The sequence below is a fragment of the Rodentibacter caecimuris genome (assembly GCF_001019715.1).
GTDB classification, from domain to species: Bacteria; Pseudomonadota; Gammaproteobacteria; order Enterobacterales; family Pasteurellaceae; genus Rodentibacter; species Rodentibacter caecimuris.
The window spans coordinates 1,038,088-1,263,642 of record NZ_BBXJ01000001.1 but is presented as its reverse complement, the minus strand read 5'-3'; the positions used below and the strand labels follow the sequence as shown (position 1 = coordinate 1,263,642).

Below are 225,555 nucleotides of genomic sequence, written 5' to 3'. Positions count from 1 at the left end.
CGGTAAGGGCTCGGCGAATATCTCCATCAGTGATAATGCCTTTTAATTGATCGTTTTCCATAACAAGTGCAACGCCCATTCGTCCTTCATTCATCACGGTTAAACAGTCGGTGAAATTTGTAGTGGGGGAAATAGTCGGTAAACGTGTTTGCATTTGATCTTTTACCCGACAAAGCAATCGGCGACCAAGACTGCCACCCGGATGGAATTTGGCAAAATCGGCAGGTTGGAAATTTCTTGCGGTGATGAGCGATACGGCAAGGGCATCACCTAATGCAAGCGTTACAAGGGCTGATGTGGTTGGAGCAAGATTATTTGGGCACACTTCACGCTCAACCGTAATATCCAATACATAATCCGCATGACGGGCAAGGGTAGAGTGTTTATTGCTAGTGAGAGCAATAATTTTATTGCCAAAGTTTTTCAAACTTGGAATCAGTTTATTAACATCATCCGTTTCACCGCTATAGGAAATGAGCATAACAATATCAACCGGTTTGAGCATACCGAGATCACCGTGAAACGCCTCTGTGGGATGTAGAAAGAAACTTGGTGTGCCGGTGGAAGCAAAAGTCGCGACCATTTTTTTTCCAATTAAACCTGATTTGCCAATCCCGCCAATGACGAGACGGCCTTGGCAATGCAAAATAAGCTCAACGATTTGGTTGAAGTTTTCATCTAGACGTTGGCTTAATTGGGTGAGTGCGAGACTTTCTACGGAAAGCGTATCGCGTGCAATTTGTAGATAGTTCATGAACAGTCCTAAAGTGCGGTTAAAATTGTGGGTATTTTAGCTGAATGCGATAAAAATACGAATGAAAAATTATGCCTGATCGCTGATGCGATTACTTACGGCTTCACCGCCGTTGGCAATGACAATGTTCAAAATCCATTGGATTTTATTGACCGCACTTTTATTAATCTCTATACTACGCGCCGAGTTGGTTAGACAATCGCTGGTTTATTGAAGCCTTTGACCGTGTTCACACGACCTAGTGGGACAAGTAAACGAGAGGAAAGTCCGAGCTACACAGGGCAGAGTGCCGGATAACGTCCGGGAGGCGTGAGCCTACGACCAGTGCAACAGAGAGCAGACCGCCGTGCAAACGGTAAGGGTGAAAGGGTGCGGTAAGAGCGCACCGTGTCGCCGGTAACGGTTGGCAGCAGGGTAAACTCCACTCGTAGCAAGACCAAATAGGAACTCAATGGATGGCCCGTCTAGAGTTCGGGTAGGTTGCTTGAGCGGCGGAGTAATTCGTCGCCTAGATGAATGATTGTCCACGACAGAACTCGGCTTATCGACCAACTCGAAAAACAACCGCACTTTAGTTTGTTCATTATGAATAGATTAAAGTGCGGTTATTTTTTTCATCGTTTTGGTATGATCTAGCTATTTCCTCAAACTTGTCGTGTTAGATTAAACCTTTATTCCTCACTAAAATCTTTTCCAATATCTCAAATACTACCTGAACTCGTTTTGGTGTGATGGGCTGATAGGGACGGTAAAGATATAGCCCCCAAAGGGAGGATTCTTTGTCGTTTAGCACGACTTGAAGTGTGCCGTTTTCAATGTATTTCTTACAGTCGTGGTACATAATCGGGGCAAAAATTCTACCTGCCAGCACAGCTTGTAATAAGCTGCGAATATCACTGGTTACGACGCAAGGTTTTGGTAAGGGAACAGGCTCATTATCAATAAACCAATCCCACACTTTACCTGTTTTAGGGTTCAAAAGATTTCCGACGGGAAAATTTTCTGTTAAGTCGTGAATATCTTTTGGTAATCCTACATTTGCAATTAATTCCGGAGTGGCAACGATAGGTTCATGTAACATCATTATTTTCTTTGCAACCCAATATTCTTTAGGGGTGCGGCTGATTCGGATACCAATATCAATTTGATCCTCTACGGCATTGAGTGTGTCGAAATCTGTTCGCCAATCAATGGCAATATGTGGGTAAGGTTTTAGTGCGGTTAATAGTTGTTGCAAAATATAGTCGGCATAATCAGAGGGCGGTAGTGTTATTCGAACCATACCGGCTAAATCATTATTTTCTTGCTTTAATCCAAATAACCACTCTTCTTGTTGTAGAAAAGCAATCGCATTTGGGCGAAACTTCTCACCAAAATCCGTTAAATGAATAGCGCGCGTATTGCGCTTGAATAAAGGTTCACCGAGTTCTTTTTCTAATTCGGCAATCACTCGGCTGATTACTTGTGGTGAAACGGAGAAACGAAGTGCGGTCAATTTAAAACTTAAATTTTCTGCTGCGGCAACAAAGTATTTAGGGGCATCTAGTCGATTCATAATCTCATTTTTTGGAATTGTGTTTTCTGATTTTATTCATTGTATGGAGTTATGAGGATAAATACAATAACACCACCAATCAGTTTTGATGAAGGAGAAAGTGATGTGGGATAAAGAAGTTTTAAGCCAAATTGATATTGCAGATGATTTAAAAATCGCGCCATTCCGCCCTGATGGTCAAACAACGGGTACGCCCACTTGGATTTGGGCGGTGATTGTGGAAGGTCGATTATTTGTGCGTGCTTATAATGGTGTACATTCTAGTTGGTATCAGGCGGCAATCCGCCAACAAGCGGGCAAAATTTACGCCATAAACCGTGTTTTTGATGTGGTCTTTAATTCAATTAAGGATTCCCAATTGAACGAGAAAATTGATCAAGCCTATCGTAAAAAATATGCCTCAAGCCGTTATGTGTCGTATATGATTGGTGACAACTGTCGAGCTGCAACGATAGAAATTTTGGTGAAGTAAGAGCGGTCGTTCTTTGGCGTGCTCTATAAGCCAATTATAAGTTTTACCTTATTGCGTCTTTATGATTTTTAGGCTAATCAGGTAAGCTTAAACAAGCTAGAATGATAGCCATTCAAACAACAGGAGAAATAACATGAATAATATTCAAGATAAAGTCGTCATTATTACGGGAGCATCATCAGGTATTGGTGAAGCTACGGCGTATAAATTAGCCGAAAACGGTGCAAAATTAGTGTTAGGTGCGCGTCGTGAAGCTAAATTACAAGCGATTGTAGAAAACATTAAAGCCAAAGGCGGGGAAGCCGTTTATCGTGTAACGGATGTCGTGAAATCGGAAGATAATACGGCGTTGGTTGAACTGGCTAAAAAGACGTTTGGCAAAGTTGATGCGATTTTCTTAAATGCCGGTCTAATGCCAAATTCACCACTTTCTGCCTTGGAAACAAACAATTGGAATGCCATGGTGGATGTGAATATCAAAGGCGTGTTAAACGGTATTGCGGCGGTATTACCCACTTTTGAAGCGCAAAAATCCGGTCATATTCTAGCGGTTTCTTCCGTCGCCGGGTTAAAAGTGTATCCTGGTGCGAGTGTTTACTGTGGGACAAAATGGGCGGTAAAAGCCATTATGGAAGGATTGCGTATGGAATCCGCTCAAGCCGGCACAAACATTCGTACGGCAACGATTTATCCTGCGGCGGTGCAATCCGAATTAGTCGATCACATCACTAATGAAGCAACATCCAAAGGCTACCGTGAGCTTTATGATACTTTTGAAATCCCAGCAGAACGTGTCGCGAACGTAGTGGCATTTGCGCTCTCTCAACCGAAAGATACAAATATCAGTGAATTTACCTTAGGGCCAACAACTCAGCCTTGGTAATTTTCCCCAAAATTTAACCGCACTTTGGTTTTTGACTTAAAGGGCGGTTTTTTAGCTGTTATGTCGTCAATATAAATCTGCACAAGATAGTATGTTGTGATTATGTGCAGATTTCTTTTTTATTTATCGTCATATTCTCGTCACTTTTACAAAGTATTCTCTTTAATCGCAATAAACTAACGAGGAAACGATATGAAAAATAAACATTACTTTGCTATGTTGGGCTTAGCTTTAAGTATGGCTAGTGTTGCAGAAACACCTGTCGCTTTTGAAACTCCGGCTGAATTGGCAGGCCATGCCGTGTTACCGGCAAATGCAGTAGTTAGCGTACCGAATGACGCACCGAATGACTTAAAAACAGCAGGAAAATATACGACGTTAAAGCGGGTAGAAAAATTGCAATCCGTACCGGGAAAATCAAAAGATCGTGAAACGGGTTCTTTTTTACCGATTCAAAATCAGCCGAGACAAGGTCATTCCGGCATAAAAGTGGTTGGAAAAGATACCGTGTGGATCCTTACCGATAATGGCTTTGGCAGTAAAGCTAATTCACCAGATTCGATGCTTTACTTGAATCAATATCAAATTAATTGGTCGAAGGGCGAATTTGAATCGCTTAAGACGGTCTTTTTAACGGATCCTGATAAGAAAGTACCGTTCCGTATTGTGCATGAAGATACAAAGGAAAGATATTTAACCGGGGCGGATTTTGACACGGAAAGCTTTCAAATTATCGGCAATAATATTTGGATTGGCGATGAATTCGGCCCGTATTTAATCAAAACGGATTTAGACGGAAAAGTATTATCTGTGTTTGAAACGGAAATAGACGGAATAAAAGTTCAGTCGCCTGATCATTATCAAATCGTCTCACCGGGCATACCAAACGGTCGCCACAAAAATGTCAATTTAAAACGTTCGAAAGGTTATGAAGGCATGGCTGCCTCACCTGACGGTAAATATCTTTACCCATTATTGGAAGGACCTTTGTGGGATGAGAAAAAACAAAGTTGGGAAACAGTGGACGGCAAGGTTGCATTACGTATTTTGGAATTTGCTGTTGATAAACAAGAATGGACTGGGCGTTATTGGTTTTATCCTCTAGAAAACGAAAACAATGCGATTGGGGATTTTAATCTGCTTGATGCAAAAAACGGCTTGATTATAGAACGGGATAACGGTGAAGGAACAGAGGATAAAGGCTGTAAAAATCTTACGGATACGACACATTGTTTTTCTGATCCGGCAAAATTTAAGCGGGTTTATAAAGTGGCATTTTCCTCTGATAATGTCGGTAAAGCCGTGAAAAAAATAGCATATATTGATTTGTTGAATATTTCCGATCCAAATAAAGTGAGTCTTAAACCTTTGAATGACGGAGTATTGAAATTCCCGTTCTTTACTATTGAGAATCTTGATGTTGTTGATAATGAACACATTATTGTCGGCAATGATAACAACTTCCCTTTTTCATCAAGCCGAGAACCTAATCGCCAAGACGATAATGAATTAATTTTATTGAAAGTCCCGGCTTTACTCGGCGCTCAATAATCATAGATTATCGAAAACTCAGTTAAAATTAACCGCACTTTGAGTTGGGTTTAGAACGCTGTTACTCAAAGTGCGGTTAAATTTCTTTATGTTTTATCCTGTTGTTTTATTATTCTTTATATAATTGATTATACAATCCGCTTTCAAATTGCACCAAAGGGGCGCGTTTCGTTTTATTTTCAAGTTCGCCGGTAGAATAACCGTTAATAAATTGGACAAAGGCGATCTTCTCGCCACGGGCATTTGTCATAAAGCCCACCAGGTTGTAAACCCCTTTTAATGAGCCGGTTTTGGCGATGACATTTTTGACTAACGGTGGATTAATCAATCCGCCACGTCCGCTGATAGTGCCGTCAACGCCTGCAACAGGGAACGTTTCCATTAAATGCAGTTTATCTTCATTTTTCGCAATGTATTCCAGTATGGAAAGCATGGTTTTAGGCGCAACTAAGTTATGCCGTGAAAGACCCGAACCGTCAGCCAAGATACTATTACCGAATTTGATTCCTTGCTTTTGTAAAACGGATTTAACCGCTAATGTACCGAGTTGAAAGGATGCCGGACGCTTATAGTAATGGTAGGCTATGGATCGAAATAGAGAATCTGCAATTTGATTATCGGATTTTTTCATCATTTTTTTCAATAAATCCGGTAAAGGTTTAGAGAAATGTTGTGCCAATAATTGCCCTTGTTGTGGTTTTTGCGGTTGTAATACTTTTCCGTTAAATTCAATGCCTAATCGTTTTAATTGACGTTGAATAATCGCTGCTGCATAAGCATCGGGATCTTGTACGGCAAAACTTAAACCGAAGGGTTTTGTTTGACGGGCAAGGCAACCTTTAACTTGATAACGATTATTATCATGTACTACCACATCTAATTGACAATAGGGGGATTCACGACTGTCTGCTACATAAACTTGTCCGAAAACTTGGATGGGAAATTGCGCCGGCACATTAATTTTAACGGTTTCCCCCGGCGCTTGATTCGCATCTAATTCCGCATAAAAACAGTTATTATCAATATTGGCGGCGGAAGGTGGGGAGTTGAAACACATGGTCAAATCATTCCAAATCCAACCTAGCCCCCGATCATGGCTGGAGAACACGGAAGTATCCAGGATGAGATCACCATTAATTTTATTGATGCCTTGTTTTTTTAATTCGACAAGTAAGCTATAAAGTTGTCCGCTGGTGAGATCCGGATCGCCGGTAAAATGCACGATTAAATTGCCTTCTAACAGCCCATTTTGAATTTTGCCATTGGTTAAAAGAGTGGTATCAAATTTGAAATCATCACCAAGCACTAATTTTGCCGCAACGGCGGTAAACACTTTTTGTGTACTTGCCGGTAGCATAAAGGTCGTGCTGTGATAATCCGCAATGATTTGATCTTGATTTAGATTTTTAGCAATAACGCCTATACTTGCCCCTTCGGGCAAATATTCAGTAATCAAGGGAAAGTCAATTTTTGCATAGCTGGGAAGGGAAAAGCCGAGTGTAAAAAATATTGCTTTAAGTGCGGTTGAAATTGAAGATATTTTTTCCATTATTAACGGTTCTGGTTGCTATTTCTTTCAAGACGGACAATAATAGTCCCCGAACTCACGAGAGTAAATCATTTTCTTGTGGATAGTTAATTTTAAGTCGCTACGGCAATGTTTTTTCAATTTTGCCGTAGTTTTCTTTTTGTTAAATTTTAAGGAATAAAGTTATGAAACAAATCCCAATGACTATGCGTGGTGCAGAGCTGTTGAGAGAAGAATTGGATTTCTTGAAAAATGTTCGTCGCCCCGAAATTATTAAGGCCATTGCAGAAGCCCGTGAACACGGCGATTTAAAAGAAAATGCAGAATATCACGCCGCACGTGAACAACAAGGCTTTTGTGAAGGACGAATTCAAGAGATTGAAGGCAAATTGGCAAATAGTCAGCTAATTGATGTCACTAAGTTACCGAATAACGGCAAAGTGATTTTTGGTGCAACAGTCGTATTGGTGAATACCGATACTGAGGAAGAAATTACTTATAAAATTGTCGGCGATGATGAAGCGGATATTAAATCAGGTTTGATTTCTGTGAATTCACCGATTGCACGCGGTTTAATCGGTAAAGAACTGGATGATACTGTAAATATTGTGACACCGGGCGGTGCAGTTGAATTTGAAATTATTGCAGTCGAGTATATCTAGGAAATAAAAAAAGTGCGGTCATTTTTCACCGCACTTTAGTAATGATTATTTCCGTGGAAGTTGTATTTTCTTCTCTTCGCTGGCTTTGTAAAGCACGAGAATATGCCCGATAGTTTGAACGTTTGAGGCTTGGGTTTCTCGAACAATAGCGTCAATAATTAATTGTTTGGTTTCACGATCGGCACCTGCAATTTTTACTTTAATAAGCTCATGGTGATCCAATGCGTTTTCAATCTCGGCAAGTACGCCCTCGGTTAAACCATTGCCACCGAGCATAACAACTGGGTTTAGATGGTGGGCAAGGCCCTTTAAAAATTGTTTTTGTTTGGTTGATAAGGTTGTCATAAGGAATCCTATAAATGAATACGAATAACAAAAAGAGCGGTCAGAAAAAACAGCGATTTTCTCTGTTTTTAAGCTCATCAAGTCTTGAATTTGGCAGATTGTACCCAAATATAGGCGAAACTACTACAAAAAATAGTACGAAAGACAGAAATTATGGGAAAGAAAAAACGTTCGGCGAGTTCTTCTCGTTGGCTAAACGAACATTTTAAAGATCCGTTTGTACAAAAAGCACATAAGCAAAAACTGCGTTCCCGTGCTTATTTTAAACTTGATGAAATTCAGCAAACGGACAAATTATTTAAATCGGGAATGACTGTTGTCGATCTTGGGGCGGCACCGGGTGGATGGTCGCAATACGTGGTAAGCCAAATCGGTAGCAATGGCAAAGTGATTGCTTGTGATATTTTGGAAATGGATCCGATCGTGGGAGTCGATTTTTTACAAGGCGATTTTCGTGATGAAAATGTCCTCAATGCCTTGCTGGAACAGGTAGGTGAAGCCAAGGTAGATGTGGTGATGTCGGATATGGCACCCAACTTCAGCGGTATGCCATCGGTTGATATTCCCCGTGCGATGTATTTGGTGGAACTGGCATTAGATATGTGCAAGCAAGTGTTGGCAATAAAAGGCAGTTTTGTGGTGAAAGTATTCCAAGGAGAGGGATTTGATGAATATTTGAAAGAGATCCGCTCTCTTTTTAATGTGGTGAAAGTCCGAAAACCGGAGGCTTCACGCGGACGTTCCCGTGAGGTTTATATTGTGGCTACGGGCTATAAAGGTGAATCACTTTGATAGCTTTTCAAGGGCTATGATATATAGTATCTTGTGACGAATTTATTAACTTAGGAAAGGCAGGTTAAACTTTGAACGATATGGTCAAAAATTTGGTGCTCTGGATTGTGGTAGCAGTTGTTATGATGACGGCTTACCAGAGTTTCAATTCTAATTCGGTAGAAAATTCCACCGATTATACGACATTTGTTTACGATGTGAGCAATGGTCAAGTAAGAGAAGCGCGTTTTGATACCAATGAAATTACGGTAACAAAAAACGATGGCTCAAAATATATGACTGTTATGCCACCATTGGAAGATAAGAAATTACTTGATGATTTATTAAGTAAGAAAGTGAAAGTAGAGGGGACGCCGTTTGAAAGACGTAGCTTAATTTCACAAATTTTAATTTCTTGGTTTCCAATGCTATTTCTTGTGGGCGTGTGGATTTTCTTTATGCGTCAAATGCAAGGCGGTGGCGGTAAGGCAATGAGCTTTGGTAAAAGCCGCGCAAAAATGTTAAGCCAAGATCAAATCAAAGTTACTTTTGCCGATGTGGCGGGTTGTGATGAAGCAAAAGAAGAAGTAGGCGAGATTGTCGATTTCTTACGTGATCCGACCAAATTCCAAAATTTAGGCGGAAAAATTCCAAAAGGGATTTTGATGGTAGGCCCTCCGGGTACCGGTAAAACCCTATTGGCAAAAGCCATTGCCGGTGAAGCCAAAGTGCCGTTTTTTACTATTTCAGGTTCTGATTTCGTTGAAATGTTCGTTGGTGTGGGGGCTTCCCGTGTACGAGATATGTTTGAACAAGCGAAGAAAAATGCGCCTTGTTTGATCTTTATTGATGAAATTGATGCGGTGGGTCGCCAACGTGGTGCCGGTTTAGGCGGCGGTCATGATGAGCGTGAGCAAACCCTTAACCAAATGCTTGTTGAAATGGATGGTTTTGGTGGTCACGACGGGGTGATTGTTATTGCCGCAACTAACCGTCCGGATGTATTGGATCCGGCATTAACCCGTCCGGGTCGTTTTGACCGTCAAGTCGTGGTGGGATTACCGGATGTAAAAGGCCGTGAGCAAATTTTAAAAGTACATATGCGTAAAGTACCGTTGGCTGACGATGTCGATGCCATGACATTAGCTCGTGGTACACCAGGTTATTCCGGTGCGGATCTGGCTAACCTTGTCAATGAAGCTGCGCTATTTGCCGCCCGTAATAATAAACGTAAAGTTTCCATGCTTGAGTTTGAAAAAGCAAAAGACAAAATTAATATGGGACCGGAACGCCGCACTATGATTATGACGGAGAAACAAAAAGAATCGACGGCTTATCATGAGGCAGGTCATGCCATTGTGGGATATTTAGTGCCTGAACATGATCCTGTTCATAAAGTAACGATTATTCCTCGTGGCCGTGCATTAGGGGTTACATTTTTCTTACCTGAAGGCGATCAGGTCAGCATTAGCCAAAAACAATTAGAAAGTAAACTTTCTACCCTTTATGCAGGGCGTTTGGCTGAAGATTTGATTTACGGTGAAGAAAATATTTCGACCGGTGCTTCTAATGATATTAAAGTGGCAACCAATATTGCCCGTAATATGGTAACGCAATGGGGTTTCTCTGAGAAACTGGGGCCAATTCTTTATTCCGAAGATGAAGGTGAAGTATTCTTAGGTCGCTCAATGGCAAAAGCGAAACATATGTCTGATGAAACCGCACATCTTATCGATGAGGAAGTTCGTGCAATCATAGGCCGTAACTATGAGCGTGCAAGACAAATTCTTATTGATAATATGGATATTTTGCATGCGATGAAAGATGCGCTTGTGAAATATGAAACGATTGAAGAAGTGCAAATTAAACAGCTGATGAATCGTGAACCGATCACTCCGCCATCAGGCTGGGAAGAGCCGAAAGCCTCACAAGCGGCTTATTCGAACGTATCTCCTGAAAGCAAATCGGAAAGTGCGGTCGAAAAAACACAAGATTCAGAATAATCAAATATAGCCTCCTAATGGGAGGCTTTATTTTTACTGAATGATTTTTTTCCTTAGCATATTTGGTTATAATCTCAGCCTTAAACTTACCCTAGGAATTGACCGCACTTTATGAAACTTTACGCCAATCAAAAATCTCTTGATCTATCATTTCCTCAGATTATGGGAATTTTAAATTTTACACCGGACTCTTTTTCAGATAGCGGAAAGTTTTTTACCCTTGATAAGGCATTGTTCCAGGTAGAAAAAATGCTAAATGAAGGGGCAAATATTATTGATATTGGTGGGGAATCTACACGCCCCATGGCGAATGAGGTGTCGGAACAAGAAGAATTATTACGGGTAATCCCCTTAGTCGAAGCTGTGCGGAAACGATTCGATTGCTGGATTTCAGTAGATTCTTCTAAGGCGATAGTGATGCAAGAGGCGGCAAAAATTGGAATGGATTTAATCAATGATATTCGATCCTTACAGGAACCAAATGCCTTACAAGTTGCCGCAGAACTGGATTTACCCGTTTGTATTATGCATATGCAAGGACAACCAAGCACGATGCAAACCAATCCTCAATATCAAGATGTCGTGCAAGATGTCCTCACTTTTTTACGGGAACGTTCGGAACAATGTATTACAGCAGGAATAAGAAAAGAAAATTTAATTTGGGATATGGGGTTTGGCTTTGGTAAAACCGTTCAACACAATTATAAGTTATTGCAGCAGTTAAATAGGTTTTGTGAAGAGGGATACCCTGTGCTTGCGGGGTTATCGCGCAAATCAATGATTGGTGCGGTGTTGGATAAACCTGTTGATGAAAGAATGACGGGCAGTGTTGCTGGGGCATTAATTGCTGCTCAACATGGGGCGAAGATTTTGCGTGTACATGATGTAGCAGCGACATCAGATGCACTCAAAGTTTGGTTGGCAACAGAGCACGCCTAATTTTTTAGAAAAAATTGAGAAATAAGGGAATTTATTATGGCAAATCGTAAATATTTCGGTACGGATGGCGTGCGTGGTAAAGTGGGAACTTATCCGATTACGCCTGATTTTGCATTAAAATTAGGCTGGGCGGCAGGTAAAGTGCTTGCTTCACAGGGATCAAAAACCGTCTTAATCGGTAAAGATACGCGTATTTCCGGCTATATGTTGGAATCGGCGTTAGAGGCGGGATTAGCTGCTGCCGGACTATCCGCAGCCTTTACCGGACCAATGCCAACACCGGCAATTGCTTATTTAACCCGTACTTTCCGTGCGGAAGCCGGTATCGTTATTTCAGCCTCTCATAATCCTTATTATGATAACGGCATTAAATTTTTCTCTGCACAAGGGACAAAATTGCCGGATGAAATTGAGGAAGCGATTGAAGCAATGCTTGAACAGCCAATGGATTGTGTTGAATCGGCAGAATTAGGTAGAGCTCGTCGCATTAATGATGCGGCCGGACGTTATATTGAATTCTGTAAAGGCACGTTCCCGGCTCATTTAGGCTTAGAAGGCTATCGAATCGTGGTAGATTGTGCAAACGGCGCAACCTATCACATTGCACCGAATGTATTACGTGAACTCGGTGCGGAAGTGATTGAGATTGGCACGGATCCGAATGGTGTTAATATCAATGAAAAATGTGGCGCAACGGATATTCGGACATTACAAGAAAAAGTGTTGGAAGTGAAAGCGGACATCGGTTTAGCCTATGATGGCGATGGCGACCGTATTATGATGGTTGATCACCTCGGAAATAAAATAGACGGCGATCAAATCCTCTTTATTATTGCTCGTGAAGCACTGCGTTCCGGTCAATTAAAAGGTGGTGTAGTAGGAACGTTAATGAGTAATATGAGCCTTGAAATCGCACTCAAAATGCTAGGCGTACCGTTTTTGCGCGCAAATGTAGGGGATCGTTATGTACTTGAAAAAATGTTAGAAAATAATTGGACGCTAGGGGGAGAAAACTCCGGTCATATTATTATTTCCGATAAAAATTCTACGGGAGATGGGATTGTTGCTTCATTAGCTGTCTTGGCTGCAATGGTTCAACATAAACTTTCACTCAATGAATTGGCTAGTGCAGTGAAGTTATTCCCTCAAGTATTAATTAATGTACATTTCACCGGTGGGGAAAATCCATTGGAAAGTGATAAGGTAAAAGCCATTGCAGCAGATGTAGAAAGACGTTTAGAAGGTAAGGGGCGAATTCTATTGCGTAAATCCGGCACAGAACCGCTAATCCGTGTCATGGTAGAATGCCAAGATGGTGAAATGGCCCAACAATATGCAGAAGAAATTGCTGAAGCAGTGAAGACAAACTAATTGATACGACCGCTCTAAAAAGAGCGGTCGGTTTTTTCTTTAATTTAGGAAAGCAAATATGAAAATTTTTATCATGCGTCATGGCGAAGCCGAAGTGATGGCTAAAGCCGACAAAGATCGTCGTTTAACCGAATATGGAAGAAAACAAGCTTTTGTGCAGGGAGAATGGTTAAAAAATACGACAAAATCAACCGCACTTTCATTTAATAGTATATTAGTCAGCCCCTATCAACGTGCTTTAGAGACTTTTGAGCAAGTGAATTTGGCATTTGATTCGGAACTACAGGCTAATTTAGAAATTTGGGAAGGCATTACACCTTACGGATCGGCAGAATTGGTGGTAGATTATTTATCAGTATTGGAAACGAAAGGCATAGAAAATATCCTTATTATTTCCCATTTGCCGTTAGTTGGAGAAATTGTTGCAGAGCTTTATGGTAAACGAAACCCGATTAGTTTTTATCCGGCAACCATTGCTCAAGTTGATTGGAAAAATGGAAAAGGGCAGATCATGAGCTACAGTTATTCACCTGAAATGCTTTAATTTGTCTAAAATATAAACATTTTACATTTTTAATTTTCTTTACAAAAAATAAATTTTAAACGGGGAACTTTTTATAAAACTATTGTTTTTCAATTGGTTATGATTAAAAGTTAAGATTAAAGACAGTAGTTTTCTTTTTCTAAAGTGTAAATTTTGTTTTCGACTATTTGATTTTTACGTAAACTATACCTTGCACAAAGCAAGTATGCTTTGCTAGTCTATGTACTTATTATTAGGAGATAAAAATGAAAAAGACAGTATTAGCGACATTAGTATTAGGCGCAAGTTTAGCAGTAACAGGTTGTTTTGATAAACAAGAAACAGCACAAAAAGTTGAAGCGGCAAAAGAGGCGACAGCCAATGCGGCTGCAGATGTAAAAGAGGCTGCGGTAAGTGTGGCATCAGATGTTAAAGATTCAGCGAAACAAGCCGCCTCAGATGTAAAAGACGCAGCAAAACAGGCAGTGTCTGATGCGAAAGAGGCAACAATGAATGCCGTAGATTCAGCAAAGTCTGTAGCAGCAGATGCAAAAGATAAAGCTGTGGAAAAAGCAACTGAAATGAAAGACGCGGCAGTAGCGAAAGTTGAAGAAGCCGGAGAGGCTGCAAAAGCTAAAGTAGCGGAAGTTAAAGATTCCACTATGGAAAAAATGGCGGAAATGAAAGAGGCAATGAGCGACAAGGCTTCTAAAATGAAAGACTCAGCAGCAGAAAAAATGGATTCGGCAAAAGAAGCAATGTCTTCAATGAAAGAATCTGCAACTGAAAAAGCGGCTGAAGCTGTAGATGCAGTGAAAGACGCAGCAAAATAATTTTATAAAATAGAATAAATCCCTGCTGGCGTTTCCAGTGGGGATTTTCTTTATAGGGGCAAGGTAAAAATGTTATGTGCGATTTATAAAAGTAAGAAAAAAGCGGGTAGTTACCTTTATATTCAAAAACGTGATGATTTCTCTACCGTTCCCGGAAATTTATTGGAACATTTTGGTAAACCCGAACTTGTGATGATGTTTAATTTATCCGGTAATAAACCGCTTCATCATGCCGATAAAAATGAAGTAGAGGAAAAAATTAAATCACAGGGTTTTTATTTGCAAATACCAACTCAGGATGATGGATTATTTAATAGCTTGAGTGAAATAAAATAATCTTTGATTCTCCAAAAGGAGAATACCGGTATTATGTAGCAAACACACAAGATAAACGATTGAAATTCTTGATTAGATAGAGGCGGAGTGGCATTAAAATATCGGTTTTGTGCCATTGCGACATAATCTCGTAAAATGCAAAAAGTGCGGTCAATTTTAACCGCATTTTTCTATTCTGTATGTTCTTTTTTAAGGATATCTTCTTCACCTAAAGTGAGTAAACGAGCGATGGCGTTACGATAAGAAATTTCAAGGCTTTCACGGCTTGTTGCTATCACTCCTTGATCAATTAGAAAACCATCATTCACATCATATACCCAGCCGTGTAAAGAAAGTTTCTGCCCACGTTCCCAAGCACTTTTTATAATGGAAGAGCGACCGAGATTATACACCTGCTCATTGACATTAATTTTAGTCAGCATATCGGCACGTTTTTCTGGTGAAAGTTTTCCAAGTAAATGGCTATGTTTAAACCAAATATCTCGAATATGGAGCAACCAATTATTAATTAAACCTAGATCTTGATCTGCCATAGCGGCTTTAATGCCACCGCAATTAGTATGTCCACAAATGATAATATGTTCAATCTTTAGCACATCAACGGCATATTGCACAACGGAAAGACAGTTGAGATCCGTATGAATAACTTGATTTGCCACATTACGATGAACAAATAATTCACCCGGCTCTAAATTTGTCAGTTTTTCTGCAGGAACACGACTATCGGAACAGCCAATCCAAAGATAATGAGGTGTTTGGTGATCAGCAAGCTCTTTAAAATAAGTGGAATTTTCCTCTTTCATTCGTTGTGCCCAGCTTAAATTATTAGCGAAAAGCTGTTCAATTTTTTTCATTTTACTTTCCTTAAAACAATAAAAATTTGACCGCACAAGAAAGTGCGGTCAAGTTAGCTCTATTTTTGATTAAAAATTCGCATTACGCGGTGTACGAGGGAATGGAATAACATCACGAATATTTTGTACTCCGGTGACATACACAATTAAGCGTTCAAACCCGAGTCCAAAACCGGAATGAGGCACTGTGCCATATTTACGAAGATCACGATACCAATAGTAATCTTTCGGATCTAACCCCATTTCTTCCATACGTTTATCAAGCACTTCTAAACGTTCTTCACGTTGTGAACCGCCAATAATTTCACCAATTCCCGGTGCTAATACGTCCATTGCGGCAACCGTTTTTCCGTCATCATTTAAACGCATATAGAAAGCTTTAATATCTTTCGGATAGTTTTTTACCACAACCGGAGATTTGAAATATTCTTCCGCTAGATAGCGTTCGTGTTCAGAAGAAAGATCGATTCCCCAAGAAACCGGGAATTCAAATTTCTTACCGGATTTTAATAACACTTCAATGGCATCGGTGTAATCTATTTGCGCGAAATCGGATGCAACGAAGTTTTCCAAACGGCTAATCACATCTTTATCGATGTGTTTTTCAAAGAATTTTAAGTCATCTTTACGTTCAGCCAATACAGCACGGAAAACATATTTCAACATGTCTTCAGCCAATTTTGCATTATCCTCTAATGTGGCAAAGGCAACTTCCGGTTCAACCATCCAGAATTCTGCAAGATGGCGGGTGGTGTTAGAGTTTTCTGCACGGAAAGTTGGGCCGAAAGTATAAATTTTGCTTAATGCACAGGCATAGGTTTCACCGTTTAATTGACCGGAAACCGTTAAAAAAGATTCTTTACCAAAGAAATCTTGGCTAAAATCGACCGCACCTTCTTCATTACGCGGAAGATTTTCAAGATCTAAAGTCGAAACTCGGAACATTTCGCCTGCACCTTCCGTATCTGAAGCTGTAATAAGCGGAGTTGCAACCCAATAAAAGCCTTGCTCATGGAAGAAACGATGAATGGCTTGGGCTAAACAGTGACGTACACGCGCTACGGCTCCGATAATATTGGTGCGTGGACGTAAGTGTGCGACTTCGCGTAAGTATTCGATAGAATGGCGTTTGGCTGCCATTGGGTAGGAATCGGGATCTTCTACGAAACCGGCCACTTCGACTTTTTCAGCTTGTAACTCAACAGCTTGACCTTCTGCCGGTGATTCAACGATTTTACCGGTCACAACAACCGAACAGCCGGTTGTGAGACGTAAAACTTCGTTTTCATAATTTTCAATATCATTGTTAATAATCGTTTGGATAGGATCAAAACAAGAACCGTCATAGACGGTTAAGAATGAGAGTCCCGCTTTAGAATCGCGACGAGTACGAACCCAGCCACGCACAGTAACATTTTCACCAATCGCGACTTTTCCTTGTAATACATCTGCAACAGATGAAATTTTAGACATACGAACCCCTAGGTGTAATAAGAATAGTAAAAAGTCTGGCTAGTTTACCTTAAATCCCGAAATTTTCCATAAAAAGTTAGAGCTTGGCGTTAGACTCAAGTAGAATGTTCGAACCATAAAATTAGAGGAGAGTATTTTATGTGGTCAGATATTTTAACCGGCTACGGTATTTTTATTTTAGAAATCTTAACAATTTTACTTGTCATTGCAGCGATTGCGGCATTTATTATTTCTGCCCGCCGAAATAAGGAGGCAGAGCAAGGTGAGCTGGTAATTAGCAATTTATCCGAGGATTTTGAGAACAGAGTTAAATATTTGCGTGATTTTTATTTATCAGATGAAGAGTTAAAACAGCAAAAAAAAGCAGAAAAGAAAGCTGAAAAACAAAAATCAAAAGAGTTAAAAGCAAAATTGAAAAAAGGTGAACCACTTGATAAACCTAAATCATGTGTTTATGTTTTAGATTTTAAAGGTGATATTTCTGCCTCACAGACAACCGCACTTCGTGAGGAAATTTCAGCAATTCTGAATGTAGCCAAAGCTGATGACGAAGTATTACTACGTTTAGAAAGTCCCGGTGGCGTTGTGCATGGATACGGCTTGGCAGCCTCGCAGTTAGCGCGTTTAAAACAAAAAGGAATCAAATTAACTATTGCGATTGATAAAGTGGCGGCAAGTGGCGGTTATATGATGGCTTGTGTGGCGGATCACATTATTGCTGCACCTTTTGCTATTATTGGATCGATTGGTGTGGTTGCTCAAATACCGAATATTCATCGGCTATTAAAAAAACATGATGTTGATGTCGATGTGATGACTGCAGGAGAATTTAAGCGCACGGTAACGATGCTAGGGGAAAATACTGAAAAAGGAAAACAAAAATTCCAACAAGAATTAGAAGAAACCCATGAATTATTTAAACAATTCGTCCGTCAAAATCGACCTCAGTTAGATGTGAATAAAGTTTCTACCGGTGAACATTGGTTCGGCACGCAAGCGTTAGAATTACAATTAATAGACGGGATTTCTACCAGTGATGATCTTTTACTTAATATGATGAAAGATAAATTGGTTATTGGCGTGACTTATAAGGTTAAAAAAACATTATTGAAAAAGTTAGGGCAGCAGGCAGAAGAGAGTGCTAACGCACTTATTCAAGGTTATATGAATAAAACTTATCGAGATTTTATTCATTAAGCTTTTACATTACTTTACAAAAATCATTGTAAATAGAATACTTCAGTCATAGTTTAATATTTACAAATTTGTCTTTTACTATTAGTATAGCCCCTCGAAACTTTTATAGTTTTCTCATTTAGAATTAGTAAAGTTTAGTTGTGTGTTTCTTGATTACAAGGATGGCACTTTTTAATGGTTAAAAGGTAAAAACATGAAATTATCTCGTATTTTATTATCTGCAGCTGCCATCGCGACAGTTGCAGCTTGCGGTAACTTAAGCAAAGTTACTTCTGAAGGTATGCCTGAGTATAAAGACGTTGATGGCGTTCAAGTACCACAACTGGTATGGCCAAAAATTGACAGTTCAGGTTTTAATCATGACGGTAGCCAATTTGGTTCATGGCCAAACTGGGATAATGTACGTATGATTGAACGTGGTATGAATAAAGATCAACTCTACAATTTGATTGGTCGTCCACATTTCTCTGAAGGTTTATATGGTGTAGAAGAATGGGATTATGCATTTAACTATCGTGAAAACGGTGTGCATAAAATCTGTCAATATAAAATCTTATTTGATAAAAACCATAACGCACAAAGTTTCTTCTGGTATCCAAACGGATGTAACGGTCAGTCTGCATATACTCTAAGCGGTGATTTCTTGTTTGATTTCAATAAAGATGTATTGACTCCACGTGGTAAAGAAGTGGTTGATAATGTTGCTGCTCAACTAAAATCAGCAAATGCGCAAGAGGTTAAAGTAGCGGGTTATACTGACCGTTTAGGTTCTGATGCTTACAATTTGAATCTTTCTCAACGTCGTGCAAATCGTGTAAAAGCACGTCTAATTGAAGATGGTGTAAAAGCTCAGATCACGGCTGTCGGCTATGGTAAAAACCCACAGGTTAAAGCTTGTGAAGGTTTCCGTCACGCAAGTAAAGAAGAAAAAGATTGTTTACGTCCTAACCGTCGTGTAGAAATCACTTCTTCAGGTTCTTTGATGAAATTACATCAAGACGCAAGCCAAATGAATGGTGGTACACAAGGTCCTACACCACTTTATCAAAAATAATTTTGATTAAACAGATAGCATAACTTTGGTTATGCTATTTTTTATCTTAACTCATCCTCTAACTTTCCTAATTAATATTGATAGTTAATTATCAAGCTTATACCTTATCCTCTTTTCTATAACACTATAAAAGTGAGGTCAGAATTTACGTAGAATTTGTACAAAAGAATTCAGGTGGTTATGGCTCTCATAGTGGCAAATTTAACTCTGCGTTTAAAAACAGAGAGTCTTTTCGAAATTGCATTTAACTCTAGTGGACTGATATCCCTCAAACATAAATAAAAACGTGATTTTTTAATGCATTGGTATTATTATTACAAGAATTTTTTAGATAAAAGTAAATCAGAGGAAACTATGCAGCATCTGAAAGATCTTGCCGATAAAGCAAAATCGGCGATTAATTCGATCGAGAATAAGAGTTTAGTAGCACTGGATGAGATTCGTGTTGAATATTTTGGTAAGAAAGGTCATTTCACGCAATTAATGCAAGAACTGAGAAATATTGCAGTAGAAGAACGCCCGGCAGTAGGGGCAAAAATAAATGAAGTCAAACAAGTTGTGCTTGAGTTTTTGAACACGAAAAAAGCTGAGTGGGAACAAGAGGAACTGAATGCTAAACTCGAAAAAGAACGCATAGATGTAACTTTACCGGGTAAAAAAGTGGAAAAAGGTGGGTTACACCCTGTTTCTATAACAATTAATCGCATTACTCAATTTTTTTCGGAACTTGGTTTTTCAGTAGAAAATGGCCCTGAAATTGAAAGTGATTATTATAATTTTGATGCGTTAAATATTTCAAAACATCATCCGGCACGTGCTGACCATGATACATTTTGGTTTAATCCCGAATTATTATTGCGTACTCAAACTTCAGGGGTACAAATCCGTACTATGGAGAAAATGCAACCTCCAATTCGTATTATGGCACCGGGGCGTGTTTATCGTAACGACTATGATCAAACACACACGCCAATGTTCCATCAAGTTGAATTACTTTATGTGGATAGAAAAGTAAACTTTACAGAGTTAAAAGGTTTATTACATGATTTCTTACGTGCTTTTTTTGAAGAAGATTTAAAAGTACGTTTCCGACCTTCTTATTTTCCCTTTACCGAGCCTTCGGCAGAAGTGGATGTCATGGGCAAAAACGGCAAATGGCTTGAAGTATTAGGCTGTGGTATGGTTCACCCGAATGTATTACGTAATGCAGGAATCGATCCGAATGAATATTCCGGTTTCGCAGTGGGAATGGGCGTTGAGCGATTAACTATGTTACGCTACAACGTCACAGATTTGCGTTCATTCTTTGAAAACGATTTACGTTTTTTGAAACAATTCAAATAAATTATTTTTCAGATATACCCTCAAAACGAGGTTATATATAACAAATTTTAAAGGATAAAGAATAATGAAATTTAGCGAGCAGTGGGCAAGAGAATGGGTTAATCCGGCTGTTTCTACGGAACAATTATGTGATCAAATCACCATGCTAGGGCTGGAAGTGGACGGCGTAGAAAATGTTGCGGGTGATTTTACCGGCGTTGTTATCGGAGAAGTGGTTGAGTGCGCCCAACATCCTGATGCGGATAAATTACGTGTGACGAAGGTTAATATCGGTAGTGACAGATTATTAGATATCGTGTGTGGTGCACCGAATTGCCGTCAAGGATTAAAGGTTGCTTGTGCTACGGAAGGAGCGGTATTGCCGGGTAATTTCAAAATTAAGAAAACCAAATTACGCGGTCAACTGTCAGAGGGTATGCTTTGCTCATTTTCTGAACTTGGTATTGATATTGATGCTGAGGGAATTATAGAGTTGCCGCAAGATGCACCAATCGGCACAGATTTTCGTCAATATTTGAATTTAAACGATAAAGCTATTGAGATCAGTTTAACCCCGAACCGTGCGGACTGCTTAAGTATAGCAGGGATTGCCCGTGAAATTGCTGTTGTTAATAAACAGTCGGTAAATCGACCGCACTTTGACGTAGTGCCGGCAACAATTTCAGATAAAATTGATATTGAACTTGTCGCGCCGGAAGCCTGCCCGCGTTATTTACTTCGATTGGTAAAAAATGTGAATGTAAAAGCCGATTCACCGATGTGGATGAAAGAGAAATTGCGTCGTTGCGGTATACGTTCTATTGATCCTGTCGTTGATATTACAAATTATATTTTACTTGAATTAGGCCAACCGATGCATGCCTTTGATGCGTCAAAAGTTGTACAACCGGTACAAGTGCGTTTGGCAAAAGATAGTGAAGAACTGATTTTACTAGATGGCAACACGGCAAAATTACAATCAAATACTTTACTGATTGCGGATGCAAATGGCCCGCTTGCGATGGCAGGGATCTTTGGGGGACAAGCAAGTAGTGTTACCTCTGAAACTAAAGATGTTATTTTGGAAGCGGCCTTCTTTACTCCGCTAGCGATTGCCGGTCGAGCAAGACAATATGGTTTACATACGGATGCGTCACACCGTTTTGAGCGTGGGGTTGATTTTGAATTAGCACATCATGCAATGGAGCGTGCAACGGCATTATTACTTGAAATTTGTGGCGGTGAGAGTGGAGCAATTAATGAGGCGGTAAATGAAGAATTTTTACCGAAAGTCAAAAAAATTCAACTTCATCGTGAGAAATTAGATGCTTTACTGGGGCATCATATTGAAACCGAGATTGTTACCGATATTTTTGAACGCCTCGGTTTTGATGTTCAATACGAAAATAATGTATGGACGGTAACCTCAGTAAGCTGGCGTTTCGATATTGATATTGAAGAAGATTTAATTGAAGAAGTTGCGCGTATTTATGGTTATAACAGCATTCCAAACAATGCACCGCTGGCACATTTGCGTATGCGTGATCATAAAGAAGCCGTATTGGATTTAGCCCGAATTAAGACCGCACTTGTAGATTCAGATTACCAAGAAGCGATCACTTATAGTTTCGTTGATCCAAAAGTACAAAGTCTATTGCATCCTCATCAGGAGGCGCTAGCGCTACCAAACCCTATTTCCACCGAAATGTCGGTAATGCGAGTTTCATTGTTAAGCGGCTTACTCGGAGCAGTGCTATATAACCAAAACCGTCAACAAAACCGTGTTCGCTTGTTTGAAACGGGATTACGATTTATTCCTGATGCCGATGCTGAATTCGGCGTACGTCAAGAATTTGTATTAAGTGCGGTAATGAGTGGTACGACAAGTAACGAAAGTTGGAATAATAAAGCGGAATCAGTAGATTTCTTTGATTTAAAAGGCGATTTAGAAAGCCTGTTGTCTTTAACCGGAGTGGGAAATAAAGTACGTTTTGTCGCAAAAACTTTTGCGGCATTACATCCGGGACAATCTGCATCAATCGAACTGGACGGTAAAGAAATTGGCTTTATTGGTACGCTTCATCCATCAGTTTCTCAAAAATTGGGGTTAAATGGAAAAATAGTTGTATTTGAAATTTTATGGAACGCAATTGCAAATCGGAATGTCATACAAGCAAGGAAAATTTCCAAATTCCCGGCGAATCGCCGAGACTTGGCACTTGTGGTAGCGGATGAAATTGCTGCTGGTGATGTCATTGATGCATGTAAGCAAGCTGGTGGGGAAAAACTCACTCAAGTGAATTTATTTGATGTGTATAAAGGTATTGGCGTACCGTCAGGTACAAAGAGCCTTGCTATCAGTTTGACGATTCAAGACAATGAAAAAACCTTGGAAGACGATGAAATCAACGCTGTAATTTCCGCTGTGTTAGATGAAGTTAAACAACGTTTTAACGCTGAATTAAGAGACTAAACCTATGACGCTTACAAAAATTGATATTACCGAATTTTTAATTGAAAAATATCGGTTGCAAAAATTAGAGGCTAAGAACTTAGTGGATGATTTTTTTGAAGAAATTCGCTTATCTCTTGAATCTGGCTGTGATGTGAAATTATCGGGATTCGGTAATTTTGAATTACGTGATAAAGCTTCTCGTCCGGGACGTAATCCTAAAACAGGGGAAAGCGTACCGGTTTCAGCACGCCGTGTGGTGGCATTTAAACCGGGGCAGAAATTACGTACGAGAGTTGAAAAAGCGAAAATAAGTCGATAAATGAAAAGTGCGGTTATTTTTAGCCGCACTTTTGTTCTTTGAGATATAAAATGAGATCGATTGAAAGGTTACTTCTTGTTTTTACTACAATGCTGTTATTTGCTTGTTCTTCAGGGTATTCCGAAAAGGAAAATTATGCCATTAATTATAAAGGAAAAATTGATGATCCTATTATGGCAATTACGTTATTGAGCGAACAACAGTATGAATGGGCGGGAACGCCTTATGTATTAGGCGGAAAATCCAGACATGGGGTAGATTGTTCCGGATTTGTTCAAAAAACTTTTTTTGATCGTTTTAATATTGCTTTACCTAGAACGACAAAAGAACAGGCTAGACATGGAAAACTTATTCGTAAGGAAGACATTCAAACCGGTGACCTAATTTTCTTTAAAACAGGACGTGGGCCGAACGGTTATCATGTTGGGATCTATGTTAAAGATGGTAAATTTCTTCACGCCTCTACGAAAGGTGGCGTTATTTATTCTTCGATGAATACACCTTACTGGACAAAAACGTTTTGGCAAGCAAGGCGAATTTAAAGTAAAAAGTGCGGTTAATTTTAACCGCACTTTTGTTTTCTAGACTGACGGGCGAACTCCCAACATATGGCAAATCGCATAGGTTAATTCACTACGATTAAGCGTGTAAAAATGGAAATCACTCACCCCTTCACTGGATAAAATCTTCACCATATCCATAGCAACACTTGCGGCAACAAGATTGCGGGTAGTCGGATCATCATCTAATCCATCATAGGCTTTTGTTAGCCAACTTGGTATTTTCACATTGGTAAATGACGCCATTTTCTGAAGCTGCTTAAAGTTCGTTACAGGTAGAATACCCGGCACTATTTCCGTATCAATGCCAATAGACGCACAACGATCACGGAAGCGTAGATAACTATCAATATCAAAGAAAAATTGAGTAATAATATGGTTTGCACCTGCATCAATTTTACGTTTTAAGTTAATTAAATCCGCTTGCGCCGATTTTGCTTCCGGATGGACTTCCGGGTACGCGGCAACGGAAATATCAAAATCAGCAACCGATCGGAGTAGTGCCACTAAATCGGACGCGTAGAACGGTTTTTTATCATAACCTTTCGGTTCATCTCCACGTAATGCAACAATACGGCGGATACCGCTATCCCAATAATCTTGAGCGATCTTTTTCAATTCTTCAGAGGTGGCATCAATGCCGGTTAAATGAGGCGCAGCTTCTAACCCGGTTTCCTGTTTAATTGCTTTTACAATACCGTGTGTACGATCCCGTTCACCGGAATTTGCGCCATAGGTTACAGAGACAAATTTCGGTTTTAACACTTTTAAACGATGAATTGATTCCCATAGCAGATTTTCCATTTTTTCATTTTTAGGAGGAAAAAACTCAAAGGATACGTTGATTTTTTTATTAAAATCAGCAATGTTTTGATTTAGATTATTAATTTCTTTTGCATAGCTCATGGTGATTCTTCCTACGAATTAATTGTGTGATATGACAATAAATTAACTTTATTCATGAGTCAATTTTAATAAATTCATTAAAAACATTAATTATATTAATATTCGTAAGATAAACATAACTATGAAGATTTTTTACACAAAGAATTAGCATTTGACGGAAAAATATGTATAATATGCCGACCCTGTAAGTGCACGGATTCCCACCGTGCATTATTTTATCTGTATCACACTTGAAGGGGTGATGATTAAGATCAATGGTTGTGTTTCATAGAAACACTGGGTATCAAACTTAATTTTTGGTAATTAATTAATGAAAACTTTTGTAGCAAAACCAGAAACGGTAAAACGCGACTGGTATGTAGTAGATGCGACAGGTAAAACTTTAGGTCGTTTAGCTACTGAATTAGCACGTCGTCTTCGTGGTAAACACAAGGCAGAGTACACTCCGCATGTAGATACCGGTGATTACATCATCGTTATCAATGCAGATAAAGTGGCGGTAACAGGTCGTAAAGAAACAGATAAACTTTACTACTGGCACACCGGTTATGTAGGTGGTATTAAACAAGCGACTTTCAAAGAAATGATCGCTCGCCGTCCTGAAGCGGTGATTGAAATTGCGGTTAAAGGTATGTTGCCAAAAGGACCATTAGGTCGCGCAATGTTCCGTAAATTAAAAGTGTATGCGGGTAATGAACATCAACACGCGGCACAACAACCACAAGTATTAGACATTTAATCACGAGGTTTAGGATATGGCAGAGAATCAAAACTACGGCACAGGTCGCCGCAAAAGCTCTTCAGCTCGTGTATTTATTAAACCGGGCAGTGGTAAAATCACTATCAACCAACGTGAGTTAGACGTGTATTTCGGTCGCGAAACTGCACGTATGATTGTACGTCAACCTTTAGAATTGGTTGAATTAACCGACAAATTAGATCTATACATCACTGTAAAAGGTGGTGGTATTTCCGGTCAAGCCGGTGCAATCCGTCACGGTATTACTCGTGCATTAATTGAATACGATGAAACTTTACGTCCTGCTCTTCGTGCAGCCGGTTTCGTTACTCGTGATGCACGTCGTGTTGAACGTAAAAAAGTGGGCTTGCACAAAGCACGTCGTCGTCCACAATACTCAAAACGTTAATTTCTTATTTTCGTTTCAGAAGCAGGGAAATATCCCTGCTTTTTTTATATTTATAAAATCATGTAACTTTATGAAACTAAAGAAAAAGTCAGATTTATTTGGCAATATAAAGCGGATTTATGTTAGAATGTCCAACCTTTTTTAAGAAAAATAATATAGCATTTTGAATCTTCGGAGGAATCAATGTCCAATGCATCAAGTAAACGTTCTGTTATGACTCTTTTCTCAAATAAAGATGATATTTACTGTCATCAAGTGAAAATTGTATTGGCGGAAAAAGGGGTGGCTTATGAAAATGAAGAAGTTAACCCGCAAGCATTATCGGAAGATTTAATGGAATTAAATCCTTATGGCTCTTTGCCAACATTGGTTGATCGTGATTTAGTATTATTTAATTCACGTATTATTATGGAATATCTTGATGAACGTTTCCCTCATCCGCCGCTTATGCCGGTTTATCCTATTGCAAGGGGGAAAACTCGTCTTTTAATGTTGCGTATAGAGCAAGATTGGTATCCAACTTTAATGAAAGCGGAAAAAGGCAATGAATCGGAACGTGCGGAAGCATTAAGACAGTTAAAAGAAGAATTATTGGCTGTTTCGCCTATTTTCCAACAAATGCCTTATTTTATGAGTGAAGAATTCAGTTTGGTTGATTGCTACATCGCCCCATTACTATGGAAATTAAAACAATTGGGTGTAGAATTTACCGGTGCCGGCAGCAAAGCTTTAAAAGGCTATATGGATCGTGTATTTAGTCGAGATTCCTTTTTACAATCCGTAGGTGAGGCTGCGCCTAAGAACCTGATGGACGATAAATAATGGAATATAAATCCTCTCCAAAACGACCTTATTTATTAAGGGCTTATTATGACTGGTTGAGCGATAATGATTTTACGCCCTATTTGGTTGTGGATGCCACATATTGGGGCGTAAATGTACCTGCCGAATATGTCAAAGACGGGCAAATTGTGCTGAATCTCTCGGCAAGTGCCACGGGAAACTTGCAACTTACGAATGATTTTATTCAATTTAATGCGCGTTTTAATGGCGTGGCTAGAGAGCTTTATATCCCTATGGGAGCCGCACTTGCGATTTATGCTCGGGAAAATGGTGATGGTGTAATGTTTGAACCTGAAACAGTTTATGATGAATTAAACCGTCAACCACAGTCTGATCAGCCGAGTAACTTTACCGAAGCGGTTGATAAACCAAAAACCAATAAAAAAGTTCCGGCAAAATCGGCTTCTCATCTAAGAATTGTAGATTAAGATAAAAACAGAAAATCACCCGTATTTTAGAAAGTGCGGGTGATTTTTTATTATTTTGTTGCCGCTTTCATCAGCTGAACAAACTCAGCGAGTTCAACTAAACATTTTGTATGATTGCCCAAATTAGATTCGATGATTTTTACGGTTGCAGAACCTGAAATCGCACCGGCAGCGCCTAATTGCAAGGCTTCTTTCACTTGATTGGGTTGTGCAATGCCGAAACCTTGTAGAATAGGGGGCGCATTATAATGTTTCAATTGTTCCACAAGTCTGTCTAAATTTGTTGCGTGAGCTTGATTTTCAGCACTGGTAACACCGGCACGGGAAACCAGATAGGTGTAACCCTCGCTATTCTCCGCCACACCTTGTACGGTTTTTTCATCAGCATTTGGCGGGCAAATAAAGACAGGTTGAATACCGTATTTTTTCGCGGCTTGAATATACTCATTCTTGGCTAATAGAGGAATATCAGCGACTAACACAGCATCCACTCCGACATCGGCACAGTGTTGATAAAACCTATCAAGCCCTTTGGCAAAAATAAGATTGGCACAAAGTAGTAAACTAATTGGAATCTCAGGATATTTTGACCGCACTTTTTTAAGTAATTTAAAGCTGTCCTCCGAGCTATGTCCGGCATTTAATGCACGATTATTGGCTGCTTGAATAACAGGCCCGTCTAATAGCGGATCAGAAAAAGGAAAGCCTAATTCAAGGGCATCGGCACCATTATCAATAAGCGTACTAATAATCTCAAAAGAATGGTCAAAAGTAGGATCACATAGGGTTACGAAGGGAACAAATGCACCTTCATTTTTTGCTTTGAGTTCGGCAAATTTAGCGTCAAAACGACTCATGATTTGATTCCTTTTTCTGTTAAAATTTTGTCCACAGTGAAAATATCTTTATCACCCCGTCCCGATAAATTCACCACAAGAATTTGTGCTTTATTCGGTTCTTGATGAATCATCTTAAGTGCATACGCAAGAGCATGTGAACTTTCTAACGCAGGAATAATACCTTCGTGTTTAGCGAGTTCTTGGAACGCATTTAAGGCCTCATCATCGGTGATAGAGGGATATTCCGCTCGTCCAATGCGTTGTAAATAAGCGTGTTGAGGCCCGACAGAAGGGAAGTCCAATCCCGCAGAAATCGAATAAGATTCTTCAACCTGCCCGTCATCCGTTTGCATTAATGGCGATTTCATTCCGAAATAAATGCCGACTTTAGCATGCCCTAGCGGTGCACCGTGTTCGCCCGTTGCAATGCCTTTGCCTGCCGGTTCTACACCGATTAAACGTACGTTGGGTTCATCAATAAAATCGGTAAACATACCTATCGCATTGGAACCGCCCCCAACCGCGGCGATAACCGCATCGGGCAAACGGCCTTCTTTTTCCAGAATTTGGCGTTTGGTTTCTTCACCAATCATTTTTTGGAATTCGCGTACAATGGTTGGAAAAGGGTGAGGGCCGGCTGCCGTACCAAGCAAGTAGTGGGTATTTTCATAATTTGCCGACCAATCACGCATCGCCTCGCAACAAGCATCTTTTAATGAACAAGAACCTTTCTGCACAGGCACAACTTCAGCTCCCATTAAACGCATACGGAATACATTAGGGGATTGTCGTTCCACATCTTTTGCGCCCATATAAACACGGCAGGGCATATCAAGCATTGCACAAGCGAGAGCCGTTGCCACACCGTGCTGACCGGCTCCGGTTTCTGCAATAATACGGGTTTTTCCCATCCGTTTGGCGAGCAAAATTTGCCCGAGAACTTGATTGGTTTTATGTGCGCCGCCATGCAAAAGATCTTCGCGTTTAAGATAAATTTTAGCTTTTGTCCCCTTTGTCAGATTGCGACAAAGGGTAAGTGCGGTCGGTCTGCCGGCATAATTTTTGAGTAAATCTTGAAATTCATGTTGAAATGCAGGGTCATTTTTCGCTTCAACAAACGCTTTTTCTAATTGCTTAAGTACAGGTACGAGAATTTCCGGTACATACATACCGCCAAACTCACCGAAATACGGATTTAATAACATCTCTGACATTGTGTTTGTGTTCCCTTATTATGATTAGTTTGAATTTCTTGCGACATTGAGCGGAGCAAAAGTTTGCGCCGTAGGCATGACTTCAATACGATTAATATTGACATGTTCAGGTTGTTGATTAAGCCACAGTACAATATTTGCAATATCTTGCGCGGTAACATACTGAACATTTTCATAAACTTTTTCAGCACGCTCGTCATCACCTTTAAAGCGAACATTCGAAAACTCAGTCCCGCCGCATAGCCCCGGTTCGACATTGGTCACACGAATATTTTTACCGGCAAGATCGGCACGCAAATTTAAACTAAACTGTTTTACGAAAGCTTTTGTTCCACCGTATATATTTCCGCCGGGATAAGGATAATTCCCGGCAATCGAGCCTAAATTGATAATATGCCCCGTATTGCGTTCGACCATTTGAGGTAGCAAAAGGCGGGTGATCGTTACAAGACCTTTAATATTGGTATCGATCATTTTTTCCCAATCATCAAGATTTGCGTTATCGGCTGTTTCTAAACCGAGGGCAAGACCGGCATTATTAACAAGCAAATCAATATTACGCCATTCGATAGGGAGAGATTGGATAGCTTGTTGCGTTTTTGTACGATCAGAAATATCAAAAGCAAGAGGGAAAAATTGTTCGCCAAGCTCGGCATGAAGAAGAGTTAAACGTTCAGTACGGCGACCGCTACCAATAACAAGGTAACCTGCGCCCACTAAAGTACGGCAAATTGCTGTGCCAAAGCCGGCTGTCGCACCGGTAACGAATGCTATTTTAGACATAATTACCTCCTAGTAGGGTATCAGAAATTTATATTACACACTTTATAGTGCTTAACTAAAAGTAGTTATATTGTATCGAAAATTTTTTCAAAAACCGACCGCACTTTGTTTTCATCTTTTACGCCGGGTGAATTTTCTACACCGGAGTTAAGATCGACACCTAAACAACCTTGTTGTCGTGAAAGAACAATATTTTCTGGAGAAATGCCGCCGGCAAGGATGATTTTGTGCTTAAGGTTTTCAGGAATGAATGACCAATCAAAGGTTTTACCTGTACCGCCTTGTTGATTTGTGGTTTGGCTATCAAAAATATAGCGGGCAACATTTAAATCGTCTGTAAAATTAACCGCACTTTTTTCATCAATGTTGATTGAGACGGCTTTCCAAATTTGGCAGGTTTCGGGTAATTTACCGCGCAGCTCGGTGATAAACGCCGGCGTTTCCGAGCCGTGTAATTGCACCGCATAAAGTTGCAATTGTTGAGCTATTCTAACGATAAAATCCGCCTCTTGATTTTGAAACACGCCTACAAAACGAAGTGGAGCGGCTGTTACTAATTCTTGAGCCTGACGCAAACTCACTGTACGTTTTGAATGTTCAGCAAAAATTAACCCGCCATAAAGTGCTCCGTTTGCATAAACGGTTTTAACATCTTGGGTGCGTGTTAAGCCACATACTTTGTTTTCACCGAAAATCACCGAACGAACGGCATTATTTAAATCAGTGCTTTCCATTAAACTACTACCGATCAAAAATCCCTGTGCAACTTTTTGTAATTGACGGATTTGCTGATGAGTATAAATACCGGATTCGCTGATAATGCGTACATCTTCCGGTATGCGATTTGCATATTTTTCCGTTAATTCGACTACACGATTTAAATCCACGGTTAAATCATGCAAATTACGATTATTCACACCGATAATCTTCGCACCTAACAATAAGGCACGCTCAAATTCCGCTTCATTACTGGTTTCGGTTAATACCCCCATTCCCAAAGAATGAGCAAGATCTGCCAACACGCGATAGGTTTCATCATTCACCACTGAAAGCATTAATAAAATAGCATCGGCTTGATAATAACGGGCAAGATACACTTGATATTCGCTGATTATAAAATCTTTGCAAAGCACCGGTTGGCTCACGATATTTCGCACTTGAGGCAAAAACTCAAAATCGCCTTGGAAGTATTTTTCATCCGTCAGCACAGAAATGGCTGACGCATAATATTTATATACATTGGCGATCTCATCTAAATTAAATTCAGCCCTAATCAATCCTTTCGAGGGTGAGGCTTTTTTACATTCCAAAATATAAGCAGGATTTTGCTGTGTGCCTTTTGCTAGCGAGTCATAAAAAGAGCGGTCAGATTTTGTGATGTTTTGTTGAAATTCACTAAGCGGAAATTCCTTTTCTTTCACTTTCACCCATGCGGCTTTGTCTAGCACGATTTTTTGGAGCACCGTAGCGGAATTAATTGGTTTTGAGAAGTCTTGTGTAATCATCTTATTTTTCTTTTATGACTAAAAATGGTGGTTAATTTCAGAGTGAATATTTTGTTAGTTTTTGCAATGTTTCAAAGGCTTTGCCGCTTGCCAAGGTTTCCAACACGTTTTGAGTATTTTGTTTAAGGTCGTTATAGCCAAATAATTTGAGCAATAACGCCGTATTTGCAGCGATAGCATTGGCTTGTTCCAGTTTACCGCTACCTTGTAAAAGAGCGGTCAATATTTTGGCATTTTCTTGTGGTTCGCCACCGCGTAAGCTTTCTAATGATTGCATTTTTAAGCCAAAATCTTCCGGTGTTAGCGTGAAATATTCAATCTTACCGTCTTTAATTTCCGCTACTTGTGTTTCACCGTGTAATGCGACTTCATCCAAGCCTGAACCATGTACGACAAAGCTATGCTGATGACCAAGCGCCACCGCCGTTTCTGCATAGGTTTTGACTAATTCCGGCGTATAGACGCCAAGCAGGTTGTAATTCGGTCGGGCAGGGTTAATAAGAGGGCCGAGAATATTGAAAATTGTGCGGGTTTTTAGTGCGGCACGAACGGGGGCAACATGACGAAATCCTGAATGATATTGTTGTGCAAATAAAAAACAGACACCGATTTCATCGAGGGCTTGGCGGGCGCTTTCCGGTGAAATATTGATATTGACGTTCAATGCAGTTAATACATCACTTGCACCGGATTGGCTGGAAACGCTACGATTGCCGTGTTTAGCAACTTTTACCCCCATTGCTGCGGCAACAATACAACTTGCGGTGGAAATATTGATAGTATTTTTCCCATCCCCCCCGGTGCCGACAATATCGGCAAAAGGGTAGTCGGGGCGTGGGAAAGATTTTGCATTTTGCAATAAAGCCGCTACTGCACCGCTAATTTCCTCAACAGTTACACCACGAACTTTTAAGGCAATCATCATGGCGGCAATTTGTTCATTGCCGAGTTCACCTTGCATAATGCCATTAAAAAGCATGCTACTTTCTGAATTTGAAAGAGGATTTCCGTTATAAATTTGTTCTAATAATTGGTTGTGTTGCATGGTTTTTCCTCAGTTTGTTATTGGTTTTTTGGGCCTTTACTAAACGTAAATGTCATAATCCAAATCCCTTGCTTCATCGCCTGTCATACCACGGAAGCCCCAGCAGTGTGCCGGTTGTTCTTTAATGGTAATCTCGACATCATGAGCGCGGATACCGAGTTTGTATTCAAGCTCGCTGAATAGCATTTTTATTAAGCGTTTTTTGGTGCCTTCCATTCGACCTGCCATTAGATTAATTTCAATGACGGTATAATCATCACTACGATCGAAAGGGTAGTAAAAATCTTCTTTTTCTAAGCCCAAAAAGCGAATAGCGTGTTTTCCTTTGGGAATATCTAACCCCAAGTAAAGGCTATTGTAAATGACATCCGCCAGCATTTCTCGGCGTGCTACAAGTTTGGATTTTAATCCGAATACAGTAATCATATTGTTTTCCTTAGGTTGTAGAAGAGGTTTTAGTTTATCAGTATATTTAGCGATTTAATAACCATTCAACGGATTGCTGTAATAGCTGCGATCCTTGCACGGTTAAAATACTTTCCGGATGGAATTGAAATCCACAAATCGGCAAATAACGATGACGGATAGCCATAATAATACCGTTATATTCCGCATTGATGACAAATTCCGACGGTAAATCTTGCCCCATGAGTGAATGATAGCGTGCTACCGGCATTGGATTAGCCAAATTTTTAAACATCGCTTCACCATCATGGGAAATTTTTGAGATTTTGCCATGCAAGACTTCGCCGGCATGGACGACTTTACCACCAAATGATTGGATTAAAGCTTGATGTCCCAGACAAATTCCAATTATTGGGATTTGTGATTTTAAACGGTCGATTAACGCTAACAAAATCCCTGCTTCTTCCGGTGTACCGGGGCCGGGCGAAAGGGCAAGAATGGTATCCGGCGTACTCAGTGCGGTGATAACAAGTTGTTCTAAATCACAATCATTGCGGTAAATTTTAACTTGATGTCCTAACACACGAAATTGATCGACTAGGTTATAGGTGAAGGAATCAAAGTTATCCAAAAAAAGAATATTTGCCATAATGTTTCCTATTTTGCCTGTGCGTTGATTTGACGAATGGCTTTTAACACAGCCGCCGCTTTATGGCGTGTTTCATCCGCTTCCATTTGTGGATCGGAATCCAATACTTCACCACAACCCGCTTGTACATGGGCGATACCGTTTTGCACAAAAGCGGAACGAATCACAATACAGGTGTCAAAATGCCCGTCTGATGTAAGATAGCCTACCGCACCGCCATAACTATGACGTTTTTGCTGTTCAAACTGATAAATAAGTTGCATGGCTTTAATTTTGGGGGCTCCGGTGAGCGTTCCCATATTCATGCAGGCTTGATAAGCGTGAAGCGCATCTAATTCAGGGCGAAGTTTGCCTACCACACGAGAAACTAAATGCATAATATGTGAATAACGATCCACTTGCATTAATTCTGCAACCTTGCGAGTGCCACTTTGACAAACACGGGCAATATCATTGCGTGCCAAATCTACCAACATTAAATGTTCCGCCTGTTCTTTGTGATCAAGGCGAAGTTCGAGCTCTAAACGCCCGTCCAGCTCAGGATCAATATTACCGTGAGCATCAAAGCCGCGCGGACGCGATCCGGCAATAGGGTAAATCTCTAATTGACGATTGTTCGGCGTATATTTGAGCGCACTTTCCGGTGAGGCGCCAAACAAAATGAAATCTTCATCGTTCATATAAAACATATAAGGACTTGGGTTATTTTGTTTGAGTTGAGCATAACTGGCAAGCGGATTTGGACAAGCAAGAGAAAAGCGACGGGAAGGAACGATTTGGAATACATCACCAATATTAATGTGGTGTTTTAACGCTTTCACGATATTGATAAATTCGGGATCATCAAAATTCGTTTTTACTTCATCACCCGCAGATTTAATAGATAAGATGTGATCAATATTTTTTAATTTTTGTGCGATCGCGAGTGCGGTTTTTGCGACATTGACTTGCTCTTCTTGTGAGAAACAGTAACTTTTAAGTGTTGCCTGCTGGCTTTGGTGATCGATAGTAATGAGATGCTCGGCAAGATAAAAACTGTAGTCAGGGCAAGAAATATCATCATCTTTTAACGTGATGTCATTCATCGGGATGAAATTGGCGACTAAGTCATAAGCGAACAAACCGCCTAAAAAAATTGGTGTAGCACTGTGACGATAGAGATTGGCTATCACGCGAAGACCATCAAAAACCGTGGCAGATTGCAGTTTACTATCCTCATCTAATTGGTTATCAAGAGGGGCAAACTCAATAGAAAATTCATTGTTAAAATTGACCGCACTTATGTTTCCAAGTGCGGTCAAGATTGGGTGAATTTCTCTCAACACGGCTAAACCGTTTGCATTGATTGCTTTAAATGTGACGTTGTGACTAGAACAGGTGATTTTTACTGCGGTATTGATTAACAGAAGGCTTTGCAAACTATTTTTACTACCAATTTCAGCAGAATCGAGTAGAAGCGTGTTGGGCTGATCACATAAGGTATTGAAAATGGCGGTAGTATCCTCGTAGTAAGGTACCGGCTGTGTCGTTACCGCAATAAAAGCATGGTCTCGCATTTTTAAATCCTTCTAAGAAAACTTTTGCACTATTAAACTAGTGCAGTAAAAATAAGTCAAGCAAAGATTTAAAAAAATTCGATTTAATTTTATAAAAGTACATAGTGGTAAAGAAAAAAGAAAGCCATCTCGAAAGATGGCCTAAAAAAGGATTAAAGTGCGGTCACAATATCATTAATTTTTACTTTGGCAGAGTGCAACGCTTTTTCAACAGCTTCCGGACCAAATCCAATCCCTTGCGCATAGACGAACTGCACATCAGTAATTCCTACAAAGTCTAAAATTGCTTTCATATATTGTGTGACGGAATTTGCGTCATCGTATAACCCGCCAAATGCACATAATACGATGGCTTTTTTACCTTTCAATAAACCTTCCGGGCCATTTGCCGTGTATTGAAATGTAACACGAGGACGGGCGATAAAATCAAAATAAGATTTTAATTGAGTCGGAATCGTTAAGTTATACATCGGTGCGCCGATTACGAGTGTATCCGCATTTTTTAATTCAGCAACGAGTTTGTCTGAAAGTGCTAGAAGTTGTTTTTCTTCATCCGTGTTAGGTTCGCCACGCACTGCAATAGCTGCTGTTGCATCGAAGTGGGGAAGGGGATCATTTGCTAAATCCCGCACCACAATATTGTTACCTTGTAGTTTTTCAATCGAATAATCAACTAATTTATTACTTTGAGAATTATCAGCAAGAATGCTTGATTTTAGCACTAATATGTTGCTCATTTTGTTTCCTTTAATTCAGGTGAAATAAGTGGGACGATTCTAGAGTTTATTTTTTGATAGATAAAGTTGTTGTTGGGAAAAACATTATTTCTTTTTATGAAAATATCCAGGCGGTTTTCTATTTAACAAGATTATAAGAAAGTGGTAGAATTTGCGACCGCACTTTTCTCATTCAATGGTAGGAATGAAGCTAAGTGCGGTTAATTTTTATTGAATTTTTAAACGAGCATGTCACCTTTCGTATGGGTGACCACTGTATAAGGAAAAATTATGCCAATTATTACTTTACCTGACGGTTCCCAACGTCAATTTGATCGCCCTGTTTCTGTGCTTGAAGTGGCTCAAGATATCGGTGCAGGCCTTGCCAAAGCTACTATTGCTGGCTGTGTAAACGGTGAACGCCGTGATGCCTGTGATATTGTTGAGCAAGACGCAAAATTAGAAATCATTACTGCTAAAGATGAAGACGGTTTAGAAATTATCCGTCATTCTTGTGCTCATTTATTAGGTCATGCTATCAAACAATTATTTCCTGATGTAAAAATGGCAATCGGTCCAACTATCGAAAATGGTTTCTATTATGATGTGGATTTAGATCGTTCTTTAACTCAAGAAGATTTAGAGGCGATTGAAAAACGGATGCTTGAATTAGCGAAAACCAATTACGATGTCGTAAAAAAACGCGTAACTTGGCAAGAAGCACGAGATACTTTCGAGCAACGTGGCGAGCCGTACAAAATGGCAATTTTAGATGAAAATATTGAACGTACGGCAACACCGGCGTTGTATCATCACCAAGAATATATTGATATGTGTCGTGGGCCTCACGTACCCAATATGCGTTTCTGCCATCATTTCAAATTACAAAAAGTAGCAGGGGCTTACTGGCGTGGCGACAGCAAGAATAAAATGTTACAACGTATCTACGGTACGGCTTGGGCTGACAAAAAACAATTAGCCGACTATTTACAACGTTTGGAAGAGGCCGCAAAACGCGATCACCGTAAAATCGGTAAAGCCTTAGATTTATACCATATGCAAGAGGAAGCACCGGGAATGGTGTTTTGGCATAATGACGGTTGGACGATTTTCCGCGAGCTTGAAACTTTCGTTCGGACTAAATTAAAAGAGTACGATTATCAAGAAGTCAAAGGTCCGTTTATGATGGATCGTGTGTTATGGGAAAAAACGGGACATTGGCAAAACTACGGTGATTTAATGTTCACTACACAATCGGAAAATCGTGAATATGCGATTAAGCCGATGAACTGTCCGGGTCATGTGCAAATTTTCAATCAAGGTTTAAAATCTTACCGTGATTTACCAATCCGTATGGCAGAGTTTGGTTCTTGCCACCGTAATGAACCGTCCGGTTCTTTGCATGGTTTAATGCGTGTGCGTGGCTTTACCCAAGATGACGCGCATATTTTCTGTACGGAAGATCAAATCGAAAGTGAAGTAACCAGCTGTATTAAAATGGTTTACGACATTTATAGTACTTTCGGTTTTACCGATATTTATGTGAAACTTTCAACCCGTCCTGAAAACCGTATCGGTTCGAATGACATGTGGGATCGTGCGGAAGCGGGCTTAGCCGCAGCGTTGGCACATAATAATCTAGAATATGAAGTTCAAGAAGGTGAAGGGGCGTTCTATGGGCCGAAAATTGAGTTTGCATTGCGTGATAGTTTAGGTCGTGAATGGCAGTGCGGTACGGTTCAGTTAGACTTTGCCTTACCGGGTCGCCTAGAAGCTACCTATGTTGCGGAAGATAACGGGCGTAAAACCCCTGTGATGATTCACCGTGCGATTTTAGGTTCTATTGAACGTTTTATCGGTATCATTACTGAAGAATATGCCGGCTTTTTCCCTGCGTGGTTAGCGCCGACTCAAGCGGTAGTGATGAATATTACCGATAGCCAAGCCGATTATGTAAAACAAGTGGCAAAACAGCTATCCGATGCCGGTTTACGCGTGAAAACGGATTTACGAAATGAAAAAGTAGGCTTTAAAATCCGTGAACACACCTTACGTCGTGTACCTTATATGCTGGTTTGCGGCGATAAAGAAATCGCAGAAGGCAAAATTGCGGTGCGTACCCGTAAAGGTGCGGATCTTGGCACATTCACCGTAGAAGAATTTGCGGAAATCTTGAAAAAACAAGTGAGAAACCGTGAATTAAAATTATTGAATGAAGAATAAAAAAGCATTCAAAACTGACCGCACTTTGCGGCGATAACTCATGAAAGGCTAGGTTATATACTAGCCTTTTTTATAAACCCGAAGAAAAATCTCCCCTTCTTAAGGTTTTCTTAAGATTTGTGTTATTTAATAGATCTCAACAAAGCAGTAATGCTTTAAATAATGATTTTTAACCTACAATTTTAAGAGGAAAACTTGATGAAAAAATTAACTCTAGCAACACTTCTGGCAATCGCTACTTCAACTGCATTTGCAGGTTTCAATGGTAATGGAAATACCGTTCAAGGCGGGTTTAAACAAAGTGCAATGCAGGCGATTAGTGTAAAACAAGCATTATCGGAAAAAGATAATAGCATGGTGACATTGGTCGGTAGCATTACCCAACAAATTGGCAAAGATGACTATCTTTTCACTGACGGTTCTGCACAAATCAAAGTGGAAATTAAAGATCGAGTATGGAACGGTTTAAATGTTGGTCCGCAAGATAACATTCGTATCAGTGGAAAACTTGATAACGACGCTTTTGAAAAAGCCGAAGTTGAAGTATATAGTATTGAAAAAGTAAATTGAGAATTAAAAATGGTGAGTATTTGGGCTCACCATTTTGCGTTGAAAGAGCGGTCAAATTTATGCGAATTTTGTTAATTGAAGATGATGTGTTAATCGGCAATGGGTTACAAATCGGGCTGTCAAAATCCGGATTTATTGTGGATTGGTTCACGGACGGCAAAACCGGCTTAAATGCGCTGGATTCTGCTCCTTATGATGCCGTTGTGTTGGATTTGACTTTACCGAAAATGGACGGATTGGACATTTTGCAACAATGGCGAATGAATAATCAATCTACTCCCGTGCTTATTTTGACAGCGCGCGATACCTTAGATGAGCGCGTGAAAGGATTACAAAAAGGGGCGGATGATTATCTTTGTAAACCTTTTGCATTGGCTGAAGTGGTTGCCCGTTTGCAAGCATTGATTCGCCGTAGCTATGGACATACCACACCGGTTCTAACCCATCTGAATGTTACGCTTGATCCTAATCAACGAAGTGTCCGATTAAATAATGATCTACTTTCTCTCACGAGCAGAGAATATAAGTTATTAGAACTTTTTATGTTGAATCAAGATCGTGTCCTTTCCCGTTCAGCCATTGAAGAAAAATTATCCACATGGGAGGAAGAAATTAGTAGCGCCGCATTAGATGTTCATATCTACAATTTGCGCCAAAAATTGGGAAAACAATTTATTCGTACCGTTCACGGGGTTGGCTACGTATTAGGACAAGGTGATGACAAATAAAAGTTTAAAATTTCGCTTAATGAGCGGGTTATTTTTGATTGCACTTTTCGTGTGGCTTGTTTCAACTTTTGTCGCGTGGAAAGTAGCAAAAAAAGAGGCCTATGATGTTTTTGATGCGCAGCAGATTTTATTTGCAGAACGCCTCGCCACCTCCGATTTACAAAATATTTTATTGGGTAAGACAAACTTTAATCGTGGCGGATTTAAACCGTTAAAACGTAAGTTCGATGATGATGCCCTTGCGTTTGCGATTTTTTCCAAAACGGGGGAGCGATTGTTAAGTGATGGCGATAACGGTGATAATTTTATCTTTAGCAATAAAGTGGGATTTAGTTCCGCCTATATTGAAAACTATGATGATAAATGGCGGATTTATTGGTTACCTGTGGCACAAGGGGAGTTGCGAATTGCGGTTGGTCAAGAAATAGAATATCGAGAAGAATTGGTGAATAAAATGGTATTTGGGCAAACGGCGATTTGGTTTGCAAGTTTACCTTTTTTATTGGCAGTAGTTTTCTACTTGATTCATAAAGCATTAAAACCGATTAGTCAGCTTAGCCGTGAGGTTTTGCGAAGAAAACCGGGAGATGTTTCTCTGCTTGATACGTCAAATGTACCGACAGAAATTTTGCCGTTGGTGAAAAATTTAAACCAATTTTTTGACCGCACTTCGACTATGTTAAAAAGAGAGCGCCGTTTTACTTCCGATGCCGCCCATGAATTACGTAGTCCGTTAGCCGCTTTACGTATTCAAACCGAAGTTGCCCAACTTGCCGGTGAGGATAAGGAAATTAGGGAACAAGCATTAAGCAATTTAACACTGGGTATTGATCGTGCCAGCCAATTAATCGAGCAGCTTTTAATCTTATCCCGTTTAGATAATTTAAAGGAACTTGATGGATTAGAACCTATAAAATGGCAGGAAATAATTCCTTCTTTAATGAGTGAATTTTATTTTAATGCACAAAAACGTAACATTGAATTATCTTTTGAAGAAAAGTCGTTGCCTCAAATGAGGAACGGTCAACCTGTTTTAGTCACACAAATGTTGAGAAATTTACTGGATAACGCGGTTAAATATGCACAATCAGGGGCGTCGGTGAAAATTGTTTTATTCAGAGAAAAAATTATTGTAGAAGATAATGGCGGTGGGGTGAGTGAAACCGATTTAGCCCGATTAGGACAACCTTTTTACCGTCCGGCAGGGCAAAATGAAAAGGGAAGCGGGTTAGGGTTATCCATTGTATTTCGCATTGCAGAATTGCATCACTACAAAGTGCGGTTGGAAAACGTGATGGATTGCGAAAACATCATTGGATTTAGAGTAATTATTGGCTTACAGTAAAATATGTCCTAGGTGATTCGGTGTAGGAAAATGCCGTTCACCTTCTTTTCCAGTTTTAAAATGTTATTTTCTCTCTTACAATAGCGCCCCCAATTCTTATTAAAAATATTAAATGTCTCACATTTACATTGGTACGGGCGGTTATGCAGATTGTGATTTGCTCGGCACCGTTTATCCTTTAGGGACGGCAAAAGCGGATTTTCTGACTCATTATTGCCGCCATTATGACACGGTAGAAATCAATAGTAGTTTTCATGCGCCTATTGGACAGAAAGCAATACAAGGAATGTTGGAAAAATCCGACGGCAAACTGCAATTCTCGATTAAATTACATCAAGATTTTAGTCATACCCGCACAGCAACACGGGACAATGCCAAACAATTTCTAAATGCATTACAACCATTAGTTGAACAACAAGTGCTTGCGGCGTTATTTTTACAATTTCCCCATCGCTTTGAACGTACTCTCAACAATCGTCGCTACTTAGCGGAATTGACCCAATGGTTTATAGAGTATCCGATGACGGTAGAATTTCGTCATCCCAGTTGGCATTGTGAGACCGTATTTGAGACATTCTGCCGACAACCAAATTTAATTTGGGGAAATGTAGATTATCCGCCCAATATCGGATTACCGATGTTTCAACTAAAAATTAATCAAAATACGGGTTATTTACGCCTACATGGTCGCAATGCAAACTGGTGGAATGAAAATTCTGCTCAAGCAAGGCATAATTATCGCTACTCTGAAGATGAGCTGAGCGAAATAGCAAATTTGATTGTTCAACAAAAAGATCGGTTTGAACGACTGTTTATTTATTTTCAAAATACCACTCAAAGTCATTCATTTTATAATATTGCGACGCTCAAAAATTTGCTGTCACCTTTTGGTTTTGAAATGAAAACACACATAGATGACATACCTCATCAGCAATGGGATTTATTTTAAACCGTTTTATAGAACATTAGTTTCAAGTTCTAAAATTCCCGGTTCGATTTTAATACCTTTAGCAAACTTTTTGATTAAAACATCTCGGATGTTTGTTTCATCAAGGGTATAAATCGGCATTGAGGAAAGTAACAATGCAATACTTTCACTTAAAAATGGCATGGCAATTTGTAATTGTTCCATATATTCATTAGGTTCGCCGGACCACTTTAATATACGTAAATTACGTAAATAGATCTCGCCTTTTTCAGGGCTATAATAAGGAACGGTATCAAACGTTAATGTTAATTTAGCCGGAAATTGTTTATTTCCCAGTTTGAATAATCCTTCGGCAGTGCCGTTTATTTCAACACGTTTTTCTGTGCCTCGTCCGATTTTAGTCGTGAGATCCTTTAACTGATAATCTAATGAAAACAACCCTGGGAAGTTAAATTTATCTTTAATTGCCCCTTTTTCCGATAGATATTGATTGATTTGACTTTCAGTTAAGCTGAAAGGTGAAGATTGTGCCGAGGTAAAAATGGAAAACCCGAGTAACAGGGTAAAGATAGAAATATTGAGTTTTTTCATAAAATACCTAATCTAGTTGAAAGATTGAAATAAACCCTTAGAATATTCAAGGTTTTATGACAGGCATAAAATATAACATGAAATAGGCGGATTTGGAGTAGTATTGTAGTGGAATCTTGTATTAATAGCGAATTTCAGGAATATGTTAAGCATGTTTTTGAGAAACAACAAGGAAGACGGGTTTATCAATTTAACTACCAAGGAAAAGGATATTGGTTGAAACAACCGGAAAAACTATCAGGTGTTTGGCTACTATTAAAGCCTTATCCTAAAAAGTCTTTTGCAAACGAATTAATGACGCTTTTAGATTTATTTAAACAGGGTGTGCCTGTTCCCAAAGTTGTTTACCATGAAAAAGATTTTTTTGTTTTAGAAGATGTGGGGATGAGTATTTCTCAATGGATGGATAATCCGAACACGTCAGAGAAACAAAAATTTTCAATTCTCTCCGATGCAAGCCAAAGTTTAATCGGGTTACACAAAAAAGGATTGGTGCATGGACGTCCTGCAGTACGAGACATTGTATGGAACGATGGTAAAACTATTTTTTTAGATTTTGAATCGCGTTCAAAAAGCCAAAATAAAGATTGGTTAATCGTGCGCGATATGCTATTTTTCTTCGACAGTTTATGCCATAAAGAAACTATTTCTGATGAATTAATAGCGGAAGTAGCGGTTTATTATCAAACACATTGTGACTCCCGAAATTGGGAAATAATGCAAAACTATTTATCGCGATTTAGATGGGTATATTACTTACTCTTGCCTTTTAAACCAATTGCAAAGAAAGATCTCATTTCGATTTATCGCTTGTTTGCATTATTATATAAGGAAAAATAATGAAAAAAATCTTCTTAATTTTAACTTTGTCTGCTTTACTCGGTGCTTGCTCTGTTGGGGGAGGTATCGGTGTCGGTGGTGGCAGTAGCGGCATCGGCGCAGGAGTGGGATTAAGTACCGGATTCGGTTTCTAGCGCTTAAGTGTGGTTGAAAATTGTCGTGTTTTTTAGATTTTTGAGAAAAGTCTTGATCTTTTGATAGAGAGCACTATAATACGCGCATATTTCGGACGCGGGGTGGAGCAGCTTGGTAGCTCGTCGGGCTCATAACCCGAAGGCCGTCGGTTCAAATCCGGCCCCCGCAACCAATACAAGTTCAGTAAAAGAACCCCAAGTTTGGGGTTTTTTTGTACAAGAAATTTTAGAAACTGGGCTTAGGTTCTGAGAACCTAACCCTTTTTTTACGCCTAAAATTCAATATAGAGTGGTTTTATCTATATAAGAATAAGGGGTTAGGGAAATAGGAGTAGAAATTGGCTACGTTAGAACAGAATTTACAAGAAATACTGCAAAGTTCGATAGAAGATTTAGGTTGCGAGCTTTGGGGGATTGAATGTCAGCGGGCCGGTCGTTTTATGACTGTGCGTATATTTATTGATAAAAATGGGGGCGTAACCATAGATGATTGTGCGGATGTAAGTCGTCAAGTCAGCGCTATTTTGGATGTAGAAGATCCGATAGCAGATAAATACAACCTTGAAGTGTCATCCCCCGGCTTGGATCGCCCATTATTTACACTAGCACAATACAAACGTTATCTCGGTGAAGAAATTCTCATTCATTTACGTATTCCAATGATGGAACGTCGTAAATGGCAAGGAAAATTAGCGCGTATTGAAAATGATATGCTGATATTAAAAGTTGATGATCAAGAACACACCTTTGTTTTTGGTAATATTCAAAAAGCAAATGTTATTGCAAAATTTTAAAAGGAGAAAAAGGAAAAATGAGTAAAGAAATTTTATTAGCAGCAGAAGCGGTGTCTAATGAAAAATTACTACCGCGTGAAAAAATCTTTGAAGCATTAGAAAGTGCGATTGCTCTTTCAACTAAGAAAAAATATGAATACGAAACCGATATTCGCGTTTCAATTAACCCAAAAAATGGTGAGTTTGAAACTTTTCGTCGCTGGTTAGTCGTTGATGAAGTAAAAGTGCCGACAAAAGAAATTACTTTAGAAGCTGCTCAATTTGATGATCCTGAAATCCAGCTTGGGGACTATGTCGAAGATCAAATTGAATCTATCGCTTTTGACCGTATTGCAATGCAAACCGCACGTCAAGTTATCAGCACAAAAATTCGCGAAGCGGAGCGAGCAAAAGTAGTGGAACAATTCTGTTCCGAAGAGGGCAAAATTGTCACCGGTACAGTAAAAAAAGTGAATCGCGAGAGTATTATTTTGGATTTAGGCAATAAAGCTGAAGCGGTTATTGCTCGTGAAGATATGTTACCACGCGAGAATTTCCGACCGGGAGATCGAGTTCGTGGTGTGCTTTATAAAGTTGTTCCGGAAAGTAAAACCGCACAATTATTTGTTACCCGTGCGAAACCGGAAATGCTCATTGAATTATTCCGTATTGAAGTACCGGAAATTGGCGAAGAAATGATTGAAATTCGTGGTGCTGCCCGTGATCCGGGTTCTCGTGCAAAAATTGCAGTGAAATCAAATGACAAACGTATCGATCCTGTTGGGGCATGTGTAGGTATGCGTGGTGCTCGGGTTCAAGCCATTACCAATGAATTGGGGGGAGAACGTGTCGATATCGTACTTTGGGATGATAATCCGGCACAATTTGTCATTAACGCGATGGCACCTGCGGATGTCAATTCCATCATTGTCGATGAAGATAACCATTCAATGGATATTGCCGTTGATGCGGCAAATCTTGCGCAAGCAATCGGACGTAACGGTCAAAATGTGCGTTTAGCCACCCAACTAACCGGCTGGGTATTAAATGTGATGACTACGGAAGAACTTAATGAGAAACATCAAGCAGAAGATAATAAAGCATTGCATTTATTTATGAATACATTAGAACTTGATGAAGAGTTTGCACAAATCCTTGTAGAAGAAGGCTTTACAAGTTTAGAGGAAATTGCTTATGTGCCGGTAAGTGAATTAACGGCAATTGATGGTTTGGAAGATGAAGATCTTGTTGAAGAACTTCAAACCCGGGCAAAAAATGCGATCACGGCAGTAGCGGTGGCGGAAGAAGAAGCATTGAAAAAAGCAAATATTGAAGAACGTTTATTAAACTTGAATGGCATGAACCGTCATATTGCGTTCAAATTCGCCGAAAAACAAATTACCACTCTTGAAGAGCTTGCCGAACAAGGTGTTGATGATTTAGCGGATATTGAAGAGTTAACAGAAGAACAAGCCGCTGATTTAATTATGGCTGCACGTAACATCTGTTGGTTCAGCGAAGAATAAGGAGAATTAATTATGACTGATGAAGTAAAACAAGCAGATAGCGAAGCACCGAAAAAATTAAGTATTCAACGCAGAACTAAAACGGTAGTAAATGCAACAACAACGGCAGGTAAAAGTAAATCCGTTCAAGTGGAAGTTCGTAAAAAACGTACTGTAAAAACCGATGCGGTTCAAAAAGCGGAAGAAGCTGAAAAATTAAAAGCGCAACAAGAAGAATTGGAAGCGAAAAAAGCAGCGGAAAAGAAAGCCGAAGAGGAAAAAGCCCGTTTGGAGGCAGAAAAAGCCGCCGCAGAGAAATTAAAAGCAGAGAAAGAAGCTCAAGCTAAAAACGCACAAAGTGCGGTCAATTCTAAAGCTAAATCTGTTGATGACGAAAAAGAAAAACGCAAAGCGGAAGAAGCCGAACTTCGTCGCAAAGCAGAGGAACTTGCTCGTCAAAAAGCTGAGGAGCAAGCCCGTAAAGCCGCGGAAGAAGCTAGACGCTATGCTGAAATGGATGATGAAGATAACGAATCTTCGTCAGAAGATTATTCCGACTATAATCTCAGTTCAAAATATGCGCTTGAGGCGGAAGATGAAGAAGAACGCCGTAATGAAAATCGTGGTCGTGGAAAAAATAAAGTAGCAAAAGCGAAAAAAGGTCGCGATGACGATAATAGCAAGAATAATCGAAATGAACGCGAGTCCAACCGTAAAAATCAAAAAGAAGGTAAGTTAGGTAAAGGTAAAAATGCTAAGAAAGGAGCCTCATTACAGCAAGCTTTCACGAAACCGGTTCAAGTTGCTAAAGCGGATGTTGTGATTGGGGAAACCATTACCGTTGCAGAACTTTCCAACAAAATGGCAATTAAAGCCACTGAAATCATCAAAATGATGATGAAAATGGGCGAGATGGTGACAATTAACCAAGTACTTGATCAAGAGACCGCGCAATTAGTAGCGGAAGAATTAGGTCATAAAGTGATTCTTCGCAATGAAAATGAACTTGAAGAAGCGGTACTTGGCGATCGTGATGTCAATGCGGAAAAAGTAACCCGTGCACCGGTAGTGACTATTATGGGTCACGTTGACCATGGTAAAACATCCTTACTTGACTATATTCGTAAAGCTAAAGTGGCTGCCGGTGAAGCGGGCGGAATTACGCAACATATCGGTGCGTATCATGTGGAAATGGATGATGGCAAAATGATCACTTTCCTTGATACCCCGGGACACGCCGCATTTACTTCAATGCGTGCACGAGGTGCAAAAGCAACGGATATTGTAGTACTGGTGGTGGCTGCAGATGATGGGGTGATGCCTCAAACTATTGAAGCTATTCAACACGCAAAAGCAGCGGGAGCGCCGTTAGTTGTCGCCGTAAACAAAATTGATAAACCGGAAGCCAACCCGGATCGTGTAGAACAAGAGTTATTACAATATGAAGTCATTTCAGAAAAATTCGGGGGTGACGTTCAATTTGTACCGGTTTCAGCGAAACAAGGTCTCGGTATTGATGACTTGTTAGATGCGATTCTTCTTCAATCTGAAGTGCTTGAATTAACCGCTGTGAAAGACGGTATGGCAAGTGGTGTTGTGATTGAATCTTACCTTGATAAAGGCCGTGGCCCTGTGGCGACAATTTTGGTTCAATCCGGTACCTTACGTAAGGGCGATATTGTGCTCTGCGGCTTTGAGTATGGTCGTGTACGTGCAATGCGTGACGAAAATGGTAAAGAAATTGATGAAGCCGGGCCGTCTATACCGGTCGAAGTACTTGGGCTTTCCGGTGTGCCGGCAGCCGGTGATGAAGCGACTGTCGTGCGTGATGAGAAAAAAGCTCGCGAAGTGGCATTGTACCGTCAAGGTAAATTCCGTGAAGTCAAACTTGCCCGTCAGCAAAAAGCAAAACTTGAAAATATGTTTAGCAATATGGCAGAAGGCGATGTGGCAGAATTGAATGTTATTGTCAAAGCAGACGTACAGGGTTCTGTGGAAGCGATTGTTCAAGCCTTACACGAACTTTCAACGGACGAAGTGAAAGTGAAAGTTGTAGGTTCAGGCGTAGGCGGTATTACTGAAACCGATGCCACATTAGCTGCGGCATCCAACGCTATTATGGTTGGGTTCAACGTTCGTGCAGATGCCTCAGCCCGTCGTGTGATCGAAAGTGAAAATATTGATTTACGTTATTATTCTATTATTTATGAATTGCTTAACGAAATCAAAGCGGCAATGAGCGGTATGCTACAGCCTGAATTCAAACAAGAAATCATCGGCTTGGCAGAAGTGCGGGATGTGTTCCGTCATCCAAAATTTGGTGCAATTGCCGGTTGTATGGTGACAGAAGGTATTGTTAAACGTAATAATCCAATCCGCGTGTTGCGCGACAATGTGGTTATTTTTGAAGGCGAACTGGAATCGCTCCGTCGTTTCAAAGATGATGTAGCAGAAGTGCGTAGCAATATGGAATGTGGTATTGGCGTGAAAAACTATAATGATGTGAAAGTCGGCGACCAAATTGAGGTATTCGAAGTGGTTGAAGTTAAACGCTCGATTTAATCTTTGTGGTTTAGTAGCCTGTAAAAACTTTTAGACGTTGCGGTGAGATTATCCGAATATAAAAAATAGGAAAATCTCACCGCACTTTGTCAAATGGGGATAACTAAATTTTCATTAGGTTTAGTTTTAGCTACATTAACGAGAAAAACAAAACCTAAAATTAGAAATGGAATTAGCTTTTTACATCAAAAACTAAAGACGAGAAAATGCCTTTAAAAAATGGTTGGTTCCAACGGTAGTTTTAGGAGAGGGATTGTTTGTTGGTTTGGATATTATTATTTGAGTTTTTATCTAAAAAAATAATAAATTATTATGATAAATAAAGCCGATAGTTTTAATATCCTTCATATTATAACCAGCAGTTAGCTTTCAACAAGTTATCTGGCTTATATTTTGTAACTAACAACAAATCTAACTTAGATTGTAATAAGGTAATAAATTTTATGGATAATCTATTAAATCATTATAGTCGTGCTAGCGCTATACCATCATTATTATGTGATTTTTACAAAACATCTCATCGAATGATGTATCCTGAAGGTTCACAAATTCTTTATAGTACATTTACGCCTCGTAGCAATAAACAAGCACCTTATTTAACAAGGGTTGTGTCCTTTGGTTTTCAAGCATTTATTACTAAATATTTAATTCATTATTTTAATGACAACTTCTTTTCTCGAGATAAGGATGAAATTGTTTCTGAATATTCAGCCTTCATAAAAAAGACGTTGCGGTTGGATGATACAGGTGAGCATATTAAACAATTACACGAGCTAGGTTATTTACCTATCAAAATTAAAGCCATTCCTGAGGGAAAAACCGTTGCAATTAAAGTTCCTGTAATGACCATTGAGAATACCCATCCCGATTTCTTTTGGCTGACAAACTATTTAGAAACGCTCATTAATGTCTCACTTTGGCAGCCGATGACATCGGCTTCTATGGCTTTAGCTTATCGAACGGCATTAGTAAAGTTTGCGAATGAAACTTGCGATAACCCAGATCATGTTCCATTTCAATCTCACGATTTTTCAATGCGTGGTATGAGTTCTTTAGAATCGGCGGAAACTTCAGGTGCCGGTCATTTAACCTCTTTTTTAGGTACGGATACAATTCCTGCGATTTCTTTCATCGAAGCCTATTATGGTTCAAAAGAGTTAATTGGCACTTCAATACCGGCTTCAGAACACTCAGTGATGAGCTCACATGGCATTGATGAATTGCCCACATTTCGTTATTTAATGGCAAAATTTCCGAATAGTATGTTATCCATTGTGTCTGACACCACAGATTTTTGGCATAACATTACGGTTAATTTACCTTTATTAAAGGCGGAAATTATGGCAAGACCGGAAAATGCCCGCTTGGTTCTTCGCCCTGATAGCGGTGATTTTTTTGCCATTATTTGTGGCGATCCTACGGCTGATACCGAGCATGAAAGTAAAGGTTTGATCGCCTGTTTATGGGATATTTTTGGCGGCACGGTTAATCAGAAAGGTTACAAAGTTCTTGATCCCCATATCGGCGCTATTTATGGCGATGGCGTAACCTATGAAAAAATGGTGAAGATTTTAGAGGGGCTGAAAGCCAAAGGCTTTGCTTCAAGCAATATTGTGTTTGGTGTCGGTGCGCAAACCTATCAGCGTAATACGCGTGATACTTTGGGATTTGCCATCAAAGCCACATCTATCACGATTAATGGTGAAGAAAAAGCAATCTTTAAAAATCCTAAAACCGACAACGGCTTAAAAAAATCCCAAAAAGGTCGCGTTAAAGTCCTTTCTTATGATACTTATATTGATGGGCTAACTGCAAAAGATGATTTTAGTGATGATTTATTAGAAATACTCTTTGAAGACGGCAAACTGTTACGCCGAACCGATTTTGATCAAATTAGACAAAATTTACTTGCAGGTTCTAGTTAGAAAAATTATCTCTATTTAGAGAAAAGAGCGGTCGGATTTTATTGTGTTTTGGTGTTATGTCGCTACTTTTGATATAAAACGTCGCGGTCATTTATACAGATAATTTTATAAACCAACCGCACTTTTCGCTTTTGAGGGATAAATTTTGCTATAATCCCCGCCTTAAAAAGAATTATTGAAAATAGGAAAAGAAAATGGCTCGAGAATTTAAACGTAGCGACCGTGTTGCGCAAGAAATCCAAAAAGAAATTGCGGTGATTTTACAACGTGAGGTGAAAGATCCGCGTATTGGTATGGTGACGGTATCCGATGTTGAGGTGTCGAGTGATTTGGCTTATGCCAAAATTTTTGTCACCTTCTTGTTTGATCATGATGAAAGTGCCATTGAACAGGGGATGAAAGGCTTAGAAAAAGCCGCACCTTATATTCGCACCTTGCTTGGCAAAGCGATGCGTTTACGCATTGTGCCGGAAATCCGTTTTATCTACGATCAATCTTTGGTAGAAGGAATGAGAATGTCCAATTTGGTGACGAACGTGGTACGTGAAGATGAGCGCAAACACGTTGAGGACGAAGCATAATGTCGAGACCACGCAAGCGGGGACGTGATATTGACGGCGTTTTTTTGTTGGATAAACCCCAGGGAATGTCCTCTAACGAAATTATGCAAAAAGTAAAACGTCTCTTCCAAGCCAATAAAGCAGGGCATACGGGGGCGTTAGATCCGCTGGCAACAGGAATGTTGCCGATTTGTTTGGGAGAAGCCACTAAGTTTTCTCAATTTTTATTGGATGCGGATAAGCGTTATTTAGTTACTGCAAAATTAGGCGAGCGCACTGATACTTCCGATGCTGACGGGCAGGTAGTGGAAACCCGTGCAGTGAATGTGGAAACACCGCAAATTTTGACCGCACTTGAGCAATTTCGGGGCGATATTTTGCAAGTGCCGACGATGTTTTCAGCCTTAAAACATCAAGGCAAACCTTTGTATGAATACGCCCGTCAAGGTATCACCGTAGAACGTGAGGCACGCCCGATCACGATCTTTGAACTTAAGTTTATTGAATACCATGCGCCTTATTTAACGTTGGAAGTGCATTGTTCCAAAGGTACATATATTCGCACATTGGTGGATGATTTAGGGGAAGTATTAGGTTGTGGAGCGCATGTTACCATGTTACGCCGACTTGCCGTGGCGGATTATCCGATTGAAGCGATGATGAGTTGGCAAGAATTACAATATCTTGCGGAAAAGCAAGAGTTGGCGTTACTTGATCAACATTTATTACCAACAGACACGGCAGTAAGTAAATTACCGGCATTGCATTTGAATGAGGCACAAAGTCGTGCCATTGGTTTTGGTCAGCGAGTGAAATTTACTAACGACCAGAATTTACAAGGACAAGTGCGGTTGTTTTCGGCACAGAATTTATTTTTAGGCGTGGCGTTGATCGATGGCGATATTATCCGTCCACAACGATTAATTACACAATCCGCATAATTTTATTTGCCTTTCCTTATAAATTCCAGTAATCTCACCTGTAATTAATTTCTTACAAAGAGTGTAAATAAAATATTACAGGTGGGTTATGGAAGCACTTAACGATTTACGTTCCGAAATTGATTCGCTCGATCGCGAACTCATTCAACTTTTTTCTAAACGCCTCAAACTGGTTTCACAGGTGGGCAAAGTCAAACATCAACATGGTCTCCCTATCTATGCGCCCGATCGCGAAATTGCTATGTTGCAAGCACGTCGTTTAGAAGCGGAGAAAGCAGGTATTTCACCGGATCTAATCGAAGATGTGCTACGCCGTTTTATGCGGGAATCCTATACCAATGAAAATCAATTTGGTTTTAAAACCGTGAATCCGGATATTCGGAAAATTGTGATTGTGGGTGGTTATGGGAAACTGGGCGGATTATTTGCCCGCTATTTGCGTGCTTCCGGTTATCCGATTTCCGTTTTAGAACGTGATGATTGGGATGTGGCGGATCGAATCCTTGCCAATGCGGATGTGGTGATTATTTCCGTGCCTATTGCGAATACCCTAGAAACGATTGAACGCTTAAAACCTTATTTAACGGAAAATATGTTACTTGCGGATCTCACCTCGGTAAAACGTGAGCCCTTGGCGAAAATGTTGGAAATACATCAAGGGGCAGTGGTGGGATTACACCCTATGTTCGGGCCGGATATTACCAGTATGGCAAAACAAGTAGTAGTACGTTGCGACGGACGTTTTCCTGATCGATATGAATGGTTGCTGGAACAAATTCAAATTTGGGGCGTGAAAATTCATCAAACCAATGCCGTAGAACACGATCACCATATGACTTATGTACAGGCTTTACGTCATTTTTCGACCTTTGCTAATGGTTTACACCTTTCTAAGCAACCTGTGAATCTCAGTAATTTACTTGCGCTTTCTTCCCCAATTTATCGTTTGGAATTGGCAATGATTGGTCGCTTGTTTGCGCAAGATGCGGAACTTTATGCGGATATTATTATGGATAAAGCGGAAAACTTAGAAGTGATTGAAAGTCTAAAACAAACCTATGAAGAAGCATTAGCGTTTTTTGAAAATCATGATCGCCAAGGTTTCATTGAGGCGTTTCATCAAGTGCGGGAATGGTTCGGTGAATATTCCGAACAATTTTTAAAAGAAAGCCATCAATTATTACAACAGGCGAATGATTTAAAACAAGGATAACGCGGTATTACGTAGCTGCGCAATAAATAAAAAGTGCGGTGAAAATGACCGCACTTTTTCATTAAAGACAAAGGAGTTTTTGTTGTAACGATTGTAGTGTAAAAGGTTTGATTAGCACAGGAAATTGTTCGGCATTTTCTAATTGCGCCGTGTGACCTGTGATAAGTAAGATTTTTATTGTAGGGAAGTTTTTCTGTACCCATTTGGCAAGATCTATGCCGGTGAGTTTATCTGATAACATAATATCAGATAATAAATAGTCAATTTTTTCTCCTTGTTCTAATTGTTCAATGGACTGTTCAGCAGATTCACATAAGATAGGTATATAGCCCAGAACATGGAGTTGCTCCCCAAGGGTTTCACGTAAACTTGTTTTATCTTCGACAATCAAAATCTTATAGCGAATCTCGTTTTTACTAAAGTTTTTTGGCATTGGTATAGCGGTATTCATGTTCGTTGTAATAGGTAATTGCAAGTGAATTGCCGTACCTTGTGCCGGACAAGAATCAATTTTCACCCGACCTTTCGATTGGCGAATAAATCCATATACCATTGATAACCCCAATCCGCTCCCTCGACCATTTTGTTTTGTTGTAAAAAATGGTTCAAATACGTGATTTATTGTCTCTTCATCCATACCGCATCCATCATCTATAACAGAAAGTTGAACCATGTGTTCTTGTCGATACGTTCGGGGGACATTAAGGGCCGTTGTTTTGATTGTAATGGTTCCTTGATTATTCAATGCATCTTTCGCATTTACAATTAAGTTGAGAAGTGCCGTTTCAAGTTGATTTTTATCAATGTAAACAGGGGGTAAATTCTCACCTAAATCTAACCGCACTTTGATATTTGTCGGAATACTGTGCTTGATTAAATCATTAAACTCTAAAACAAGTCGATTAATATCTAGCGAAATCGGGTGGAGTGGTTGTTTTCTTGCATAAGCCAGCAAACGTTGGGTTAAAGTTGCGCTATTTTCGGCGGCTTTTAAGGCTCGCTGTAAACGTTTTGCTTGCCGTTCATCAAGATGAGCAGGGTTAATTAAATCTAAATTACCAATAATCACTGCAAGAAAATTATTAAAGTCATGGGCAATTCCTCCTGTTAAATGACCAATTGCCCGCATTTTTTGGTTATGAATAATCTCATTTTCCCATTTTTTCCGTTGTGTACGGTCAATTAAAAAAATAACAAATCCGTCTTTTAAGGGGCTAACACGCCATTCTAAGATATATTTTTCATACTGTATTTCAAGAAAATCTTGTGCTTGGCGAACTTCTGTGAGTAAGGTTAAATTAATGGATTGATTGCTCCCCATGACTTTGGTTTGTCGAGAATCAAAGTAACCGGCTAATGAATAAAGGCTGTGTTGTTTGTATTCTGTAAAAAACGGTTGAAGTAATATTTTAAATTGAGCATTATGAGAAATGAGATTTAACTCTTTATCAAAAATGACTAATCCGTCCCTCATGGCTAAAAAAGTCTGTTCGACTAATTCATTTTTTTCTTTCAATAAGGAATCCGTTCGTTCCAGTTCTATTACATTTTGGTAAAACACATCAAAGGTTCTCGCTAAATCACCAATCTCATCGTGACTATGTTGTTGTGGCACTGTCACATTTTTATTGCCTTGCGACAAACACTTTAATGCGTTTGTAATGGAATAAAGTCGTTTTCCAATAAGAGAGTAAATATATTTTGCCCAGATAATAATTAGAAAAATCGTAAAAAGTGAAAATAATAAAATAAATAATGTTAATGTGAATAAATGTTGTTGAACTTGTTCTGAATTAGTATTGGCATTTTCAACTTTGTCTTTGACTAATTGTGTATAGTGTTGGTTTATTTGTTGTACTAAAGCATCAATTTTGAATGTCAGAAATTGGATACGTAAATTAACTTTCTCCAATATTTTTGCATTGTCAATCATGGTGGGAAATTGTTGTTGAAGTTTCATTAATTCTTCATTGATATCAGGAAACCGATGAACAGGAGGAAAGAATAAAAAATTAGCTTGTATTCCCGTAAATACACTCACGGAAAAACGGCTTTTCGTTGCATCTTCAATGAGTTTTTCTACCCGATCAAGCTGCATAAGGAAATTTTGTGGAAATTGATGTTCTGTATCGGCGGACACAACACGTTTTTCTAATCTCTTAATATGTCGAATATAAAGTAACCCCTGGTTTAATTGGCTAATCATTGTCGTATGCAATACATGGCGTTCATGGGTTTGCAATAATAAATCTTGTACATTTTTTTCAAGTAAATCAATATGATGAATAACTTGAGTGAAAATTTCATTGGGTTCCACAGTGGATTGTTTGGCTTGCTTGAATAGGTTTTGTAATTCTTCGGCATGACGCGTGAGTGACTTTGATTCCCCCTGATATTCTAAGGCACTGGTGGTTTGTGTTAAACGTTTTGCATAGGTAGAAATTTGTGCAGTTTTAACACCTAATGTCATTGATGAAAACATTTGGTTAAGGGAACGATTACGCAGATTGGATAAAGAATTATAGGTATTATTTAATCCTATAATTGCCGTCGTACTAATGGCAATAATAAGTGAAATTACTGTAATTAAAAACAGCATTAAACGAAAACGTACGCTATAAATTTTTGTTGATGTTATCCAATTCTTCATTTTTTGACCGCACTTTTATACCTATACTGCTTTTGATTATTGTAAGCAGAAATTAATAAAAACAAATAAAGAATATCATCCTTATGATCATTTTGTGATCTAACTCTCAAATTTGATAAAAAGTAGGAATTATGACAATTATGAATAAGTTTCAACATTTTCTATTCATATTCCTATGATTAAATGTTGAAAAATAGTTCAAAGGGGAAGTGATGAAATGCGAGAACATAATTCTAATCAAGTTACCCACCCATTATTAGAAATGAAAGGTATTGCTAAGCGTTTTGGTTCGTTTTATGCATTACAAGGCGTGGATTTACCCATTTATCGAGGAGAAATTCATGCTTTGATGGGCGAAAATGGGGCAGGGAAAAGCACCTTAATGAAAATTCTTGCCGGTGCTTACACTGCCTCTGAAGGCGATATTTTTATTGATGGAGAACGCTTTGTAATTTCCTCTCCAAAAGATGCCATTAAAGCAGGCATTACTTTGATTTATCAAGAAATTCATTTATCGCCAAATTTAACGGTGGCAGAAAATATTTTTTTAGGTTGTGAAATTAAACATTGGTACGGTCTTGATCGCAAAGCAATGGCAGATATATCACAAAAAGTATTGGAGCGATTAGGCGCACAATTCTCTGCCACTCAAAAAGTGTCATCACTCACCATTGCTGAACAACAGCAGGTTGAAATTGCACGGGCTTTGCATCGTAACAGTCGTGTATTAGTGATGGATGAACCGACCGCCGCATTATCATCTCGTGAAACAGAACGATTATTTGAATTAGTAAAAAAACTGCGTGATGAGGGAATGGCAATTATCTACATTAGTCACCGAATGGCTGAAATTTATGAATTAGCGGATCGGGTGAGTGTGCTACGTGATGGAAAATATGTGGGTTCATTGATTCGTGAAAATGTGGATTCTGCGACTTTGGTTCAAATGATGGTAGGTCGCCCGCTAACCGATTTGTTTAACAAAAAATCTGTTCCGATTAGGGAAGAAGTATTACGAGTGGAAAATCTTGCGGACGGTAATAAAGTGAGAGATGCTTCCCTTGTTGTTCGTGCGGGGGAAATCATTGGTCTATCCGGTTTAGTTGGTGCCGGGCGTTCTGAATTGGCACATCTATTATTCGGCGTTAAACGGGCAACGCAAGGTAAAATTTATCTTAGTGGGGGCGAAATTAGTTTTAATTCGCCACGGGACGCTATTGCTCATCATGTCGCATTATTGCCGGAAAATCGTAAAGAGGAAGGGCTATTTCTTGATTTAAATATTCTTAAGAATGTAACTATGGCAACCATTGAGCGTGATGCCACAATGTTGGTGATAAACCGAACAAAGGGAAAACGAGCGACTCAGGAAGCCATTGAAGGGCTAAAAATGCGAGTACCCAGTGCCAACGTGAATGTGAGTGGATTATCCGGCGGAAATCAGCAAAAAGTATTGCTGTCCCGCTGGGCGGCTATTCATCCTAAATTGTTTATTATGGATGAACCGACACGCGGTGTTGATGTGGGGGCAAAAAGTGAAATTTACCGAATGATGATCGAAATGGCAAAACAAGGTGTGGCCATTTTGATGATTTCCAGTGAACTTCCAGAAATTGTGGGAATGAGTGATCGTGTTTATGTAATGCGCGAGGGTTATATGGTCGGTGAATTGACGGGAAATGATATTAATCAAGAACAAATTATGGCATTTGCTTGCGGTGCGCAATAAATAAAAATCAAATGAAGGATTAAATCTTAAAAGAGAGGTAAAAAATGGGAACAGCACAATCAACCAACGTGGGGTTTAAGAAAATAGCATTAGCTGATGCGATGCAAGCGATGGGGATCTTGCCAATTTTAATTTTAATTGTCATCGTTTTTTCTTTTGTTGCTCCTAATTTTATGACGGAAGCTAATGTTATGAATATAACCCGTCAAGCCTCCATCAATATTGTCCTTGCCGCCGGAATGACTTTTGTGATTTTAACCGGTGGGATCGATCTTTCAGTCGGTTCTATTCTTGGTGTAACGGCGGTGATGGGGTTAGTGGCATCATTAAATCCGGCATTAGCAGATTTTGCTGTCCCAATCGCTTTACTTGCAGGATTGGGAATGGGTGTATTCAATGGTTTACTTGTTGCTTATGCAGGCTTACCACCGTTCATTGTTACCTTAGGCACTTACACGGCATTGCGTGGCGCAGCTTATTTAGTCGCAGATGGTACTACGGTAATCAATTCAAAAATCTCATTTAGCTGGATTGGTAACGGCTACCTTGGTTCTGTTCCTTGGTTGGTGATAATTGCTTTTGCCGTGATTGCAATCTGTTGGTTTATTTTACGTCGTACGACTTTGGGCACTCATATTTATGCAGTTGGAGGAAATTTACAAGCGGCCCGTTTAACCGGTATTAAAGTTTCTTTAGTATTAATTTTTGTTTATGCCACCAGTGGCCTGTTGTCAGGTCTTGGAGGCGTAATGAGTGCATCACGTTTATACAGCGCCAATGGTAATCTTGGTGTCGGCTATGAACTTGATGCAATCGCAGCCGTTATTTTAGGGGGAACCAGTTTTGTCGGGGGGATTGGTACGATCACCGGAACATTGATTGGTGCATTAATTATTGCGACCTTAAATAATGGTATGACATTAATGGGCGTGTCATATTTTTGGCAACTCGTCATCAAAGGTGGGGTTATTATCGTGGCGGTATTAATCGACAAATACCGTACTCGCTCAGCATAATATTTACTTCAACATAGGAGAAAATCGTCATGAAATTAAAAACTTTAGCTGTATCGTTAATGTTAGCCATCGCACCTTTTGCTCAAGGGAAAGAATTAAATTCTATCGGTGTGACGGTCGGAGATCTTGCTAATCCGTTTTTCGTACAAATTGCAAAAGGGGCGGAATTAAAAGCGAAAGAATTGGCGGGTGATAAAGTTAATGTTGTCTCTGTATCCAGTGGTTATGATTTAGGGCAGCAAGTGGCGCAAATCGACAATTTTATTGCCGCAAAAATGGATATGATCATTTTAAATGCGGCAGACTCCAAAGGGATCGGCCCCGCAGTACAACGTGCACGTGATGCCGGAATTGTCGTTGTTGCCGTTGATGTGGCGGCAGATGGGGCAAATGCCACCGTAACCTCAAATAACTATCAAGCCGGAGAAATTGCCTGCCAAACCATCGTAGATAAATTAAATGGTAAGGGAAATGTTGTCATTATTAACGGGCCACCGGTTTCAGCAGTACAAGATCGTGTTCAGGGCTGCCAAGATGTGTTTGCGAAACACAGTGAGATCAAAGTGCTATCCCATAACCAAAATGCGAAGGGAAGCCGAGAAGGCGGATTGGAAGTGATGACATCATTATTAATCGCTCATCCAAAAATTGATGCCGTATTTGCAATTAATGATCCGACCGCAATTGGTGCGGATTTAGCGGCTAAACAGGCGCAACGCAATGAATTCTTTATTATGGGCGTGGATGGTTCACCTGATGGTGAAGAAGCATTAAAATTATCCGATAGCCTATTTCGTGGTACTCCTGCACAAGATCCTCAAGTGATGGCGGCAGAGGCGGTAAAAATCGGTTATGATATTTTACAGGGTAAACCGGCACCTAAAGAGGCGGTGTTAATTCCGGTGAATTTAATCACTCGTGAAAATATCACGGATTATAAAGGTTGGACAGTAAAATAAAGCGACGAAAAATAGAGGGCAGATCTAAGATCTGCCTTAAAGATAAAAAAGTGCGGTCACAAAAAACAATGTTTTTTTAACGTTGGCTTTGCCAACGATCTCGTTAGAGATGAACAAACGAGTGAACGAGTTTGTGAATAATTTTTCACTGTGTTTTAACAGGGTTCTACGATTGCATTAAACAAATAACCGATTCCCCTTATTGTTTGGATATAACGAGGATTTTTAGGATTCGGTTCAATTTTTTTACGCAGACGCATAATGAGTACATCAATAGTTCGGTCGAAAATATCCAAACTTTCAGAGTGTGTTAATTCAAGTAATTTTTGACGGGAAAGCACTTTTTGAGCATGGCTGATTAGCGCATACAGTAGAGTGTATTCACCTTGAGTGAGTATAATTTCTTGTTTTTGTGGTGAATATAATTTGTGATTTTCCGTATCAAATAACCAATGATCAAACTGAAAACCGTGACGAATCGGTATATTGGAAAAAGGCTGAAGTTGATGGTGACGTAAGGCAACTTTTGCTCTTGCAACAACGACTCTGGGATAAAAAGGTTTCGAGATATAGTCATCTGCACCCATTTCTAATCCCACAACAATATCTGATTCTGAATCCAAACCGCTTAACATAATAATTGGGATTGAAGTGAGTGACTTTAAATGCTGTAGTAAAGTAAGTCCATTGACATCAGGTAAAATAAGATCGAGAAAAATAAGTGAGAATGTTGGGGTGGTTTGGAGTAATGCTAAGGCTTGTTTGCCTGTATTGACCGCTGAAACAGCATAGCCGTGTTCTTCAAAAATATCGGTGAGTAGTTCACAGATTTGGATATCGTCATCAATAATAAGAATAGATAAATTTGATGGCATTGCTTATCTCACGAATTTAATTAGTAGAAAAGGGGCGTGACAACTTTTGCAGAAACATAGTAAAAACAACATGTTCATAAGCCCTAAAAGTATATACAAGTTTTTAGAAAAAACATATTTTAAATTTTAAGTCCAGTAAACAGGAGGGGAATATGCGTATTGGGATTGATTTAGGTGGCACTAAAATAGAAGCCATTGCTTTATCTCATCATGGGAAAACATTATTTAGAAAACGTATTCCGACACCAAGAGGTTCTTACGACGCCACGCTTACTGCCATTAAAAGTTTGGTTGATGAGGCTGAACAAGAAACGGGGCAAACGGGAACGGTTGGTGTGGGGATTCCCGGCACGATTTCACCTTTTAGTTTAAGAGTCAAAAATGCCAATTCTGTTTGGTTAAACGGTCAACTGCTGGATAAAGATTTATCTCAAGTATTGAATAGAGAAGTGCGTATCGCCAATGATGCTAACTGTATGACCGTTTCTGAAGCAACTGACGGTGCCGGCGCAGGAAGTGCGGTCGTTTTAGCGTTAATTTTGGGGACAGGTTGTGGTTCCGGCATTGTGATCAATGGTAAACCCCATAATGGTGGTAACGGTATTGGTGGGGAGTGGGGGCATAATCCTTTACCTTGGATGGATGAAGAAGAGCAACAAATTGCTCAAACGTCACCTTGTTATTGCGGTCGCTCCGGTTGTATTGAACAATTTGTTTCCGGTACAGGGCTTTGCGATGATTATACACGTCGCTCAGGGAAACAGTTAAAAGGGCATGAAATTGTGGCTCTCGCAGAGCAGGGGGATGAACTGGCAGAACAAACTTTGCAGGCTTATGAACGCCGTTTAGCAAAAGCACTTTCTGCTTATGTCAATGTGCTTGATCCTGATGTAATCGTATTTGCCGGCGGAGTATGTAATATTGATCGTCTTTATCATAATGTCCCTAAATTAATGCCAAATTATATCTTTGGCAAAGAGTTTCATACTCCTATTCGTAAAGCTTTACATGGTGATTCCAGCGGTGTCCGAGGTGCCGCTTGGTTGTGGCCTTTGTAATTCGATTTACGATTATTTTTTTATTCCTTATTTTCAATGCTTATCATGATAAAAAAATCCACCGTTTGTTTTAAACGGTGGAGCAATTTTAAAATATTATCCAGCTAAATTAGCTTCCATTAGAACTGATAATTTAAGCCTACACGTAATTCACGCCCTACACCGGGTAGCACATTTGGACGTTGGCTGTGTGGATAATAGAATTTATTAAAGGCATTATTCAGTGAAACATTGATATTTAATTGATCGTTATTCAATGGTTTCCAGTTTACATAGAAATCATGCACGCTATAACCTGAACGTACAATATCCGAACCTGTTTCATTATCACGCACCAAAACAGAGCCTTTCGCTTTCTGAACGGTACGATTACGCCAACCGAGTTCTAGGTTAGGATCTTCAAAGCGATAGGATAGCGCAGCCGTCCATGTACGACCTACTTTTACAGCAAACTCAGGGTTTGAGCTGAGTAATTTTTTAGGGTGGGTATCATAAATACGTGGGTTACTTTCAGCTACACCAACACGTGCGGTAAAGCCACCAATGGTGTAGCCCGCATTGAGCTCGTAACCACGGTTTTTAATAAAGCCGGCATTCACTGATTCTCTTATACCACCGATATGTCTATCTTGTGGGTTTGCCAGTGCATCATTGATACGTTGCCAGAAATAGCTTCCTTCTAATGTGAAGCCCGCATAATTATAGTTAAAACCAATTTCCGTATTACGTGCACGTTCAGCGACCGTACCGTCAGCAATAGATACAATACCTCGTTTTCCATGAGTCATTAATGCATCATAAAGACGTGGGCTACGGGTTGCATAGTTATGATTTGCACTCAAACTTAATCCTTCGGTTGCTTGCCAAATTACACCAAAGCTAGGATTGAATTTACCATCAGAAACAGATTTGTTATCCGTTGCTTTAAAATTAAAGTAGTCATAGCGTAAACCTGTCGTAAAGATGAAGTCGCCTAGCGCAGTGATCGCTTCAACGTAAGCACCTGTATCTTCTTTGCTTGGTTCAACTAAATTAGGACGGAAGAATGTATGAGGTGTAATTTTTTGGTGACGATAATTTAATCCATATTTGAGTAAAACCGAATCGCCAATATCAGAGTCAAAATTGATATTCGCCCCTTTAGTCGTGATTCTTGTGGTGGTTGGACCGGCAACGTTGCCACAGTAACCGCAACCGGAATCATCTGCTGAATAACGTTTATCCTGCATAATATAAGCATTAGCCGTCAGTTCTTTGATAAAACCTAGTTTTTTACCTGTATATTCAAGATTGGTATTACTCTTACTTGTTTCACGATAAGTTGGCTTTTGACGTTCTAAAGACAGTCTCCCTTCTGTCACCGTAAATTCCTCACGCACAGTACGCACACCACGATGTTCATCTTTAAGATGACTTAATACTACGCGATGATTCCCATCACCAAAAGTGCCACCTAATTTAATTAAATAATTACGCTTATCTAAAGCGCTGTAAGGTACAGTATCTCCGCCATTGATATTACGGTAGTTTTTACCCGGTTTGTAGTGATCATTATCGGTTCTTGCGTAAGATACTAAGGCATCAAAATTACCTGATTTACCAAAAGCTGTTGCGCCGTAGCTATAACTGTCATTGGATGAGAATCCGGAATTTAAACGAAAGCCGTAATCTTTATTGCTCCCTTTTAGCAAATCAAGCGCATCGACTGTTTTCACAATAATTGCACCATTTGTTGCACCTATTCCTGCACTCGCAGAACCCGCCCCTTTTTGTACGGAAACAGTTTTTAATAAGGCAGGATCAATAATAAAACGACCTTGGTGATATAAAATTTGGCTATCGGAATAAGCATTATCCACTTTAATATCAACAGAGTTTTGTCCCATGCCGCGGATAGTGAGGAATTGAGATGTTCCGTTTCCGCCACCAAAGGAAATGGAGGGCTCTTTAGCTAAAAAGTCGCGTAAATCGGTAGAAGTACTCTCATTACGTTCCTGCATTGTGACAATATTTGTCTGCACTTTTGTACCTTGACGATCCGTCACAGTAATTTCATCTAGCATAGTACTTGAACCGCTATTTGCTAAAGCAGTACTTGCAGTTAATACACTCATCACAACGAAACTGATGTGTGTAAGGCCAAATTGTTTTCCTTTCATACATTTCCCTTGATTTATAAATGAAAAAATAATTTCTTACCTTAGTAAGTTACAAAATCACTAGTAATATTAAACTAAATGATAACAATTATTATATATATTTTTATTTTAATCTCAATCAAATTAATCAAGGTAATAGACAATATCTCATAACACGTATTTGTTTGAAGAAAATCGAATAAAAGAGGGGAATTGTTATGAAAAATCTAAAAAATATTAAAATGTCTTATTTTAACTAAGGAGATTTTATAGAACAGTCTCAACGTTAAAACAAAATAGATTAACTCTCAGTTTTATGAAGAGAGGGCAACAGAGGAAAACCATGCTTATTTTCTAGTCAATCTGTTGCCCCAAACGTTTTTCTGAAACCAACCGCACTTTATAAGTGTAAGGCTAAATTTGCCATATTATCGTGTGTCATTTGACATCATAATCCTTATTGTCTGGCTAAACGTAAGTTTTCCGGTAAGGTTTCAAAGTTAGAGCGGAAAGGGTTAATATCCAAACCGCCACGGCGGGTATAGCGGGCGTAAACCGTGAGTTTTTCCGGTTTGGCATAGCGCATTAAATCGCAGAAAATGCGTTCCACACATTGTTCGTGGAATTCGTTATGTTGGCGGAAAGAGACAACGTAACGCAATAATTTTTCCCGATTGATTTTCTTGCCTATGTAATGAATTTGCAACGTTCCCCAATCCGGTTGATTGGTGATTAAACAATTTGATTTGAGTAAATGGCTGACGAGATATTCCTCAACCTTTTCATTTGAAACACAATCCTTCAACCAATCCGGGTTAAATTCATAATTGGTGATATCAATATCCTGCCCATCAATACAATCGCCTTGTAAATGATCAATTTTTTGCGCTTGATAAAATGAAAGGGGATTTAACCGCACTTTCACCTCACCTTGCGCACATTCCGTTAAATCTTTTTGCATCACTTGCGCCACTTGCTGGAAGTCGGTGAATTTGCTTTGGTTAAAACTGTTTAAATAAAGTTTAAAACTTTTGGATTCAATTAAATTTTGGCTTTGTTGATCCAAATAGATATCCGCAATCGCCACTTGTGGCACACCTTTTTCATTAAGCCATGATATTTCATAGGCTGTCCAAATATCCGCACCTATTGTGAAAGGTTGTGTTTCGGTTATACCTAAATCATCACGATTCAAAGCCCGCGGCACGGATTGTAATAAAGTGCGGTCATATTCGCTGGCATATTCGGTTTTTTGCCCAAGTTTAAGTGATGTTAGCTTGTTCATTATTTCTTTTCCTAGTTATAAAAAATTCCACGAAATGTTCGATATCAATCGACATTGATCACATTTAAAATGAAACACCTCAAAAATGGGTTCGCTTAACACCCAGTTACCACCACATTCAGGGCAGTGACGGTGTTGCTCATTTTCAAGAGATTGGCCGCCTACACGATAGAGATAATAGTAGGTCGGAATATTATTTATTTTTTCGATTTCTTGCGCTAAATAACGACCATGTTTAGCGAGCGTGCTTTGATGATCGGCTATTTCTTGTAAAGCCGCTTGTTCCAAGGTCGAACCGTTCATTTGTAATTGATCGCAGGCTTGCCAGTTTTCTTGCCATTTAATTAAATCTTGACTCAAGTGCGGTTGATACTGAAGCTGTTTATAAAGCGGGATTGGTGCAAAATTTTCGCCACTGTGAATGGGAGAACAGCTTTGTAAATGAGTCGTATAAAGTATTTGCCACGTAGGATGAGAATTTGCTGTGGTTTGATCGCTATTGAAGTCATCTCCAATAAGTTGAAAACCATCAAAAATTAGTCCGAGCTTTTCTGCATTTGCTAATGCTTGATTGACTTCTACATTGTTATTTTGCGGAAAAAGGCTGTTTTGTTCAGGGCAAATGACACGCATTGCAAAACCTTGTTGATCATTTTCCTCCGCTAGATAGAGAGGAATTTCACGCCCGATAATTTGACCGTTATAACGCCATTGATCGATAACATTATTAAGCAAACGGCTTTGCTCCGTAATGTCATTCTCAAGTGCGGTCAATTTGAAGAAAGTTTCAATTAAGTACATAGTTGTTTTAGCTGTTGTCCGATTTGATTTAAGCCGTTTAAGCGGGTTTCGCTTAATCGTTGTGCAATACCGAGTTCAGTAAAAAAGGCGGTAAGGTCAAATTCTCGTAGCGCATTTGCCGTTTTACCATTAATTTTTTCAAGTAAAATCCACAGCAAACCATTCATAATGCGGGCTTCGCTAAAGGCGTTGAATTGAAAAGTGCGGTCATTTTTAGGGATAATTTGAAACCACATTTGTGCTTCACAGCCGCTAATTGATTGCATATTGGCAAGTTCATTATCACTTGGACGGGGCAAATTTTTGCCCGCTTGAATAATCAGGCGGTAACGTTCTTCCCAGTTTGTTGCCAGTTTTAATTGTTCGATCATTGTAAAAGTTCCAAGGCTTTATCCAGTGCGACAAAGAATTGTGCCACATCCTCAGGCGTATTGTAAGGGGCAAAGGAGAGGCGTAAGGTCGTTCGTTTTCCAAGTCTTGTTAAATAGGGCTGTGCGCAATGTTCTCCCACTCGCAATGCAATATTTTGTTCACTGAGTAATGTGGAAAGATCCGAACTATCAACCCCCTCAAAGATAAAACACACAATGGTGCTCGGTTGTGGAGAATTGAATAATCGGCAATTTACATAATTTTTTAACCGCACTTTGACAGATTCCGCTAATGCCACAGCATGCTGTTCGGCAGAGACAAAATCCCATTGTTGTAACCAATCCAATACCGCATTAAAGCCAATCACACCTGCGATATTGGGGGTGCCGGCTTCAAGACGATAGGGCAAATCCGCAAAAGTAATGTTTTCCGCCGACACGCGATCTACCATTTTGCCACCAAAAAAGAGCGGTTGTAGTTGTGAAAGTGCGGTCAGTTTTCCGCTTAATACGCCAATCCCGTTTGGCCCATAAATTTTATGTGCGGAAAAAGCGAGAAAATCCGCATCAAGATCTTGTAGATCAATCTGAATATGGCTAATCGCTTGTGCAGCATCGACTAAAACAAGTGCGCTACCGGATTGGCGGATATATTGGATCAAGCGTTTGACGGGCTGTTCCGTGCCGGTGACGTTTGAAACAAAATTTAACGCCACCAACTTTGTACGTTCATTGAGGGCATTTTTTAATGCGGTTTCATCAATGAGCCAATTATCTGAAATAGGTAAAATTCGAATTTTTGCACCGCACTTTTTGGCGGTTTCATGCCAAGTAACAAAATTAGCGTGATGATCCGCTTGGCTAATCAGAATTTCATCACCGGCTTTTAGATGTGGCAATAATCCGTTTGCCACTAAATTAATCGCATGTGTAGTACCCGATGTCCAAATTACTGCCTTTTCATCTTCCGCATTAATCAATTGTCTCACTTGCGTGCGGGCTTGTTCATATTGAGCGGTTTGCTTTGCATCATATTGACTACGATGAACCGAACCGGCGGAGGCATAAAATTCAGTCGTGCGCTCAATTAATACATTCGGTTTTAATGTTGTCGCGGCATTATCCAAATACACGGTAGCATTTGTTTTTCCAAAATAAGGAAAATTTTCTTTAAATGATTGATAATCAAAAGCCATATTTTTTCTCCTGTTTACGCCATTCATACGGTGGAATGGGGGAACGCGCAGCCCATAATCCTAATCGTTGTATTTGTGCTTTTTGTTGGGCGTATAAATAAACGGGGTGGCGAAGATATTGACGATATGCCCAAGCCATACCGGATTTCACCATTTCAAGATTAATGTTTTTTCCGTTGGAATAAACTGTTGCCAGTGTGCGTTTATAGCGATCTTGACCTGTTATTTTTAAGGTGACTATACGTTTGTAAATTAAATTTGAAAGCCGTTGTTTTGATTTTTTCCCAAAAGGTTGATTGCTTTCCGGCGCATCAATTTCTTCCAAACGCACTTTGATCGGCTTGTTTCCTCGCATAAGGCAAGTGATCGTATCTCCATCACTAATTCCTACCACAACGCAGGTATTGGGAGGATGAGCATAGGCAGAAAGTGCGGTTAAAAAAAATAATGAAATTAAGATGACAGTATTTTTAATCATAGCGTTATTGAAAGATAAATCGGCGAGTGGCTAACAATTATTATGCCTAGTAAAGCTAAGCGACTATTGTATCAAATTCCAAACTGAATGAAGCATAATTGTTGTTTTTGATCAAACGCATAAATTCCGGTGTTTTTAAAGAAAAAGGGTAGCAAGAGTTCGGGAAATCGGCGTAAAATAATTTTGAAGTTTTATTGAAAAAGTTTAAAAGGACAAAGATGTTATACAAGCTGTTTCTTTTGGTTCGTTCCTTATTAATTCTTTACATCATGCTTTATCTTGGCAATCAAATTGCGTCTTTTATCCCAGCCGGCGTACCCGGGAGTATTTGGGGATTACTATTACTTTTCATTGGCTTGACGACCAGAATTACTCCGTTGGAATGGATTTATTTTGGTGCAAGTTTGTTAATTCATTTTATGGCGGTTTTATTTGTTCCTGTGAGTGTGGGAATTATTAAGTATTCCGATTTATTATGGGCGCAAATGAATATTTTGATTATCCCAAATGTTGTCAGCACCTGTGTTACGCTGGTTTTTATCGGTATTGTGGCGAATATGATGTTTGAGCGCCAATCGTTTCGCCATAAACGTAAAAAAGTATTAGCCAAACGCATGACGCAAGAAGAAAAATAAACACATCAACAATAGAGTCAAAGTATGAATTACATCATTTACCTTTATAGTTTTTTAACCATTTTCGGATTTTGGCTTGCCCTGCAAATTAATAAACGTTGGAAATCAATTATTTTCAACTCGTTTATTCTCACCGTGCTGATTTTAGTAGTGATTTTGATTATGGGAAAAATTCCTTACGATGATTATATGCAAGGGAATGCCCCCATTAACCATTTATTAAGCCTGAGTATTGTGGCACTCGCCTTGCCGTTATATGAACAATTAAGACAAATTGCAAAACAGTGGCGCATTATTCTCTCTGTTGTTGTCCTTGCTTCGCTTCTTTCGATGTTTAGTGGCGCAATCCTTGCACTAATTTTAGGGGCAACACCGGATATGGTTGCTACAGTATTGCCTAAATCTATTACAACGCCGATTGCGATGGAAATTTCAGCCCATTTAGGCGGCATTCCTGCAGTCACCGCAGTGGGGGTAGTTGTTGCGGGTTTACAAGGTTCAATTTTTGGTTATTTAATTTTGAAAAAAATAGGGTTACGCCACCAAGAGGCAATAGGTTTATCCGTCGGTTCGATCTCTCACGCTTTGGGAACCGTAAGCTGTATGGAAATTAATCCCAAAGCAGGGAGTTATAGTTCGATTTCTTTAGTACTTTGTGGCATTATCAGCTCTATCCTTGCTCCGTTAGTATTTAAAATGATTTATTTACTTGTATAAGCCTATGAAAAATACCTTATCTACCGATTGGATTGAGCGATTTATTCCCGATCCGCCACGAGAAAAAGATCACCGCCCGCCATTTCGTCGAGATCGAGGGAGAATTTTACATTCTGCCGCTTTCCGTTGTTTACAGGCAAAAACGCAAATTCACGCCATTGGCGAAAATGATTTTTATCGCACTCGTTTAACCCATTCTCTTGAAGTAGCACAAATTGGTAGCAGCCTTGTTGCTCAACTCAAATTTGCGGAAACATTCACGCATTTAGCAAATCAAGTAAATTGGCCACAAACCGAATTACAAAAACAGCTCAAACCACTCCTACCGAGCAATGATTTAATTGAAAGTCTTTGTTTTGCACATGATATTGGGCATCCGCCTTTTGGGCATGGCGGGGAAGTGGCTCTCAATTTTATGATGTACCAAAACGGCGGTTTTGAGGGCAATGCACAGACCTTTCGGATTTTGACAAAACTTGAGCCTTACACGGAAAAAGCAGGAATGAATTTAACGCGTCGTACACTTCTAGGCGTGGTTAAATACCCGACGATTTTAGAGATGACCTCACCGCGACATACCAATTTGCCTAATTTAACTCGGAGTGATGCCCGTTTTATCAAAATCAGCGACTGGAAACCGGGGAAAGGGCTGTTTCGCGATGATTTACCGATGTTTAATTGGCTATTAAAAAATTTATCTGAAAATGACCGCACTTTATTTACTTCCGTACAAAAAGATCAGTCGGATTCCAGCGTTTTTTTGAAACCACGCTTTAAATCCCTTGATTGCAGTATTATGGAACTGGCTGATGACATTGCTTATGCTGTGCATGATTTGGAAGATGCTATCGTGACAAAAGTAGTCGATCAACATCAATGGCAAGAAGCACATAGTGCATTAATGCAAATCCCTTTGCCGTGGATACAAAAAAATATTCAGCGTATTAGCCGAGAGCTTTTTTCCGAAAAACATTTTGAACGAAAAAATGCCATTGGTGCATTGGTGAACTTTTTTATTACCCATGTACGTTGGACGGTAACAGATAATTTTGACGAACCTTTGTTACGTTATAACGCGGAATTGCCCGAGCAGGTTGTGATGATCTTGGATGTATTTAAAAAATTTGTTTGGAAATATGTCATTCGTAATGTTGAAACGCAACGTATTGAATACAAAGGGCAGAGGATGTTAACAGATATGTTCCAAATTTTTGAATCCGATCCCATCCGCCTTTTACCGCGTCATACCGCAGAAGAATGGCAAAATGCCCCGGATGAGCAGAAAAAGCGTGTGATTTGTGATCATATTGCGGGGATGTCTGATGCTCACGCAATGAGGGTATATCAACAACTGTAAGTAGTAAGAAAGAGGATGCTTGATGCATCCTTTTATTATTTAAAATCCTAGATAAAAAAAACGCTATTCATTCGAATAGCGGTGGAGGTCTTAAAAATAAAATAACAATTTAAAAAACTGCAAATATGCAGTGCACTAGCAGTTTATCAGACTATTGTTTTGTGAGTTAGTTCACATTTTTTCAAAAAAATTTCAAAAAAATGACGAAAATATTTCATCAATACCTAGTTTTTTATAAAGGCAAGAATTTGAGTTTCAATTCCTTCGGCATCTAACTTCAACTCGTGCAACATTTCTTGTTGTGAACCTTGTGGAATAAAGTAGTCAGGCAAGCCGAGTTGTAAAAGTGCGGTCGGTTTTGCCGATGAATTTAATACTTCTGCTACCGCTGATCCCGCTCCGCCTTGAATCGCATTTTCTTCCAATGTCACGAGATAATCGTGGGTTTGTACAAGGACGTTAATCATTTCTACATCAATCGGTTTCACAAAACGCATATCTACCACAGTCGCATTTAATTTTTCAGCGACTTCTAAAGCAGAAGGTAGCAATGTACCAAAATTTAGGATGGCAATTTTTTCGCCTTCCCGAATCAAACGGGATTTACCGATAGGCTGTATTTCTAGCGGTGTTAATTCCACGCCTAATGCATTGCCACGCGGATAACGCACTGCAGCCGGTTTGCCGCATTTATAGCCGGTATAAAGCATTTGGCGGCATTCGTTTTCATCACTTGGTGTCATAATAATCATATTGGGAATACAGCGCATAAAACTTAAATCAAAGGCTCCTTGGTGGGTTTGTCCGTCTGCCCCCACGATACCGGCACGGTCAATAGCAAATAAAACCGGAAGATTTTGAATCGCCACATCATGAATTAATTGATCGTAAGCACGCTGTAAAAAGGTCGAATAAATGGCAACAACGGGTTTATACCCCCCAATAGCTAAACCGGCAGCAAAAGTTACCGCATGTTGTTCCGCAATGGCGACATCAAAATATTGTTCCGGAAAGCGTTGGGAAAATTTAACCATTCCGGAACCTTCCCGCATTGCCGGAGTAATACCGATAATTTTTGGATCATTTTCTGCCATTTCACAAAGCCAATCGCCAAAAATTTTAGAATAAGTCGGTTTTGCATTGGATTTTGGCAATTCGCCACAAGCCGGATCAAATTTGGGTACGCCGTGAAAACCAATCGGGTCTTTTTCAGCAGGGGCATAGCCTTTGCCTTTTTTGGTTTTAATATGCAACAATTGCGGCCCTTTTAAATTGCGCATATTGCTTAAGGTCGCGATTAATTCATCAATATTGTGTCCATCCACAGGACCAATATAATTAAAACCAAGCTCTTCAAATAATGTACTTTCTGGTGAGAACATCACTCCTTTCATATGTTCTTCGGTTTTTTTCATAAAATTCTTCACCGTTGGTACTTTATTCAGAATTCTTTTACTGCCGTCCCGTACCGTAGAGTAGAACGATCCTGAAAAAATCCGCGCTAAGTGATTATTTAATGCGCCTACGTTTTCTGAAATTGACATTTCATTGTCATTTAAAATAACCAACATATCCGTGTGTAATGCGCCCGCATGGTTTAATGCCTCAAACGCCATACCTGCGGTGATTGCTCCGTCTCCGATAACACATACGGTTTTACGCCCCGCATTTTCGCGTTCCGCGGCTAAGGCGATTCCCAACCCGGCACTGATAGAAGTAGAAGAATGCCCTACACTCAATACATCAAATTCACTTTCTTCACGCCAAGGGAAGGGGTGAATACCGTCTTTTTGACGAATTGTGGACATTTGATTACGGCGACCGGTAAGAATTTTATGCGGATAGGCTTGATGTCCAACATCCCAAATGAGTTGGTCGAATGGTGTTTTATACACATAGTGTAATGCAACGGTAAGTTCTACCGTGCCTAACCCCGAAGCCAAATGACCACTGCTTTGACTAACCGATTCCAAAAGATAACTGCGTAATTCATGGCAAAGTTGTGGTAATTGATTTTTCTTTAAAAAACGCAAATCTTCCGGTGAATTAATAAGGGATAAAAGAGGGTAGTTGTTCATGTTAGTCATTCCCAAAAATTTATGATTATTAACCGCATTTTTTCATTCAATTTGTGACACGGTATCAATTAATTTTTTCTTGTAATAATAAATTTAGCCAAAGCACGAAGTGCGGTGGTATCAAAAGGGATTTTATCCAATTCGGATAATGCGGTTTGGTATAAATCCTGTGCCTTTTTCTTTGCCCCCTCTAATCCGAGTAGTTTTGGGTAAGTATTTTTACCCAAAGTTAAATCCGAACCGACAGGTTTACCTATTTCTTCACAATTGCCTTCAATGTCTAAAATATCATCTTGTACTTGAAAGGCCAGCCCAATCGCTTCGGCATAACCCGTTAGCGATTGTTCTAATGAGCTATCGGCAAAATGGGGGGAGCAAATAAAACCCAGTTTTAAGGCTGCGGTGAGTAATGCACCGGTTTTATTACGATGGATAATTTCGAGTTCCTCAAGGCTGATTTGTTGATGTTCGGAAATCAAATCCAAACTTTGCCCCAAACACATACCTTGTACACCGGATGCGCGAGCTAAAAGCCGAATTAACGCTAATTTTTGTTCCGTCGAAATATGAGGAGTTTGGCTCAGAATATCAAAGGCAAAACTTTGCAATGCGTCACCGGCTAGAATTGCCGTGGCTTCATCAAAAGCAATATGACAGGTTGGATGTCCTCGGCGTAAATCATCATTATCCATTGCCGGTAAATCATCATGAATTAATGAATAGGCGTGAATAGCTTCAATCGCCGCCGCCGCATAATCTAAAGATTGTTCATTGGCGCCGAGCATTTTTCCCGTTGCATAGACTAAAAAAGGGCGAACCCGTTTTCCCCCTAGTAATAAACCGTATTTCATTGCGTCACGTAGTGGCGCACCTTGGCTTTCAATCTCATCGAATTGCGTTGCTAAGAACAAATTAATCCGCTGCTGAACATCTTTAGATTGTTGTATAAATTGGTTCATTTTACTCGCTTCCTTGGTAATCACTCAAAGGTGCGTTTTCACTTTTTTGCAAAAGAATTTGAATACGTTGTTCTGCCTGCTGTAAACGTTCTTGCCCCAACTGCGCCAATTTTATTCCCTGTTCAAATTCTTTTAATGCTTCTTCTAAAGGCAATTCGCCACTTTCTAAACGAGAAACAATGGTTTCCAATTGCATTAACGTGGTTTCAAAATCTTGTGAAGCTACCGCTTTGCGAGCCATTTTAGTGGTCCTTTTTATGGAAAATATACGCCATTTTACTTTATTTTATCGGATGTTAAAGTTTTATTTCAAAAAATACACATGGGAAAAATCACACTCGGTTTTGCTTTGTGGACTTTTCTTTCGCTTTGCGTAAAATATTCGCCATTTTTTATCAAATACTATTCTTATGAAATTTATTGTTAAACTTTTCCCTGAAATTATGATTAAAAGCGAAACCGTGCGTAAACGTTTCGCTAAAATTCTCACCAGTAATATTCGCAATATTCTTCAAAAATATGATGAAGATACTGCGGTTGTTCGTCACTGGGATTACATTGAAGTGCGGTCAAAAAATGAAACGAATCGTGAAGAATTAATTGCATTATTGCAACGTATTCCCGGTATTCATCATTTTTTGGAAGTGGAAGAAAAACCGTTCACTGATTTACACCATATTTTTGAGCTTACGCTTGCCGATGTTAAAGAGCAACTTCAAAACAAGACTTTCTGTGTTAGGGTAAAACGGAAAGGTAAGCATAAGTTCAGCTCTATTGAAGCGGAACGTTATATTGGCGGCGGTTTGAATCAACATATTGAAAGTGCGAAAGTGCGGTTAAAAAATCCGGATGTTACCGTGCGTATTGATATTGAAGATGACAAAATGATGTTGGTTAAGGCTCGTCATCTCGGTATAGGCGGCTATCCGATTGGTACGCAGGAAGATGTACTGTCTTTGATTTCCGGTGGGTTTGATTCCGGCGTATCGAGTTATATGTTGGTTCGCCGAGGTTCACGCGTGCATTATTGTTTCTTCAATCTTGGTGGTGCGGCACATGAAATTGGCGTAAAACAAATGGCTTATCATATTTGGCAACGCTACAGTGCCTCTCATAAAGTGCGTTTTATCGCTATCAATTTTGAAGGGGTTGTCGGTGAAATTCTAGAGAAAATCGATAACGGCCAAATGGGTGTTATCTTAAAACGTATGATGGTGCGGGTGGCAAGTAAAGTGGCTGCACGATTTAACATTGAAGCCATTGTAACCGGTGAAGCACTGGGACAAGTATCCAGTCAAACTTTAACCAATCTACGCTTGATTGATGAGGCTGCCGATGCTTTGGTATTACGCCCGCTTATTACTCATGATAAAGAACAGATTATTGCTATGGCGAAACAAATCGGCACTGAGGATATTGCAAAATCCATGCCGGAATTTTGTGGCGTTATCTCAAAAAATCCAACCATTAAAGCCGTGCGTGAGAAAATCCTAGCAGAGGAAGGCAATTTTAATTTCGATATTTTGGAAAGTGCGGTGCAAAATGCGCAATATTTAGACATTCGTCAGATTGCTGAAGAAACGGAAAAAAAAGTAATGGCGGTTGATACTGCTTCAGAATTAGGTGAAAACGACATTATTTTAGATATTCGTAGCCCCGAAGAAACTGATGAAAAACCGTTAAAATCAGATCGTTACCAAGTCATCCAAATGCCGTTTTATAAACTTTCGTCACAATTTAGCTCGCTTGACCAAAGTAAAAATTATATGTTGTATTGCGAGCGTGGCGTGATGAGCAAACTGCAAGCCTTATATTTGAAAGAAAGCGGTTTCACCAATGTTTATGTGTTTGTGACAAAATAACCGCTATATTGACCGTACTTTTTACGTTTAAATTGTGCGGTCAAGCTTAATTTAATTCTTCCAGCATTTCATCAATAGCTTTTGCCAATAATGTTCGATCGTGGCGGTAACTGATGTCATCCGCATTCAAACGTTTTTCGAGTATTTTTACTGAGGAAATATCTGAAATATTGACCGCACTTTTTTCTTGTATAGGCGTAATCACCCCGTCAAGAATAGTTGCACCGATAGTATGGTGAATCCAGTGAATACGTTCAGCTAAAGAAAGGGTAGCGGCGGTACCTAATTCTATGCCTAAATTATCAATAAAAATTTTTCTCGCCATACTTGTACGAATTGCGGTGCCTATATCAGATAAAAGCAGAGGCGGCATTATACTGGTTAAGAAACTTCCCGGCCCGAATAAAATAACATCTGCCTGCTCAATTGCTTGAATAGCTTCCGGCGTAGCCCGAACCAACGGAATAAGAAATAATGATTGTGGCGTTTCGGTTAAATTATCAATACTGACTTCACCCACAATACTGGAGCCGGTACCAAGGCTTGCAGCAAGATGAACAGGGCTTTCGGACATAGGAATCAAATAGGATTTAACCCGTAATAAGTCTCGAATGAGATTCACCCCATCAAGCGGACGAACGTGCATATTTTCGAGTGCTTTTAGCATTAAATTGCCCAAATTATGGCCTGCCAATTCTCCTTTGCCACTAAAACGATACTCAAATAAAGCAGAAGCAGTACTCGGTTCGGTAATAATTTGGTTTAAACAATTTCGGAGATCACCCCAAGCAATCCCGCCTTGTTGTAAACGAATACGACCGGTTGAGCCGCCATTATCCGTAGTAGTAACAATACCGGTTAGGCGTTCTTTCATAAAACTTAACGCAGACATTACCCGCCCTAAACCGTGCCCGCCGCCAATAGCGACAATGCGTAGATTATTTAAATATTGGTATTGACTCTGTGGGGTGAAATCTGACATGGAATTTTTCTACCTAAAATTAATTAATACGCCAATCATTATATATTTTTTTATATAATAAATTTAAAAGAATTTACTGAATTTACAATGAAGTTCAAATGAACTCATTGCGTTGTTCGACCGGAATCTTTTAAAATGCTGAAATCATTTTATCGCATAACTCCGAGCTTGTTTAGTCTAAGTTCTCAAGCAGAATATGACGGCAATGCCAATAACGATGTTTGTTATTCAGGGATAAGTTGGAAACGGCTTGTCCTCTCCATTTTAGAAAGGTGTCTCATGCAATCCATTCCTATAAAAAACGTAGGCGGCTCGTGTTTAGTCGATGCATTCCAGCGTGCCTACTATTATTTACGACTGTCGATTACCGATCAGTGTAATTTCCGTTGCAACTATTGCTTACCAAACGGCTATCAACCGGAAGCCAATAAACCCAGTTTCCTCACGTTAAGTGAAATTATCCGTATCGCAAGGGCTTTTGCCGATATGGGGACGAAAAAGATCCGTTTAACCGGTGGCGAACCGACTTTACGTAAAGATTTTCTTACGATTGCTGAAAATATTGCTCAAATCGAAGGTATCAATCAAATTGCGTTGACCACAAACGGTTATCGTATGGCGAAAGATGTCGATGCTTGGAAACGTGCTGGCATTACTTCCATTAATGTGAGCGTAGATAGCCTCGACCCGAAAATGTTTCACCAAATTACCGGTATTAATAAATTTGAAGAAATCATGCGTGGCATTGAACGTGCTTTTGAAGTGGGCTATGAGAAAATCAAGGTTAATTCGGTATTAATGAAAAATTTAAATGATATTGAATTTAATCAATTTCTCGCTTGGGTGAAAGCCCGTCCGATTCAAATGCGTTTTATTGAGCTGATGCAAACGGGAGAAATGGATAATTTTTTCCATCACTATCACCTTTCCGGGAAAGTTCTTGCTGATAAGTTAATCGCTCAAGGTTGGCAACAACAGCAAAAATCTCTAACGGACGGGCCGGCAAAAGTATTTAAACATCCTGATTATCAGGGGGAAATCGGCTTAATTATGCCCTATGAAAAGAACTTTTGTGCGAGCTGCAATCGTTTACGGGTATCCTCAAAAGGAAAATTACATCTTTGTTTATTTGGTGAAGAAGGTGTTGAATTGCGCGATCTATTACAATCTGATGAACATCAATCGCTTTTACAAGCTCGAATTTTTGCCGCCTTACAAAGTAAACGTGAACACCATTATTTACATCAAGGAGATAGTGGTGTGCGTAACCACCTTGCCTCAATAGGCGGATAAAATTCAAAAACTTTTTCAAAATTAACCGCACTTTTAATTATGACAACATTTACTCATATCAATAGCCAGGGTGAAGCCAATATGGTAGACGTATCCTGCAAAACCGAAAGCGTACGCGAGGCGCGTGCCGAAGCCTTAGTGACCATGTCACAAGAAACATTAAGTATGATTCTAAACGGACAACATCATAAGGGTGATGTATTTGCTACCGCACGTATTGCAGGTATTCAAGCAGCAAAACGCACTTGGGAACTTATTCCATTATGTCATCCCTTGCTACTTTCAAAAGTAGAAATAAACCTAGAACCTTTGGCGGAAACGAATCAAATTCGTATTGAGTCCTTTTGTAAACTGACAGGAAAAACTGGGGTAGAAATGGAAGCTCTAACAGCAGCAAGTGTTGCAGCACTGACCATTTATGATATGTGCAAAGCAATACAAAAAGATATTGTGATTTCGCAAGTTCGCTTACTTGAAAAGAGTGGTGGAAAATCAGGTCATTTTTTAGCGGAGAAATAGTTGATGTTACATATATTATTTTTTGGTCAGACACGTGAAACTATCGGACTGGATGGAATTGAGTTGGAAGGGGAGTTTGCGAGTGCAGAAGCCATACGTCGGCACCTATCTCTACAAGGTGACAAGTGGGCATTAGCATTGGAAAAAGAAAAACTGCTTGTCGCGATTAATCACACTTTAAGTCCACTTGAAAGTGTGGTTAAATCCGGCGATGAGATTGCTTTTTTCCCTCCGGTAACTGGGGGTTAATAGTATGAATAATATCCAGATTTCTGTGCAAGAAGAGGAATTTGATCAAAATTCGGTTTACCAATGGCTTTCAGCACAATACTCCGTTGGTGCAGTCGTTATTTTTGTGGGAAAAGTCCGTGATCTCAATTTAGGCGATGATGTATCAAGTCTTTATTTGGAACATTATCCTGCTATGACAGAAAAAGCATTACAGGAAATTGTATCGGAAGCCAAACAACGTTGGGATATTCAGCGGATCGCGGTTGTTCATCGTGTTGGATTATTACATACCGGCGATGAGATCGTATTAGTTGGTGTGGCCTCGGCACATCGTGGCGACGCTTATAGGGCCAATGAATTTATTATGGATTATCTTAAATCAAAAGCGCCGTTTTGGAAGAAAGAGCAGACCAACAGAGGAGAGCGCTGGATTGAAGCGAGAGATTCAGATAAAACAGCATTAGAAAAGTGGTAAAACTAAAAAGCTCGGGAAACCGAGCTTTCGATTAAATCATTCTAGCCTTCCGAACCGGCAAGATTACCTAAATCTTTATCAATTAAGAACAAGCCTTTACCATCCTCACCAAGAAGGTTCAGTTTATCTAAAATACTGCTAAAGAGTTTTTCTTCTTCGTGTTGTTCAGCTACATACCATTGTAAGAAATTAAATGCTGAGTAGTCTTTTTCTTCAAAAGTAAGACCGACTAATTCATTAATTTTATCGGTAATTAATTTTTCATGTTGATAAGTAATCTCAATTACTTCTTTTAGTGATTTATATTCGTGCTGTGGTGCTTCAATCGCAGAAATAATAGCTAATGCACCGGTCTCATTTAAATAAGTGAATAATTTGCGCATATGCTGCATTTCTTCTGCTGCATGCGCAGATAAGAATTTTGCTGTACCTTCAAAACCTTGTTGCTCACACCATGCACTCATTTGAAGATACAAATTAGAAGAATAAAATTCCAAATTCATTTGATCATTTAATAATTTTACGACATTTGTTGATAACATTTTATATCTCCTATCTATTATAAAGTTGCCAAATCACGATCGACGAAATATAAACCACGGCCATCTTCCCCGACTAAATTAAATTTATCAATAATACTATTGAATAATTTTTCTTCTTCATGTTGTTCAGCCACATACCATTGCAAGAAATTAAATGTAGAGTAGTCTTTATTTGCAAAAGTTACCTCAACTAATTCATTAATTTTTGAAGTGACAAGTTTTTCGTGCTCCAACGTAATTTCGAATACTTCCTTTAATGAGGAATAATCATTTTTCGGCGCTTCAATTTTACCCAAAAGCGGCATACCGCTGGTCTCACTTACATACTGGAATAATTTGTGCATATGTTCTAGCTCTTCGTCTGCATGACGAAGTAAAAAGGCTGCAGCACCTTCATAACCATGTTTTGAACACCATGCACTCATTTGTAGATAAACATTGGAAGAGTAAAACTCTAAGTTAATTTGTTCGTTTAATCTATCTGTAATTGCTTGATTCAGCATAACTAACTCCTTTCCGTTTTGATCAATAAATAATGAACTAGGACATTCTAGATAGATAAATGAGAATTTTCAAGATATTTTTTTACCATATGATTGTAACTTATTAATTTTAAAGGTTAAAAACAAAGTAAATTATTCTCATTTAATTATTGATTTTGCAGCAATAAAAACTATGTCAACTTTAATACCCCTAAATAGCTTGAAATTAAATTTTTCAATTCTGTCGGCAGAATTAAAGAGCATAGATAAAGATAGCGTTTAAAAAGTTACTTCATTCCACATTAAATTTAACATAATATACATTATGCGAAATTAGTGATAAGGTGAGCGAAAACTACGGATTAAATAAATCACAGAGTTATACACAAGTCACAAATACTAGTTAAACAGGACAAATAAAGTGATTTTTAAGCGTTGTGACGGATTTTTGAGGTGTTTTATTGAACAGTTGAAATGAAATGTCAGGGCGTTGTAAAGCGTTTTGAGAAAAAACAGTAAGTAACAAGCCATAAAAAAAGCCACGTCCTCGCCATAGCTGCGGGCGTAGCTTTTTTTATGACTTTTTAAAATTCTACTTAGAACTCAAAAATTCTACATATTTTAGTAAAATTTTATCCAATTCTTTAATCTGCTCATCATAGTCTAATTCATAGCTATATTTGACATGGTTTTTGTCTAATGGAAATTCTTTTGCATTTTCAAATAATCTACAAAATACATTTAAATCCGTCATATCTTGCTCTATTTGCTCGGTTGCTATTGGACAATTTCCATAATCACCGCAAGATATTTTGAATAATGTTGCATAGGCATTTTTAGCAATAACGACTAACCTATGCTTCGTTACCGTAAGATAATCGGCTCCGCTGTCATAAAAAGCCCTCATTGGATCATAGAAATACTCGCTGTTATATGCTTTCATTTTTACTACCGCCTTTCGCTTCGCTCCAGTTGCTGAAGTCAAAAAATAATCTAAAGCAAGTTTAGATTATTTTTTAACTTTCCATAAAAGTTACGTTGTATCTTTCTACGGTCTTAGCCCTGAATTACTAGGAGCCCACAACATTGCGCTAGCTGCATTTTGGCAATTTTCCTTTTCAGTAGCAGTCATTGTATCCTTATTTTTACAGACTTCTACAACTTTACGGGCTTCATCTAAGTTTTTTGAATAATAGGCTTTTGTTTTTACTGGTTCTGAACAAGCAACAACACCAAAAACTAAAGCGAAAGTAGGTAAAACTTTATTCATTATATTTCTCCTTTATGAATTTTAGCGGCTAAAATTATAGTTTATAACTCTTTCACCTGCAAAAGAACAATAATATCTGTCTTTGTATTTGATTTCGACTTCCCTGTTAGCCAACCTTTTGGCAGAAATGAAAATCCTGTCTCCCCCTCTGTTAGTTTATTTTCAGCAAGTCCGCCGAGAACAATAACATCACCATTTTTTACTGTAACATCGGTAATAATATCTCGTTTTATCAAGGTCGGAGATTGATTGACGCCTGTATCAGTTTTAACAAAATTTGATAGTTGTTGCTGAATTTTCAAATCAATGGCTTGATTCTTGATGGTTGGTTGAATATCAAAGATAACACCAGAAGAACGGTATTCTATGGCTTGAATAGGTCTTCCATCTTGATAAGTAAGATTAGATAAAACGGGTACATCAGACCCCACAGAGAAATTTCCTTTTGAACCTGATTTAACTCTTAAAGTTGGACTACTCACTACTTGAAAACGGCTATCTGTACGAAATAACTCTATCATTGCATCTAAATTACCGGCATTGACAGTGATAAAATTTTCATAGTTTTGTTTATAGCCAATGTTAATACCAAGTTTACCCGATAACAATTTCGCCAATAAGTTAATGCCGCTTCCCTCTTTTTCAATATCTTGTACTTCAAAGACATAACCTGTTACAACAACCTCTTTAGACTTTGTATCAACCGATTTTAATACACTTTTTGCTCTCGCTATCTCTTCATTTGTGCCGTAAAAGACAAGTTTATCGCCACTGGCTGAAACTGCCCCATCTCCTTGAACAAATTGAGCAAGGTATTCAGTATCACGGTGAATGGGATTATAGACAAAGCTCTTTTTAATAACTTTGGCTGGCTTTGGTTCAACGTGAGCAATATAAACCACGCCTTTTTTCTCGTACACCTTGATATTTATATTGTCAAAATAGCGTTCAATGAACTGATTAAAATCCTGTTTTTCAGTAGTATGAAAGCTAATTAATCTTGTATCCCCAGCTAATTTAGGGTCAAGCATATAAGGCTTTTCCAATACTTCATCATAAATCATTGATATTGCCTTAGGTAATGGGACAGCTTCCAATTTAAAATCTACATTTTTTGCAGAAATACCAAAGGATAATAGCAACATTGCCCATAAATATTTTTTCATTTTTCTACTCCCGAATAATAATTAACTATTTGATTATCAATTTCTCCTTGCAACATTCGACCGCTAAACTGAAATTGACTTCGAGGTTCTAACCGTAGATTTCCTTGATTATCGACAAGAATAACAAAAGCATTGCCATTCTTGGTTAATTCTCCTGTTATTCGCCATTTATCTGATAATTTGAGTTGAGTAGGCGATGAAAAGGGTTTTCTTTCCTGAAGTGAAGTCACCAATTTTTCTTCCTGTCTCGGTGGTATTAATACTTTAGATGAAGATTCTTGTTCACTTGGGAAAAAAGATTTAAACGCATAAATACCAACAATAAATAATATAAGAACAAGGGCAATCATTGCTTTGAACTGAAAGGATTTTAGAATATTGCCTCGACCATCAACGACATTTTCTTTCCCATTTTCACCATCATAACTTTTGTACAAGTGAAAAATCTCTTTATCATATTTACGTTGTAGTTGAAGCGTTTTATTCGTTTTTGTGGTCTTCGCACCTGTAAAAATATCAACCCGATAGCGATTTGACATACCTAATGCAGTCAGTTTTGACATTTGATAAGTCATTTCAATACGATCTTTAATAAATCGAGGTAATTGAGAAATAGATTGGTTGATGACAACCAAATCACAGCACTCACCTGTTTTTTCATGAGTAAAATGTCGATGTTCAGCCAAAAAAGAGCGGTGATTTTCGTGAATTTTATCGCTAGGAAAAATACGCCAAACTTCATCAAGGCAAATTAAATCACCAGCCCTACAAACCGTTTCAGTTGCCCCTTTGTAAGGGAAAAAGTCAGGTTGTTGACAAATTTCGTCCGTTACACTGATAAATTCACCCAAATTACTCTCTTTATCACCTTTTTTAATACAGTAATGCGTCAGTTTTTCCTGTGTTACCCCTTCAATATTACTGACAATACGGCGACCTTTTCTAAAATGCTCCAGAATAACCGAACTTACCACTTCATAAGACTTGCCACTCCCCGGAATACCGACATATGCTAAAATTGCCATATATCCCCCTAGCCTATTATTGGGATACGTCTAATAATGAAACGAGCAACCATAGCGGATAGATATAACGATATGCCAAAAGGCACTTTGAATAATTCTAAGAAATACCAAACATCATTAGGCAAATAATTAAATAGTGTTTGAAAATTAACGTTTAATTCCTGTGGAACAAATAAATTAATAATTTCCGGTACAAATTCTGTCGTTACATAAAATAACGCAAAAAATACAAAAAACTTACCAACAACACCTTTAAATACAAAGCCTAATAACCCACTTAACAAACGTAAAATAAGACTTCCCATATTCTTCTCCTATGCACTTAATAACCGTCTAACCGCAATAATTGACCAAATCAGCATAAATACTGATGAAAACAAATTACGGTATTTCTCCAACAATATACAATGTCCATCTATCGTATAGGTCCGATTTAATGCATCAAATGACCATGTCGGACAACTAGCCCCTTTTTCTTGAATATGTAATTTTTGGAATTCAGGGAAAAATTGTTTTAATGGTTCTAGAATTTGTCGTGCTGTCGGTGATTCTAATTCGGGATACTCTAATTCTGACATATCAATATCTTCATCAAATTTGCCGTCATTAGGGCGAGGATTTGGAGCTGGATTAGGTGATGGTGATACATTGTAATCAAATTCTAATTTATCGCCTGTTCCAGCTTTAGCAAATAAATCAGCATAAGTCGGGCTAATGCCTAGCTCTGTTAAAACCGCATTGACTTCACTTGCTGTAACTGGGTTTGTAGAAGTAAATGGAATGCCTTCATAATCAGCTTGAGAAGCAGCCGACATCATCAAAGCATTAAATAATTGAGCGAGTTGCGTCGCTGTCAATGGCTGAGTATATAATCCCAAATCCAAATCAGCGATTGAGCCTAATTGTTGTTCTTGTGGTGTTGTTTGAATATTATCCCCAACCCAATTTGGATTGATTTCAAAATTGATATAGCTCACGGTTGTTGTGCGTGTAGAAATCTGATAATCACTTTCTTTAGGTGGGTTAAAAGAATAAACTGTATTCTCTCCGGTATATCCGGAAAGCATGGGATTAAAATCATATCTTAATTGCTTCTCGGTAAAAGTTTGCCGCACTGTGGGATGAATTCTATCGCCGATTTGTTGATGTCTTAAATAACGATTTTCTACAGTTGTTTTAGAATACAAATATTGGTGTTCTTTTCCATCAATATTAACGCTAAGATAACTTTCTTCCCCTTTTCCTCCCCATTCTTCTTGAGATATATATTCAGATAATTTTTCAAGTGAATTTGATTGGGCATACTCCCCTGTTCTTAACTCATCAAAATATTTATAGCGATTATCTAATGTATCTGATTTATAAACTTCACTTAATTCATCTGGAATTTGTTTTTTCTCTTTAGAATATTGATAAATCACAGGATCATTTTTACTTGGGTTCGCATTAACAATTTTTGTTTCCCCATTAACTTGAATTGCATAACGCCCATCAGCTAACTTAACTGCACTAGGTTCAAAAGTAACAGACACTTTATCATTTCCCTCAACATTTAAATCGGATAAAGTAATTACCCCACTATTCAATGCGAGTGAAACCCACGAAATATCTTTCACATGCCGTAAGGTTGACTTAGCAGTTAAAGCGAATCGGGCATCATTTGCGGCTACCGTACCTAATGCTCTATATGTTTGCATTGTGCGTAATGCAACGATTGAAGCATCATTAGCTGCAACACTAACAGCAGCTCTCCGAGCAACAACATTCCCTAAAACCCTTGTTAAAACCGCTCTTCCTAGAATAGGTGCAAATGAGTGTGCAACTTGTACATGTAAAAATTGCGAGATAATGAAACAAATTATTAACCGTCTATACCACGAATGACCGCCCAAGCGCATAATAACCCCCATACAAAAAAGACAATTTGCCACGTCATAATACCTCCTAAGAAAAAGGGGATTCATGTCCCCCTCTATTGATTAAGCAGAACGCACCGCTTTTACAATCCATTGCCCACCTTTCCAAGCGACTAATGCTCCAACAACTAAGGCAATTACACCTAATACCGCCGTAATTGCTCCGCTGAAGTCAATTTTGGAGGTTAAAGCCGTGTAATCAACTGCTTGTGTTTCAGCCAATGACATTGTAGAGGCTAATAAACCAGCTGTTGCAACAGCAACTTTTCCACTTGTCTTTTTCAAAAATTTCAACATAATGTTTTCCTTCTTTAACTATGCTCTTTTGATTGTTTCTATAATCATCCAACCGAATTTAGCAACAAGCCAAAAAAGCAAAGTGATTGAAAATGAAACAGCAAAGAATTCAGGATAATACTCAATTCCTACTGTTTCGCCCTTTGAATGCTCCACAATTTGAAGTTTGACCGCCTCGGATTGTGGAACTTTCAAAACTACATCACTACAGCCATCTTCTCCCCCGAAATTCATATAGGGATGACAGAATTTGGTTGTAATCTCTATTTCATTGGTCATAAATGAAATACCAATAAATAAAAAATTGTTAGGGCAAGGCTACAGCCAATAAAACTTGCACCAATCATTTGAATAAATTCTCGCATTATTCAAAATCCCGAACTTCTAATAAATACAACTATAAATATAGAAAAAATAAAGAAAAAAATAGTTAAGATAAAATGCACTACCATTTCATTTTGACCAAATTTTCCACGCCTTAATCTTTTAACGCCTCTAATAAAGAAATATATATGTTCTTTAAAACTACTTCCTATTAACCAAATCCCAAAAAACCAATAAAAAAAAGATAGAAAAATAACAGAAAAGACCAAATATAATAAATCCATATCTTATTTCTCATCAGCTGGAACAAGAACAATATCACCTACTTTTAAATCAAAATAAGCACTCGTTTTAAATGATTGTGGATGAACATAATAATCCCCAGAACCATACGGCACTTGGTCTTTTGCTAATGGTACTTTTACTTGTACTGGGAATTGACCACCTAAATGGATATAAGCCTCTTGAGTTCGGATATACCAATTTTTTCCGGTTTTCTCACTTACTCCTGAACGTTCTTCTACTTTTGACGTTGGAAAAATTTGTACTTTTAATACATAATTAGCCAGATTTTGATTACTCATTTTGATTTCTCCTATTGTTAAAAATTAAGCAACTAAAGCAAAAATTGGGTCATTGATAGTTGGCTCTTTGTACCAAATTGGTCGTTGATGTATAAAATCAATTTCAACTAATTTCATTATTGGCATGATGTTATGACGTTCATTCACTTTCAGATTTTGTAATTGGGCTTTTGTCAATCCGATTGCGATTAAATCTTTTTCGTGTCGCCAAAATGTATTTCTTGCCATTGAATTTAATGTTTCGTGATAACCGTCATTAAGTAGATTTTTATAAAACCCAAATAATCTATCTGCTTTGGCATAACTAATATTGCCTTTAGGCGTTACGTTGTAATAATGCTTTCTTAATAGTTTTTGAATACCGTCTCGGTTATATACGTTCATTTTACTTTCTCCAACTGCTTGAATAATGTCTTTAAAGGCTTGTTGCCATAATTCTTTTATCAGGTCTTTACCCTGTTCTGCTTCGTATTTCTGTTGATAGGCTATTAATTTGAGTAAATTTCTTGGTAACTTGTTTTCATCAAGATAACGCTGTTTTAAACGTGCTTCAAAACGCACGCATTTCTTAGAAAATTCAATTAAATTAGGATTGCTCAAGACACTAATAACGTTTTTTAAATGCTTTTTACTTGGTGACTTTTTAAATTCTGATTGGGCTTCTGATAGGCGTTTTTGCAGTTCATAACCTTTTAAATAGACTTTTAATACTCGGTGTTTTGAACCTGTATTCCATTCTGCTGTTGTCTCGTATTCTTTACTATGTCGGGTCTTTTTTGTTTGCCCTAATGAAACATTTTGGAGAAAATTGATGACTTGCTTTTGTACAGTTTCTGAATTGATGTGGGCTGAATAAGTAACATCTATCCAATCAACTTCGGTATTTTCAAAATCAACCATATCAGCAAGTTCAGGCATTCCTTTAATAAACGTATGCCACATTGCAAACGCACAAACTTTTAATTGAGTTGAACCAAATACATTATGCCCCTGTATAAGTTTTGCTGGACTGGCTTTTAATTCAATTCTCGGCGGTGTTTTCAATATTTCACTACCGTTAAAAATCTTCATTGCTAACGAACCGTAATGGCTAGGAATTGTTTCATAAGGATGGGAAAGTTCAGAAACATCAAGATCACCGTCAATTTCAAAAGTTACATTACCTGCTTGTAGTTTTATACCTGCTCTTCTTGCAATCTCAATCAATGTCTCACGCAAAAAGGAGGTTTCACCATCCTTGCAGATGATTAAACACTCTTTTTTGAATGGGATTGAGAGCTTAAGGAAGTCTATCATTTAGAATTTACCTTTTTACCTAAAAAAGTATTTATGCAGATAATAGAATAATTACCTAAATGTGTAAATAGGTAAAATGCATTTTAGGTAAAAAACTATATAATTACTCCCCAAAGTTTGAATACCAGTTTTATGATAGGTATAAATTATGAAAACAACAGCAAGTTTCAATATCAAGCTAGAAAAGAAGCTTAAGGTTGAACGTCTAGCAATGGAAGTCGGAATGAAAATAGGTCGTCCAGTCAAATGGACAGAAGTAATGAATGTTTTAGTAGACCAATTTGCAAAAGACGCTATTGCTTATATTGAGCATACAGAAAAAGAGAAACAAACCGCATAAATGAATAATAATTCAAAAAGCGTGATTGTTTATTCAAAATTTAGGAGAGCAATAAAACAGAATTGAACATTTATCAAGCAAATTTGTTCCAAAATGGAACAAGAGTACACTATTAAAGAGAGTGTACTCGGACAACTCGACAAATTGATTATGCAAAATTTTTGCATAGATTTAGCTAAACGAGATAGGAGACACGTCATGCCAAAATCAGATCGTAAATTTCATAACCAAAGCCAAGAATATGAACAAAATTATCAACTTAGAAAACATGGTCTAAGACAAACCAAAGAAAACAGAGATTTATTAGATAAAGTAACGCCTCCACATACAACAAATGTTGATATTGATAAGATAATTCAAAAGAATTTGAAAAAATTTGACAAAAAGGAGAGCTAAAATGAAAAAACTATTGACAATTTCTATTACAGCTTTTCTTTTAGCAGCTTGCCAACAGCCCTCTTTCGAAAGAAAAGTCTATAAATCACTCCCAGAAACAAAATCAGATAACACAAAATTTTGTATCTATGATGGCAAGCCCTACTCTAATGGCAGTATTATAAAAGCTGAAGGTGTAACTCTAAAATGTGGCACTTATAGCACTGATGTATTTGATAAAACTCTATCTTGGGGTAAATAAATTTATTAAATTAACGCCTAAAAAACTTATTCTTTGGTTGATAACGGTATAGTTTAATAAATTCCTCTAAATCAACAGGAACTGATGAATTTGTCAGTTCCTTTAAAAATTCCCCTAAATGCTCCATTTGCTCAAATCTCGCCTGTGTCTGCTCTGCTGTTTCTAATCTGTCAAAAACAAAACGGATCTCAACCGTATCATAACTAAATCTGATGTGATGATCTGTTTGTTTCAAGAGTCTTACAGCCTCATAAAAATGCCGTGGGGTGATATGTTGAATGGTAATATTTGACATAAATTCAATAACTTATAATTTCGCATAACAGCGGATTATGTGTAAATTCTTGCGCGGTGCTTGCGCCATTATACCGCGCGGCGAATTGTAACATAATCCGAAAAACCTTATGCGAAATTAGTGATAAGGTGAGCGAAAACTACGGATTAAATAAATCACAGAGTTATACACAAGTCACAAATACTAGTTAAACAGGACAAATAAAGTGATTTTTAAGCGTTGTGACGGATTTTTGAGGTGTTTTATTGAACAGTTGAAATGAAATGTCAGGGCGTTGTAAAGCGTTTTGAGAAAAAACAGTAAGTAACAAGCCATAAAAAAAGCCACGTCCTCGCCATAGCTGCGGGCGTAGCTTTTTTTATGACTTTTTAAAATTCTACTTAGAACTCAAAAATTCTACATATTTTAGTAAAATTTTATCCAATTCTTTAATCTGCTCATCATAGTCTAATTCATAGCTATATTTGACATGGTTTTTGTCTAATGGAAATTCTTTTGCATTTTCAAATAATCTACAAAATACATTTAAATCCGTCATATCTTGCTCTATTTGCTCGGTTGCTATTGGACAATTTCCATAATCACCGCAAGATATTTTGAATAATGTTGCATAGGCATTTTTAGCAATAACGACTAACCTATGCTTCGTTACCGTAAGATAATCGGCTCCGCTGTCATAAAAAGCCCTCATTGGATCATAGAAATACTCGCTGTTATATGCTTTCATTTTTACTACCGCCTTTCGCTTCGCTCCAGTTGCTGAAGTCAAAAAATAATCTAAAGCAAGTTTAGATTATTTTTTAACTTTCCATAAAAGTTACGTTGTATCTTTCTACGGTCTTAGCCCTGAATTACTAGGAGCCCACAACATTGCGCTAGCTGCATTTTGGCAATTTTCCTTTTCAGTAGCAGTCATTGTATCCTTATTTTTACAGACTTCTACAACTTTACGGGCTTCATCTAAGTTTTTTGAATAATAGGCTTTTGTTTTTACTGGTTCTGAACAAGCAACAACACCAAAAACTAAAGCGAAAGTAGGTAAAACTTTATTCATTATATTTCTCCTTTATGAATTTTAGCGGCTAAAATTATAGTTTATAACTCTTTCACCTGCAAAAGAACAATAATATCTGTCTTTGTATTTGATTTCGACTTCCCTGTTAGCCAACCTTTTGGCAGAAATGAAAATCCTGTCTCCCCCTCTGTTAGTTTATTTTCAGCAAGTCCGCCGAGAACAATAACATCACCATTTTTTACTGTAACATCGGTAATAATATCTCGTTTTATCAAGGTCGGAGATTGATTGACGCCTGTATCAGTTTTAACAAAATTTGATAGTTGTTGCTGAATTTTCAAATCAATGGCTTGATTCTTGATGGTTGGTTGAATATCAAAGATAACACCAGAAGAACGGTATTCTATGGCTTGAATAGGTCTTCCATCTTGATAAGTAAGATTAGATAAAACGGGTACATCAGACCCCACAGAGAAATTTCCTTTTGAACCTGATTTAACTCTTAAAGTTGGACTACTCACTACTTGAAAACGGCTATCTGTACGAAATAACTCTATCATTGCATCTAAATTACCGGCATTGACAGTGATAAAATTTTCATAGTTTTGTTTATAGCCAATGTTAATACCAAGTTTACCCGATAACAATTTCGCCAATAAGTTAATGCCGCTTCCCTCTTTTTCAATATCTTGTACTTCAAAGACATAACCTGTTACAACAACCTCTTTAGACTTTGTATCAACCGATTTTAATACACTTTTTGCTCTCGCTATCTCTTCATTTGTGCCGTAAAAGACAAGTTTATCGCCACTGGCTGAAACTGCCCCATCTCCTTGAACAAATTGAGCAAGGTATTCAGTATCACGGTGAATGGGATTATAGACAAAGCTCTTTTTAATAACTTTGGCTGGCTTTGGTTCAACGTGAGCAATATAAACCACGCCTTTTTTCTCGTACACCTTGATATTTATATTGTCAAAATAGCGTTCAATGAACTGATTAAAATCCTGTTTTTCAGTAGTATGAAAGCTAATTAATCTTGTATCCCCAGCTAATTTAGGGTCAAGCATATAAGGCTTTTCCAATACTTCATCATAAATCATTGATATTGCCTTAGGTAATGGGACAGCTTCCAATTTAAAATCTACATTTTTTGCAGAAATACCAAAGGATAATAGCAACATTGCCCATAAATATTTTTTCATTTTTCTACTCCCGAATAATAATTAACTATTTGATTATCAATTTCTCCTTGCAACATTCGACCGCTAAACTGAAATTGACTTCGAGGTTCTAACCGTAGATTTCCTTGATTATCGACAAGAATAACAAAAGCATTGCCATTCTTGGTTAATTCTCCTGTTATTCGCCATTTATCTGATAATTTGAGTTGAGTAGGCGATGAAAAGGGTTTTCTTTCCTGAAGTGAAGTCACCAATTTTTCTTCCTGTCTCGGTGGTATTAATACTTTAGATGAAGATTCTTGTTCACTTGGGAAAAAAGATTTAAACGCATAAATACCAACAATAAATAATATAAGAACAAGGGCAATCATTGCTTTGAACTGAAAGGATTTTAGAATATTGCCTCGACCATCAACGACATTTTCTTTCCCATTTTCACCATCATAACTTTTGTACAAGTGAAAAATCTCTTTATCATATTTACGTTGTAGTTGAAGCGTTTTATTCGTTTTTGTGGTCTTCGCACCTGTAAAAATATCAACCCGATAGCGATTTGACATACCTAATGCAGTCAGTTTTGACATTTGATAAGTCATTTCAATACGATCTTTAATAAATCGAGGTAATTGAGAAATAGATTGGTTGATGACAACCAAATCACAGCACTCACCTGTTTTTTCATGAGTAAAATGTCGATGTTCAGCCAAAAAAGAGCGGTGATTTTCGTGAATTTTATCGCTAGGAAAAATACGCCAAACTTCATCAAGGCAAATTAAATCACCAGCCCTACAAACCGTTTCAGTTGCCCCTTTGTAAGGGAAAAAGTCAGGTTGTTGACAAATTTCGTCCGTTACACTGATAAATTCACCCAAATTACTCTCTTTATCACCTTTTTTAATACAGTAATGCGTCAGTTTTTCCTGTGTTACCCCTTCAATATTACTGACAATACGGCGACCTTTTCTAAAATGCTCCAGAATAACCGAACTTACCACTTCATAAGACTTGCCACTCCCCGGAATACCGACATATGCTAAAATTGCCATATATCCCCCTAGCCTATTATTGGGATACGTCTAATAATGAAACGAGCAACCATAGCGGATAGATATAACGATATGCCAAAAGGCACTTTGAATAATTCTAAGAAATACCAAACATCATTAGGCAAATAATTAAATAGTGTTTGAAAATTAACGTTTAATTCCTGTGGAACAAATAAATTAATAATTTCCGGTACAAATTCTGTCGTTACATAAAATAACGCAAAAAATACAAAAAACTTACCAACAACACCTTTAAATACAAAGCCTAATAACCCACTTAACAAACGTAAAATAAGACTTCCCATATTCTTCTCCTATGCACTTAATAACCGTCTAACCGCAATAATTGACCAAATCAGCATAAATACTGATGAAAACAAATTACGGTATTTCTCCAACAATATACAATGTCCATCTATCGTATAGGTCCGATTTAATGCATCAAATGACCATGTCGGACAACTAGCCCCTTTTTCTTGAATATGTAATTTTTGGAATTCAGGGAAAAATTGTTTTAATGGTTCTAGAATTTGTCGTGCTGTCGGTGATTCTAATTCGGGATACTCTAATTCTGACATATCAATATCTTCATCAAATTTGCCGTCATTAGGGCGAGGATTTGGAGCTGGATTAGGTGATGGTGATACATTGTAATCAAATTCTAATTTATCGCCTGTTCCAGCTTTAGCAAATAAATCAGCATAAGTCGGGCTAATGCCTAGCTCTGTTAAAACCGCATTGACTTCACTTGCTGTAACTGGGTTTGTAGAAGTAAATGGAATGCCTTCATAATCAGCTTGAGAAGCAGCCGACATCATCAAAGCATTAAATAATTGAGCGAGTTGCGTCGCTGTCAATGGCTGAGTATATAATCCCAAATCCAAATCAGCGATTGAGCCTAATTGTTGTTCTTGTGGTGTTGTTTGAATATTATCCCCAACCCAATTTGGATTGATTTCAAAATTGATATAGCTCACGGTTGTTGTGCGTGTAGAAATCTGATAATCACTTTCTTTAGGTGGGTTAAAAGAATAAACTGTATTCTCTCCGGTATATCCGGAAAGCATGGGATTAAAATCATATCTTAATTGCTTCTCGGTAAAAGTTTGCCGCACTGTGGGATGAATTCTATCGCCGATTTGTTGATGTCTTAAATAACGATTTTCTACAGTTGTTTTAGAATACAAATATTGGTGTTCTTTTCCATCAATATTAACGCTAAGATAACTTTCTTCCCCTTTTCCTCCCCATTCTTCTTGAGATATATATTCAGATAATTTTTCAAGTGAATTTGATTGGGCATACTCCCCTGTTCTTAACTCATCAAAATATTTATAGCGATTATCTAATGTATCTGATTTATAAACTTCACTTAATTCATCTGGAATTTGTTTTTTCTCTTTAGAATATTGATAAATCACAGGATCATTTTTACTTGGGTTCGCATTAACAATTTTTGTTTCCCCATTAACTTGAATTGCATAACGCCCATCAGCTAACTTAACTGCACTAGGTTCAAAAGTAACAGACACTTTATCATTTCCCTCAACATTTAAATCGGATAAAGTAATTACCCCACTATTCAATGCGAGTGAAACCCACGAAATATCTTTCACATGCCGTAAGGTTGACTTAGCAGTTAAAGCGAATCGGGCATCATTTGCGGCTACCGTACCTAATGCTCTATATGTTTGCATTGTGCGTAATGCAACGATTGAAGCATCATTAGCTGCAACACTAACAGCAGCTCTCCGAGCAACAACATTCCCTAAAACCCTTGTTAAAACCGCTCTTCCTAGAATAGGTGCAAATGAGTGTGCAACTTGTACATGTAAAAATTGCGAGATAATGAAACAAATTATTAACCGTCTATACCACGAATGACCGCCCAAGCGCATAATAACCCCCATACAAAAAAGACAATTTGCCACGTCATAATACCTCCTAAGAAAAAGGGGATTCATGTCCCCCTCTATTGATTAAGCAGAACGCACCGCTTTTACAATCCATTGCCCACCTTTCCAAGCGACTAATGCTCCAACAACTAAGGCAATTACACCTAATACCGCCGTAATTGCTCCGCTGAAGTCAATTTTGGAGGTTAAAGCCGTGTAATCAACTGCTTGTGTTTCAGCCAATGACATTGTAGAGGCTAATAAACCAGCTGTTGCAACAGCAACTTTTCCACTTGTCTTTTTCAAAAATTTCAACATAATGTTTTCCTTCTTTAACTATGCTCTTTTGATTGTTTCTATAATCATCCAACCGAATTTAGCAACAAGCCAAAAAAGCAAAGTGATTGAAAATGAAACAGCAAAGAATTCAGGATAATACTCAATTCCTACTGTTTCGCCCTTTGAATGCTCCACAATTTGAAGTTTGACCGCCTCGGATTGTGGAACTTTCAAAACTACATCACTACAGCCATCTTCTCCCCCGAAATTCATATAGGGATGACAGAATTTGGTTGTAATCTCTATTTCATTGGTCATAAATGAAATACCAATAAATAAAAAATTGTTAGGGCAAGGCTACAGCCAATAAAACTTGCACCAATCATTTGAATAAATTCTCGCATTATTCAAAATCCCGAACTTCTAATAAATACAACTATAAATATAGAAAAAATAAAGAAAAAAATAGTTAAGATAAAATGCACTACCATTTCATTTTGACCAAATTTTCCACGCCTTAATCTTTTAACGCCTCTAATAAAGAAATATATATGTTCTTTAAAACTACTTCCTATTAACCAAATCCCAAAAAACCAATAAAAAAAAGATAGAAAAATAACAGAAAAGACCAAATATAATAAATCCATATCTTATTTCTCATCAGCTGGAACAAGAACAATATCACCTACTTTTAAATCAAAATAAGCACTCGTTTTAAATGATTGTGGATGAACATAATAATCCCCAGAACCATACGGCACTTGGTCTTTTGCTAATGGTACTTTTACTTGTACTGGGAATTGACCACCTAAATGGATATAAGCCTCTTGAGTTCGGATATACCAATTTTTTCCGGTTTTCTCACTTACTCCTGAACGTTCTTCTACTTTTGACGTTGGAAAAATTTGTACTTTTAATACATAATTAGCCAGATTTTGATTACTCATTTTGATTTCTCCTATTGTTAAAAATTAAGCAACTAAAGCAAAAATTGGGTCATTGATAGTTGGCTCTTTGTACCAAATTGGTCGTTGATGTATAAAATCAATTTCAACTAATTTCATTATTGGCATGATGTTATGACGTTCATTCACTTTCAGATTTTGTAATTGGGCTTTTGTCAATCCGATTGCGATTAAATCTTTTTCGTGTCGCCAAAATGTATTTCTTGCCATTGAATTTAATGTTTCGTGATAACCGTCATTAAGTAGATTTTTATAAAACCCAAATAATCTATCTGCTTTGGCATAACTAATATTGCCTTTAGGCGTTACGTTGTAATAATGCTTTCTTAATAGTTTTTGAATACCGTCTCGGTTATATACGTTCATTTTACTTTCTCCAACTGCTTGAATAATGTCTTTAAAGGCTTGTTGCCATAATTCTTTTATCAGGTCTTTACCCTGTTCTGCTTCGTATTTCTGTTGATAGGCTATTAATTTGAGTAAATTTCTTGGTAACTTGTTTTCATCAAGATAACGCTGTTTTAAACGTGCTTCAAAACGCACGCATTTCTTAGAAAATTCAATTAAATTAGGATTGCTCAAGACACTAATAACGTTTTTTAAATGCTTTTTACTTGGTGACTTTTTAAATTCTGATTGGGCTTCTGATAGGCGTTTTTGCAGTTCATAACCTTTTAAATAGACTTTTAATACTCGGTGTTTTGAACCTGTATTCCATTCTGCTGTTGTCTCGTATTCTTTACTATGTCGGGTCTTTTTTGTTTGCCCTAATGAAACATTTTGGAGAAAATTGATGACTTGCTTTTGTACAGTTTCTGAATTGATGTGGGCTGAATAAGTAACATCTATCCAATCAACTTCGGTATTTTCAAAATCAACCATATCAGCAAGTTCAGGCATTCCTTTAATAAACGTATGCCACATTGCAAACGCACAAACTTTTAATTGAGTTGAACCAAATACATTATGCCCCTGTATAAGTTTTGCTGGACTGGCTTTTAATTCAATTCTCGGCGGTGTTTTCAATATTTCACTACCGTTAAAAATCTTCATTGCTAACGAACCGTAATGGCTAGGAATTGTTTCATAAGGATGGGAAAGTTCAGAAACATCAAGATCACCGTCAATTTCAAAAGTTACATTACCTGCTTGTAGTTTTATACCTGCTCTTCTTGCAATCTCAATCAATGTCTCACGCAAAAAGGAGGTTTCACCATCCTTGCAGATGATTAAACACTCTTTTTTGAATGGGATTGAGAGCTTAAGGAAGTCTATCATTTAGAATTTACCTTTTTACCTAAAAAAGTATTTATGCAGATAATAGAATAATTACCTAAATGTGTAAATAGGTAAAATGCATTTTAGGTAAAAAACTATATAATTACTCCCCAAAGTTTGAATACCAGTTTTATGATAGGTATAAATTATGAAAACAACAGCAAGTTTCAATATCAAGCTAGAAAAGAAGCTTAAGGTTGAACGTCTAGCAATGGAAGTCGGAATGAAAATAGGTCGTCCAGTCAAATGGACAGAAGTAATGAATGTTTTAGTAGACCAATTTGCAAAAGACGCTATTGCTTATATTGAGCATACAGAAAAAGAGAAACAAACCGCATAAATGAATAATAATTCAAAAAGCGTGATTGTTTATTCAAAATTTAGGAGAGCAATAAAACAGAATTGAACATTTATCAAGCAAATTTGTTCCAAAATGGAACAAGAGTACACTATTAAAGAGAGTGTACTCGGACAACTCGACAAATTGATTATGCAAAATTTTTGCATAGATTTAGCTAAACGAGATAGGAGACACGTCATGCCAAAATCAGATCGTAAATTTCATAACCAAAGCCAAGAATATGAACAAAATTATCAACTTAGAAAACATGGTCTAAGACAAACCAAAGAAAACAGAGATTTATTAGATAAAGTAACGCCTCCACATACAACAAATGTTGATATTGATAAGATAATTCAAAAGAATTTGAAAAAATTTGACAAAAAGGAGAGCTAAAATGAAAAAACTATTGACAATTTCTATTACAGCTTTTCTTTTAGCAGCTTGCCAACAGCCCTCTTTCGAAAGAAAAGTCTATAAATCACTCCCAGAAACAAAATCAGATAACACAAAATTTTGTATCTATGATGGCAAGCCCTACTCTAATGGCAGTATTATAAAAGCTGAAGGTGTAACTCTAAAATGTGGCACTTATAGCACTGATGTATTTGATAAAACTCTATCTATTGATAAGATAATTCAAAAGAATTTGAAAAAATTTGACAAAAAGGAGAGCTAAAATGAAAAAACTATTGACAATTTCTATTACAGCTTTTCTTTTAGCAGCTTGCCAACAGCCCTCTTTCGAAAGAAAAGTCTATAAATCACTCCCAGAAACAAAATCAGATAACACAAAATTTTGTATCTATGATGGCAAGCCCTACTCTAATGGCAGTATTATAAAAGCTGAAGGTGTAACTCTAAAATGTGGCACTTATAGCACTGATGTATTTGATAAAACTCTATCTTGGGGTAAATAAATTTATTAAATTAACGCCTAAAAAACTTATTCTTTGGTTGATAACGGTATAGTTTAATAAATTCCTCTAAATCAACAGGAACTGATGAATTTGTCAGTTCCTTTAAAAATTCCCCTAAATGCTCCATTTGCTCAAATCTCGCCTGTGTCTGCTCTGCTGTTTCTAATCTGTCAAAAACAAAACGGATCTCAACCGTATCATAACTAAATCTGATGTGATGATCTGTTTGTTTCAAGAGTCTTACAGCCTCATAAAAATGCCGTGGGGTGATATGTTGAATGGTAATATTTGACATAAATTCAATAACTTATAATTTCGCATAACAGCGGATTATGTGTAAATTCTTGCGCGGTGCTTGCGCCATTATACCGCGCGGCGAATTGTAACATAATCCGAAAAACCTTATGCGAAATTAGTTATCGGGTAAGTAAAAACTACGGGTTAAGGAAATCACAGACTTATGCACACGTCACGAATACTACTAAAACAGGACAAAATCTAAGAAAATCCCACGTTGTTATGTATAAATCTAGGTTGTTGTTGAATGGTTAGATGAGAACTTAAAGGAAATGTAAAGATACTCTGCACGTTTCGTATTATCTAATCAGCGTAAAGAAAGTGGCTTTAAAGGTTTTGCAGGAGCGAATAAAGCACAGTGATTTTTTGAAGAATAGTACACGCAAGATGTTCATTTTTTCAAATAAATATCGCTGTTTTCCGGCGCTACAGCCGTTGCGCCTACCGTCAGGAGAAAATGCACAGCATTTTCCCCCGACACCCCCTATAAGGTGGCTAAAACTTTTTCTACTAACACTTTTTCAAGGCTTAGTAGATCGTTGCTCTCTTTGTTATCTGTATCAACAGATATCACTTTTACGTCCGATTCAGTTTTGATTTCTAGAAAAATTTTCGTTTTATCTTCATTGATAAAGCATTTGATACCTTTTGAAGAAGGAAGTAGCTTTACACCTAAATTTAATAATTCAATAGTTTGGGGTTGATATCCAATCATTTTATAAGTCCTCATTATTATCAAATTTTCGCAAGCGAAAAAATAATTAGATTTGTGACAAGGTGACATTATTCTTACAATCGCTGCATTTGCAACGTTGCTTAGCACCGCTACAAACGCACCGATTTCAAACTTAAAAAAGTTATCTATCTTCGCCTTGAAATCGATACGTCCTCGCACCGCTGCGGGCGTACCGATTTCAAGCCTAAAAAATGCTATCTTTGTCAAATTTTTGCATTAAGTGATCTAAATTTACTTCTTTTTTGTTGTCATCAACTAGTCTTGTATGCATAAGCAATAGAATATCAGATTTTTCAAACTTCTTAGATTTACCAAAAATCCAAGACGGTAAACCAAAAACAGATTGGTCGCTTTTATCTGTTTTTTGTTCACTCAATCCGCCGAGAATGACCAAAGAACCATCATTAACATAGACAGTTGAATCAACCAACCTTTTTAATAATGTCGGTGTATCGTTTACGCCTGTTTCTGTTCGAGCAAAATTAGATAATTCAGAACGTACATTCACTTTTACACCATTATCGGTAATAGTAGGTTTTATGTTGAAGATAACACCGGAAGAACGGTAATCAACGCTTCTTGTTCTTACGCCATCTTGATAACTTTCAGCACCGAGAACAGGTACATCTGAACCTACGACAAATGAACCGGTTTCACTATCAAGCACTCGAATCACCGGAGACGATATGACGTTAAAACGTGATTCAGTATCAAAAATACTAAATAATGCGTTCGCATCAGATGTCTTTAATGAAATCAGGTTATCCGAAGTATTGCCGATTGAAAAATTAAGTGATAGTTTCGATTTTAAAATGTTGGCTATAATGCTTAGACCTGATTGATGATTATCCCCTTTTTTAACTTCTAAGATTCTTGCGGTAACAACCACTTGAGCCGGTTTTATGTCTAGCATTGGTAACACTTTTTTAACTTTATTAATAGTCTCACCTTTAATTATTTAACCCCATTACCACTGCCCAACCACAAGCAATACCAAAAATAAAAAAGACTAAATCCCACATATTTCCTCTCAAGATCAAAAAAAGGGGCTTTCGCCCCTTCTTCTATAAAGGACTAACCACTAATCATTCGTAAAACTGCACGAGAGCCGGCAACTGCGATACGAATACCGGCGATAGCTGCAGCAATCGCAATGACTGCTGCTATCGCCGTTCCAAAATCAACATTAGCTAACTGGGAAAAATCAGGCCCAGCTGCAAATGCACTTGAACCGATAAATAAAACCCCTGTTGAAATGGCAATTTTTTTTAATAATTTCATCATAGACCTCATAATTTTTTTAATGAGAAAATTGCTTTATCGCACCAAGAACAGAGCCTATACCTAAACCGGTAAAATAAAAAAACACTATGGCACTAAAAGCAAATCCCCAAATTTGAGCAGGTTCATATTGAGTTGAATATGAACTCCACTCACCTATTTTTGATAACTCCGAAGATTGAAATTTTGTGATTTCTATCTGTGGAATTTTCAAAAATACATCTTGGCAAACAGATGAATCTGCATCACAAATCGCCGTCATTACAATAATTTCATCGTTTGCCATAATTTTTATCCAAAAATAAAATATAGAATTGCCGAACCACTAAGAAACCCTACTGTTGAGGCTAAACTCATTACTAAGAATTCTTGCATTGTTACAGCCTCACTTATTTAACCGGTTGTATTCCATATTGAGAAGCATACGAGATAGAATAACCATATCTTCCTCCCACTTCCCAAGCAGATAAATTAACGTGAATTTCTACATCTTTTAACTTCAATTCATCGATTTTGGTGATTAATCCATTATTGAAATCATTTTGAGAAATAGATATCTTTTGGACTTCTTCATTTTTTGAGCCAAACTCATTAATCGTAGATACACCAATACCCATTACATGACGATAACGGACTTCACCTGTTTCTCTATTTGTGTATTCACTGGATTTATAACCAAGTAAAGTACCTCTAATGATAATGCCATGTTCCATTTTTGCCTCCTTAGGCTGCTAGTTTTAAGTGATGATTAGATCTTTGATACCAATTAGGAATAGTCAAAGGTTTAACTTCAATTTCTCTGGTTGATACCACTTTAACCGGTGAGAATTTAGAAATATCGCATTTGTTCGCTATATCAATGCCAATTTTACGTAGTCTTGCACGGTGTACTTTCACTTGTCTTTTAGACAAATCAAAAACTTGACCATGAGACCATTGAAGGGCATACATAGCTGTAGTATTTGCCGCTTTTACTGTATCGACTACTCCGCTATTCATAAGAGTTTCTGATATAGTTTCAAAATCCATTGCTGTAACCTTTAATCTTTTATCAATATTTAAAAATTCTTTGTTCAATTCATTTAATCTTGTGTAATCACTTAAACCATAAAAATGTAAGTTTTCTCTTTGTAAATATCTTGATTTTAATTTTTGTTCAAACCTTGCTACACCTTGATTTTTACAATATTCAATAACCTTTATTAAATTTATATATTCCTTTGAACTCTCACCGAATTTACTTTTAATTTTATTTAATGAATGGAGTTCTAATTCATAAGCTTTGTTGTAAACTGATGGATAAATTAAACTTGCATTTCCTTGTTTACTTAACCAATCAACCGTTTGACCGTTAGTGTGTAACCTTGCTTGTGAATTTCGATAGTTTAAGGTTGCAAGACCACTTAAATAATGTTCGACATTGCCAGCCCCGACAGCTCTATTTTCAGTAATATGCAATTCTTTAATAATTGCCCCATCTGAATATTTAACCGGTTTAGAATTTTCATCTGATTGACCAATCCAAGTTCTTGTACATTTTGTAAAACAAGGCAGTCCCAATTTATTCAAAATGTCGTTAAATACATTAACGCAGGTTTCTACTGAAGAAATACCAAATAAATTTTCTATTCTTCCCCATCGGCTTGGATTGCCACTCATCGTTAATGTTGAACCATTGATTTTTATCATGACCGAATCGCAAAAACTGCCTTCATGTTTAAATGTTGGGATTCTAATCCCCTCTTGCTGTTCCCCTGTTTCAATATGTACGCCAACAAAACCAAAATCACCAATTAGGGGAAGTTGGTAGCCAAAATTTTGTTTAATTTTAAGCCAGTCGTAGAACATACAGAAAATAATCTTAGATTATTAGAAATTAGAAAATGGATGAATTCCAACTTCTTAGTTTCTAAGATGTCAATAATCTAATTTCTATTTTTCTTAGAAATGATAAAATTTTGCGATACAGCTCACAAAAACATTTCAAAAATGAAGAAAAAGCGGGGAAAAAGAAATGCCATCAAAACACATAGATGAAAATACTTGGAAAAAAGTACAAGATGAAACAGTAAAAGCAGTTATCGCAACAAAAACAAGCTTAAAAGATACTGAAGTATTAAAGATTTTAATTAAAAAAGGCTTAGAACACATAAACGAGCAAGATTACATAAATTTCGCTCAAAGAAAATAAAAGCGGACTTTAGTGCGGGATTCCACACCAAAGTTCGGGTGTAACAGAACTCCCGAACTTTTTTGAACAAAAAATAAACATTGAAATATAAGGAAATTCATATGGATATTCTACAAAATACCAACAACATACTAAGCTTTATACTCCAATCAATTTCTAGCAAATTTCCATTTTGGATATTACTCATAGGTTCAGTCTATGTATTGTTAAAATCATATGATAAAAATTGGACAAGATTATCCTGGCTGACTGCTACCATTAGCTTTTATATAGGAGTGATAGTTCCTATTTTAAATTGGGAATCTGGAGCTTATAAATGTATTGCACAAGGAGAAAAGACAACCCGTGGCGGATTGGATTTTTGTCGTGAAGGAATGTATGCATGGTATGGAGAAAACCTATGGCAATGGATTTTTGGAATAGCGATATTTCTTATTTTTATAGGATATTTTTATATAGATAGAGATAAATATTAGCTATCTGAAAAATTTCTTCCCTGATTGATATCTATATTGTTTTATAAATTCTTCTAAATCAATAGGAACTGATGAATTTGTCAGTTCCTTTAAAAACTCCCCCAAGTGTTCCATTCTCTCAAATCTTGCTTGAGTCTGTTCTGCAGTTTCCAATCTATCAAAAACAAAACGAATTTCAACCGTATCATAGCTAAATCTTATATTATGCTCAGTTTGTTTGAGAAGTTTCACTGCCTCATAAAAATGTCTTGGCGTGATATGTTGAATGGTAATATTTGACATAAATTCAATAACTTAAAATTTCGCATAATGGCGGATTATGTGTAAATTCTTGCGCGGTGCCAATGGCGATTATACCGCGCTGCGAATTGTAACATAATCCGAAAATCATTATGCGAAATTAGTTATCGGGTAAGTAAAAACTACGGGTTAAGGAAATCACAGACTTATGCACACGTCACGAATACTACTAAAACAGGACAAATAAAGCGATTTTTAAACGTTGTAACACCTTGTCAGTGTAATTTATCGAATGGCTAAGATTGATTGTCAGTATTTTGTCAAGATACGGCTGTGCAAAATCCAGTTCGTTTTGACGAACAATCAACCCTATTTTTTTATCCTATAAAATGTTATTTGTGACGTTGTGATGTTTTACGTGTAATGATGACGGGATTTAAAATTAGGTGTGGATGTATCGGGATTGGTTTTACTTTTGAGATCTTTTCTTGTGTTTTTACTAACGCCTTTCGCTACGCTCCAGTTTTAAGTCACGTAAGGCTTTTTCAATGTTAAACTGTTCCAATTCTGGATAAGTCACTTTTCCCTTTCCGTCGCCCTCGTCAAATACAAAAATCTATAGTACTTAAAAACTAAAAAAGCATATTCATTTTCTGAATATGCTTTCATTTTTTAGTAGGTATTATTGTGATACTGTCACTAAATTAATCTAGTAATTTTGCACCATATTCATAAACCTGTTGTAGCAAAAATAGTTTTTCTGGATTATCAACATTTTCATCAGCAAGTTGCTTTAAGCTGTTCTCAAAATCAATCAAACTTTGCTCTAATTTACGTTGACGATATTTCTGCCATTTTATTTGCTCCGCACGTGTCAAGGTTTTATAGAAATGCCGTGCACGATAATGAAATAATAAATCAGTTATGCGTTTATCTTCAAAAGCTAATCCATGTTCGGCTAATTTTTCCGAAGGTAATTGACGTAATATCATCATATTGTTTTTATCGGCATTACTGAAAAAACCGCTATAAAGTTCAATTTCCACATTGTCACTAGGCTCGAACACGCGTTCTTCGCTAAAAATATCAATGACTTTCTGACGAATATTAAAAGATGAACGTAGCTTAGCCAGATTTTCTAAACATAATTGACGATCTATACCTAAACGCTCAGCATTTTCTGGTAATAAGGTTTTGGCTGGTGCAAGAATCGGACATTTATTAATATGTACAAGTTTTAATGGAACGGGTGGTACTTCCCTTTCGTTTAACGACGATTTTTTAGTATATAAATCCGTTCTTAATTCATCCACACTTTTTGCCAATAAATTATCAATATCACCGCTTAAATCACATACAATTATGGCATTTTGATTCATTGGATGCCAAGCTAAGGGAGCGATCCACGTGCAATTACCACGATAATTTCCAAGCATACCGGAAACATGAACTAACGGTGTCATTTCTGCTGTATCAATGAGTTTTTCCACGTCCCTTTTGCCGCGATTTTCAAAGAAATATTGGAATAATTTAGGCTGTTTTTGTTTAATTAATTTTGCCATAGCAATAGTTGCATACACATCCGCCATAGCATCATGGGCATTCTCGTGGGCAATTCCATTAACTTTGGTTAGCTTTTCTAATTTAAAACTTGACATTGCCTCCTCATCGTACGCCCAATTTATCCCTTCAGGGCGTAATGCATAGCAAGCTCGTACCAGATCTAATAAATCCCAACGAGAATTGCCATTCTTCCAACTATATTCATAAGGATCAATAAAATTACGATAAAAAGTATAGCGCGTCATTTCATCATCAAAACGAATGTTGTTATAACCCATTACGCAAGTATTGGGCTGAGAAAATTCGGTTAAAATTTTTTCAGCAAATTCCGGTTCGGGAATCCCCTTTTCATTACATTCTTGAGGCGTGATCCCCGTAACCATCACTGCTTCCGGGGAAGGCAAATAATCGTTGGTTTGCTTACAATAAAGCATTATCGGATCACCAATGATATTAAAATTCTCATCCGTCCGGATACCGGCAAATTGTGCCGGACGATCCGTCGCCGGGTTTACACCGAAACTTTCATAATCATAAATAAAAAAACTGAAATCGTTTTTTTGCATAGTCTTTCTCAAATCTAAACCAAAATTTTATCTAAATAATACAAACAGCAAATAGCCGTAAGGCTGAACACAATTCCTACCCCATTAATTTTGCTGATTTTTTCTTTAAAAATTAATGCACCGGTGATGGTACCCAAACAAATCACCCCAATATTCATTCCGGCAAATACTAATGTCGGGTTTGCACCAAAACTTTGGTGAGCCTTAATGTAAAACAGAATATTAAAAAAATTTAATACCCCTAAAATAATCCCACAGACAAAACTTGCCACACGCCATTGTGTTCTTTTAAGAAGCAAATAAATAAACATCACACAAGCGGCGAGTGAAAAGGCAATAAACAAGGTTGTCGGGAATGCGCCACCGCTCTTTGACACTTGCTTAAACAAAATATCAATAATGCCGTAACCAAACCAGACGCCAATTAACGCAAAAATACCTTTAAAATTGACCGCACTTTGCTCGTTCGGTTTACTTAACAAGCAAAGCAAACCAATAAATGCCAATATAACGCCAATTAATTTTGAGTGGCTTAAGGCTTCGTTAAAAATAAAAAACGCCGCTAAAATCGGCAAAAATAAAGATAAGCGCTGAGCCGCATCAGAACGAACTATACCGGCAAATTCAACCGCTTTTGACATAATAATAAATACGCTCGGTAATAATAGTCCTAATGCCAAGAAAATCGGCATGCTATCGCTTTGTACGATATAATCCGTGAATCCTAATTCTTTAAAGTTCGGCTTTAGCAAAAAATAGCTCAATAACAAGGCGACAATATAGTTAAAAGCAATCGCCTGCTCGATAATAATATTTTTCTTGCGTGCGACTTTGAGCAAAATAGAAACGGCAACGCTACAGAAAATAGCGAGAATAAGATTGTGCATTTTTGTTCCTTAATGAATAATTCTTAAAATTGCGGATAATTTCCTATAAAAAAGTGCGGTCAAAAATACTTTCATTTTTAACCGCACTTATCCTCTACTCTGTTGCACCAAATCCTCGTAACCCAACCACGTGAACGTGTTCTTGGTTACCGGCAATTTTACGTACCAATTTATAGGTTGTGCCTTTTTCCGGGCTAATATTTTCCGGTGCGGCGATGAGGAGTTGCATATCCAATCGTTCACACAATTCAAATAAGGTGGAAATGGACTTACCGTCAAGACGTGCCGCTTCATCAAGGAATAATAAGCGACAAGGTACAATGTCTTTACCTCGAATCCGGCGGCTTTCTTCTTCCCAGCTTTGGACTACCATCAGCAAAATTGACATCCCCGTTCCGATAGCTTCACCGGTTGATAATGCGCCGCTTTCCGCGCGTAACCAACCGTCCGCACCACGGAAAACTTCTACTTCCAATTCAAGATAATTGCGATAATCCAATAATTCTTCGCCGATGGTTTGCGCCGTACGTTGCCCCATATCAATGTGCGGATTAATGCGTTGATAGAGCTTCGCCATGGCTTCTGAGAAAGTAATGCGGTTGTCATTAAATAAATCTTGATACTCATCTTGCTGACCGGAAAGGGCGTCAAGCAACATTGCATGGGTATCACGAATATTTACCACTAAGCGTACGGATTTTACCTGACCGAAAGCAATATTTTGTAATCCCTGATTCAACATACGAATTCGGTTCTGCTCACGTTGAATTGTTTTCCGCATAATGTTGGCCACACTTTCAGAACTAATTGCCAGTTTTTTCTCACGGCTAGTGAGTTCAGCGGTTAAGCGGGAAAGTTCAATTTCCATTTGTTCAATGGCATCAATAGGATCATCGGTTTTAATGATGTCTTGGCGGATACGTTCACGCAAATGTTGATATACCGCGATAAAGAAGCGCACTTTGTTTTCCGGTTTACGGCTATCTTCCGAGGCACGTAAACTATCACGTAAATATTCGTTGTCTGCCACGGCGGTACGTAATGCCCCCAATGCTTTATCCGACATTGAGCGGAGTTCATCAGCAGATAAATAAGCCAGCTCACGGCGGTTTAAGCGTTTTTCCACATCGGAATGCCGGGATAAACGTAATACGACACACCAACTTACCTTGGCTGCAACAATCAATTCTCGCTGGGTTTTGTAATCACGTTCAGCCTTGCGAATACGGCGGTTAAGATTTTCCGCTTCACTTTCAATTAACGTGAGTTGTTTTTCCACATAAGAACGTCTTTGACGATTGGTTGAAAGTTGCTGATGCAACTCATCACGGCGAATACGCGCCCGCTCTTCCGCTCCTTCATCGGCACGCACACCCAACTCATCAATTTCACTAATGAGTTCTTTTAATAGCTGATTTTTACTATCATAAGAACTTTGTAATCCAATGAAAACCTGATTATATTGCGCAAATTGCGTTTGTTTTTGACGAAGCTGTTCCCGTTGTGCATCACGTTGGGTTTGCATTTGTTCTAAACGTTGGCGAAGTTGATCGTTCAATTCCGAAGTTTCTGTCTGAACCCGATCTTCATAAGCAAAATGATGTTTACGCTGTACGACATCAGCTAATGCAAAAACACGTTGTTGCACTTGTTTTTGGCGTTCAATGGCTTGTGCTAATTCGTTTTTTAACGTTTCATAGTGTTCCGGATCGCTTTGCAGCGTGTTAGCTATCGGCTCTAGTTGTGACAACGTCGCACCATATTGACGAATAAATAATTCGTCTTGCTCCGCTATATCTAATTGTTCCCGACATTCCTCGATACGATCAACTAAATCTTCGTCTGCCAATATGCTTAATTGTGGAATTAATTTATTAAGCAATTGCATTTTTTCTTTTGCGTTGTCTAATTGAATACGCAATTGCTGCTCACCGCTACTAAATTGATTTAATTCACGATCAATTTCATTACGTTCACGGTTAATTTCCGCCATTAATGCTTCCGGATTTGGTTGGAATGCAAGGGCTAAATGTAAACCGACAAATTGGCTGAAATGTTCGTGTAAACGTTGGCATTTTTGCACATCAAAGGCAATTTGTGCGTGATCTTCCGCAATTTCATCACGTTGAACTTGCAATTCTTCCAAACGTTTTTCACGGGCTGCACGACCAAATAATGGGATTTCCGGGAATTTAGAATAACGCAATTCACGTTCGGACACTTGAACCACCACGCCAAGTTCAAGCTCTTGCGCGGATAGTACACTGTCATCGAAAGCGGTTGGATCACCTTCAATTAAATAAAGATCATCCGGACAGTCATCAAGTTTATCTAATTGTTCCCTTACCGTATTTAAATCACGAACCACAATAGCATGTCGTGCCGGGCCGTAAAGTGCGGAAAAATACGGGGCGTCTTCAATCTGTACGTCATCATAAAGTTCGGAAAGCAATACACCGCCAAAACGTTCTGCAAGCGCATTCAAACGCATATCTTCAGAACCATCAGGCTGACTTAAACGGGAAATTTGCTCCTCTAATTGTTGGCGTTTTTGTTCAAGTTGATCACGTTGCATCGTCAATTCGCGTTCTTTCACGAGTTGCGCCTGCATAAAATTCATCACATCCTGACTGTGCCGGAAAGTCTCTCCGCTCTGCTCTTCCAAGCGTTCCAATGCTGCCTGAGCTGTCAGCCAAGCCGGCGCTTTACGTGCATTTTCATCATAAAGTGCGGTTAAGTTTTCACGTTTTTGACGAAGTATTGAACGAGTTTCCACTTGTTCGGAAAGATCCGCAGTAAGCTCATCTACCAAAGCTTCCTGCTCCGCATGATAGGCTTCTAATTCATCGGCAGTGGCTAAATTTAAATCCGCCCGCTGATTAAAATCATTCAATAATCTGACCGCACTTTGTTGTTGGGCGTAACGTTGTTCCAGCTCATGCAATTTGGCACGAAGTTGCGGTGTTTGTTGTGCTTGTAATTTTTGACTTGGGTATTCACGCAATAATTCTTTAGCGCTTTCCCAAGCAGTAGAACGCGGTATATCGCCGGCAATTTTACGGACTAATTGGTAAGCCTTATCAAATTGGGATTTTGCCGCCTCAGAAATAGACATTTTATGTTCTAATTCCAATACTGTTTCCGTTAAGCTTTCCGCATGTGCTTCAAATTCAGCGTGGTAATCAGAGACATTTTTCACATTCAGATCGGCTAAACCGCATAGGTTTTTTGCCTTTTCTAAAGCCGCAATAGCCTGTTGATATTGTAAAGCCCGTGTTTGTTGGGCGTCCAATGCCTGTTGATAGTCGGCAAGTTGAGAACGTACTTCATCGATTTCGATCTCACTTTGTTCAAACAATGCTTGGCTTTCTTCAAGTTGCTCATTGGCAGTTTCCACTACTATTTTTTGTTCTTCCAAACGTTCGGAAAGCTCTGCAACATCTTCTTGATAACGAGATATTTTTTCTTGATGACGAAGTGCATTTAACACCAGATTTAAGTGATCCTGCGCGCTTTGGTGATCCACTTCCAACGTACGTTCATTTTCCGCCAGTTCGGCAACCTCTCGGCTTAAATCAATTAAACGGTGTTGTGATAAATCCTGCTCCGTCTTGGCTTTATACCATTCGCGGCGAAACGCGAGTGCCGCTTCAATATTGCCACGGCGTTCGTTGGCATTACGCATATAATCCGATGCCACATAATTGGTGGTTTCGGTAATTAAATGCTTGAATAAATCACGATCGGATTGGGTAACTTTTATGGCTTCCAAGGTCATACGGTTTTCACGCAACGCACTTTCCATATCTTGGAAGGCCTTGCGTACCCCTAAATTCTCCGGCAATAAATAATCACGCAAAGAACGAGTGATCGCACTTGAAATACCACCGTACAAGGAGGCTTCGATAAGTTTATAAAATTTGCTGCGATCTGAGGCGGAGCGTAAACGTTTTGGAATAATGCCCAAATCAAACATCATTCCGTGATAATCGGTGATGGAATGGTATTGTTTAAACTGAGCGCCTAAATTTTCAATTTTATCTTTGAGTTCGTTTAAATTCAGCACGCGTGCTTGACGCTCCCCCACGCTTTCCGTGAAAAGTGCGGTCGGATTTTGTGATAATTCAACACCTTGAAGGGAGAAGGTTTTTAAATCGACTTTTTTATCACGTCCGGCGACCTGCTGCAAACGAACCCCGACAAGAACACGCTGATGACGGGAATTAATGGTATCCAATACGGCGTAACAAACGCCCGGGCGTAATTTCCCATGTAAACCTTTATCACGTGATCCGCCCGTTGAGCCGGCTTCTGTTGTGTTACGGAAATGAAGTAATGTTAAATCCGGAATGAGCGCAGTAACAAACCCTGCCATCGTGGTTGATTTCCCCGCGCCATTACCACCGGAAAGCGTAGTAACCAATTCATCCAAATCAAATGTACGGGCAAAAAAGCCGTTCCAGTTGATTAATGTTAGAGAGCGAAATTTGCCCCGTTCGACAGCATGATTGATGGCAGGTGCAACAAGCAGGCTTTCTGCCGTATGTTCAATGTCTTGCGCGTGTGATTCGTCCTGCACAATATCATTTTTTAATTCTAATACATCAGACATTATTCTTGCTCTCCTACATCATCAAATTCTGCTTCAATTTCAACCGCACTTTCCTCGTCGATTTCCTCAACATTATGTTCCGTATTTGCCAATGCTTGTTTTTCCAGTTGTAAAGACTGCGGAGTGGCGGCTTCCCCATCACGAATTAAGCGGGCTTGGGCTTCTAGCGGATCATCTCCGGAACGCACTTCCGCTCCAAAACGGAAAACAGATTCGGAAATAGTAAATTTGCCGCTATTTTGTTCGCCTACCGTATGAATCATTCCCAAACGGCGCAAACGACCAATTGCCGCACGCACTTTTTCAGCTAATTTTTGTTTATCCAAGTCAGAACCGCTGGAGCGCTGATTCACCGCTTTTAACAATTTGTCTCCGTCAACCAAATTGAGTAATTCATCATAAACTTCTTGTGTGCTAAAAATCCCCTGCTGTGCCAAACGCTCCGGACTTAAATAGAGGTAACAAAGCACTTTTCCCACTAACATTTCCAATTCGGAAAGTACTGAACGAGCAATTAAGGTCGTAGCCTTAGGACGTAAATAGAAAAAGCCTTCAGGCGCACGAATAAGCTCCACATTATAGCGACGATAAAAACCGTCTAGCTCATTTTGGAAATCCATTAAAAAGGCGTGATTATCAAGTTGTTCCGTGCTGATATGGCGACCTGAACGCAAAAGGCTATCCACCATAGGAAATAACGGATTCGCAATTGCCGTTGCAAGTTTTGGGGATATTACATCTTGAAGATTATCTGTCATGGTTTATTTCTCTTACTCTTTATATCCTGTCCCAAGGATGATTAAATCTCTTGTAAAATTGACCGCACTTTAATACTTATCAATCACGTGAGCCTGTACCTCTGCACCCTGATCGTTAATTTCTTTCCAACTCGGATAAACGCCTGACAAATCGTCGTTCGCTATTCCTAAACGCACCGCCTGATCGACAATAATACGCGCCACATCAAAATGACGGGAAAGCGGATAACTATCAAGTTGTTCTTTGAGTACCTCGCTCAAATCTATCGGACGATTATTTTCACGGTATTGAATCAGCAGATTTTGCATATGATCAACAATCTGATCATGTAAATCAGATAAGGACTCATATTGCAATGCCTCAGGCAATTCGCCGAGCGCATCATCCTCACGCAATACCATTTCTTCATCACGTAAATCAACGAGTCGATCCGCTTGTGCCGTCCATAAAAACCACGGATGATCAAAATAATGATGAATAGAATGACGCAAGCGTTGTGAAAATACTCGGTTTTTATCCATATCGATGGCAGTACGGATAAATTTATGTACATGACGATCATAGCCAATCCATAAATCAATCGCTTGCTGTCCCCAGCTGATAATACGGTCAAGTTTGGATTGAAGATCCGTAATGAGTTGATCGATAAAATACAGCTCCTCACGCCCGATGACAGAATCCTGAATCCGAAGTAATTGCGCCTGCAATTTATCGCCAGCGGCATTTAGGGTATCTTGCAATTCACGTAAATTGCCTGATGTTTCATCCAGCAAACGTTCACAGCTTGAAATTGCCGCTTGCCAATCTTTGCTTAACAGCTCGGCAATTTCTTCTTTAATACTTTGCTGATTTTCATCCATGATACGTTGTGAAAGATCAATGCTGTCAAAGATTTCTGCGACGGAATATTTCAACGGCGCAAAGACATTTTTACGCCAATAATGCTCGTTTTCATTATTTTGAGCCCCTTCCTCTGCAGAATTTGATGCCCGTTGTATTTCATCGGCAACAATGGAAAGTTGCACGGAAAGGCGTAACGTAGAAAATTCACGCTGGCGAATATAATAATCGGACACGCCTACGCCGAGCGGCGTAAGACGATAAATAGCCAAACCTTCGGTAAACTCGCTACTAAAACGATTTAATAAACGTTGTTTGACTAGCTCATTGATAGCGTTATTGGCGCGAGTGGCAATTGCATCGGTAGATTGATCAAAGGCATTTATGGTATGACGAAAGATATCTACAAGATCGGCTTCTAACATTTCACCGTCTAATCGTTCATTGTTATAAATTGCAATCGCCAACAGAAATACCAAACGCTCGGTGGGTAAATTCAGTGAAAACTCGCGTTCTTTTGCCCAAGAAACGAGTTCCGGGATAGTTTGTGATGTCTCGATCATTGAAATGATAGCGCGTTAAAATTGAACAAAAAATTGAGGCAATTATACAGGAATTTTTGTAAATCTTAAAAATCTTCTTTTGAATTGACCGCACTTTTAGCATTTTTCACGTATAATGTGCGCTTTTCATCAATAAGTCCAAAACAGAATGACCGAATTAACCCAACAAGAAAAAAAACAAACTTACAACTTCAATAAATTACAAAAACGCTTGCGCCGTAATGTGGGAAATGCGATTGCGGATTTTGCTATGATCGAAAATGGCGACAAGGTGATGGTCTGCTTATCTGGCGGAAAAGACAGTTATACGCTTTTGGATATTCTGTTAAATTTACAACAAAGCGCCCCGGTTAAGTTTGATATTGTGGCGGTGAATCTTGACCAAAAACAACCGGGTTTTCCGGAACATGTTCTGCCGACTTATTTAGAAAGTATTGGCGTAGATCACAAAATCGTGCAAGAAAATACCTACGGCATTGTAAAAGAAAAAATTCCTGAAGGGAAAACCACTTGCTCACTCTGCTCCCGCCTACGCCGTGGTATTCTCTATCGCACGGCGACAGAATTAGGTGCGACAAAAATCGCCCTTGGGCATCATCGTGACGATATGCTGGCGACCCTTTTCTTGAATATGTTTTACGGCGGAAAATTAAAATCAATGCCGCCTAAATTAATTTCAGACGACGGCAAACACATTGTGATTCGCCCTTTAGCCTACTGTAAAGAAAAAGATATTGAGAAATACGCCGTTGCGAAAAAATTTCCAATTATTCCGTGTAATTTGTGCGGCTCTCAGCCCAATTTGCAACGTCAAGTGGTGAAAGAAATGCTGAATACTTGGGATCGCCAATATCCGGGACGTTTAGAAACCATGTTTAGTGCAATGCAAAATATCACGTTGTCACATTTGTGCGACCCAAAACTCTTTGATTTTAAAAATATTCGGCACGGGCAATTATTAGAAGGCGTTGAAGGCGACACGGCATTTGATGAAGAACGAATCGAACCGATGCAATTTGATAATGAAGAATCGATTGATTTTTCTGATCAGGACATGATTAGTTTTAAAGAAGTAAAATAAAATGATTGAAGTACAAGGAAAGCCAATTAAAACCGATTCATCGGGCTATCTCACCAATCTTGCCGATTGGAATGAAGAAGTTGCCAAAGCCATCGCACAGCAGGAAAACATTGAACTTTCTCCCGCTCATTGGGAAGTGATTTATTTTGTGCGGGATTTTTATCAAGAATACAACACCTCTCCCGCTATTCGTATGTTAGTAAAAGCGATGGCTGAAAAATTGGGCGAAGATAAAGGCAACAGTCGCTATTTACAACGTTTATTCCCTGAAGGTCCGGCAAAACAAGCAACAAAATTAGCCGGCTTGCCAAAACCGGCAAAATGCTTATAACTCTTTGATTCGCTTATAGCCGATTGTGCTGTTTTATTTTTAAAACAGCACAAAGTGCGGTCAATTTTGGCTAGATTTTATTATCCATTTTTAATTCCGCCAGTTGTTGATTGACACTTTGTTGTTGGCATTGCACCGCGTCGAACCAATGCTTTTTACTGTTTTCATTGCGCTTTTTCCATGCTTTTAGTTCCGTCTCAATCTGTTTATCCGCCAGTTTTTGGTTAAACGGCATACGGAAAATACTGCCTACGTTGAACAGGAAAATTAACGGGTTTAGCCACGGCAATTTATAGCAACGCCCGATATATTTCAGGCTTTCGGGATTGTTTTCACGTACAAAATCCCGAATGGCACGTAACAGGTAGCGGTTGTGTTCAAGGCTTGGGTTGGGGTAACAACCGTACATTAAAAAAGGCAGTTTTCCTGCTTTATCCGGTATGCCGATTTGTAAAGAATAACGCCCTGTTAGACTAAAAGGATAAAGCCCGTCAAGGCTATAAACAATACCACTTAACGGATCGCCCTCTTCCGGTATAAATGCCAACCAATATTCTTTACCTAAGTGTTGTTGATAAATCACTTTTTTCTTCCGGTTAATCCGAATGCCACGAGGGCGTGGCGGGAATAAAATGCAAAGAAGCAATAACGGCCAGATCACATGAAAAATAGGGCGAATTAAACGCCAATTATCATCTTCAACATAAAGAAGTCTATAATCTTCATATTTCATCACTTTAGAATTTGGATATCGACCTGTAAATACAGGATCATTATGTAGTTCTACATGATCTTGATATAAAGGTAAAATAAACTTATCTGGTTCAAAAGCCCATTCAAAATCATATTTAATTGCTTTAATTTGATTATCAAAGGGGCTAACGCCATATTGAAGATCAATAAAGGCAATGACACCTAAAATCGCTAAAAAGATCAGACGAATCATCCCTCTGGGAAAGGCATCTAAAATTAAATGGCGAATTTCCAATTCATCGGGATTCACCCGACGAATGGAATAGCTCAAAGTATAAGTGCGGTAAAAATGAAGCCATTTTTCGAGAAATTTCATCGGTTATCCTTTAAAAGTTAAATGCAGTTTGATTTGAATGTTTTCGATATTCACTGCCCTGATAAGTGGGGATTGACACACTCATTGATAAATAATTAATGTCACCGTAATTAAATTGTACCGGTGTCGGAAAATAATATTGTTTTGCCCGTAAATAACCGGTGAGGTGTTGTGGCGAAATGATAATTTTGGCGACGCCTTCCGTTTCAAACAGTACCTGGTAGCGCAATGTATTTCCCTCAACCCGATATTCATTATAAGGGGGATCATAAATAGTTTTTGGGGTTGCCGGACAACGCACCGTTATCGGGCTTTCAATCCTGATTTTATCCGCATCCGCTTGACTATAAATGCCTTTATAGTTCACAAAAAAGAGAAATTGACTTTCATCATGTACTTCAATTTCTCTGGAAAAACTAAAGTAACGCTGTATTTCAATTTGATAATATTTGCTTACAGATTTACTCGTAGTAAAAAGAGAGTCTTCAAGCTGCTTATCAAAATTACTTAATCTCTCTTTTCCTTCCCACTCATAAGCTCTTACCTCTCTCCCCCAATACTGCTCACTTCCGCCCCAAAATCCATTATCCACCCAAGTGACAATATCCGGTTGTTTGAAAAAGTCTGTGATGATACCCGCCACTAAAATCACTGAACCAGCAGCCAGCCCCACATAACCAAACCTGACCAGCCATTGCATATTGGTAGTGGCTTTGGCGACACCGATTAAACCAATTGAGGTACTGGACAGTAAAGTACCCGAACCCCGCATGATTGCGGCATACATGCCCACGGTATTCCCTTTGTAATAGGCTTCGTATCCGTAACCGATGCGGTGGTGGCGCTGTTACTTTGCCAGATATAACCGAATATCACCGAGTAACCCAACATTTTTTGTAAGCCGGCAAGTTGCCCTCTCGGATTGAGTACCCGATAACCCTCTTCGTGGATTTTTAGTGTCGGCGCACCGTCCAATTGGTAGAGCGGGTGCGATTTGGGATGGGGTTTAGGGGGCGAAGGATAACGGGCTTTAATGCGAATGTCGCGGTTTATGACTTTGTTTTGTTTGATTTCCGCCTGTTTGGTAAAGGGGTTAATTTCATAAATGCGGTGAATATTTTTGACCGCCCGCACCACTTCGTTTTGTTGGCGTGATTTAGTATATTTTGCCGTTCGGGTATAGAGTTTGTCGGCAATCAGCGACACCAGAAAATCAAATTTTAATACTTCAAAATGGCTGATATCCGCAATACTGACACTACCGCTTGCCCTTACATTTTCATTGAACTTGTACCATTACAGTATAACCTCAATCAATGGTTTTTTATATTCGACTTTTTTAAGCATTGATCCACTTTAAACGTTTTTCATTTTTCACCACGCATAATCATTAAAATAATTCATAAATTTATTGAAAATAATAAATTTGCATAATAATCAAAAAAAACTCATTCTATACTCCTAAACAGTGAGCAACACAATATCATTTTATCAGGGAGTTATTATGACAACATTTCATTTATCCGGCTTTCCGCGTGTGGGAGCAAAACGTGAATTAAAATTTGCCCAAGAGCGTTATTGGCGCGGTGAAATTTCCGAACAAGATTTATTGGATATCGCCAAGAAACTCAGAGAAATTAACTGGAAACACCAAGCTGAGGCAAATGCGGACTATGTAGCGGTGGCAGATTTTACTTTCTATGATCACATTCTGGATTTACAAGTTGCAACGGGCGCGATTCCTGCTCGTTTCAGATTTGATAGCCAAAATTTAACCCTCGATCAGTATTTCCAACTAGCTCGCGGTAACAAAAACCAATTTGCCATTGAAATGACAAAATGGTTTGATACCAACTATCACTATCTTGTGCCGGAATTCCATGCGGATACTGAATTTAAAGCCAATTCTTCCCATTATGTAGAACAAATTCGTGAAGCCAAAGCGCTTGGATTAAATGCGAAACCAACTATTGTCGGGCCATTAACCTTCTTATGGCTGGGCAAAGAAAAAGGTGCGGCATTTAATCGCTTTGATTTACTTCCGAAACTTCTTCCGGTTTATGTGGAAATCCTCAATGCACTCGCGGCAGAAGGTGTGGAATATATTCAAATTGATGAACCGGCGCTGGTTTTAGATTTACCTTCGGAATGGGTTGCCGCCTACAAGGAGGTATATGCGACATTAAGCACACAAGTGAATACCAAACTGTTGCTTGCAACCTATTTTGGCTCTGCGGCAGAACACGCCAATTTATTAAAATCTCTGCCGATTGCCGGATTACACATTGATTTAGTGCGTGCACCCGAGCAACTTTCCGCTTTTGGTGATTACGATAAAATATTATCCGTAGGTATTATTGACGGTCGCAACATTTGGCGTGCAAATTTAAATCAAGTATTAGATATTGTAGAACCATTAAAAGCCAAATTGGACGAACGTTTATGGATTGCACCTAGCTGCTCCCTACTCCATACGCCTTACAATCTAACGGAGGAAACCCAATTACAGGCAAATAAACCCGAGCTTTACAACTGGCTTGCTTTCACGTTGCAAAAAATTCAAGAATTACGCGTTATTAAGACCGCACTTGAGCAAGGCAGAAGCGCTGTACAAGCAGAACTTGATGAAAACCAAGCAGCGGCTGATAGCCGAGCTGCCTCAAAAGATATTCATCGCCCAGAAGTGGCTGAGCGTTTGGCAAGTCTGCCGAAAGGTGCGGATCAACGTCAATCACCTTTTGCCGAACGAATTAAATTACAAAATGTCTGGTTAAACCTGCCATTACTCCCGACAACCACGATAGGATCTTTTCCACAAACTAAGGAAATCCGCTTAGCCCGTGCCGCCTTTAAAAAAGGTGAGTTAAGTTTGGCGGATTACGAAGCAGCTATGAAAAAAGAAATTGAATTAGTCGTGCGTGAACAAGAAAAATTGGATCTTGATGTGTTGGTTCACGGGGAAGCTGAACGTAATGACATGGTGGAATATTTTGGCGAATTGTTAGATGGCTTTGCTTTCACCAAATTCGGTTGGGTACAAAGTTATGGCTCTCGCTGTGTGAAACCACCGGTGATTTATGGTGATGTGGTTCGCCCTGAACCAATGACCGTGCGTTGGTCTCAATATGCCCAAAGTCTCACCCAAAAAGTGATGAAAGGTATGCTTACCGGTCCTGTTACTATTTTACAATGGTCGTTTGTACGTAATGATATTCCACGTTCAACGGTATGTAAGCAAATTGCGGTGGCGCTTTCCGATGAAGTATTGGATTTAGAAAAAGCCGGCATTAAAGTCATTCAAATAGACGAACCAGCAATTCGCGAAGGTTTACCGCTCAAACGTGCCGATTGGGACAACTATTTACAATGGGCCGGTGAAGCCTTCCGTTTAAGCTCGATGGGCTGCCAAGATGATACTCAAATACATACCCATATGTGTTATTCCGAGTTTAACGACATTTTACCGGCAATTGCTGCTTTAGATGCCGATGTTATCACGATTGAAACCTCACGTTCCGATATGGAACTACTTACGGCTTTCAGTGATTTTAAATATCCGAACGACATCGGCCCGGGCGTGTATGACATTCATAGCCCACGAGTACCGACCGCTGAAGAAATCGAGCAATTGTTACACAAAGCCCTTGCCGTTGTACCGAAAGAACGTTTATGGGTCAATCCGGACTGTGGTCTTAAAACCCGAGGCTGGAAAGAAACGCTAGAACAATTGAAAGTGATGGTCGATGTTACGAAAAAACTGCGTGAAAAATTAAATTAACCTTAATAAAGAAAACCGGATTGTAAAAGTATCCGGTTTTTTCTCCAAAAAATGCAGGAAGCCCTTTTTAACTTTCGTAACTGCTTAGAAATTACTGCTGAAAATAAGACAGAAAAAGCAAACAAAAAGCCGTTATTAAAGCGGCTTTTTGTGTTTGAAATTTTGTTTGGCGCTAGGGTCGGACTCGAACCGACACGGTTATTCACCGGCGGATTTTGAATCCTGTAAATTATAAATAAATCAAAATAAATAACAAACAAAATCAATGACTTGTATTATCTCAAACTAAATTACATTTATAGCTTTTTGTACCTTTTAACACCTATTGCGTCAAATTTACGTCAAACAATCAATTCATTTTACCCTTCCCAAATTATGAAAAAGCACGGTAAACCTACCGCGCTTTTATCAACTCCTACTGAATTTGTTCTCCCTTGTACCACACCTCAACTGAACCTTGTAATTCTTCCGCTGTATCAGCACTAAAAATGTAAGGCTCACTCATATCTTCAAGAATACCTTTTTGAACTTTACTATTTAAACGATATTCCACTTTACGCATAATGAATGAAGGTGTAATATTGCCGTCTCCACTACGAATACTCGGAAACAGGAATAACAAATTTGTTACCGATTTGCTTAGGTGAATTAAATTCAAATTCAGATCGTTTAATTGCAAAATCAATATCAGCAAATTGGGGGAAAGTGTGAGCAGTAAATTAACAAAGTGCGGTCGATTTTGACCGCACTTTTTGTTATGCAAAATCCTGTGGATATTGTTTGCGGGAAAGCTCACTTTCATAAGCGGTTTTACAGTGATTTTTGTCAAAAAACAGCCCGTTAATCAGGCGATATAACACTTGCCAACGTTTTTTCGGCTTACCTTGCGTTAAAACCGCACGGCGGTAGGTGCGGCTGGATAATGTTTCATCTGCACCACCGCCCGTGAGTGCGTTAAATAATTGGTCAATCGCGATAATGACGTTATAACCCCAATTTTTTAACTTGTGTTTTACAGTTTTTGCCATTGCTCAATCTCCTGTTCAATTTGGTCTAGTTCTTCTAACGTTTGCGCTTGTTCGATATGGGTTTCAAAATTTTGCTTAATTGCAAAAAGTTTACCCATCACAATGGCGAACAAATCCGCTTTTTCGATGACTTTTTGTTTCAACTCTTCAATGTTTTTTAAGTCGTCACGACCCTTGAAGATTTCAGTTAAAATCATTTCCGGCAATTCATTTCTCGCTTCACGTTCTTGACGGTAAAAACTGTCAATCTCGGCTTGAGAATACCCTTGCAGATATTGCATTTTAAATTGATCGGTTTTGTCCGCAATGCGTTGTAAAAGGGTTGTTTTGCGTTGGGTGGTAAGTGCGGTTATTTTGGTTTTTGAAATAATCCACTCACCATCTTTTAATTCGTGAGCCGGACTGGGTTGTGGCTCAAGCAGTACTGGGGTTCCTTGTTTATCACTGATGATTTGTTTTCCTTGCTCTTGCCCCTCAAGCAACTCAATATATTTTTCTTCGCTGATTTCTATCGCGCCTTCCGGCACAAACCCGCCAAAATCATCATTAAAAAATCCGTCTTTAAAATAAATTGCCATTATCTCCATCTCCCGATTGCCAAAAATTGCAAGCGGCACAACCTCTGATTAGCGCTACCACTCTCATAGTTATACCAATATAATGTAGTGTTTGTTGATTTAGTAAGTATATTTACTCCTGCATTATGATTCTCCTCTAGAGATGTGGTGATGTTGCCAAACACTATGGGTTTACCAACAAAAGCCGCAGCCCAAGTTAATTGTTTTTGCCCAGAACCGCCCAGTCCGGAGTTAGCGCCGAAAATATCATTGAATTCAGCGAAATAAGTCTGAATCATCGTTCCGTCTGGATAGCGTCTAACTTCGAAATTACCAATTTTTTGATAGGTAAAATCTTCAAGTAATGCCAGCGTACCGCCTTTCTTCCGCAAAGAAACCGTATTAATATTTGTTCCGTTTGCTTCCCTATACATAATAGTCAGCATGTTAGTTGCGGAATGAGGATTGCCTTCAAATCTGACGTAGCGACCCGATAAATTTTTTATATTTAATCCCGTCCAATCAGAATCCTCCAGAATCATTCCCGGCGCGACAAGCGTTTTATTTGAGTAAACCGAATTCGCAAGCAATTCGATCGAGGTATTATCAGTATAATTGAGCACGACAACATCGTTACTTGTACTATTTCGTAGCCCGACAGCATATTTATTCACCCCGCTTCTTTTACCTTTAAGCAACGAATCATCCGTATCAATGACCAGATTTCCGGTCATCGTATCGCCCGATTTTGACACTCCGTTTAAGCCGTCAATGCGTTTCCAGTCACTCCAACCATTTTGATTTTTCCCTCGCGCATAAATGTGATTATCGTGATAACTGATATAAAGCTGCTGTGCGCCAAAGCCGGAGCTTCCAGTCACTATCAGCTTCCCGGCTTGTTCTATTGGATAATGTCGAGCTGATGTTGAGTTGGAATTTAAAGATTGTCCGTAAATGCCGGTAACAGCAATGCTGTTTAAATCCTCGTTTGATAATGCAAGTCCAAACGCACGTCTGTTTACATTGTTGTTAGCATTATCAGCAGCGTTTTTTGCTTCCACTCCTTTGTCATAAGCTGTTTTAACCGCAACCGAAGTTGCCACCGTATCAGATGACGCACTATTAACCGCATTGGATTTTTTGCTGTTTGGGATGTAGTTAGCCTGATTGCGTTGTACACTGTCGAGTTGGTCTTTGACGGTTTTTACCGCTTTTGGCGTTGCCGCTTGCGTTTCGCTGGTGCTGTTGGTTGCAGAATTTAATTGGACTATGCCCGCTTGCTGAAGCGTAGCTTTGGCTATCTCCGTTAGCGTGAATCCCCATCGTTGCCAATCAGCAGCATTCACTGCTCCCGGTTCCTTACTTTTATTCGCTGTTAATGCTTTATAACTTAAGTTTTTATGTTGCACAAAAGCGCCTTTAGGATAATCCTGTGTTGCTGACCATTCCGACAAACCACGCTGCATTAAGTAACCATATTTTTCATCTATTCGTTTAAATAAGTAGTTAAACCATTCCATTGGCGGAATGCCGCCTGTTTGCTCAAAAGAAATTCCCCACCCTCTTGGTAGATCGGGAAAATTATCTACTTCACCCTGTTTCGCCTCGGAAGCAAAAATGTATTCATCTGGTTTATTGTGTAATGCCATAAAGCACCTCTATTGGAGTTCAAAAATAATTTCCGTTCCGGCTTGTCGCGGAAGAATATCAAGATGATTAATTGCGTACTTGACAAAGTCTGTGGATAAACCATTATTCACGGTCACAGTCACGGTCATATTTAAATTATCTACCACTCGACAATCGACGCCGAAAATAAAACGGCACGCTTCGATGATGTTCGATAGCGTGCCTATTTGATAATTTTTAATAATTCGACATTTTATCAAGAAACGATAGTCTGCATCGGATAACCGCACAGAATCGGCGAGAGGATCTCGTTTTCGGTACCACTGTCCGCCTCCTTGTCTTGTTCTACTAAAACCCATTGCATTTTGCGCATTTTGAAAACCGAAGAACTTGCGTAACTGATAACCGTTGATAACTCGAGTTTGCCCTACATGCTTACCTACTAAATCAAGCTGATCGCCTGTTGCGGTTTCGATATTGAGGACATTTTGTAATTGATATAAATCAATAAACCCTTGTGCAATCACATTTTCTAATAGTTGGATTGTAGCAAGAGCTTTTGGTTTTCCTTGGTATTGCCAAATTAGCAAATCGGAATAAGCCATTATTCCACCTCAATACTAATATCTGCACTCAAAATGCGAGCTAATTCACGCGGTTGCAACACCACATTTTCTGCTTTCAACGCTTGTCCTTTGCGCGCAATTTTGAGCTCTTTAATCCAGAAACCACCAACTTGATTTATCGGTGAATAAAGACGTGAGAGCGAGACGGTTTGACCAATGCTGAATTTTTGAGCCGTCAGTAATCTCTTAATCTCATCTTTATCAATTTCAGTAAAATCTTCATATCGAACACAGCGCATTGAAATTTGAATATCAACAGCTACTGCGCGATCGAAACGAATTAAACGAGGCTCATTATCACGCCGAAAAGTCACTTCAGTTGAGCCTTGCAATCCCACACCCGCACCTTTGTTATAATAAATAACTTCTGCAATTTGGCTGTCTTCGCCCCCCTCTACAATGATATTGAGAGAGTGTGGTTCGACTCCTAATTTGTCACGTTGATTACTATTATTTTCAAGCGTGCGGACTTGCTCAACATCTGGCAACGCTCGGATTTTAGCTGTAATAGCCTCAGCCGAATTCGTCGCATTCTTGGTTCGGCTTACCCAGAAACGCTCTCGCAACTGCTGATCAGTTTCTTCTTCTGCACCGATTTCCGCATTTTCAAAAGTAGTTGCGCTATTAAATCCAAGAGTTACCGTTTCAATCGTTAGCTCAGTGTTTTTCGCAAGATTAAATGCGCCTAGTTGTTCACTGCGAAAATCAGCACGCGCAGAACCGTTGCTATCAAGTTGTACGTCGGCAGTCAAAACCCAGCGCACTTTATGAGGATCTGAAACGATAATACCGGCATACAGTGGTGTGTTTGGTTCACCTGTCAAAATCACTGACCGCAAATAGCTATAGCTTGCACTCCTACGCATTAATCCAGCATAAGACACTCGCTGCTCAAGCCACGTTCCAGTGGCCACATCAGGATCGAGCTGTCGATAAATATTTTCAGATAACTCCTCAATATCCATTCTAATTTGAGCGAGCAACCCCACCATCTGACCGTCTGGCGTATTTGGTGAAAGGTCAATATTTTGTCCGTATATTTCGCGAAAACCACTTTCTAACTTTGCCACAATGTTATTTAATCGCTCAATCTGGATGCCGGTTTCTGTGAGTTTTGCCATAAATACCTCTATAAATAAAAAACCGCATATAAAATGCGGTCAATTTAAAATGCAAAGTCAAGTTGTTCCATTTGGGCTAATCGTTGCCTAACTTCTTCATAAGCGCACTTTTCCTTTTTTCGCTTTTGCAAGGCCCGTCCCGCTTCACTACCACGTTTTTTAGATTCAGCTTCATTTTCTTCCAATACTTCACGTTGTTGGCGAATATTTTCCCATTTTGCGACACCAAGCGTCCAGTAATCCCATAACACTTCGTAGCATTCTTTTTGATATTCGATCAGTTTAGCTTTGATTTCCGGCTTTACTTTTGAGGGTTTAACCCCGAAAAGCCAGCCGTTTAAATAATGAAGCGGTAAACAAACGGCTTCTTGCCCGCCGCCATTTGAAGGTATGGTCATAATGACCATACCTTCGGAAAGAACCTCGTTACGCTTAATTCTGGAATGTTGGGCTTTCCAATCTAAACCGATATTTTCGGCAATTTGTTTCATCGGCACGTAAGGCTTATTTTCGTGATTAATTACTAAAATATCCAAGCCTAAGAATTTTGCTTTTAATGTCTTCATTATTACTCCTATTAAATTTTGGATAATAAAAAACCCCGAGAAAGTCATTTCTCAGGGTTATTTAGGGTGCAGAAAACCGCCGCAGGCTTAAAAAAGTGCGGTCGGTTTTGGTTGGGTTTTAATAGATTTTATTTAGCTCGCCTTTGCGGAGTTCGTGTAGCACTCTGTGCCAATTTTCTTCAAGGTAAGTGCCTTGCTCTTTGATTTCGCCTGTGGGGCGAAGGAGTATATCTCTTGCGCTTTCAATCGTTCGGCGATATTCAACGGAACAGGAATGAGCCGCTCCCGCATAGCGAGAACCAAGTATATCTAACGCAGGTTCAATGAGTTTAAGCAAGTTACGCATGGCTTCTGCCGCTTTCCATAGCCAACAAAGATCGCATAATTCCTGTTCAGTGAGTTTGAGGGTGAAAGTGCGTTCGGGCGTTGGCAAAGCAAGCTGTTTAGGCTCATTCCGGTGCATTGCTAAAAATGCTCGCAATACGATTAAATGAAATTTAGGGCTTATCCACATTGCGTAACTTAATACGAGTTCTTCGCAAGCCCATACCCCTGCATTTAATCCACCTCTGATTGATTTTTGAGCTAAGCACAAATTTGTGCTTTGGTCTTTTTCAATTTCAGAAATAAGATCTTTGGTCTGATTATTTCTAATAAAAAGGCTTGGTCTTTGGTTAGGGTTTTCTCCGCTAGCTTTGTGAAAATCATTTAAAGAGAAAAGACCGTCTAAGGTGCGAATTTGAGTATTAAGAATAGTTAAATTTGTCATAGTTTCGATTTCCTTCTGATAGAAGCCCTAATTTTGAGTTAGGGTGATCGACAGCTCAAAACTGGTCGAAACTCCAGCGGACGTATTCCCCTTTCGGGTGTTGTATTAGTCGCACTGTCGATCATTGATTACATTGTTGTTTTTGTATCATTAAATCTTGTGGTAAAGAGAAAGAGATCACAAATTTCAGATACAAAAAAATCACGCTTTCGGGGTGAATATCCTAGTTTCGATAAAGGCTTTTGAGACCTTGCAGGTAAGTCTATTGCTTTGTTTTGTTCTTGTCAATAACAAAAAGCCCTACTTATTATAATAGGGCTAAGACATCACTTTTCAGATTCTTTTATCACTATTCTTCCTGTTCTAACACCCTCTTCAAAACCCAATCTGCTTTTCTCTAAACTTTTTTCTCGTAACTCTTTATTTTTAGCAATCAAAGAGTCAGCAAGAAATGTAATTGACTTGTTGATAGAATCTATAGTGTTTTGTCTTAATTGTTTTGATACTCTTTTTATAGCATTCCTTACGCTTAGTTTAGCATTTAACTTCAATCCCAAAGCATACACTCTATATGCATTATAAAAATCATTTTGATACTCAAAAATTTCACCTTTTATTTTTAATAAATTAGCAAGATAACCTAAAGCATGGAATTCAGATTGAATTTTGACGAAACATTCATCTAAAACAGAGTGATAAAATTGAATATTATCTTTGTTTTTGTCTAACTTACTAAACAATTGTGAAACAGCGTCTAAAGATTCTATAGAGTAAGAAACTGCAACAGCCTTTAAGTAGGTAACATTATCAACCAACTGTCCAAAATTATTTACTTCAAAACTACCATATTTATTTTTTATCACCAATATGTTTCCATCATAAGAATTCACCTCATCCCAGTAGAATTCCGGATATACAGAAAATATCACTTTATTATTTAATAAGTCAATAAAATACAGCTTAAATGCATCATCTCCATCTGATCTTGCAAATTGAATTAACAGATAATTATCTATTCGTTCACTCCTCATCTCAAGCGCAGTAAATGTTCTATCAAAAATAATATTCCCATTATAATCTCGATAAGTTACATTTGTTTTTAATTCATCTGAAAATGTTTTTATCCTCAAAAAAGGATCAAATACTAACTCAATAATCTCTTCATTAGTATAATTTTTTAAATTCATATCACTAACAATATGTAACTTACGATTTATTTTTTTATTAAAATTTTGATTATGAATTACTGAGGTATTGATATTGCTCTTATTTTTTATATAAACTTCTGACTTATTAGATAAAGGTTTATTTTTTTGCCCTATATATTTCTTTATTTTTCTTACGATCCAGTAAATCAACGCAAAAGGACTACAGAAAGCCAAAATAACAATGATTATCGCAATAATATTGGTTGCGTTCATAAGTATGTTCCTTAGTAAAAAATAGAAACACCCATTCTACGAAACCCAAAATGTTTTTGTAAGTTTTAAGCCAAATTTATTTCAATTTTGAGATATAGATCGCAAATTTTTACCATAAAATTAGACTGTGTTTTAAACATCATATCGTGCAGTTTGTTGTTGTCCGTAGATATCTTGATAGCTGATAGTGATTTTTAATTGTCGCGTATCAGGATCAAAGATAGATTCATATTCTGTGATCTTAATCACACCTTCTGTTTGCAATACGTGTCGCTTAATGCGGATTTCCCAATCGCTCAGATTGACATTGTGCCCCATTTGTTCAAGCCACGGTAAGCCATGATTTAAATCTAGAAACCAGTCATTAGCAAATGACAAAAGGCGTGTTTGTACGTTCTGCGCAATCGCTTCAGATTCTGATGCATAATTCACAAAGCCTTGCCCGAATGTCCAATCATGATTTTTATCTAACCGTCTTACTCTCATTCCGGCTCTCCTGTTTTGCCTCCGCTATCGCCTGAGTGTTTGTGCGATTTGCCCGATTTACCCGCAGCCATTACATCAACATCACTTGATATAATACCTGTTGAGCTGTACTTGCCTTTTTGTTCTGTATCGCCATTATGCTCAATATTGCCTTTGATTTTAATTGAGCCATTTTCGATGCGAATATAAGTGCTGCCATCAAGCGTTTGCATTGATAAACCACCGGTAAAAAAGCTTTTAATGGATCTAGGGGTTGAACAAATACCGGGGATAAACATTGCATCTGATAGATCGTGCAATCTAAAATCAAGTGGTAAAGATGCTTCCGAGCTTTGCCACCAGCCATCAATGCAACGTTCGGAGAAAATGGCTACTCCTTCATCACCTGCTTTTAATGGAAAAGTTACCGCAAACCCTCCACCGCGCGGAAAGCTCACCGGCACATCAACCAAAGGCGGAATATCCGCACCACTTCCATCGTCCAACTGCATTTTAATTTGTACTGCAAGGGTAACGGTTTGTTTTGACGGATCAAAACTCACGACCTTTGCGGGTAATGCGGTGTGCAGATTTAAGCGATCTTGTTGGATTTGTAAATCAGTCGCCGTTTCAGGTGTTGCTAAATCTATTGAATAATTCATTTCTTTTTATCCTTTCCCTTGCTTTTGTCTGATTTACTCTTTTCTTTTTCGACTTTTTTGAACTTGCCACCGACTACGATCATTTTACTTTGCCAGTTTCCGCCTATACCATCACCACTGTGTATCAGCTTCACAACTTTGTAATCACCGTTAAAATACTCAATGATGGATTCCACTCGCACTAATCCGCCAATTTGTAATGCCGGATTAAGTAAACAAGTTACTTCTAGCCCTTCATCCGTTTGCTCCGGCGCGTTAATCATCCCTGTTTCTTGTGAGATTAAGACAGCATCATCATTCAGCACTTTGTCCTTTGGTAAAAACACCAACGAACCATCTTGAATAGACCAGTCTGCGCCATTGTTACGGGCAATTTTAGTGAGAATATCTCGGCTATTACCATTTAACACGCGTCCGCGTGGGAGCTTCCGTTGGTTAGGGATATCCACTGCGCCAGTATTAACATTTAGCATTGTTTTTTGGATTTCTTCCACAATTTGCTTGTCTGTCGCGCCCGCTTTAAGTGTAGTTTTGGCGCGGGAACGTGTATAAGCTTGATAACCATCGGCGCATTCCAGCGTTAAAATAAAATCCAATCCTTCACGCTGAATGCGTGTTTTAGTAATATCTCCAGTATAAATCTGCCTCATCTCACTATACCCAACAGACAGCGAGACTTTTTTATAGTCTTGGCTTAAAAGTTGGTTGATATGATTTCGGTTAAGATTCCACACTTGGATTCTTGCTGGGTTGGGTTTTTCATTAATGGTTTTGTCGATTTCAAACGCTACGCGGAGTTGCTCAATGCTTAGCGTTTCTTGGTCATTGCTAATATCAAGTTTCCACTGCCTACCGAACTGTATCATTATTTCTCTCCTATGTAGAGAAAACAGCGTGTTCCTAAATCACTTACGCTTTCAGGATCTAATTGAGCACCACTCTCATCTTCAAGGTAAAAATAATAGGGTTGGATTGATCGCGATAAAATCGGCACACCACAAGCAAGTGCTTGCCCTTGGCAAATTTGACGTTGATTCACCGGTTCATAAACATCCATTGCCCAGAAATTTCCTACGCTATTAAAACGCAAGGTAATTCTAATTTTCACGCCATTAAATTCTATCGTTTGTTCTTGATAGGGTGATGATGTGAGAGGGATTTGTTTCATCTTAACTATCCTTTGAAAATGTTAAAAAGTGCGGATGTTTTTTTCGGTGATTTTTCCACGGGTTGTGTCGTGCCTTGTTGGGTTTTGGTTGCCGATTGTGTCGCCGCGCGTCCACTTTTATCTTTGCCTGCGGCGGATGTACCGCTGCTTGTGGTTTGGGTTTCGACAATAAAAATCTCTCGCGCGGTAATCGTGAAAGTGGCACTGCCGTCTTGTGATTGATTGACCGCAATAGACTGTATGAGCATGTCTTTGTAAAGATGTATGCCGGTCTGAATATCAATTGTTTCTCCGGACTTTTGACTAGCGAGCAAGTCCGCATAACACTGTTGCACCCTACCATCGCCACCAAGCGAACTATCCAGCAATCCCCCCAGTGAGAAATCCGGTAAAAATGGGGCGATTTTTCGCACCCCATTAATTGCATCGCTAGCAGTTTTAATAATGCTTGCACTTTGACTAAGTACACGCCCCGCTTTAGCTAAGGTTTGAGCGGTTTTTGTTACAACATTAATCGGTAGCGGCAAACGATTTAAAAAATCAACACCTCCACGAATATTGCCAAGATATGGAATATCCGCACCAAATCCGTTATGATCGTGATCAACCATAATGCCGTTAATCGTCACCTGTTTAGGTTGAATAACTGCGTGATCTGCGATTGCCGCACCAGATTCAATAGGATTTTCAGTAATGGATAAATTCGACTGATGATCTTCACTCGAAACAACATCAAACGTAATCTTGCCAATTCGACGATTGGATACTTGAGCAAAATTAAGCATACTACCCCACAATAGGTGACAATTGATTATTAACCGCTCTCACCACTTGATCGGCAATCATCTTAGGATTTTCAGCACCTTGAATGTTTTGCGTAATGGTGATTTTGTTATTACTGTTCTTCACACTGTTATCAGCATTCGATGTTTGTCTGCTCACACCCGCGGCCGCAACTTGTGGCGCTGCTGCATAAGATGGATCAAACATCATTGCATCATAAGCTTGCGTGTTTTGACTCACCGTTCCCGTTGGCGCAGATTCATCACTACCAAACCAACCTTTCACTGTATCAACAATCGGGGCAATATATTGGTCATAGTAACCTTTCACCCAATCAAACGCCTTCCTGAACGGATCTTTAATCCAGTCTGTGACTTTATTAAAACCTTTTTCAATAACATCTAAATCAAGTTGTTCTCCGGTAAAAAGATTCCACAGCCCAATAACAAGTGCAAAACCAAGCTCAAACGGTAGTTTGATTAAATCAGTAACAAGCGATAATGTTGCACCAATCGGATCTACACTGAAATTATCAACAAAGTTTTGCCATGTGGTTTTGACCCATAAAAGCGCAGTCTTAAATGGTTTCCAAAAGTCTCCAAGTGCGGTCTCCCCACCCTCAAGATAAGTGATGAAGTCATCAACAAGTAGGAATAAAGCAGCAATTGCTGCAATCACTAAACCGATTGGGTTAGTTGCAAACGCAAGCAACATTTTGCGACTAAGCCATAACAACGCCACCCCTACAATATAAATCGTTGTTTTCCAGCCGATAGTATGCTCAACTACGTTGTCAATAGCGGCGGCAAGCTCAAACAAAAATGAAAGTACTTTGCCAAAACCATTTAATACCGTTTTTACAAACTCGTTATTTTCGGTAAACCATTTTGTAAACCGCTCAGCGAGCCGTTGAATAGAAGGGGCGATTCTGAGCGCAAGATATTCACCGATAGCGGTTAGGACTTGCGAAACTTGAGTTAATGCATCTTTAAATGCTGCAGCAGTTTCCGCATTTTCAGCATTACCTACACCAAGTGTCAGCGCATTTGCGAGTTCGATTTGCTCCCGTAATTCATCATTACCAAGACGCAAGGTTTGGATCATTGAGCCATCAATGCCGAGCTTGGCAAGCATCGCAATTTGCTCTTGCTCACTCATCTTCTGCATTTTGTCAGAAATTTCACCCAGCATTTCGCTTGAGGTTTTCACATCGCCGTTGGCTTTTTTCGCACTTAATCCGTATTGCTCAAAGGATTTAGCCCCTCGACCAATACCAGCAGCCGCTTCACCAATCACCCGGGATAATCCCTCAATTGACGATTGTGCAGCTTGAGCGGATGAGCCGTTTACCTCTGCTACTTTTCCAAGAAGATAAATCTGATTGGCAGATTCATTTGTTACGGCGGTAAGTTGTTTGATTTCATCAAGCGCATTAAGATTCGCATCAACAAAGTTTTTTACACCTATAGTCGCAGCATAAAAAGCCGCACCAAAGGCCGCAACTTTGAGCGTAGTTTTACTAATGCTAAATCCAAGCAATTCAAACTTTTCGATTAGTCCATCAGCACCGTATTTTGTCGCCCATAGGCTAATCATTTTATTGGCTAAATCGTCCGCACTTTCAGCATTTTCCTTTTCAGCTTCTGTATTTTCACCGACTGCTTTTGTGTCTTGCTCGACTGCTTTTTTCTTCTGCTCAATTGCAGATTTGAGCTTACCGATAACAACGCCAACGTGTTCTGCGCCAATACCGGTTTTTTTTAACTCTTGCTCAAGCTCTTCGCTATTTTCAATAAACCCTTCACCAAAAGCAGACAGCAATTCGTCACCTTCAATGAGTTTATTTATCCAAGCGTCTAATGCTTCATCTTGTGAGAGATTTTCGGTTTCGACCAGCAACTTTTCGAGCGATTCAATATATCCGGAAAACTCCGGCATATCTTTAACCTGTTCAGTTGCTTCATTTACCGCATCTTCAATGGCTCGTGCGAACTCACCCAAACTTTCTGCCGCTTCTTCTGTTCCGTCACCAATCGATTTAAGAAATTTCTCAAACTGTTGTATCGCTTGGCTGTCGGCATCAATTCCGATCTTAATCAATAATTCATCGAGTAGCATTGCGTTGCTCCATTTGATTCATTTCAACGATTACTTCATGGAAAGATAAAAGGTCGGCTATTGAATAAACCGACCTTAACTCATTAAGTGAACAGAAATTTTTAACAATTGGCGTAAATACGAACCAGTCAACCTTACTTTCAGATTGATTTACTTCTACATCTTGAGATTGTTCGCCATACCGTTCAGCAATCCCCCCCCACCGATAAAAAAATCAGCGAATTGATACATTAACCCCTCTTTCAATACCGGAATTAAATGGCCACGATATTGATTAAAGTGACTATCAAATCGTTCGGATAGGCGATATTGTTTGCCGTCTTGTTCACAAGATGTGTGTTTTAACACAATATCTTCTAACGCTTTCACACTTGGATCACCAAGATTAGCCAGTACGGTAGTTAGCACATTTGCACCGAGTTTTTTACCATCCCCTAAAGAAGATAAATCAACCGACTGCAACAGCTTCATCGCATTTTTCAAGGCAGTCCACGCAGCCATCGCATTAGCCGGTGTCATTGTGTAGGTAACGTTCTCAATAGTGATTTGTTTTGATTGATCCATTATTGCACCCCTTGTTCAAGGTTAATTGTCATTTGCTCAAACACAATCGTCCATGTTTGTGCATTGTAACCATTACCACGCGTGTATGGCGTTGGCGTAGTGAAGTAACCTTTTGTTGCAGTCACTACATCATCATTGATAAGATCGCGAATCGCTAAAGTAAACGGCATAAAGGTTTTAATACTGTTCTTTTGTTGATTAAACAGCTTATTCAGATAGGCGTTATCCGGTGAGTGCTGCTTGATTTTTAATGTCAACTTGCCGGATTTATCAGGGTTTGCGATAAAAACGCCTGAACCATCAGCACCAATAATCAACTGGCCCGCATCAACTTGATTCAATGCACTGATTACATCTGAACCATCCGCCCAGTCATCAATCTCTTTGCCGTCCAATAAAACGACCACTTGTTTTGGATCGAAAATTGCCATAGTTTTCCCTTAAAAAATAAGCCAAGGTTATACTTGGCTTTTGGTTAGTTATCGATTGTAATTCACGATTACATCACTTGAATGGATTGCTCCGGCTAATTTCACCGCAGTTTGAATTGGTGTTGCTCGACGCTGTTCACGGTCACTATCGGATAGCGTATCCATCGGTGCAGCCCAAACATAATAGCCTTTTTCAAGATAGTCGCCTGTGCTTAAATTGCCAAAACCGTCACCATTCCACACACCTGGAGCAAATGCGCCATTGTTGATACCTTCCAGACAGACTTTTTCCACCGCTGAAATTAAAATTGCCTGCCCTTTATCAGTGAGTGGGATTTTAGTTGGCGACTTATATAAACGTGCGAACACTTCTTTTTGAACAGCATCAGTGAACCAATCTAGAATCACAATCTCATCAGCAAATTTACCACCAATCACAGAACCTTCAGCAATCATCGCCACGTCATCAAAATAAGTGTAAACGTTTATGCCAAGGCGTTTTGCTTTCGCAAATTCGGTTGCAGTGATTTCATCTGCTGTAATAGTCGGTTGTTGCTTAAATTTAAGCGTTATCGTTGAATTATTTGCTGCGAAGTTGGTTGATAACAATCGAGCCAACGCGGAGGATGCCGGGTAAAAGTCGTTTTTATCAAACATTGCCAACGTATGATCTAAACCTGCATCATACAATTTCTTGTAAACGTTATCCGATGACCACTCTAACTGGCTTTCGCGAATGACATTCGCGCCAAACATTTTAGTGTTCGTTTGAGCATATTTGGCTGCTGCTTCCACCTGTGCATCGGTTAACTGCGCCGCAAAAGTAAAGCCATACCAGCCATTCTCAACTTCAGCCACATTAAACAAGGCTTCTTCGAGTTTTTCAGCTATGATCGAAACTTGGTTTTTACCAATTACACACTCAGCTTGACCGTCTTCCAACTTCAATAATCCACCAATATATTCACCCTCGCCCGGCTCATTGATTGCGTAAAAAATTTCCGTGTCTTTGCTTTCACCATCAGCAGTAGATTCAATGATAAAGCGATTCCCGACTGAATCATAAGTTACGCTCACATTAACAGAAAGCTCAGTCAATTTTTGCTGAATTTGCTCAGCGATCGCATTGAAATCAGCTAAACGAGAGAAATTTAAGCCTCCCACTTTTTTAATTTCAGAGCCAACCGTTACCGAAAAACGACCATTTACAACAGCTCTGAACGTTTCCAAATCATCGGAGAGCGTTGCGCCGCGTAATGCATTAGAGGTTGATGGAATAGTCACAGAATTTTTCTGCCAACGCGCAATGATTAATTGTTTCGCACGTGGGCTTTGAGCAAAAAACGGCTGAGCAGCTTTTGCCGTTTCTGAGTTTGTACCGAATAATTGCTCTACATCTTTTTGATTATTTACATAGACATATCGAGTAGTAGCATCTGTAAACACCTGACCACTTTCTGGTGTAAACAGCGCCACAATGCCAAATGATTTACGCGCAGCCGATTTCGGCACAGTATTAAGCTGCACGTTCACAATTTGAGAAATTGATAATGCCATAAGGCTTATTCTCCTATTTGTTGGGTTAAGTTGTTTGTGCGTTGTTCCACGCGTAGAATAGGATCGAGCGGTGTATCAACAATGTGATGATGGCTGAAAATGACATCAAATTGCCCTCGCTCTTCATAATCCGCCCCCACTGTAGAGGTAAGATTTCGCACATCAGAAAAGCGAATCACGCCCCAGTGTTGCGATTTAAGAAACGAGAGAAACGCAGAACTCTGAAAGATGGCTTTGACCTTGTGACATTGCGCAACAGAATTTTTACCAAAACAAGAAATGTTCACCGTACTTTGCATTGATTGTGTAATACGTTCGCGTTTTCCGTCAAAATCTCTTGTTGCCTGCCCTATTTCATTTACCGTCAATAAATCCACCGTAATGAAAGCTGGCAGATGATTTTCAGGCAGCCACCCACCAATGACTGCGCCATTAGGTAACTTCAAAGCCTGTTGAATCCACTTTCGCAGTTTCGCTGTGTCGAACGCCGATATTGTTGTAGTATCCATAATCTCCCCAGTTAGCTGCGGTTTTGATTTTGTAAGTCTCGCCGCGATACTCCACCAAATCGCCAATATGTAGCTGGCTCATCGTGTAGATTTTGATTGATGGGATATACCGCTCACCTTCCTGCAAAAGCAACACATCATTGGGCGATGCAGGAACGACAATTGCTGTCATTTTCTCATTGTGATATTCCGCACCAAATCCATCCGCCGAATGTTCGCCTTGCAAGCGTTTAACAATAACAGATTGACGAAATTTGCTGTTTTGAAATCGTGTTGATTGATTAATTAAGCTCATTTGACAAGTCCTGTAATAGATTTACGTAAATTCCCACTATCAATTAGCGGCGTACTTGAGCCTTTTATCGCTACAGTTAGAGCACTATTTGGAGCCCAAAGTTTTTTATCTCGCATTGCTTCTTTAATATCGCCTTCCGCCATTAATGCCACCAAATTCATCGCTTGCAACGGTGTTTTTCCCTGCTGAATGAACTTCGCTAATTTCGCCACGTATTTTTCTCGGTTTTCATTAATGGTTTGCTCAATAAAGGGACGCGCAGGAATAAAAACCGATTTTGCAAAAAATCTTTTCTTACCTTTTCCAAAAGCTAATGCTTTTGCTTGCTTTGGAACAATAGTGCCACCACGTTGTAAAATCATCGCCAATGTAGCTAGGTTAATACCGCCTTCCACTTGACTATTTTTCTCCGCGGGTACTCCCACATATATCGCTTTATCTTTCACTGATTTTAGTTGATCAATCAACTGCAATGCTTGATTTAATCCACCAATAATCTGTACTGCCATTTAAGCCACCATCACACCAATACCAACCAAACGGCGCAATCGCAAGTATTCTTGCCCGTACGCCGTGAGCTGATAATCCGCATCTGTACCTGTTAGTGCCGGTGCGACATAACTCACCGATAATTCACCTGCGTTTTCACTTGCGATATTACGGTTCGCACCGCCGTCCATTTCTGTAGTCCAGAGAGAAAGACGTAATAAGTGGGCTGCCAATGCCAACACGCCACGTTGATAGAGCTTCCCCCATCGCACTTGACTTACTTCCATTTTTGCATCTAATAAAAAAAGATCGATTCGGTTATGATCGATCTCTTCAAATTCGGGATAGCGCAGGGTTAAATTATAAGCTTCTACTGTTGGCATTGTTTACTCCTAATAATCAATATAAAGAGCAGCATCAGGTTCTTTAAAGTTAACTCCACCAAATACCATTGTTAGACCGGATTGATAAGTCACTAAATCTTTTTTTTCTGCACCGATTACTGTCGGGGATTTCGGTACGTTCATTTCGACATAGTTTTTATCATTGGTATAAACAATCGCACGCGTTTTGCCTTCACTTGCAATTTTGCCAAAGTTAGACGGTAAAGCTTCAATTTTGATTGGCTTACCTGCCGCACCTTGTAACTTTTCTTCCAACCATTCAAGGGCCGATTTATCCGAATTTGGACGTTCTAATAAAGCAAGGTGAGCTTTATCCGCGCTGTCAATAGCAAAGGTATCCGGCACAGCAATACGATAAGTCTTCTCTACCGAGCGCAAGAAAATTTCTTCAAAGAAATCGACTGCTTTTTTATAATCTAAATCACCTACTTTGCCCTTGGTTGTCGGCTTGTAAACTTCAATCTTGTCTGAATTTAGTAAGCCTTGTAATCGGGTATCTCTTGCGTGGCCTAAAAACGCCACTTTTTGCAAGGTTTGATGTGCGTTTTGGTTAAGGGCATAGAGTTTTTCTGTATTCACGGAAACCCCTAATGCTGCCGCTTTTTTCAACTCAAATTGGTGCCATTCAACCAATTTCATCCAAGTGACCAACGGCACTTTGGTATGATTGAAGGTAACGCCAACTTGATCGAATACGCTGGTATTCAGAGAAATCAAGCCGCTATCTAAATCACCAGTAACATCTGAGCTAAAACTCAAAATTTCATCGGCAAGTTCACTACCACTTGAGTTAATAAAAACAAATTTTGGAAACACAATATCAGGATATTTAGTACGGTTAATTCCGCTTTGCACTTCGGTTAATGCCGAGCGTAGCACGTTAATATGTGGCATAAATTTTTTACCTCTTGTTAATAATGTTATAGACGAGTGATCTCAGCAATGCCGTCGGCAACCGTAATCACGGTATAATCGGTTGTAATGCCGTTTGCTTCATCGGCTTCCGCCTGAATCGTACCGGGTTCTTTTTCTCCGTTTTTTGTCGCAACCACAACGACTTTATTCCCTCGCTCAACAGTTGCGCCTTTGGCAATTTCAACCCAAATGCTGTCCGCCGTGCCAATATGCATGACATCACAAAGCTCACCTTTTGGTGTTTCATCTTTAATCACATTGCGAACAACAACGCCAGCAAGAGTATCTGTTTTGGCTGTTAATACTTTGACACCATTTGCAGATAACGCAACAAAACGCCCGGCAAGCAACGGTGTTTCTCCGTCATTCATATAAGCAATAGATTTAGAATTGGCTAACCCGCCTTTTCCGATATTTCCTGCGGTAGCAACCGCCGTATTAAGTGCAAATGCCATTATTTTGCTCCTTCATTGTAAGTGTTGAAATCAAACGATTTTGCCACCGCATTGCCATCTTTTAATAGCACGCTGCCTAATGATCGTTCGGCTAATTTTTTTGCCGTTGCTTTGGCGGCTTGATAAGCTCCAGCCATTTCAGCATCGGATAATTTCGCTGCTTCATCTTTGGCAAAAATACCTGTAGAAATGACAGCACTTTCTTGAATTTCACGCACGGTTGCGGAATCGGCAAATTTCACTTCAGCAAAGCTTGCTTTCGCATCGGTTAAAAGCTCAATACGTTTTTGTTCGCTTTCCGTGTTTGCTTTGGCATCTTTTAGCTGCTTGTTTTCCGCTTCCAGCTCATCAATGCGTTTTTGTAAGTCGGCATCTGCCATTTTTTTCTCCTTCTCTTCTTCGTTTTTTTCTTCCGGTTTCGCTTTAGGATCTTCAGGCTTTTTACCTTCTTCCGGTTTACCCTCTTTCCCTTGCTCTTCATCTTCTTCAATCTGCTTTTTCTGTTCGTCTGATAACTTAATACCGAACGCACCTAAAAATGCATCAATGAATTTTTCTGTTTTACTCATAAATGTTTTATCCTCATCGGCAAGTTTGACTTCTCCACCGCAGCGACCCTTTGCCACAATCGCTACATGGTTGCCGATCATCGGCGACATCTCAAAATCTGCATCTTGCACAGTTGACGGTTTAATGTCGCAATCGTACCCGCAAGATAATTGTTCAACCCCCTGCTCCTGCACGGTTTTAATGGCATTTTCATCATAAATCCATGCTTCCGCTGTTAACTCATCGCCAACACGTTTTACGTTACGAACCACGCCCACAGAAAGCTGTTTCCAGTTTTTCGCATTCACATCTTCTTTCGGGTGACCAATGGTCAAAGTGGCATTCTCGAAACTTTTGATTGTTTCATCGCTAAACAAGGATTTTTCTGTTCGAGCGACTTTCTTAATGCCATCTTCTTTCAAGCCAAGCTCCGTTGCCAAATAATCAAATACTCCCACCTTGGAAATTATTGCCGGCACGACTAAAAAACCATCTTTTGTGATGGTTCGCTGTGTTTTGGCTTGTTCTGTTTTATCTGTGAATTTCATTATTTTCTCCAATAAAAAACCCGCCAATTCAAGCGGGTTATAAAAATTCAACAAAAAGACCGAACTGTATTGTGACAATTCGACCGTATTGGATAAATTTACTGCATTAATTCTTCTGTTTCTGCCTCTGAGATTAATTTATCCATTTTTTCCACAGCTTCATCAAAGCTTACATCGCCAGTAAAACGCTTTTGAACCCGATAAAGCACGGCCTCTCGTGTACCAAATTTTGTTTCTGCAGTAAGCAATTGATACATCCACATCATTAAGTATTCAGATCGCTTAATATTTTCACTATTCATGTGGCGATCGAGGTTTCTTTTATAAATATCAGGGTCAGTATATTCTTTGCGCATTTAAAGCTCCTGTAACTCAATGAGCAGATACTCTTTTTTTTGGGTTCGTTTAAGCACTTTAAATTTTGTTCCTGATCTAAATAATACCTCATACTCTAACGGGAGAATACTTATTTTCTCAATAATCTTACCGTTCTTACTATGAATAAGAAGTCTATGAGGACGTGCAGAATCAAACCGCTCAAATTCATCACGACTTGAGCTTACAAATCCTTTTTCAGTAACAATTTCACCAACAGAGTATAGTGCCAACACTTTCTCTGGCAAATCAACATCACGCCATACCTTACCTTTATAAGACGGTAATTTATTTAATGCACGGTTTAAGATCCTGGCAAATGATAATGTTTTTAAGCTAGGTTTGTTACTGCGCAAGTCAGCGTTAATTTGTTGTGCGGAATGTCCTGTATATTCTCGCAATATCACCGCTTCAGGTTTAGATAAGTTACGGTTCTTTACAAATGATAATGCAACATCGTCTTTAGCAATTTCCTTAGCCTGAAAATCAAACGCCTCTATTGCAATCGCCTTACCGGCATCTTGCTTCTCCAACTGCTCATTGATTTGCTTTTCGTGCACCTCATCAAACACGGCAATCTGAACACATCGGCAGTTTATATCATGCCCTGGATGTCCGGTATCTTCAGGTGGATTAGCATATTCAAAAATCTGCCCATCTTTTTCAGCATGATTATCTCGCACACGCTCATCACCCGCAGTGCTCCACATATACTTTTTAACACCCAAATCTTCGTGGCGAGCCTGTGTCAATGCAGCATTAAATTTTGATGTCTGATCTCGTGCAATTAATGCAGCACGCTTTTCAGATACTTTTGCGATTTCCTTAATTTGAGCGGCTAAATCCTTAATATCCCCACCGGATAAAACAGACTGGGTCACCGCATTGTTGATTTTGTTTAAATAATCTGAATCTGCCTGCAAATTAGAAATAAGAGAAACGTTCCATAATTGCGTCATCTCCAACTTCTCTTTGATATTCGGGCTATTGTTTAAATACGCTGCTAAATCAACGCCTGTTTGATTTTTAAGATTTGTTGATACTTCCCTTTGGTTTTGGATATTTCCACGGCTTACAAACCCTTGAGCGATGTATTCAGCCTCAGAAGTGCGGTCTTTTTCTTGGTATTTTTTCAGGTAATCCAATAAAGCCTGTTTACTGATCGCCTGGAACCCATCAGCACTATCCATAAAAAAAGGACTTTGCGGTCGTTGCAAAGCCCTTTCAATGTTGCTCGTCATATTTTTGACGAATACCTTAAGCTGTTGATGATACCAAATTTCTGTCCGCTTACTGCTCTTAACCGGCTTGAATTTCCGTGCCTTCCATCTCTTCTGATTTTTCAAAATCTCCGGCAAATTCATCAACATTATTCATATCCTCAATATCTTCGGCAGAAATATTAGCAAACAAGCCACTTTCCTTAAGTTCGTTTGCTATCTGATTTTCGGTTAATATCCCATTTTGAATAAAGACATTGCTCGCACTTGCAAAGGTATTCAACATATTGATTTGTTGTTCTTGAGTGAGTTCTTTCAGCGGTACAAATTCAAACCACCAATCTTGCGGATAGTTTCCGAATGCCATATTGCACAACAAAGGATCTATACGTTCTAACACGGGTCGTAATCGCTCTTCTTGCAATCGGTGTACACTTTCGTGATAGTTATCAATGTCTTCTTGACCACTTGCGAATCCAGCCGCACTTTGCCCGAATAAAATCGTAACCGGCATATCCGCAGCACCGGCTACGGCATTACGAAATTCAACCAACAGATCTTTCAATCCGCCAAAGCTAAGCTCTTTTTGTTCGTATTCATTTTCAGGGTCAAGAAGTAGGCTATTTGTCGCAGATTTAATATCTTGAACAGCACTAATTGCTTTCGCTACATCAGCTTCCATACCAGCACTAATTTTGTCGGAAAGCCCCGCTATCTTGAAAATATCAATTTTGCTCTCGTATATTAAATCGCCGATATTTTTACTTGCACCATCAAATCGTTTTAACACTTCAATTACGGCTTCTAAATCAGAAATCCCCCAAATATCTTCATCAGATAAGGGGGATTTGGCCGCATTTAAAATAACTAATCTTGAGTAATGTACACTTAATGCACCATTAATTTGATAGTAAGAATAACCTGAAAAATTAGGCGAGAGTACATCTTCATCTTTCTCCCCGTAAGGCGATATTTTCCATTTGGGCAGAATAACTAACCGCTTAATTTGCTCTGTTGGTTGTAGTGGAACATTCAAATTTAGCGTATCGGTAACGATTAAAATTGCCACAGAGCCATATAAGCTTGACCACGATAACGCTTCACCGAGGATTTCACGCAATTTTAGTTTCCGTTCTAACTTTTCGAAGGCTTCAAGTTGCTCTGCCTCTAAATCGTTTGAGTACACATCACGCCAACGGCGAACCATGTCTTGTGGGCGTTTTATGCAAATTTTACGGGCAACCCAATTTTCAGCCCATAGTGCATTAAGCTGTTCTCTATCTTCGGTAAGTGTAGAGCTTCTAACATAGGTGGTTTTTTCCTGTTTTACACCGAGTTTTAAAGCAAAAGATTGTAAATTGTCATTAATTTTCATAATTAGCAATCCAGTAGGGATTTTGGTTTTCCAAGCAAATCAGCAATAGCCATTACTAGGCTATCAACCTGATCGTCGTGGGCGTGACTATCTGTTGCGGTAAATGCTTCACATTCTGCAACGAAGTCTTTTACCCAGTAAGCATTTTCAGGTAAACACACATAACCGCTTTCGATATACCCTTGAACACCAAGCACTCGAGTATATTTATCGGCATCAACCTGAATAGCCTTAATTGGTATTCTTGCTTCACGCTGAATACGTTGAATCAACGATGTACCGCTTGCTTTATCCTCAATGTTTACACGAGAGAGATAACCAGTATTTCGAATTGATTTTTGATGATTCCAAACATCCTTGAGTTTTTGCTCAAGTTCGGGGGCCTCCCACTTACCTCGAATCAGATCAAGAATATAAACTTTTCCATCAGCCCCCTTGCCGGCAACGAGAAATACGGAGTAGTCGTTGTGTTCTTTTGCTTTTTGAGCCGTATCAGCGTAAATACCTTTAATTTTAATAATCGGCGGTACTTGATAACGAGGGAACCAAGCCCCTTTGATTATGCCTCCACCTTTACTTGTAGGGCGTTGTTGATACAAGGCGTTCCAAGTATGAGAACCCACCGCTTTTTTTATCTTGATCAAACGTTCTAAATTAAATCGTTCAGGATGTAACGGCTCCCCCTCTTTGCGAAATTCTTCATCTTGTTCGGCAATTGCGGGAAAAGAAACAATTCGCCACTGATCGCCGTCTTTTTTCATTTCTTCAATAAGCCGTCCGGCTAGATCGTCTTCGTGCCATCTTGTCATTCCCAGCAGAACGCCACTATTGGGCGACAAACGGGTATAAAGTGTCGTAGTGTACCAATCCCACACGCTATCACGCACGGTTTGAGAATTGGCTTCTTTGGCATCTTTTACAGGGTCGTCAATAATTGCTATATCAGCCCCCATACCTGTGATACCTCCACCCACACCGGCAGAACGATATGCACCACGGTGTCCTGCTATTTCAAAAATCTCGCTATTGCGTAAAGGCTGACCGGATACAGTTGCAATACGCTTTTCATTTAATGATGAATTAGGAAAAATACCGTGATAACTTTCATCATCCATTATTCGCTGCACATCACGATTCATTCGGCTTGCAAGATCGGCAGAATAGGAACAAGCAATAATCTGTAAATCAGGATCTTTACCAAATACCCATGCAGGGAAACGGCGACTAAATAATTCACTTTTTCCGCTACGGGGCGGAGCAAATATCATTAATCGAGGCTGCTTACCCGCTTTTACATCTTCATAGAATTGCTGTAACTCTTTGGCTACGATTTCATTAAACCACCCCGTCACAAAGTCGGGTTTCGTCTCAAGGGTAAAATCAAATAGATTACGCCTCGCTAACTCCAAATTCAGATTGTTTATGTTTAAGCTTTCTAAGAAGTCTAAGTTCATCATCAGAATATACCGAAAGATCGATTTCCTTTTTTACTTCGATTTGTACCGCACTGCCATCTACACCAGAGACTTCTTGTATTTGCTTATCCCGCCATTTATCAGGCTGTCTGTTTTTGAGCCAAAAAATAGCTGATGTTGGATCGGGTGGATAATGCTTAATTAACGGCGTTTCGACAATTTTATTTTCAATCACCCGAATATCAATATCAGGAGCTTCATAGCCTAATGCTCTTTTATAGAGACTATTTGCTACATTTGCATCTGCTAATAACTTCCCTTTTTTTATGGACTCCAAGAATTCAGGATATTCAATTTTCCAGTTATTGATGGTAGATTCAGCAACTTCAAAAAAATCTGCTATATCTCTATCTGTTGCCCCAAGTAAACACAGTTTTTCAACTTGGATTACATACTCCGGTTTATATTTTGTAGGCTGCCCACGCCCTTTAGACGTGGATTTTCCTTTCACGTCCAGCATAGAAAATCCTTAAAACAAATCCCCCTAAAAAATTTGGGTAGTTATTTTTCTTTCCCATTTTCCACCGCACTTTTTCTTGCCTCTACATATTCCCGAATCCCTTCAACCTTATTGCCGCATAACTTTAACTCTTGTTTAAGCAACAAGGCATACTCCACCGTTTCCCCAAAAGTTGAACCGTGAAATGTTGGCTGCATACAAGGTGCGAGCAAACTCACCGGTGGTGAAAAAGCAATCGTACGATACTCAATTTCAGGCTTACTTGCGCAATTCGTTAACAACACCGGCAGGCAAAGTAACATCGCTACATTGATTACTTTCCAGCATTTTTTTAATAGATTGAATTTGCGCATAACTTTGTTCCCGAATCGTTTGTTCTTGCTCTAAACGCTTTTCAGCTATTTTGCGTTGCTCGCCAACATCTTCATGTAATTCGTCAATAATCTTGTCCCGCTGAATCACTTTCTCGTGCAACGAATTAATCACCGCAGATTGACGCTCGATATTTAATTTATTTGCGTGTTGTATATAAAGTAACGCCATAACAAAGATGGCGACAAAAAATACCGCAATCTTATTCAGGTGCTTGAAACCGTAAGCCAATAGATTTGCACTGAGTTTTTTAATAATAAACATCCACCACATCAAGACACCTCAAACATCGCTTTCTCGCGTTTACGCCGATTGAGTAAACCTTGTGACACTCGCCCACCGGCATTTTTCCAAACAAGGAATTGTTCCGCTGCGCCTTTATAATCGCCGGCATTGAGTTTTTTCACCAGCGTTGAACGGGTAAAAGCACCTTCGCCAATATTAAATGCAAGGCTAACAAGTGCATCAAACTGATTTTGAGTGAGGGAAACTTTAACGGCAGAAATGACCGCACGTTCAAAACGCTTTAAATCCGCAATCAAAATCTCTTTGGATTTTTCTTTCGTAATTGTCATTCCACGTGAGACCGATTTTCCATCCACAAATCCGGTATGCCCGACACCAATCGTCCAAACCCCAACAATGTCAGGATATGCAGTTAATTTCTCACCCTCTGCCTGACGAATAAATTCAATTCCTTTTTCACTAATTTTCATCTTTAATCCCCAGTTTAGACACGAAGAAACCGCGCCAAATTGCATTAAGCACTGCGCCCCCACCGTAACCAGCAAGTCCAGCACCAACACAGGTAAGCTCAAGCCCTAAACCGGAATATAAACATAACAATCCACCAATCCAACCGGCAAACATAGATACAACCACTTGGCATAAAAAAAGCCCCACGCTAAAGTGGAGCTTTCCGGCTTGAATATCACTTGCATATTTCGCTACGCCGGCAAATAACCCAATAATCACCAAAGGGAGCCAGCGTAAAAAAGATTCCCAGCTATTTGGATCTTTAGTCGGCATAATAAAACCTGTTATATAAAAAAGCCCAGTTATCAAACTGAGCTTGTAAGTTATCTCATCAATTAATTTTTAATTCGGTCGAGCCTTAAGCTCACGGAAGCACTGAAAAATTAGATATGTACACTTTCTAACCCTCTCCACCGATAGCGTCTAGCACTAGCCCCGTCTTTCCTTCTTTACATTTCTAAAACGAATTTCAATACATCGGAAATATTTTCAAATTCCGTTTTTTGATTTTGTGATTTAATTAAAGTGATTTTATAATTCCCGTTAATATCTGCCGCATTGAGTTCAGAAATTTTCTCATTTTGGCTGATATAGTCTAAAATTGCTTTGTCTAAATCATCTTCCCAAATGGTATCAAATGATTGTCTAAATAAATCGACAGTAAACTCAAATTTTTGCTTTAAATAATCAACATCAAGAATAATATCAGCTCCCATAAAGCTATCAGCAGGATCTGAAAGCACAATCTTAATTTTCATTGAGCCTTTGTAATCAGCCTCTACTTGTAGTGGAGAATTCACTAAGACAGATTTATTGATAGAAAATCCTTGCTCATTAAGAAAGTAAATCGCTTCGTCACGTATTGAAGAAACAACTTGCTTTTTCTTCTCAAGCAAAACAGCTAAACGATGTTCAAATAATGCATTGCTATCCGCTTTTAAATCAGCGAGCTTTTTTCGTTTCTCAAATGACATAATTTGTCCTTATCTAAATGGACGAATAATAAACGGTTATAGATTAATTCATCTCAAATAAAAAGCCCTGACGGGTTAAACCAATCAGGGCTACTAAATTCATTCGGTGAACATCAGTTACACAACGACCACCATATACTGAAATAGTATATCAAGTTATCAAGATAGTCAATAAGTGATTTTAATATTTTTTGCATTTTCTCGACCAGTTCGCAACAATACAAAACCAGTTACAAGCAATTCGTGAATTATTGATTTTGCAAACATCAATTCTTTTTCAATTTTTCTACGCATAGTAAGCGCGCTAGGCACTCGAATATTTGGTTTACCTGCACAAGGCTGCATTTGAATCTCTCCGCAATTTTCACGTAGTTTATTGGCAATAAAATTTACAGTACGTTTATTTACGTAGTAAGCAAACAAAATAAAATGTAAAATTCGGTCATTTTTTACAAAGAATTGTTCCACAACCTGACTAATCATAACTCCTTCATCATCATTACAAATTGGCTCACTGGGCTCAGCCGGAATTACCGATTGCATTAATCTAGCGATAATATTCACTTGAGCCTTATTAAGCCTACCGGAACGCACCCAAGCTCCCCATTTGTACATCCATTCATCAACAAATCGTTCTTGCTCACTTGTTAAAGTTAAATCGCTAAATTTACGCATCAGTCATCCCTTTAATTTGTTCTTTGTAATACTGAATAATTTCTTTGCAATCTTCGATCGTGTACTTTTTCGGATCGTGGTCTTGGCGTTCTAGCCATTCCACTTTATCTGCACCGATTTTCTTCACAAGGTTGATTCGATATTCAATTACATTTCCGCTTTTATGGTCATTACAAGGCGCACACTGCTTATGTACATTGAGTTCACAAAACCGTAATTCAGGACAAGCCCCTACACTCCGATAATGCCCTGCGTGCCATTGCCCTTGATGATAGCGACCACAACTGATACAAGGCTCGTCTTTATCCCTCAGACGAATGAATTTATTAAATACCGATTGCGCCTCTTTCAGCCATTCTGAGCGACTTTTTAATTTAACCTTACGTTCCCTTAGCCTTTGCATCTCCGCTTTCTCTCGGGCTTTCTGTGAGTTATTTCGAACGAGCTCTATTGCGCATTTTGGAGAACAAGCCTTTTGCATTGAGTTAAACGGAGTAAATTCTTTACTGCACACTTTGCATTTCTTCGGTTTGAGTAGTTTAATTCTCATTTTTCCTCGCTAAAAAAATGCATATAACTGATTAATCACATTTTCATCGGTTGTATTACCGAAAATATTTTTGAGTGCTGCATTGATTAATGCGGAGTAACACTTTTCAAATTCGTCTTGTTCCATGTTGCCGTAGCTCAAAGATTGTGCCTCAATCCGTACATCACCTTTGATGTTGTAAGTGGTTTCATAAAATCCGGCTAACACAGTTAAATGCTTACGGAACGTGTCAAATTGCTTGCGTTCGTCAAAATACTGCCACTCGGTTTTATCAACCGACCAATGCTCAAAACAGAAATTAAAAAAGGCGAAAACCTTACGATGAAATGCCGGATTACGAACTTGCTTAATTTCAATTTCGTATTGCTCGCCGTTGCGGAACTTCTGCAAGGCTTCGGCTTCCGTTTCATTTGCCGGCACAAAAGTTCCCCCCGGTAACTTCGTCATCTGAAATTTAGCCACAATACCCACCGCACTTTTTCAATTCTTCCAACTTAAACCAACCGCAAGACTTCGTGCGGTTTAAACTACAATCCCGACTGACATTCGGGAATCGTCCCGTGTAATGGCCGGCACAGCGAAAGGGTTCATCTTCAAACCACCCCAATTCATCACCGACACTGCAATCCTCAATCTCACCACCGCATTTAGGACATAGGTATTTACTCATCAAAATTCATCCTTTTCCGTTTTTTTATAACGTGGTTGTTTTTTATCCGGCTTACCCATTTCTGCTCGTCGTTCAGCCTCTAATTGATCACATTCAAACATCGCACCAAATTTCTGATCGACATAAACCTTACCCGTTCCACCGTGGCGATTTAATCTCACCATCACCTCCGTCAAATACGGATCGGCATTTTCGTTGTAAACCGATTCTTTATATAAACCGAACCAATAATCACACTCTTGCTCAATTTGCCCTGTATCACGACTATCACTCGGCAGAGGGCGCTTATCCGCACGACTCTCAAGGTTGCGGTTTAATTGTGTAAGGAGTAAAACCACACAATCCATTTCGCGTGCAAGATTTTTTAATTCTTTGGTAATTTGCCCATAGGCTAAATCGTTTCGCTCGGCTTTCTCTGCTTTCATCAAGGTGAGGTAATCGACGCCAATCAAACCAATTTCTCCCCGTTCACGCTTAATGCGGCGACATTCATTGCGGATGTGCGCCATTGATACTCCCGGTGTGTCATCGATATAAAGTAAATCACCATTGACTAAATCGCCTACAGCACTTGCCACCTTATTGTTAAACGTTTCAGGGTAAAGATGATATTTCTCGTTAAACGCCTCCTCATTCTGCTGTGATTCATAAAACGCATGACTATTCACGTCCGCACGTTTACTGATCATCCGTTCAAAAATGGCTTTACCGGACATTTCAAGGCTGAATAACAAAACGGGTTTCTTCTCATTCAAAATGCAGTTTTCCGCCATCAACGAATAAAACGCCGTTTTACCGCACTTAGGGCGTGCGCCCACAACAGCAAGGGATTGTCTAACTAACCCTTTTGAGCCAAGTAAGCGATCTAAATCCGAAAGCCCGGAACTTAATCCACGCACCGATTCAGGATTAAGCAAGCGTGTTTGATAGTCGTTCAACCAGTCATTTCCGACATCACGACCACGACGTAGCCCTTGAACTTTGCCCTCTCTTGAATAATCCGCAATTTCAGACATTAAACGGCTAATCGTCTCCAAACGTGCTTCAACCGGCGCACCGTTTTGTTCAAAAATTAATGCCTCACAATCTTGCAGTTTCGACAAGGTAAAACGTTTCACCGCCTCAGAACGTACGATTTCAGCGTACGCTTTCACATTTCCGGCGCTTGCCGTATTGTTGGATATTTCGGCAAGATAAGCGAAGCCGCCCACGTCTTCACTGATACCTTTCGATTTCAAACTATGCTCAAGTGTGAGTAAATCAATCGGCTTGTTCGCTTGCGCCAAGGCTCTCATCTCTGCAAAAATTCGCTGATGGGCGTAAGTGTAAAAACTCTCCGGCTTGAGCATGCCAAAAATCGGATTGGTTCGTTCATTCACACCCGCAAGCATTAATGCCCCGAGAACCATCTGCTCGGCTGTTACATCGTGTGGGATGATTTTCACGGTTCCTGTCGTCATTACAGCGCCTCCTCCCGAACCCGTAGCACAATATCGGCACGGATGGCAAAATCAAAATTTGCCCGCCAACCCCGATCGTTTTCGCCCCAATGATGCGGTTTCATTGCCTCGAAAAACGCACGGAAATAATTCGCCGCACATTCCGCCGTTGGCGCTTTCAATTCACCAAGAAATTTTTTGATTGCCCGCTTTCGCTTGTCGTTGATTTTTTCCACGAATGGCAATTGTCCACCACGATTTTCGTTTTCGCTGTTCCAACATTCTGCGATTTGGTCAAAATTAATTTTTTCTCCAACACGACGTGGGCTTTTCGCCAAGGATTTGCCGTCAGGCAAATTCTCCCCTTGGGGGATAATGGGGGTATTTATTTTTTCTTTTGTAATAGTTTCTTTTGTGTTCCCTACTTTTTCGGGATACCCATTCCCTACTTTTTCGGGAATTAAATCCCTATTATTTCGGGAACTCCCTACTTTTTCGGGATTAACCATTTCCCACTTAAAAACATCTAGATTTACACCAGTTTTCTTGCCAGACTCAAATAAAACCCGCTCTTTAATCAATTCTTTTCTTGCTGCCGAAAGTTGATTGATATGGTATTTTGTCGGTTCAATATTCATCATTTCGCAGACTTGTGAATGTGTAAACCAATCACTTTCTTTGTGCCAAGAGAGTGTTTTAAGAATAGTGGCTAATAAGTAAGAGCCTTTCCAACCCAACACTTTTGAGCGTAAGATAGCTTTTAAAAGCTCATTCGGAATTGCCGTGAATCCATCATCAACACTCACTTTCTTTGCACCTTGCTGTTCTGTTTTTTGTTTTGCTACTTGTTGTAAACGTAGCTCTTCAATTCTCACAACGTTACTCATCATTCAACTCCTTAAAAAGCCTTTTGGATTGTTTATCAAGTTCATCAATTGAAATCCCCTGCTCAATTAACTGTTTTAATCGTTTTCGATATTCCAAGGCTTGCCAAAAAGGAGAATAATGCGTATAATCATTCCTGAATTTGGATTTATTTCTACACATAGGAAATCTCCTTATAGAATTAACCACGGTTGCAGCCGTGGTTTTTTATTGCCGTTTGTTTAATACAATCACACTCTCAATCGAAAGCTGCGTTGCCGATAGATGTTTGCTCAAGGCTTGACGGATTTTGTCTTCCTCGTGTGAGGTAATTTCACCGTCTTGCAATGCCTGCTCTAAGATTTTGTAAAGTAATCCGCGTGCAGATAATTCTTGAATCTGCAATAGGGATAACTCCGCATTGTCTAATTCATCTGTTGCTACATTCGGTACAAAACGACCACCAGATAATCTGCAAATCTCATCGGTAAAATCCATTAAGCCGTACTCTTGCTGAATAGCGATTAACTCTTCCGTCTTAAATCGCTGCCCTTTCGTCTGATAGAGCCGATTGTTCAGCTCACTTTCAGAAAAACCAAGAAAGCCCGCGACCGCACTTTTACCGCCCGGTACTTTCTCGATCATCTCAATAATCATTTTCTTCATCGCCATAATTTCCTGTGGTTTTTTATGGTTTTCATTTGGGGGGAATCGGGTAAATTAGTTTTTAACAGGGAAAACATCGTCAAGAGAGACATTCGCACCCAAAGTGTTTAGTGCTACGATGATTTGTCTCGCTACAGCCAATGATGGCTTACGGGTTCCGGTTTCGTAATTTGCAATTCTTGGTTGACTCCAGCCAATACTGCTCGCCAATTGAGTTTGAGTTACACCAATTTGATTGCGGATTTTTGCAATATTGTTCATATATATTTCCATTTGTAATAAATCCCATACAAATAAAATCACAAAAAGAAATGTTTGGCAATTGCAATTTGAAATTATGAAAATATAACGGAACGTATTAAAATAGATTGCAGGTAAAACAAGGGGGAAAAATGTCAACAACGTTAGGTGAAAGAATCAAGGCTTACAGGGAGCAACTTGGTATAAGTCAAAAAGAATTAGCTGAACGTAGCAATCAGCTAGATAAAACAAATTCAAATTGGGGGCAACCAAGAATAGCTAACTATGAGAAAGGTAATCGAACACCGAATCTTGATGATATAAAAATCTTAGGAAAAGTCCTAAATGTAGATCCACAAGTTTTGGCTTTTGATACCAATGTTGAACCAATAAAAATTGTAAGATCTCGCGAATATCCACTGCTTAGCAAAGTACAAGCCGGCTTATGGACCGGAATTGATTATCTCCAAAACATTGATGAGGGCTTTGAATTTTTATCAACCAACACACTGGCTTCCGAAAATGCTTTCTTTTTGCAAATATCCGGACAGTCAATGGAAACACGCTTTCACGAAGGGGATTTAGTGTTAATCGATCCGGACCTTGCTCCGACACCGGGCAAATTTGTTGCGGCTGTTAATGGTGATGGTGAAGCAACATTTAAGAAATATAAAGAACTTGGTACTTTTGATGAATGGGGTTCTCCACACTTTGAATTAGTGCCGCTTAACGATGTATTCCCAACATTAAGCTCTCTCAACCAAGAGATACGCATTATAGGTGTAGCCGTTGAGCATCGACAAGGCTTGTAATGAGAGCCCACCAAAGCCAGAAGTTGATTTTATTACAGGCAAGAATCAATATAAATTAGGAGTAAAAATGCAACAGAAAATTCAAAAAGCCCAAGATAGCTACGGGCGGTTGCTTGAATTACAAAAAGAATTAGCTCAGAGCCTAAAATACTGGGAGGAAGCAACTAAGTTAGTTCAGGAACTTGAAGAATTTTATCACCAACCAACGTGGCTAGACCTACACTATAGTTCCAAAAAATATACTTTAGATACAAAAGGAAATTATAGTGTGCTATCAGAAGATGCCATTTGGAATGCCTTATGGGAGCAACAGAATCTGGAAGAAAAACTTGTAGAAATTATTAAGCCAATATTAGACAGAATTAAAGACGAAGCCTAGGCTATAACTGTAATACAAAGCCAGAAGTTGAATTTTGAGAATAGCCAAAAGAACGAATAGAGCGTTGTGATAGAAAGCCGGAAGTTGAATTTTGTGGGGTAATGTAACTGTGAATAAAATGAATCTGTTGTAACTTAGATAAAATTTCACTAAATTCAAAATAATAAAGAGAAAAATCTAATGATAAAACCAAATCATTTAAACTGTTTGCCTTACACAGAGGCAAAAGCATTAATGGATATTCCTAAAAGTTACAATAAGGATTTACAGTGGAAACCAGCTAACAATCGTAATTATGTCACTTGTCAATTCATTCCTTACGACGAGCGAGATCCGATAATTAAAGGCACATTAACCAGCGTAAACGTACAACTCGATTATAAAAGACCCAAAAGAATAAAACGAGAAAAAACAGTATTGACATTGTTTCAACAAAAAAATGGAGTAAAATATCGAGCATATCAACTTGAAGCTGCTCATGAAGATAACAAATCATCACGTGACAATAATGAAGATATTTACGGTTGTCATGAACATATCGGTGAAAAACTTCAACTGGTGGAACAAGAGTACCCTATTGATGATGTTGTAAATTGGTTTAAACTATTTTGTAATAAAATAAAGCTTGATTTTACTGGAAACCTTCCACAATACTCTTTGGTAGAACATAATGATGAACTGTAATTGGCTAGCAAATCACCCACTTTTCACTTGTCGAGAAGTCGATACAGTGGACGGTCAAAAGGGGCTTGCAATTCACACATCTTTCCGATGGATAGATGGGAGTGCCTTTTGTTTTTATCTTGTGCCTTGTGGGAACCAAATTATGATTACGGATGATGCAGATAGTATTTTTCATCTTCACACCCAAGGGCTTCCTGTTACCAAATCTACCGTCAACGCATTGCGTGATAGAGTTAACTTCACCCACTCTAATGTTTGTGTTGAAGAAGATGGCGAGCTTTACATGCTGACACAAGAAAGTGACTTACCCTATGCCATTTCAGATTATTTAAGTGTGTTCAGTATTATCAAGAATTACGAATATCAACAGCTTGGTATAAGTGATGAAATTAATAATCTTGCTCAAGACGTAGAAAATTATCTAAGGCTGCTTAAACCGCAATCTATTTTTAGCCGTGAACCAAAAGTCCAAGGTATATCCGGTCACAAATATAAATTTGATTTAGCCGTAGATAATCAGCTTTTCTTAGCTATCCAACCAACACCGCAAGCGGTAGGTGCAGCAATGAGAAAAATTGGCGATGTAGTAAGTAGCAGCGATCTTGATAATAGAACCATCATTGTTGTTGTTGATGATCGCAATAGCCAAGATTTATTCAAACAAAAAGCCGAGGAAGAAATCCAAATCATTTCAGCCTTAGCTAGCGCAGTCCCCTTCACCAACTTAATAGAACAAGCTGAAAAAATCACCCAAGCCGCACATTAAGTGCGGTTTTCTTTGTTTATTAACCAACATGGTTAAATTTTACTTGACAATTCTAAAATATAGGGTAATATCCACATGCAGAAGCAGGCATTGCTGAAATGCAATGTTTGCTGCTGATTCCGGGGCTCAATCTATGTGGTTGAGCTTCCGTGCTTTTAGGCTAAGGAAAATATGGCTAAAACTTATATCGTTTATCTTGATGAATTCGGTCATATAGGCCCATACATATCATCAGAACATTCACAGCACAACACTCACCCCGCATTTGGGCTAGGGGGATTTGTTCTACCAATTAATGCAGTTCGTCCATTCTCCTCATTCTTCTTTGATTTAAAACTTAAACTTTTTCAAAATTTTGACATTAAGCAAGCCAAAGAAAAAGCCAAAAGTAATGGAGAAAGGTTTCAGCTTTCTACTTGGGAAAAGAAAGGTTCTCAGCAGTATTCAGTAGTTAACCTAAAAAAATACAAAGATTTCTTAATTCGATCTACCTCAAGAATCATTAATAGAATCACGTCAAAAGGCGGATTTCTCTTTTATGTTGGAGAAGCAAAATTTAGAGATCCTAAACAGCATAACCCACAGGAAGTCTATAAATCAAGTCTAACAGAGATAATCAAACGGCTAGATGATGAATTTAAATCTGAAGATGCCCAGTTCCTTATTTTTATGGATGATAGCGAAGGTAGCGCAGATTTAGTAAAAAAATCAATCTACGAAATGCACCAAAACGGCAGGTTTCAGCTCATTGAAGCACCAATGCAAGTAGATAGCAAATTATATCAAACAATTCAGTGTGCCGATTGGCTGTGTGCAATCTATGGTAAAATTTCGTACTATCAAATTGAGCCACAGGCAAAACCTGAGTACGAATTGTTTGTCCGCTACTTCGGTGATAAAATAGCGAGCGCACAAAAAAGAAGTAATGTTCGAAATAATCTCCCCAAATTAGCTAGCAAAGAAAAATTACAGGCTTTGAAGAAAAAGTTTGATGATCGACGTTGCAGGCAATTACAAATTTGTCGGAACTAACATCTATTCTTAAACCATTTCTCATAGATAGTTATCGGTTTCTCATTGTAACCGCCCTCATGGCGGTTTTCTTTTATCTCGACGAAATCTATTTCGTTAACATCCTCATACCACCACGAAAATAACCGAAAAACTGACCGCACTTCCCTTTTTATCCCCAAATCCACGCTTAAGCCTTATTTATTGTTCAAAAAACAAGCAATCAAACTACTTCATCAAAAAATTATTCTCTTAAAAATCAATCAAACAATAACAAATTGAAATATGTTTTACAAAATAAATCACTTTTTGTTATTGACTTTTAAATTTCAAACCGTGATAATAACCACATCAAAACAAAACACCCACTAAGGAAATAACATGACAGCTAAACAACTTCTTGAAAACCAAAATTTCTTTTCAATGGCATTGGTAGAAAGTATCAAGCTAATGGCACAGAAAAGCGGTAAAAGCACTCAAGAGTTATATCGTCTATATCAAAAACAAGAGAGTGGATTTATGGACGAGCTAACGAAAAATATCAAAGCCTGTGCTGAAATCACCGCTCAAGCCCTCGCTTAAGAATTTTTACCAAGCTCTTTGAGGAGGGCTTGAATAAAGGTTCTTAACCTTTCCACCCGAGCAGGCGAAAGCCGAGAGATAAGCAGAGACGGTGGTTTGAATGTTCTTTAAAAATCTATATACCGTAAGAGGTTAAGAGATTGTTGTACTTAATCTGTTATCTACGGTTGCGACACAATTTAGTTAAGTGGAATCGGGTTAACTTGTTTAATGACCCCCACGCTGAACGGCAGTAAAACAAGGCTTATTTCAAACCGCGATTACTCTCTTAAATAACGAGAAATGAATTTGACGGTAACAAGGTTACACTGAAATGACAGAGTATCGGATTTATCACATTGTAAGTGCGGTTTGAAATAAGAGAGGAGAAAGAGTATGAACATCACAAAATCGGTTAATCCGGCAAAAAACTTTAAGCGGGCTAAACGTATCGCTCAAAAGCAAAAAGCTTTAATTGCTAAACCAATCGGCAACAAGGTTGAAAAAGCGATAAATCTTGCCGGCAGAGACAAAAAGCTAATTGATATTGCCAACTATAACTATGTAAAAGGCAAAATCAAATCCGGTCAAGTCAGAGCCAAAGAACGCCGACAAATGGGTTGTCGGGAGTTAGTGAGAGTTTAAAAGAGGAAACTACAAATGGAAACAATCACAATTTCAAAGTCGGAATATGACGAGCTAATCCGACAATCTAAGCGAATGAAATTCATTGAACATTACCGCCCTACACTTGCTCAAGATATAGATACCGGAGAATATTCAGTTACTGTACACGAAAATGGAATTATTGACACATTACGGTATGGAAAAGGGATTGAATGCATTGATAAAGCAATTGAAGATATTCAAAAAATGCAAAAAGCCTTCTGGATTGGAGAAGAAAGCGAAATCTATGCCGGTCGCACTGTTGAAGAAATTCTTATTGAGCTCTTTGATGAAAAAGAACGAGAGGAAGTCTTAAGGGAAGGGTGGTATGGCCCAGTTGATTTAAGTCTTAAAATGACTGTAACTGATAGTGAAACAGGTATTAAAAAGCTAACAACGATTAGCAAATTAATAAATGAAATTGTCGTGTTCCCTGAATTAATATTAACCGCATATAACTAACTTTTGCTTGAGCCTTACAAGCCTAACTCTATGGTTTATAGATAAAGAGCTAAGGTAAGCTATAAACTAAAGCAGATTCAGGTACTTGCACTACTTTAATCGGAGATACTGCGTGCTTTAAGCCGATCCTCGCAAGGAAAAGCATATAAACCCAGTTAGCCTTTCTGTAAAAAAGGCAATCATCAAAAACCGCTCTCAAAACCCTGTGCGAAGCAATTCGCCCAATCTTCTTGAAACCTCTAAACCGAGAGCGGTTTTTAATGACATAGAGACCCAGTCTCACTCCACTTGCCCACTGTAACAGGTGGTTTTTTTATACATAAAGGTTCTATATATGCTTTCAACAATACTTACCTCAGCATTAGTTTCATTACTTGTATCGCTGTTAGTCCACTGGTTCACAATGACACAAGTAACGAAGTGGTTTGATAAGTTCTTCAATGAAGAAACTAAAGCCTTTGAACAATATGCGAAAGATATTAAAGAAATAGTTAAAAAAAACTCATAGGCAAACCTTACAGAAGTTTTTGCCAAGAGCTGTTAATTCAATAATTCCTTTACCCATTTCTAATTTAATCTCTTTTTCAATTTCAAGAGATTCTCTAGCTTCTTTTTTTTCTTCGGGAGACATATTTTTATCAAAATAAATTTTACCACTATCTAAGTCAGCTAACATATTCTTGGCATTACTATTCATTTTTTCATATTCATCTTTCAATGCCATAAAGTTCCCATGGTTTTTATGTTTATCATATAATTCATCTTTGGGTCTTTTTCTATCATAGAAGACATTTACTAATTTTAATCTGATAAGATTGTCAATTGAGGGGGAAATGATAGTGATATCCTGTACTTCAGGATTATCTAGGAAAACATGAGAATATAGCTCAGTAAAAGTACCATTAGGGAATTTTAAGTGAACCGCAGAAATCGTAGCATCTTCCCCTATTTGAGAAAGATAATATAAGTTCTTAGCATCTAACGGACTGAGCATTTTAATCATTTCAACAAACGAAGGGTGAATATTACTAGATTGTGTCTTATCCATTGATGAAGCTATTAGTTTCGCAAACATTCCTCTAATTTCATCTTCTTCCATATAGAATTTAGAAGCTTCAAGAGCTGGACCAACGACACTCAATTTGGGTTCTTGAATATTTTCTTCAGGGATTTTTTCTATTTCCTCTTTTACCTCATTTGCATATTTTTCAAGATTAGCTGCTTGTTTTATTTTATATTTCTGATAAGCATTATCTGGAAATCTACCAATAGTTAAAGTCCAAATTTGTGTGAGGCTTTCAATAGGTCCTTTCAAAGCACCTGCGGCTGCTAGTCCACTTAAAGCACCACTAACGATAGGATACAACTCATTCATAATAAAATCCTCTTTGTTGAAGTGATAAATTAAAAGTTTGGTCGCTGATAATCTTACCACTGAGCAGAGAGGATTTCATTATGGAAATAACATTGACACCGCTCCCCTTTCGGATTAAGATAACCGCACTACAACTTCAGCGGTTATCCGCACCCGACAGCATAGCGGTTTTTTTATGCCTAAAATTTAGCATAGTAAATCTATGTTCGGGTCGAGAGAACCTAATACAATACCGAAAGGAAATAAGTTCCGCCGTCTGAAGCGGTAGTTGAAGCCCGAACACCACTAATGTTCGGTTTACTAACTAAACTTCAGGTATAAAAAATGTCAAATCAAATTCAATTCCAATCTTTCAATTTTAAAGATCTTCCTGTTCGTATTATTACCGATCAAAATAACGAGTTTTGGTTCTGTGCCAATGATGTTTGCTCAATTTTAGATTACACCAACCCTAGACAAGCGGTTCATAAAAATTGTAATCCAAAGGGTGTATCTATTAGAGACACCCTTACGATTGGCGGCAATCAATCAATGATCTTCATCAACGAACCGAATTTATACCGCTTAATCATCAAAAGCAGAAAACCCGAAGCCGAACCTTTTGAAGCGTGGGTATTTGAAGAAGTGCTACCGCAAATTCGTAAAACTGGAAAATATCAGTTAGAGCCCAAACAGCTCGCCTTACCCGAGCCCGAAAAGAAATTCACTTTTGAATTTACCGAACACGAACTTCAGTTATTACCATGGATATGGTTTATCGCCTTACGAGGCACAGAAACTTGCCGAATGATTTATCCGGCAATGGAAACTATCGGTTCAAAATATTCCGGTGCAATCTACGGACAAGCCTACGAATATAAGCACACTATTCGGGAAGTTCATAAGCTACTGAAACGCCTTACAGCCGATTTCAAATACGACTATGAGAGTAACTGGCGAGTGCTAAAACACCTCGAGAATTACAACCCGAAATCTAATAACTACCAAGTAATCTAAAACCTAACTAAAACCGACCGCACTTTTCCCCGTGAAAATCGTGTGGCGGTTTTCTACACCCAAAATTCAGTAAATTGACTAAAAAGGAAACAAAAATGAACATTAAATTCACCTTCAAATTAGAAGCAGATAGCAACTGTCAAGGCGAATATGTGCTTGAGTATGAAGCCACTAAACCGTGGACGATTGACGGTGCAAACGAAAAAGCAGCCGAAATTATCCGACTGCTTGAACTACACAGGCTTGAACAAAAGCCAATGATTAAACCGATTCCGTTAATTAAGGTTGAACATCGTCATCATCTTGATTAATGCGGTTGTAAATATCATCAGCAATTTGAAAAAGCGCGGAAACAATATCAGTTAGTCCGTTTTCCCAATTTCCATTGGCTCGATAGATTTCTTCTTTCGGTACAAGCTGAACCGCTAAATCTACCGCCTTTTCATAACTGATACATTCTTTTTCCATAATACTCTCCTCTGTGTTGTTGAACAAAACACAAGGATACCACGTTTGCGGTCGTGGCTAAATAAACCGCACTTTTTAGAGGAAACAAAAATGAACAAACGCCAAAAGAAAAGAAAGCGATCTCAACGAAACCAAATCGCTATGCGTTCCCGCACCGTATTTATTAACGAACCACCAAAACAGGAAGCCACTATGCACAAATCAATCTTTGAATTTCTCGCCTTTCTTGGCAAAGGCGCACTTGTTTTACTCGCCACCGCAATCGTAGTGATTGCCATTTTTAGTGTCTCGCAAGCTTGGGGAAATCCGACAGACTGGCACAACCACGACCTCAGCGAGCAAATCAGCCGTGAAACCCGAGCTGAAATGCGAAAACTTTGGCGTGAAGAAAACGGGGATTGGCAGCCAAATTTAACACCACAAGCGGAATGGGAACTACTCCACTACACAGCAATAAAACAAGCGGAGTTAAATCATGAAAATCAATAAAACACGCAACTATGACATTCAATCGCACCCACAAGGATTGGGCTATATCGCCGTGGAATATATCAACGGAAAGAAAGTATGGATAAGCCAAAACCACTGCGACAAGTCATTATGTGAAACCGAAATTGAAAAAAGAAAGCAGCGATTAGCAGAGCTAAATTTGCTTAATCAAACAAAAAATAGACGTAGAAATTGACCGAACTTTGGAGATTAAACAATGAACCCTTTACTTGCCTCAGCTCATCAAGAACACCTAGACAGCCTCGCCGCTTGGGATTGCGCCCTTGAGGAAGAAATAAAAGTGGTTAAATCCGAGGCTGAAAATAAAGATGAACACGTCCTTTACGCCATCAACGAATACGTTAGTTACCATGATGACGAACTGGCATTACACGACTTAGCATTCGGTTCTGGTGCATTTGACAAGCTCATTGAATTACGTGATCGCGCGATTGCTCATGTAGCTGAAAAACGTATCGAAAAACGAATGAATGAATATCATCCGCCCTATTAATGGAGGTAAAAAATGACAACGACACAAAATACGCCAACTAAACCAAACGCACCGGTGAAATTATCCGAATGTAAAACGCTCAAGGATTTTTTGAGCCACCCGATTATTCTTGAAAAAGTGAAAGCATTGGTCAATAAAAATGCGGCAACTTTTACCACAAGTATTATGCAGATTGTAAACAGCAATACCATGTTAAAAAATGCCGTTCCAATGAGTGTTTTCAATGCAGCCTGTATGGCAGCAACGCTGAATTTGCCATTACAAAACGGGCTTGGTTTTGCTTACATGGTGCCATATCAACGCAGTTACAAAGATAAAGATGGTAAATGGCAGAAAGTAACCGAAGCTCAATTTCAAATCAGTTATAAGGGATTAATCCAACTGGCGCAACGCAGCGGACAATTTAAACGATTAGTCGCTGTTCCGGTTTATGAAAAACAACTGATCGAAGAGGACCCGATTAACGGCTATGTGTTCGACTGGAAACAAAAGCCGGAGCAAAACGAAAAACCTATCGGCTACTATGCTTATTTCCAACTGGTGAATAGCTTTACCGCTGAATTATACATGACTGAGGAAGAAGTCAATCAACACGCACAACGCTATTCACAAACTTACCGCACCTACCTTGACAAAAAATCAAGAGGGGAAAAAGCCACCAGTGTTTGGGTGGATAACTTCGATTCAATGGCCCTGAAAACCGTCATGAAACTTTTGCTTTCCAAGCAAGCCCCGCTATCTGTCGAAATGCAAAGTGCAGTATTAGCCGACCAAGCCGTAGTGAAAGATGCCGAAAAGGGCGAATTTTCTTATGTCGATAACAATATCCAAGACGCAGACTTTACAGAATTGACCGTCAGTGATGAAGCCTTTGAGAAGTGTAAACAAAACATCATCAACGGTGAAACCACACTACAAGAATTGTGTGATAGTGGGATGTATGAGTTCAGCAAAGAACAGTATGACGAATTGGAGAAGTTGGAGAAACTATAACGTCAGAAATTCTTATTCTTTATTTAAAATTAAAAATTAAGTACTATAACCACACTAGTCAAAAGAGGAAAATCAATGCTCATCACTCACAATAGAGAAAAATTGTTACAAGTAATTACTTTTTTTTCTCAAAATGTTGAAAAGTTAGGGAAAATAAAGCTCTTTAAGTTGCTTTATTTCCTTGATTTTGAGCATTACAAACAAGTAGGGCGTTCCGTAACAGGGCTTGATTATTCTGCTTGGAAAATGGGACCTGTACCTGTCGATTTACATGAAGAAATTAAACAGCCAGAAGCCGATTTTCTAGCTAAAATCAAAATTGAACAAATTCCCATCCGTAAAGGAAGACAAGAAATGCTGAAATTTAATGCCTTGTCTGAATTTGATCAAACCCATTTTTCTAAACGAGAATTAAAAATACTTAATACATTAGCACAGCAATATAAAAATGCATTTGCTGATGATATGGTCGAAGCAACCCACCTTGAACGTTTACCGTGGCATCAAATCTATGAAGTTGAAGGCAAAAAGAAAGAAATAATTCCTTATGAGTTAGCATTACCAAGCCAAAATAGGGAGTCAATGCACAAGGACAGTATTGAACGTCTAGCACTGCTTGAGGTGTTAAAGTAATGCTTCAGTTGGGTTCAATCTTATTTCATCCTAAATTCAAGTTTAATGATGGCGGAGAGCGTGATAAATACCTAATTATTTTGGGTATGACATCACAAAAATTGATTGTAGCTAAAACCACTTCAAAGGGGTGGAGATATACCCTTGAATATGGTTGTCAGTTAAATACGCATCAAGCATTCTTTTTGCCACAAAATAGTAACCCTATACTGAGTAAAAATACTTGGATTTGTTTTGATGAATTTTATGAACTTGATAAAAATGAATTGGGCAATCGAATAGGTAATTCTGAATTATTTCATTGTGGAATATTAGTTAATGAACATCTAAAATATATTCAACAATGTGCATTGCAATCAGACGATATTTCAGCACACCAAGAGCTAATTATTCGACAATCACTAATCTAAACATTTGACACCCACCGCCCTTTCGGATTAAGATAACCGCACTACAAGCCGTTACCCAACGGCTTTTTTTATAGGAATAACACAATGAAAAAACAAAATACCCAACCGGTAAAAATAGAACTCAACGGTGAAGCCGGAAAACGGGTCGCACTTTCCGCAGCAAAAAGAATTATCAAAACGCATAACAAAGAAATCAAAGCGTTAGCCTACAAATGATTACTCTTGAACTCGTTCTTGCCATTCACGAAACCATTTTAGAAACCGAACCGGGGCTAAAAGGACAAGCGGATTTAGGCAAACTAGACAGTGCATTAGCACGTATTGATAACTGGATGTTGTATGAAAATACCGACAACATCTTTGACATTGCCGCACTCTATGCCGTAGCCATCGCCAAAGCGCACGCATTTCCAGACGGCAACAAACGCACAGCAATGGTTACAATGCTCACCTATCTCGATCTACAAGGTGTAGAAATTCCACCGGATCACGGACTAGATGATACGATGGTAGATGTGGCGAGCGGTAAATTAGATTTTATTGCACTGTCTCGGCATTTACAGCAACTTGCCATTTGACAACCCCAAAACTTTATACTACTATCCGCCCTAAGGTGTCAGAACCTTTTCTTAAGCGGCGGTAGTAAGCAGATCGCCAAAGTGCGGTCTTTTTTTATGCCGAAATCTCGACTATGTCGAGAGGGCGACTAATACAATACCTTCGGGGAATACGTCCACCCTTAACCGCTTAGGAGGGTTCTGAACCTCTCGACTCCACTGTCAGAAGTGGATTATTTCAGAAAATCTAAGCGGAGATGTCATTATGACAAACTTATCAATTCTTAAAACCTCAATTCGTAGTCTTGATGGACTTTACTCTTTAACTGATCTTCACAAAGCAAGTGGTGGAGACGAAAAACATAAACCAGTTTTATTTTTACGTTTAGATCAAACCAAAGATCTTATTTCAGAAATTGAGAATGACAAAGTACAGATCTGTACTTTGCCAGTAAAAACTGTTCGAGGTGGTAAAAATCCAAGTACATACGCCTGCGAAGAACTTGTTTTAGCCTATGCAACTTGGATCAGCCCTAAATTCCATTTAGTTGTTCTACGAGCTTTTTTGGCAATGCACCGAAACGAACCGAAACAGATTGCTTTGCCAGAACCTCCGAAAATGTATCAGCGTGAACTCACCGAAAAAGAAATGCAAGATTTCTGCTGGGCATGGTATGGCTTACGCAACTACATTGAACTAACCGATAAATTGCAAAAACAATTCGGTGGTTTCGGTGGTGATTATGCCCGAGCCATTCGCCAACTTAACGAACGCTACGGCAATCTTCCACAAGAGATGTTGCCGACATTGCAACGGATAACGACCGAATTTAATCAAGACATTACGCACGGCAACGGCTGGAACCGCATTATCTACAATGTGCGACACCCTAACGCCATCATCCGAAGTGGCGGATTAGTCCACTTATTCTAAAACTTAATTAAAACCGACCGCACTTTCCCCCGTGAAAATCGTGTGGCGGTTTCTTGCACCCAAATTTCAGCAAAAGGACGAAAAAATGTTCAAGAAAGGTTTAAAAATTGTGCTTGCAGTGTTTGTGATTATCAGCGCATATCAACTGGATCTCACCCACGACTACGATGGGAAAATTTGTAACATTCAATAATGAGGAATAACCATGTACCAATTCAAAGCCCGATGTTCGGGACTTGCTGACTTAATGCCACAGAAGAGAGGCGGAGAGGGACTTTCCGACACCGCCAAAAGTGCGGTCAGAAAAATCGCTAAATTCGACTTGTTTGGTTATCAAGATTTTGAAGGCAACAAATACACCGAAAAAGGGAATCTTCTGGAAGAACAAGCCATTAAATTAAGTGGCAGAAAACGAGGCTTACCCCTCAAGAAAAACACTGAACGCCGAGAGAATGAATGGATCACGGGAGAGTGTGATATTTACGTTCCCTCTCGCAAGCTCATTATTGATACAAAATGCTCGTGGGATATTGGCTCACACCCATTTTTTACTGATGAAGCGGCAGACAAAGCGAAAAAAGCCGGTTATGACATTCAAATGCAGGGCTATATGTGGCTATGGGATTGTGAAGAAGCACAAATTGATTTTGTCCTCTTCCCTACACCCTACGAAATGTTGAATAGCTATGATAGCCCAGAACGCTACATTGATTTAGTCGAGCAAATCCCACAAGAGAAACGGATTACAACGGTTACGGTAAAACGTGATAACACCCTCATCGACAAAATCAAAGAACGTGTTAGTGCTGCCCAAGAATATTATCAACAGCTCATTCAGGAAATGAGCTAATCCCATTCTGAACCACACCGCCCACTTAACCGTGGGCTTTTTTATAGGACAAACAAAATGCAAAAGAAATACGAACTGTTGAAAGATGACACCAAAGAATATTTGGGCAGAACGCTATATCGCATTAAAGCCCTAATCTCTTTTGGTGCAGTAGTTGCCGGCGAACTTGGCGGCTATATCGAAGCAGAGAAAAATTTAGATCAATCTGGCAACGCTTGGGTATGTGGCAACGCTCGGGTATTTGGCAACGCTCAGGTATATGGCAACGCTCGGGTATATGGCGACGCTGAGGTATATGGCAACGCTGAGGTATATGGCAACGCTCGGGTATATGGCGACGCTGAGGTATATGGCAACGCTGAGGTATATGGCAACGCTTGGGTATATGGCAACGCTTGGGTATGTGGCAACGCTCGGGTATTTGGCAACGCTCAGGTATATGGCAACGCTCGGGTATATGGCGACGCTCAGGTATATGGCAACGCTGAGGTATATGGCAACGCTTGGGTATATGGCAACGCTTGGGTTAGTTCTTGCGCCATTGTTTCCGAGCGAAAAATGATTTTCTGGGCGAGTAATGTCGGTACCGAGAACGGTACACTCACAGTGTTTAATGGCAAGGATGACTTAATCGTTACAAGAGGTTGTTTTACCGGCACAGTCGATGAGTTTTTAGCAAAATCGGCGAAAGTACATGACGAGAAAACCAAACGCGAGTATCAACTATTGATCGAAGTGGCGAAGAGCAGAATTTTAGGACAAGGATAAGGATAAGAAAAATGAACATAAATGAAACGCTACAAGAGCGCGCTGAAACACACGGAAATTTTCACGAAGGTGCGGTGATTTTTAATGACATCTTAAAGCACGTTGAAAAATCAACAAAGCTGGATAGCACACACAAATACGCAATCACGATGATAGCGACAAAGTTGGCGAGAATATTAAACGGTAATCCGCACGAAGTCGATCACTGGCGTGATATTGCAGGTTATGCAACGCTAGGCGGACGATTAGATATACCGGAAGAATCGTTATCACCGCAACCGCTCAATGCGTTTGTTGAGTTGCCGGTTGTTGATACAAACCGCAATTAACCGAACCGCTCTTATGCACAGTTTCATTTTATAAAAGCCCTGTTATTACAGGGCTAAATTTTAAGCAACAGTCAAGTCTTTAACTTCTGTTTGTTCATTTACAGTTTTAATAACGCCAATGGCGTGTTGGCAACTTTGCTTTGTTGTATAGCCTTCACCACTTGTCGCTATAGATTGGTGATTACCTGCTTTCAATCTCCAGCGAAATTCACCTTTCGCATCTTTATAAATTTCAAAATACATAGGAGCTCCTTATGCACCAAATGAAAGAATATACCTTTACTTATCATTTTGAGGGTCAAACTTGGGTTATCAATATCTTTGCCGATACGCCAAAGCAAGCCAAAGAAAAAATAAAGGCAGTTTCCCAAGCAACCTACGAAGGCGAAATTACGCAATCAATTCACATTCCAGTAAAAGATACCTCGTGGTTAGCAAAGGCGATCAAAAGAATAGCACAGCGATTTTCATCTTCAACAAAATCATTTTAATTTTGAGGCATATCTCACATTTTAATAAGTGGTTTTGCTTTTGAAAAATTTGACACTGCCCCCAATTCAGACTAAACTAAACCCACTTTCAACAGAATGTCAGCAAGTCGCATTAAGTGGCTCTTTTCATAGAAACCCTATTTCACAAGGGATTTTCGCACAACCAAAGGTATTTATTATGACTAAAACGAAATTGCTTATGCCAACAAAGGTTCGCAACGTTTCAGCCCGCCAGTACTTAAATGAAGCGAAAAGAAACTCAGTGAATAACAACATTGAGTCAGTAAGATTTATCCCGCCAACTATCGGTTCTTCCGGTTACGGTAAATTTCAGATTACTTATAAAACGCCTGTATTGGTAGCACGATGAAAAACGAGCAAGAACAAGAAAATTTGCCTAGTGAAATGCTTGAAGAAGAGCATTTTATGAAAGAGTTTGTACATCTTCAACAGCAGGAAATTATGCTGAAACGTGAAGAATTAGCTTTGCGTCGCGAAGAAATTCAGGCAAACGAACGACTGGCAGAAAGATCGATTGAAGCCAAACAACAAACCGATTTAAATCACGGAAATATTTTTTCTGCCTTGCAAAAAGGAAAATTGTATATCATTGCACTCATTGCTGTATTAGTAATGATCATTATTCTCTATGCAATGAACACAGGAAATACGGAGTTTGCTCTTGAAGTGTTGAAAATAGGTGGTGCATTAACGGCTGGATACTTTGCTGGTTTTGGAAAAGGTAAATCGGTTGTGCTGGAACAACAACAAAGACGAAACGAAGATGAATAAATTTTCAAAAACCCCGTTGCAATCCACGGGGTTTTGTTTTACTATCCGCCTAAGGTGTCGAAACCTTTTTCAAGTGGCGGTAGTAAACGGATCGCCAAAGTGCGGTCTTTTTTTATGCCGAAATCTCGTTAAGTCGAGAGGGCGACTAATACAATACCCGCAAGGGAAATACGTCCAGCCTAACCACTTGAAGGCTTTCGAACCTCTCGGCACCATTTGTCGAAAAATGGTGAATTATCGAAAATATCAAGTGGAGAGTCAAAATGACAAATATCATCACCGCCGATTACAACGGCACTCAAGTTTTCTTCCAAGATGACGCATATCTCAATGCAACTGCTATTGCAAAACATTTCAATAAACTTCCTAACGAATGGCTACGTCTAGATAGCACTCAAGAATATATTGATTTACTTTGCAAAAATTTAAATACGGAAAAATCCCGCATTTTAAAAACCACTCGTGGCGTAAATGGTGGCACTTGGCTACACCGCCGTCTCGCTGTTCCATTTGCTCGTTGGTTAAATGTCGAATTTGCCATTTGGTGCGATGAACAAATTGAAAAGATCTTGATAAATAAAAACCAACCAAAACAACTCGCCCTACCCGAGCCGGAAAAGAAATTCACTTTTGAATTTACCGAGTATGAGCTTGAGCAACTTGTTTGGCTATGGTGCGGACATCGCCAAATGAACACACTTTTGGGCGATATGATTGATCCGTTAGATGCCATTGGTTCACGCTTTACCGGCATAGTCATTAGTCATCATCACGAATATCAACGGCAATACAAAGCCACACTCCCAACCATTCAACGCTTGATTGCCCCGTTTAAGCAATCGGACCGTCTGAATTGGACACGGGCAATCAACCTGATTAAACAATAAAACCCAACCAAAACCGACCGCACTTTTCCCCGTGAAAATCGTGTGGCGGTTTCTTGCACCTTAGATTCAGCAAAAGGAACAGAAAATGAGCATTAGAAAGGTAAAAATTACACTGATAGCGTTGGTATTTATCAGCTTGGCGTGGCACTTAGAACTTGGTAATGATTATGACGGAAAAATGGCACCTATACATAGAATTGAACAGGCTTTTTAGGAAAACAAATAATGAAATTAACAAACAAAGAGGACTTAAAAAATGAGTGAAAACAATAACGGCTGGATCAGTGTTGAGGATAGATTGCCGGATAATTTTCAACAAGTTTTATGCTGCAATCATTTATGTATTTTTGTTGCAGAAAGAGTTAATGATAAGTGGTTCACCTTTCCAAGTAACTCTTATGCAAACGTAACATACTGGCAACCTTTGCCGGAACAGCCCAAATAATTAACACGATACGTCGTGCTTGAATGCCAATATAGACATATTTGGACGGTGGTCCAAGAAACTCATAGAACTGTAACGGAAGAGCAAGCGACCGAGATCGTCAACTATTATCTTAAGTACAAAGACAAGACACCTGAACAGCTAAAAGTTGTTGAGGTGCCGGATATTTTGAAGTAGTGGAGAAAATATGGAGCAGACATTAACAGTCAAGCAAGCGGCAAAACTACTGAATTTAAGCTACTCTACTGTTTTTGCCCGTAAAAAAGAATGGGGATTTTTTCAAATGAAATCTTCAAAGATTTGGCTTGTAGAAAAATCAGTTCTTGAACAAAGTAAGAAAAAGAAGAATAATTTATGCCGAGATATACAGGTCGGCGATTCGGAGAAAAGAAAATGTCGATCAGAAAATCAAAAAACGGGATATGGCAAATCGATATTGCCACACCGAGCGGAGAAAGAATTAGATGCTCTGCTAAAACAACTGAAAAAAGGCTCGCGCAAGAATATCACGACAAGTTAAAACACGAACTTTGGCAAGTTGAAAAACTCAACAAAAAGCCGGAAAGAACAATCGAAGAGGCGTTAATTCGTTTCCTCGAGATTTCACAAGGGCAAAAGGATTTCACCACTAAAATCCGCCATGTGGAATATTGGCGTGAGGCATTATCAGGACGGCTACTTAGCTCTTTAACAACCGATGATATTCTAAACGCCCTCCCCACTCACAAAACAGGCACAAAAGAGCCAATTTCTCCTTCCACCCAAAATCGTTACCGCTCCTCTATTATGCGTGTACTATCCCTTGCACAAAAAGCAGGTTGGATTGATAGCATACCGCACATTCCACGCAACAGAGAACCTAAAATAAGAGTACGATGGATAAGCCAAACAAAAGCGCAAAGCTTAATCAATGCATTACAACTGGAATGGATGAAAGATGTCTGCGCATTTGCTCTCGCCACCGGCGCAAGAGCGAGTGAGATCCTCACATTAACATGGGATAAAATTGACATAGAAAGACAAGTAGCCATTGTAACAAGCGATATTGCCAAATCAGGCAAAGCAAGATCTTTGTTATTAGGCGGCGAAGCAATGGCTATTTTGAAAAGGCGAACATTTGAGCGTATTTCACCTTATGTCTTTCACCGTGGAAAAGGAAAACGAATCAGCGAAATTGATGCCTACGATTTCAAACGCGCACTCAAACGGTGCAAAATTGAGAATTTCCGTTTCCATGATTTGCGTCACACCTGGGCGAGCTGGCATGTTCAAAATGGCACCCCATTGATGGTGCTAAAAGATTTGGGGGGTTGGGAAACCTTGGAAATGGTAAAACGTTATGCACATCTCAACGCTGACCATTTGTTGAGATACGCAAACCACGTCAAATTTACGTCAAACTCTGCGATCGACACTTCAAAAATCACCGCAGAAAATGACGAAATAAACGAAAAAAGCACAAATAAAAAAGCCGTAAACCATTGATTTATCAATAACTTACGACTTTTTTTTAAATTTGGTGCCTAGGGTCGGACTCGAACCGACACGGTTATTCACCGGCGGATTTTGAATCCGCTGCGTCTACCAATTTCGCCACCCAGGCTTAGGTACGAGGGAGATTATACGCATATAAAATCCGCTCGCAAGTAAAAACTCAATTTTTTAATTTATTTGATTTAAAATTAAGCAAACTTCTTTTAGCGTTATTACTATATGTTTAGGATAAAAAATATCGCCAAACAAATGCGCTTCCCAGAATACATAATGCCACTAAAATTTGAACCAACCTTTTCTTCGTTAATTTTTCTGCTGCCATCTTCTGAAAATCCCTATTTAGTGTTAAAATCTTTGAGCTAGATCAATTTTACACTATTATTAAAAAAAATCTGAGGGTTAAATGAGAAATTTCGTTTCAGAAACTAAGGCTGGATGCCGTGCTCAATCAATAAGTGGAGCTATTCATTGCCAGGACTGCAGTATTAGCCAACTTTGTATTCCTTTCACATTAAATGAACACGAACTTAATCAATTAGACAATATCATTGAACGAAAAAAGCCCATTCAAAAATCGCAAATATTATTTAAAGCTGGTGATAAGCTGAATTCCATTTATGCAATCCGTTCCGGAACGATTAAAAGTTATACAGTTAGTGAAACAGGTGAAGAACAAATAACCTCTTTTCATTTGCCCGGCGATGTAGTAGGCTTTGATGCGATTACAAATATGAAGCATCCTAGTTTTGCACAAGCCTTAGAAACCTCTATGGTATGTGAGATACCTTTTGATATTTTAGACGAACTTTCAGGAAAAATGCCTAAACTTCGTCATCAGATAATCCGTTTAATGAGTAGTGAAATCAAAAGAGACCAAGAAATGATTTTATTACTTTCTAAAATGAATGCGGAAGAACGCCTTGCCGCATTTATCCATAACCTTTCTAAGCGCTACTCTGCCCGTGGTTTTTCGGCAAAAGAATTTCGTTTAACGATGACTCGTGGTGATATTGGTAACTATCTTGGTTTAACTGTTGAAACAATCAGCCGTCTCTTAGGTCGATTCCAAAAATTAGATGTACTTTCTGTACAAGGAAAATACATTATTATAAATAATATCAATGAATTAATTGAGCTTTCCGGGATAAATAAAACAAAAATCACAATGGCTGAATAAAAGTTGGGCGTGATTTTCACGTTACTTAATTTATTTGCACCAGATCAGTTTTTTAGGGTTCTTTTCTTGTCATATTACAAATTCTTTTTTATGCTATGAGAAGTAATCCAAGGAGGTAGTAATGAAATTTAAAAATATCTTAGTTGTTCTTAATCCGGATAATGAAAAACAATATGCCCTTGCTCGTGCTGTTCGTCTTGTAAAAGAACAAGAAAGTATTGAAAAAATCAAGATTACAACATTATTAACCGTTTATGATTTATCCTATGAAATGACTGCCTTGTTATCTTCTGAAGAACGTGAAGAAATGCACAAGACAGCCATAGAGCAACATCGTCAAGCCGTTCAATTTTATCTGGATAAATATGCTGATCCGCAAATTGAATTTGACTCTCACATTGTTTGGAATAGCAATGAAGCAGAAGGTATTCGTGAAGAAGTTGAAAAAAACCAATATGATTTGGTTGTTAAATATACTAAAGATGAGGAAAGTTTAACCTCTCTTATCTTTACTCCGGTGGATTGGCAACTATTACGCAAATGTCCCGTTCCCGTTCTTATGGTTCGTGATGGTAATTGGAAACATCAGCGCCGAATTCTTATTGCTGTAAACGTATCCGGTGAGCAGGACTATCAAGATGAATTTAATCAAGAACTGGTATCAACCGGGATTTCTCTCGCTGAAAGACTAAACCGTGGTAACGTTCATCTTGTTGCCGCCTATCCTATCACGCCAATTAATATGGCAATTGATTTACCTGAATTTAATACTCAGGGCTATGAAAATGGCGTTCGTGGACAGCATTTAATTAATATGAAAGCATTGCGCCAAAAATTCGGTATTGATGAAGATCATACTCATGTACATGAGGGTTTTCCTGAGGACGTCATCCCAGAAGTGGCACAAAAAATTGAAGCTGAACTTGTAATTCTCGGAACAGTCGGTCGCACCGGTTTGTCCGCCGCATTACTTGGTAATACTGCAGAGCATGTTATCAGCAAATTAAATTGCAATTTACTTGCTATCAAACCCTCCAAATAAAAAGAAGCTTAATTACAAAAAAGTGTGGCTATAAAAATAATTTTTTAAATGACCGCACTTTTTGTGATCTTTGTCACAAATTTAAAAAAAACAACTCGATCATCCTTTACTTTTCTTCTATATTCCCCTACCCAGTTTTAGAGAATGATTTTCATTTAAAGGAGAGAATAATGAAAAAAAATCTGATCTTAGGATTAGCCCTTTTTGTCGGTAGTGTACAAGCTCACGAAGTTTGGGTATCCGCACCTCAGCAGTTAAAAGCAGAGGATATTTTAAAAGCTGAACTTGCTTATGGGGACTACCCTTACGTTGAAAAAATCCCCGAAGCCCGTTTACATATTTTTGCCCCAATGGAAATTATTAACCAAGATGGTGAGCATCAAACCTTGATACAAAAAGGTGAAAATTATCAATATCAATCTGAAAAACCTTTAAAAACCGGTTCTTATTGGGTTACCGCAACCTACAAACCGACTTTTTGGTCACAAAACGCTGAAGGTTGGAGAATGGATAATATTCAAGGGACACCAAATGCAACTTACTGTGAACAAACCCAGATGTTTGGTAAAAGTCTTGTTACTGTAGGAAATCAACCTTTAAATGCAGAAATGGCATTAACCCGAGTAGGATTACCTCTTGAAATTGTCCCGTTGAAAGATCCAAGCAAAGTAAAATCGGGCGAGGCTTTCCCTGTTCAAATTTTCTATAATGATATGCCATTAGCAGGAGAAACAGTGATTGCAACGGCAGATACGGTTATAGTCAAAGATTTAGAGGCAGCAACAAGCCATCGTGAACCTCAAGGCTTTTCTGGAAAAACCGATAATCAAGGGCGAATAAATATCCTCCCGTTAATTGACGGTATTTGGAAAATTAAAGTCGTTCATAAAACGCCATTTGCCGATCAAAATATTTGCCAACAATCGGCAAATTATTCAACCTTAATTCTTCCTGTAGGAAAAGGTTTGGATAAGCTCCCTACAAAACCGGAACATCATCATTAAAAACAAAAAGTGCGGTTAAAATTAACCGCACTTTTTCTCTTCTATTTTTTCCGTTCAAGCCATTTTCCATCAACAAAATCAACAATCCATTTTGTTGCTTTACCCTCTTTTTCAGAAGTTACATATTGCTTTTTCTCTTTACGGCTAAAACGAATAATGGCTTCATTACCCTCAGGATCTTTTTGTGGTGCATCTGCAAGATAAGCCAATTTTTCCGGTAAACGCTCACGATATAATGCCAATTCAGCTACTTTTGCCGGACGTGTTTCACGTGATTTAGGGAAATTATGGGCAGACATAAATACCCCACTTGCGCCATCACGTAGTACAAAATAAGCATCAGATTTTCCACATTTCAATTCAGGGAAATGTACCGGCTCTTCTTTTGGTGGGGCAACCTCTCCATTTTTCAAAATTTTGCGAGTGTTATCGCATTTTGTACAAGCCATATATTTACCGAAACGGCCTAATTTCAAGTGCATATCCGCACCACATTTGTCACACTCAACAACAGGCCCTTCATACCCTTTTATTTTAAAAGAGCCTTCTTCAATCAAATAGCCGTCGCAATTTGGATTATTGCCACAAATATGAATTTTTCTTTCTGCATCAATAATATAGCTGTCCATCGCAGTATCACATTTCGGACAACGTTTGCGTTCCATTAAGGCTTTTGTTTCGGAAGATTCATCTAATACATTCAACAATTCGGCCTCTGGAATTAAGTTAATCGTTGTTTTGCAGCGTTCTTTAATCGGTAAAGCATAACCTGTACAACCCAAAAATACACCGGTACTTGCCGTACGAATTGCCATATTTCTGCCACATGTCGGGCATTTAATCTCTGTTTCAACCAAGCTATTTGGGCGCATACCGCCTTCTAATTCATCTAACTCCGCTTTTGATAATTGATTAGAGAAATCTTTAAAAAATTGATTTAATTCTGTTTTCCAATTCGTAGAACCGGAGGCGATTTGATCAAGCACATTTTCCATATTTGCCGTAAAATCATAGTTCATTAAATCACCAAAAGATTCATTTAAGCGATCCGTAACTATTTCCCCCATTTTCTCAGCATAAAAACGACGATTTTCCGTTCTCACATAGCCACGCTCTTGAATAGTCGAAATAATTGTAGCATAGGTAGAAGGGCGACCTATCCCACGTTTTTCCAACTCTTTTACCAACGCAGCTTCGGTAAAACGCGCCGGAGGTTTAGTAAAATGTTGGCTTGGTTGTACTTCTTTTAGAGTTAATTTCTCTGAAACAGCAACTGAAGGCAATTCTTGATCTTCAGGATTTTTCCCCAGTTGTGGCAGTACTTTTGTCCAACCATCAAAACGTAAAATTCTTCCCTTGGCTTTCAAAGTATAGTCACCTGCAGTAACGGTAAGCGTACTACTATCATATTGTGCAGGCGGCATTTGACAGGCTAAAAATTGACGCCAAATTAAATCGTAAAGACGAACCGCATCTTTTTCCATTCCTTCCAAATGTTCCGGCAAAATGGCTATGTCGGAAGGGCGAATTGCCTCATGGGCTTCCTGTGCATTTTCTTTGCTCGAATAGAAATTAGGTTTTGTCGGCAAATATTGTAAACCAAAGTGTTTTTCAATGTGGTTACGTGCCATATTGAGTGCATCTTGGCTCAAATTTGTAGAGTCCGTACGCATATAGGTAATATAGCCTGCCTCATAAAGACGCTGTGCTAACATCATGGTTTTCTTCACACCAAAACTCAAGCGAGTGCTTGCAGTTTGCTGTAAAGTAGAGGTAATAAAAGGTGCGCGCGGACGTGAACTGGTTGGTTTGGTTTCTAGATTTGTGACAACGTAATCAGAAACGTTCAGAAAATCAACCGCACTTTGAGCATCCTTCTGATTCTTGGGATCAAATTTCTTTCCTTTATAATCGGTAACATCCAACCTAATATTTTCTTTACCTAAAGTTTGGGTGAGAACGCCTACTTCCCAATATTCTTCCGGTTGAAATGCCTTAATTTCACGCTCACGTTCCACTAATAATTTGACTGCAACAGATTGCACACGTCCTGCGGATAAACCTCGTGCAACCTTTTTCCAGAGTAGCGGCGATACCATAAAACCCACCACACGGTCTAAGAAACGGCGTGTTTGTTGAGCGTTCACCCGATCCATATTCAATTGTTCAGGTTTTTCAAAGGCTTGTTTAATCGCATTTTTAGTGATTTCATTAAATACTACACGGCTAAAACGGTCATCATCACCGCCAATCACTTCTCGTAAATGCCATGCAATAGCCTCTCCTTCTCTATCCAAATCGGTGGCAAGATAGACATGATCTGTTTTCTTTGCCAGCGATTTTAATTCCGCTACTACTTTTTCTTTTCCCGGAAGGATTTGATAATTGGCTTTCCAATCGTGATAAGGATCAATCCCCATGCGTTTAACTAAAGCGCTACGTTCTTTTTCTGCTTTAATTTTCGCTTTTTCTTCCGCACTCATTCCTTTGGTCGAAATTGGCTTAGCTTTCTCGCCCGTACTTGTTCCCACTGTCGGTAAATCCCGAATGTGTCCCACACTAGATTTCACCACATATTGGCTGCCTAAATATTTATTAATAGTTTTTGCTTTTGCCGGTGACTCAACAATCACCAAAGATTTACTCATTTGATTACCTAATTGACTGGAATTTTGTAAAATTGGCGGTATAGTGCAAAGTTACGTAATCAAAATCAAGTATTTTTTGAAAAAAGGAACATAAATGGACAAACTCAATGCGATTTCCATTTTTTGTAAGGTGGTTGAAACCCAGAGTTTTACTCAAGCAGCATTACAACAAAATATTTCTGTCGCGATGGCGAGTAAATTGGTTTCTCAACTGGAAGAACATCTAAAAACCCGTTTGTTACAACGTACCACAAGAAAAATTATGCCAACTGAAGCCGGTATGATGTATTACCAACGTTGCCAAGGTATTTTACTTGATTTAGATGAAGCTGATGCCAGTATCAGCAATATGACAACAAGTCTGCAAGGCAATCTTCTTATTTCGGTACCGCGTGATTTTGGCTTATTATTTATCTCCCCTAACTTACCTATGTTTATTGCGGCACATCCTAATTTACATATTGAAGTAGAATTTAATGATAAAAAAATCGATCTCCTTGCTGAGGGCTACGACCTTGCTTTACGCATTGGCTACATGCAAGATAGTTCTTTAGTTGCTCGTAAAATCAGTACATCCAGTATTCACTTTGCCGCCTCTCCCCGCTATCTTGAGCGATATGGAATGCCTACAACCCCTAATGACTTAGAACACCATGAAGGATTACTTTATAAAAGCACATTAAATCAAGTGAATTGGCAAGGTGCACGACCAAATCAAACACAACGTTTTAAAATTAAATCGAAAGTTGTGAGCAATAACGGACTAGCACTATTGGATATGGCAAAGGCAGGACTTGGAATTGTGAATTTACCCCGTTTTATTCTAGCTGATGCCTTTGAAAGCGGCGAATTAGTGGAAATTTTACCGGAATACAAACAGCAAGAATTGGAAATTCACATAGTGTACCCAAACCGCCGACACTTACCGGCAAAAGTACGGGCCTTTATTGATTTTTTGGCGAGTTTAGGGCTTTGTTCTGAAATTTAATTTGGGGTTTATTTGTAGGAATACACGGCGAGTGTCCATTTTTGTTGTCGCTTTTGTTCAGCTCCGCAAAGGCAAACGGTCAGATTTCTAAATTTTAGAAAAACTCGACCGCTTGAACGACATGTTATCAAGTTGATTTTTAAAGAACAAAAAAACAAGCATTTTGAAAATAAAATTCCATCCTAAAACAGTAGTGGTAGGTTAGGATGAGACCGTAGCATTTCTAAAATATTTAGAAAACTATTATTTTTTATTAAGCCTACTTTACTAAAGTTTTAAAACCTGCAAACAGCATAGCTGTTTTTTTGTGAACATGTATTAGTTTTGCCAAAATCCCGCAATAATTTCCTTCTTAGGATTCATATACAAATACAATGCACCATACCCAAAAATATAATTTTTCCTAAACAAATCACTAGGCATTCCTGATTCATCAATTTGCATAAAAAATTCATAATTATCTTTATTGAGGGCATCCGTATATATATCATCTTCTTGAATCAGTATCGGTTTTCTTCCGATAACAATAGAATGATATGGTTCATCTAACTCTTCAAAGTCATCGCCAAAATCAAAATTTTTTTGGTTCTCTTCTCGTACAGAATAATAGTTACTTTCTAATGTACTATAATTGGTGATAGACATTCGAGTTAGGTCTGGATTGTTAAATAATGGTTCTAGACTTTCTGGGCTGAATACATGTGTTATAACTTTAATCGAACAGTTAGGGTAGATATTTTTATCATTCATTACTTCAAAATTTTTAGGTGTAAAAATAGAAAACATTATTCTTTCTTTGTTTGGATATGGTAGGGTTGCATAAAAATAATACTCTGTACTTACCATTGAAATTAGTGACTCTGGAATATTTCCGCCTATACGCCCTAAATAGTTTGGATCATATTCAACAACATCGCTGTAATATTCGTTATTCATAATTTTACCCTCTACAAGAAATAATGTTATTAGCTTTTACGAAATCTATGGTTTGAGATCTTAGGTCATTTACATATTTAGTTGCTAAAGATTTAGCTGCTCGTTTATCAATTCCTCTTCCTACTAAATCTTCAGCTATTGCTCGTCTAGTAAGAGCAGCATTTTTATTAATATTTGACAATGCAGATTGCTTTCTAAGTGTAGCAGAATCATGTAGTCCATATTTTCGCAAATTATTTATGGATTTATGTAATGGATCATTGTTAATAGCAATAGCAGGATTTTTTCTAGATAAGCCACTTCCACGTTTAGCTAATCCATTTTGTTCCAGCCAACCCACTAACCATTGCCCTGAAACAACATTTGCGGGTCAAGAAGATTCGGTTGCTACATTTTCTCTTTTTGTGTAACGGCTATATAATTTCCTACTTTCACCGAAAAATCACCTCAAAATTAACCGCACTTTTAGGATTTTCTACCATAAAAAAGAAGCTACACATCGACTAAAATCAAAATTGCCGCTTCGCCACCCCATTCTCTCGGAGCCTGATGTAACGCGCGTACTTTTGGATGTTGAACAAGCCAGCGTGGAATTTGCTTTTTCAAGGTGAAAGTCCCATAACCGGTCATAATACTGGCACAATTCACACGCTCATTTTCGCAAGCAAGCAGTAAAGCGGCGAGTTCCATTTTTGCCTGTTCACGCGTTAAACCGTGCAAATCCAAAAAGAGTTCAGGAGAAAAATCCCCTCGGCGTAATTGTTTCAACAAATGAGAATCCTCACCCTCACGAAGGTATTTTACGATCCCGTCATTTTCATTGAGTAACGGTTCATATTCATCGGAAAAATAAAATAAGGTATCCTCTTTTTCACGAATATCACGCAAATTAGACTTTTTTTGACCACTCTTTTGACGTGGGGCTACAAAAGTATCTTGTTTAATTGGCTTAATACCTTTCGTTTCAGCACGAAATAACTCAAATTCGTCTTGCATTTTTTCTCACTCATTTCAAATTTTACGTATCATATCATAGTTATAAACCGCCTTATGTGGTATAACTACGCAAATTTTTTCACAAGGAAAATATGATGGAAACCACATATAACCAAGAATTAGTGGCAACAATTTTAGAAGATAACGTTGCCCATGAACTTCATACCATTCAAGATTTTCTCCGTTGGACGTATAGCATTTTTAACCGTTCCGATATTTACTATGGGCAGGGCTATGATAATGCTTGGGATGAAAGCCTTCAACTGGTGCTTGCCGGTTTGCAATTGCCCATTGATCTCCCCACTGAATTATTCCATAGCCGCTTAACCCCGTCAGAAAAAGAAAGCCTCATTCAATTGGTTTTAACCCGTATCGAACAACGTGTCCCCGTTGCTTATCTAACAAATAGTGCGTGGTTTTGCGGTCATGAATTTTATGTGGATGAACGCACAATTATTCCACGTTCGCCAATTAGCTCACTCATTCAGGATTGCTTTGACGGATTGGTGGAACAAACACCACAACACATTCTTGATCTTTGTACCGGCAGTGCCTGTATTGCGATTGCCTGTGCTTATGCTTTCCCAGAAGCGGAAGTGGATGCAGTGGATTTATCCTTTGATGCCCTCAATGTTGCAGAAATCAATATTGGCCGTCATCAAATGGAACACCGTGTTTTCCCGATTCAATCAAATTTATTTGAGAATATTCTTGGTCAAAAATACGATCTTATTGTGACAAATCCGCCTTATGTAGATGAAGAAGATCTTGCCGATATGCCGGAAGAATTTCATTTTGAACCTGAGCTAGCCTTGGGCTCAGGTAAAGACGGTTTGGACATTACCAAACAAATTCTAAAACAAGCGCCTGATTATTTAACGGAAAACGGTGTATTGATTTGTGAGGTGGGAAATAGCATGGTAAGCCTAATTGAACAATATCCTGATGTGCCATTCAAATGGGTTGAGCTTAAAAATGGTGGTTTAGGAGTATTTGCCATCACTCGGGAAGAATTGGTGAAATACCAAGATTTGTTTTAACTTAAAGAGCGGTCAAAATTCTCTTTGAATTTCAACCGCTCTTTCTTTCCGAAAGTTGCTACTTTACTTCCAATTCCACATTATCAAACAATTTTTTCACGGCATTATTATCACGTAACTGTTCGGCTTTTTCCACCATTGGGCGAGTCAGATGTGGTGAGAAATATTCGATAAAATCATACATATAGTTACGTAGAAACGTGCTTTGTTTAAAAGCGATTTGTGTCATACTGGAACGGAATAAATGACTGGCATCAATAGCAACAAGATCATTATCAAGCTCGGTATGTGCCATACTTGCCATAATCCCTACTCCCAACCCTAAACGTACATAGGTTTTTATCACATCTGCATCGGTAGCGGTAAAAACAATATTAGGCAAAATTCCGGCAGCATTAAAGGCGTAATCCAAATCCGATACCCCTGTAAAACCAAAAGTATAGGTGACAAGTGGGTATTTCCCGAGTTCTTCAATCGTTAAATTTTTTACTTTTGCCAAAGGATGATCCAATTTCACGATAGCCGAGCGATTCCATAAATAACAAGGTAATTGAATGAGATCGTCAAACAAATAGGGAGCCTCAGTGGTAATCGCCAAATCCACTTCACCGGACATTAGGGCATCATGAATTTGTGTCGGTGAGCCTTGATGAATATGTAAACTTACATCGGGATATTGTTTAGAAAAGCGTTCAACGACCGAAGGTAACATATAGCGTGCTTGCGTGTTTGTGGTCGCAATACGCAACACACCATGATCCGGACGGGTATATTCATTGGCGACAGATTTAATACTTTCCGCTTTTACCAACAATTCCCTAGCTATGGAAATAATTTTTTTCCCAGCCGGAGTAACGGATTTTATATGTTTTCCATTTCGTTCAAAAATTTCTAAACCTAATTCATCTTCCAACAAGCGCACTTGTTTGCTGATGCCCGGTTGTGACGTATAAAGTGCATTTGCCGCATCCGTCACATTTAAATTTTGATTCACTATTTCCAGAATATAGCGAAGTTGTTGCATTTTCATCGCAGATACCTATTTTTTATTTTTATAGCGTTTTCCTAATTCAGTGTAACGTTTCACTGCTTTACGAATTTGTCCGGATTTTGGTCGGCGGCGAGACTTTGTCACATCAAGTTTGCTTTCCGTCTCCGGCGGTAATCCCACTAATTCACGCAGATAGTTCACCTTCTCAAGATCCATTTCTTCCCATCCGCCCCGCGGTAAGCCTTTCATTAATTTGATATTTCCATAACGAATACGAATCAAGCGACTGACTTGAATACCTTGAGACTCCCATAAACGGCGCACTTCACGATTGCGTCCTTCCATCAATGTGACTTCATACCACTGGTTCATTCCCACGCCACCGATAAATTTAATTTCTTTGAAATTTGCCGGACCATCTTCAAGCTGAACACCTTTGCGTAAACGGGCTAACATAACATCATCCACTTGTCCGAATACACGGACGGAATACTCACGTTCTACCTCTCGGCTAGGATGCATAAGCCGATTTGCCAGTTCACCGTCAGTGGTAAATAACAATAGACCGGAAGTGTTAATATCTAAACGCCCCACAGCAATCCAACGCGCGCCATTCAAGCGTGGCAAACGATCGAATACCGTTGCACGTCCTTCCGGATCGCTACGGGTACAAAGTTCACCTTCCGGTTTGTAATACATCAATACACGACACATTTCTTTTTGCGCCTGTTGAAGATTAATAATACGACCGTCAATACGTACTTTCACACCGGAATGGACATCAATTCGATCACCAAGTGTCGCTATTTTTCCATCCACACTCACCCGATTTTCAGCAATCATTGCCTCAATTTCACGACGAGATCCTTGCCCTGCACGCGCGAGAACTTTCTGTAATTTTTCCCCCTCAATTTTCGTGTTAGATGATGAGGATGTTTGGCGTTTCGTTAGGGCTTTATGCTCAGAATGTACTGTACTTTGCTTCTTTTTGTGCTCAAAGTGCGGTCGGTTTTCACTCTGTTTTTTGATATTTTTGTTGGATTGATTGATTTTCATCTTATTTCCTTTGTCGCTTTCACAAGCGTCTTGTATAAATTTAAATTAAATAAATGGTTCGCTAGAACCGCTTCCTTCACGTAAAATAACCGGTGTATCTTCTGTTAAATCCACCACCGTTGTCGGCGCTTGCCCTAAATACCCTCCATGAATAATTAACTCCACTTGATGTTCCAGACGTTCCCGAATTTCTTCCGGATCGGATTGTGTTATATGCTCTTCCCCCGGTAACATAAGTGAGCAGGAAAGAATCGGCTCACCTAATGCCGCTAATAAATCTAAGGCGATCTGATTATCCGGCACCCGTAAACCAATGGTTTTACGTTTTGATGTCATCAAACGACGCGGCAGTTCTTTAGTTGCCGTCAGGATAAAAGTATAACGTCCCGGCGTATTATTTTTAATTAAACGATAAGCAACATTACTCACGGTTGCATAATTAGAAAGCTCGGATAAATCACGACACACCAAGGTGAAATTATGCCCTTCCGGCAATTTGCGAATCGCAATAATACGATCCATCGCATGTTTATCTCCAAGCATACAACCTAATGCATAACCGGAATCTGTAGGGTACACAATCACGCCGCCTTTACGCAAAATATCTACCGCTTGGTTGATTAAACGTGCTTGTGGATTGTCAGGATGAATATAAAAAAATTGGCTCATAATTTTTTCCTTAAAATAAGCTTGAGATTATACACCTTTTAATCATGACGTTATAACAACTTGTTATAAAAAAACCGCACTTTGAATACATTGGCAAAGTGCGGTCATTTCTTAAATGTGTTTTTATTTTAATAATGTTCTTAATGCCGAACCAATCTCCGCTAAACTTCTTACTGTTTTAACCCCTGCTGCTTCAAGGGCGGCGATTTTATCCTCAGCAGAGCCTTTACCACCACTAATAATTGCCCCAGCATGCCCCATTCGTTTGCCTTTCGGAGCGGTAACGCCGGCAATATAGCCAACCATCGGTTTGGTGACATGGGCTTTAATATAAGCCGCTGCTTCTTCCTCTGCGGAACCACCGATCTCACCAATCATTACAATGGCTTCGGTTTCGGGATCATCTTGGAAACGTTTTAAAATATCAATGAAACTTGAGCCCGGAATCGGATCGCCACCTATTCCCACACAAGTGGATTGCCCAAAGCCTTCATCAGTGGTTTGTTTTACTGCTTCATAAGTTAATGTTCCGGAACGGGAAACAATACCGACTTTGCCTTTTTTATGAATATGCCCCGGCATAATACCGATTTTGCATTCATCCGGCGTAATAATGCCCGGACAATTAGGCCCAATCATAATCACACCGGTTTCATTTAATTTTTGTTTCACCGTAAGCATATCCAAAGTTGGGATACCTTCTGTGATACAAATAATTAATTGAATGCCAGCATCAATGGCTTCTAGGATGGCATCTTTACAAAATGCCGCCGGCACATAAATCATTGTCGCTGTCGCACCGGTAGTCTCCACCGCCTCTCTTACCGTGTTAAAAACCGGTAATCCCAAATGCGTACTTCCTCCTTTATTAGGGGATACACCGCCTACCATTTTTGTGCCATAAGCCAATGCTTGCTCGGAATGGAACGTACCCTGTGTACCGGTGAAACCTTGGCAAATAACTTTAGTATCTTTATTAATTAAGATCGACATAATTACGCTCCTTTTGCCGCTTTTACTACAGCTTGTGCAGCATCTTTTAAACTATTTTCAACAATAAGATTTACCCCACTGTCTGACAGGATTCTACGCCCTAACTCAACATTTGTTCCTTCTAAACGCACTACAACAGGAACATTTATCCCAACTTCTTTGATAGCGGCAATAACCCCTTCGGCAATTAAATCACAACGAACAATTCCTCCGAAAATATTGACTAAAATGGCTTTTACCCCCTTATCTGTCAAAATAATTTTGAAGGCCTCAGTAACCCGTTCTTTTGTCGCACCGCCCCCGACATCGAGGAAATTTGCTGGATTTCCGCCATAAAGTTTCACCATATCCATCGTTCCCATGGCAAGCCCCGCACCGTTTACCATACAACCGATATCCCCTTCTAAGGCGACATAATTGAGTTGATGTTTTTCCGCTTCGGCCTCTCGTAAATCGCTTTGGCTTAAATCTTGGAAAGCCAGTAAATCCTTATGGCGAAACAACGCATTATCGTCAATCGTCATTTTGGCATCCAAACACAGTAACTGACCTTGCTTTGTCACCACTAGCGGATTAACTTCTAAAAGCGAAAGATCTTTTTCTATAAATAACTTCGCTAATTGTACAAATGCATGAGCAAACTGTTTATTTTGTTCTCCGCTTAAACCTAATTTAAATGCTAATTCTCTGCCTTGATACGGCATACCGCCAAATAACGGATCAATGGCGACTTTATGAATCAAATGAGGCGTTTCGCGAGCGACATCTTCAATATTCATTCCACCAGCGGAAGATGCCATAAAGATAATTTGTTGTGAAGAACGATCAATCACTGCACCAAGATAAAGTTCTTGAGCAATATCACAGGTTTCCTCAATATAGATACTATTTACCGGTTGGCCTTGTTTATCGGTTTGGAAAGTTACCAAACGATTTCCCAGCCATTGATGGGCAAAAGATCGGGCTTCTTCCGCATTATGTACCAGTTTTACACCACCGGCTTTTCCTCGACCTCCGGCATGAACTTGGCATTTTGCGATCCAACGATCACCGTTAAGTTGGAAAAGCGCCATGGCGGCATCATCCGCCGAATGACAAATAATCCCTTCACTCACCGGTAGATCATATTCTTTAAAAAGCTGTTTTGCTTGATATTCGTGTAAATTCATAAGGTTTACCTGCTTTTTTCTGGTTATTTAGGATATGTGAAAATAGTCATCTTTTCGTCGAAAAATAAAAATGCGATCAAAATTGACCGCACTTTTACTCTAAATTTCCAATAATAATCTTGTCGGATCTTCCAATAATTCTTTAACGGCGACAAGGAAACCAACGGATTCTTTACCGTCAATTAAACGGTGATCATAAGACAACGCCAGATACATCATTGGACGAATGACAACTTCCCCATTCAATGCGATCGGTCTCTCTTTAATCGCATGCATGCCTAGAATCGCACTCTGCGGTGGATTAATAATCGGGGTGGACATTAATGAACCAAACACCCCACCATTAGTAATAGTGAAATTTCCACCGGTTAAATCTTCCACCGTTAACTTGCCATCACGACCTTTTTCTGCCAGTGCTTTAATTTGTTTTTCGATTTCCGCCATACTTAGTTTATCGCAGTTACGTAACACCGGTGTAACCAAACCGCGAGGGGTAGAAACAGCGATACTAATATCAAAGTAATTATGGTAAACAATATCATCGTCATCAATAGAAGCATTTACTTCCGGATAACGTTTTAACGCTTCGACCACAGCTTTAATATAGAACGACATAAAACCTAAACGTACATCATGCTGTTTTTCAAATTTTTCACCGTAGGTTTTACGCAATTTCATTATCGGTTGCATATCCACTTCATTAAATGTCGTGAGCATTGCAGTGCTGTTTTTGGCTTCAAGTAAACGCTCTGCAATGCGTTTGCGTAAACGCGTCATTGGAACGCGTTTTTCAGAACGAGACTGGTAAGCCACGGTACTGATGGTATTCTGTTCTGTTGCCACCTCTTGTTTTGCTTTTTGCGCATCCCGTTTCGCAATTTCACGTTCAATATCTTCACGGGTTAATCGACCTCCTACACCGGAGCCCTGAATTTGAGAGGCATCAAGATCATGTTCCGCCAGCAAACGTCTGATTGCAGGCCCGTGATCATCAGCATTGTGTTGACTATTTTCAATGGCTGAATGATGGCGATCTGCCGGTGTCGGTTCATTTGATTCATTGATCTTTGTCGTACTAACATCACCTGCTTGAGCTTTGGAAAGTTTACCGAGTAGTTGTTTGCTAACTACCGTTGCGCCTTCGGCTTCTAAAATTTCCGTAATCACACCATCGGACTGAGCCGGTACTTCTAACACGACTTTATCCGTTTCAATTTCAACTAATACTTCGTCACGTTTTACTGTATCCCCTACTTTTTTATGCCATGTTGCCACAGTGGCATCCGCAACGGATTCGGGTAAATCTGGAACGAGAACTTCGATTGTCATGGTCGTTTTTCCTTTACTATTTTTTCTCATGTGGGTTTTAGCCCACCATTTTGGTTACTCTTATTAGTGGATCATTCCACTCATGAAAACATGCAAATTTTTCACCGCACTTTACAATGTCAATGCATCTTCCACCAATTGTTTTTGCTGTTTGATGTGTAATGACATATAACCAACCGCCGGTGAAGCTGAAGCTGGACGCCCCGCATATTTGAGTTTGAGATCCTCAGGGATAGAACTTTCAAAATTATGTTTACAGTTATACCAAGCGCCTTGATTAAGCGGTTCTTCTTGACACCATACATAATCTTTTACATGAGCATAAGGCTCAAGCGCTTTCTTCACATCTTCATGCGGATAAGGATAAAGTTGTTCAATTCGGATAATTGCCACATCGGTTTGATTATTGGCTCGGCGCTGTTCCAGTAAATCGTAATAGACTTTTCCTGAACACATCACAATGCGTTTAATACCTTTTGGATCCAGTTCGTCCGTTTCACCAATTACCGTCAGGAATGAACCATTAACCAGTTCGTCCAAACTTGATACGGCTAACGGGTGGCGCAATAAGGATTTTGGAGAAATCGCAATTAACGGACGGCGCATTTTACGTAAAGCCTGACGGCGTAACATATGATAAACCTGTGCAGGCGTAGAAGGGATACAAACCTGTATATTTTGCTCTGCGCAAAGTTGCAGATAACGCTCCAAACGTGCGGAAGAATGCTCCGGTCCCTGACCTTCATAACCATGAGGTAACAACATGACTAAACCGCACATTCTGTTCCATTTTTGTTCTCCAGAACTGATAAATTGATCGATCACAATTTGTGCTCCGTTTGCAAAATCACCAAATTGTGCTTCCCAAATCGTTAGAGTTTTCGGATCAGCCGTGGCATAACCATATTCAAAAGCAAGCACCGATTCTTCCGAAAGTACCGAATCCCATACTTCGAAACGTCCTTGGTTGGCATGCAAATGCGTGAGCGGAACATAGCCGGTACCATCATTTTGGTTATGTACTACGGCGTGACGATGGAAGAAAGTACCCCGTCCCGCATCTTCACCTGATAAACGAACGTTTACCCCTTCATCAAGCAAGGTTGCATATGCCATGGTTTCCGCCATACCCCAGTCAAGCAATTTTTCACCTTGATACATGGCTTTACGATCATGGTAAATTTTTTCAACACGTGGGTGAGGACGTAAACTTTCCGGATATTCGCATATCCGTTTTGCTAACGTGATAAAACGATCTTGCGGGAATTTACTTTCATAAGGCGCTGTCCAATCATAATTGAGATATTGCAACCAATCCATTTTTGCCGTATCCATTTCACGCCATTCAGCTACAACGCGTTCGCCATTATCTAAGCCGTCACGATATACGTTCATCATTTCTATGGCTTGCTCTTCGCTAATCACACCTTCTTTTACCAAACGATCTGCATAAACCTGACGTGGTGTCGGATGTTTTTTAATAATGCTGTACATCATTGGTTGTGTCGCTAAAGGCTCATCGGCTTCATTGTGTCCGTGGCGACGATAAGAAATCAAATCAATGAAAATATCCCGTTTAAACAAACTGCGATATTCCACTGCCATACGGGCGGCAAAAGCAACAGCCTCCGGATCATCACCATTTACGTGGATGATCGGTGCTTGAATCATTTTCGCAATGTCCGTGCAGTATTCTGTGGAGCGAGTGTCATTTGGGTTAGACGTGGTAAAACCGATTTGGTTATTGATCACAATACGAATCGTCCCACCAACCGTATAACCACGAGCATTCGACATATTTAAGGTTTCTTGTACAACACCTTGACCAGCGACGGCCGAATCACCATGAACGGTTACCGCCAATACTTGTGAACGTTCTATATCATTTTTCTTAGTTTGGCGTGAGCGGACTGCACCAATAACAACCGGGCTAACAATTTCTAAATGCGACGGGTTAAATGCAAGGGTTAAGTGAACATGGCTTTCACCAACTGCAAAATCAGACGAAAAACCTTGGTGATATTTTACATCTCCGGTACGATCGCCCGAGTGTTTACCGGCAAACTCATCAAATAAATCTTTTGGTTTTTTACCCAGCACATTCACCAGCATATTTAAACGCCCACGGTGTGCCATTCCCATCATCACATCTTTAACACCTTGTTTACCTGCGTGACGAATAATTTCTTTCATTAATGGGATAAAAGCATCACTTCCCTCCAAAGAGAAACGTTTTGCCCCTGGGAATTTTGCACCAAGATAACGTTCCAACCCATCTGCAGCCGTCAATTCATTAAGAAAATTCACTTTTTCTTCATGGCTAAAGAGCGGTTGATTTAAGCGGCTTTCTAATTTATTTTGAAGCCACATTTTTTGTTCCATATCCTGTACATGCATAAATTCTAAACCGATAGGACCACAGTAGGTCTCTTTCAGCATTGTATTTAAATCGGCTAGTTTAATGGTGTCTCGTTGATAAACGTAGTGGTTAATATTGAAAGTTTCGTTGAGATCTTGTTCGGTAAAACCGTGATAACGATAATCCAATTCAGGCACATTTGATACTTTCCAACGATAATAATTGAGGGGATCAAGTTTTGCTTCCAAATGACCACGGAAACGGTAGGCATTGATAAATTGTAATACTTTTACTAATTTTGCACTTGCTTCCGGATCAATCACTGTCACGGCTTCAGTGCTATTTTCACGGGCTAAACGTCGGAAATAATCACGCACCGGCGAATGCGGTTGTTCAACCGTAGTTGATTTGGGTAAAGAATCAAAGGTTGTTTTCCAGCTTTTATCAATAGAATTCGGATCGTCTAAATAACGCTCATATAATTCTTCGATATAGGCTTGGTTTGCGCCACCGAATGCGGTTGTTGCCAACCATTCATCAAAATCTTTATTTGGTTGCATGTTTACCTCAAATAATATGATCGATTAATTTCTCTTCCATTATACATAGGATTGAATTGGAAAAATGCCTCATTTATAAGTTTGTTGCAAATTTGTGATCTAGCTCAACAATATTTTTAACTTATAACAAAAAAGCCCGACCAAATTTGTCGAGCTTTAGAAAGTACGCTTGATATTGACCTTGTTTTTAAAAAGTCAGGTAAGGCGCAATTTTTTCAATGGTTGTCTCACCTAAACCATCAATTTTTGATAATTCCGCCACATTTTTGATTTTGCCCATTTTATTACGATAATCCACAATTGCTTGCGCTTTCTTTTCACCAATGCCGGAAAGTTTTTGTAAGGTTTCAGCGTCCGCTTTATTAATATTTACTTTAGCACTTGAGGCAATTTTTTGTTTTTCTGTTTTAATCTGCTCTTTCGCTGAATTGAATTTCTCAGAAACTTGGTTTTTCATTGATGAAGTATCTGATGATTTCATTGAGTTAGCTTTTTCTTTCACTACATCTATTTTTTCTTTTGTCGCTTCTTTTGTAGATTTCACCGCCTCTTTAGCTTTTTCTTTTGTCGCAACGACTTTCTCTTTTAGACTATTTTTATCTGCGATAGCATTTTCTTTTTGTTTCTGAATCATTGAATTTACATTCGTTACTGATTCTTTTTTAAGAGTGGTAACCGTATTTTCATTTGAAAATGCAGAACCGGCAACGGCTATGCTAAGTGCGGTAAACGTTAATAAAGATTTTAAAGATTTCATAAAAAACTCCTATAAATAGTGATTTTGTCAGAAGAACATACCTTAAGATTCTAATTTAGGGAATTAGTTCAACTCTGCTCTATTTTTAGAATAAAAAAAAGTGCCTCAAAAGAGGCACTACTCGGAAAGCAAAATAGATGTCGGCTATTTGGGATAGCACTTATTTTTAGTGAGGCTAGGTTACTCCCATCAAGATACTTATGCAAATATCTATTTCCAAATTTGTGAAGTAAGTCACGGTTTTTCTTAAAAATTTTCTTTTTACAAAAAAAAGCGTCTATTATGTAGACGCTTCTTCTATAAAATTTATAATTAACCGTTGATAAATTTCTCACCTAATTCAATATCTGCACGTAATGTCGGCAACATTGATTCCAATGCATGTTGTTCAAATTCGCTTAATAAACCGATTGGTAGAATCTCTTCCACACCATCTTTACCTAAACGAACCGGTTGAGCAAAGAAACGGGCATATTTTCCATCACCTTCCACATAAGTGCATTCAACAACAGTCTCTCCTCTCAAACCCTTTATTAAAGAGCGGGCAAAACGAGCGGCGGCTTGAGCCATAGAAAGCGTTGCCGATCCGCCACCGGCTTTGGCTTCTACAACTTCAGTACCTGCATTTTGGATACGTTTTGTTAATGGTACGATTTCTTCAGCGGTAAACTCCGCATAAGGAACTTGAGAAAGTAATGGAAGGATGGTAACACCGGAATGCCCCCCGATAACCGGTACGGTCGTACGGGAAACATTGAGATTTTTCAATTCGGCAACAAAGGTTTCTGAGCGAAGCACATCTAACGTTGTCACACCGAATAATTTACGTTTATCATAAACACCGGCTTTTTTCAGTACTTCTGCTGCAATAGCAACCGTTGTATTAACCGGATTAGTAATAATACCTATGCAGGCCTTCGGGCAAACAACCGCGATTTTTTCAACAAGATTACGAACAATCCCGGCATTGATATTAAATAAATCGGAACGATCCATACCTGGCTTACGTGCTACACCTGCAGAAATCAATACCACATCTGCGCCTTCAAGTGCAGGACTTGGATCTTCACCTGAAAAACCTTTCACTTTCACGGCTGTAGGAATATGGCTGACATCAGCCGCCACGCCCGGTGTTATCGGCGCAATGTCATAAAGTGATAATTCTGTTCCTGCTGGTAATTGTAGTTTTAGCAATAATGCCAACGCTTGACCGATACCGCCGGCTGCACCTAATACTGCAACTTTCATGTATACTCCTTATTAAGTAGATTAATTAACTTTGTAAATTTTAAAAGGTAAACCGATAAATTACAAACATAGAAATTCAATAATGAGATCTAGCTCAAATTTCTAGATAAAACTTGTCTCTTTTTTTACTCAAATTTGTATTTTAGTTGCATATTTTGCATTTTTATGCAACGCTTATGCGGATTAGTCCCATCTTAAAACGAATAAATGGATGATTTAACAAAAACATTTAAAGAATTGCTGAGCCAGGAACGTTTTTCCTCTCAAAGTGAAATAGTTGAAGCCTTAAAAAGCCAGGGTTTTCCAACTATAAATCAATCTAAAGTTTCGCGTATGCTGAGTAAATTTGGCGCAGTGCGTGTGCGTAATACCAAGATGGAAATGGTCTATTGCTTACCAAATGAATTAAGCGTACCTGCAACCAGTAGCCCACTAAGAAATCTCGTATTGGATATCGATCATAATGAGTTTTTAATCGTGATTAAGACCACTCCGGGTGCTGCGCAATTAATTGCACGCCTATTGGATTCTATTGGTAAAGCAGAAGGGATTCTTGGCACAATTGCCGGCGATGATACGATTTTCGTGTCGCCGACACGTACAACTGCAATTTCCACTCTAATTGAGCATATTAAAAATTTGTTTGAAAGCTCACTTTAATGAAAATTTTTATTACCGGCGGCACAGGATTAATCGGAAAAAAATTAACCTCTGCCCTAGAAGAACAACATCAACTCACTATTCTCACTCGCAATGAGAAAAAAGCCCGTTCTCTTTTTCCTAAAAAAACGTTGAAATTTTTAACCGCACTTTCCCAGCTTAAAAATTTAGATGAGTTTGATGTAGTGATAAACTTAGCTGGTGAACCTATTTTTACTAAACATTGGACAACATCACAAAAAGCAAAATTATTTAATAGCAGAGTAAAACTGACACAGCAATTAGTTTCGTTGATTAATGCCGGTGTGAATCCCCCACGCTTGATTTCCGGCTCGGCAGCCGGTATTTATGGTGATCAAGCCAATAAAGTTCTTACTGAAACAAGCCCGACTGTTCATCATACATTCACGGCAGCACTTTGCCATGCTTGGGAAAACACAACATTACAAGCCAAAACGAAAGTCTGTATTCTTCGCACCGGTATGGTGCTTTCTCCGAATGGCGGGGCATTAAAAAAAATGCTTCCGCTCTATTATTGGAATTTAGCCGGTCCATTAGGTACGGGAAAACAGTACTGGGCATGGATTGCATTAGAAGATATGGTAAACGGCATTTTATTTTTACTTTCTCATGGCGAGTGTCAGGGCATTTATAATTTTGTTTCACCCCAACCAATTACCAATAGAGCGTTTAACCAACAATTGGCTCAATCGTTAAAACGTTGTGCGCCTTTCCCTGCGCCGAAATTTGCCTTAAAACTCGTCTTAGGTGAGCGTGCCAATATGTTACTAGAAAGCCAATATGTTTTGCCGAAACGGCTTATTGAAGCGGGATTCACGTTTCAATATGAAAATTTAACCCAATATTTGACCGCACTTTTTTCCAAAAAATAATATAAAAAAATGCGCCTTAATCCTAATCAAGGCGCATTTTGTTTTTTTAAGCAAATTTAGTCATTATTGCTTGAAAAAATTGAGAGCAATCTTAACAAACTTAAGAATAAGTTATAAATCGCTACATAAATACTTACTGTGGCACGAATATAATTTGTTTCACCACCGTGAATGATATTGCTGGTTTCATACAAAATTGTCATCGTTGAGAAAACAACAAATAATGCACTAATTGCAATGGCTAACGCCGGTATTTGGAAGAAGAAACTAGCCACCATACCAAGTAAAAGCACAATGAAAAGGGCAAACATTGCGGTTGCAAGGAATGACATGTCTTTTTTTGTCGTCAATACATAGGCTGAGCAGGCAAAGAAAACAATCGCTGTGCCGGCAAATGACAACATAATTAAATCTTCCATGCCGTTTGCCACATACATATTGAGAATTGGCCCAATGGTATAGCCCATAAAACCGGTAAAGGCAAATGCCGCTAAAATACCCGCAGGACGGTCAGCTAAACGATGTGTAATGAAAAGTAAGCCGTAAAAGCCAACAAGTAAAACAATAATGTTTGGATACGGCAAATTCATCGCCATAGAAATATAAGCGACAACTGCCGAAAATGCCATTGTTAGACCAAGTAAGAAATAAGTATTACGAAGCACTTTATGGGTGCTTAATAAGGATTCGTTTCTTGAGTCAACAATAATGCGTGATTGCATAAAAGCTCCTTAATAACGTTAGTTAGCATCAAACCCTAAAGTAAGGGCGAGTGTATAAAAAGTCAATGGCTGAGCAAAAATTATTTCCTGCTTTGGCTAAAAAGAAAGCAAAATGAATAAATAAACGCCGACTAAATAGATTTCACTCGTTTTTTATTTACATCAAAAAATTTTGAATTATACTACGCACCGTCAAGTACGGAGGAATGGTCGAGTGGTTGAAGGCACCGGTCTTGAAAACCGGCGAGGGTTTACGCCCTCCGTGAGTTCGAATCTCACTTCCTCCGCCATTTCTTAATAACTCCATAAATGAAGAGTCTTCAAATTCAATAACTTACATTTCGTTATTTTCTATAATTTCTTCTCGTTCATCATTTTCAACTATTAAATTATTAAGTTGCAAAAATGAGTTTGACTCAAATTTGACTTGAGTCTAGCGCCCTTTGTTAAATCAGCGCATTTCCGAACCGGTTCGATAATTTCCCATCCGCTCTTCTCTTTCAATGCCATAAATGGTATTCCATTTTGAATGTACTAACTTGCTTAAGTATAGCGTAGATCATGGAACCGAAAATCGCTTTTTTAGGAATACCATTGCTTCTGCACCTAATGATAATGCTCTTGCTAACTTAATATTATAGGCAGATTACTTTTGTGAGTAGCTTTGTAGTTAAATTTTGGGAGATTATTGATAAAACAATAACAAGGCGTAACAAATGAATTTAAAAAAATGAGTAAAAATAATTTATCGCACTTTGATTTTAAACGGAGGAATTTTGTATTTGAATATTTTGATATAACAATCTGCCCATTTGATGGGCAGATTGCTATTTTAGACATGATGTTTAATTAAGATCTAATGACTTAAGCGGGTTTTCAATAACCTGATCCTTAATGGTAAACTTCAAGTTCGGGTTATCTCTGTAGTTTTCATACAGGTAACGTAACTCCCTTGATGTCACCGAATTATAGAATTCATAGTTCGGATCAAATAATTTCTTCAGATTACCCATATCTATTTGAGTTTTATCTTTATTGAACGTCGTTGTATCCGTTGCTAAACCATCTAACGCAAAATAGACTTTTCCGCCTCTTTCAAGGGTTTCTTTAGCAATCAGTTTGGTTTTTTCTGAAAAGAAATCTTCGCGACTTCTGTTCAGTTCACCTACTGCTGACAGATATTGTTCAATCGCTTCATTTTGCTCTTTAGTGAAAGAAGGTGAGGTTTTCGGATTATCTAAATCCAAATTCTCATTTTGTTTCAGTTTTTGAAATAACTGTTGCTCCTTTTCATTAAATTCAGCGATCCGTTTGAGAGAATCTACTGCAACCGGATTGTTGAGCAATTCCGTGATAATTTTTTTATTATCCTCGACATTGGCTTGATTGATACGGCTGCGAGAAGATGTTGCTAAGGCATTATCCGCCCCCAAATCTTGGAAGTTTGCAATATGATCAATGTCTTGTTGCGTCACTTTCCCTTGTTTAACCTTATCTGCCAATTTAGACAAATTACCAAATTCGTAGCCTAAATTTAACTCACCAATGTAACTATCCGCAAGAATTGGGTTTCGTTTCCCTTTATCGGCTTGGTTAGCACGGTTAATCAGTTCCTTACGCCCATCTTTTAAGCCATAAATCAAGGTATTATTGCCTAAATCTGTGCTTTGTGGTTTAAGGGTTTCCAGGTTGCTATTTGGGCTTGGTAAATGCTCAATCGATTGAATCTCCCGTTTGGCACCAGTATAGCCTTTATCCACCAATTTACTCAGTTGCTCACCTAATTTATGACCCGAGAAGAACGCCTCTCGCTCTTGCGGCTGCTTTTTATACTGCTGCATATTAGTCAGCCCCGAATTGATATAATAAAGACCATTTAGCGCCATTAAATTCGCATCCGGTTTCATATGCTCTGGTAACTTATCCTTATGACGGATAATTTGTGCCTGATCGTGATGCGTTAATTCGTGAACGATAGTATCCAAAATTTCTTTGTTATTTTGTTTTCTCGTGCGTAAGAAGCTCAAAATAGGTGTCGCATTCATTTGAACAAGATCATTACCGTAAGAACCTTGTTTCATTGAAAGCGGGTTATTCCCCGTAAACTCCACTTTAGCACGGCTACCTTCAACGCCAGTGACTTCTTTTAGAGCTTCGAACTTCGCTTGTTCAACCAAACCGAATAAGCGTTTAATGCCTTCTTCATTGCCAGAGAGTTTTTGTTTCATTAACTGATGGAACTCTTGGTTTGAGTCCAGTTTATCTACAATCTTTTGGTTAATTTCGCCACGAGATTGTAAATAGGCAGCATCAAGCTCAATTTTACTCATCACTTTGCCCATATTTTTCACATTCTGTCCTTCAAATCCCTCAATAGTATCCGGACGGTGAATCTTATTACGCGTTTCTTTTGCTTTATTTGTTAAAGCCGTCGCTTCTTCAACACTTGAGCCATATGCTAAATCTTGTAATGCTTTTAATAAATGCTCTTTCGGCAAGCTTTCAGCATTTTCAGCCAAAATCTTTAATTTCTTTTCAGCCTCTTTCGCACTATCACGCTCACGCGCTTTTTGTTTCGCTTGTTCAAATAGCTTTTTGGAATCAATTTTCGGTTTATTTACGTCGTTACCGATTTGATTTTCCTCAGCAAGTCTTTGATTATTATTGCTGTTATTGCTATTGACTTTATTGCCAACCACTGCAGGGATTTCTGCGTAATCACTTTCAGCATTCTCGGCTTTGGCCTTATTTCCAACCACTGCCGGAATTTCTGCATAATCACTTTCAGCATTCTCTGCTTTGGCTTTATTGCCAACCACTGCAGGGATTTCTGCGTAATCACTTTCAGCGTTTTCTGCTTTGGCTTTATTGCCAACCGCAGCAGGAATTTCTGCGTAATCACTTTCAGCGTTCTCTGCTTTGGCTTTATTGCCAACCGCAGCAGGAATTTCTGCGTAATCACTTTCAGCATTCTCCGCTTTGGCTTTATTGCCAACCACTGCCGGAATTTCTGCGTAATCACTTTCAGTGTTCTCTGCTTTGGCTTTATTGCCAACCACTGCAGGGATTTCTGCGTAATCACTTTCAGCATTCTCCGCTTTGGCTTTATTGCCAACCACTGCAGGGATTTCTGCGTAATCACTTTCAGCGTTCTCTGCTTTGGCTTTATTTTCAATTACAACTGGGCTTTCTGTAGAAGCGTTTGCTTTAGTTGGTTGATCAACGTCAGCCATATCCTCTTTTAAGCGTTTGATCGTCATATAATCACTGTTATCTTCACGCTGTACAGATTGCTTCTTCCCTAACGTTTCATCTTTCTCTTTCGAAATTCTAGCCGCTTTTTCCGCTTCTGATTCGGTTTTTACCCTTTTCTTACTCGGATCGATTTGAGCATAGATATCTTCCGCCTGACCTGCTGAATTTGAGGCAGCTTCAGTTGGCGCAAATTTAGGTTTAGCCTCATCGACCGATTTCTCACCTAAGAGACGTAAGAATTCGCTAATCACTTCCGGGCTACTTGCGCTGTCTTTGGTATTATCCGATTGCGGAATAATGGTTTCCTCAAATTTACTGCTAAACTTCGTAAACGGCGGGTATCCCGCATCCAGCAATAATTTATTGACAATAACACGAGCAACACGTCCATTACCTTCAGCAAACGGATGATAAGCAATCACACGTTGGTAAACCATACCGGATAACACACTTGGTTCAACCCCTCTGGCTTTAGCGTCATTAATAAACTCAACCATCTGTGCAAGTTGTAATTTAGATGCCTGCGGTCCAGAGAAAATTGCATCTTCTTTGGTTAAGGATTCTTTTTTATACAACGTTCTGTTTTCACCCTCGTCCGGACGTAAACCATGATTGAGTTTTTCAATACTTTCTACGGTTAGACCATTTTTGGTATCGTTTAAAAACTCTTCTACGGCACCTTTAAGCTTATCTTTTAACTCTGGTGAACGTTGAATCGTTTTTGACGTTTCCGCTAACGCATCGACGATACGTTGAGTTTGCTCCGGCACGCTCATAATTTCATCGCTTTTCGGCAATTTTTTCACTAATTGCTGGATAGCGTTAAATTCCTGTTCGCTTGGTTTAAAGTGTAAGGCTTCGTTGATCTTACGTTCGGTTCTTTTCGCACCGTCTGTGAGAATATCATCCAGCTCAGGTGAGCCTGCCATTTGTTTTAATACCGCTTCAGGGACGCTTTTCTTCGCTGCTTCACGGGCTTCGGCTAAAAACTCACTGTTATTGAGAATTTTTTGTTCAAATTCATCATAACGTTTTGCCTCAAGACTGAGTAACTCTTTCAAATTCAAATTGTCCTCAAGCTTCTCGTAGTTAGGTTTCCCGTTCGCTTGAGCTTCGGTGTCTAATGTTTGATTGCCTTTATTCGCATTTTCCTCTGCCTTTTTGGACGAAGTGCGGTCAGTTTTGAAAAAGTTTTTAATCTTTTGGAAAAATGACGGGGCACTTTGCGCACCGGTTTGTTCCACGTTTGCTGTTTCAGGCATTGTAGGCAATACACGGCTATTGTTGTTATTGCTATTTGCCTGTGCAAGGGAAGACTCGACATTATCGGATTTATTGCCGGTTTTGGCTAATGCAGGGATTTCTGCATAGTCACTTTCAGCGTTCTCCGCTTTAGCTTTATTGCTAACCACCGCAGGGATTTCTGCGTAATCGCTTTCGCCACTATTCGCTTTTGTATTACCACTCTGTGGTAACTCAGGTAAAGGACGTTTAGCTTTATTTTCCTGAGTTAAAGCAGGAATCTCTTCATAAATCGGCTCAGATTTGCCAGATTTAGCTTGAGCATTGCTATCGCCTAATTTTGCATACGGGCTATCCGGAATCTCTTCGTAGATAGGCTCTTGCGATTGTTTCGGTTTTGTCACTTCGCTGTAAATCGGATCGGACTCAGTTGATTTACGCTGAGCATTGGCATTTGCATCACCTAATTTCGCATACGGGCTATCCGGAATTTCTTCGTAGATAGGCTCTTGCGATTGTTTCGGTTTTGTCACTTCGCTGTAAATCGGATCGGACTCAGTTGATTTACGCTGAGCATTGGCATTTGCATCACCTAATTTCGCATACGGGCTATCCGGAATTTCTTCGTAGATAGGCTCTTGCGATTGTTTCGGTTTTGTCACTTCGCTGTAAATCGGATCGGACTCAGTTGATTTACGCTGTGCATTGGCGTTTGCATCACCTAGCTTCGCATAAGGGCTATCCGGAATTTCTTCGTAGATAGGCTCTTGCGATTGTTTCGGTTTCGTCACTTCACTGTAAATCGGCTCGGACTCAGTTGATTTACGCTGGGCATTGGCGTTTGCATCACCTAATTTCGCATACGGGCTATCCGGAATTTCTTCGTAGATAGGCTCTTGCGATTGTTTCGGTTTTGTCACTTCGCTGTAAATCGGATCGGACTCAGTTGATTTACGCTGAGCATTGGCATTTGCATCACCTAGCTTCGCATAAGGGCTATCCGGAATTTCTTCGTAGATAGGCTCTTGCGATTGTTTCGGTTTCGTCACTTCACTGTAAATCGGATAGGACTCAGTTGATTTACGCTGTGCATTGGCGTTTGCATCACCTAGCTTCGCATAAGGGCTATCCGGAATTTCTTCGTAGATAGGCTCTTGCGATTGTTTCGGTTTCGTCACTTCACTGTAAATCGGATCGGACTCAGTTGATTTACGCTGAGCATTGGCATTTGCATCACCTAATTTCGCATACGGGCTATCCGGAATTTCTTCGTAGATAGGCTCTTGCGATTGTTTCGGTTTTGTCACTTCGCTGTAAATCGGATCGGACTCAGTTGATTTACGCTGAGCATTGGCGTTTGCATCACCTAGCTTCGCATAAGGGCTATCCGGAATCTCTTCGTAGATAGGCTCTTGCGATTGTTTCGGTTTTGTCACTTCGCTGTAAATCGGATCTGACTCAGTTGATTTACGCTGAGCATTGGCGTTTGCATCACCTAGCTTCGCATAAGGGCTATCCGGAATCTCTTCGTAGATAGGCTCTTGCGATTGTTTCGGTTTTGTCACTTCGCTGTAAATCGGCTCGGACTCAGTTGATTTACGCTGAGCATTGGCGTTTGCATCACCTAGCTTAGCGTAAGGGCTATCCGGAATTTCTTCGTAGATAGGCGCTTCCGATTGTTTCGGTTTTGGCAATTGATCATTATTTGAAGCAATATCGTTCAATCCTCTTGCACTATTTTGATTTGATTTTTTATTTAATGCTTGTTTTGCCTTATTTAGGCCTTTTTGCCCCAATTCAGCCAAATCACCTAGTTCAAACCCAAAACTGGTACTTGCTAATTGTTCATCTCGATGAACGGTTTTAGATTTATTCAAATCCTGATTAATTGGTTTTTCAACAGGCTGAGAATCAATACCTGACAGAGTTGAGTGCTGGGTCGCGTCATAATGTTTTTGTGCCGAACGACCTCCTCTTATATTGGCTTGAGACGTTCCCCGTTCATTTAACCCTATAGATGCACCGAACTCACCACCATCTTTATGATGATAGTCTTCTAAAGAGCGATGAGTAACACTGCCCGTAGTGGTAAGGTCGTTATTCCCACTTTTATCAACAAAATAACCAGCGGTTAAATCCAAGTCTTTAATTTGACCAATCATTTTTCCAGCTTCAATGCCTGATTGCTGATTAACCATCCGACTCGTTTCATCTTCCTGACCATAACCCACTGTTACGCTACCTGTTGGTTTTACGGTTAAAGCCGTGGTTACCGAAGCCCCTACAGAGACACCCACATCCAAGCGTTTATTATGTCTTTCATAGGTATCTTGTTTAGATTCAATTGAGGTTTTCCCTTCCACTTTTGTACGATAAACATCCGCTTTAATATTAGCCCCCGATAGGGTGAGATCGCTTTCTGTATTGATCTCAATTTCATCACCCAACAATTGGCTATTTTGATAGGTAGTCGCGTTGGTATTTGTTGTAGAATATCCTGCTTCAACACCATTAGTTACACCAACTGCACAGCCTTGAGACATCACCCCACAAGACACTGTACCTCCAGCGGACACTTTTGCATGCCAAGATTCATCCGACTCTGTTCTTTCTGTTTTACCCGCATTTATGGTAACTTTATCTTTTGCATTTAGAGAAAGTTTGCCGCTCTTACTGCGTTCAACGTTATTTAACTCAATTCCCCCTTCTGTTGCACTCAAGACCAGATTACCGTTTAAAGTATTACGATTATCCGATTTTTCGTTAAAACCCGTATTAGATTGGCTATAGCCAGCTTGGGCTTTAACTGAGCCACCAACTAAATCACCTGTCACTAAATTAGCGATGTCACTCGTCACTTGTAATGCAGCCGTACCGTCTTGTTTAATGCCTTTTTTAGCATCTTCTGCTTGTTTAATTGAATGGCTGACAATATCAGCAACTGCAGAGTGGGCTTCGCCGACTAAACCTAATTTAAAAGAAGATTTAGACGATTTAAAATCAGTTTCATCTTGGTATTTGGTTGAAATAATTTCTTTGGCGGTTAATTTCAACTTATCATTACGCAGGTTTTTCTGAGCGTCAAAAAAGGCTTGATCTTTTTCCGCCATCAGTTCTTCAATTTCTTCTTTAGATAGCTTGCGTAAATTTGGATTAGTACCTTTTGTTTGATTATTTTCTACAGGCTTCTCTACTTCTGAAGCTTTATCTGTAGAATTGTCATCTTCTGTTTTATTCGCTTCTTCGTTGGTTGTTGACTGCGTTAATTCAGATGCGGATTCAGACATTGATTTATTAATATCAAGTCCACCGATATCTAAAGTCCCTAAAACCTGTAAATCACCGCTTTTCGCGTCAAGTTCGCTATTGACGTTTTTCAAGTCAGTTCTCGATGATTTTTCTTGCTCAAACTTTATGCCTAATTCAGCATTAGCCCCGGTGTAATCACTTTCTGATATTTGAGTCAAGACACCATCGACACTATCAGCAGAAGCCGAAACAGACTTACCGCCACCGGCAGCTAATGCGCTTGCAAATATACCAAAGACGCCTTTTGATTTATCCGTATGTTGGATATTTTGCCCTGTTTTAGTTTTATAATCACCTTGTATAACACCGGTTACACGATCTGCTTTTATCTTGCTACCGGTCTGTTCTACATCACCTTTTACAGCCAAATGAAGATGATCAAATTCTAATTCTGAACCAACGGATTCCGCACTATAAGTATCTTCCGTTTCTCCCCCAACTTTCTTTTGTATTCCAAACAATCCAGTAGCTAATATCTCTTTCTGTTTATGACTACTGCTAAATTTATGAGAATCTTTAGCTTTGAGATCTTTAGTTTTTACAAAACCAGTTTTTGCTTTTACATCAGAGGCTGTAATATTGATATCGCTATCTAAATCAGTTTCTAAATGTAGGTGTTGTTCTGAAGCTATCCTTGATTTCTGAATAACCGTATTTCCTTTCTCGTCAGCATAGGAAGTCGCGCTTGATTCAATTCCTTTATGACCTTTTAGACGAACCAATTCTTTGCCTAAAATATCCCCTGTATTTTTAATTTTATTCTCAGCCTCAATATCAACTCGGCTGCCTGCAATCGTGCCGGAATTTTGTACGTCTTTCGCCTTCAATTTCAATTCTCTGGCCTTTATGACCGCACTTCCTAATCCTTTATATTTTTCCGCATCTTCTAAAGTTTGTTTTGCAAAATAAACTTGAGGAATATACGTCTCTTTTCCATTAATGGTTGATTTGACATACCAAATAATATCCTCTTTTAAGTTATCTTGCTGTTCTTTAGTTAATGCTTTACCTAAGGTTAGATTTAGATCTCCAGACGTATGGTACGCATTATCCATTAAACGTTTAACCAACTCGACATTAGTCAAATCGTATTTTAGTGCCAAATGATTATCGACCTTTTTCTCAATACTACGAGTAATCAATTGGTGTTCAAAATAGCTATCGCCAATGACACTTACTTTGTCTTCCGTTCCTCTTGGAGCAATATTATTAAAGAAATAATCAGAACCGACATAATCATTTTGATTAATATACTTCATTCTGGTGTGATAAAGCGGATCAACCTCTACTCGAGCTCGATCCTTATCTAGCGGAATTTCTTTTTGTTTTGCCAATTCATCAGCTTTTCTTTTCTCTTCGGCTAATTTTTTCTCATACTCTTCGAGGCGTTGTTTTTCCTGTTCAGAAAGCGATTCTAGTTTTTTCTGTTCCTCTTCTACTTGTTTTTTTCTACGTTCTGCTTCTTCTAAACGCTCTTTTTCAAAAAGACGTTCTTTTTCTAGACGCTGTTTTTTCTCTTCTTCAGTTTCACCTAATAGATCTGTATCTTCTTTCGGAACTAAGATATTGGTGTTGTCCTCTTTTTTCTTATTAAACGAGCGATCAATGAATAAATTCGGATTAGACAATAATTCTAATAATGTGGATAAATCAATTTCGCTATTGCCATTATTTTCCGGCTGTACAACAAATGGTTTTAATTGAATCGGCGGTGCTTGGATTGTATGCTTCCCAATAGACACTTTATCATCAAAAGCTCCTTCCTCGCCTCTTTTACCATTTACTAAAATATTAGTATCTCCAATAAAAGAGCCGGCTAGTATTTTTGATTTTTTATTAGGATAAAGCTCTATATTTTTAGAACCAAGTTTACTTGCTCTTTCTGAAGCCTCATATGCTGCTTTTAATTCCATCAAAGATTTACTTTCCCAATTAGCACCTAATATAGTTGTTAATGTGGATTGTAATAATGGAGATCTGACTGATCTTAATAGTTTTAAAACTTGTACTTTATCTAGTGAGACAGGGAAAGCACGAGTTTTTTTTATGTAACGCTCAGTACCTTTCGTTTCAAAAAAGAATTTTATTAATTGAGCTACAGAGTTAAATTTATATATCATATTGCCCTGTAATGGAATTTCGATGCCATTGACAATAGGTTGGAATTTTATAGTAATATTTGCTGGTGAATTTAAATAATAATCAAATATATTAAATTTGGCACTTCTCATATCATTAATGATGCTTTTTGCTCCATTAGAAATTAGATTTCCTTGAATGTTAATAATGCCGTGATTAGTTATTCCTGCATCACTTAGCTTGGAATCTTTTTGAATAAATTCAAAGTCACTTTCACCACGAATATTACCTATATGAGAAATTTTTAAATTATTCCCTAATCTTGGAATAGAGCCGGAAATGCTATAATAATCCGTTCTGCTTGACCCTGGATCGATAATTGTCAACTCAATATTTTGATCATAATGGTATACACTGCCCTGAAACTCAATATCATTCAATAACTTTTCTGCTGATACAGTGATTTTTCCTTTTGAAAGAATTTCTCCCCGATTATGAATAATATCATCGGCATTTAAATTCATTACACCATCTGAATGTAAAACGCCAGTAGCATTATTGGTAATATTTGAGAAGGAAGTTAGATTTAAGCTGTTTTTTGCCCCTAATAAACCTTCGTTTATAATTTTTTGACCCTTTACAGATAATTGATTAGCGCTAGTTAATACCCCTTTATTGATAAAAACATCATCGTTTGAGTTGATATCCAGTGAAGATGATAATTGGTTTTCCGAACCTTTATCAAAAAAGATTTCTTTAGCAGAAAGCGTTAATTTTTCTCTAGCCTCCGGTAGTTTATGAGAAGCTGAGTGGAAATGGGTGACTCTAAACGTAAGGTTCGCAGTTCCTTTACTTTGAATAGTCCCATTATTGTGATAACCATCATCCGGAGTAATATTATTTTGGGATAAAATATTACCAAAGGTAGATATATCAAGCGTCTTTTCAGCTAGAATATCTTTCTTATTATTTAGCTTTTCTACATAAATTTTATTAAAACGAGCTGCAATCGTACCGCTATTTTCTAGATTCTTACCCTTAATATCCAGATTTGTTGCAATTACAGTTGAGTCCTTACCAATTTGAGTTGATTGACTATTGATATTAACGTTTGTACCTCTAATTTTGGCATTTTTGTCCGTTGCAGTTTTATCCGCAGAAATATCAACTTTTTGACTGCTTACCTTTGTATTTTGTTTTAGATTAACTTCTGTTGAGTTTAGATTGATTGCTTTCCCAGCCGAGATTTGGCCATTAATATCAAGCTTTTTACTGCCCTTTGAGGATAAGTTCTGTTTAGCTTGTAATGTAGCAACTTCAACCTTACCTTGTTCATTCTCAATTTGGATATCTTTCTCGGAAAGAATGATACCTTTGTGATTTACCCCTGCACCCGTATCTGTTGTGATAAATTGGATATGATTACCATACATAGCGCCGGCTTCTGTACCGGTAATTGCGATTTCCGTGGATTTAGCCTGCTTAGATTTCACCTTTCTTGCTTTCACATCGTATTCTGATGAACCTGCTACAAAGGTTATATTGGTTTCAACAGGCGCTTTATCATTAATGTTACGAACTGCTCCTTTTTGCTCAATTTTTTTCGCAACAATATCTAAATATTTCAATCCGTCAGTGGCAATCCCGTCTTTATCAATGGTTACGGTTCCTTTCTCAACAGACAGTTTTAAGCCGTTTTTCGGATCAATCACATTACTGGTTGAAGCTACAAAACGATCCGTATTGAATGTTTGTACACCGTTAATATTAATTCCGTTCGGGTTAATAATTAATAGATCTGCTTTATCACCAAAAACTTCTAATCCACCTTTAATTTTACTCATTTGGTTGCCTGTTACCTGAGTTAAAATAGCTTTGGCTGTATCTTTATCAAAGTTTTGGTTTTTGTCTAAATGACCGACTAAATAAGAACTTCCTTCCTTATTGCTGTTATTAAATACCGCACCATTGCCTACATTGAATTTTTGGAATTTATTATCAGAAATACCATCATATTGAGGTTTGGCAATCTCAATAATATGTACGCCATTGGTTGTTTCAGATATTTTTGTTTCATGATTACCTTTATCTAAAACGATATCCTTACTATTTACATTAGCAAATACGGTATTTGGTACAACAAATAAGAAGGCTAATGCTGCATTTCCCAGGTGCAACAAGCGTGATTTAATAAGACAAGAAAATGTAGATAGACGGAAGATATGTCGTCCTTCACTGCTAGATTCGCATTCTTCTTTATTTTCTACACTACCTGTGTCACCTGATTCATAATTAATATATTCAGCGACAGGAACCAAACATGATTTTGATTTACTAAAAATCAGTTTATATCTATTTTTATTCATACTAAGTTTCTCCTATATTAAAAATATGAATTAAAATGAAATTGAGCCGTTTACATAGTAAATGTGGGCATCACCTTTATTTACTTTTACATTCTTAATTGGCTTGGAATAAGTGAAAGATAAGTTAAGGCGACTGATTTGAACTTTTGTTCCAATAGCCATCCCTGCAATAGTTTCGTTACCTTGATTGAGATGTTTAAATATGCGACCGAAATCAACGCCTAAGAAAGGTTTGATTTGGGAAATAGACATTTTTTGAGGATAAAATGGGATATCAAATGTTTGCGAAATATAATAGCCACTGTCTCCAGAAGTAATTCCACCTTTAAATCCTCTTACGGTATATTCATCTCCGATAGAGAATTGATTATCAGAATACAAACTATAAGGAGAGTATTGGAATCCTAAACGAAGTTGATAATTAAGCGCTCTTTCTTTAACCAAAAAAGCTTTATACCAGCTCATTGTGCCTGATAATAAAGAGAGTGTTTTATCTCCTTTTGAATTATATGCAAGGCTATCGGCGCCAAACCAACCTAAACCGTTTGAATAAGAAATATCGTTATACAGTTTTCCTCCTAAAACATTTGTAATATAGGATAATCCGACTGTGAGTTTATTATTATTGTAATGGCTGACTAAACGATCCCCAATATAGTTTTTCTTTGTTTTAAATTCTAATTCGCCGTAACCTGAAAAAATCATATCTTTATTACGAGCAAGAACTTTAGCAAGTTTAATATTTGCAGTTTTAATTTTCCCCTCGGAGCTATAACTGTGAATACCTTTTATTTCTTTCTTACTATCCGATTGTGAAACTCTTAAATCTAATGTATAAGAAGAGAATGGTTGGCTATAACTTAATAGATAGTTTTGTTGATTATTTCGTTTATGTTTTTTGTATAATCGATATCCCGTTGAAAAATACCAACTATCATTAATTCCCAGTAAATCGCTCCAGCTAATACTTGCCGTAAGTTGATTCCGTCCGTTTTCGTTGTTTTCTGCACCGGAGTTATTAAAACCTAATGTAATACGGGGCAAATAGGTACGCTGAGTGATTAAATTAAAGTTAGACTCACCATCTTTCTCTGCCGCAATAACTTTTATTTCTGTGGATTTATTTGTTGTATTTAAAATTTCAACTAACTGATCAACATCATAGACATTAAGTAATTTATTTTTTAAATTAGGCAATACAAACAGCATTGCTTTATCTTTAAATGTTTCCGGAAGAGCACCATTGACAAAATAATCGCTAACATAGCCCCAATGAATAATAAAATCCAATTCGTTTTTATCGGTAACATTACTCTTTAAGCCAACGGCACTTGTTACATAGCCTGCACGGTACAGTACATCGGTTAAATCTTTAACTAATGCAAAAACTTGCTTAGTCGTCAGTGGCTTTCCTTCATACTGTTTAATGACAGAATCAAAATCCAAGCGAACGCTTTGTCCTGCTTGATCGACGGTAATGCGCTTAATGGTTCGATCTGTTTGTGTATCATCGGTCAATGTATTATCCGTTTTCGGATCAGCCTCTTTGCGCAGGAATTTCTCCGCCTTTTTTAAAGCTTCGTCAGTTTCTTGAATTATTCTTTGATGCTTTAACTGCTGCTGTTCTTGGGTAAGAACGTCTGTTGCAAAAGCCGTTCCCGAGAATAAAGATAAGTAAAATAAATAGCCGATAGATTTTCTCGCTATTGAAGATTTCATTAATTGGTCTCCTTAATATGTAATATGCCTAAGTTATTCAATTAGTAATAAAAATTAAGACGATAAGCTACTTTCTATGAAGTAGCCCTGATTCTGCTACTACAATATGTCAACGAACCTGTATATCCGGCGAAGGTCGAAACTTTATTACTCTACCGGACATAGCATTATGAGCTAAACTTAGCGGAGATGATTTTTCACCGTTTGTAGATTTGTATTTTTCAATAAGCAAAATCACACCCATATTAGACGGAGCTTTTCTTCAAAAATGACAAAAAAATGTAATAAACCTTCCCAAGCGAGCAAATAATAATCAAATCTTCTCAAATTTTTCCAAAAAGAAATGAGTTGAAATCAATTCGCCCTAAAATTTCATACTATTTTTGCGTTAAACAAGTTTATCAATGTGTCTTTCACAAGTTGCAGAACGTTAAACTGTTACAGAGTAAAATGAATTGGTAATTTGGCATGGCGGTTGTGTGTGAAAATTTGATAGGAATAATGTTTATATATAGATGTTTGAACATTGGTTAAGTCTTAAAAAGTGGCTAGAGTTTCCCCTCTCCTCAGTGAGTTCAAACCTCACTTCCCGCCATCAATAAAAAATCCCTTAGTTAAAAAGCTAAGGGATTTTTGTTTTTTACCAGCAAAACCTTTCATTTACATGATTTTCCGATCGCTCTTTTTGCCACTTCGCTTTATTTTGTGGATCAGCAAAAAACTCATCCTGTGCCTTTAAACGAAGCTTCAATTTTTTTTCGGCTGCTTTTAATGCAACTTTGCGATCTTGAAATTTGGAGGGTAATGCTTTTATAAAAACCGTTTCATAAGGATGGGAAATCACCCAATTTACTGCCTCTTCCGCAGTTTTACGTTGTTTGTTTAAATCACAAAAAGCGTAGGGATTCACAAATTGCTCTACCACTTGGCTAAATCCCGTATTTTCCGCCACAGTTGCCTTTGGTAAATCCAACACATAAAATGCTGTAATTAAACGGTTTTGTCCACGATAAAACCATTTCACCGCCTCATCACGTAAGCCGAAATCATAAGCACGGGCTGCTAGAGTAAACAAGGTGATTGGCGAAATCCGTGCCGGATTTTCTTGCACAAATTTGACCGCACTTTGATACCCGTTTAAGGTATTTTCCCGCAACATCGGATCAAGTTGCTTATGTACAAATACGTTTCCTGCATTGCCCTTTTCCGAGGAATAATAAGGTTTCACATAAATATCAATAGATTTCACCGGCTCTTTGCTGATCGAGCTACAAGCGGTTAAACCAAGTGCGGTCAAAATTACAGGAATTTTTACGGCTAATTTCACAATGCCTCCAACAGGAAATAATCCTTGAAATGAACTTATATCTCATCAAAATTTTGGTGAATTTTAACAGAGTTTTCACTTTTTCCTATATAATTGGGCAACAAACCGAACATTATGCAGCATATGAAAATCCACTTAATTCGTAGTCAGATAACCCTTGATTTTAATAATGAAAGAAGCCTACTCGATCACCTCAAACGCAACAATATACACCACGAATACCAATGCCGTAGCGGTTATTGCGGTTCTTGTCGGGTGAAGATCAAAAAAGGCAAGGTATCCTATTCGGAAACTCCCCTTGCCTTTATCCAACCCGATGAAATTTTATTATGTTGTTGTCGTGTAGAAACGGATCTTGAATTGGAATTATAGATTATTCAAATCCAACACATCCGTCATATCAAATAAACCATGGGATTTATTTTCCAACCATTTCCCCGCCCGTACCGCACCGTTTGCAAAAGTCATTCGGCTTGAGGCTTTATGGGAAATTTCCACTCGTTCCCCAATATCGGCAAACCATACGGTGTGCTCACCCACGACATCAGCAGCACGGATGGTTGAAAAACCGATTTCATCAGGTTTCCGTTCACCTGTAATGCCCTCACGACAAAATACGCCATGTGTTTTCAAATCACGTCCTAAAGTTTTTGCGATATGTTCCCCCATTGAAAGAGCCGTACCTGAGGGAGCATCGACCTTATGACGATGGTGTGCTTCAATAATTTCAATATCGCAATAATCGCCCATCACCTTGGCGGCTTTTTCCAATAATTTGAATACTAAATTCACGCCGACACTGAAATTAGAAGCAAATACAATGGCAATTTTTTTAGCGGCAGATTGAATTACATCTTTACCCGCCTCATCAAATCCTGTCGTACCAATCACCATTTTTTTATTATTCGCCACACAAAATGCAATATGTTTAAGCGTGCCTTCCGGACGGGTAAAATCAATCAGCAAATCAAAATTGTCTTTTTGTTCATGAAAATCATCAGACACCTTAATACCTAAATGCCCAATACCAGCCAACTCACCGGCGTCCGCTCCTAATAATGATGATCCTTGACGCTCAAAAGCAGCACCCAAAGTTACGCCATCCGCACCATGAATCGCTTGAATCAATTGACGTCCCATTCTGCCGCCCGCACCGGCAACCGCAATTCTTAATGTCATATTTATACCCTTCTTTTAATTAATCATCTCAGTGATACCACTATAGATCAGTACACAACCAAAAAATAAAAATACCACGCCTGCTACATTATCAATATAACGGCTATATTGGCGATAAAACTGTTTTGCCACATTCCGTGAAAAAATAAATGAAATCAGGTAAAAATACAAGAATGTTACAATGACAATTAAACCGAACGCCAACCCCATTTCCCATATTTCCGTCATTTTCGCTAAAACCAAAGACATTACGCTGGAAAAATAAACGACGGCTTTGGCATTGGATAAATTCACAAGCAAACCTTTCAAAATTTCTTTTTTTGCATTGGTTTGTTCATTTAATTCTTTCGCTGAAATCGGTACAAATTCTGCATTTTGTCTGCTACGAATCAATAAAAAACCGAGATAACTCAAATAACTACCGCCCAAAACCATAATAAGCCCATGTAAAGCCGGCATCATAGCGAATAACACCGTTAATCCCAGCATTGAAAGTGCAGCCCAAAATGACACCCCTAACGTGATGCCGATAACCCCATAAAAGGTATTTCGACGAGAATTACTAGCCGCCATTCGGGTAACATAGAAAAAATCAGGTCCCGGCGTCATCAAACCAAACAAATGAACGATCAGTAAATTTAGCATCTTTTACCACTCTATATTTAACAAAAAAATCACCATTACTGCATAAATAGCGGCAATGACATCATCCACCATAATACCGAAACCACTTTCCAGTTTTTCATCAAAATAACGAATCGGAAAAGGCTTGAGAATATCAAACAACCGAAACAACACAAAGGCTGTAAAAATCCATTGCCAAGACAAGCTCGGCACGGCAGCAAGGACGATAAACATGCCGACAAACTCATCCCACACAATAGAACCATGATCGTGTACACCCATATCATCAGCGGTTTTTTGACATAAATAACAGCCTAAAACAAAACAAAGTGCGGTCAAAATTAAGAAGGTTTTTGTTCCTAAAAGAATGAGTAAAATCACGCCTAACAAAGTACCAAGCGCGCTGCCCCAGCTTCCCGGTGCGGGATGAAGCAAACCGGAACCCAACCCCACTGCAAGCAAATGGATAGGATTTTTTAAAGAAATTCGTTTTAACGGATTCTCTTCTCTCATATTTTTATTCCTTGAAATGATCGAAGCCAACATTTGGTGAATAGTCAATCGGCTGCCCATCACGCAAAAAACGGATGGAAAACGGACCGCACTTTTTCTGCTCAAATGCCGACACAACATGCCCAATACAGGTACAAGGCACATCAAGATTTTTTAGGCGAGACTCAAGTAAGGCTTGATTTTCGGGTGGAACGGTAAAACACAATTCATAGTCTTCTCCACCACTTAAGGCAAATTGCTCTGCTTGAGTGCGATCATAACGATTTAATAATGATGATGAAAGTGGCAAGTCGGAAAGATTAATTTCCGCCGCACATTGACTACGTTTAAGAATATGTCTGAGATCGGAATTTAACCCATCGGAAAGATCAATAGCTGCATGGGCAATATCGGCTAATGCCCGTCCAAGTGTAATCCGTGGCGTTGGGCGAAGATGGCGTTGCTGTAAAAATTCTTCGTCAAAACCGACCGCTCTTTTGTCCGATAAAATTTGTTGCAAACCGGCGGCACTATCGCCCAATGTACCTGAGACATAAATTAAATCCCCTACTTTGGCTTGATGTCGGCACAATGCTCTTCCTTTTTCAACAAAACCTTGTGCAGTAATCGTAATGGATAACGGGCCTTTTGTCGTATCGCCGCCAATTAATGTGACATTGTGGTGTTTTAACGTGCGTAACAAACTTTGACTAAAGCGGGTAAGCCAATTTTCATCAACGTTTGGTAAAGTTAATGCAAGAGAAACCCATTTAGGTTGTGCCCCCATTGAGGCTAAATCACTTAAATTAGTGGCAACCGCTTTATAGGCTAGATCTTCCGCTGAAATGGAGGGCAAAAAGTGGGTATTTTCTACCATCGTGTCGGTGGTGATCGCAAGCCGGCTATTTTCTGGCACAGAAACTAAGGCACAATCATCGCCAATAGATAAGGCAACAAAGTCATCCGCTTGTCCCTGTGGCTGCTCAAAATAATGTTTAATTAAATCAAATTCACCCATTGCCATTGTTACCCTCCAAAATAAAAAGCACGCGTAAACACGCGCGCCATTTATAGATCATCTAAATTTATTTACGCCCTAATGCCGGTGCGATTTTATCCAATACGCCATTAATATATTTATGACTGTCGTCCGAACCAAACACTTTTGCCACCTCAATCGCTTCGTTAATCACGACTTTGTATGGAACATCAAGCTCAAAACGCAATTCATACACCGCTAAACGTAAAATGGCTTTTTCAATAGGATCAAGTTCTTCAAACGCACGGTCAATATAAGGAGCAATAGAAAAATCCACCTCTTCAATATTATCTACGGCTTGACGAAATAATTTGCGGAAATAAGGTTTGTCCACCCCCTCCATATCTTGATCAAGAAAGAATGCCAACTCCACCTGTTCTGCCGTATTGCCGGAAACTGCCCAAGAATACAATGCTTGCACGCTACATTCACGAGCCCGACGACGAGCCGACGGTTTTTTCACTTGTTTTTGTTCCGCCATTGTTTATGCCACATCAATTTGTTGAAGAAGATTAATCATTTCAAGTGCGGTTAATGCCGCTTCCGATCCTTTGTTGCCCGCTTTTGTACCGGCACGTTCAATAGCCTGATCAATATTCTCCGTGGTTAAGACACCAAATGCTACAGGAATTTCGGCTTCCATCGCTACTTTGCCTAAACCACTGCTTGCTTCGCCCGCAACATATTCAAAATGCGCCGTACCACCACGGATCACCGTCCCCAAGGCAACAATCGCATCAAACTTTTTGCTTTCCGCCAAACGACGGGCAACAAGTGGAAGTTCATAGGCACCCGGTGCACGCACAAGAGTAATATTTTCGTCTTTTACTTGGCCGATACGCTTTAATGTATCTACCGCACCTTCTAATAAGCTTTCATTGATAAAACTGTTAAAACGGGCAATAACTACTGCCACTTTTGCGTTAGGTGCCGCGACTACGCCTTCTAAAACTTTCATACTTTTTCCTATGTTATTCGTCCTAATAAATTGGTGGCAGATTCTAGCATAAAAATTACCGCCTATCAGCATTTATCTTGTCTGTGCCAAAACTAAGTGCGGTCATTTTTGTATAAGTTTTATTCCTCATCAAGAACAAATTCAAACCAATCTATCACTTCATTTTCATGCACGCCGTTTATAATTAAAATGCCGGCATTTTTTACACTCCGTTCATCACCAGAAATCAATGGATGCCAATCAGGCAAAGGTTTACCTTCGTAAAGCAGCCGATAAGCACAGGTATCCGGTAACCAATGAAAATCAGGTAAATTCTTTTTGGTGAGTTTTGTACAATCTTTTTCGATGCTAAAACGTTCCGAATAATTACCGCACTTTCCACTTTCTATATCCAATAAATTACAGGCAATACGGGTGTAATAGAGTTTTTGTCGTTTTCCGCGACCTTGAATATATTTGCGATAACAGCATTTTCCGCAACCATCACACAACGCTTCCCATTCGGAGTCGGTCATTTCAAGTAGAGATTTGGTTTGCCAAAAATTAGGGGATAAATTCATCATTTTGGAAATTTTAAGTATAAAAACACATAACTTCAGATGACGTAAACTAGGCGCCATCCACCGAGAACTGCTCAATTATATTCAACGATCTCAAATCGAATAATCTTACCATTATATCCCTCAAAAAAACCAAACAATGCAAGATTATTCCCACATAGCCTAATTAAAATCTTGATATCGCTCACAATTTTGAAAATATTCATAATTTTTATAAGCCTTTTTATTGACTAGACAAAAAAATAGGAGTAAAAATTTTTAACAAAAAAGCAACGTAAGGACAACATATGCTAACCATTCATCACACTAGTGAATATTCCTTGATTTGCTCACTTCCTCCCCCTGCCGAGCTGTCAAAACAGCAGTCTATTTGGCAATTATCAGAATTGGCACAAGATCTCCCCGGCGTAGTTGAAACGGTCGTCGGAATGAATAATCTCACGCTCTTTTATCATCTTCATACCGATCCCCTAGCACTTATCAATGAAGTACATCAACTTTGGGAAAATGTTCAAACACAGAAAACGCATTTTCAAGGAAAATTAGTTGAGATTCCCGTTCATTACGGTGGGGAATTTGGCGAAGATTTATATGATGTAGCGAAATTCCACCACACCACCGCACAAGAAATTATTCATCGTCACACCGCCCCTACTTACACGGTTTTTATGATGGGCTTCCAACCCGGTTTCCCTTATTTAGGCGGATTGCCAGAATCACTTCATACCCCACGCCGCGATGCACCAAGAACAAGAGTTCCTGCGGGTTCTGTCGGAATCGGAGGAAGCCAAACTGGAATTTATCCGTTTACTTCCCCCGGCGGGTGGCAACTATTAGGTAGAACTGAAATTCAACTTTTTGATGTGAATCAAAGCCAGCCCATTTTATTAAAAGCAGGCGATCAAGTACGTTTTGTTGTGGAGGATATGACCCTATGATTTATATTCAACATCTTCAAGGCTTTGCTCATCTACAGGATTTAGGCCGCTTTGGCTTACGCGGATTTGGTATCGGACATTCCGGTGCTATGGATTGCCTTGCATTGCAAGCGGGAAATTTATTATTGAAAAATGCCAATAATTTACCCGCACTTGAAATAGCTTTAGGAAGCCTGACAATAACCTTTGACTGTGACACACCATTTTGTTTAACCGGCGCATTATGTGAGGCGGAACTTGATGATAGCCCGATTTCACCTTACTGCCGTTACACGGCAAAAGCGCGCCAAACCCTCAAAATCAAACGAATTACCCAAGGCAACTACACCTATCTTTGTGTTGCCGGAGGCTTTAAAGTACCTAAAGTATTAGGATCTTATAGCACCAATTTACAAGCAGGTTTTGGTGGGTTTCAAGGACGTTTACTCAAATCCGGCGATCATATTGCGACAGGGTTAAGAGATACGGTGCTTAGCCCATTAGGGATTGAACCCATTTCTTATACAAAAACTATTCATGCAACCGTTTCATCAGAATACGAGGCATTCAACCAAGAAACCCAAACATTATTTTGGCAACAGGGTTGGATATTACAACGAAATAGCAACCGTATAGGCTATCGCTTTTCCGGTTCTCAAAAATTAATGCTTAATTCCCATCTTGAAATGCTTTCTTATGCCGTACCAATCGGCACAGTTCAAGTTCCTCCGGACGGTCAGCCGATTGTATTAATAGCAGATGCTCAAACAACGGGCGGTTACCCAAAAATTGCCTGTATTATTCAAGCGGATATTGGCAAATTAGCACAAATACCTTTTGGAGAAACCGTTTATTTTAAACAGGTTACCCATCAACAAGCGCGAGAATTGTACCGACAAGATCAAGATTATTTGACCTACATAAGGAGAAAAGTAAATGAAACGCGTTGATTTAAATGTTGATCTAGCCGAAGGCTATGCGAATGATGAAAAATTGTTGCAGTTAGTCAGCTCTGCAAATATTGCCTGTGGCTTGCACGCCGGTAGTTATAATGAAATGCGTAAAGCTATTTTATGGGCGAAAGAAAATAATGTGACAATCGGGGCACATCCGGGCTATCCCGACCGAGAAAATTTTGGTCGCCTTAATATGGATTTAACCGATGCAGAACTTCAAGCCAGTTTACTTTATCAGCTTGGTGCAATTAAAGCCTTATGTGAGGCTGAAGGTGTTGTATTAAATTACGTCAAACCGCATGGCGCACTATATAACCAAGCAGCAAAAGATCCGGCTCTCGCCCGTTTAATCGTACAAACCATTAAAAAATTTGATCCCGATTTAGCCCTAGTGGGATTATCCGGAAGTGCGATGCTCTCTGCCGCACAAGAAATCGGACTCAGAACCATTTCGGAAGTATTTGCCGATCGACACTATCAAGCCGATGGTTCATTAGTACCGCGCAGTTGTAATAATGCCTTGCTAGAAAATGATCAAGAAGCGGTTGCACAGGTTCTACAAATGGTGATTAAGGGAACCGTTCCTACTGTCGAAGGTTTCAATATACCTATTCAAGCCGACAGCATTTGCTTACACGGCGACGGTAACCATGCGATTGAATTTGCGAAAAAAATTCGTGCAGCATTACAAGCAGAACAAATCATCATTTCGGCAAAATATTAATAGCCTCAAGTTGCATAACAACCTATCGGAGATCAATATGGCAAATAATAACCGTAGCGCCCTACTCGGAGCGGCATTTTTAATGGCAACATCAGCTATCGGCCCGGGTTTTCTCACCCAAACCGCAACCTTTACCCAATCTTTACTCGCCAGCTTTGGCTTTGTGATTTTACTCTCTATCTTGCTTGATATTGGAGCTCAATTAAACATTTGGAGAATTATCACCGTTTCAGAAAAAAAAGCCCAAGATATTGCGAATGCTATTTTACCCGGCACAGGATATTTTCTTTCATTACTTATTGTTATGGGAGGATTGGCTTTCAACATCGGAAATGTTGGAGGCGCAGGATTGGGCTTAAATATTCTCACAGGTGTGTCACCTGAAATAGGGGCGATAATCAGCGGATCAATTGCCGTATGCATATTTCTTGTAAAAGAAGCCGGTAAAGCAATGGATCGTTTTGCTCAAATAATGGGATTCGTAATGATTGCCTTAACTATTTATGTCGCCGCCCAAACCAACCCTCCTCTTGGAGAAGCCGTATTCAGAACTTTCGTACCGGAGAAATTAGATGTCATCGCTATTGTTACCCTTGTAGGCGGAACTGTGGGCGGTTATATCACTTTTGCGGGGGCTCACCGTTTATTAGATGCCGGTATTAAAGGCAAAAGCTCTCTAAAAGAGGTCAGCAAAAGCTCAGTATCAGCAATTCTCATTTCTTCAATAATGAGAATTGTATTGTTTTTAGCCGTTTTAGGCGTCGTCTCACAAGGCATTACTCTCGATCCTAAAAACCCTGCCGCGAGCCCATTTTCATACGCAGCCGGTAATATCGGATTAATGATTTTCGGTATTGTCATCTGGGCGGCTTCAATTACCTCCGTTATCGGTGCAGCTTACACTTCCGTTTCTTTCATTACCAGTTTTTCACCTAAAATAGAAAAACATAAGAATTGTTGGATAGTGGCTTTTATTGTTATCTCGACTGCGGTGCTTGCAACTATTGGTCGTCCTGCCCAAGTATTAGTCTTTGTCGGCACATTAAACGGTTTAATTTTACCGATTTCTCTCGGTCTCATTTTGCTCGCCGCCTACAACAGTAAAATTATTGGTGATTATAAACACCCTATTTGGATGACGATTTCAGGTGCTATCGTTGTTATTTCCATGGCAATATTAAGCATGATAACGCTTGTGAAATATATCGGTAATTTATTGGCTTAGAAGCTCATTAAACATGATCTCTCAGGGGGGAATTAAAGAAAAAATGCGGTCAAAACCATCTTAACTTTTGGTATTATGTTGCAAATGCACAAAAATAGAAATTTCAACGATACGTAGGGACACACTGCGTGTGTCCGAATTTTAATATATTGAAATGATTTGATTTTATAACGGACACACGCAGTGTGTCCCTACAAGTTCACAAAAAAATAGATTTTTGCAACTGCTACATAATACCGTTAATTTTGACCGCACTTTTGTTGATGAAAACTAAAAACTTTCTTTTAAGCTAACCGTGAGGTTAAACACCAAATGTTCAGGGCGATTGTCTTTGCTGTCTGCACAGAAATAGCCTTCACGTTCAAATTGATACCCTTTTTCCGCTTGTGCATTACCAAGACTTTGTTCTACCACGCCATGTTTTACCACAAGGGAATTTGGATTGACGACTGAACAAATATCTTCCTCGGCTCCCGGATTTGAAACCGTAAAGAGTTTGTCATAAAGACGGAATTCTGCCGGATGGTTATGCACTGCCGAGACCCAATGAATCACCCCTTTCACCTTACGACCATCTGCCGGATTTTTGCCTAATGTATTCGGATCATAGCTACAAAAAATTGTGGTAATTTCACCATTTGCGTCTTTTTCCACACGTTCAGCTTTAATCACATAAGCATTACGCAAACGCACTTCTTTGCCAAGTACGAGACGTTTGTATTGCTTATTGGCTTCTTCACGAAAATCCGCACGATCAATATAGATTTCTTTGGTGAAAGGTAATTGACGTTCGCCTAGTTCCGGACGATTTGGGTGATTTGGTGCCGTCAACATTTCTTCACCTTCAAAATTTTCAATGACTATTTTCACCGGATCAATCACTGCCATTGCACGGCAAGCATTTTGGTTGAGATCATCACGAATGCAGGCTTCTAATGCACTATATTCCACCACATTATCTTGTTTGGTGACCCCAATACGGCGACAAAATTCACGAATTGATGCCGGCGTATAACCACGGCGACGTAAACCTGAAATAGTTGGCATACGCGGATCATTCCAACCGTCAACAATGCCGTCCGTTACCAATTTCAACAATTTACGCTTAGAAGTTAATGTGCCTTCTAAATTTAAACGTGAAAATTCGTATTGGTGCGGTAATGGACGCTCAATAGAAATATTATCCAACACCCAGTCGTACAAACGGCGGTTATCTTGGAACTCTAATGTACATAATGAATGTGTAATACGCTCAATCGCATCGGAAATACAATGGGTAAAATCATACATTGGATAAATACACCATTTATCGCCGGTTTGGTGATGTTTGGCAAATTTAATACGGTAAAGCACCGGATCACGCATCACCATAAACGGTGAAGCCATATCTATTTTCGCCCGTAAACAGGCTTTACCTTCGGCAAATTCGCCGTTTTTCATTTTTTCAAATAAGGCTAAATTTTCTTCTACACTGCGATCACGATAAGGGCTGTTTTTCCCCGGCTCCGTTAATGTGCCGCGATATTCACGCATTTCTTCCGGTGATAGCTCATCGACATAAGCCAAGCCTTTTTTGATTAATTCAATCGCATAGCCATAGAGCGCATCAAAATAATCCGAGGCATAATGCACTTCTCCCGCCCATTTGAAACCTAGCCATTCTACGTCTTCTTTGATGGAGTCCACATATTCAACATCTTCCTTCAAAGGGTTGGTATCATCAAAGCGTAAATTGCATAAACCGTTATAATCTTTCGCAATGCCAAAATTTAAGCAAATCGATTTCGCATGCCCGATATGTAAATAACCGTTTGGTTCCGGTGGAAAACGAGTGTAAACCTCGTTATGTTTACCGCTTGCCAAATCTTCATCAATAATTTGGGTAATGAAGTTATGCGGACGTGTATCTTCCGAATTTTCTAAGGTATGTTCTGTATTACTCATAGCTTTCTCGTAATAGAAAAAATAATCGGCTATTCTATATGTTTTATAAGAAAAAAGCGAGATATGAGAAATTAAGCGTTTGCTTCCTAATTTTCAGCTAATTTTGTCATGTAAAAATTCACCACCAAGACAAACTTTTTGAAAGAGACTTTGTCTCATCACCCAAATTTTTCGTGCAAAACACGAGATTTATCATTAAAATGCGTAAGCTGAACAAACGTTCATTATTTGGAATTTACGATCAATGAAGAAAATTTTAGTTGTACTCGGTTTATTAATTTTAGGCGGATTTGCCTATTACTTTTTTTCGTATAGCCATCATCAACAAGCCGCCTACCTCACCGAAAAAGTCATTCGTGGTAACGTTGAAAAAACTGTTGTTGCATCAGGATCTATCAGTAGTATCAATGAAGTAGATGTGGGTGCCCAAGTTTCCGGTAAAATCACTAAACTTTACGTCACTCTCGGACAAGAAGTGAAAAAAGGCGACTTGATTGCAGATATTGATTCCACTACACAAATTAATAATCTTAATACCAAAAAAGCTGCACTTGCCAGCTATCAGGCACAATTAAAAGCAAAAGAAACCGCACTTACCGTTGCACAATCCGCTTATTCCCGTTATTCAAAACTATACGGACAAAAAGCGGCTTCCCTTGATGATGTCAATAATGCTAAAAATACGTTTGATGCGGCAAAATCCGAAGTGGAAGCATTAAAAGAGTCCATTAAACAAGCAGAAATTGAAGTGGATACAGCGGAAACCAATGTGGGCTATACACAGATCACTTCACCTATTGATGGGACGATCATTTCTACGCCAATTTCCGAAGGACAAACCGTCAATTCCGCACAAACCACCCCAACCATCGTCACGGTCGCCGATCTCAGCAGAATGTTGGTGAAACCTGAAATTTCAGAAGGCGACATTACCAAAGTCAAAGCCGGACAAAAAGTAAGTTTTACGATTTTGTCTGCTCCCAACACCTATTACCATGGCGTGATTTCCTCTGTTGATCCGGCAACCACAACAAAAAGTGATAATGCCTCAACTTCGTCAAGCAGTTCGACTTCATCAAGTACGACAACCGCAGTTTATTATTACGCTAATTTAATCGTAGATAATCCTGACCGCACTTTACGCATTGGCATGACCACGGAAAACAATATTAAAATTGCCGATGCACAAAATGTGTTATTGGTCTCTAATATGGCGATTCAAAGGAAAGAAGGAAAAACCTTCGTCAATATTTTGAATGAAAAAAATCAGCCTGAAATGCGAGAAGTGGAAATAGGCGTACAAAATGATTTCCAAACGGAAATTAAATCCGGTTTGGCGGAAGGTGAAAATGTGATCGTGTCACAAGTGGCAGCCGGCGAACAGGTTGGCAATAGTAGTCGCGGGCCAAAAATGTTCTAAAGTGCGGTAGAAATTTGATGAATATTATTGAAATTAATCAACTTAACCGCTATTTCGGTGAAGCTGAAAATCGCGTTCATATTTTAAAAAATATTTCACTTAACATCGAAAAAGGTGATTTTGTTGCGATTATCGGGCAATCCGGTTCGGGAAAATCCACACTAATGAATATCATTGGTTGCTTGGATACGGCAACTGGCGGTTCTTATAAAATTGACGGTAAAGAAACCAATCAGCTTTCAGCGGATCAGCTCTCCGATTTACGCAGTCAAAAATTTGGTTTCATTTTCCAACGTTACAATTTACTTTCCACACTCACAGCGGCGGAAAATGTCGCCTTGCCCGCAATTTATGCCGGAATGCCGCAAGAACAGCGGCTTGAACGAGCCAAACAATTATTGGAAAAACTCGGTTTAGGCGATAAATGGCAAAATAACCCCAACCAACTTTCCGGCGGTCAGCAACAACGCGTGAGTATTGCCCGTGCCTTGATGAATGGTGGTGAAATTATTCTTGCCGATGAACCCACCGGAGCACTGGATTCCCACAGTGGACAGAATGTGATGGAAATCCTGCGTCAGCTTCATCACGAAGGGCATACCATTATTATGGTCACTCACGACCGAGATATCGCCGCCAGTGCAAACCGAATCATTGAACTGAAAGACGGCGAAATTATTGCCGATTCACAAAAAGAACCGATTAAAAGTGCGGTTAAAAATCAAAGCAAAATGAAACCGCACTTTGGCTTTAGCAAAGATCAGCTCATTGAGGCTTTTAGGATGTCCGTCAGTGCGATTGTGGCACATAAAATGCGTTCTTTACTCACCATGCTAGGGATCATCATCGGCATTACCTCCGTGGTTTCCGTAGTGGCACTGGGAAACGGTTCACAACAAAAAATTCTTGAAAACATTAAAGGTATCGGCACTAGCACCATGACGATTTTCAATGGAACAGGCTTTGGCGATCGCCGTGCGGAACAAATGCAAAACCTCACCATTAACGATGCCGATGCCCTGAGTAAACAAAGCTATGTGCAAAGCGTCACCCCCAATAGTTCATCTAGCGGGATATTGGTATATGGCAATCAAACCTTCTCCTCTACTAGTCTAAGAGGTGTCGGAGAACAATATTTTGATGTGGAGGGATTAACCCTGAAGCAAGGTAGTTTATTTTCCATTGAAGATGTGAAGGAAAATAATCAGGTCGCCTTAATTGACGAAAGTGCAAAAAAATCCATTTTTCCGAATGAATCGCCACTAGGCAAAGTGGTGATGTTTAATAAACGCCCACTGTGCATCATTGGAGTGGTTTCCGACAGACAAATGGGTGGCGCAAGTAGTTCTCTGACTATTTACGCACCTTACAGCACAGTGATGAATAAAATTTCTGGCAGTAAAAAAATCGGTTCTATCACCGTGAAAATTGCCGATGATATCAATTCCACGGTAGCAGAAAAAAGTATCACCGAGCTACTGACCATACGCCACGGTAAAAAAGATTTTTTTGTGATGAATAGCGATACCATTAAACAAACTATTGAAAGCACAACCGGCACAATGAAATTATTGATCTCCTCCATTGCTTTTATTTCCCTCATTGTAGGTGGCATAGGGGTGATGAATATCATGTTGGTTTCAGTTACTGAACGCACCAAAGAAATCGGTGTGCGTATGGCAATTGGCGCCCGTCAGCACAATATTTTGCAACAATTCTTAATTGAAGCCGTACTCATTTGTTTAATAGGCGGACTAACTGGTATTTTGCTCTCCGGTTTAATTGGTTTGCTATTCAATTTATTTATGAATGACTTTACTATGGCATTTTCAAGCGCTTCAATCATTACAGCCGTCTTGTTTTCATCTCTGATTGGCGTAGTGTTTGGTTATATGCCGGCAAAACGGGCGGCACAGCTAAATCCTATTACTGCCCTCGCCCGCGAATAGATTTTGTAAAACTCTAAAATGCGGTTAAAATCAACCGCACTTTTTTAACGATTTTAATCAAGGAAAAACAATGTTAAAAATGAAAAAACTCACACTTGCCATCGTGATGGCAGCAACGCTTAGCGGTTGTGCCAATATTGGCGATTCTTATCAAGCCAGCCAAGCTGACTATCAAAAATACGAAGAAATTACCAAACAGTTTAATGTCAAAGAAAATTGGTGGGCACTTTACAATGATGCCCAACTTAACCGAGTAGTAGAACAAGCGCTATTAAATAATAAAGATCTTGCCAAAGCAGCCGTTGCGGTTAATCGTGCGCTTTATAATGCGAATTTGGTTGGTGCGAATTTAGTGCCAACATTTAGCGGCTCGACCTCATCAGGCGCGCAACGCCGAATTGATACCTCCGCAAGCTCAACCATTTCACACCGCGGATCATTAAACGTGGCTTATACCCTCGATTTATGGCGTCGTTTAGCAGATTCCGCCGACGCCGCAGAATGGACGCATAAAGCCACGGCACAAGATCTAGAAGCAACAAAATTGTCTTTAATCAACTCTGTTGTAACAACCTATTATCAAATTGCCTATTTAAACGATGCCATCACGACCACAGAAGAAAGCATCAAATATTACAATGACATTAGCAACATTATGCAGCGTCGTCTAAACCAAGGTGTTGCCGATGCCGCAAGTGTCGATCAAGCCCAACAATCGGTTTTAACCGCACGTAATAATTTGATTACTTACCAAACCCAACGTAAAACGGCAGAGCGAACTTTACGCAATTTGCTTAATTTAAAACCGGAAGAGGCTTTAAATATCAATTTCCCACATATTCTTAATGTGAAAAATGTGGGGGTGAATTTGAATGTGTCGGTTTCTGTGATCGCTAATCGTCCTGATATCAAGGGCAATCAATATCGCTTAAGCAGCGCATTTAAAAATGCCAAAGCGACAGAAAAAGGGTGGTTTCCTGAAATTACTTTGGGAGGAAGTTTAACCTCAACCGGTAACAAAGTAGGCAATGCTCTTCACAGCCCGATTGCCGGAGGTACTATCGGCATCAGTTTACCTTTCCTAAGCTGGAATACCGTAAAATGGAATGTGAAAATCTCTGAAGCCGATTATGAAACCGCGCGTTTAAATTACGAGCAAAGCATTACAACCGCGTTAAACGATGTAGATACCAACTACTTTGCCTTTACACAAGCACAAAGTGCTTTTGCGAACCAACAAAAAACATTCAATTACAATAAACGTATCACCCAATACTATCGCAATCGTTATAATGCCGGCGTATCGGAATTACGTGAATGGTTGAACGCAGCAAACACTGAAAAAGCATCACAACTTTCCATTTTACAAGCGAAATATAACGTAATTCAGGCAGAAAATGCCGTATATAGCTCAATGGCGGGTTATTACTCCCGTTAATTATTCTCCATAAGGAAGTTTCGGCTTCCTTATTTTTTAACTCGGTTTAATGAATATGAAAAAACAACTGACTTTTTACTTCATCCGCCACGGCAGAACTGTTTGGAACGAACAGGGTTTAATGCAAGGACATGGCGATTCCCCCCTCACAGAACAAGGCATTTTAGGCGCACAACAAGCCGGCGCCGCATTACAACAGATTCCTTTTGCAGCGGCTTATTCCAGCATGCTAAAACGCACGATTGACACGGCAGAACAGATTATTGGCAAACGCAATATTCCGCTTTTCCAACATAAAGGTTTAAACGAGCAATATTTTGGAAAATGGGAAGGGCAATCGGTTGAACCTTTGCGTGAGCAGACCGAATTTAAACAAATGATCAGCGATCCGGCAAATTACAAAGCCGAAACAAACGGCGGCGAAACCTACCAACAACTCGCGGAGCGGGCAATGAAAGCGATACAAGACATCATTCAAATCCATGATAAAGGCAATATTTTAGTCGTTTCTCACGGCCATACACTACGCTTACTCATCGCTCTACTTGGCGGTGCGACTTGGCAAAATCACCGTCAAGCAGGACAATCCGTTTCTTTACTCAACACAGCGATCAGTATCGTGCATTATGATAGCGAAAAAGGCTTTACCGTTGAAAAAGTGAATGATACGGAGCATTTGGGATAAAAGAGCGGTCAATTTTCACCTTATTTTCTCTATTCAATATATTAAAAAAGGACGCCAGCGTGGCGTCCCTCCAAGTTTTCGGCATAATGTCTAAAAACTAAAACCGTTCCCAAACCGTACTCACGCCATCCGGCAAATCCAAATTTCTCCCTAGTTCCACCCAGCCACAAGGAAAATGGAAATCCGATCCCACCGAACCGAGCAAGCCAAACTCATTCGCCCAACATGCAAGCATTTGGCGTTGATCTTTGGTTTGTCCGTAGCCGGAAATTTCCATTGCATCACCACTCCACACTTTGAAATCTGCCATTAATTTTCGAATCCATTTGCCCGTCAAGTTATAACGTAAAGGGTGAGCAATCACCGCAACACCACCAGCGGCATGAATCGTTTCAATGGCGGTAGGAATATCAACCCATTCTGCTTTAACAAAAGCGGATTTGCCTTGCCCCAGATAGCGTTTGAAAGCTTGCCCATCGTTTGATACTTTGCCGATTTGTACCAAATAACGGGCATAATGGGCGCGGGTTACTTCCCCATTTGCTAAGGCTTTTGCACCCTCATAGGCATTAGGAATTCCTGCTTTTCCCAATTTCTCGCCAATACTGACCGCTCTTTTTTCACGTAAATTTTTTTGCTCTGCTAAAAGTGCGGTCATTTTGGGATGAGTTTTATCAAAATTAAGCCCAACAATATGAATACCTCGCCCTTGCCAATTTGTCGAAATCTCCACCCCGTTAATTAATTCAATGTCCACCGTCTCTGCTGCGATTTTGGCCTCATCAATACCATCAACTGTATCATGATCACACAATGCAAGAACATTCACACCTTGTTCCGCCGCCCGTTGCACCACTTCGGTCGGACTTAATACACCGTCTGATGCCGTGCTGTGACAGTGTAAATCATATATCTTTGCCATTATTTTATTGCTTCAACCAATGCTTTTACCAATTTCGGACCGTGATAAATCAGCCCCGAATACACTTGCAACAATTCTGCGCCCGCCTCCATTTTTTCTTGCGCATTTGGCACGCCGTCAATGCCGCCGCTGCCAATAATAGGGATCTGCCCTTTCAATTCTTGGTGTAATCGCTTAATCATCGCCGTACTTTTTTGTTGCAACGGCTTTCCACTTAATCCCCCCTGCTGATCGGCATTTTTCAAGCCAACGACATTATCACGGGAAATAGTGGTATTAGTGGCAATCACACCATCCATTTTATGACGAAGCAAAGTATCGGCTATTTGAACCAACTCCGCCTCCGATAAATCCGGTGCAATTTTTACTGCTATCGGCACATATTTATTATATTGCTCCGCCAAAACCGCCTGACGCGCCTTAATGCTTTGCAACAAATCATCAAAATAATCGCCATATTGCAATTGGCGCAAATCTGGCGTATTCGGTGATGAAATATTCACCGTAATATAACCGGCATAGTTATAGGCTTTGTTCAAACAAAAAATATAATCATCTTTACCGTGTTCCAATGGAGTTTGTTTATTTTTACCAATATTAATGCCAATCACACCGCGATAACGCGTCTGCTTAACATTTTCGATCAAATAATCAATGCCGTTATTGTTAAAACCATTGCGATTAATAATGCCTTCCGCTTCAACCAAACGAAACTGACGTGGCTTAGCATTGCCATCTTGCGCAAGGGGGGTAACCGTTCCCACTTCCACAAAGCCGAATCCTAATGCGCCAAAACCATCCATCGCCTCGCCATTTT

249 protein-coding genes, 3 tRNA genes, 1 other RNA gene and 1 riboswitch (2 of these 254 cut by a window edge) are annotated in these 225,555 nt (G+C 39.0%); of the genes, 109 read left to right on the top strand and 144 right to left on the bottom strand.

Translation table 11 applies throughout. The annotated features are described in order from the left end of the window. On the bottom strand, positions 1–754 hold the 5' portion of the coding sequence (locus tag PNEUHYL_RS06240; protein WP_059366348.1) for a KpsF/GutQ family sugar isomerase. It extends 182 nt beyond the left edge of the window; only the first 754 of its 936 coding nucleotides appear in the window; its start codon is at positions 752–754; its stop codon lies beyond the left edge, outside the window. A gap of 27 nt (positions 755–781) precedes the next feature. On the opposite strand from PNEUHYL_RS06240, the gene PNEUHYL_RS13430 reads away from it, so the two are divergent. Beyond that, entirely contained in the window at positions 782–949 is a 168-nt protein-coding gene (locus PNEUHYL_RS13430) for a hypothetical protein (RefSeq protein ID WP_157888084.1), read from the top strand. Continuing rightward, positions 938–1,314, top strand: an RNA gene (gene rnpB / locus PNEUHYL_RS06235) — RNase P RNA component class A. Before PNEUHYL_RS13430 ends, rnpB begins: the two co-directional genes overlap by 12 nt. 98 nt (positions 1,315–1,412) lie before the next feature. Here rnpB and PNEUHYL_RS06230 read toward each other — a convergent pair. Further along, the gene (locus tag PNEUHYL_RS06230) at positions 1,413–2,309 is read right to left on the bottom strand and encodes a LysR family transcriptional regulator (RefSeq protein ID WP_059366347.1); all 897 of its coding nucleotides are present in this window, start codon (positions 2,307–2,309) and stop codon (positions 1,413–1,415) included. Between the two features lie 103 nt (positions 2,310–2,412). Here PNEUHYL_RS06230 and PNEUHYL_RS06225 point away from each other — a divergent pair, with 103 nt between their 5' ends. The 3 genes from PNEUHYL_RS06225 (at position 2,413) to PNEUHYL_RS06215 (ending at position 5,215) form a co-directional block, all read left to right on the top strand. Beyond that, entirely contained in the window at positions 2,413–2,781 is a 369-nt protein-coding gene (locus PNEUHYL_RS06225; RefSeq protein ID WP_204378666.1) for a DUF2255 family protein, read from the top strand. Positions 2,782–2,914: 133 nt separating this feature from the next. Beyond that, on the top strand, positions 2,915–3,664 hold the full coding sequence (locus PNEUHYL_RS06220; RefSeq protein ID WP_059366345.1) for an SDR family oxidoreductase: 750 nt from the start codon (positions 2,915–2,917) through the stop codon (positions 3,662–3,664). A gap of 192 nt (positions 3,665–3,856) precedes the next feature. Further along, complete coding sequence (locus PNEUHYL_RS06215; protein ID WP_059366344.1) at positions 3,857–5,215, top strand: esterase-like activity of phytase family protein; 1,359 nt, start codon at positions 3,857–3,859, stop codon at positions 5,213–5,215. A 109-nt stretch (positions 5,216–5,324) separates the two neighbouring features. Here the strand turns inward: PNEUHYL_RS06215 and dacB are convergent, their stop codons facing one another. Beyond that, positions 5,325–6,764 (bottom strand): serine-type D-Ala-D-Ala carboxypeptidase, encoded by a 1,440-nt coding sequence (dacB, locus tag PNEUHYL_RS06210; RefSeq protein WP_059366343.1) that lies wholly within the window; start codon positions 6,762–6,764, stop codon positions 5,325–5,327. Between the two features lie 164 nt (positions 6,765–6,928). On the opposite strand from dacB, the gene greA reads away from it, so the two are divergent. Continuing rightward, positions 6,929–7,405, top strand: a complete 477-nt coding sequence (gene greA, locus PNEUHYL_RS06205; RefSeq protein ID WP_059366342.1) for a transcription elongation factor GreA — start codon at positions 6,929–6,931, stop codon at positions 7,403–7,405. 45 nt (positions 7,406–7,450) lie between these two features. On the opposite strand, the gene yhbY is transcribed toward greA, so the two are convergent. After that, on the bottom strand, positions 7,451–7,750 hold the full coding sequence (yhbY, locus tag PNEUHYL_RS06200; RefSeq protein ID WP_059366341.1) for a ribosome assembly RNA-binding protein YhbY: 300 nt from the start codon (positions 7,748–7,750) through the stop codon (positions 7,451–7,453). A gap of 153 nt (positions 7,751–7,903) precedes the next feature. Here yhbY and rlmE point away from each other — a divergent pair, with 153 nt between their 5' ends. From rlmE to PNEUHYL_RS06165, 7 genes are all read left to right on the top strand, one after another. Continuing rightward, the gene (rlmE, locus tag PNEUHYL_RS06195) at positions 7,904–8,542 is read left to right on the top strand and encodes a 23S rRNA (uridine(2552)-2'-O)-methyltransferase RlmE (RefSeq protein ID WP_059366340.1); all 639 of its coding nucleotides are present in this window, start codon (positions 7,904–7,906) and stop codon (positions 8,540–8,542) included. Positions 8,543–8,622: 80 nt separating this feature from the next. Beyond that, complete coding sequence (gene ftsH, locus PNEUHYL_RS06190) at positions 8,623–10,524, top strand: ATP-dependent zinc metalloprotease FtsH (RefSeq protein WP_059366339.1); 1,902 nt, start codon at positions 8,623–8,625, stop codon at positions 10,522–10,524. 111 nt (positions 10,525–10,635) lie between these two features. Further along, positions 10,636–11,463: a dihydropteroate synthase gene (gene folP, locus PNEUHYL_RS06185; RefSeq protein ID WP_059366338.1), complete on the top strand. Its 828-nt coding sequence runs from the start codon at positions 10,636–10,638 to the stop codon at positions 11,461–11,463. A gap of 36 nt (positions 11,464–11,499) precedes the next feature. Continuing rightward, complete coding sequence (glmM, locus tag PNEUHYL_RS06180; protein ID WP_059366337.1) at positions 11,500–12,834, top strand: phosphoglucosamine mutase; 1,335 nt, start codon at positions 11,500–11,502, stop codon at positions 12,832–12,834. 58 nt (positions 12,835–12,892) lie between these two features. Continuing rightward, positions 12,893–13,378 carry a phosphohistidine phosphatase SixA gene (gene sixA / locus PNEUHYL_RS06175; RefSeq protein WP_059366336.1) on the top strand — a complete coding sequence of 162 codons (486 nt, stop codon included), beginning with the start codon at positions 12,893–12,895 and terminating at the stop codon, positions 13,376–13,378. A gap of 245 nt (positions 13,379–13,623) precedes the next feature. Continuing rightward, positions 13,624–14,190, top strand: coding sequence for a prolipoprotein diacylglyceryl transferase (locus PNEUHYL_RS06170; protein WP_059366335.1), 567 nt, complete (start codon positions 13,624–13,626; stop codon positions 14,188–14,190). Between the two features lie 69 nt (positions 14,191–14,259). Further along, positions 14,260–14,526 carry a YcgL domain-containing protein gene (locus PNEUHYL_RS06165; protein ID WP_059366334.1) on the top strand — a complete coding sequence of 89 codons (267 nt, stop codon included), beginning with the start codon at positions 14,260–14,262 and terminating at the stop codon, positions 14,524–14,526. A gap of 31 nt (positions 14,527–14,557) precedes the next feature. Here the strand turns inward: PNEUHYL_RS06165 and PNEUHYL_RS13720 are convergent, their stop codons facing one another. The 3 genes from PNEUHYL_RS13720 to asnS all read right to left on the bottom strand — a co-directional run bounded on the left by PNEUHYL_RS13720 (position 14,558) and on the right by asnS (position 16,853). Beyond that, positions 14,558–14,692 carry a hypothetical protein gene (locus tag PNEUHYL_RS13720; RefSeq protein ID WP_255204530.1) on the bottom strand — a complete coding sequence of 45 codons (135 nt, stop codon included), beginning with the start codon at positions 14,690–14,692 and terminating at the stop codon, positions 14,558–14,560. Positions 14,693–14,696: 4 nt separating this feature from the next. Continuing rightward, the gene (gene can, locus PNEUHYL_RS06160; protein WP_059366333.1) at positions 14,697–15,380 is read right to left on the bottom strand and encodes a carbonate dehydratase; all 684 of its coding nucleotides are present in this window, start codon (positions 15,378–15,380) and stop codon (positions 14,697–14,699) included. A 69-nt stretch (positions 15,381–15,449) separates the two neighbouring features. Next, entirely contained in the window at positions 15,450–16,853 is a 1,404-nt protein-coding gene (asnS, locus tag PNEUHYL_RS06155) for an asparagine--tRNA ligase (RefSeq protein WP_059366332.1), read from the bottom strand. A 138-nt stretch (positions 16,854–16,991) separates the two neighbouring features. Here asnS and sohB point away from each other — a divergent pair, with 138 nt between their 5' ends. The 6 genes from sohB (at position 16,992) to PNEUHYL_RS06125 (ending at position 23,743) form a co-directional block, all read left to right on the top strand. Next, the gene (gene sohB, locus PNEUHYL_RS06150) at positions 16,992–18,050 is read left to right on the top strand and encodes a protease SohB (protein WP_059366331.1); all 1,059 of its coding nucleotides are present in this window, start codon (positions 16,992–16,994) and stop codon (positions 18,048–18,050) included. Between the two features lie 193 nt (positions 18,051–18,243). Beyond that, positions 18,244–19,104 (top strand): OmpA family protein, encoded by an 861-nt coding sequence (locus PNEUHYL_RS06145; RefSeq protein WP_059366330.1) that lies wholly within the window; start codon positions 18,244–18,246, stop codon positions 19,102–19,104. Positions 19,105–19,458: 354 nt separating this feature from the next. Beyond that, positions 19,459–20,448 carry a phenylalanine--tRNA ligase subunit alpha gene (pheS, locus tag PNEUHYL_RS06140; RefSeq protein ID WP_059366329.1) on the top strand — a complete coding sequence of 330 codons (990 nt, stop codon included), beginning with the start codon at positions 19,459–19,461 and terminating at the stop codon, positions 20,446–20,448. A 64-nt stretch (positions 20,449–20,512) separates the two neighbouring features. After that, positions 20,513–22,900 (top strand): phenylalanine--tRNA ligase subunit beta, encoded by a 2,388-nt coding sequence (pheT, locus tag PNEUHYL_RS06135; protein WP_059366328.1) that lies wholly within the window; start codon positions 20,513–20,515, stop codon positions 22,898–22,900. A 4-nt stretch (positions 22,901–22,904) separates the two neighbouring features. Next, positions 22,905–23,201 (top strand): integration host factor subunit alpha, encoded by a 297-nt coding sequence (locus PNEUHYL_RS06130; protein WP_059366327.1) that lies wholly within the window; start codon positions 22,905–22,907, stop codon positions 23,199–23,201. A gap of 50 nt (positions 23,202–23,251) precedes the next feature. Further along, on the top strand, positions 23,252–23,743 hold the full coding sequence (locus PNEUHYL_RS06125; protein ID WP_059366326.1) for a C40 family peptidase: 492 nt from the start codon (positions 23,252–23,254) through the stop codon (positions 23,741–23,743). 39 nt (positions 23,744–23,782) lie between these two features. On the opposite strand, the gene metF is transcribed toward PNEUHYL_RS06125, so the two are convergent. Next, the gene (gene metF / locus PNEUHYL_RS06120; RefSeq protein WP_059366325.1) at positions 23,783–24,667 is read right to left on the bottom strand and encodes a methylenetetrahydrofolate reductase; all 885 of its coding nucleotides are present in this window, start codon (positions 24,665–24,667) and stop codon (positions 23,783–23,785) included. Positions 24,668–24,977: 310 nt separating this feature from the next. Between metF and rplM the strand changes: the two genes are divergently transcribed. From rplM to PNEUHYL_RS06100, 4 genes are all read left to right on the top strand, one after another. Continuing rightward, on the top strand, positions 24,978–25,406 hold the full coding sequence (gene rplM / locus PNEUHYL_RS06115; protein WP_018355584.1) for a 50S ribosomal protein L13: 429 nt from the start codon (positions 24,978–24,980) through the stop codon (positions 25,404–25,406). A gap of 16 nt (positions 25,407–25,422) precedes the next feature. Beyond that, complete coding sequence (rpsI, locus tag PNEUHYL_RS06110; RefSeq protein ID WP_059366324.1) at positions 25,423–25,815, top strand: 30S ribosomal protein S9; 393 nt, start codon at positions 25,423–25,425, stop codon at positions 25,813–25,815. Positions 25,816–25,998: 183 nt separating this feature from the next. After that, positions 25,999–26,637 carry a stringent starvation protein SspA gene (sspA, locus tag PNEUHYL_RS06105; protein ID WP_059366323.1) on the top strand — a complete coding sequence of 213 codons (639 nt, stop codon included), beginning with the start codon at positions 25,999–26,001 and terminating at the stop codon, positions 26,635–26,637. Then, positions 26,637–27,086: a ClpXP protease specificity-enhancing factor gene (locus tag PNEUHYL_RS06100; RefSeq protein WP_059366322.1), complete on the top strand. Its 450-nt coding sequence runs from the start codon at positions 26,637–26,639 to the stop codon at positions 27,084–27,086. The genes sspA and PNEUHYL_RS06100 overlap by 1 nt, the downstream gene beginning before the upstream one ends. A 50-nt stretch (positions 27,087–27,136) precedes the next feature. On the opposite strand, the gene trpA is transcribed toward PNEUHYL_RS06100, so the two are convergent. From trpA to PNEUHYL_RS06055, 9 genes are all read right to left on the bottom strand, one after another. After that, the gene (trpA, locus tag PNEUHYL_RS06095) at positions 27,137–27,943 is read right to left on the bottom strand and encodes a tryptophan synthase subunit alpha (RefSeq protein WP_059366321.1); all 807 of its coding nucleotides are present in this window, start codon (positions 27,941–27,943) and stop codon (positions 27,137–27,139) included. Further along, a complete protein-coding gene (trpB, locus tag PNEUHYL_RS06090) occupies positions 27,940–29,139 on the bottom strand; it encodes a tryptophan synthase subunit beta (RefSeq protein WP_059366320.1) in 1,200 nt (399 codons plus the stop codon). Before trpB ends, trpA begins: the two co-directional genes overlap by 4 nt. 24 nt (positions 29,140–29,163) lie before the next feature. Continuing rightward, a complete protein-coding gene (locus tag PNEUHYL_RS06085; RefSeq protein WP_059366319.1) occupies positions 29,164–29,922 on the bottom strand; it encodes an SDR family oxidoreductase in 759 nt (252 codons plus the stop codon). Between the two features lie 65 nt (positions 29,923–29,987). Then, positions 29,988–31,427 (bottom strand): bifunctional indole-3-glycerol-phosphate synthase TrpC/phosphoribosylanthranilate isomerase TrpF, encoded by a 1,440-nt coding sequence (trpCF, locus tag PNEUHYL_RS06080; protein WP_059366318.1) that lies wholly within the window; start codon positions 31,425–31,427, stop codon positions 29,988–29,990. 37 nt (positions 31,428–31,464) lie between these two features. After that, the gene (gene trpD / locus PNEUHYL_RS06075) at positions 31,465–32,472 is read right to left on the bottom strand and encodes an anthranilate phosphoribosyltransferase (RefSeq protein ID WP_059366317.1); all 1,008 of its coding nucleotides are present in this window, start codon (positions 32,470–32,472) and stop codon (positions 31,465–31,467) included. Between the two features lie 39 nt (positions 32,473–32,511). Beyond that, complete coding sequence (locus PNEUHYL_RS06070) at positions 32,512–32,898, bottom strand: tautomerase family protein (protein ID WP_059366316.1); 387 nt, start codon at positions 32,896–32,898, stop codon at positions 32,512–32,514. Between the two features lie 46 nt (positions 32,899–32,944). Further along, positions 32,945–33,526 carry an aminodeoxychorismate/anthranilate synthase component II gene (locus tag PNEUHYL_RS06065; protein ID WP_059366315.1) on the bottom strand — a complete coding sequence of 194 codons (582 nt, stop codon included), beginning with the start codon at positions 33,524–33,526 and terminating at the stop codon, positions 32,945–32,947. A gap of 8 nt (positions 33,527–33,534) precedes the next feature. Next, the gene (gene trpE, locus PNEUHYL_RS06060; protein ID WP_059366314.1) at positions 33,535–35,082 is read right to left on the bottom strand and encodes an anthranilate synthase component I; all 1,548 of its coding nucleotides are present in this window, start codon (positions 35,080–35,082) and stop codon (positions 33,535–33,537) included. Positions 35,083–35,234: 152 nt separating this feature from the next. Then, entirely contained in the window at positions 35,235–35,819 is a 585-nt protein-coding gene (locus PNEUHYL_RS06055) for an FMN-dependent NADH-azoreductase (protein ID WP_059366313.1), read from the bottom strand. 270 nt (positions 35,820–36,089) lie between these two features. Between PNEUHYL_RS06055 and thrS the strand changes: the two genes are divergently transcribed. The 5 genes from thrS (at position 36,090) to PNEUHYL_RS06030 (ending at position 41,613) form a co-directional block, all read left to right on the top strand. Next, a complete protein-coding gene (gene thrS / locus PNEUHYL_RS06050) occupies positions 36,090–38,021 on the top strand; it encodes a threonine--tRNA ligase (RefSeq protein WP_059366312.1) in 1,932 nt (643 codons plus the stop codon). A 198-nt stretch (positions 38,022–38,219) separates the two neighbouring features. Continuing rightward, the gene (locus tag PNEUHYL_RS06045; protein ID WP_059366311.1) at positions 38,220–38,591 is read left to right on the top strand and encodes a YgiW/YdeI family stress tolerance OB fold protein; all 372 of its coding nucleotides are present in this window, start codon (positions 38,220–38,222) and stop codon (positions 38,589–38,591) included. Between the two features lie 59 nt (positions 38,592–38,650). Beyond that, on the top strand, positions 38,651–39,319 hold the full coding sequence (locus PNEUHYL_RS06040) for a response regulator (protein ID WP_059366310.1): 669 nt from the start codon (positions 38,651–38,653) through the stop codon (positions 39,317–39,319). Then, positions 39,309–40,664, top strand: a complete 1,356-nt coding sequence (gene qseC / locus PNEUHYL_RS06035) for a quorum sensing histidine kinase QseC (RefSeq protein ID WP_059366309.1) — start codon at positions 39,309–39,311, stop codon at positions 40,662–40,664. The genes PNEUHYL_RS06040 and qseC overlap by 11 nt, the downstream gene beginning before the upstream one ends. Before the next feature lie 112 nt (positions 40,665–40,776). Further along, positions 40,777–41,613 carry a DUF72 domain-containing protein gene (locus PNEUHYL_RS06030; protein WP_059366308.1) on the top strand — a complete coding sequence of 279 codons (837 nt, stop codon included), beginning with the start codon at positions 40,777–40,779 and terminating at the stop codon, positions 41,611–41,613. Positions 41,614–41,619: 6 nt separating this feature from the next. On the opposite strand, the gene PNEUHYL_RS06025 is transcribed toward PNEUHYL_RS06030, so the two are convergent. Then, positions 41,620–42,183, bottom strand: coding sequence for a YceB family lipoprotein (locus PNEUHYL_RS06025; RefSeq protein ID WP_059366307.1), 564 nt, complete (start codon positions 42,181–42,183; stop codon positions 41,620–41,622). Between the two features lie 120 nt (positions 42,184–42,303). Between PNEUHYL_RS06025 and PNEUHYL_RS06020 the strand changes: the two genes are divergently transcribed. From PNEUHYL_RS06020 to tyrA, 10 genes are all read left to right on the top strand, one after another. Next, entirely contained in the window at positions 42,304–43,023 is a 720-nt protein-coding gene (locus PNEUHYL_RS06020; RefSeq protein WP_059368831.1) for an RIO1 family regulatory kinase/ATPase domain-containing protein, read from the top strand. Next, the gene (locus PNEUHYL_RS13715; protein WP_255204529.1) at positions 43,023–43,157 is read left to right on the top strand and encodes a hypothetical protein; all 135 of its coding nucleotides are present in this window, start codon (positions 43,023–43,025) and stop codon (positions 43,155–43,157) included. The genes PNEUHYL_RS06020 and PNEUHYL_RS13715 overlap by 1 nt, the downstream gene beginning before the upstream one ends. Before the next feature lie 96 nt (positions 43,158–43,253). Further along, positions 43,254–43,330: transfer RNA gene (locus PNEUHYL_RS06015), tRNA-Met, on the top strand. Between the two features lie 165 nt (positions 43,331–43,495). After that, the gene (gene rimP / locus PNEUHYL_RS06010; protein ID WP_059366306.1) at positions 43,496–43,951 is read left to right on the top strand and encodes a ribosome maturation factor RimP; all 456 of its coding nucleotides are present in this window, start codon (positions 43,496–43,498) and stop codon (positions 43,949–43,951) included. 17 nt (positions 43,952–43,968) lie between these two features. Beyond that, the gene (gene nusA, locus PNEUHYL_RS06005; protein WP_059366305.1) at positions 43,969–45,456 is read left to right on the top strand and encodes a transcription termination factor NusA; all 1,488 of its coding nucleotides are present in this window, start codon (positions 43,969–43,971) and stop codon (positions 45,454–45,456) included. Between the two features lie 12 nt (positions 45,457–45,468). Next, positions 45,469–47,997, top strand: a complete 2,529-nt coding sequence (gene infB, locus PNEUHYL_RS06000) for a translation initiation factor IF-2 (RefSeq protein ID WP_059366304.1) — start codon at positions 45,469–45,471, stop codon at positions 47,995–47,997. Between the two features lie 443 nt (positions 47,998–48,440). Further along, positions 48,441–49,922, top strand: a complete 1,482-nt coding sequence (locus tag PNEUHYL_RS05995) for a nicotinate phosphoribosyltransferase (RefSeq protein ID WP_059366303.1) — start codon at positions 48,441–48,443, stop codon at positions 49,920–49,922. Between the two features lie 194 nt (positions 49,923–50,116). Then, positions 50,117–50,503 carry a 30S ribosome-binding factor RbfA gene (gene rbfA, locus PNEUHYL_RS05990; protein ID WP_059366302.1) on the top strand — a complete coding sequence of 129 codons (387 nt, stop codon included), beginning with the start codon at positions 50,117–50,119 and terminating at the stop codon, positions 50,501–50,503. After that, entirely contained in the window at positions 50,503–51,423 is a 921-nt protein-coding gene (gene truB / locus PNEUHYL_RS05985; RefSeq protein ID WP_059366301.1) for a tRNA pseudouridine(55) synthase TruB, read from the top strand. The genes rbfA and truB overlap by 1 nt, the downstream gene beginning before the upstream one ends. Before the next feature lie 88 nt (positions 51,424–51,511). Then, positions 51,512–52,636, top strand: a complete 1,125-nt coding sequence (gene tyrA / locus PNEUHYL_RS05980; RefSeq protein ID WP_059366300.1) for a bifunctional chorismate mutase/prephenate dehydrogenase — start codon at positions 51,512–51,514, stop codon at positions 52,634–52,636. A 61-nt stretch (positions 52,637–52,697) separates the two neighbouring features. Here the strand turns inward: tyrA and PNEUHYL_RS05975 are convergent, their stop codons facing one another. Next, positions 52,698–55,286 carry an ATP-binding protein gene (locus PNEUHYL_RS05975; protein WP_059366299.1) on the bottom strand — a complete coding sequence of 863 codons (2,589 nt, stop codon included), beginning with the start codon at positions 55,284–55,286 and terminating at the stop codon, positions 52,698–52,700. Positions 55,287–55,503: 217 nt separating this feature from the next. Here PNEUHYL_RS05975 and PNEUHYL_RS05970 point away from each other — a divergent pair, with 217 nt between their 5' ends. Genes PNEUHYL_RS05970 through PNEUHYL_RS05960 form a run of 3 tightly spaced genes read left to right on the top strand, consistent with a single transcriptional unit; the run spans position 55,504 to position 58,990 of the window. Next, positions 55,504–57,015, top strand: coding sequence for a sugar ABC transporter ATP-binding protein (locus tag PNEUHYL_RS05970; RefSeq protein WP_059366298.1), 1,512 nt, complete (start codon positions 55,504–55,506; stop codon positions 57,013–57,015). A 44-nt stretch (positions 57,016–57,059) separates the two neighbouring features. Next, the gene (locus PNEUHYL_RS05965; protein WP_059366297.1) at positions 57,060–58,031 is read left to right on the top strand and encodes an ABC transporter permease subunit; all 972 of its coding nucleotides are present in this window, start codon (positions 57,060–57,062) and stop codon (positions 58,029–58,031) included. Between the two features lie 29 nt (positions 58,032–58,060). Beyond that, positions 58,061–58,990: an ABC transporter substrate-binding protein gene (locus tag PNEUHYL_RS05960; protein ID WP_059366296.1), complete on the top strand. Its 930-nt coding sequence runs from the start codon at positions 58,061–58,063 to the stop codon at positions 58,988–58,990. Between the two features lie 155 nt (positions 58,991–59,145). Here PNEUHYL_RS05960 and PNEUHYL_RS05955 read toward each other — a convergent pair whose 3' ends face one another. Beyond that, on the bottom strand, positions 59,146–59,865 hold the full coding sequence (locus PNEUHYL_RS05955) for a response regulator transcription factor (protein ID WP_059366295.1): 720 nt from the start codon (positions 59,863–59,865) through the stop codon (positions 59,146–59,148). A gap of 152 nt (positions 59,866–60,017) precedes the next feature. Here PNEUHYL_RS05955 and mak point away from each other — a divergent pair, with 152 nt between their 5' ends. Continuing rightward, positions 60,018–60,923, top strand: a complete 906-nt coding sequence (gene mak / locus PNEUHYL_RS05950) for a fructokinase (RefSeq protein ID WP_059366294.1) — start codon at positions 60,018–60,020, stop codon at positions 60,921–60,923. 119 nt (positions 60,924–61,042) lie between these two features. Here the strand turns inward: mak and PNEUHYL_RS05945 are convergent, their stop codons facing one another. The 6 genes from PNEUHYL_RS05945 to PNEUHYL_RS05920 all read right to left on the bottom strand — a co-directional run bounded on the left by PNEUHYL_RS05945 (position 61,043) and on the right by PNEUHYL_RS05920 (position 67,192). Further along, positions 61,043–63,082, bottom strand: a complete 2,040-nt coding sequence (locus tag PNEUHYL_RS05945; protein WP_059366293.1) for a TonB-dependent siderophore receptor — start codon at positions 63,080–63,082, stop codon at positions 61,043–61,045. Between the two features lie 436 nt (positions 63,083–63,518). Continuing rightward, the gene (gene queF, locus PNEUHYL_RS05940; RefSeq protein ID WP_059366292.1) at positions 63,519–64,346 is read right to left on the bottom strand and encodes an NADPH-dependent 7-cyano-7-deazaguanine reductase QueF; all 828 of its coding nucleotides are present in this window, start codon (positions 64,344–64,346) and stop codon (positions 63,519–63,521) included. Positions 64,347–64,361: 15 nt separating this feature from the next. Further along, positions 64,362–65,147, bottom strand: a complete 786-nt coding sequence (locus PNEUHYL_RS05935) for a Zn-ribbon-containing protein (RefSeq protein ID WP_059366291.1) — start codon at positions 65,145–65,147, stop codon at positions 64,362–64,364. Further along, positions 65,138–65,518 (bottom strand): SufE family protein, encoded by a 381-nt coding sequence (locus PNEUHYL_RS05930; protein WP_059366290.1) that lies wholly within the window; start codon positions 65,516–65,518, stop codon positions 65,138–65,140. The genes PNEUHYL_RS05935 and PNEUHYL_RS05930 overlap by 10 nt, the downstream gene beginning before the upstream one ends. Next, on the bottom strand, positions 65,515–66,714 hold the full coding sequence (locus PNEUHYL_RS05925) for a cysteine desulfurase (RefSeq protein WP_059366289.1): 1,200 nt from the start codon (positions 66,712–66,714) through the stop codon (positions 65,515–65,517). Before PNEUHYL_RS05925 ends, PNEUHYL_RS05930 begins: the two co-directional genes overlap by 4 nt. After that, positions 66,704–67,192 (bottom strand): thermonuclease family protein, encoded by a 489-nt coding sequence (locus PNEUHYL_RS05920; protein ID WP_059366288.1) that lies wholly within the window; start codon positions 67,190–67,192, stop codon positions 66,704–66,706. Before PNEUHYL_RS05920 ends, PNEUHYL_RS05925 begins: the two co-directional genes overlap by 11 nt. Positions 67,193–67,410: 218 nt before the next feature. Between PNEUHYL_RS05920 and PNEUHYL_RS05915 the strand changes: the two genes are divergently transcribed. Genes PNEUHYL_RS05915 through PNEUHYL_RS05905 form a run of 3 tightly spaced genes read left to right on the top strand, consistent with a single transcriptional unit; the run spans position 67,411 to position 69,901 of the window. Continuing rightward, complete coding sequence (locus tag PNEUHYL_RS05915; protein ID WP_059366287.1) at positions 67,411–67,827, top strand: CidA/LrgA family protein; 417 nt, start codon at positions 67,411–67,413, stop codon at positions 67,825–67,827. Between the two features lie 24 nt (positions 67,828–67,851). Next, a complete protein-coding gene (locus PNEUHYL_RS05910) occupies positions 67,852–68,544 on the top strand; it encodes a CidB/LrgB family autolysis modulator (RefSeq protein ID WP_059366286.1) in 693 nt (230 codons plus the stop codon). A 4-nt stretch (positions 68,545–68,548) separates the two neighbouring features. After that, positions 68,549–69,901, top strand: a complete 1,353-nt coding sequence (locus PNEUHYL_RS05905; protein WP_059368830.1) for an anti-phage deoxyguanosine triphosphatase — start codon at positions 68,549–68,551, stop codon at positions 69,899–69,901. A 224-nt stretch (positions 69,902–70,125) separates the two neighbouring features. On the opposite strand, the gene dxs is transcribed toward PNEUHYL_RS05905, so the two are convergent. The 3 genes from dxs to xseB form a co-directional block, all read right to left on the bottom strand. Continuing rightward, positions 70,126–71,979, bottom strand: coding sequence for a 1-deoxy-D-xylulose-5-phosphate synthase (gene dxs / locus PNEUHYL_RS05900; protein WP_059366285.1), 1,854 nt, complete (start codon positions 71,977–71,979; stop codon positions 70,126–70,128). A gap of 68 nt (positions 71,980–72,047) precedes the next feature. Beyond that, complete coding sequence (gene ispA, locus PNEUHYL_RS05895; RefSeq protein ID WP_059366284.1) at positions 72,048–72,938, bottom strand: (2E,6E)-farnesyl diphosphate synthase; 891 nt, start codon at positions 72,936–72,938, stop codon at positions 72,048–72,050. 1 nt (position 72,939) lies between these two features. Continuing rightward, positions 72,940–73,179: an exodeoxyribonuclease VII small subunit gene (gene xseB, locus PNEUHYL_RS05890; RefSeq protein WP_059366283.1), complete on the bottom strand. Its 240-nt coding sequence runs from the start codon at positions 73,177–73,179 to the stop codon at positions 72,940–72,942. Positions 73,180–73,348: 169 nt separating this feature from the next. Here xseB and thiI point away from each other — a divergent pair, with 169 nt between their 5' ends. Continuing rightward, positions 73,349–74,800 carry a tRNA uracil 4-sulfurtransferase ThiI gene (gene thiI / locus PNEUHYL_RS05885; protein ID WP_059366282.1) on the top strand — a complete coding sequence of 484 codons (1,452 nt, stop codon included), beginning with the start codon at positions 73,349–73,351 and terminating at the stop codon, positions 74,798–74,800. A gap of 46 nt (positions 74,801–74,846) precedes the next feature. On the opposite strand, the gene PNEUHYL_RS05880 is transcribed toward thiI, so the two are convergent. Further along, complete coding sequence (locus PNEUHYL_RS05880; RefSeq protein ID WP_059366281.1) at positions 74,847–75,782, bottom strand: gluconeogenesis factor YvcK family protein; 936 nt, start codon at positions 75,780–75,782, stop codon at positions 74,847–74,849. A gap of 148 nt (positions 75,783–75,930) precedes the next feature. Next, positions 75,931–76,073, top strand: a riboswitch (molybdenum cofactor riboswitch). Here PNEUHYL_RS05880 and moaA point away from each other — a divergent pair. The 4 genes from moaA to moaE all read left to right on the top strand — a co-directional run bounded on the left by moaA (position 76,062) and on the right by moaE (position 78,300). Further along, on the top strand, positions 76,062–77,075 hold the full coding sequence (gene moaA, locus PNEUHYL_RS05875) for a GTP 3',8-cyclase MoaA (RefSeq protein ID WP_059366280.1): 1,014 nt from the start codon (positions 76,062–76,064) through the stop codon (positions 77,073–77,075). It overlaps the preceding riboswitch by 12 nt. A gap of 39 nt (positions 77,076–77,114) precedes the next feature. Next, a complete protein-coding gene (moaC, locus tag PNEUHYL_RS05870; protein WP_059366279.1) occupies positions 77,115–77,594 on the top strand; it encodes a cyclic pyranopterin monophosphate synthase MoaC in 480 nt (159 codons plus the stop codon). Positions 77,595–77,597: 3 nt separating this feature from the next. Continuing rightward, positions 77,598–77,843: a molybdopterin synthase sulfur carrier subunit gene (gene moaD, locus PNEUHYL_RS05865; protein WP_059366278.1), complete on the top strand. Its 246-nt coding sequence runs from the start codon at positions 77,598–77,600 to the stop codon at positions 77,841–77,843. 4 nt (positions 77,844–77,847) lie between these two features. Next, complete coding sequence (gene moaE, locus PNEUHYL_RS05860) at positions 77,848–78,300, top strand: molybdopterin synthase catalytic subunit MoaE (RefSeq protein WP_059366277.1); 453 nt, start codon at positions 77,848–77,850, stop codon at positions 78,298–78,300. Positions 78,301–78,341: 41 nt separating this feature from the next. Here the strand turns inward: moaE and ftnA (PNEUHYL_RS05855) are convergent, their stop codons facing one another. The 12 genes from ftnA (PNEUHYL_RS05855) to PNEUHYL_RS05800 form a co-directional block, all read right to left on the bottom strand. Next, a complete protein-coding gene (gene ftnA, locus PNEUHYL_RS05855) occupies positions 78,342–78,842 on the bottom strand; it encodes a non-heme ferritin (RefSeq protein WP_059366276.1) in 501 nt (166 codons plus the stop codon). Positions 78,843–78,859: 17 nt separating this feature from the next. Then, positions 78,860–79,345 (bottom strand): non-heme ferritin, encoded by a 486-nt coding sequence (gene ftnA, locus PNEUHYL_RS05850; protein WP_059366275.1) that lies wholly within the window; start codon positions 79,343–79,345, stop codon positions 78,860–78,862. A 571-nt stretch (positions 79,346–79,916) separates the two neighbouring features. Further along, complete coding sequence (locus tag PNEUHYL_RS05845; RefSeq protein ID WP_059366274.1) at positions 79,917–80,267, bottom strand: hypothetical protein; 351 nt, start codon at positions 80,265–80,267, stop codon at positions 79,917–79,919. A 105-nt stretch (positions 80,268–80,372) separates the two neighbouring features. Then, positions 80,373–80,594, bottom strand: a complete 222-nt coding sequence (locus PNEUHYL_RS05840; RefSeq protein WP_059366273.1) for an EexN family lipoprotein — start codon at positions 80,592–80,594, stop codon at positions 80,373–80,375. A 41-nt stretch (positions 80,595–80,635) separates the two neighbouring features. After that, positions 80,636–81,760 (bottom strand): type II secretion system protein GspD, encoded by a 1,125-nt coding sequence (locus PNEUHYL_RS05835; RefSeq protein ID WP_059366272.1) that lies wholly within the window; start codon positions 81,758–81,760, stop codon positions 80,636–80,638. Beyond that, a complete protein-coding gene (locus PNEUHYL_RS05830) occupies positions 81,757–82,785 on the bottom strand; it encodes a zonular occludens toxin family protein (protein WP_059366271.1) in 1,029 nt (342 codons plus the stop codon). Before PNEUHYL_RS05830 ends, PNEUHYL_RS05835 begins: the two co-directional genes overlap by 4 nt. Positions 82,786–82,793: 8 nt before the next feature. Next, on the bottom strand, positions 82,794–83,090 hold the full coding sequence (locus PNEUHYL_RS05825) for a DUF2523 family protein (RefSeq protein ID WP_059366270.1): 297 nt from the start codon (positions 83,088–83,090) through the stop codon (positions 82,794–82,796). Between the two features lie 9 nt (positions 83,091–83,099). Beyond that, positions 83,100–84,716: a hypothetical protein gene (locus PNEUHYL_RS05820; RefSeq protein WP_239690375.1), complete on the bottom strand. Its 1,617-nt coding sequence runs from the start codon at positions 84,714–84,716 to the stop codon at positions 83,100–83,102. A 48-nt stretch (positions 84,717–84,764) separates the two neighbouring features. Further along, entirely contained in the window at positions 84,765–84,998 is a 234-nt protein-coding gene (locus tag PNEUHYL_RS05815; RefSeq protein WP_059366268.1) for a hypothetical protein, read from the bottom strand. An 18-nt stretch (positions 84,999–85,016) separates the two neighbouring features. Beyond that, a complete protein-coding gene (locus PNEUHYL_RS05810) occupies positions 85,017–85,277 on the bottom strand; it encodes a hypothetical protein (protein ID WP_059366267.1) in 261 nt (86 codons plus the stop codon). 332 nt (positions 85,278–85,609) lie between these two features. After that, complete coding sequence (locus PNEUHYL_RS05805; RefSeq protein ID WP_059366266.1) at positions 85,610–85,906, bottom strand: single-stranded DNA-binding protein; 297 nt, start codon at positions 85,904–85,906, stop codon at positions 85,610–85,612. Positions 85,907–85,930: 24 nt separating this feature from the next. After that, the gene (locus PNEUHYL_RS05800; protein WP_059366265.1) at positions 85,931–87,202 is read right to left on the bottom strand and encodes a phage/plasmid replication protein, II/X family; all 1,272 of its coding nucleotides are present in this window, start codon (positions 87,200–87,202) and stop codon (positions 85,931–85,933) included. A gap of 148 nt (positions 87,203–87,350) precedes the next feature. Here PNEUHYL_RS05800 and PNEUHYL_RS05795 point away from each other — a divergent pair, with 148 nt between their 5' ends. The 3 genes from PNEUHYL_RS05795 (at position 87,351) to PNEUHYL_RS05785 (ending at position 88,179) form a co-directional block, all read left to right on the top strand. Then, positions 87,351–87,542: a hypothetical protein gene (locus PNEUHYL_RS05795; protein WP_059366264.1), complete on the top strand. Its 192-nt coding sequence runs from the start codon at positions 87,351–87,353 to the stop codon at positions 87,540–87,542. Positions 87,543–87,740: 198 nt separating this feature from the next. Next, positions 87,741–87,938: a hypothetical protein gene (locus PNEUHYL_RS05790; RefSeq protein WP_129582432.1), complete on the top strand. Its 198-nt coding sequence runs from the start codon at positions 87,741–87,743 to the stop codon at positions 87,936–87,938. 1 nt (position 87,939) lies between these two features. Further along, positions 87,940–88,179: a DUF1496 domain-containing protein gene (locus PNEUHYL_RS05785; protein ID WP_059366261.1), complete on the top strand. Its 240-nt coding sequence runs from the start codon at positions 87,940–87,942 to the stop codon at positions 88,177–88,179. Positions 88,180–88,189: 10 nt separating this feature from the next. Here the strand turns inward: PNEUHYL_RS05785 and PNEUHYL_RS05780 are convergent, their stop codons facing one another. From PNEUHYL_RS05780 to PNEUHYL_RS05730, 11 genes are all read right to left on the bottom strand, one after another. After that, positions 88,190–88,474 (bottom strand): hypothetical protein, encoded by a 285-nt coding sequence (locus tag PNEUHYL_RS05780; RefSeq protein WP_059366260.1) that lies wholly within the window; start codon positions 88,472–88,474, stop codon positions 88,190–88,192. A 376-nt stretch (positions 88,475–88,850) separates the two neighbouring features. After that, the gene (locus tag PNEUHYL_RS05775; RefSeq protein ID WP_059366274.1) at positions 88,851–89,201 is read right to left on the bottom strand and encodes a hypothetical protein; all 351 of its coding nucleotides are present in this window, start codon (positions 89,199–89,201) and stop codon (positions 88,851–88,853) included. 105 nt (positions 89,202–89,306) lie between these two features. Next, positions 89,307–89,528 carry an EexN family lipoprotein gene (locus PNEUHYL_RS05770; RefSeq protein WP_059366273.1) on the bottom strand — a complete coding sequence of 74 codons (222 nt, stop codon included), beginning with the start codon at positions 89,526–89,528 and terminating at the stop codon, positions 89,307–89,309. Positions 89,529–89,569: 41 nt separating this feature from the next. Then, positions 89,570–90,694 carry a type II secretion system protein GspD gene (locus tag PNEUHYL_RS05765; RefSeq protein WP_059366272.1) on the bottom strand — a complete coding sequence of 375 codons (1,125 nt, stop codon included), beginning with the start codon at positions 90,692–90,694 and terminating at the stop codon, positions 89,570–89,572. Continuing rightward, positions 90,691–91,719 (bottom strand): zonular occludens toxin family protein, encoded by a 1,029-nt coding sequence (locus tag PNEUHYL_RS05760; RefSeq protein ID WP_059366271.1) that lies wholly within the window; start codon positions 91,717–91,719, stop codon positions 90,691–90,693. The genes PNEUHYL_RS05765 and PNEUHYL_RS05760 overlap by 4 nt, the downstream gene beginning before the upstream one ends. 8 nt (positions 91,720–91,727) lie before the next feature. Beyond that, complete coding sequence (locus tag PNEUHYL_RS05755) at positions 91,728–92,024, bottom strand: DUF2523 family protein (protein WP_059366270.1); 297 nt, start codon at positions 92,022–92,024, stop codon at positions 91,728–91,730. A 9-nt stretch (positions 92,025–92,033) separates the two neighbouring features. After that, on the bottom strand, positions 92,034–93,650 hold the full coding sequence (locus tag PNEUHYL_RS05750) for a hypothetical protein (protein WP_239690375.1): 1,617 nt from the start codon (positions 93,648–93,650) through the stop codon (positions 92,034–92,036). Between the two features lie 48 nt (positions 93,651–93,698). Further along, positions 93,699–93,932: a hypothetical protein gene (locus PNEUHYL_RS05745; RefSeq protein WP_059366268.1), complete on the bottom strand. Its 234-nt coding sequence runs from the start codon at positions 93,930–93,932 to the stop codon at positions 93,699–93,701. 18 nt (positions 93,933–93,950) lie between these two features. After that, on the bottom strand, positions 93,951–94,211 hold the full coding sequence (locus PNEUHYL_RS05740) for a hypothetical protein (protein ID WP_059366267.1): 261 nt from the start codon (positions 94,209–94,211) through the stop codon (positions 93,951–93,953). 332 nt (positions 94,212–94,543) lie between these two features. After that, complete coding sequence (locus PNEUHYL_RS05735; protein WP_059366266.1) at positions 94,544–94,840, bottom strand: single-stranded DNA-binding protein; 297 nt, start codon at positions 94,838–94,840, stop codon at positions 94,544–94,546. A gap of 24 nt (positions 94,841–94,864) precedes the next feature. Continuing rightward, complete coding sequence (locus PNEUHYL_RS05730; RefSeq protein WP_059366265.1) at positions 94,865–96,136, bottom strand: phage/plasmid replication protein, II/X family; 1,272 nt, start codon at positions 96,134–96,136, stop codon at positions 94,865–94,867. Between the two features lie 148 nt (positions 96,137–96,284). Here PNEUHYL_RS05730 and PNEUHYL_RS05725 point away from each other — a divergent pair, with 148 nt between their 5' ends. The 4 genes from PNEUHYL_RS05725 (at position 96,285) to PNEUHYL_RS05710 (ending at position 97,396) form a co-directional block, all read left to right on the top strand. Then, positions 96,285–96,476 (top strand): hypothetical protein, encoded by a 192-nt coding sequence (locus tag PNEUHYL_RS05725; RefSeq protein ID WP_059366264.1) that lies wholly within the window; start codon positions 96,285–96,287, stop codon positions 96,474–96,476. Positions 96,477–96,674: 198 nt separating this feature from the next. Next, positions 96,675–96,872, top strand: a complete 198-nt coding sequence (locus PNEUHYL_RS05720; protein WP_129582432.1) for a hypothetical protein — start codon at positions 96,675–96,677, stop codon at positions 96,870–96,872. A 1-nt stretch (position 96,873) separates the two neighbouring features. Then, positions 96,874–97,155, top strand: a complete 282-nt coding sequence (locus PNEUHYL_RS05715; RefSeq protein ID WP_059366262.1) for a DUF1496 domain-containing protein — start codon at positions 96,874–96,876, stop codon at positions 97,153–97,155. 1 nt (position 97,156) lies between these two features. Continuing rightward, positions 97,157–97,396, top strand: coding sequence for a DUF1496 domain-containing protein (locus tag PNEUHYL_RS05710; protein ID WP_059366261.1), 240 nt, complete (start codon positions 97,157–97,159; stop codon positions 97,394–97,396). Positions 97,397–97,406: 10 nt separating this feature from the next. Here PNEUHYL_RS05710 and PNEUHYL_RS05705 read toward each other — a convergent pair whose 3' ends face one another. The 7 genes from PNEUHYL_RS05705 to PNEUHYL_RS05675 all read right to left on the bottom strand — a co-directional run bounded on the left by PNEUHYL_RS05705 (position 97,407) and on the right by PNEUHYL_RS05675 (position 101,558). Further along, positions 97,407–97,691: a hypothetical protein gene (locus PNEUHYL_RS05705; RefSeq protein WP_059366260.1), complete on the bottom strand. Its 285-nt coding sequence runs from the start codon at positions 97,689–97,691 to the stop codon at positions 97,407–97,409. A 486-nt stretch (positions 97,692–98,177) separates the two neighbouring features. Further along, entirely contained in the window at positions 98,178–98,636 is a 459-nt protein-coding gene (locus PNEUHYL_RS05700; RefSeq protein WP_059366259.1) for a hypothetical protein, read from the bottom strand. Beyond that, positions 98,614–99,342: a type II secretion system protein GspD gene (locus PNEUHYL_RS05695; RefSeq protein WP_059366258.1), complete on the bottom strand. Its 729-nt coding sequence runs from the start codon at positions 99,340–99,342 to the stop codon at positions 98,614–98,616. Before PNEUHYL_RS05695 ends, PNEUHYL_RS05700 begins: the two co-directional genes overlap by 23 nt. Positions 99,343–99,503: 161 nt before the next feature. Beyond that, positions 99,504–99,713 (bottom strand): hypothetical protein, encoded by a 210-nt coding sequence (locus PNEUHYL_RS05690; RefSeq protein ID WP_129582433.1) that lies wholly within the window; start codon positions 99,711–99,713, stop codon positions 99,504–99,506. Between the two features lie 16 nt (positions 99,714–99,729). Next, positions 99,730–99,996, bottom strand: coding sequence for a hypothetical protein (locus PNEUHYL_RS05685; protein ID WP_059366256.1), 267 nt, complete (start codon positions 99,994–99,996; stop codon positions 99,730–99,732). A 103-nt stretch (positions 99,997–100,099) separates the two neighbouring features. Next, positions 100,100–100,423, bottom strand: a complete 324-nt coding sequence (locus tag PNEUHYL_RS05680; protein ID WP_059366255.1) for a DNA-binding protein — start codon at positions 100,421–100,423, stop codon at positions 100,100–100,102. 10 nt (positions 100,424–100,433) lie between these two features. Further along, positions 100,434–101,558: a phage/plasmid replication domain-containing protein gene (locus tag PNEUHYL_RS05675; RefSeq protein WP_059366254.1), complete on the bottom strand. Its 1,125-nt coding sequence runs from the start codon at positions 101,556–101,558 to the stop codon at positions 100,434–100,436. 166 nt (positions 101,559–101,724) lie between these two features. Here PNEUHYL_RS05675 and PNEUHYL_RS13425 point away from each other — a divergent pair, with 166 nt between their 5' ends. Both PNEUHYL_RS13425 and PNEUHYL_RS05670 read left to right on the top strand, forming a co-directional pair. Next, positions 101,725–101,901, top strand: a complete 177-nt coding sequence (locus PNEUHYL_RS13425) for a hypothetical protein (RefSeq protein ID WP_059366253.1) — start codon at positions 101,725–101,727, stop codon at positions 101,899–101,901. A gap of 101 nt (positions 101,902–102,002) precedes the next feature. Then, entirely contained in the window at positions 102,003–102,377 is a 375-nt protein-coding gene (locus PNEUHYL_RS05670) for a hypothetical protein (protein WP_032804058.1), read from the top strand. On the opposite strand, the gene PNEUHYL_RS05665 is transcribed toward PNEUHYL_RS05670, so the two are convergent. The 6 genes from PNEUHYL_RS05665 to mukF form a co-directional block, all read right to left on the bottom strand. After that, positions 102,378–102,659 carry a hypothetical protein gene (locus PNEUHYL_RS05665; protein ID WP_059366252.1) on the bottom strand — a complete coding sequence of 94 codons (282 nt, stop codon included), beginning with the start codon at positions 102,657–102,659 and terminating at the stop codon, positions 102,378–102,380. Positions 102,660–103,321: 662 nt separating this feature from the next. Further along, positions 103,322–104,746, bottom strand: a complete 1,425-nt coding sequence (gene sbcB / locus PNEUHYL_RS05660) for an exodeoxyribonuclease I (RefSeq protein WP_059366251.1) — start codon at positions 104,744–104,746, stop codon at positions 103,322–103,324. Between the two features lie 14 nt (positions 104,747–104,760). Further along, positions 104,761–105,633, bottom strand: coding sequence for a DMT family transporter (locus tag PNEUHYL_RS05655; RefSeq protein WP_059366250.1), 873 nt, complete (start codon positions 105,631–105,633; stop codon positions 104,761–104,763). Positions 105,634–105,727: 94 nt separating this feature from the next. Further along, on the bottom strand, positions 105,728–110,245 hold the full coding sequence (gene mukB / locus PNEUHYL_RS05650) for a chromosome partition protein MukB (protein ID WP_059366249.1): 4,518 nt from the start codon (positions 110,243–110,245) through the stop codon (positions 105,728–105,730). After that, complete coding sequence (mukE, locus tag PNEUHYL_RS05645; protein ID WP_059366248.1) at positions 110,245–111,003, bottom strand: chromosome partition protein MukE; 759 nt, start codon at positions 111,001–111,003, stop codon at positions 110,245–110,247. The genes mukB and mukE overlap by 1 nt, the downstream gene beginning before the upstream one ends. 69 nt (positions 111,004–111,072) lie before the next feature. Then, the gene (gene mukF / locus PNEUHYL_RS05640; protein WP_059366247.1) at positions 111,073–112,407 is read right to left on the bottom strand and encodes a chromosome partition protein MukF; all 1,335 of its coding nucleotides are present in this window, start codon (positions 112,405–112,407) and stop codon (positions 111,073–111,075) included. Positions 112,408–112,555: 148 nt separating this feature from the next. Here mukF and ttcA point away from each other — a divergent pair, with 148 nt between their 5' ends. Together ttcA and PNEUHYL_RS05630 are read left to right on the top strand one after the other, a co-directional pair. Further along, positions 112,556–113,488 (top strand): tRNA 2-thiocytidine(32) synthetase TtcA, encoded by a 933-nt coding sequence (ttcA, locus tag PNEUHYL_RS05635; protein ID WP_059366246.1) that lies wholly within the window; start codon positions 112,556–112,558, stop codon positions 113,486–113,488. A 1-nt stretch (position 113,489) separates the two neighbouring features. Beyond that, positions 113,490–113,819, top strand: a complete 330-nt coding sequence (locus PNEUHYL_RS05630; protein WP_059366245.1) for a TusE/DsrC/DsvC family sulfur relay protein — start codon at positions 113,490–113,492, stop codon at positions 113,817–113,819. 70 nt (positions 113,820–113,889) lie between these two features. On the opposite strand, the gene PNEUHYL_RS05625 is transcribed toward PNEUHYL_RS05630, so the two are convergent. Genes PNEUHYL_RS05625 through PNEUHYL_RS05615 form a run of 3 tightly spaced genes read right to left on the bottom strand, consistent with a single transcriptional unit; the run spans position 113,890 to position 116,094 of the window. Further along, positions 113,890–114,888, bottom strand: a complete 999-nt coding sequence (locus PNEUHYL_RS05625) for a hypothetical protein (RefSeq protein ID WP_059366244.1) — start codon at positions 114,886–114,888, stop codon at positions 113,890–113,892. 10 nt (positions 114,889–114,898) lie between these two features. Then, entirely contained in the window at positions 114,899–115,675 is a 777-nt protein-coding gene (locus tag PNEUHYL_RS05620; protein WP_129582419.1) for a hypothetical protein, read from the bottom strand. Next, a complete protein-coding gene (locus PNEUHYL_RS05615; RefSeq protein WP_059366242.1) occupies positions 115,615–116,094 on the bottom strand; it encodes a hypothetical protein in 480 nt (159 codons plus the stop codon). The genes PNEUHYL_RS05620 and PNEUHYL_RS05615 overlap by 61 nt, the downstream gene beginning before the upstream one ends. Positions 116,095–116,392: 298 nt before the next feature. On the opposite strand from PNEUHYL_RS05615, the gene metE reads away from it, so the two are divergent. Beyond that, positions 116,393–118,666 carry a 5-methyltetrahydropteroyltriglutamate--homocysteine S-methyltransferase gene (metE, locus tag PNEUHYL_RS05610; RefSeq protein ID WP_059366241.1) on the top strand — a complete coding sequence of 758 codons (2,274 nt, stop codon included), beginning with the start codon at positions 116,393–116,395 and terminating at the stop codon, positions 118,664–118,666. 415 nt (positions 118,667–119,081) lie between these two features. Here the strand turns inward: metE and PNEUHYL_RS13420 are convergent, their stop codons facing one another. From PNEUHYL_RS13420 to PNEUHYL_RS05400, 44 genes are all read right to left on the bottom strand, one after another. Beyond that, entirely contained in the window at positions 119,082–119,429 is a 348-nt protein-coding gene (locus PNEUHYL_RS13420) for a hypothetical protein (RefSeq protein ID WP_069029799.1), read from the bottom strand. Beyond that, positions 119,422–119,694, bottom strand: a complete 273-nt coding sequence (locus PNEUHYL_RS05605; RefSeq protein ID WP_059366240.1) for a hypothetical protein — start codon at positions 119,692–119,694, stop codon at positions 119,422–119,424. The genes PNEUHYL_RS13420 and PNEUHYL_RS05605 overlap by 8 nt, the downstream gene beginning before the upstream one ends. Next, positions 119,679–120,281 carry a hypothetical protein gene (locus tag PNEUHYL_RS05600; protein ID WP_018357014.1) on the bottom strand — a complete coding sequence of 201 codons (603 nt, stop codon included), beginning with the start codon at positions 120,279–120,281 and terminating at the stop codon, positions 119,679–119,681. The genes PNEUHYL_RS05605 and PNEUHYL_RS05600 overlap by 16 nt, the downstream gene beginning before the upstream one ends. After that, on the bottom strand, positions 120,272–121,900 hold the full coding sequence (locus PNEUHYL_RS13710; protein WP_059366239.1) for a pyocin knob domain-containing protein: 1,629 nt from the start codon (positions 121,898–121,900) through the stop codon (positions 120,272–120,274). Before PNEUHYL_RS13710 ends, PNEUHYL_RS05600 begins: the two co-directional genes overlap by 10 nt. A 9-nt stretch (positions 121,901–121,909) precedes the next feature. Next, positions 121,910–122,485: a DUF2612 domain-containing protein gene (locus PNEUHYL_RS05590; protein WP_059366238.1), complete on the bottom strand. Its 576-nt coding sequence runs from the start codon at positions 122,483–122,485 to the stop codon at positions 121,910–121,912. Continuing rightward, the gene (locus PNEUHYL_RS05585; protein ID WP_059366237.1) at positions 122,485–123,627 is read right to left on the bottom strand and encodes a baseplate J/gp47 family protein; all 1,143 of its coding nucleotides are present in this window, start codon (positions 123,625–123,627) and stop codon (positions 122,485–122,487) included. Before PNEUHYL_RS05585 ends, PNEUHYL_RS05590 begins: the two co-directional genes overlap by 1 nt. Positions 123,628–123,671: 44 nt before the next feature. Then, a complete protein-coding gene (locus PNEUHYL_RS05580) occupies positions 123,672–124,193 on the bottom strand; it encodes a phage antirepressor N-terminal domain-containing protein (RefSeq protein ID WP_059366236.1) in 522 nt (173 codons plus the stop codon). A 118-nt stretch (positions 124,194–124,311) separates the two neighbouring features. Further along, positions 124,312–124,962, bottom strand: coding sequence for a P22AR C-terminal domain-containing protein (locus PNEUHYL_RS05575; RefSeq protein ID WP_059366235.1), 651 nt, complete (start codon positions 124,960–124,962; stop codon positions 124,312–124,314). Positions 124,963–125,288: 326 nt separating this feature from the next. Next, positions 125,289–126,383 carry a hypothetical protein gene (locus PNEUHYL_RS05570; protein ID WP_059366234.1) on the bottom strand — a complete coding sequence of 365 codons (1,095 nt, stop codon included), beginning with the start codon at positions 126,381–126,383 and terminating at the stop codon, positions 125,289–125,291. Positions 126,384–126,515: 132 nt separating this feature from the next. After that, positions 126,516–126,869 carry a contractile injection system sheath initiator gene (locus PNEUHYL_RS05565; RefSeq protein ID WP_059366233.1) on the bottom strand — a complete coding sequence of 118 codons (354 nt, stop codon included), beginning with the start codon at positions 126,867–126,869 and terminating at the stop codon, positions 126,516–126,518. Next, on the bottom strand, positions 126,866–127,510 hold the full coding sequence (locus PNEUHYL_RS05560) for a Gp138 family membrane-puncturing spike protein (protein WP_059366232.1): 645 nt from the start codon (positions 127,508–127,510) through the stop codon (positions 126,866–126,868). Before PNEUHYL_RS05560 ends, PNEUHYL_RS05565 begins: the two co-directional genes overlap by 4 nt. After that, a complete protein-coding gene (locus tag PNEUHYL_RS05555; RefSeq protein ID WP_059366231.1) occupies positions 127,507–128,376 on the bottom strand; it encodes a phage protein in 870 nt (289 codons plus the stop codon). Before PNEUHYL_RS05555 ends, PNEUHYL_RS05560 begins: the two co-directional genes overlap by 4 nt. Next, positions 128,376–128,678, bottom strand: a complete 303-nt coding sequence (locus PNEUHYL_RS05550; RefSeq protein WP_059366230.1) for a phage baseplate plug family protein — start codon at positions 128,676–128,678, stop codon at positions 128,376–128,378. Before PNEUHYL_RS05550 ends, PNEUHYL_RS05555 begins: the two co-directional genes overlap by 1 nt. 5 nt (positions 128,679–128,683) lie before the next feature. Then, positions 128,684–129,463, bottom strand: coding sequence for a phage baseplate protein (locus PNEUHYL_RS05545; RefSeq protein ID WP_059366229.1), 780 nt, complete (start codon positions 129,461–129,463; stop codon positions 128,684–128,686). 1 nt (position 129,464) lies between these two features. Beyond that, on the bottom strand, positions 129,465–131,579 hold the full coding sequence (locus tag PNEUHYL_RS05540; protein WP_059366228.1) for a phage tail tape measure protein: 2,115 nt from the start codon (positions 131,577–131,579) through the stop codon (positions 129,465–129,467). Positions 131,580–131,735: 156 nt separating this feature from the next. Next, positions 131,736–132,143, bottom strand: coding sequence for a phage tail assembly chaperone (locus tag PNEUHYL_RS05535; protein ID WP_059366227.1), 408 nt, complete (start codon positions 132,141–132,143; stop codon positions 131,736–131,738). Continuing rightward, positions 132,143–132,574, bottom strand: a complete 432-nt coding sequence (locus tag PNEUHYL_RS05530; protein WP_059366226.1) for a phage structural protein — start codon at positions 132,572–132,574, stop codon at positions 132,143–132,145. Before PNEUHYL_RS05530 ends, PNEUHYL_RS05535 begins: the two co-directional genes overlap by 1 nt. A 48-nt stretch (positions 132,575–132,622) precedes the next feature. Beyond that, complete coding sequence (locus tag PNEUHYL_RS05525) at positions 132,623–134,131, bottom strand: DUF3383 domain-containing protein (protein WP_059366225.1); 1,509 nt, start codon at positions 134,129–134,131, stop codon at positions 132,623–132,625. A gap of 5 nt (positions 134,132–134,136) precedes the next feature. Further along, positions 134,137–134,640 (bottom strand): phage neck terminator protein, encoded by a 504-nt coding sequence (locus PNEUHYL_RS05520; protein ID WP_239690349.1) that lies wholly within the window; start codon positions 134,638–134,640, stop codon positions 134,137–134,139. After that, complete coding sequence (locus tag PNEUHYL_RS05515) at positions 134,564–134,935, bottom strand: hypothetical protein (protein ID WP_059366224.1); 372 nt, start codon at positions 134,933–134,935, stop codon at positions 134,564–134,566. The genes PNEUHYL_RS05520 and PNEUHYL_RS05515 overlap by 77 nt, the downstream gene beginning before the upstream one ends. After that, positions 134,932–135,444, bottom strand: a complete 513-nt coding sequence (locus tag PNEUHYL_RS05510) for a hypothetical protein (RefSeq protein WP_059366223.1) — start codon at positions 135,442–135,444, stop codon at positions 134,932–134,934. The genes PNEUHYL_RS05515 and PNEUHYL_RS05510 overlap by 4 nt, the downstream gene beginning before the upstream one ends. Beyond that, positions 135,445–135,807 (bottom strand): DUF4054 domain-containing protein, encoded by a 363-nt coding sequence (locus PNEUHYL_RS05505; protein ID WP_059366222.1) that lies wholly within the window; start codon positions 135,805–135,807, stop codon positions 135,445–135,447. Between the two features lie 9 nt (positions 135,808–135,816). Beyond that, complete coding sequence (locus PNEUHYL_RS05500; protein ID WP_059366221.1) at positions 135,817–136,722, bottom strand: major capsid family protein; 906 nt, start codon at positions 136,720–136,722, stop codon at positions 135,817–135,819. A gap of 26 nt (positions 136,723–136,748) precedes the next feature. Next, positions 136,749–137,198 (bottom strand): structural cement protein Gp24, encoded by a 450-nt coding sequence (locus PNEUHYL_RS05495; protein ID WP_059366220.1) that lies wholly within the window; start codon positions 137,196–137,198, stop codon positions 136,749–136,751. After that, positions 137,198–138,295, bottom strand: a complete 1,098-nt coding sequence (locus PNEUHYL_RS05490) for a DUF2213 domain-containing protein (protein ID WP_059366219.1) — start codon at positions 138,293–138,295, stop codon at positions 137,198–137,200. The genes PNEUHYL_RS05495 and PNEUHYL_RS05490 overlap by 1 nt, the downstream gene beginning before the upstream one ends. A gap of 98 nt (positions 138,296–138,393) precedes the next feature. Further along, positions 138,394–138,651, bottom strand: coding sequence for a hypothetical protein (locus tag PNEUHYL_RS05485; RefSeq protein ID WP_059366218.1), 258 nt, complete (start codon positions 138,649–138,651; stop codon positions 138,394–138,396). Continuing rightward, the gene (locus PNEUHYL_RS13415; protein ID WP_059366217.1) at positions 138,652–140,040 is read right to left on the bottom strand and encodes a phage minor head protein; all 1,389 of its coding nucleotides are present in this window, start codon (positions 140,038–140,040) and stop codon (positions 138,652–138,654) included. Beyond that, positions 139,970–141,265 (bottom strand): anti-CBASS protein Acb1 family protein, encoded by a 1,296-nt coding sequence (locus tag PNEUHYL_RS05475; RefSeq protein ID WP_059366216.1) that lies wholly within the window; start codon positions 141,263–141,265, stop codon positions 139,970–139,972. Before PNEUHYL_RS05475 ends, PNEUHYL_RS13415 begins: the two co-directional genes overlap by 71 nt. Positions 141,266–141,267: 2 nt before the next feature. After that, positions 141,268–142,722, bottom strand: coding sequence for a phage terminase large subunit (terL, locus tag PNEUHYL_RS05470; protein ID WP_239690348.1), 1,455 nt, complete (start codon positions 142,720–142,722; stop codon positions 141,268–141,270). Further along, a complete protein-coding gene (locus PNEUHYL_RS05465; protein WP_059366215.1) occupies positions 142,655–143,200 on the bottom strand; it encodes a hypothetical protein in 546 nt (181 codons plus the stop codon). The genes terL and PNEUHYL_RS05465 overlap by 68 nt, the downstream gene beginning before the upstream one ends. Positions 143,201–143,241: 41 nt before the next feature. Then, complete coding sequence (gene lysC, locus PNEUHYL_RS13965) at positions 143,242–143,502, bottom strand: Rz1-like lysis system protein LysC (RefSeq protein ID WP_419177291.1); 261 nt, start codon at positions 143,500–143,502, stop codon at positions 143,242–143,244. Beyond that, entirely contained in the window at positions 143,459–143,845 is a 387-nt protein-coding gene (locus tag PNEUHYL_RS05455; protein WP_239690346.1) for a hypothetical protein, read from the bottom strand. The genes lysC and PNEUHYL_RS05455 overlap by 44 nt, the downstream gene beginning before the upstream one ends. Then, positions 143,845–144,288, bottom strand: coding sequence for a lysozyme (locus PNEUHYL_RS05450; RefSeq protein WP_059366212.1), 444 nt, complete (start codon positions 144,286–144,288; stop codon positions 143,845–143,847). The genes PNEUHYL_RS05455 and PNEUHYL_RS05450 overlap by 1 nt, the downstream gene beginning before the upstream one ends. Further along, on the bottom strand, positions 144,278–144,601 hold the full coding sequence (locus PNEUHYL_RS05445; RefSeq protein ID WP_059366211.1) for a phage holin family protein: 324 nt from the start codon (positions 144,599–144,601) through the stop codon (positions 144,278–144,280). Before PNEUHYL_RS05445 ends, PNEUHYL_RS05450 begins: the two co-directional genes overlap by 11 nt. 176 nt (positions 144,602–144,777) lie before the next feature. Beyond that, the gene (locus tag PNEUHYL_RS05440) at positions 144,778–145,302 is read right to left on the bottom strand and encodes a hypothetical protein (protein WP_059366210.1); all 525 of its coding nucleotides are present in this window, start codon (positions 145,300–145,302) and stop codon (positions 144,778–144,780) included. 168 nt (positions 145,303–145,470) lie between these two features. Beyond that, positions 145,471–145,977 (bottom strand): antiterminator Q family protein, encoded by a 507-nt coding sequence (locus PNEUHYL_RS05435; RefSeq protein WP_059366209.1) that lies wholly within the window; start codon positions 145,975–145,977, stop codon positions 145,471–145,473. Beyond that, positions 145,970–146,527 carry a recombination protein NinG gene (locus tag PNEUHYL_RS05430; protein WP_059366208.1) on the bottom strand — a complete coding sequence of 186 codons (558 nt, stop codon included), beginning with the start codon at positions 146,525–146,527 and terminating at the stop codon, positions 145,970–145,972. The genes PNEUHYL_RS05435 and PNEUHYL_RS05430 overlap by 8 nt, the downstream gene beginning before the upstream one ends. 9 nt (positions 146,528–146,536) lie before the next feature. Then, positions 146,537–146,974, bottom strand: coding sequence for a DUF1367 family protein (locus PNEUHYL_RS05425; RefSeq protein ID WP_174435486.1), 438 nt, complete (start codon positions 146,972–146,974; stop codon positions 146,537–146,539). Between the two features lie 7 nt (positions 146,975–146,981). Further along, positions 146,982–147,197, bottom strand: a complete 216-nt coding sequence (locus PNEUHYL_RS05420; RefSeq protein WP_059366207.1) for a hypothetical protein — start codon at positions 147,195–147,197, stop codon at positions 146,982–146,984. Further along, complete coding sequence (locus PNEUHYL_RS05415) at positions 147,197–148,657, bottom strand: replicative DNA helicase (RefSeq protein ID WP_059366206.1); 1,461 nt, start codon at positions 148,655–148,657, stop codon at positions 147,197–147,199. Before PNEUHYL_RS05415 ends, PNEUHYL_RS05420 begins: the two co-directional genes overlap by 1 nt. Next, entirely contained in the window at positions 148,657–149,526 is an 870-nt protein-coding gene (locus PNEUHYL_RS05410; RefSeq protein ID WP_239690345.1) for a replication protein, read from the bottom strand. The genes PNEUHYL_RS05415 and PNEUHYL_RS05410 overlap by 1 nt, the downstream gene beginning before the upstream one ends. Further along, positions 149,516–149,683 carry a hypothetical protein gene (locus PNEUHYL_RS13410; protein WP_157888085.1) on the bottom strand — a complete coding sequence of 56 codons (168 nt, stop codon included), beginning with the start codon at positions 149,681–149,683 and terminating at the stop codon, positions 149,516–149,518. The genes PNEUHYL_RS05410 and PNEUHYL_RS13410 overlap by 11 nt, the downstream gene beginning before the upstream one ends. Before the next feature lie 45 nt (positions 149,684–149,728). After that, a complete protein-coding gene (locus PNEUHYL_RS05405) occupies positions 149,729–150,172 on the bottom strand; it encodes a YmfL family putative regulatory protein (protein WP_059366204.1) in 444 nt (147 codons plus the stop codon). A gap of 48 nt (positions 150,173–150,220) precedes the next feature. After that, positions 150,221–150,427, bottom strand: a complete 207-nt coding sequence (locus PNEUHYL_RS05400) for a helix-turn-helix transcriptional regulator (protein WP_059366203.1) — start codon at positions 150,425–150,427, stop codon at positions 150,221–150,223. A 131-nt stretch (positions 150,428–150,558) separates the two neighbouring features. On the opposite strand from PNEUHYL_RS05400, the gene PNEUHYL_RS05395 reads away from it, so the two are divergent. The 8 genes from PNEUHYL_RS05395 (at position 150,559) to PNEUHYL_RS05355 (ending at position 155,747) form a co-directional block, all read left to right on the top strand. Next, the gene (locus PNEUHYL_RS05395) at positions 150,559–151,218 is read left to right on the top strand and encodes a LexA family transcriptional regulator (protein WP_059366202.1); all 660 of its coding nucleotides are present in this window, start codon (positions 150,559–150,561) and stop codon (positions 151,216–151,218) included. Positions 151,219–151,285: 67 nt separating this feature from the next. Continuing rightward, positions 151,286–151,597: a DUF4298 domain-containing protein gene (locus PNEUHYL_RS05390; protein ID WP_059366201.1), complete on the top strand. Its 312-nt coding sequence runs from the start codon at positions 151,286–151,288 to the stop codon at positions 151,595–151,597. Positions 151,598–151,777: 180 nt separating this feature from the next. Beyond that, positions 151,778–152,281 carry a hypothetical protein gene (locus PNEUHYL_RS05380; protein ID WP_129582436.1) on the top strand — a complete coding sequence of 168 codons (504 nt, stop codon included), beginning with the start codon at positions 151,778–151,780 and terminating at the stop codon, positions 152,279–152,281. Further along, positions 152,268–153,047: a DUF1828 domain-containing protein gene (locus tag PNEUHYL_RS05375; protein WP_077664013.1), complete on the top strand. Its 780-nt coding sequence runs from the start codon at positions 152,268–152,270 to the stop codon at positions 153,045–153,047. Before PNEUHYL_RS05380 ends, PNEUHYL_RS05375 begins: the two co-directional genes overlap by 14 nt. A gap of 171 nt (positions 153,048–153,218) precedes the next feature. Continuing rightward, a complete protein-coding gene (locus PNEUHYL_RS05370) occupies positions 153,219–154,079 on the top strand; it encodes a DUF3800 domain-containing protein (protein ID WP_059366197.1) in 861 nt (286 codons plus the stop codon). A gap of 360 nt (positions 154,080–154,439) precedes the next feature. Further along, a complete protein-coding gene (locus tag PNEUHYL_RS05365; protein WP_059366196.1) occupies positions 154,440–154,640 on the top strand; it encodes a hypothetical protein in 201 nt (66 codons plus the stop codon). 375 nt (positions 154,641–155,015) lie between these two features. Further along, positions 155,016–155,264, top strand: coding sequence for a hypothetical protein (locus PNEUHYL_RS05360; RefSeq protein WP_059366195.1), 249 nt, complete (start codon positions 155,016–155,018; stop codon positions 155,262–155,264). A 15-nt stretch (positions 155,265–155,279) separates the two neighbouring features. Beyond that, positions 155,280–155,747: a hypothetical protein gene (locus tag PNEUHYL_RS05355; RefSeq protein ID WP_059366194.1), complete on the top strand. Its 468-nt coding sequence runs from the start codon at positions 155,280–155,282 to the stop codon at positions 155,745–155,747. Between the two features lie 502 nt (positions 155,748–156,249). Here PNEUHYL_RS05355 and PNEUHYL_RS05350 read toward each other — a convergent pair. Beyond that, on the bottom strand, positions 156,250–157,122 hold the full coding sequence (locus PNEUHYL_RS05350) for a DUF4393 domain-containing protein (protein WP_059366193.1): 873 nt from the start codon (positions 157,120–157,122) through the stop codon (positions 156,250–156,252). A gap of 324 nt (positions 157,123–157,446) precedes the next feature. Between PNEUHYL_RS05350 and PNEUHYL_RS05345 the strand changes: the two genes are divergently transcribed. Both PNEUHYL_RS05345 and PNEUHYL_RS05340 read left to right on the top strand, forming a co-directional pair. Then, positions 157,447–158,118, top strand: a complete 672-nt coding sequence (locus tag PNEUHYL_RS05345; protein WP_059366192.1) for a BRO family protein — start codon at positions 157,447–157,449, stop codon at positions 158,116–158,118. A gap of 95 nt (positions 158,119–158,213) precedes the next feature. After that, positions 158,214–158,429 (top strand): hypothetical protein, encoded by a 216-nt coding sequence (locus PNEUHYL_RS05340; RefSeq protein WP_059366191.1) that lies wholly within the window; start codon positions 158,214–158,216, stop codon positions 158,427–158,429. On the opposite strand, the gene PNEUHYL_RS05335 is transcribed toward PNEUHYL_RS05340, so the two are convergent. After that, positions 158,398–158,586, bottom strand: a complete 189-nt coding sequence (locus PNEUHYL_RS05335) for a hypothetical protein (RefSeq protein WP_059366190.1) — start codon at positions 158,584–158,586, stop codon at positions 158,398–158,400. The genes PNEUHYL_RS05340 and PNEUHYL_RS05335 overlap by 32 nt on opposite strands. A 90-nt stretch (positions 158,587–158,676) precedes the next feature. Between PNEUHYL_RS05335 and PNEUHYL_RS05330 the strand changes: the two genes are divergently transcribed. The 12 genes from PNEUHYL_RS05330 (at position 158,677) to PNEUHYL_RS05280 (ending at position 165,063) form a co-directional block, all read left to right on the top strand. Then, positions 158,677–159,075, top strand: coding sequence for a hypothetical protein (locus tag PNEUHYL_RS05330; protein ID WP_059366189.1), 399 nt, complete (start codon positions 158,677–158,679; stop codon positions 159,073–159,075). Further along, positions 159,062–159,271 (top strand): hypothetical protein, encoded by a 210-nt coding sequence (locus PNEUHYL_RS05325; protein WP_059366188.1) that lies wholly within the window; start codon positions 159,062–159,064, stop codon positions 159,269–159,271. The genes PNEUHYL_RS05330 and PNEUHYL_RS05325 overlap by 14 nt, the downstream gene beginning before the upstream one ends. Before the next feature lie 21 nt (positions 159,272–159,292). Continuing rightward, the gene (locus PNEUHYL_RS05320; protein WP_059366187.1) at positions 159,293–159,589 is read left to right on the top strand and encodes a hypothetical protein; all 297 of its coding nucleotides are present in this window, start codon (positions 159,293–159,295) and stop codon (positions 159,587–159,589) included. A 12-nt stretch (positions 159,590–159,601) separates the two neighbouring features. Continuing rightward, positions 159,602–160,582 (top strand): recombinase RecT, encoded by a 981-nt coding sequence (locus PNEUHYL_RS05315; protein WP_077664012.1) that lies wholly within the window; start codon positions 159,602–159,604, stop codon positions 160,580–160,582. 75 nt (positions 160,583–160,657) lie between these two features. Further along, on the top strand, positions 160,658–161,215 hold the full coding sequence (locus tag PNEUHYL_RS05310; protein WP_059366186.1) for a Panacea domain-containing protein: 558 nt from the start codon (positions 160,658–160,660) through the stop codon (positions 161,213–161,215). Continuing rightward, the gene (locus PNEUHYL_RS05305) at positions 161,215–161,625 is read left to right on the top strand and encodes a hypothetical protein (RefSeq protein ID WP_059366185.1); all 411 of its coding nucleotides are present in this window, start codon (positions 161,215–161,217) and stop codon (positions 161,623–161,625) included. The genes PNEUHYL_RS05310 and PNEUHYL_RS05305 overlap by 1 nt, the downstream gene beginning before the upstream one ends. Positions 161,626–161,709: 84 nt before the next feature. Beyond that, the gene (locus PNEUHYL_RS13700) at positions 161,710–161,841 is read left to right on the top strand and encodes a hypothetical protein (RefSeq protein ID WP_255204523.1); all 132 of its coding nucleotides are present in this window, start codon (positions 161,710–161,712) and stop codon (positions 161,839–161,841) included. Next, entirely contained in the window at positions 161,838–162,203 is a 366-nt protein-coding gene (locus tag PNEUHYL_RS05300) for a type II toxin-antitoxin system death-on-curing family toxin (RefSeq protein ID WP_059366184.1), read from the top strand. Before PNEUHYL_RS13700 ends, PNEUHYL_RS05300 begins: the two co-directional genes overlap by 4 nt. 244 nt (positions 162,204–162,447) lie before the next feature. Next, positions 162,448–163,116 (top strand): KilA-N domain-containing protein, encoded by a 669-nt coding sequence (locus PNEUHYL_RS05295; RefSeq protein ID WP_059366183.1) that lies wholly within the window; start codon positions 162,448–162,450, stop codon positions 163,114–163,116. 205 nt (positions 163,117–163,321) lie between these two features. Continuing rightward, positions 163,322–163,966, top strand: coding sequence for a translocation protein TolB precursor (locus PNEUHYL_RS05290; RefSeq protein WP_164703640.1), 645 nt, complete (start codon positions 163,322–163,324; stop codon positions 163,964–163,966). 57 nt (positions 163,967–164,023) lie between these two features. Beyond that, positions 164,024–164,734 carry an LbetaH domain-containing protein gene (locus tag PNEUHYL_RS05285; protein ID WP_059366181.1) on the top strand — a complete coding sequence of 237 codons (711 nt, stop codon included), beginning with the start codon at positions 164,024–164,026 and terminating at the stop codon, positions 164,732–164,734. A gap of 11 nt (positions 164,735–164,745) precedes the next feature. Beyond that, on the top strand, positions 164,746–165,063 hold the full coding sequence (locus PNEUHYL_RS05280; protein ID WP_059366180.1) for a DUF6378 domain-containing protein: 318 nt from the start codon (positions 164,746–164,748) through the stop codon (positions 165,061–165,063). 60 nt (positions 165,064–165,123) lie between these two features. Here PNEUHYL_RS05280 and PNEUHYL_RS05275 read toward each other — a convergent pair whose 3' ends face one another. Next, a complete protein-coding gene (locus PNEUHYL_RS05275; RefSeq protein ID WP_018356020.1) occupies positions 165,124–165,306 on the bottom strand; it encodes a YegP family protein in 183 nt (60 codons plus the stop codon). A gap of 11 nt (positions 165,307–165,317) precedes the next feature. Between PNEUHYL_RS05275 and PNEUHYL_RS05270 the strand changes: the two genes are divergently transcribed. The 8 genes from PNEUHYL_RS05270 (at position 165,318) to PNEUHYL_RS05240 (ending at position 169,163) form a co-directional block, all read left to right on the top strand. After that, positions 165,318–165,554 (top strand): hypothetical protein, encoded by a 237-nt coding sequence (locus tag PNEUHYL_RS05270; RefSeq protein WP_059366179.1) that lies wholly within the window; start codon positions 165,318–165,320, stop codon positions 165,552–165,554. A 178-nt stretch (positions 165,555–165,732) separates the two neighbouring features. Further along, positions 165,733–165,924 carry a hypothetical protein gene (locus tag PNEUHYL_RS05265; protein ID WP_059366178.1) on the top strand — a complete coding sequence of 64 codons (192 nt, stop codon included), beginning with the start codon at positions 165,733–165,735 and terminating at the stop codon, positions 165,922–165,924. Beyond that, entirely contained in the window at positions 165,921–166,346 is a 426-nt protein-coding gene (locus PNEUHYL_RS05260) for a hypothetical protein (RefSeq protein WP_059366177.1), read from the top strand. The genes PNEUHYL_RS05265 and PNEUHYL_RS05260 overlap by 4 nt, the downstream gene beginning before the upstream one ends. A gap of 263 nt (positions 166,347–166,609) precedes the next feature. After that, entirely contained in the window at positions 166,610–167,233 is a 624-nt protein-coding gene (locus tag PNEUHYL_RS13405) for a P22AR C-terminal domain-containing protein (RefSeq protein WP_077663979.1), read from the top strand. An 85-nt stretch (positions 167,234–167,318) separates the two neighbouring features. After that, positions 167,319–167,447 carry a hypothetical protein gene (locus tag PNEUHYL_RS13695; protein ID WP_255204519.1) on the top strand — a complete coding sequence of 43 codons (129 nt, stop codon included), beginning with the start codon at positions 167,319–167,321 and terminating at the stop codon, positions 167,445–167,447. A 42-nt stretch (positions 167,448–167,489) separates the two neighbouring features. After that, on the top strand, positions 167,490–167,678 hold the full coding sequence (locus tag PNEUHYL_RS05250; protein WP_059366176.1) for a DUF551 domain-containing protein: 189 nt from the start codon (positions 167,490–167,492) through the stop codon (positions 167,676–167,678). 187 nt (positions 167,679–167,865) lie between these two features. Further along, positions 167,866–168,198: a DNA-binding protein gene (locus PNEUHYL_RS05245; protein WP_239690314.1), complete on the top strand. Its 333-nt coding sequence runs from the start codon at positions 167,866–167,868 to the stop codon at positions 168,196–168,198. Continuing rightward, entirely contained in the window at positions 168,099–169,163 is a 1,065-nt protein-coding gene (locus tag PNEUHYL_RS05240; protein WP_239690315.1) for a tyrosine-type recombinase/integrase, read from the top strand. The genes PNEUHYL_RS05245 and PNEUHYL_RS05240 overlap by 100 nt, the downstream gene beginning before the upstream one ends. A gap of 32 nt (positions 169,164–169,195) precedes the next feature. Here PNEUHYL_RS05240 and PNEUHYL_RS05235 read toward each other — a convergent pair. Continuing rightward, positions 169,196–169,281, bottom strand: a tRNA-Leu gene (locus PNEUHYL_RS05235). 294 nt (positions 169,282–169,575) lie between these two features. On the opposite strand from PNEUHYL_RS05235, the gene PNEUHYL_RS05230 reads away from it, so the two are divergent. The 3 genes from PNEUHYL_RS05230 to PNEUHYL_RS05220 all read left to right on the top strand — a co-directional run bounded on the left by PNEUHYL_RS05230 (position 169,576) and on the right by PNEUHYL_RS05220 (position 172,395). Next, positions 169,576–170,349 carry an FNR family transcription factor gene (locus tag PNEUHYL_RS05230; protein WP_059366174.1) on the top strand — a complete coding sequence of 258 codons (774 nt, stop codon included), beginning with the start codon at positions 169,576–169,578 and terminating at the stop codon, positions 170,347–170,349. A 121-nt stretch (positions 170,350–170,470) separates the two neighbouring features. After that, positions 170,471–171,391: a universal stress protein UspE gene (gene uspE, locus PNEUHYL_RS05225; RefSeq protein ID WP_059366173.1), complete on the top strand. Its 921-nt coding sequence runs from the start codon at positions 170,471–170,473 to the stop codon at positions 171,389–171,391. A 170-nt stretch (positions 171,392–171,561) separates the two neighbouring features. Further along, positions 171,562–172,395, top strand: coding sequence for a DUF4198 domain-containing protein (locus tag PNEUHYL_RS05220; RefSeq protein WP_059366172.1), 834 nt, complete (start codon positions 171,562–171,564; stop codon positions 172,393–172,395). A gap of 41 nt (positions 172,396–172,436) precedes the next feature. On the opposite strand, the gene topA is transcribed toward PNEUHYL_RS05220, so the two are convergent. After that, a complete protein-coding gene (gene topA / locus PNEUHYL_RS05215) occupies positions 172,437–175,043 on the bottom strand; it encodes a type I DNA topoisomerase (RefSeq protein WP_059366171.1) in 2,607 nt (868 codons plus the stop codon). A 94-nt stretch (positions 175,044–175,137) separates the two neighbouring features. On the opposite strand from topA, the gene PNEUHYL_RS05210 reads away from it, so the two are divergent. Then, entirely contained in the window at positions 175,138–176,031 is an 894-nt protein-coding gene (locus PNEUHYL_RS05210; protein ID WP_059366170.1) for a LysR family transcriptional regulator, read from the top strand. Positions 176,032–176,349: 318 nt separating this feature from the next. Here the strand turns inward: PNEUHYL_RS05210 and PNEUHYL_RS05205 are convergent, their stop codons facing one another. The 3 genes from PNEUHYL_RS05205 to smrB form a co-directional block, all read right to left on the bottom strand. Continuing rightward, complete coding sequence (locus PNEUHYL_RS05205; protein ID WP_059366169.1) at positions 176,350–176,967, bottom strand: hypothetical protein; 618 nt, start codon at positions 176,965–176,967, stop codon at positions 176,350–176,352. Positions 176,968–176,971: 4 nt separating this feature from the next. Beyond that, a complete protein-coding gene (locus PNEUHYL_RS05200; protein ID WP_059366168.1) occupies positions 176,972–177,307 on the bottom strand; it encodes a hypothetical protein in 336 nt (111 codons plus the stop codon). Between the two features lie 152 nt (positions 177,308–177,459). Further along, positions 177,460–177,963: an endonuclease SmrB gene (gene smrB / locus PNEUHYL_RS05195; protein WP_059366167.1), complete on the bottom strand. Its 504-nt coding sequence runs from the start codon at positions 177,961–177,963 to the stop codon at positions 177,460–177,462. Positions 177,964–178,058: 95 nt separating this feature from the next. On the opposite strand from smrB, the gene prmB reads away from it, so the two are divergent. After that, on the top strand, positions 178,059–179,003 hold the full coding sequence (gene prmB, locus PNEUHYL_RS05190) for a 50S ribosomal protein L3 N(5)-glutamine methyltransferase (protein WP_059366166.1): 945 nt from the start codon (positions 178,059–178,061) through the stop codon (positions 179,001–179,003). A gap of 58 nt (positions 179,004–179,061) precedes the next feature. On the opposite strand, the gene cysB is transcribed toward prmB, so the two are convergent. The 9 genes from cysB to mdh all read right to left on the bottom strand — a co-directional run bounded on the left by cysB (position 179,062) and on the right by mdh (position 190,134). Then, the gene (gene cysB, locus PNEUHYL_RS05185; RefSeq protein ID WP_059366165.1) at positions 179,062–180,033 is read right to left on the bottom strand and encodes an HTH-type transcriptional regulator CysB; all 972 of its coding nucleotides are present in this window, start codon (positions 180,031–180,033) and stop codon (positions 179,062–179,064) included. A gap of 9 nt (positions 180,034–180,042) precedes the next feature. Beyond that, the gene (rluB, locus tag PNEUHYL_RS05180; RefSeq protein ID WP_418066640.1) at positions 180,043–181,023 is read right to left on the bottom strand and encodes a 23S rRNA pseudouridine(2605) synthase RluB; all 981 of its coding nucleotides are present in this window, start codon (positions 181,021–181,023) and stop codon (positions 180,043–180,045) included. Positions 181,024–181,095: 72 nt separating this feature from the next. After that, entirely contained in the window at positions 181,096–181,719 is a 624-nt protein-coding gene (locus tag PNEUHYL_RS05175; protein ID WP_059366164.1) for an L-threonylcarbamoyladenylate synthase, read from the bottom strand. 123 nt (positions 181,720–181,842) lie between these two features. Then, positions 181,843–182,712: a succinate--CoA ligase subunit alpha gene (sucD, locus tag PNEUHYL_RS05170; protein WP_059366163.1), complete on the bottom strand. Its 870-nt coding sequence runs from the start codon at positions 182,710–182,712 to the stop codon at positions 181,843–181,845. A 2-nt stretch (positions 182,713–182,714) separates the two neighbouring features. Beyond that, the gene (gene sucC / locus PNEUHYL_RS05165; protein WP_059366162.1) at positions 182,715–183,881 is read right to left on the bottom strand and encodes an ADP-forming succinate--CoA ligase subunit beta; all 1,167 of its coding nucleotides are present in this window, start codon (positions 183,879–183,881) and stop codon (positions 182,715–182,717) included. Positions 183,882–183,980: 99 nt separating this feature from the next. Further along, the gene (gene odhB / locus PNEUHYL_RS05160; RefSeq protein ID WP_059366161.1) at positions 183,981–185,210 is read right to left on the bottom strand and encodes a 2-oxoglutarate dehydrogenase complex dihydrolipoyllysine-residue succinyltransferase; all 1,230 of its coding nucleotides are present in this window, start codon (positions 185,208–185,210) and stop codon (positions 183,981–183,983) included. A gap of 111 nt (positions 185,211–185,321) precedes the next feature. Continuing rightward, positions 185,322–188,129 (bottom strand): 2-oxoglutarate dehydrogenase E1 component, encoded by a 2,808-nt coding sequence (gene sucA / locus PNEUHYL_RS05155; protein WP_059366160.1) that lies wholly within the window; start codon positions 188,127–188,129, stop codon positions 185,322–185,324. Between the two features lie 187 nt (positions 188,130–188,316). Further along, positions 188,317–188,886 (bottom strand): ComEA family DNA-binding protein, encoded by a 570-nt coding sequence (locus PNEUHYL_RS05150; protein WP_059366159.1) that lies wholly within the window; start codon positions 188,884–188,886, stop codon positions 188,317–188,319. A gap of 312 nt (positions 188,887–189,198) precedes the next feature. After that, complete coding sequence (mdh, locus tag PNEUHYL_RS05145; RefSeq protein WP_059366158.1) at positions 189,199–190,134, bottom strand: malate dehydrogenase; 936 nt, start codon at positions 190,132–190,134, stop codon at positions 189,199–189,201. Positions 190,135–190,341: 207 nt separating this feature from the next. Between mdh and argR the strand changes: the two genes are divergently transcribed. Next, positions 190,342–190,794 carry a transcriptional regulator ArgR gene (gene argR, locus PNEUHYL_RS05140; protein WP_059366157.1) on the top strand — a complete coding sequence of 151 codons (453 nt, stop codon included), beginning with the start codon at positions 190,342–190,344 and terminating at the stop codon, positions 190,792–190,794. After that, the gene (locus PNEUHYL_RS05135) at positions 190,794–191,687 is read left to right on the top strand and encodes a TIGR01777 family oxidoreductase (RefSeq protein ID WP_059366156.1); all 894 of its coding nucleotides are present in this window, start codon (positions 190,794–190,796) and stop codon (positions 191,685–191,687) included. The genes argR and PNEUHYL_RS05135 overlap by 1 nt, the downstream gene beginning before the upstream one ends. Before the next feature lie 56 nt (positions 191,688–191,743). Here PNEUHYL_RS05135 and PNEUHYL_RS05130 read toward each other — a convergent pair whose 3' ends face one another. Beyond that, the gene (locus PNEUHYL_RS05130) at positions 191,744–192,409 is read right to left on the bottom strand and encodes a Bax inhibitor-1/YccA family membrane protein (RefSeq protein ID WP_059366155.1); all 666 of its coding nucleotides are present in this window, start codon (positions 192,407–192,409) and stop codon (positions 191,744–191,746) included. A 200-nt stretch (positions 192,410–192,609) separates the two neighbouring features. Between PNEUHYL_RS05130 and PNEUHYL_RS05125 the strand changes: the two genes are divergently transcribed. Continuing rightward, positions 192,610–192,699 (top strand) — tRNA-Ser (locus tag PNEUHYL_RS05125). Positions 192,700–193,254: 555 nt separating this feature from the next. Here PNEUHYL_RS05125 and PNEUHYL_RS05120 read toward each other — a convergent pair. The 3 genes from PNEUHYL_RS05120 to PNEUHYL_RS05110 form a co-directional block, all read right to left on the bottom strand. After that, positions 193,255–204,660 carry a two-partner secretion domain-containing protein gene (locus tag PNEUHYL_RS05120; RefSeq protein ID WP_059366154.1) on the bottom strand — a complete coding sequence of 3,802 codons (11,406 nt, stop codon included), beginning with the start codon at positions 204,658–204,660 and terminating at the stop codon, positions 193,255–193,257. Positions 204,661–204,690: 30 nt separating this feature from the next. Beyond that, positions 204,691–206,379: a ShlB/FhaC/HecB family hemolysin secretion/activation protein gene (locus tag PNEUHYL_RS05115; RefSeq protein WP_077663997.1), complete on the bottom strand. Its 1,689-nt coding sequence runs from the start codon at positions 206,377–206,379 to the stop codon at positions 204,691–204,693. Between the two features lie 640 nt (positions 206,380–207,019). Further along, positions 207,020–207,706 carry a hypothetical protein gene (locus PNEUHYL_RS05110; protein ID WP_059366153.1) on the bottom strand — a complete coding sequence of 229 codons (687 nt, stop codon included), beginning with the start codon at positions 207,704–207,706 and terminating at the stop codon, positions 207,020–207,022. A 123-nt stretch (positions 207,707–207,829) separates the two neighbouring features. Between PNEUHYL_RS05110 and yfaE the strand changes: the two genes are divergently transcribed. After that, the gene (gene yfaE, locus PNEUHYL_RS05105; protein ID WP_059368822.1) at positions 207,830–208,078 is read left to right on the top strand and encodes a class I ribonucleotide reductase maintenance protein YfaE; all 249 of its coding nucleotides are present in this window, start codon (positions 207,830–207,832) and stop codon (positions 208,076–208,078) included. On the opposite strand, the gene dapB is transcribed toward yfaE, so the two are convergent. The 7 genes from dapB to PNEUHYL_RS05070 all read right to left on the bottom strand — a co-directional run bounded on the left by dapB (position 208,073) and on the right by PNEUHYL_RS05070 (position 212,558). After that, positions 208,073–208,885 (bottom strand): 4-hydroxy-tetrahydrodipicolinate reductase, encoded by an 813-nt coding sequence (gene dapB, locus PNEUHYL_RS05100; RefSeq protein WP_059366152.1) that lies wholly within the window; start codon positions 208,883–208,885, stop codon positions 208,073–208,075. The genes yfaE and dapB overlap by 6 nt on opposite strands. 15 nt (positions 208,886–208,900) lie before the next feature. Then, positions 208,901–209,530 carry a homoserine/threonine efflux transporter gene (locus PNEUHYL_RS05095; RefSeq protein WP_059366151.1) on the bottom strand — a complete coding sequence of 210 codons (630 nt, stop codon included), beginning with the start codon at positions 209,528–209,530 and terminating at the stop codon, positions 208,901–208,903. 3 nt (positions 209,531–209,533) lie between these two features. Next, on the bottom strand, positions 209,534–210,022 hold the full coding sequence (locus PNEUHYL_RS05090) for a phosphatidylglycerophosphatase A family protein (RefSeq protein WP_059366150.1): 489 nt from the start codon (positions 210,020–210,022) through the stop codon (positions 209,534–209,536). Between the two features lie 4 nt (positions 210,023–210,026). Then, entirely contained in the window at positions 210,027–211,025 is a 999-nt protein-coding gene (gene thiL, locus PNEUHYL_RS05085; protein WP_059366149.1) for a thiamine-phosphate kinase, read from the bottom strand. A gap of 61 nt (positions 211,026–211,086) precedes the next feature. After that, complete coding sequence (gene nusB, locus PNEUHYL_RS05080; RefSeq protein ID WP_059366148.1) at positions 211,087–211,521, bottom strand: transcription antitermination factor NusB; 435 nt, start codon at positions 211,519–211,521, stop codon at positions 211,087–211,089. 3 nt (positions 211,522–211,524) lie between these two features. After that, positions 211,525–211,998: a 6,7-dimethyl-8-ribityllumazine synthase gene (ribH, locus tag PNEUHYL_RS05075; protein WP_059366147.1), complete on the bottom strand. Its 474-nt coding sequence runs from the start codon at positions 211,996–211,998 to the stop codon at positions 211,525–211,527. A 119-nt stretch (positions 211,999–212,117) separates the two neighbouring features. Then, positions 212,118–212,558 (bottom strand): YcgN family cysteine cluster protein, encoded by a 441-nt coding sequence (locus tag PNEUHYL_RS05070; RefSeq protein ID WP_174435485.1) that lies wholly within the window; start codon positions 212,556–212,558, stop codon positions 212,118–212,120. 287 nt (positions 212,559–212,845) lie between these two features. On the opposite strand from PNEUHYL_RS05070, the gene pxpB reads away from it, so the two are divergent. The 4 genes from pxpB to PNEUHYL_RS05050 are packed head-to-tail and all read left to right on the top strand — an operon-like array spanning position 212,846 to position 216,380. Further along, positions 212,846–213,496 carry a 5-oxoprolinase subunit PxpB gene (pxpB, locus tag PNEUHYL_RS05065; protein WP_059366146.1) on the top strand — a complete coding sequence of 217 codons (651 nt, stop codon included), beginning with the start codon at positions 212,846–212,848 and terminating at the stop codon, positions 213,494–213,496. Beyond that, positions 213,493–214,425 (top strand): 5-oxoprolinase subunit C family protein, encoded by a 933-nt coding sequence (locus PNEUHYL_RS05060; RefSeq protein ID WP_059366145.1) that lies wholly within the window; start codon positions 213,493–213,495, stop codon positions 214,423–214,425. The genes pxpB and PNEUHYL_RS05060 overlap by 4 nt, the downstream gene beginning before the upstream one ends. Next, complete coding sequence (gene pxpA / locus PNEUHYL_RS05055; protein ID WP_059366144.1) at positions 214,412–215,155, top strand: 5-oxoprolinase subunit PxpA; 744 nt, start codon at positions 214,412–214,414, stop codon at positions 215,153–215,155. The genes PNEUHYL_RS05060 and pxpA overlap by 14 nt, the downstream gene beginning before the upstream one ends. A gap of 37 nt (positions 215,156–215,192) precedes the next feature. Continuing rightward, the gene (locus tag PNEUHYL_RS05050) at positions 215,193–216,380 is read left to right on the top strand and encodes an NRAMP family divalent metal transporter (RefSeq protein ID WP_059366143.1); all 1,188 of its coding nucleotides are present in this window, start codon (positions 215,193–215,195) and stop codon (positions 216,378–216,380) included. A gap of 270 nt (positions 216,381–216,650) precedes the next feature. On the opposite strand, the gene glnS is transcribed toward PNEUHYL_RS05050, so the two are convergent. Beyond that, positions 216,651–218,324 carry a glutamine--tRNA ligase gene (glnS, locus tag PNEUHYL_RS05045; protein WP_059366142.1) on the bottom strand — a complete coding sequence of 558 codons (1,674 nt, stop codon included), beginning with the start codon at positions 218,322–218,324 and terminating at the stop codon, positions 216,651–216,653. A 244-nt stretch (positions 218,325–218,568) separates the two neighbouring features. Here glnS and PNEUHYL_RS05040 point away from each other — a divergent pair, with 244 nt between their 5' ends. From PNEUHYL_RS05040 to PNEUHYL_RS05025, 4 genes are all read left to right on the top strand, one after another. Next, positions 218,569–219,744 (top strand): efflux RND transporter periplasmic adaptor subunit, encoded by a 1,176-nt coding sequence (locus PNEUHYL_RS05040; protein ID WP_059366141.1) that lies wholly within the window; start codon positions 218,569–218,571, stop codon positions 219,742–219,744. 17 nt (positions 219,745–219,761) lie between these two features. Beyond that, a complete protein-coding gene (locus PNEUHYL_RS05035) occupies positions 219,762–221,693 on the top strand; it encodes a MacB family efflux pump subunit (protein ID WP_059366140.1) in 1,932 nt (643 codons plus the stop codon). Positions 221,694–221,763: 70 nt separating this feature from the next. Beyond that, complete coding sequence (tdeA, locus tag PNEUHYL_RS05030) at positions 221,764–223,131, top strand: toxin/drug exporter TdeA (protein WP_059366139.1); 1,368 nt, start codon at positions 221,764–221,766, stop codon at positions 223,129–223,131. Between the two features lie 55 nt (positions 223,132–223,186). Then, complete coding sequence (locus PNEUHYL_RS05025; RefSeq protein ID WP_059368820.1) at positions 223,187–223,816, top strand: histidine phosphatase family protein; 630 nt, start codon at positions 223,187–223,189, stop codon at positions 223,814–223,816. A 97-nt stretch (positions 223,817–223,913) separates the two neighbouring features. On the opposite strand, the gene rnm is transcribed toward PNEUHYL_RS05025, so the two are convergent. Both rnm and pyrD read right to left on the bottom strand, forming a co-directional pair. Continuing rightward, positions 223,914–224,738, bottom strand: a complete 825-nt coding sequence (rnm, locus tag PNEUHYL_RS05020; protein ID WP_059366138.1) for an RNase RNM — start codon at positions 224,736–224,738, stop codon at positions 223,914–223,916. Beyond that, positions 224,738–225,555, bottom strand: partial view of a quinone-dependent dihydroorotate dehydrogenase gene (gene pyrD / locus PNEUHYL_RS05015; RefSeq protein WP_059366137.1) — the 3' portion only. The gene runs 202 nt beyond the window's last position; the window shows 818 of its 1,020 coding nt (coding positions 203–1,020); its start codon lies off the right edge, out of view — the gene reads right to left on this strand; its stop codon occupies positions 224,738–224,740. Before pyrD ends, rnm begins: the two co-directional genes overlap by 1 nt.

What these genes read in the sequence shown, in the direction of transcription:
- trpA (WP_059366321.1), bottom strand. Translation starts at nt 27,943, where the DNA reads ATGAGTCGTTTTGACGCTAAATTTGCCGAACTCAAAGCAAAAAATGAA.
- PNEUHYL_RS05680 (WP_059366255.1), bottom strand. Translation starts at nt 100,423, where the DNA reads ATGGAACATGGCATTATCATTAGAGGTACTTTACTTGGTTATAAATCC.
- thiL (WP_059366149.1), bottom strand. Translation starts at nt 211,025, where the DNA reads ATGGCAATGGGTGAATTTGATTTAATTAAACATTATTTTGAGCAGCCA.
- ribH (WP_059366147.1), bottom strand. Translation starts at nt 211,998, where the DNA reads ATGAAAGTTTTAGAAGGCGTAGTCGCGGCACCTAACGCAAAAGTGGCA.
- PNEUHYL_RS05090 (WP_059366150.1), bottom strand. Translation starts at nt 210,022, where the DNA reads ATGAGAGAAGAGAATCCGTTAAAACGAATTTCTTTAAAAAATCCTATC.
- PNEUHYL_RS05975 (WP_059366299.1), bottom strand. Translation starts at nt 55,286, where the DNA reads ATGAAGAATTGGATAACATCAACAAAAATTTATAGCGTACGTTTTCGT.
- PNEUHYL_RS05335 (WP_059366190.1), bottom strand. Translation starts at nt 158,586, where the DNA reads ATGGAAAAAGAATGTATCAGTTATGAAAAGGCGGTAGATTTAGCGGTT.
- PNEUHYL_RS05550 (WP_059366230.1), bottom strand. Translation starts at nt 128,678, where the DNA reads ATGAAACAAATCCCTCTCACATCATCACCCTATCAAGAACAAACGATA.
- PNEUHYL_RS05830 (WP_059366271.1), bottom strand. Translation starts at nt 82,785, where the DNA reads ATGGCAATTTTAGCATATGTCGGTATTCCGGGGAGTGGCAAGTCTTAT.
- PNEUHYL_RS05685 (WP_059366256.1), bottom strand. Translation starts at nt 99,996, where the DNA reads ATGGCAAACGATGAAATTATTGTAATGACGGCGATTTGTGATGCAGAT.
- PNEUHYL_RS05025 (WP_059368820.1), top strand. Translation starts at nt 223,187, where the DNA reads ATGAAAAAACAACTGACTTTTTACTTCATCCGCCACGGCAGAACTGTT.
- PNEUHYL_RS05785 (WP_059366261.1), top strand. Translation starts at nt 87,940, where the DNA reads ATGAAAAAACTATTGACAATTTCTATTACAGCTTTTCTTTTAGCAGCT.
- PNEUHYL_RS05095 (WP_059366151.1), bottom strand. Translation starts at nt 209,530, where the DNA reads ATGCTAAATTTACTGATCGTTCATTTGTTTGGTTTGATGACGCCGGGA.
- PNEUHYL_RS05920 (WP_059366288.1), bottom strand. Translation starts at nt 67,192, where the DNA reads ATGATTAAAAATACTGTCATCTTAATTTCATTATTTTTTTTAACCGCA.
- PNEUHYL_RS05710 (WP_059366261.1), top strand. Translation starts at nt 97,157, where the DNA reads ATGAAAAAACTATTGACAATTTCTATTACAGCTTTTCTTTTAGCAGCT.
- PNEUHYL_RS05530 (WP_059366226.1), bottom strand. Translation starts at nt 132,574, where the DNA reads ATGGCAATTTTCGATCCAAAACAAGTGGTCGTTTTATTGGACGGCAAA.
- thrS (WP_059366312.1), top strand. Translation starts at nt 36,090, where the DNA reads ATGCCAATTATTACTTTACCTGACGGTTCCCAACGTCAATTTGATCGC.
- PNEUHYL_RS05475 (WP_059366216.1), bottom strand. Translation starts at nt 141,265, where the DNA reads ATGAAAATTAATGACAATTTACAATCTTTTGCTTTAAAACTCGGTGTA.
- nusB (WP_059366148.1), bottom strand. Translation starts at nt 211,521, where the DNA reads ATGGCGGAACAAAAACAAGTGAAAAAACCGTCGGCTCGTCGTCGGGCT.
- PNEUHYL_RS05575 (WP_059366235.1), bottom strand. Translation starts at nt 124,962, where the DNA reads ATGACAAATTTAACTATTCTTAATACTCAAATTCGCACCTTAGACGGT.
- PNEUHYL_RS05555 (WP_059366231.1), bottom strand. Translation starts at nt 128,376, where the DNA reads ATGATACAGTTCGGTAGGCAGTGGAAACTTGATATTAGCAATGACCAA.
- PNEUHYL_RS05605 (WP_059366240.1), bottom strand. Translation starts at nt 119,694, where the DNA reads ATGGCAAAAACTGTAAAACACAAGTTAAAAAATTGGGGTTATAACGTC.
- uspE (WP_059366173.1), top strand. Translation starts at nt 170,471, where the DNA reads ATGAAATTTAAAAATATCTTAGTTGTTCTTAATCCGGATAATGAAAAA.
- prmB (WP_059366166.1), top strand. Translation starts at nt 178,059, where the DNA reads ATGGAAACCACATATAACCAAGAATTAGTGGCAACAATTTTAGAAGAT.
- sbcB (WP_059366251.1), bottom strand. Translation starts at nt 104,746, where the DNA reads ATGCAAAAAAACGATTTCAGTTTTTTTATTTATGATTATGAAAGTTTC.
- ftnA (WP_059366276.1), bottom strand. Translation starts at nt 78,842, where the DNA reads ATGTTATCAACAAATGTCGTAAAATTATTAAATGATCAAATGAATTTG.
- PNEUHYL_RS05050 (WP_059366143.1), top strand. Translation starts at nt 215,193, where the DNA reads ATGGCAAATAATAACCGTAGCGCCCTACTCGGAGCGGCATTTTTAATG.
- PNEUHYL_RS05285 (WP_059366181.1), top strand. Translation starts at nt 164,024, where the DNA reads ATGCAAAAGAAATACGAACTGTTGAAAGATGACACCAAAGAATATTTG.
- lysC (WP_419177291.1), bottom strand. Translation starts at nt 143,502, where the DNA reads ATGTTACTTTGCCTGCCGGTGTTGTTAACGAATTGCGCAAGTAAGCCT.
- PNEUHYL_RS05150 (WP_059366159.1), bottom strand. Translation starts at nt 188,886, where the DNA reads ATGAAATCTTTAAAATCTTTATTAACGTTTACCGCACTTAGCATAGCC.
- PNEUHYL_RS05485 (WP_059366218.1), bottom strand. Translation starts at nt 138,651, where the DNA reads ATGCGCAAAGAATATACTGACCCTGATATTTATAAAAGAAACCTCGAT.
- smrB (WP_059366167.1), bottom strand. Translation starts at nt 177,963, where the DNA reads ATGCAAGACGAATTTGAGTTATTTCGTGCTGAAACGAAAGGTATTAAG.
- PNEUHYL_RS05270 (WP_059366179.1), top strand. Translation starts at nt 165,318, where the DNA reads ATGCACCAAATGAAAGAATATACCTTTACTTATCATTTTGAGGGTCAA.
- PNEUHYL_RS05330 (WP_059366189.1), top strand. Translation starts at nt 158,677, where the DNA reads ATGAACAAACGCCAAAAGAAAAGAAAGCGATCTCAACGAAACCAAATC.
- tdeA (WP_059366139.1), top strand. Translation starts at nt 221,764, where the DNA reads ATGTTAAAAATGAAAAAACTCACACTTGCCATCGTGATGGCAGCAACG.
- PNEUHYL_RS05355 (WP_059366194.1), top strand. Translation starts at nt 155,280, where the DNA reads ATGGAAACAATCACAATTTCAAAGTCGGAATATGACGAGCTAATCCGA.
- PNEUHYL_RS06130 (WP_059366327.1), top strand. Translation starts at nt 22,905, where the DNA reads ATGACGCTTACAAAAATTGATATTACCGAATTTTTAATTGAAAAATAT.
- cysB (WP_059366165.1), bottom strand. Translation starts at nt 180,033, where the DNA reads ATGAAAATGCAACAACTTCGCTATATTCTGGAAATAGTGAATCAAAAT.
- yfaE (WP_059368822.1), top strand. Translation starts at nt 207,830, where the DNA reads ATGAAAATCCACTTAATTCGTAGTCAGATAACCCTTGATTTTAATAAT.
- metF (WP_059366325.1), bottom strand. Translation starts at nt 24,667, where the DNA reads ATGAGCTATGCAAAAGAAATTAATAATCTAAATCAAAACATTGCTGAT.
- mukF (WP_059366247.1), bottom strand. Translation starts at nt 112,407, where the DNA reads ATGATCGAGACATCACAAACTATCCCGGAACTCGTTTCTTGGGCAAAA.
- thiI (WP_059366282.1), top strand. Translation starts at nt 73,349, where the DNA reads ATGAAATTTATTGTTAAACTTTTCCCTGAAATTATGATTAAAAGCGAA.
- PNEUHYL_RS05265 (WP_059366178.1), top strand. Translation starts at nt 165,733, where the DNA reads ATGACTAAAACGAAATTGCTTATGCCAACAAAGGTTCGCAACGTTTCA.
- PNEUHYL_RS06025 (WP_059366307.1), bottom strand. Translation starts at nt 42,183, where the DNA reads ATGAAAAAACTCAATATTTCTATCTTTACCCTGTTACTCGGGTTTTCC.
- rplM (WP_018355584.1), top strand. Translation starts at nt 24,978, where the DNA reads ATGAAAACTTTTGTAGCAAAACCAGAAACGGTAAAACGCGACTGGTAT.
- queF (WP_059366292.1), bottom strand. Translation starts at nt 64,346, where the DNA reads ATGAACAAGCTAACATCACTTAAACTTGGGCAAAAAACCGAATATGCC.
- PNEUHYL_RS05630 (WP_059366245.1), top strand. Translation starts at nt 113,490, where the DNA reads ATGATTGAAGTACAAGGAAAGCCAATTAAAACCGATTCATCGGGCTAT.
- ispA (WP_059366284.1), bottom strand. Translation starts at nt 72,938, where the DNA reads ATGAACCAATTTATACAACAATCTAAAGATGTTCAGCAGCGGATTAAT.
- PNEUHYL_RS05300 (WP_059366184.1), top strand. Translation starts at nt 161,838, where the DNA reads ATGATTACTCTTGAACTCGTTCTTGCCATTCACGAAACCATTTTAGAA.
- PNEUHYL_RS05960 (WP_059366296.1), top strand. Translation starts at nt 58,061, where the DNA reads ATGAAATTAAAAACTTTAGCTGTATCGTTAATGTTAGCCATCGCACCT.
- PNEUHYL_RS05325 (WP_059366188.1), top strand. Translation starts at nt 159,062, where the DNA reads ATGAAAATCAATAAAACACGCAACTATGACATTCAATCGCACCCACAA.
- PNEUHYL_RS05220 (WP_059366172.1), top strand. Translation starts at nt 171,562, where the DNA reads ATGAAAAAAAATCTGATCTTAGGATTAGCCCTTTTTGTCGGTAGTGTA.
- PNEUHYL_RS05120 (WP_059366154.1), bottom strand. Translation starts at nt 204,660, where the DNA reads ATGAATAAAAATAGATATAAACTGATTTTTAGTAAATCAAAATCATGT.
- PNEUHYL_RS06225 (WP_204378666.1), top strand. Translation starts at nt 2,413, where the DNA reads ATGTGGGATAAAGAAGTTTTAAGCCAAATTGATATTGCAGATGATTTA.
- trpCF (WP_059366318.1), bottom strand. Translation starts at nt 31,427, where the DNA reads ATGATTACACAAGACTTCTCAAAACCAATTAATTCCGCTACGGTGCTC.
- PNEUHYL_RS05440 (WP_059366210.1), bottom strand. Translation starts at nt 145,302, where the DNA reads ATGTCATTTGAGAAACGAAAAAAGCTCGCTGATTTAAAAGCGGATAGC.
- PNEUHYL_RS05600 (WP_018357014.1), bottom strand. Translation starts at nt 120,281, where the DNA reads ATGGAGATAATGGCAATTTATTTTAAAGACGGATTTTTTAATGATGAT.
- PNEUHYL_RS13710 (WP_059366239.1), bottom strand. Translation starts at nt 121,900, where the DNA reads ATGGCATTACACAATAAACCAGATGAATACATTTTTGCTTCCGAGGCG.
- PNEUHYL_RS06070 (WP_059366316.1), bottom strand. Translation starts at nt 32,898, where the DNA reads ATGATTACTGTATTCGGATTAAAATCCAAACTTGTAGCACGCCGAGAA.
- can (WP_059366333.1), bottom strand. Translation starts at nt 15,380, where the DNA reads ATGAAAAAAATTGAACAGCTTTTCGCTAATAATTTAAGCTGGGCACAA.
- ttcA (WP_059366246.1), top strand. Translation starts at nt 112,556, where the DNA reads ATGACCGAATTAACCCAACAAGAAAAAAAACAAACTTACAACTTCAAT.
- xseB (WP_059366283.1), bottom strand. Translation starts at nt 73,179, where the DNA reads ATGGCTCGCAAAGCGGTAGCTTCACAAGATTTTGAAACCACGTTAATG.
- PNEUHYL_RS05500 (WP_059366221.1), bottom strand. Translation starts at nt 136,722, where the DNA reads ATGCCACATATTAACGTGCTACGCTCGGCATTAACCGAAGTGCAAAGC.
- glnS (WP_059366142.1), bottom strand. Translation starts at nt 218,324, where the DNA reads ATGAGTAATACAGAACATACCTTAGAAAATTCGGAAGATACACGTCCG.
- dxs (WP_059366285.1), bottom strand. Translation starts at nt 71,979, where the DNA reads ATGAACAACTACCCTCTTTTATCCCTTATTAATTCACCGGAAGATTTG.
- PNEUHYL_RS06215 (WP_059366344.1), top strand. Translation starts at nt 3,857, where the DNA reads ATGAAAAATAAACATTACTTTGCTATGTTGGGCTTAGCTTTAAGTATG.
- PNEUHYL_RS05070 (WP_174435485.1), bottom strand. Translation starts at nt 212,558, where the DNA reads ATGAATTTATCCCCTAATTTTTGGCAAACCAAATCTCTACTTGAAATG.
- PNEUHYL_RS05290 (WP_164703640.1), top strand. Translation starts at nt 163,322, where the DNA reads ATGTACCAATTCAAAGCCCGATGTTCGGGACTTGCTGACTTAATGCCA.
- dapB (WP_059366152.1), bottom strand. Translation starts at nt 208,885, where the DNA reads ATGACATTAAGAATTGCGGTTGCCGGTGCGGGCGGCAGAATGGGACGT.
- PNEUHYL_RS05130 (WP_059366155.1), bottom strand. Translation starts at nt 192,409, where the DNA reads ATGCAATCACGCATTATTGTTGACTCAAGAAACGAATCCTTATTAAGC.
- PNEUHYL_RS05545 (WP_059366229.1), bottom strand. Translation starts at nt 129,463, where the DNA reads ATGCTTAATTTTGCTCAAGTATCCAATCGTCGAATTGGCAAGATTACG.
- PNEUHYL_RS05320 (WP_059366187.1), top strand. Translation starts at nt 159,293, where the DNA reads ATGAACCCTTTACTTGCCTCAGCTCATCAAGAACACCTAGACAGCCTC.
- PNEUHYL_RS05445 (WP_059366211.1), bottom strand. Translation starts at nt 144,601, where the DNA reads ATGCCGACTAAAGATCCAAATAGCTGGGAATCTTTTTTACGCTGGCTC.
- PNEUHYL_RS05570 (WP_059366234.1), bottom strand. Translation starts at nt 126,383, where the DNA reads ATGAACGCAACCAATATTATTGCGATAATCATTGTTATTTTGGCTTTC.
- PNEUHYL_RS05590 (WP_059366238.1), bottom strand. Translation starts at nt 122,485, where the DNA reads ATGGCTTATTCCGATTTGCTAATTTGGCAATACCAAGGAAAACCAAAA.
- rbfA (WP_059366302.1), top strand. Translation starts at nt 50,117, where the DNA reads ATGGCTCGAGAATTTAAACGTAGCGACCGTGTTGCGCAAGAAATCCAA.
- PNEUHYL_RS05060 (WP_059366145.1), top strand. Translation starts at nt 213,493, where the DNA reads ATGATTTATATTCAACATCTTCAAGGCTTTGCTCATCTACAGGATTTA.
- PNEUHYL_RS05910 (WP_059366286.1), top strand. Translation starts at nt 67,852, where the DNA reads ATGAATTACATCATTTACCTTTATAGTTTTTTAACCATTTTCGGATTT.
- PNEUHYL_RS05740 (WP_059366267.1), bottom strand. Translation starts at nt 94,211, where the DNA reads ATGACCAATGAAATAGAGATTACAACCAAATTCTGTCATCCCTATATG.
- pxpA (WP_059366144.1), top strand. Translation starts at nt 214,412, where the DNA reads ATGAAACGCGTTGATTTAAATGTTGATCTAGCCGAAGGCTATGCGAAT.
- PNEUHYL_RS05490 (WP_059366219.1), bottom strand. Translation starts at nt 138,295, where the DNA reads ATGAAATTCACAGATAAAACAGAACAAGCCAAAACACAGCGAACCATC.
- PNEUHYL_RS05915 (WP_059366287.1), top strand. Translation starts at nt 67,411, where the DNA reads ATGTTATACAAGCTGTTTCTTTTGGTTCGTTCCTTATTAATTCTTTAC.
- asnS (WP_059366332.1), bottom strand. Translation starts at nt 16,853, where the DNA reads ATGTCTAAAATTTCATCTGTTGCAGATGTATTACAAGGAAAAGTCGCG.
- PNEUHYL_RS05305 (WP_059366185.1), top strand. Translation starts at nt 161,215, where the DNA reads ATGCTTCAGTTGGGTTCAATCTTATTTCATCCTAAATTCAAGTTTAAT.
- PNEUHYL_RS06100 (WP_059366322.1), top strand. Translation starts at nt 26,637, where the DNA reads ATGGAATATAAATCCTCTCCAAAACGACCTTATTTATTAAGGGCTTAT.
- dacB (WP_059366343.1), bottom strand. Translation starts at nt 6,764, where the DNA reads ATGGAAAAAATATCTTCAATTTCAACCGCACTTAAAGCAATATTTTTT.
- glmM (WP_059366337.1), top strand. Translation starts at nt 11,500, where the DNA reads ATGGCAAATCGTAAATATTTCGGTACGGATGGCGTGCGTGGTAAAGTG.
- PNEUHYL_RS05775 (WP_059366274.1), bottom strand. Translation starts at nt 89,201, where the DNA reads ATGAAAGCATATAACAGCGAGTATTTCTATGATCCAATGAGGGCTTTT.
- PNEUHYL_RS05665 (WP_059366252.1), bottom strand. Translation starts at nt 102,659, where the DNA reads ATGTCAAATATTACCATTCAACATATCACGCCAAGACATTTTTATGAG.
- PNEUHYL_RS05970 (WP_059366298.1), top strand. Translation starts at nt 55,504, where the DNA reads ATGCGAGAACATAATTCTAATCAAGTTACCCACCCATTATTAGAAATG.
- PNEUHYL_RS05410 (WP_239690345.1), bottom strand. Translation starts at nt 149,526, where the DNA reads ATGATGAGTAACGTTGTGAGAATTGAAGAGCTACGTTTACAACAAGTA.
- PNEUHYL_RS05745 (WP_059366268.1), bottom strand. Translation starts at nt 93,932, where the DNA reads ATGTTGAAATTTTTGAAAAAGACAAGTGGAAAAGTTGCTGTTGCAACA.
- PNEUHYL_RS05560 (WP_059366232.1), bottom strand. Translation starts at nt 127,510, where the DNA reads ATGAATTATTCAATAGATTTAGCAACACCTGAAACGGCGACTGATTTA.
- PNEUHYL_RS05370 (WP_059366197.1), top strand. Translation starts at nt 153,219, where the DNA reads ATGGCTAAAACTTATATCGTTTATCTTGATGAATTCGGTCATATAGGC.
- PNEUHYL_RS05925 (WP_059366289.1), bottom strand. Translation starts at nt 66,714, where the DNA reads ATGGCTTTTGATTATCAATCATTTAAAGAAAATTTTCCTTATTTTGGA.
- PNEUHYL_RS05395 (WP_059366202.1), top strand. Translation starts at nt 150,559, where the DNA reads ATGTCAACAACGTTAGGTGAAAGAATCAAGGCTTACAGGGAGCAACTT.
- PNEUHYL_RS05340 (WP_059366191.1), top strand. Translation starts at nt 158,214, where the DNA reads ATGAACATTAAATTCACCTTCAAATTAGAAGCAGATAGCAACTGTCAA.
- rpsI (WP_059366324.1), top strand. Translation starts at nt 25,423, where the DNA reads ATGGCAGAGAATCAAAACTACGGCACAGGTCGCCGCAAAAGCTCTTCA.
- topA (WP_059366171.1), bottom strand. Translation starts at nt 175,043, where the DNA reads ATGAGTAAATCTTTGGTGATTGTTGAGTCACCGGCAAAAGCAAAAACT.
- PNEUHYL_RS05945 (WP_059366293.1), bottom strand. Translation starts at nt 63,082, where the DNA reads ATGAAAGGAAAACAATTTGGCCTTACACACATCAGTTTCGTTGTGATG.
- PNEUHYL_RS05380 (WP_129582436.1), top strand. Translation starts at nt 151,778, where the DNA reads ATGATAAAACCAAATCATTTAAACTGTTTGCCTTACACAGAGGCAAAA.
- PNEUHYL_RS05845 (WP_059366274.1), bottom strand. Translation starts at nt 80,267, where the DNA reads ATGAAAGCATATAACAGCGAGTATTTCTATGATCCAATGAGGGCTTTT.
- mukB (WP_059366249.1), bottom strand. Translation starts at nt 110,245, where the DNA reads ATGTCTGATGTATTAGAATTAAAAAATGATATTGTGCAGGACGAATCA.
- PNEUHYL_RS05465 (WP_059366215.1), bottom strand. Translation starts at nt 143,200, where the DNA reads ATGCTGGACGTGAAAGGAAAATCCACGTCTAAAGGGCGTGGGCAGCCT.
- trpB (WP_059366320.1), bottom strand. Translation starts at nt 29,139, where the DNA reads ATGTCAGAGATGTTATTAAATCCGTATTTCGGTGAGTTTGGCGGTATG.
- pheS (WP_059366329.1), top strand. Translation starts at nt 19,459, where the DNA reads ATGCAGCATCTGAAAGATCTTGCCGATAAAGCAAAATCGGCGATTAAT.
- PNEUHYL_RS13700 (WP_255204523.1), top strand. Translation starts at nt 161,710, where the DNA reads ATGAAAAAACAAAATACCCAACCGGTAAAAATAGAACTCAACGGTGAA.
- PNEUHYL_RS05930 (WP_059366290.1), bottom strand. Translation starts at nt 65,518, where the DNA reads ATGATCGAACAATTAAAACTGGCAACAAACTGGGAAGAACGTTACCGC.
- PNEUHYL_RS06165 (WP_059366334.1), top strand. Translation starts at nt 14,260, where the DNA reads ATGTTATGTGCGATTTATAAAAGTAAGAAAAAAGCGGGTAGTTACCTT.
- PNEUHYL_RS05310 (WP_059366186.1), top strand. Translation starts at nt 160,658, where the DNA reads ATGCTCATCACTCACAATAGAGAAAAATTGTTACAAGTAATTACTTTT.
- metE (WP_059366241.1), top strand. Translation starts at nt 116,393, where the DNA reads ATGACAACATTTCATTTATCCGGCTTTCCGCGTGTGGGAGCAAAACGT.
- PNEUHYL_RS13695 (WP_255204519.1), top strand. Translation starts at nt 167,319, where the DNA reads ATGAGCATTAGAAAGGTAAAAATTACACTGATAGCGTTGGTATTTATC.
- moaC (WP_059366279.1), top strand. Translation starts at nt 77,115, where the DNA reads ATGACAACATTTACTCATATCAATAGCCAGGGTGAAGCCAATATGGTA.
- mdh (WP_059366158.1), bottom strand. Translation starts at nt 190,134, where the DNA reads ATGAAAGTTGCAGTATTAGGTGCAGCCGGCGGTATCGGTCAAGCGTTG.
- PNEUHYL_RS06030 (WP_059366308.1), top strand. Translation starts at nt 40,777, where the DNA reads ATGTCTCACATTTACATTGGTACGGGCGGTTATGCAGATTGTGATTTG.
- PNEUHYL_RS05315 (WP_077664012.1), top strand. Translation starts at nt 159,602, where the DNA reads ATGACAACGACACAAAATACGCCAACTAAACCAAACGCACCGGTGAAA.
- PNEUHYL_RS05245 (WP_239690314.1), top strand. Translation starts at nt 167,866, where the DNA reads ATGGAGCAGACATTAACAGTCAAGCAAGCGGCAAAACTACTGAATTTA.
- PNEUHYL_RS05565 (WP_059366233.1), bottom strand. Translation starts at nt 126,869, where the DNA reads ATGAGAGTAAGACGGTTAGATAAAAATCATGATTGGACATTCGGGCAA.
- PNEUHYL_RS05670 (WP_032804058.1), top strand. Translation starts at nt 102,003, where the DNA reads ATGGATATTCTACAAAATACCAACAACATACTAAGCTTTATACTCCAA.
- PNEUHYL_RS13410 (WP_157888085.1), bottom strand. Translation starts at nt 149,683, where the DNA reads ATGTGTAGAAATAAATCCAAATTCAGGAATGATTATACGCATTATTCT.
- PNEUHYL_RS05620 (WP_129582419.1), bottom strand. Translation starts at nt 115,675, where the DNA reads ATGTATGCCGCAATCATGCGGGGTTCGGGTACTTTACTGTCCAGTACC.
- PNEUHYL_RS05805 (WP_059366266.1), bottom strand. Translation starts at nt 85,906, where the DNA reads ATGAGTAATCAAAATCTGGCTAATTATGTATTAAAAGTACAAATTTTT.
- sucD (WP_059366163.1), bottom strand. Translation starts at nt 182,712, where the DNA reads ATGTCGATCTTAATTAATAAAGATACTAAAGTTATTTGCCAAGGTTTC.
- folP (WP_059366338.1), top strand. Translation starts at nt 10,636, where the DNA reads ATGAAACTTTACGCCAATCAAAAATCTCTTGATCTATCATTTCCTCAG.
- PNEUHYL_RS05520 (WP_239690349.1), bottom strand. Translation starts at nt 134,640, where the DNA reads ATGGATACTACAACAATATCGGCGTTCGACACAGCGAAACTGCGAAAG.
- truB (WP_059366301.1), top strand. Translation starts at nt 50,503, where the DNA reads ATGTCGAGACCACGCAAGCGGGGACGTGATATTGACGGCGTTTTTTTG.
- PNEUHYL_RS05115 (WP_077663997.1), bottom strand. Translation starts at nt 206,379, where the DNA reads ATGAAATCTTCAATAGCGAGAAAATCTATCGGCTATTTATTTTACTTA.
- sohB (WP_059366331.1), top strand. Translation starts at nt 16,992, where the DNA reads ATGTGGTCAGATATTTTAACCGGCTACGGTATTTTTATTTTAGAAATC.
- PNEUHYL_RS05655 (WP_059366250.1), bottom strand. Translation starts at nt 105,633, where the DNA reads ATGCACAATCTTATTCTCGCTATTTTCTGTAGCGTTGCCGTTTCTATT.
- argR (WP_059366157.1), top strand. Translation starts at nt 190,342, where the DNA reads ATGGATGATTTAACAAAAACATTTAAAGAATTGCTGAGCCAGGAACGT.
- PNEUHYL_RS05375 (WP_077664013.1), top strand. Translation starts at nt 152,268, where the DNA reads ATGATGAACTGTAATTGGCTAGCAAATCACCCACTTTTCACTTGTCGA.
- PNEUHYL_RS05135 (WP_059366156.1), top strand. Translation starts at nt 190,794, where the DNA reads ATGAAAATTTTTATTACCGGCGGCACAGGATTAATCGGAAAAAAATTA.
- PNEUHYL_RS05345 (WP_059366192.1), top strand. Translation starts at nt 157,447, where the DNA reads ATGTCAAATCAAATTCAATTCCAATCTTTCAATTTTAAAGATCTTCCT.
- PNEUHYL_RS05350 (WP_059366193.1), bottom strand. Translation starts at nt 157,122, where the DNA reads ATGAATGAGTTGTATCCTATCGTTAGTGGTGCTTTAAGTGGACTAGCA.
- PNEUHYL_RS13720 (WP_255204530.1), bottom strand. Translation starts at nt 14,692, where the DNA reads ATGCGGTTAAAATTGACCGCACTTTTTGCATTTTACGAGATTATGTCG.
- trpD (WP_059366317.1), bottom strand. Translation starts at nt 32,472, where the DNA reads ATGCAACACAACCAATTATTAGAACAAATTTATAACGGAAATCCTCTT.
- PNEUHYL_RS05780 (WP_059366260.1), bottom strand. Translation starts at nt 88,474, where the DNA reads ATGTCAAATATTACCATTCAACATATCACCCCACGGCATTTTTATGAG.
- PNEUHYL_RS05880 (WP_059366281.1), bottom strand. Translation starts at nt 75,782, where the DNA reads ATGTCAGATTTCACCCCACAGAGTCAATACCAATATTTAAATAATCTA.
- PNEUHYL_RS06125 (WP_059366326.1), top strand. Translation starts at nt 23,252, where the DNA reads ATGAGATCGATTGAAAGGTTACTTCTTGTTTTTACTACAATGCTGTTA.
- PNEUHYL_RS06220 (WP_059366345.1), top strand. Translation starts at nt 2,915, where the DNA reads ATGAATAATATTCAAGATAAAGTCGTCATTATTACGGGAGCATCATCA.
- PNEUHYL_RS05365 (WP_059366196.1), top strand. Translation starts at nt 154,440, where the DNA reads ATGACAGCTAAACAACTTCTTGAAAACCAAAATTTCTTTTCAATGGCA.
- PNEUHYL_RS05795 (WP_059366264.1), top strand. Translation starts at nt 87,351, where the DNA reads ATGAAAACAACAGCAAGTTTCAATATCAAGCTAGAAAAGAAGCTTAAG.
- sucC (WP_059366162.1), bottom strand. Translation starts at nt 183,881, where the DNA reads ATGAATTTACACGAATATCAAGCAAAACAGCTTTTTAAAGAATATGAT.
- pheT (WP_059366328.1), top strand. Translation starts at nt 20,513, where the DNA reads ATGAAATTTAGCGAGCAGTGGGCAAGAGAATGGGTTAATCCGGCTGTT.
- PNEUHYL_RS05515 (WP_059366224.1), bottom strand. Translation starts at nt 134,935, where the DNA reads ATGAGCTTAATTAATCAATCAACACGATTTCAAAACAGCAAATTTCGT.
- mukE (WP_059366248.1), bottom strand. Translation starts at nt 111,003, where the DNA reads ATGACAGATAATCTTCAAGATGTAATATCCCCAAAACTTGCAACGGCA.
- PNEUHYL_RS05690 (WP_129582433.1), bottom strand. Translation starts at nt 99,713, where the DNA reads ATGATGAAATTATTAAAAAAAATTGCCATTTCAACAGGGGTTTTATTT.
- tyrA (WP_059366300.1), top strand. Translation starts at nt 51,512, where the DNA reads ATGGAAGCACTTAACGATTTACGTTCCGAAATTGATTCGCTCGATCGC.
- nusA (WP_059366305.1), top strand. Translation starts at nt 43,969, where the DNA reads ATGAGTAAAGAAATTTTATTAGCAGCAGAAGCGGTGTCTAATGAAAAA.
- PNEUHYL_RS05715 (WP_059366262.1), top strand. Translation starts at nt 96,874, where the DNA reads ATGAAAAAACTATTGACAATTTCTATTACAGCTTTTCTTTTAGCAGCT.
- PNEUHYL_RS05295 (WP_059366183.1), top strand. Translation starts at nt 162,448, where the DNA reads ATGACAAACTTATCAATTCTTAAAACCTCAATTCGTAGTCTTGATGGA.
- PNEUHYL_RS06055 (WP_059366313.1), bottom strand. Translation starts at nt 35,819, where the DNA reads ATGAGCAACATATTAGTGCTAAAATCAAGCATTCTTGCTGATAATTCT.
- PNEUHYL_RS05455 (WP_239690346.1), bottom strand. Translation starts at nt 143,845, where the DNA reads ATGTGGTGGATGTTTATTATTAAAAAACTCAGTGCAAATCTATTGGCT.
- PNEUHYL_RS05510 (WP_059366223.1), bottom strand. Translation starts at nt 135,444, where the DNA reads ATGGCAGTACAGATTATTGGTGGATTAAATCAAGCATTGCAGTTGATT.
- greA (WP_059366342.1), top strand. Translation starts at nt 6,929, where the DNA reads ATGAAACAAATCCCAATGACTATGCGTGGTGCAGAGCTGTTGAGAGAA.
- PNEUHYL_RS05415 (WP_059366206.1), bottom strand. Translation starts at nt 148,657, where the DNA reads ATGACGACAGGAACCGTGAAAATCATCCCACACGATGTAACAGCCGAG.
- PNEUHYL_RS06170 (WP_059366335.1), top strand. Translation starts at nt 13,624, where the DNA reads ATGAAAAAGACAGTATTAGCGACATTAGTATTAGGCGCAAGTTTAGCA.
- PNEUHYL_RS05175 (WP_059366164.1), bottom strand. Translation starts at nt 181,719, where the DNA reads ATGAGCCAATTTTTTTATATTCATCCTGACAATCCACAAGCACGTTTA.
- PNEUHYL_RS13415 (WP_059366217.1), bottom strand. Translation starts at nt 140,040, where the DNA reads ATGTTGATGAATTTGCCGGAGATTTTGAAAAATCAGAAGAGATGGAAG.
- PNEUHYL_RS05800 (WP_059366265.1), bottom strand. Translation starts at nt 87,202, where the DNA reads ATGATAGACTTCCTTAAGCTCTCAATCCCATTCAAAAAAGAGTGTTTA.
- PNEUHYL_RS05810 (WP_059366267.1), bottom strand. Translation starts at nt 85,277, where the DNA reads ATGACCAATGAAATAGAGATTACAACCAAATTCTGTCATCCCTATATG.
- PNEUHYL_RS05825 (WP_059366270.1), bottom strand. Translation starts at nt 83,090, where the DNA reads ATGGGAAGTCTTATTTTACGTTTGTTAAGTGGGTTATTAGGCTTTGTA.
- PNEUHYL_RS13425 (WP_059366253.1), top strand. Translation starts at nt 101,725, where the DNA reads ATGCCATCAAAACACATAGATGAAAATACTTGGAAAAAAGTACAAGAT.
- PNEUHYL_RS05230 (WP_059366174.1), top strand. Translation starts at nt 169,576, where the DNA reads ATGAGAAATTTCGTTTCAGAAACTAAGGCTGGATGCCGTGCTCAATCA.
- PNEUHYL_RS05675 (WP_059366254.1), bottom strand. Translation starts at nt 101,558, where the DNA reads ATGTTCTACGACTGGCTTAAAATTAAACAAAATTTTGGCTACCAACTT.
- PNEUHYL_RS05040 (WP_059366141.1), top strand. Translation starts at nt 218,569, where the DNA reads ATGAAGAAAATTTTAGTTGTACTCGGTTTATTAATTTTAGGCGGATTT.
- PNEUHYL_RS05955 (WP_059366295.1), bottom strand. Translation starts at nt 59,865, where the DNA reads ATGCCATCAAATTTATCTATTCTTATTATTGATGACGATATCCAAATC.
- PNEUHYL_RS05840 (WP_059366273.1), bottom strand. Translation starts at nt 80,594, where the DNA reads ATGAATAAAGTTTTACCTACTTTCGCTTTAGTTTTTGGTGTTGTTGCT.
- PNEUHYL_RS05905 (WP_059368830.1), top strand. Translation starts at nt 68,549, where the DNA reads ATGAAAAATACCTTATCTACCGATTGGATTGAGCGATTTATTCCCGAT.
- PNEUHYL_RS05250 (WP_059366176.1), top strand. Translation starts at nt 167,490, where the DNA reads ATGAGTGAAAACAATAACGGCTGGATCAGTGTTGAGGATAGATTGCCG.
- PNEUHYL_RS05390 (WP_059366201.1), top strand. Translation starts at nt 151,286, where the DNA reads ATGCAACAGAAAATTCAAAAAGCCCAAGATAGCTACGGGCGGTTGCTT.
- PNEUHYL_RS05580 (WP_059366236.1), bottom strand. Translation starts at nt 124,193, where the DNA reads ATGAAGACATTAAAAGCAAAATTCTTAGGCTTGGATATTTTAGTAATT.
- PNEUHYL_RS05695 (WP_059366258.1), bottom strand. Translation starts at nt 99,342, where the DNA reads ATGCTAGACATAAAACCGGCTCAAGTGGTTGTTACCGCAAGAATCTTA.
- PNEUHYL_RS05935 (WP_059366291.1), bottom strand. Translation starts at nt 65,147, where the DNA reads ATGTACTTAATTGAAACTTTCTTCAAATTGACCGCACTTGAGAATGAC.
- PNEUHYL_RS05585 (WP_059366237.1), bottom strand. Translation starts at nt 123,627, where the DNA reads ATGGCAAAACTCACAGAAACCGGCATCCAGATTGAGCGATTAAATAAC.
- sixA (WP_059366336.1), top strand. Translation starts at nt 12,893, where the DNA reads ATGAAAATTTTTATCATGCGTCATGGCGAAGCCGAAGTGATGGCTAAA.
- PNEUHYL_RS05525 (WP_059366225.1), bottom strand. Translation starts at nt 134,131, where the DNA reads ATGGCATTATCAATTTCTCAAATTGTGAACGTGCAGCTTAATACTGTG.
- PNEUHYL_RS05965 (WP_059366297.1), top strand. Translation starts at nt 57,060, where the DNA reads ATGGGAACAGCACAATCAACCAACGTGGGGTTTAAGAAAATAGCATTA.
- sspA (WP_059366323.1), top strand. Translation starts at nt 25,999, where the DNA reads ATGTCCAATGCATCAAGTAAACGTTCTGTTATGACTCTTTTCTCAAAT.
- PNEUHYL_RS05535 (WP_059366227.1), bottom strand. Translation starts at nt 132,143, where the DNA reads ATGGATCAATCAAAACAAATCACTATTGAGAACGTTACCTACACAATG.
- PNEUHYL_RS05790 (WP_129582432.1), top strand. Translation starts at nt 87,741, where the DNA reads ATGCCAAAATCAGATCGTAAATTTCATAACCAAAGCCAAGAATATGAA.
- PNEUHYL_RS05835 (WP_059366272.1), bottom strand. Translation starts at nt 81,760, where the DNA reads ATGAAAAAATATTTATGGGCAATGTTGCTATTATCCTTTGGTATTTCT.
- infB (WP_059366304.1), top strand. Translation starts at nt 45,469, where the DNA reads ATGACTGATGAAGTAAAACAAGCAGATAGCGAAGCACCGAAAAAATTA.
- rnm (WP_059366138.1), bottom strand. Translation starts at nt 224,738, where the DNA reads ATGGCAAAGATATATGATTTACACTGTCACAGCACGGCATCAGACGGT.
- PNEUHYL_RS05035 (WP_059366140.1), top strand. Translation starts at nt 219,762, where the DNA reads ATGAATATTATTGAAATTAATCAACTTAACCGCTATTTCGGTGAAGCT.
- PNEUHYL_RS05505 (WP_059366222.1), bottom strand. Translation starts at nt 135,807, where the DNA reads ATGCCAACAGTAGAAGCTTATAATTTAACCCTGCGCTATCCCGAATTT.
- PNEUHYL_RS13715 (WP_255204529.1), top strand. Translation starts at nt 43,023, where the DNA reads ATGAAAAAAATCTTCTTAATTTTAACTTTGTCTGCTTTACTCGGTGCT.
- moaD (WP_059366278.1), top strand. Translation starts at nt 77,598, where the DNA reads ATGTTACATATATTATTTTTTGGTCAGACACGTGAAACTATCGGACTG.
- PNEUHYL_RS05755 (WP_059366270.1), bottom strand. Translation starts at nt 92,024, where the DNA reads ATGGGAAGTCTTATTTTACGTTTGTTAAGTGGGTTATTAGGCTTTGTA.
- PNEUHYL_RS05435 (WP_059366209.1), bottom strand. Translation starts at nt 145,977, where the DNA reads ATGCGTAAATTTAGCGATTTAACTTTAACAAGTGAGCAAGAACGATTT.
- PNEUHYL_RS05725 (WP_059366264.1), top strand. Translation starts at nt 96,285, where the DNA reads ATGAAAACAACAGCAAGTTTCAATATCAAGCTAGAAAAGAAGCTTAAG.
- PNEUHYL_RS05420 (WP_059366207.1), bottom strand. Translation starts at nt 147,197, where the DNA reads ATGAGTAAATACCTATGTCCTAAATGCGGTGGTGAGATTGAGGATTGC.
- PNEUHYL_RS13405 (WP_077663979.1), top strand. Translation starts at nt 166,610, where the DNA reads ATGACAAATATCATCACCGCCGATTACAACGGCACTCAAGTTTTCTTC.
- PNEUHYL_RS05770 (WP_059366273.1), bottom strand. Translation starts at nt 89,528, where the DNA reads ATGAATAAAGTTTTACCTACTTTCGCTTTAGTTTTTGGTGTTGTTGCT.
- PNEUHYL_RS05765 (WP_059366272.1), bottom strand. Translation starts at nt 90,694, where the DNA reads ATGAAAAAATATTTATGGGCAATGTTGCTATTATCCTTTGGTATTTCT.
- PNEUHYL_RS05405 (WP_059366204.1), bottom strand. Translation starts at nt 150,172, where the DNA reads ATGGCGATGAAGAAAATGATTATTGAGATGATCGAGAAAGTACCGGGC.
- PNEUHYL_RS05540 (WP_059366228.1), bottom strand. Translation starts at nt 131,579, where the DNA reads ATGCTACTCGATGAATTATTGATTAAGATCGGAATTGATGCCGACAGC.
- PNEUHYL_RS05400 (WP_059366203.1), bottom strand. Translation starts at nt 150,427, where the DNA reads ATGAACAATATTGCAAAAATCCGCAATCAAATTGGTGTAACTCAAACT.
- PNEUHYL_RS05205 (WP_059366169.1), bottom strand. Translation starts at nt 176,967, where the DNA reads ATGAATAACGAATATTACAGCGATGTTGTTGAATATGATCCAAACTAT.
- PNEUHYL_RS05735 (WP_059366266.1), bottom strand. Translation starts at nt 94,840, where the DNA reads ATGAGTAATCAAAATCTGGCTAATTATGTATTAAAAGTACAAATTTTT.
- ftnA (WP_059366275.1), bottom strand. Translation starts at nt 79,345, where the DNA reads ATGCTGAATCAAGCAATTACAGATAGATTAAACGAACAAATTAACTTA.
- PNEUHYL_RS06040 (WP_059366310.1), top strand. Translation starts at nt 38,651, where the DNA reads ATGCGAATTTTGTTAATTGAAGATGATGTGTTAATCGGCAATGGGTTA.
- PNEUHYL_RS05815 (WP_059366268.1), bottom strand. Translation starts at nt 84,998, where the DNA reads ATGTTGAAATTTTTGAAAAAGACAAGTGGAAAAGTTGCTGTTGCAACA.
- PNEUHYL_RS05260 (WP_059366177.1), top strand. Translation starts at nt 165,921, where the DNA reads ATGAAAAACGAGCAAGAACAAGAAAATTTGCCTAGTGAAATGCTTGAA.
- moaE (WP_059366277.1), top strand. Translation starts at nt 77,848, where the DNA reads ATGAATAATATCCAGATTTCTGTGCAAGAAGAGGAATTTGATCAAAAT.
- PNEUHYL_RS05275 (WP_018356020.1), bottom strand. Translation starts at nt 165,306, where the DNA reads ATGTATTTTGAAATTTATAAAGATGCGAAAGGTGAATTTCGCTGGAGA.
- qseC (WP_059366309.1), top strand. Translation starts at nt 39,309, where the DNA reads ATGACAAATAAAAGTTTAAAATTTCGCTTAATGAGCGGGTTATTTTTG.
- PNEUHYL_RS05995 (WP_059366303.1), top strand. Translation starts at nt 48,441, where the DNA reads ATGGATAATCTATTAAATCATTATAGTCGTGCTAGCGCTATACCATCA.
- PNEUHYL_RS05360 (WP_059366195.1), top strand. Translation starts at nt 155,016, where the DNA reads ATGAACATCACAAAATCGGTTAATCCGGCAAAAAACTTTAAGCGGGCT.
- sucA (WP_059366160.1), bottom strand. Translation starts at nt 188,129, where the DNA reads ATGCAACCAAATAAAGATTTTGATGAATGGTTGGCAACAACCGCATTC.
- ftsH (WP_059366339.1), top strand. Translation starts at nt 8,623, where the DNA reads ATGGTCAAAAATTTGGTGCTCTGGATTGTGGTAGCAGTTGTTATGATG.
- PNEUHYL_RS06145 (WP_059366330.1), top strand. Translation starts at nt 18,244, where the DNA reads ATGAAATTATCTCGTATTTTATTATCTGCAGCTGCCATCGCGACAGTT.
- PNEUHYL_RS05430 (WP_059366208.1), bottom strand. Translation starts at nt 146,527, where the DNA reads ATGAGAATTAAACTACTCAAACCGAAGAAATGCAAAGTGTGCAGTAAA.
- PNEUHYL_RS05705 (WP_059366260.1), bottom strand. Translation starts at nt 97,691, where the DNA reads ATGTCAAATATTACCATTCAACATATCACCCCACGGCATTTTTATGAG.
- PNEUHYL_RS05425 (WP_174435486.1), bottom strand. Translation starts at nt 146,974, where the DNA reads ATGACGAAGTTACCGGGGGGAACTTTTGTGCCGGCAAATGAAACGGAA.
- PNEUHYL_RS05210 (WP_059366170.1), top strand. Translation starts at nt 175,138, where the DNA reads ATGGACAAACTCAATGCGATTTCCATTTTTTGTAAGGTGGTTGAAACC.
- PNEUHYL_RS06230 (WP_059366347.1), bottom strand. Translation starts at nt 2,309, where the DNA reads ATGAATCGACTAGATGCCCCTAAATACTTTGTTGCCGCAGCAGAAAAT.
- PNEUHYL_RS06065 (WP_059366315.1), bottom strand. Translation starts at nt 33,526, where the DNA reads ATGGCAAATATTCTTTTTTTGGATAACTTTGATTCCTTCACCTATAAC.
- PNEUHYL_RS05625 (WP_059366244.1), bottom strand. Translation starts at nt 114,888, where the DNA reads ATGAAATTTCTCGAAAAATGGCTTCATTTTTACCGCACTTATACTTTG.
- PNEUHYL_RS06085 (WP_059366319.1), bottom strand. Translation starts at nt 29,922, where the DNA reads ATGTCTAAAATAGCATTCGTTACCGGTGCGACAGCCGGCTTTGGCACA.
- PNEUHYL_RS05450 (WP_059366212.1), bottom strand. Translation starts at nt 144,288, where the DNA reads ATGAAAATTAGTGAAAAAGGAATTGAATTTATTCGTCAGGCAGAGGGT.
- PNEUHYL_RS05280 (WP_059366180.1), top strand. Translation starts at nt 164,746, where the DNA reads ATGAACATAAATGAAACGCTACAAGAGCGCGCTGAAACACACGGAAAT.
- moaA (WP_059366280.1), top strand. Translation starts at nt 76,062, where the DNA reads ATGCAATCCATTCCTATAAAAAACGTAGGCGGCTCGTGTTTAGTCGAT.
- PNEUHYL_RS05495 (WP_059366220.1), bottom strand. Translation starts at nt 137,198, where the DNA reads ATGGCATTTGCACTTAATACGGCGGTTGCTACCGCAGGAAATATCGGA.
- yhbY (WP_059366341.1), bottom strand. Translation starts at nt 7,750, where the DNA reads ATGACAACCTTATCAACCAAACAAAAACAATTTTTAAAGGGCCTTGCC.
- PNEUHYL_RS05760 (WP_059366271.1), bottom strand. Translation starts at nt 91,719, where the DNA reads ATGGCAATTTTAGCATATGTCGGTATTCCGGGGAGTGGCAAGTCTTAT.
- rlmE (WP_059366340.1), top strand. Translation starts at nt 7,904, where the DNA reads ATGGGAAAGAAAAAACGTTCGGCGAGTTCTTCTCGTTGGCTAAACGAA.
- mak (WP_059366294.1), top strand. Translation starts at nt 60,018, where the DNA reads ATGCGTATTGGGATTGATTTAGGTGGCACTAAAATAGAAGCCATTGCT.
- terL (WP_239690348.1), bottom strand. Translation starts at nt 142,722, where the DNA reads ATGATGAACTTAGACTTCTTAGAAAGCTTAAACATAAACAATCTGAAT.
- trpE (WP_059366314.1), bottom strand. Translation starts at nt 35,082, where the DNA reads ATGCGAGACCATGCTTTTATTGCGGTAACGACACAGCCGGTACCTTAC.
- pxpB (WP_059366146.1), top strand. Translation starts at nt 212,846, where the DNA reads ATGCTAACCATTCATCACACTAGTGAATATTCCTTGATTTGCTCACTT.
- PNEUHYL_RS05730 (WP_059366265.1), bottom strand. Translation starts at nt 96,136, where the DNA reads ATGATAGACTTCCTTAAGCTCTCAATCCCATTCAAAAAAGAGTGTTTA.
- PNEUHYL_RS05720 (WP_129582432.1), top strand. Translation starts at nt 96,675, where the DNA reads ATGCCAAAATCAGATCGTAAATTTCATAACCAAAGCCAAGAATATGAA.
- PNEUHYL_RS06045 (WP_059366311.1), top strand. Translation starts at nt 38,220, where the DNA reads ATGAAAAAATTAACTCTAGCAACACTTCTGGCAATCGCTACTTCAACT.
- odhB (WP_059366161.1), bottom strand. Translation starts at nt 185,210, where the DNA reads ATGACAATCGAAGTTCTCGTTCCAGATTTACCCGAATCCGTTGCGGAT.